203 protein-coding genes, 3 tRNA genes, 1 rRNA gene, 4 pseudogenes and 3 riboswitches (2 of these 214 cut by a window edge) are annotated in these 227925 nt (G+C 64.5%); of the genes and pseudogenes, 94 read left to right on the forward strand and 117 right to left on the reverse strand.

The features are described from left to right. A tRNA-Ile gene (locus WDM24_RS37080) sits at positions 1-76 on the reverse strand (it extends 1 nt beyond the left edge of the window). Positions 77-286: 210 nt separating this feature from the next. Then, positions 287-1777 (reverse strand): 16S ribosomal RNA (locus tag WDM24_RS37085). A gap of 853 nt (positions 1778-2630) precedes the next feature. Here WDM24_RS37085 and WDM24_RS37090 point away from each other — a divergent pair. From WDM24_RS37090 to WDM24_RS37100, 3 genes are all read left to right on the forward strand, one after another. Next, positions 2631-4691, forward strand: a complete 2061-nt coding sequence (locus WDM24_RS37090) for a M23 family metallopeptidase (RefSeq protein WP_338829240.1) — start codon at positions 2631-2633, stop codon at positions 4689-4691. A 183-nt stretch (positions 4692-4874) separates the two neighbouring features. After that, positions 4875-5237 (forward strand): SPW repeat protein, encoded by a 363-nt coding sequence (locus tag WDM24_RS37095; RefSeq protein WP_338692338.1) that lies wholly within the window; start codon positions 4875-4877, stop codon positions 5235-5237. Between the two features lie 93 nt (positions 5238-5330). After that, positions 5331-5597: a hypothetical protein gene (locus tag WDM24_RS37100; protein WP_338829241.1), complete on the forward strand. Its 267-nt coding sequence runs from the start codon at positions 5331-5333 to the stop codon at positions 5595-5597. A gap of 56 nt (positions 5598-5653) precedes the next feature. On the opposite strand, the gene clpB is transcribed toward WDM24_RS37100, so the two are convergent. After that, the gene (gene clpB, locus WDM24_RS37105) at positions 5654-8305 is read right to left on the reverse strand and encodes an ATP-dependent chaperone ClpB (RefSeq protein ID WP_338829242.1); all 2652 of its coding nucleotides are present in this window, start codon (positions 8303-8305) and stop codon (positions 5654-5656) included. A 191-nt stretch (positions 8306-8496) separates the two neighbouring features. Further along, on the reverse strand, positions 8497-9060 hold the full coding sequence (locus WDM24_RS37110; RefSeq protein WP_338829243.1) for an XRE family transcriptional regulator: 564 nt from the start codon (positions 9058-9060) through the stop codon (positions 8497-8499). A 57-nt stretch (positions 9061-9117) separates the two neighbouring features. Here WDM24_RS37110 and WDM24_RS37115 point away from each other — a divergent pair, with 57 nt between their 5' ends. From WDM24_RS37115 to WDM24_RS37125, 3 genes are all read left to right on the forward strand, one after another. Then, positions 9118-9633, forward strand: a complete 516-nt coding sequence (locus WDM24_RS37115) for an N-acetyltransferase family protein (protein WP_338832515.1) — start codon at positions 9118-9120, stop codon at positions 9631-9633. 91 nt (positions 9634-9724) lie between these two features. Further along, positions 9725-10671 (forward strand): IS630 family transposase gene (locus WDM24_RS37120; RefSeq protein ID WP_414645651.1). Its coding sequence is split into 2 segments (ribosomal slippage): positions 9725-10073 and positions 10073-10671, totalling 948 coding nucleotides; the frame shifts between segments, so codons are not numbered across the junction. A 72-nt stretch (positions 10672-10743) separates the two neighbouring features. Further along, positions 10744-11535 (forward strand): MOSC domain-containing protein, encoded by a 792-nt coding sequence (locus WDM24_RS37125; RefSeq protein ID WP_338829244.1) that lies wholly within the window; start codon positions 10744-10746, stop codon positions 11533-11535. A 42-nt stretch (positions 11536-11577) separates the two neighbouring features. Here WDM24_RS37125 and WDM24_RS37130 read toward each other — a convergent pair whose 3' ends face one another. After that, positions 11578-12240, reverse strand: a complete 663-nt coding sequence (locus WDM24_RS37130) for a TIGR02594 family protein (protein ID WP_166299353.1) — start codon at positions 12238-12240, stop codon at positions 11578-11580. A 231-nt stretch (positions 12241-12471) separates the two neighbouring features. Between WDM24_RS37130 and WDM24_RS37135 the strand changes: the two genes are divergently transcribed. After that, positions 12472-13344: an alpha/beta hydrolase gene (locus WDM24_RS37135; protein WP_338829245.1), complete on the forward strand. Its 873-nt coding sequence runs from the start codon at positions 12472-12474 to the stop codon at positions 13342-13344. Positions 13345-13476: 132 nt separating this feature from the next. On the opposite strand, the gene metW is transcribed toward WDM24_RS37135, so the two are convergent. After that, complete coding sequence (gene metW / locus WDM24_RS37140) at positions 13477-14139, reverse strand: methionine biosynthesis protein MetW (RefSeq protein WP_338829246.1); 663 nt, start codon at positions 14137-14139, stop codon at positions 13477-13479. Continuing rightward, entirely contained in the window at positions 14136-15341 is a 1206-nt protein-coding gene (metX, locus tag WDM24_RS37145; protein WP_338829247.1) for a homoserine O-acetyltransferase MetX, read from the reverse strand. The genes metW and metX overlap by 4 nt, the downstream gene beginning before the upstream one ends. A gap of 85 nt (positions 15342-15426) precedes the next feature. Continuing rightward, positions 15427-15506, reverse strand: a riboswitch (SAM riboswitch). Positions 15507-15680: 174 nt separating this feature from the next. Between metX and WDM24_RS37150 the strand changes: the two genes are divergently transcribed. The 4 genes from WDM24_RS37150 to WDM24_RS37165 all read left to right on the forward strand — a co-directional run bounded on the left by WDM24_RS37150 (position 15681) and on the right by WDM24_RS37165 (position 20986). Next, positions 15681-16544, forward strand: a complete 864-nt coding sequence (locus WDM24_RS37150) for a chorismate mutase (protein ID WP_338829248.1) — start codon at positions 15681-15683, stop codon at positions 16542-16544. 39 nt (positions 16545-16583) lie between these two features. Next, the gene (gene hisC, locus WDM24_RS37155; protein WP_338829249.1) at positions 16584-17681 is read left to right on the forward strand and encodes a histidinol-phosphate transaminase; all 1098 of its coding nucleotides are present in this window, start codon (positions 16584-16586) and stop codon (positions 17679-17681) included. Positions 17682-17685: 4 nt separating this feature from the next. Then, entirely contained in the window at positions 17686-18618 is a 933-nt protein-coding gene (locus WDM24_RS37160; RefSeq protein ID WP_338829250.1) for a prephenate/arogenate dehydrogenase family protein, read from the forward strand. Positions 18619-19690: 1072 nt separating this feature from the next. Further along, on the forward strand, positions 19691-20986 hold the full coding sequence (locus WDM24_RS37165; RefSeq protein WP_338692349.1) for a serine hydrolase domain-containing protein: 1296 nt from the start codon (positions 19691-19693) through the stop codon (positions 20984-20986). Positions 20987-21120: 134 nt separating this feature from the next. On the opposite strand, the gene WDM24_RS37170 is transcribed toward WDM24_RS37165, so the two are convergent. After that, the gene (locus WDM24_RS37170; protein WP_338832516.1) at positions 21121-22053 is read right to left on the reverse strand and encodes a tripartite tricarboxylate transporter substrate binding protein; all 933 of its coding nucleotides are present in this window, start codon (positions 22051-22053) and stop codon (positions 21121-21123) included. 282 nt (positions 22054-22335) lie between these two features. On the opposite strand from WDM24_RS37170, the gene WDM24_RS37175 reads away from it, so the two are divergent. Together WDM24_RS37175 and WDM24_RS37180 are read left to right on the forward strand one after the other, a co-directional pair. Further along, positions 22336-25137 (forward strand): ATP-binding protein, encoded by a 2802-nt coding sequence (locus WDM24_RS37175; RefSeq protein WP_338829251.1) that lies wholly within the window; start codon positions 22336-22338, stop codon positions 25135-25137. A 146-nt stretch (positions 25138-25283) separates the two neighbouring features. Further along, on the forward strand, positions 25284-26279 hold the full coding sequence (locus tag WDM24_RS37180) for an alpha/beta hydrolase (RefSeq protein WP_338829252.1): 996 nt from the start codon (positions 25284-25286) through the stop codon (positions 26277-26279). Positions 26280-26523: 244 nt separating this feature from the next. Here WDM24_RS37180 and WDM24_RS37185 read toward each other — a convergent pair whose 3' ends face one another. The 3 genes from WDM24_RS37185 to WDM24_RS37195 all read right to left on the reverse strand — a co-directional run bounded on the left by WDM24_RS37185 (position 26524) and on the right by WDM24_RS37195 (position 30371). Next, complete coding sequence (locus WDM24_RS37185) at positions 26524-27021, reverse strand: hypothetical protein (RefSeq protein ID WP_338692352.1); 498 nt, start codon at positions 27019-27021, stop codon at positions 26524-26526. Positions 27022-27216: 195 nt separating this feature from the next. Further along, positions 27217-28797, reverse strand: coding sequence for a hypothetical protein (locus WDM24_RS37190; protein ID WP_338829253.1), 1581 nt, complete (start codon positions 28795-28797; stop codon positions 27217-27219). 386 nt (positions 28798-29183) lie between these two features. Next, positions 29184-30371, reverse strand: a complete 1188-nt coding sequence (locus WDM24_RS37195) for a DUF2125 domain-containing protein (protein ID WP_338829254.1) — start codon at positions 30369-30371, stop codon at positions 29184-29186. Between the two features lie 143 nt (positions 30372-30514). Between WDM24_RS37195 and WDM24_RS37200 the strand changes: the two genes are divergently transcribed. The 5 genes from WDM24_RS37200 (at position 30515) to WDM24_RS37220 (ending at position 38300) form a co-directional block, all read left to right on the forward strand. After that, positions 30515-31126 (forward strand): gamma-glutamylcyclotransferase, encoded by a 612-nt coding sequence (locus WDM24_RS37200; RefSeq protein WP_338829255.1) that lies wholly within the window; start codon positions 30515-30517, stop codon positions 31124-31126. A gap of 331 nt (positions 31127-31457) precedes the next feature. Next, entirely contained in the window at positions 31458-32420 is a 963-nt protein-coding gene (locus tag WDM24_RS37205) for an IS110 family transposase (protein WP_338829190.1), read from the forward strand. Positions 32421-32853: 433 nt separating this feature from the next. Then, a complete protein-coding gene (locus tag WDM24_RS37210; protein WP_338829256.1) occupies positions 32854-36159 on the forward strand; it encodes an efflux RND transporter permease subunit in 3306 nt (1101 codons plus the stop codon). Between the two features lie 72 nt (positions 36160-36231). After that, positions 36232-36699, forward strand: coding sequence for a peroxiredoxin family protein (locus WDM24_RS37215; RefSeq protein WP_166299365.1), 468 nt, complete (start codon positions 36232-36234; stop codon positions 36697-36699). A gap of 119 nt (positions 36700-36818) precedes the next feature. Then, the gene (locus WDM24_RS37220; protein ID WP_338829257.1) at positions 36819-38300 is read left to right on the forward strand and encodes an aldehyde dehydrogenase; all 1482 of its coding nucleotides are present in this window, start codon (positions 36819-36821) and stop codon (positions 38298-38300) included. Between the two features lie 75 nt (positions 38301-38375). Here WDM24_RS37220 and WDM24_RS37225 read toward each other — a convergent pair whose 3' ends face one another. From WDM24_RS37225 to WDM24_RS37240, 4 genes are all read right to left on the reverse strand, one after another. Beyond that, complete coding sequence (locus WDM24_RS37225) at positions 38376-39131, reverse strand: SDR family NAD(P)-dependent oxidoreductase (protein WP_338692359.1); 756 nt, start codon at positions 39129-39131, stop codon at positions 38376-38378. A gap of 142 nt (positions 39132-39273) precedes the next feature. Beyond that, on the reverse strand, positions 39274-40071 hold the full coding sequence (locus tag WDM24_RS37230; protein ID WP_338692360.1) for an enoyl-CoA hydratase/isomerase family protein: 798 nt from the start codon (positions 40069-40071) through the stop codon (positions 39274-39276). 24 nt (positions 40072-40095) lie between these two features. After that, a complete protein-coding gene (locus WDM24_RS37235; protein ID WP_338829258.1) occupies positions 40096-40908 on the reverse strand; it encodes an amidohydrolase family protein in 813 nt (270 codons plus the stop codon). Positions 40909-40980: 72 nt separating this feature from the next. Beyond that, positions 40981-41835: an AraC family transcriptional regulator gene (locus WDM24_RS37240; protein WP_338829259.1), complete on the reverse strand. Its 855-nt coding sequence runs from the start codon at positions 41833-41835 to the stop codon at positions 40981-40983. A gap of 168 nt (positions 41836-42003) precedes the next feature. Between WDM24_RS37240 and WDM24_RS37245 the strand changes: the two are divergent. Then, a pseudogene (locus WDM24_RS37245) lies at positions 42004-42123 on the forward strand (aldehyde dehydrogenase family protein); the annotation flags it as partial. 75 nt (positions 42124-42198) lie between these two features. Continuing rightward, a riboswitch (ZMP/ZTP riboswitch) is annotated at positions 42199-42283 on the forward strand. A gap of 34 nt (positions 42284-42317) precedes the next feature. Then, positions 42318-43598 carry a serine hydroxymethyltransferase gene (gene glyA, locus WDM24_RS37250; protein WP_338692364.1) on the forward strand — a complete coding sequence of 427 codons (1281 nt, stop codon included), beginning with the start codon at positions 42318-42320 and terminating at the stop codon, positions 43596-43598. Positions 43599-43720: 122 nt separating this feature from the next. Here glyA and WDM24_RS37255 read toward each other — a convergent pair whose 3' ends face one another. From WDM24_RS37255 to ftsE, 6 genes are all read right to left on the reverse strand, one after another. After that, complete coding sequence (locus WDM24_RS37255) at positions 43721-45553, reverse strand: PQQ-binding-like beta-propeller repeat protein (protein ID WP_338829262.1); 1833 nt, start codon at positions 45551-45553, stop codon at positions 43721-43723. 214 nt (positions 45554-45767) lie between these two features. After that, positions 45768-47381, reverse strand: a complete 1614-nt coding sequence (locus tag WDM24_RS37260) for a hypothetical protein (RefSeq protein ID WP_338829263.1) — start codon at positions 47379-47381, stop codon at positions 45768-45770. Positions 47382-47618: 237 nt separating this feature from the next. After that, positions 47619-48380 (reverse strand): lysophospholipid acyltransferase family protein, encoded by a 762-nt coding sequence (locus WDM24_RS37265; RefSeq protein ID WP_338829264.1) that lies wholly within the window; start codon positions 48378-48380, stop codon positions 47619-47621. 94 nt (positions 48381-48474) lie between these two features. After that, a complete protein-coding gene (locus WDM24_RS37270) occupies positions 48475-49185 on the reverse strand; it encodes a YdcF family protein (protein ID WP_338829265.1) in 711 nt (236 codons plus the stop codon). A 162-nt stretch (positions 49186-49347) separates the two neighbouring features. Beyond that, positions 49348-50319 carry a cell division protein FtsX gene (locus WDM24_RS37275; RefSeq protein ID WP_166299375.1) on the reverse strand — a complete coding sequence of 324 codons (972 nt, stop codon included), beginning with the start codon at positions 50317-50319 and terminating at the stop codon, positions 49348-49350. Next, positions 50312-50971: a cell division ATP-binding protein FtsE gene (ftsE, locus tag WDM24_RS37280; protein ID WP_029079730.1), complete on the reverse strand. Its 660-nt coding sequence runs from the start codon at positions 50969-50971 to the stop codon at positions 50312-50314. Before ftsE ends, WDM24_RS37275 begins: the two co-directional genes overlap by 8 nt. A 160-nt stretch (positions 50972-51131) precedes the next feature. Here ftsE and WDM24_RS37285 point away from each other — a divergent pair, with 160 nt between their 5' ends. Next, a complete protein-coding gene (locus WDM24_RS37285) occupies positions 51132-51995 on the forward strand; it encodes an MJ0042-type zinc finger domain-containing protein (protein WP_338829266.1) in 864 nt (287 codons plus the stop codon). A 37-nt stretch (positions 51996-52032) separates the two neighbouring features. After that, entirely contained in the window at positions 52033-52410 is a 378-nt protein-coding gene (locus WDM24_RS37290) for a response regulator (RefSeq protein ID WP_166299376.1), read from the forward strand. Positions 52411-52687: 277 nt separating this feature from the next. Here WDM24_RS37290 and WDM24_RS37295 read toward each other — a convergent pair whose 3' ends face one another. Continuing rightward, positions 52688-55300 carry a TIGR02302 family protein gene (locus tag WDM24_RS37295; RefSeq protein WP_338829267.1) on the reverse strand — a complete coding sequence of 871 codons (2613 nt, stop codon included), beginning with the start codon at positions 55298-55300 and terminating at the stop codon, positions 52688-52690. Between the two features lie 172 nt (positions 55301-55472). On the opposite strand from WDM24_RS37295, the gene WDM24_RS37300 reads away from it, so the two are divergent. Continuing rightward, positions 55473-55853: a carboxymuconolactone decarboxylase family protein gene (locus WDM24_RS37300; RefSeq protein WP_050629459.1), complete on the forward strand. Its 381-nt coding sequence runs from the start codon at positions 55473-55475 to the stop codon at positions 55851-55853. 298 nt (positions 55854-56151) lie between these two features. Here WDM24_RS37300 and WDM24_RS37305 read toward each other — a convergent pair whose 3' ends face one another. Next, positions 56152-57186 carry an IS110 family transposase gene (locus tag WDM24_RS37305; RefSeq protein WP_338829268.1) on the reverse strand — a complete coding sequence of 345 codons (1035 nt, stop codon included), beginning with the start codon at positions 57184-57186 and terminating at the stop codon, positions 56152-56154. A gap of 227 nt (positions 57187-57413) precedes the next feature. Here WDM24_RS37305 and WDM24_RS37310 point away from each other — a divergent pair, with 227 nt between their 5' ends. Next, positions 57414-58325 (forward strand): NAD(P)-dependent oxidoreductase, encoded by a 912-nt coding sequence (locus WDM24_RS37310; RefSeq protein WP_338829269.1) that lies wholly within the window; start codon positions 57414-57416, stop codon positions 58323-58325. 197 nt (positions 58326-58522) lie between these two features. On the opposite strand, the gene lysA is transcribed toward WDM24_RS37310, so the two are convergent. The 3 genes from lysA to argH form a co-directional block, all read right to left on the reverse strand. Further along, entirely contained in the window at positions 58523-59788 is a 1266-nt protein-coding gene (lysA, locus tag WDM24_RS37315) for a diaminopimelate decarboxylase (protein WP_166299113.1), read from the reverse strand. Between the two features lie 72 nt (positions 59789-59860). After that, a complete protein-coding gene (gene lptM, locus WDM24_RS37320; RefSeq protein ID WP_166299114.1) occupies positions 59861-60136 on the reverse strand; it encodes an LPS translocon maturation chaperone LptM in 276 nt (91 codons plus the stop codon). A gap of 92 nt (positions 60137-60228) precedes the next feature. Beyond that, a complete protein-coding gene (argH, locus tag WDM24_RS37325) occupies positions 60229-61626 on the reverse strand; it encodes an argininosuccinate lyase (protein ID WP_166299115.1) in 1398 nt (465 codons plus the stop codon). Positions 61627-61753: 127 nt separating this feature from the next. On the opposite strand from argH, the gene tlpA reads away from it, so the two are divergent. Beyond that, positions 61754-62434 carry a thiol:disulfide interchange protein TlpA gene (gene tlpA, locus WDM24_RS37330; protein ID WP_338692372.1) on the forward strand — a complete coding sequence of 227 codons (681 nt, stop codon included), beginning with the start codon at positions 61754-61756 and terminating at the stop codon, positions 62432-62434. Here the strand turns inward: tlpA and WDM24_RS37335 are convergent, their stop codons facing one another. Both WDM24_RS37335 and WDM24_RS37340 read right to left on the reverse strand, forming a co-directional pair. Beyond that, on the reverse strand, positions 62435-62623 hold the full coding sequence (locus WDM24_RS37335; RefSeq protein WP_029079739.1) for a putative motility protein: 189 nt from the start codon (positions 62621-62623) through the stop codon (positions 62435-62437). A 100-nt stretch (positions 62624-62723) separates the two neighbouring features. Then, a complete protein-coding gene (locus WDM24_RS37340) occupies positions 62724-63575 on the reverse strand; it encodes a LysR substrate-binding domain-containing protein (protein WP_338829270.1) in 852 nt (283 codons plus the stop codon). A 110-nt stretch (positions 63576-63685) separates the two neighbouring features. Between WDM24_RS37340 and WDM24_RS37345 the strand changes: the two genes are divergently transcribed. Beyond that, positions 63686-64069, forward strand: coding sequence for a tautomerase family protein (locus tag WDM24_RS37345; RefSeq protein WP_338829271.1), 384 nt, complete (start codon positions 63686-63688; stop codon positions 64067-64069). Further along, positions 64066-65400 (forward strand): pyridoxal phosphate-dependent aminotransferase, encoded by a 1335-nt coding sequence (locus WDM24_RS37350; protein ID WP_338829272.1) that lies wholly within the window; start codon positions 64066-64068, stop codon positions 65398-65400. Before WDM24_RS37345 ends, WDM24_RS37350 begins: the two co-directional genes overlap by 4 nt. 16 nt (positions 65401-65416) lie before the next feature. On the opposite strand, the gene WDM24_RS37355 is transcribed toward WDM24_RS37350, so the two are convergent. The 5 genes and pseudogenes from WDM24_RS37355 to WDM24_RS37375 form a co-directional block, all read right to left on the reverse strand. Then, the gene (locus WDM24_RS37355) at positions 65417-66298 is read right to left on the reverse strand and encodes a 3-hydroxybutyryl-CoA dehydrogenase (RefSeq protein ID WP_029079743.1); all 882 of its coding nucleotides are present in this window, start codon (positions 66296-66298) and stop codon (positions 65417-65419) included. Between the two features lie 248 nt (positions 66299-66546). Next, positions 66547-67497 (reverse strand): electron transfer flavoprotein subunit alpha/FixB family protein, encoded by a 951-nt coding sequence (locus tag WDM24_RS37360; protein WP_166299119.1) that lies wholly within the window; start codon positions 67495-67497, stop codon positions 66547-66549. Further along, positions 67497-68246, reverse strand: coding sequence for an electron transfer flavoprotein subunit beta/FixA family protein (locus WDM24_RS37365; RefSeq protein ID WP_166299120.1), 750 nt, complete (start codon positions 68244-68246; stop codon positions 67497-67499). Before WDM24_RS37365 ends, WDM24_RS37360 begins: the two co-directional genes overlap by 1 nt. 117 nt (positions 68247-68363) lie before the next feature. Then, positions 68364-68936, reverse strand: coding sequence for a cob(I)yrinic acid a,c-diamide adenosyltransferase (locus WDM24_RS37370; RefSeq protein ID WP_166299121.1), 573 nt, complete (start codon positions 68934-68936; stop codon positions 68364-68366). 27 nt (positions 68937-68963) lie between these two features. Further along, positions 68964-69157: pseudogene (locus WDM24_RS37375) on the reverse strand (twin transmembrane helix small protein). A 166-nt stretch (positions 69158-69323) separates the two neighbouring features. Between WDM24_RS37375 and WDM24_RS37380 the strand changes: the two are divergent. After that, the gene (locus WDM24_RS37380) at positions 69324-70184 is read left to right on the forward strand and encodes a YihY/virulence factor BrkB family protein (RefSeq protein ID WP_414645786.1); all 861 of its coding nucleotides are present in this window, start codon (positions 69324-69326) and stop codon (positions 70182-70184) included. On the opposite strand, the gene WDM24_RS37385 is transcribed toward WDM24_RS37380, so the two are convergent. Together WDM24_RS37385 and gluQRS are read right to left on the reverse strand one after the other, a co-directional pair. After that, a complete protein-coding gene (locus WDM24_RS37385) occupies positions 70111-71442 on the reverse strand; it encodes an ATP-binding protein (protein WP_338829274.1) in 1332 nt (443 codons plus the stop codon). The two genes, WDM24_RS37380 and WDM24_RS37385, sit on opposite strands and share 74 nt — an antisense overlap. A gap of 133 nt (positions 71443-71575) precedes the next feature. Next, the gene (gene gluQRS / locus WDM24_RS37390; RefSeq protein ID WP_338829275.1) at positions 71576-72445 is read right to left on the reverse strand and encodes a tRNA glutamyl-Q(34) synthetase GluQRS; all 870 of its coding nucleotides are present in this window, start codon (positions 72443-72445) and stop codon (positions 71576-71578) included. 175 nt (positions 72446-72620) lie between these two features. Between gluQRS and WDM24_RS37395 the strand changes: the two genes are divergently transcribed. Together WDM24_RS37395 and WDM24_RS37400 are read left to right on the forward strand one after the other, a co-directional pair. Next, positions 72621-73274, forward strand: coding sequence for a DNA-3-methyladenine glycosylase family protein (locus WDM24_RS37395; protein WP_166299124.1), 654 nt, complete (start codon positions 72621-72623; stop codon positions 73272-73274). Positions 73275-73439: 165 nt separating this feature from the next. Beyond that, a complete protein-coding gene (locus WDM24_RS37400; RefSeq protein WP_338832517.1) occupies positions 73440-75002 on the forward strand; it encodes a glycosyl hydrolase family 17 protein in 1563 nt (520 codons plus the stop codon). Between the two features lie 44 nt (positions 75003-75046). Here the strand turns inward: WDM24_RS37400 and WDM24_RS37405 are convergent, their stop codons facing one another. Further along, positions 75047-75934, reverse strand: coding sequence for a LysR family transcriptional regulator (locus WDM24_RS37405; RefSeq protein WP_338829276.1), 888 nt, complete (start codon positions 75932-75934; stop codon positions 75047-75049). Between the two features lie 205 nt (positions 75935-76139). Here WDM24_RS37405 and WDM24_RS37410 point away from each other — a divergent pair, with 205 nt between their 5' ends. The 5 genes from WDM24_RS37410 to WDM24_RS37430 all read left to right on the forward strand — a co-directional run bounded on the left by WDM24_RS37410 (position 76140) and on the right by WDM24_RS37430 (position 82848). After that, complete coding sequence (locus WDM24_RS37410; RefSeq protein ID WP_338829277.1) at positions 76140-77111, forward strand: nitronate monooxygenase family protein; 972 nt, start codon at positions 76140-76142, stop codon at positions 77109-77111. 29 nt (positions 77112-77140) lie between these two features. Continuing rightward, entirely contained in the window at positions 77141-78658 is a 1518-nt protein-coding gene (locus tag WDM24_RS37415) for an acyl-CoA synthetase (protein WP_338829278.1), read from the forward strand. 107 nt (positions 78659-78765) lie between these two features. Then, on the forward strand, positions 78766-79851 hold the full coding sequence (locus WDM24_RS37420; RefSeq protein WP_338829279.1) for a DUF2855 family protein: 1086 nt from the start codon (positions 78766-78768) through the stop codon (positions 79849-79851). A 100-nt stretch (positions 79852-79951) separates the two neighbouring features. Then, positions 79952-81739 carry an NAD(P)/FAD-dependent oxidoreductase gene (locus tag WDM24_RS37425; protein ID WP_338829280.1) on the forward strand — a complete coding sequence of 596 codons (1788 nt, stop codon included), beginning with the start codon at positions 79952-79954 and terminating at the stop codon, positions 81737-81739. Between the two features lie 131 nt (positions 81740-81870). Beyond that, positions 81871-82848 carry a peptidyl-alpha-hydroxyglycine alpha-amidating lyase family protein gene (locus tag WDM24_RS37430; RefSeq protein ID WP_338829281.1) on the forward strand — a complete coding sequence of 326 codons (978 nt, stop codon included), beginning with the start codon at positions 81871-81873 and terminating at the stop codon, positions 82846-82848. A 185-nt stretch (positions 82849-83033) separates the two neighbouring features. On the opposite strand, the gene WDM24_RS37435 is transcribed toward WDM24_RS37430, so the two are convergent. Next, positions 83034-84794: a chloride channel protein gene (locus WDM24_RS37435; protein WP_166299129.1), complete on the reverse strand. Its 1761-nt coding sequence runs from the start codon at positions 84792-84794 to the stop codon at positions 83034-83036. Positions 84795-84985: 191 nt separating this feature from the next. Here WDM24_RS37435 and WDM24_RS37440 point away from each other — a divergent pair, with 191 nt between their 5' ends. From WDM24_RS37440 to WDM24_RS37460, 5 genes are all read left to right on the forward strand, one after another. Next, on the forward strand, positions 84986-85543 hold the full coding sequence (locus tag WDM24_RS37440) for an HNH endonuclease (protein WP_166299130.1): 558 nt from the start codon (positions 84986-84988) through the stop codon (positions 85541-85543). 216 nt (positions 85544-85759) lie between these two features. Continuing rightward, positions 85760-86233, forward strand: coding sequence for a MarR family winged helix-turn-helix transcriptional regulator (locus tag WDM24_RS37445; protein WP_166299131.1), 474 nt, complete (start codon positions 85760-85762; stop codon positions 86231-86233). 2 nt (positions 86234-86235) lie between these two features. Continuing rightward, on the forward strand, positions 86236-88287 hold the full coding sequence (locus WDM24_RS37450; RefSeq protein ID WP_338829282.1) for an FUSC family protein: 2052 nt from the start codon (positions 86236-86238) through the stop codon (positions 88285-88287). Continuing rightward, positions 88284-88490, forward strand: coding sequence for a DUF1656 domain-containing protein (locus WDM24_RS37455; protein WP_338829283.1), 207 nt, complete (start codon positions 88284-88286; stop codon positions 88488-88490). The genes WDM24_RS37450 and WDM24_RS37455 overlap by 4 nt, the downstream gene beginning before the upstream one ends. Next, positions 88487-89353, forward strand: a complete 867-nt coding sequence (locus tag WDM24_RS37460) for an HlyD family secretion protein (RefSeq protein ID WP_338829284.1) — start codon at positions 88487-88489, stop codon at positions 89351-89353. Before WDM24_RS37455 ends, WDM24_RS37460 begins: the two co-directional genes overlap by 4 nt. A gap of 79 nt (positions 89354-89432) precedes the next feature. On the opposite strand, the gene WDM24_RS37465 is transcribed toward WDM24_RS37460, so the two are convergent. Further along, the gene (locus WDM24_RS37465) at positions 89433-90293 is read right to left on the reverse strand and encodes a tetratricopeptide repeat protein (RefSeq protein ID WP_338829285.1); all 861 of its coding nucleotides are present in this window, start codon (positions 90291-90293) and stop codon (positions 89433-89435) included. Between the two features lie 37 nt (positions 90294-90330). Next, entirely contained in the window at positions 90331-90978 is a 648-nt protein-coding gene (locus WDM24_RS37470; protein WP_338829286.1) for a FecR family protein, read from the reverse strand. A 439-nt stretch (positions 90979-91417) separates the two neighbouring features. Between WDM24_RS37470 and WDM24_RS37475 the strand changes: the two genes are divergently transcribed. Beyond that, positions 91418-95923 (forward strand): DUF5801 repeats-in-toxin domain-containing protein, encoded by a 4506-nt coding sequence (locus tag WDM24_RS37475; RefSeq protein WP_338829287.1) that lies wholly within the window; start codon positions 91418-91420, stop codon positions 95921-95923. Positions 95924-95982: 59 nt separating this feature from the next. Here the strand turns inward: WDM24_RS37475 and WDM24_RS37480 are convergent, their stop codons facing one another. Then, positions 95983-97746, reverse strand: a complete 1764-nt coding sequence (locus WDM24_RS37480) for an alkaline phosphatase family protein (protein WP_338829288.1) — start codon at positions 97744-97746, stop codon at positions 95983-95985. Between the two features lie 306 nt (positions 97747-98052). Between WDM24_RS37480 and WDM24_RS37485 the strand changes: the two genes are divergently transcribed. Further along, entirely contained in the window at positions 98053-99483 is a 1431-nt protein-coding gene (locus WDM24_RS37485) for a cytochrome c peroxidase (RefSeq protein ID WP_338829289.1), read from the forward strand. A gap of 18 nt (positions 99484-99501) precedes the next feature. Here WDM24_RS37485 and WDM24_RS37490 read toward each other — a convergent pair whose 3' ends face one another. The 4 genes from WDM24_RS37490 to WDM24_RS37505 form a co-directional block, all read right to left on the reverse strand. After that, positions 99502-100104, reverse strand: a complete 603-nt coding sequence (locus WDM24_RS37490) for a hypothetical protein (RefSeq protein WP_338829290.1) — start codon at positions 100102-100104, stop codon at positions 99502-99504. Between the two features lie 203 nt (positions 100105-100307). After that, on the reverse strand, positions 100308-102359 hold the full coding sequence (locus tag WDM24_RS37495; RefSeq protein ID WP_414645787.1) for an alkaline phosphatase family protein: 2052 nt from the start codon (positions 102357-102359) through the stop codon (positions 100308-100310). A gap of 241 nt (positions 102360-102600) precedes the next feature. After that, positions 102601-103977, reverse strand: a complete 1377-nt coding sequence (locus WDM24_RS37500; protein ID WP_338829291.1) for a cytochrome c peroxidase — start codon at positions 103975-103977, stop codon at positions 102601-102603. Further along, the gene (locus tag WDM24_RS37505) at positions 103974-104759 is read right to left on the reverse strand and encodes an EfeM/EfeO family lipoprotein (protein ID WP_338829292.1); all 786 of its coding nucleotides are present in this window, start codon (positions 104757-104759) and stop codon (positions 103974-103976) included. The genes WDM24_RS37500 and WDM24_RS37505 overlap by 4 nt, the downstream gene beginning before the upstream one ends. Positions 104760-104803: 44 nt before the next feature. On the opposite strand from WDM24_RS37505, the gene WDM24_RS37510 reads away from it, so the two are divergent. Beyond that, entirely contained in the window at positions 104804-105493 is a 690-nt protein-coding gene (locus WDM24_RS37510) for an A24 family peptidase (protein ID WP_338829293.1), read from the forward strand. A gap of 19 nt (positions 105494-105512) precedes the next feature. On the opposite strand, the gene WDM24_RS37515 is transcribed toward WDM24_RS37510, so the two are convergent. The 10 genes from WDM24_RS37515 to WDM24_RS37560 are packed head-to-tail and all read right to left on the reverse strand — an operon-like array spanning position 105513 to position 113719. Continuing rightward, a complete protein-coding gene (locus tag WDM24_RS37515; RefSeq protein WP_338829294.1) occupies positions 105513-106157 on the reverse strand; it encodes a hypothetical protein in 645 nt (214 codons plus the stop codon). Continuing rightward, positions 106157-106720 (reverse strand): type II secretion system protein GspM, encoded by a 564-nt coding sequence (gene gspM, locus WDM24_RS37520; RefSeq protein WP_338692398.1) that lies wholly within the window; start codon positions 106718-106720, stop codon positions 106157-106159. Before gspM ends, WDM24_RS37515 begins: the two co-directional genes overlap by 1 nt. Next, a complete protein-coding gene (locus WDM24_RS37525; RefSeq protein ID WP_338692399.1) occupies positions 106717-107790 on the reverse strand; it encodes a PilN domain-containing protein in 1074 nt (357 codons plus the stop codon). The genes gspM and WDM24_RS37525 overlap by 4 nt, the downstream gene beginning before the upstream one ends. After that, on the reverse strand, positions 107790-108704 hold the full coding sequence (locus WDM24_RS37530) for a type II secretion system minor pseudopilin GspK (protein ID WP_338692400.1): 915 nt from the start codon (positions 108702-108704) through the stop codon (positions 107790-107792). Before WDM24_RS37530 ends, WDM24_RS37525 begins: the two co-directional genes overlap by 1 nt. Beyond that, entirely contained in the window at positions 108704-109432 is a 729-nt protein-coding gene (locus WDM24_RS37535; RefSeq protein WP_338692401.1) for a type II secretion system protein, read from the reverse strand. The genes WDM24_RS37530 and WDM24_RS37535 overlap by 1 nt, the downstream gene beginning before the upstream one ends. Beyond that, a complete protein-coding gene (locus WDM24_RS37540) occupies positions 109429-109848 on the reverse strand; it encodes a prepilin-type N-terminal cleavage/methylation domain-containing protein (protein ID WP_338692402.1) in 420 nt (139 codons plus the stop codon). Before WDM24_RS37540 ends, WDM24_RS37535 begins: the two co-directional genes overlap by 4 nt. Then, a complete protein-coding gene (locus WDM24_RS37545; protein ID WP_029079778.1) occupies positions 109814-110278 on the reverse strand; it encodes a type II secretion system protein in 465 nt (154 codons plus the stop codon). The genes WDM24_RS37540 and WDM24_RS37545 overlap by 35 nt, the downstream gene beginning before the upstream one ends. 18 nt (positions 110279-110296) lie before the next feature. After that, complete coding sequence (gspG, locus tag WDM24_RS37550) at positions 110297-110773, reverse strand: type II secretion system major pseudopilin GspG (RefSeq protein ID WP_166307498.1); 477 nt, start codon at positions 110771-110773, stop codon at positions 110297-110299. Positions 110774-110826: 53 nt separating this feature from the next. After that, positions 110827-112038, reverse strand: a complete 1212-nt coding sequence (locus WDM24_RS37555; RefSeq protein ID WP_338692403.1) for a type II secretion system F family protein — start codon at positions 112036-112038, stop codon at positions 110827-110829. A 4-nt stretch (positions 112039-112042) separates the two neighbouring features. Further along, the gene (locus WDM24_RS37560) at positions 112043-113719 is read right to left on the reverse strand and encodes a GspE/PulE family protein (protein ID WP_338692404.1); all 1677 of its coding nucleotides are present in this window, start codon (positions 113717-113719) and stop codon (positions 112043-112045) included. A gap of 325 nt (positions 113720-114044) precedes the next feature. Between WDM24_RS37560 and gspD the strand changes: the two genes are divergently transcribed. Both gspD and WDM24_RS37570 read left to right on the forward strand, forming a co-directional pair. Continuing rightward, positions 114045-116423: a type II secretion system secretin GspD gene (gspD, locus tag WDM24_RS37565; protein WP_338692405.1), complete on the forward strand. Its 2379-nt coding sequence runs from the start codon at positions 114045-114047 to the stop codon at positions 116421-116423. A 76-nt stretch (positions 116424-116499) separates the two neighbouring features. Continuing rightward, positions 116500-116973, forward strand: a complete 474-nt coding sequence (locus WDM24_RS37570) for a tetratricopeptide repeat protein (protein ID WP_338832518.1) — start codon at positions 116500-116502, stop codon at positions 116971-116973. Here the strand turns inward: WDM24_RS37570 and WDM24_RS37575 are convergent. From WDM24_RS37575 to WDM24_RS37600, 6 genes are all read right to left on the reverse strand, one after another. Then, complete coding sequence (locus tag WDM24_RS37575) at positions 116966-118471, reverse strand: PepSY domain-containing protein (protein WP_338829297.1); 1506 nt, start codon at positions 118469-118471, stop codon at positions 116966-116968. The genes WDM24_RS37570 and WDM24_RS37575 overlap by 8 nt on opposite strands. Before the next feature lie 2 nt (positions 118472-118473). Next, on the reverse strand, positions 118474-120753 hold the full coding sequence (locus tag WDM24_RS37580; protein ID WP_338829298.1) for a TonB-dependent receptor: 2280 nt from the start codon (positions 120751-120753) through the stop codon (positions 118474-118476). A 106-nt stretch (positions 120754-120859) separates the two neighbouring features. Next, positions 120860-121055, reverse strand: a riboswitch (cobalamin riboswitch). Between the two features lie 244 nt (positions 121056-121299). Beyond that, entirely contained in the window at positions 121300-122229 is a 930-nt protein-coding gene (locus WDM24_RS37585; protein WP_338692408.1) for a GTP-binding protein, read from the reverse strand. Between the two features lies 1 nt (position 122230). Next, positions 122231-123721, reverse strand: a complete 1491-nt coding sequence (locus WDM24_RS37590) for an amidohydrolase family protein (protein ID WP_338829299.1) — start codon at positions 123719-123721, stop codon at positions 122231-122233. Between the two features lie 211 nt (positions 123722-123932). Further along, positions 123933-124328: a hypothetical protein gene (locus WDM24_RS37595; protein ID WP_338829300.1), complete on the reverse strand. Its 396-nt coding sequence runs from the start codon at positions 124326-124328 to the stop codon at positions 123933-123935. Positions 124329-124465: 137 nt separating this feature from the next. Next, a complete protein-coding gene (locus WDM24_RS37600) occupies positions 124466-126322 on the reverse strand; it encodes an ABC transporter transmembrane domain-containing protein (protein WP_338829301.1) in 1857 nt (618 codons plus the stop codon). Positions 126323-126519: 197 nt separating this feature from the next. On the opposite strand from WDM24_RS37600, the gene rpmE reads away from it, so the two are divergent. Next, complete coding sequence (gene rpmE, locus WDM24_RS37605; protein WP_338829302.1) at positions 126520-126747, forward strand: 50S ribosomal protein L31; 228 nt, start codon at positions 126520-126522, stop codon at positions 126745-126747. A gap of 914 nt (positions 126748-127661) precedes the next feature. Here rpmE and WDM24_RS37610 read toward each other — a convergent pair. Then, the gene (locus WDM24_RS37610) at positions 127662-128240 is read right to left on the reverse strand and encodes a TetR/AcrR family transcriptional regulator (RefSeq protein ID WP_338829303.1); all 579 of its coding nucleotides are present in this window, start codon (positions 128238-128240) and stop codon (positions 127662-127664) included. A gap of 129 nt (positions 128241-128369) precedes the next feature. On the opposite strand from WDM24_RS37610, the gene WDM24_RS37615 reads away from it, so the two are divergent. Together WDM24_RS37615 and WDM24_RS37620 are read left to right on the forward strand one after the other, a co-directional pair. After that, complete coding sequence (locus WDM24_RS37615) at positions 128370-128750, forward strand: DUF4267 domain-containing protein (RefSeq protein ID WP_338829304.1); 381 nt, start codon at positions 128370-128372, stop codon at positions 128748-128750. A gap of 1 nt (position 128751) precedes the next feature. After that, entirely contained in the window at positions 128752-129072 is a 321-nt protein-coding gene (locus WDM24_RS37620; RefSeq protein ID WP_166299086.1) for a DoxX family protein, read from the forward strand. Between the two features lie 8 nt (positions 129073-129080). Here the strand turns inward: WDM24_RS37620 and WDM24_RS37625 are convergent, their stop codons facing one another. Then, on the reverse strand, positions 129081-129698 hold the full coding sequence (locus WDM24_RS37625; protein WP_338829305.1) for a LysE family translocator: 618 nt from the start codon (positions 129696-129698) through the stop codon (positions 129081-129083). 14 nt (positions 129699-129712) lie between these two features. Then, complete coding sequence (locus tag WDM24_RS37630; RefSeq protein ID WP_338692413.1) at positions 129713-130339, reverse strand: FMN-binding negative transcriptional regulator; 627 nt, start codon at positions 130337-130339, stop codon at positions 129713-129715. Between the two features lie 97 nt (positions 130340-130436). Here WDM24_RS37630 and WDM24_RS37635 point away from each other — a divergent pair, with 97 nt between their 5' ends. After that, positions 130437-131945, forward strand: coding sequence for a PLP-dependent aminotransferase family protein (locus WDM24_RS37635; protein ID WP_338829307.1), 1509 nt, complete (start codon positions 130437-130439; stop codon positions 131943-131945). Positions 131946-131964: 19 nt separating this feature from the next. Next, positions 131965-132624, forward strand: coding sequence for a glycerol-3-phosphate 1-O-acyltransferase PlsY (plsY, locus tag WDM24_RS37640; RefSeq protein WP_338829308.1), 660 nt, complete (start codon positions 131965-131967; stop codon positions 132622-132624). A gap of 38 nt (positions 132625-132662) precedes the next feature. Here plsY and WDM24_RS37645 read toward each other — a convergent pair whose 3' ends face one another. Continuing rightward, positions 132663-133175: a DUF1465 family protein gene (locus tag WDM24_RS37645; protein WP_338829309.1), complete on the reverse strand. Its 513-nt coding sequence runs from the start codon at positions 133173-133175 to the stop codon at positions 132663-132665. A 500-nt stretch (positions 133176-133675) separates the two neighbouring features. Between WDM24_RS37645 and WDM24_RS37650 the strand changes: the two genes are divergently transcribed. Further along, on the forward strand, positions 133676-134710 hold the full coding sequence (locus tag WDM24_RS37650) for an IS110 family transposase (RefSeq protein ID WP_338826979.1): 1035 nt from the start codon (positions 133676-133678) through the stop codon (positions 134708-134710). 426 nt (positions 134711-135136) lie between these two features. Here WDM24_RS37650 and WDM24_RS37655 read toward each other — a convergent pair whose 3' ends face one another. Further along, positions 135137-135328 (reverse strand): DUF1192 domain-containing protein, encoded by a 192-nt coding sequence (locus WDM24_RS37655; RefSeq protein ID WP_338829310.1) that lies wholly within the window; start codon positions 135326-135328, stop codon positions 135137-135139. Positions 135329-135599: 271 nt separating this feature from the next. Here WDM24_RS37655 and metG point away from each other — a divergent pair, with 271 nt between their 5' ends. The 3 genes from metG (at position 135600) to WDM24_RS37670 (ending at position 141344) form a co-directional block, all read left to right on the forward strand. Next, entirely contained in the window at positions 135600-137279 is a 1680-nt protein-coding gene (gene metG / locus WDM24_RS37660; RefSeq protein ID WP_338829311.1) for a methionine--tRNA ligase, read from the forward strand. Positions 137280-137348: 69 nt separating this feature from the next. After that, a complete protein-coding gene (locus WDM24_RS37665) occupies positions 137349-138347 on the forward strand; it encodes an NAD(P)H-quinone oxidoreductase (RefSeq protein WP_338829312.1) in 999 nt (332 codons plus the stop codon). 120 nt (positions 138348-138467) lie between these two features. Beyond that, on the forward strand, positions 138468-141344 hold the full coding sequence (locus WDM24_RS37670) for an EAL domain-containing protein (protein WP_029079800.1): 2877 nt from the start codon (positions 138468-138470) through the stop codon (positions 141342-141344). A 113-nt stretch (positions 141345-141457) separates the two neighbouring features. Here the strand turns inward: WDM24_RS37670 and WDM24_RS37675 are convergent, their stop codons facing one another. Beyond that, positions 141458-141736: a DUF7662 domain-containing protein gene (locus tag WDM24_RS37675; RefSeq protein WP_165129260.1), complete on the reverse strand. Its 279-nt coding sequence runs from the start codon at positions 141734-141736 to the stop codon at positions 141458-141460. A gap of 122 nt (positions 141737-141858) precedes the next feature. Between WDM24_RS37675 and WDM24_RS37680 the strand changes: the two genes are divergently transcribed. Next, positions 141859-143352, forward strand: a complete 1494-nt coding sequence (locus WDM24_RS37680) for a sensor domain-containing diguanylate cyclase (protein WP_338829313.1) — start codon at positions 141859-141861, stop codon at positions 143350-143352. 851 nt (positions 143353-144203) lie between these two features. Here the strand turns inward: WDM24_RS37680 and WDM24_RS37685 are convergent. The 3 genes from WDM24_RS37685 to WDM24_RS37695 all read right to left on the reverse strand — a co-directional run bounded on the left by WDM24_RS37685 (position 144204) and on the right by WDM24_RS37695 (position 146142). Continuing rightward, positions 144204-144563, reverse strand: a complete 360-nt coding sequence (locus WDM24_RS37685; RefSeq protein WP_338829314.1) for a hypothetical protein — start codon at positions 144561-144563, stop codon at positions 144204-144206. 178 nt (positions 144564-144741) lie between these two features. Further along, positions 144742-145425 (reverse strand): haloacid dehalogenase type II, encoded by a 684-nt coding sequence (locus tag WDM24_RS37690; RefSeq protein ID WP_338829315.1) that lies wholly within the window; start codon positions 145423-145425, stop codon positions 144742-144744. A gap of 81 nt (positions 145426-145506) precedes the next feature. Beyond that, on the reverse strand, positions 145507-146142 hold the full coding sequence (locus tag WDM24_RS37695; RefSeq protein ID WP_338829317.1) for a CGNR zinc finger domain-containing protein: 636 nt from the start codon (positions 146140-146142) through the stop codon (positions 145507-145509). A gap of 143 nt (positions 146143-146285) precedes the next feature. Here WDM24_RS37695 and WDM24_RS37700 point away from each other — a divergent pair, with 143 nt between their 5' ends. The 4 genes and pseudogenes from WDM24_RS37700 to WDM24_RS37715 all read left to right on the forward strand — a co-directional run. After that, complete coding sequence (locus WDM24_RS37700) at positions 146286-146981, forward strand: alpha/beta hydrolase (protein ID WP_338829318.1); 696 nt, start codon at positions 146286-146288, stop codon at positions 146979-146981. Positions 146982-147012: 31 nt separating this feature from the next. Beyond that, positions 147013-147612 (forward strand): TMEM175 family protein, encoded by a 600-nt coding sequence (locus tag WDM24_RS37705; RefSeq protein ID WP_338829319.1) that lies wholly within the window; start codon positions 147013-147015, stop codon positions 147610-147612. Between the two features lie 34 nt (positions 147613-147646). Beyond that, positions 147647-148501, forward strand: a complete 855-nt coding sequence (locus WDM24_RS37710; RefSeq protein WP_338829320.1) for an alpha/beta hydrolase — start codon at positions 147647-147649, stop codon at positions 148499-148501. A gap of 33 nt (positions 148502-148534) precedes the next feature. Further along, positions 148535-149170 (forward strand): annotated as a pseudogene (locus WDM24_RS37715) (SDR family NAD(P)-dependent oxidoreductase); the annotation flags it as partial. Positions 149171-149413: 243 nt separating this feature from the next. On the opposite strand, the gene WDM24_RS37720 reads toward WDM24_RS37715, so the two are convergent. Further along, positions 149414-150364 (reverse strand): OmpA family protein, encoded by a 951-nt coding sequence (locus WDM24_RS37720; RefSeq protein WP_338829321.1) that lies wholly within the window; start codon positions 150362-150364, stop codon positions 149414-149416. Positions 150365-150437: 73 nt separating this feature from the next. Here WDM24_RS37720 and WDM24_RS37725 point away from each other — a divergent pair, with 73 nt between their 5' ends. Beyond that, the gene (locus tag WDM24_RS37725) at positions 150438-151367 is read left to right on the forward strand and encodes a helix-turn-helix domain-containing protein (protein WP_338829322.1); all 930 of its coding nucleotides are present in this window, start codon (positions 150438-150440) and stop codon (positions 151365-151367) included. Between the two features lie 66 nt (positions 151368-151433). On the opposite strand, the gene WDM24_RS37730 is transcribed toward WDM24_RS37725, so the two are convergent. Continuing rightward, positions 151434-152738, reverse strand: a complete 1305-nt coding sequence (locus WDM24_RS37730) for a sorbosone dehydrogenase family protein (RefSeq protein WP_338829323.1) — start codon at positions 152736-152738, stop codon at positions 151434-151436. Between the two features lie 449 nt (positions 152739-153187). On the opposite strand from WDM24_RS37730, the gene WDM24_RS37735 reads away from it, so the two are divergent. Then, the gene (locus tag WDM24_RS37735) at positions 153188-153472 is read left to right on the forward strand and encodes a hypothetical protein (protein ID WP_338829324.1); all 285 of its coding nucleotides are present in this window, start codon (positions 153188-153190) and stop codon (positions 153470-153472) included. A gap of 147 nt (positions 153473-153619) precedes the next feature. Here WDM24_RS37735 and WDM24_RS37740 read toward each other — a convergent pair whose 3' ends face one another. The 4 genes from WDM24_RS37740 to glf form a co-directional block, all read right to left on the reverse strand. Beyond that, the gene (locus WDM24_RS37740; protein ID WP_029079813.1) at positions 153620-154297 is read right to left on the reverse strand and encodes a Crp/Fnr family transcriptional regulator; all 678 of its coding nucleotides are present in this window, start codon (positions 154295-154297) and stop codon (positions 153620-153622) included. Positions 154298-154504: 207 nt separating this feature from the next. Next, a complete protein-coding gene (locus WDM24_RS37745) occupies positions 154505-154888 on the reverse strand; it encodes a hypothetical protein (RefSeq protein WP_166213815.1) in 384 nt (127 codons plus the stop codon). 564 nt (positions 154889-155452) lie between these two features. Then, entirely contained in the window at positions 155453-156721 is a 1269-nt protein-coding gene (locus tag WDM24_RS37750) for a serine hydrolase domain-containing protein (protein ID WP_338829325.1), read from the reverse strand. A 67-nt stretch (positions 156722-156788) separates the two neighbouring features. Next, entirely contained in the window at positions 156789-157997 is a 1209-nt protein-coding gene (glf, locus tag WDM24_RS37755) for a UDP-galactopyranose mutase (protein ID WP_338829326.1), read from the reverse strand. A gap of 199 nt (positions 157998-158196) precedes the next feature. On the opposite strand from glf, the gene WDM24_RS37760 reads away from it, so the two are divergent. Both WDM24_RS37760 and WDM24_RS37765 read left to right on the forward strand, forming a co-directional pair. Further along, complete coding sequence (locus WDM24_RS37760; protein WP_338829327.1) at positions 158197-159429, forward strand: hypothetical protein; 1233 nt, start codon at positions 158197-158199, stop codon at positions 159427-159429. Between the two features lie 74 nt (positions 159430-159503). Beyond that, a complete protein-coding gene (locus tag WDM24_RS37765; RefSeq protein ID WP_338829328.1) occupies positions 159504-160667 on the forward strand; it encodes a caspase family protein in 1164 nt (387 codons plus the stop codon). Between the two features lie 48 nt (positions 160668-160715). On the opposite strand, the gene WDM24_RS37770 is transcribed toward WDM24_RS37765, so the two are convergent. Both WDM24_RS37770 and WDM24_RS37775 read right to left on the reverse strand, forming a co-directional pair. Further along, positions 160716-161279, reverse strand: a complete 564-nt coding sequence (locus tag WDM24_RS37770) for a DUF488 domain-containing protein (protein ID WP_338829329.1) — start codon at positions 161277-161279, stop codon at positions 160716-160718. Continuing rightward, the gene (locus tag WDM24_RS37775) at positions 161272-161481 is read right to left on the reverse strand and encodes a DUF2945 domain-containing protein (RefSeq protein WP_166299108.1); all 210 of its coding nucleotides are present in this window, start codon (positions 161479-161481) and stop codon (positions 161272-161274) included. Before WDM24_RS37775 ends, WDM24_RS37770 begins: the two co-directional genes overlap by 8 nt. 365 nt (positions 161482-161846) lie before the next feature. On the opposite strand from WDM24_RS37775, the gene WDM24_RS37780 reads away from it, so the two are divergent. Further along, positions 161847-162377, forward strand: coding sequence for a hypothetical protein (locus tag WDM24_RS37780; protein ID WP_338829330.1), 531 nt, complete (start codon positions 161847-161849; stop codon positions 162375-162377). Positions 162378-162457: 80 nt separating this feature from the next. Here the strand turns inward: WDM24_RS37780 and WDM24_RS37785 are convergent, their stop codons facing one another. The 10 genes from WDM24_RS37785 to WDM24_RS37830 form a co-directional block, all read right to left on the reverse strand. Then, entirely contained in the window at positions 162458-162685 is a 228-nt protein-coding gene (locus tag WDM24_RS37785; protein WP_338829331.1) for a DUF7681 family protein, read from the reverse strand. Between the two features lie 263 nt (positions 162686-162948). Next, positions 162949-163024 (reverse strand) — tRNA-Phe (locus tag WDM24_RS37790). Between the two features lie 139 nt (positions 163025-163163). Beyond that, complete coding sequence (gene yacG, locus WDM24_RS37795; RefSeq protein ID WP_166301474.1) at positions 163164-163346, reverse strand: DNA gyrase inhibitor YacG; 183 nt, start codon at positions 163344-163346, stop codon at positions 163164-163166. Positions 163347-163648: 302 nt separating this feature from the next. After that, complete coding sequence (locus WDM24_RS37800; protein WP_166301471.1) at positions 163649-164278, reverse strand: Maf-like protein; 630 nt, start codon at positions 164276-164278, stop codon at positions 163649-163651. 384 nt (positions 164279-164662) lie between these two features. Beyond that, positions 164663-165124, reverse strand: a complete 462-nt coding sequence (locus WDM24_RS37805; protein WP_338829332.1) for a low molecular weight phosphatase family protein — start codon at positions 165122-165124, stop codon at positions 164663-164665. 51 nt (positions 165125-165175) lie between these two features. Beyond that, positions 165176-165685 carry a UPF0262 family protein gene (locus tag WDM24_RS37810; protein WP_166301465.1) on the reverse strand — a complete coding sequence of 170 codons (510 nt, stop codon included), beginning with the start codon at positions 165683-165685 and terminating at the stop codon, positions 165176-165178. Beyond that, positions 165682-166977 (reverse strand): histidinol dehydrogenase, encoded by a 1296-nt coding sequence (gene hisD, locus WDM24_RS37815; protein ID WP_338692485.1) that lies wholly within the window; start codon positions 166975-166977, stop codon positions 165682-165684. The genes WDM24_RS37810 and hisD overlap by 4 nt, the downstream gene beginning before the upstream one ends. Before the next feature lie 232 nt (positions 166978-167209). Next, a complete protein-coding gene (locus WDM24_RS37820) occupies positions 167210-167638 on the reverse strand; it encodes a DUF2948 family protein (protein WP_338692486.1) in 429 nt (142 codons plus the stop codon). Positions 167639-167735: 97 nt separating this feature from the next. After that, positions 167736-168395: an epimerase gene (locus WDM24_RS37825; RefSeq protein ID WP_338829333.1), complete on the reverse strand. Its 660-nt coding sequence runs from the start codon at positions 168393-168395 to the stop codon at positions 167736-167738. 40 nt (positions 168396-168435) lie between these two features. Next, entirely contained in the window at positions 168436-169374 is a 939-nt protein-coding gene (locus WDM24_RS37830; protein ID WP_338829334.1) for an SDR family oxidoreductase, read from the reverse strand. Positions 169375-169487: 113 nt separating this feature from the next. Between WDM24_RS37830 and WDM24_RS37835 the strand changes: the two genes are divergently transcribed. Then, positions 169488-170138, forward strand: coding sequence for a TetR family transcriptional regulator (locus WDM24_RS37835; protein WP_414645652.1), 651 nt, complete (start codon positions 169488-169490; stop codon positions 170136-170138). Positions 170139-170314: 176 nt separating this feature from the next. On the opposite strand, the gene WDM24_RS37840 is transcribed toward WDM24_RS37835, so the two are convergent. From WDM24_RS37840 to WDM24_RS37860, 5 genes are all read right to left on the reverse strand, one after another. Beyond that, positions 170315-171139, reverse strand: a complete 825-nt coding sequence (locus WDM24_RS37840) for an alpha/beta fold hydrolase (RefSeq protein ID WP_029079848.1) — start codon at positions 171137-171139, stop codon at positions 170315-170317. Between the two features lie 142 nt (positions 171140-171281). Next, positions 171282-171782: a hypothetical protein gene (locus WDM24_RS37845; protein WP_338829335.1), complete on the reverse strand. Its 501-nt coding sequence runs from the start codon at positions 171780-171782 to the stop codon at positions 171282-171284. A gap of 175 nt (positions 171783-171957) precedes the next feature. After that, the gene (locus WDM24_RS37850) at positions 171958-172266 is read right to left on the reverse strand and encodes a UBP-type zinc finger domain-containing protein (protein WP_166301447.1); all 309 of its coding nucleotides are present in this window, start codon (positions 172264-172266) and stop codon (positions 171958-171960) included. A gap of 169 nt (positions 172267-172435) precedes the next feature. Then, complete coding sequence (locus tag WDM24_RS37855) at positions 172436-174133, reverse strand: FAD-dependent oxidoreductase (protein ID WP_338829336.1); 1698 nt, start codon at positions 174131-174133, stop codon at positions 172436-172438. 56 nt (positions 174134-174189) lie between these two features. Then, complete coding sequence (locus tag WDM24_RS37860) at positions 174190-174399, reverse strand: hypothetical protein (RefSeq protein ID WP_338829337.1); 210 nt, start codon at positions 174397-174399, stop codon at positions 174190-174192. Between the two features lie 319 nt (positions 174400-174718). Between WDM24_RS37860 and WDM24_RS37865 the strand changes: the two genes are divergently transcribed. From WDM24_RS37865 to WDM24_RS37880, 4 genes are all read left to right on the forward strand, one after another. Then, positions 174719-174793: transfer RNA gene (locus WDM24_RS37865), tRNA-Thr, on the forward strand. A 708-nt stretch (positions 174794-175501) separates the two neighbouring features. After that, positions 175502-176593: a peptidoglycan-binding protein gene (locus WDM24_RS37870; RefSeq protein ID WP_338829338.1), complete on the forward strand. Its 1092-nt coding sequence runs from the start codon at positions 175502-175504 to the stop codon at positions 176591-176593. Between the two features lie 258 nt (positions 176594-176851). Further along, a complete protein-coding gene (locus tag WDM24_RS37875; protein ID WP_166301435.1) occupies positions 176852-177193 on the forward strand; it encodes a winged helix-turn-helix transcriptional regulator in 342 nt (113 codons plus the stop codon). Between the two features lie 479 nt (positions 177194-177672). Next, positions 177673-179100 carry a hypothetical protein gene (locus tag WDM24_RS37880; protein WP_338829339.1) on the forward strand — a complete coding sequence of 476 codons (1428 nt, stop codon included), beginning with the start codon at positions 177673-177675 and terminating at the stop codon, positions 179098-179100. Between the two features lie 42 nt (positions 179101-179142). Here WDM24_RS37880 and WDM24_RS37885 read toward each other — a convergent pair whose 3' ends face one another. Further along, entirely contained in the window at positions 179143-179268 is a 126-nt protein-coding gene (locus tag WDM24_RS37885; RefSeq protein ID WP_338692492.1) for a hypothetical protein, read from the reverse strand. 101 nt (positions 179269-179369) lie between these two features. Here WDM24_RS37885 and WDM24_RS37890 point away from each other — a divergent pair, with 101 nt between their 5' ends. The 6 genes from WDM24_RS37890 (at position 179370) to WDM24_RS37915 (ending at position 189468) form a co-directional block, all read left to right on the forward strand. Continuing rightward, complete coding sequence (locus tag WDM24_RS37890) at positions 179370-179690, forward strand: hypothetical protein (RefSeq protein ID WP_029079854.1); 321 nt, start codon at positions 179370-179372, stop codon at positions 179688-179690. A gap of 245 nt (positions 179691-179935) precedes the next feature. Continuing rightward, complete coding sequence (locus WDM24_RS37895) at positions 179936-180670, forward strand: outer membrane protein (RefSeq protein WP_166213681.1); 735 nt, start codon at positions 179936-179938, stop codon at positions 180668-180670. A 237-nt stretch (positions 180671-180907) separates the two neighbouring features. After that, a complete protein-coding gene (locus tag WDM24_RS37900) occupies positions 180908-183052 on the forward strand; it encodes a methyl-accepting chemotaxis protein (protein WP_338829340.1) in 2145 nt (714 codons plus the stop codon). A gap of 307 nt (positions 183053-183359) precedes the next feature. Next, entirely contained in the window at positions 183360-184424 is a 1065-nt protein-coding gene (locus tag WDM24_RS37905) for an MBL fold metallo-hydrolase (protein ID WP_338829341.1), read from the forward strand. 191 nt (positions 184425-184615) lie between these two features. Beyond that, positions 184616-185845, forward strand: a complete 1230-nt coding sequence (hemA, locus tag WDM24_RS37910; RefSeq protein ID WP_338829342.1) for a 5-aminolevulinate synthase — start codon at positions 184616-184618, stop codon at positions 185843-185845. A gap of 113 nt (positions 185846-185958) precedes the next feature. Continuing rightward, positions 185959-189468: a PAS domain-containing hybrid sensor histidine kinase/response regulator gene (locus WDM24_RS37915; RefSeq protein ID WP_338829343.1), complete on the forward strand. Its 3510-nt coding sequence runs from the start codon at positions 185959-185961 to the stop codon at positions 189466-189468. A gap of 63 nt (positions 189469-189531) precedes the next feature. On the opposite strand, the gene WDM24_RS37920 is transcribed toward WDM24_RS37915, so the two are convergent. Together WDM24_RS37920 and WDM24_RS37925 are read right to left on the reverse strand one after the other, a co-directional pair. Continuing rightward, complete coding sequence (locus WDM24_RS37920; protein WP_166301414.1) at positions 189532-190068, reverse strand: REP-associated tyrosine transposase; 537 nt, start codon at positions 190066-190068, stop codon at positions 189532-189534. 63 nt (positions 190069-190131) lie between these two features. Beyond that, positions 190132-190806 (reverse strand): response regulator transcription factor, encoded by a 675-nt coding sequence (locus WDM24_RS37925; protein WP_338829344.1) that lies wholly within the window; start codon positions 190804-190806, stop codon positions 190132-190134. Between the two features lie 356 nt (positions 190807-191162). On the opposite strand from WDM24_RS37925, the gene WDM24_RS37930 reads away from it, so the two are divergent. Continuing rightward, the gene (locus tag WDM24_RS37930; RefSeq protein WP_175619786.1) at positions 191163-192788 is read left to right on the forward strand and encodes an MFS transporter; all 1626 of its coding nucleotides are present in this window, start codon (positions 191163-191165) and stop codon (positions 192786-192788) included. 111 nt (positions 192789-192899) lie between these two features. Here WDM24_RS37930 and WDM24_RS37935 read toward each other — a convergent pair whose 3' ends face one another. The 3 genes from WDM24_RS37935 to WDM24_RS37945 form a co-directional block, all read right to left on the reverse strand. Next, positions 192900-193373, reverse strand: a complete 474-nt coding sequence (locus tag WDM24_RS37935) for a secondary thiamine-phosphate synthase enzyme YjbQ (protein ID WP_166301408.1) — start codon at positions 193371-193373, stop codon at positions 192900-192902. A gap of 184 nt (positions 193374-193557) precedes the next feature. After that, complete coding sequence (locus WDM24_RS37940; RefSeq protein WP_166301405.1) at positions 193558-194070, reverse strand: hypothetical protein; 513 nt, start codon at positions 194068-194070, stop codon at positions 193558-193560. 31 nt (positions 194071-194101) lie between these two features. Beyond that, positions 194102-194725 (reverse strand): 2-hydroxychromene-2-carboxylate isomerase, encoded by a 624-nt coding sequence (locus tag WDM24_RS37945; protein ID WP_166301402.1) that lies wholly within the window; start codon positions 194723-194725, stop codon positions 194102-194104. 275 nt (positions 194726-195000) lie between these two features. Between WDM24_RS37945 and WDM24_RS37950 the strand changes: the two genes are divergently transcribed. The 5 genes from WDM24_RS37950 (at position 195001) to WDM24_RS37970 (ending at position 197595) form a co-directional block, all read left to right on the forward strand. Further along, positions 195001-195372, forward strand: coding sequence for an AtpZ/AtpI family protein (locus WDM24_RS37950; protein ID WP_166301399.1), 372 nt, complete (start codon positions 195001-195003; stop codon positions 195370-195372). 71 nt (positions 195373-195443) lie between these two features. After that, positions 195444-196193 (forward strand): F0F1 ATP synthase subunit A, encoded by a 750-nt coding sequence (locus WDM24_RS37955; protein ID WP_166301396.1) that lies wholly within the window; start codon positions 195444-195446, stop codon positions 196191-196193. Positions 196194-196248: 55 nt separating this feature from the next. After that, positions 196249-196479, forward strand: coding sequence for a F0F1 ATP synthase subunit C (locus WDM24_RS37960; protein ID WP_016847054.1), 231 nt, complete (start codon positions 196249-196251; stop codon positions 196477-196479). A 59-nt stretch (positions 196480-196538) separates the two neighbouring features. Further along, the gene (locus WDM24_RS37965; RefSeq protein WP_338829345.1) at positions 196539-197105 is read left to right on the forward strand and encodes a F0F1 ATP synthase subunit B; all 567 of its coding nucleotides are present in this window, start codon (positions 196539-196541) and stop codon (positions 197103-197105) included. A gap of 4 nt (positions 197106-197109) precedes the next feature. Then, positions 197110-197595: an ATP F0F1 synthase subunit B gene (locus tag WDM24_RS37970; protein ID WP_166301390.1), complete on the forward strand. Its 486-nt coding sequence runs from the start codon at positions 197110-197112 to the stop codon at positions 197593-197595. Between the two features lie 111 nt (positions 197596-197706). Here WDM24_RS37970 and WDM24_RS37975 read toward each other — a convergent pair whose 3' ends face one another. The 4 genes from WDM24_RS37975 to thrC form a co-directional block, all read right to left on the reverse strand. Beyond that, positions 197707-198354, reverse strand: a complete 648-nt coding sequence (locus tag WDM24_RS37975) for a hypothetical protein (RefSeq protein ID WP_338829346.1) — start codon at positions 198352-198354, stop codon at positions 197707-197709. Between the two features lie 137 nt (positions 198355-198491). After that, positions 198492-199079: a GNAT family N-acetyltransferase gene (locus tag WDM24_RS37980; RefSeq protein WP_029079870.1), complete on the reverse strand. Its 588-nt coding sequence runs from the start codon at positions 199077-199079 to the stop codon at positions 198492-198494. A gap of 189 nt (positions 199080-199268) precedes the next feature. Further along, entirely contained in the window at positions 199269-200558 is a 1290-nt protein-coding gene (locus WDM24_RS37985; RefSeq protein ID WP_338829347.1) for a pitrilysin family protein, read from the reverse strand. Then, a complete protein-coding gene (gene thrC, locus WDM24_RS37990) occupies positions 200559-201974 on the reverse strand; it encodes a threonine synthase (protein ID WP_338692502.1) in 1416 nt (471 codons plus the stop codon). An 840-nt stretch (positions 201975-202814) separates the two neighbouring features. On the opposite strand from thrC, the pseudogene WDM24_RS37995 reads away from it, so the two are divergent. Next, positions 202815-203581: pseudogene (locus tag WDM24_RS37995) on the forward strand (IS5 family transposase). 346 nt (positions 203582-203927) lie between these two features. On the opposite strand, the gene WDM24_RS38000 reads toward WDM24_RS37995, so the two are convergent. Then, positions 203928-204554 carry a glutathione S-transferase family protein gene (locus WDM24_RS38000; protein ID WP_338829348.1) on the reverse strand — a complete coding sequence of 209 codons (627 nt, stop codon included), beginning with the start codon at positions 204552-204554 and terminating at the stop codon, positions 203928-203930. 392 nt (positions 204555-204946) lie between these two features. Beyond that, a complete protein-coding gene (locus WDM24_RS38005) occupies positions 204947-205540 on the reverse strand; it encodes a GNAT family N-acetyltransferase (protein ID WP_338832519.1) in 594 nt (197 codons plus the stop codon). A 151-nt stretch (positions 205541-205691) separates the two neighbouring features. On the opposite strand from WDM24_RS38005, the gene WDM24_RS38010 reads away from it, so the two are divergent. Continuing rightward, on the forward strand, positions 205692-205973 hold the full coding sequence (locus WDM24_RS38010; RefSeq protein WP_338829349.1) for a hypothetical protein: 282 nt from the start codon (positions 205692-205694) through the stop codon (positions 205971-205973). Between the two features lie 175 nt (positions 205974-206148). Here the strand turns inward: WDM24_RS38010 and WDM24_RS38015 are convergent, their stop codons facing one another. The 5 genes from WDM24_RS38015 to WDM24_RS38035 all read right to left on the reverse strand — a co-directional run bounded on the left by WDM24_RS38015 (position 206149) and on the right by WDM24_RS38035 (position 213644). Continuing rightward, the gene (locus WDM24_RS38015; RefSeq protein WP_338829350.1) at positions 206149-208593 is read right to left on the reverse strand and encodes a penicillin acylase family protein; all 2445 of its coding nucleotides are present in this window, start codon (positions 208591-208593) and stop codon (positions 206149-206151) included. Positions 208594-208838: 245 nt separating this feature from the next. Beyond that, positions 208839-210341: a glycerol kinase GlpK gene (gene glpK / locus WDM24_RS38020; protein ID WP_338692506.1), complete on the reverse strand. Its 1503-nt coding sequence runs from the start codon at positions 210339-210341 to the stop codon at positions 208839-208841. Between the two features lie 266 nt (positions 210342-210607). Further along, complete coding sequence (locus tag WDM24_RS38025; RefSeq protein ID WP_338829351.1) at positions 210608-211600, reverse strand: SGNH/GDSL hydrolase family protein; 993 nt, start codon at positions 211598-211600, stop codon at positions 210608-210610. Between the two features lie 14 nt (positions 211601-211614). Beyond that, the gene (locus tag WDM24_RS38030; protein WP_338832520.1) at positions 211615-212379 is read right to left on the reverse strand and encodes an SGNH/GDSL hydrolase family protein; all 765 of its coding nucleotides are present in this window, start codon (positions 212377-212379) and stop codon (positions 211615-211617) included. Then, positions 212379-213644, reverse strand: a complete 1266-nt coding sequence (locus WDM24_RS38035) for an OpgC domain-containing protein (RefSeq protein ID WP_338829352.1) — start codon at positions 213642-213644, stop codon at positions 212379-212381. Before WDM24_RS38035 ends, WDM24_RS38030 begins: the two co-directional genes overlap by 1 nt. A gap of 287 nt (positions 213645-213931) precedes the next feature. Between WDM24_RS38035 and apaG the strand changes: the two genes are divergently transcribed. The 4 genes from apaG to WDM24_RS38055 all read left to right on the forward strand — a co-directional run bounded on the left by apaG (position 213932) and on the right by WDM24_RS38055 (position 216813). Continuing rightward, positions 213932-214330 (forward strand): Co2+/Mg2+ efflux protein ApaG, encoded by a 399-nt coding sequence (gene apaG / locus WDM24_RS38040; RefSeq protein ID WP_029079882.1) that lies wholly within the window; start codon positions 213932-213934, stop codon positions 214328-214330. Positions 214331-214678: 348 nt separating this feature from the next. Further along, entirely contained in the window at positions 214679-214957 is a 279-nt protein-coding gene (locus WDM24_RS38045) for a hypothetical protein (RefSeq protein ID WP_338829353.1), read from the forward strand. Between the two features lie 133 nt (positions 214958-215090). Continuing rightward, entirely contained in the window at positions 215091-216305 is a 1215-nt protein-coding gene (locus WDM24_RS38050; RefSeq protein WP_338829354.1) for a radical SAM protein, read from the forward strand. A gap of 184 nt (positions 216306-216489) precedes the next feature. Further along, positions 216490-216813, forward strand: coding sequence for a hypothetical protein (locus tag WDM24_RS38055; protein WP_166299388.1), 324 nt, complete (start codon positions 216490-216492; stop codon positions 216811-216813). A gap of 315 nt (positions 216814-217128) precedes the next feature. On the opposite strand, the gene WDM24_RS38060 is transcribed toward WDM24_RS38055, so the two are convergent. Together WDM24_RS38060 and WDM24_RS38065 are read right to left on the reverse strand one after the other, a co-directional pair. Further along, entirely contained in the window at positions 217129-217389 is a 261-nt protein-coding gene (locus tag WDM24_RS38060) for a DUF1488 domain-containing protein (protein WP_084518382.1), read from the reverse strand. A gap of 335 nt (positions 217390-217724) precedes the next feature. After that, complete coding sequence (locus tag WDM24_RS38065; protein WP_338692510.1) at positions 217725-217931, reverse strand: hypothetical protein; 207 nt, start codon at positions 217929-217931, stop codon at positions 217725-217727. Positions 217932-218243: 312 nt separating this feature from the next. On the opposite strand from WDM24_RS38065, the gene WDM24_RS38070 reads away from it, so the two are divergent. The 6 genes from WDM24_RS38070 (at position 218244) to WDM24_RS38095 (ending at position 221429) form a co-directional block, all read left to right on the forward strand. Beyond that, positions 218244-218627, forward strand: a complete 384-nt coding sequence (locus WDM24_RS38070) for a response regulator (RefSeq protein ID WP_338829355.1) — start codon at positions 218244-218246, stop codon at positions 218625-218627. A 94-nt stretch (positions 218628-218721) separates the two neighbouring features. Next, positions 218722-219501, forward strand: a complete 780-nt coding sequence (locus WDM24_RS38075; RefSeq protein ID WP_166307580.1) for a sensor histidine kinase — start codon at positions 218722-218724, stop codon at positions 219499-219501. 487 nt (positions 219502-219988) lie between these two features. Further along, entirely contained in the window at positions 219989-220114 is a 126-nt protein-coding gene (locus tag WDM24_RS38080) for a hypothetical protein (RefSeq protein ID WP_338829356.1), read from the forward strand. A 137-nt stretch (positions 220115-220251) separates the two neighbouring features. Beyond that, complete coding sequence (locus WDM24_RS38085; RefSeq protein WP_338829357.1) at positions 220252-220779, forward strand: hypothetical protein; 528 nt, start codon at positions 220252-220254, stop codon at positions 220777-220779. A 27-nt stretch (positions 220780-220806) separates the two neighbouring features. Further along, on the forward strand, positions 220807-221178 hold the full coding sequence (locus WDM24_RS38090; protein ID WP_338829358.1) for a signal transduction histidine kinase: 372 nt from the start codon (positions 220807-220809) through the stop codon (positions 221176-221178). Between the two features lie 23 nt (positions 221179-221201). After that, entirely contained in the window at positions 221202-221429 is a 228-nt protein-coding gene (locus WDM24_RS38095; protein WP_224741321.1) for a hypothetical protein, read from the forward strand. Positions 221430-221466: 37 nt separating this feature from the next. Here WDM24_RS38095 and WDM24_RS38100 read toward each other — a convergent pair whose 3' ends face one another. From WDM24_RS38100 to WDM24_RS38110, 3 genes are all read right to left on the reverse strand, one after another. After that, positions 221467-222471 (reverse strand): Hsp33 family molecular chaperone, encoded by a 1005-nt coding sequence (locus WDM24_RS38100; protein WP_166213655.1) that lies wholly within the window; start codon positions 222469-222471, stop codon positions 221467-221469. Between the two features lie 193 nt (positions 222472-222664). Further along, entirely contained in the window at positions 222665-223591 is a 927-nt protein-coding gene (gene argF, locus WDM24_RS38105) for an ornithine carbamoyltransferase (RefSeq protein WP_338701679.1), read from the reverse strand. Continuing rightward, entirely contained in the window at positions 223591-224799 is a 1209-nt protein-coding gene (locus WDM24_RS38110; protein WP_338692515.1) for an aspartate aminotransferase family protein, read from the reverse strand. The genes argF and WDM24_RS38110 overlap by 1 nt, the downstream gene beginning before the upstream one ends. A gap of 496 nt (positions 224800-225295) precedes the next feature. Between WDM24_RS38110 and WDM24_RS38115 the strand changes: the two genes are divergently transcribed. Next, positions 225296-225808 carry a GcrA family cell cycle regulator gene (locus WDM24_RS38115; RefSeq protein ID WP_029079894.1) on the forward strand — a complete coding sequence of 171 codons (513 nt, stop codon included), beginning with the start codon at positions 225296-225298 and terminating at the stop codon, positions 225806-225808. A gap of 238 nt (positions 225809-226046) precedes the next feature. Here the strand turns inward: WDM24_RS38115 and phoB are convergent, their stop codons facing one another. The 3 genes from phoB to pstB form a co-directional block, all read right to left on the reverse strand. After that, positions 226047-226757 carry a phosphate regulon transcriptional regulator PhoB gene (phoB, locus tag WDM24_RS38120; RefSeq protein WP_029079895.1) on the reverse strand — a complete coding sequence of 237 codons (711 nt, stop codon included), beginning with the start codon at positions 226755-226757 and terminating at the stop codon, positions 226047-226049. A 129-nt stretch (positions 226758-226886) separates the two neighbouring features. After that, complete coding sequence (gene phoU, locus WDM24_RS38125) at positions 226887-227603, reverse strand: phosphate signaling complex protein PhoU (protein WP_024578984.1); 717 nt, start codon at positions 227601-227603, stop codon at positions 226887-226889. A gap of 11 nt (positions 227604-227614) precedes the next feature. Further along, positions 227615-227925 carry the final stretch of a phosphate ABC transporter ATP-binding protein PstB gene (gene pstB, locus WDM24_RS38130; RefSeq protein ID WP_050403108.1) on the reverse strand. The gene runs 508 nt beyond the window's last position, so the window shows 311 of its 819 coding nt (coding positions 509-819); the start codon falls outside the window, past its right edge; the stop codon is at positions 227615-227617.

Below are 227925 nucleotides of genomic sequence, written 5' to 3' on the forward strand. Positions count from 1 at the left end.
GGTGGGCCTGGGAAGACTTGAACTTCCGACCTCACGCTTATCAAGCGCGCGCTCTAACCAACTGAGCTACAAGCCCCTAACACGAGAGGCATGCCGGCGCGCAACCGACTTGCGCCGGTGCATCGCTCAAGCGCTCAGCCCCTGGCGCGTGTTCGTCCGCGAAGAAAGAGAAACGAAGACGGCGAAATCCCGCCAATGGAGCTCAACAATCCTGAAACTGTTGGCCCCTGAATGTTTCTAAAACGATCCGATAGAACGCGTGAGCGATCTGAATGATCATCCTTAGAAAGGAGGTGATCCAGCCGCAGGTTCCCCTACGGCTACCTTGTTACGACTTCACCCCAGTCGCTGACCCTACCGTGGCCGGCTGCCTCCCTTGCGGGTTAGCGCACCGTCTTCAGGTAAAACCAACTCCCATGGTGTGACGGGCGGTGTGTACAAGGCCCGGGAACGTATTCACCGTGGCGTGCTGATCCACGATTACTAGCGATTCCAACTTCATGGGCTCGAGTTGCAGAGCCCAATCCGAACTGAGACGGCTTTTTGAGATTTGCGAAGGGTCGCCCCTTAGCATCCCATTGTCACCGCCATTGTAGCACGTGTGTAGCCCAGCCCGTAAGGGCCATGAGGACTTGACGTCATCCCCACCTTCCTCGCGGCTTATCACCGGCAGTCTCCTTAGAGTGCTCAACTAAATGGTAGCAACTAAGGACGGGGGTTGCGCTCGTTGCGGGACTTAACCCAACATCTCACGACACGAGCTGACGACAGCCATGCAGCACCTGTCTCCGGTCCAGCCGAACTGAAGAACTCCATCTCTGGAGTCCGCGACCGGGATGTCAAGGGCTGGTAAGGTTCTGCGCGTTGCGTCGAATTAAACCACATGCTCCACCGCTTGTGCGGGCCCCCGTCAATTCCTTTGAGTTTTAATCTTGCGACCGTACTCCCCAGGCGGAATGCTTAAAGCGTTAGCTGCGCCACTAGTGAGTAAACCCACTAACGGCTGGCATTCATCGTTTACGGCGTGGACTACCAGGGTATCTAATCCTGTTTGCTCCCCACGCTTTCGTGCCTCAGCGTCAGTATCGGGCCAGTGAGCCGCCTTCGCCACTGGTGTTCTTGCGAATATCTACGAATTTCACCTCTACACTCGCAGTTCCACTCACCTCTCCCGAACTCAAGATCTTCAGTATCAAAGGCAGTTCTGGAGTTGAGCTCCAGGATTTCACCCCTGACTTAAAGACCCGCCTACGCACCCTTTACGCCCAGTGATTCCGAGCAACGCTAGCCCCCTTCGTATTACCGCGGCTGCTGGCACGAAGTTAGCCGGGGCTTATTCTTGCGGTACCGTCATTATCTTCCCGCACAAAAGAGCTTTACAACCCTAGGGCCTTCATCACTCACGCGGCATGGCTGGATCAGGCTTGCGCCCATTGTCCAATATTCCCCACTGCTGCCTCCCGTAGGAGTTTGGGCCGTGTCTCAGTCCCAATGTGGCTGATCATCCTCTCAGACCAGCTACTGATCGTCGCCTTGGTGAGCCATTACCTCACCAACTAGCTAATCAGACGCGGGCCGATCTTTCGGCGATAAATCTTTCCCCGTAAGGGCTTATCCGGTATTAGCACAAGTTTCCCTGTGTTGTTCCGAACCAAAAGGTACGTTCCCACGCGTTACTCACCCGTCTGCCGCTGACATATTGCTATGCCCGCTCGACTTGCATGTGTTAAGCCTGCCGCCAGCGTTCGCTCTGAGCCAGGATCAAACTCTCAAGTTGGACTTGAAACCTTGAACCGGCTGATCACAACGTTTGACGAGGTCCCACCATTCTTCGCCGACCGAAGTCGACGAGCTGTCCGCGATTCACATCGCTGACAACGATGGTGTAACCTTTAAAACGTGTACCGCCGAAGTCTTTCGTCCACCCTCAGAACGTCAAAAGCCGAAGCTTTCAAGTATTCCGAGGGACGCAAGGACTCCGCCGTCCACGTTTCTCTTTCTTCATCTTTACTTGTCAAACAGCCCGGGATCCGACGACCCCACACCCTAGAGGGTGGTTCTACCCTTCAGCAATCGATGGTAAACCCCAACCGATTTATGTCGGCTGTTGTGTCACTCATCGAAGTGAGGAGCATAAAGGGCGCGAATGCTTGCCTTGGCCGGTGGGCCAATGCAGCGCCGCGCTCAGTGGGTGTCTTATAGGCCCGCCCCTTCGGACCTGTCAACACTCATCGTCAAGAAATCGTCGCATGACGACAAACTTTTTTCAGGGGCGGAAAAGTCCCTGATATTTGGGGACCTTGCGCCGCACTTGAGCCACAATCCTGCGACGTTCTGGCTATAAGGTATGCATTGAACCGCTCGAAACCTGTGGGGGCTCGGGTGGTTTTTTCGGGGGACCAGGCGATTTTCTCCAAGAACCCGTCGCCTCTTTCCCTACACGGCCGAGCAACATCGAGAGATCTGCACACCATTGACGTTCGAGATCGCGGCTAGCTAATGGCCATCGGCTTCTCGGCTTCGATGCGTGTGGCTCGCCACACTGCCGGAATTCCTCGTCGAGGAATCGAGGTGGGAACAGGGACGAGCAGAGGTCGATCGCAGTTGCTGGAATTTGGGGGGATACAGGGTTGAGCCAACGGGCGTCACGCGGAAGCGGCATTGGGCGCGAGACCGGGATGATCGATCTCGGTCACGAGCCGCCGCTTTCAGTCGACGGCACCGAGGCTGCGGTGATCGATCGCCGCCGTGTCTCCGTTCAATGGTTCAGCGGCACCATTCTGACTGGTCTATGTGGCGCGGCCCTGATCGGCGGCGCCGTTTTTGCGTCGCTCGACGGCGAAATGACTTTTGCCAAGGTGCCGGAGCGCGTCGAAGGCGCGCTGCGCGGCGCGTTCACCGGCAATGATCGCGTCGTCAGCGTGCACAAGGGCGACCGCCTGCCGCCACCCAGCGAATCTTCCGCCTCCCGCAGCCTGGTGCGCGTATCGACCGTAACCCGCGTCGGCAATCGCGACGTGATGCGGGTGCGGCCCTTCATCCGCATTTCCGGCAATCTCTCGATGACCACGAGCGATCTGTCGGCAAAAATACCTGCGTTCAACGCGCAACGTCTTCTGACCGATGTCGGCTCCGACACGCCGGCGGCGACCGAGGATCCGAATGCGGCGGCCGAGCCCGACGCCGAGGTCTCTTTCGTCACCAAGGATCTGGCATCCGTGCTGCCGAAAGCGAAGCTCGCCGCCGTCGTCGCGCTCAATGACATCCTGATGCGGGTCCGCGACGCCGCCAATTGGCGCGGCTCCGGCAACTCAGTGCGCTACGCCTCACTCGCCAATGCCGCGGCCGACGCGACCGGCACCGGGCCCGATATGAGGCTGGCCTACGCCGCCGAGGGCAACGCCCCCGATCCCTATGCGGGCTTCGAGACCCGTGTAGTGCCGGAGAACGTCACCCTGCTGCCGAAGACCAAGGAGCAGGTTACCGGCGGCAATCCGATCGGTGAACGGGTTCACCTCGTCAAGAAGGGCGACAGCATCACCTCGATCCTGCGCGATCAGGGCGCAACGGCGGACGAGGCGAAGGCGATTGCCGCTACGCTCGGCCCGCGCGGCCGCGACGGCGGCCTGAAGGAAGGCCAGAAGGTGCGAATCCTGATGGCGCCGGCAACTCCCGGACCGAATGTCAGACTGCAGCCCTATCGCGTCATCGTCGCCAACGAATCCGCCGTTGAGGCAGTCGCCGCGCTGTCCGATATCGGCAAATACGTCGCCGTCGACGTGCAGAGCATGAACACCACGACCGATACCGCCGACAATTCCAGCGACGATGACGAGGATGATGGCAGCGGCGTGCGGCTCTATCAGAGCATTTACGAGACCGCGCTGCGCAACAAGGTGCCGCCGACCGTGATCGACGACATGGTCAAGATCTACTCCTACGACGTCGATTTCCAGCGCAAGGTGCAGCCTGGCGATTCCTTCGACGTGTACTATGCCGGCGAGGACGAGGGCGTCACCAGCACCGAAAAGACCGAAGTGCTCTACGCCGCGCTGACCGTGGGCGGCGAAACCAAGAAGTACTACCGCTTCCAGAGCTCCGACGACGGCGTCGTCGACTACTATGACGAGACCGGCAAGAGCGCGAAGAAGTTCCTGGTGCGCAAGCCGGTCAACACCGCGATCATGCGTTCGGGCTTCGGCGGCCGCCGCCATCCGATCCTCGGTTACGTGAGAATGCACACCGGCGTCGACTGGGCCACCGCCTACGGCACGCCGATCTTCGCTTCCGGCAACGGCGTGCTCGAAAAGGTCGGGTACGAGGGCGGTTACGGCAAATATATCCGCATGAAGCACTCCAACGGCTACGAGACGGGCTATGGCCATATGTCGGCCTTCGCCAAGGGCATGGAGGCCGGCAAGAAGGTGCGGCAGGGCCAAGTGATCGGCTTCGTCGGTTCGACCGGCGCATCGACCGGCCCCCACGTCCATTACGAAATCCTGGTCAACGGCCGATTTGTCGATCCGCTGCGCGTGAAACTGCCGCGCGGCCGCTCGCTCGAAGGCCCGATGCTGGCGAATTTCGAGAAGGAACGCGACCGGATCGAAGCCCAGATGTCGAGCCGCGGCAGCGCCCGCATCGTCTCGGACGCCACCAGCTCGACGTCGCAGACGCGCTCCACCAACCGCTGATGATGCAAGAGGCCGGCCCGTCCGGCCGCGCAGATCCTACGAAACGCTGTAGGCGCAGATCAGATACGATGCCGTTTCCAGGCCGTCACGCCGCCAGTTTCGTTAAATTTCGCGCCGCAAGATGGGAACCCGAACGGCGATCATCCAGTTGATTCGTCAGTGAAACCTCCAATGGAGGGTGTCATGGAGAACTGGACGAACGCAAAACTGTGTGACGTCGCAAACCTGATCCTCGGCGCGATTCTCTTCCTGTCGCCGTGGCTGTTCAAGTTCGACGCCGGAACGGTTTCCACCAACGCCCACATCGTCGGCCTCGCGATGGCGATCCTTGCGATCGCCGCGCTCGCGGCATTCGCGGTCTGGGAGGAGTGGCTGAACCTCATCGTCGGGTTTTGGGCGCTGGTCTCGCCCTGGGTCCTGGGTTTCCAGGGAATGACCACCGCGACGACCGTGCACGTGGTGATCGGCATCGCCGTCGCAGTCCTTGCGGCGATCGAGCTCTGGGTAATGTCCCAGCATCCGCCTCGGCTCACAACGCACAGCTGAGCCTTGAACTGATGCGTCCCTGCCCGCCGGCGCGGATCGCCGGCGGACAGGGGTTCGGTTGTGCTCAACGAAGATAGCACAAGGATTTGCGCCATGACCCCGCTCACGCGCGACGACGTGCTGAAGGCCGTCGGCCACGCCGACGACGTCACGATTGCCAGGATCATTGCATCGGGAGCAACCGTCACCGAGCTTGCCGAGGCGCAGGCCTGGCTTGCCAACGACGAGCCGCTGATCAATGCCGGCAGGCCATTGGCCACGGGCCGCGCCCGCGAGCTGGTCGACATCCTGTCCGAGCTCGAGCCCGGCGAGGACGACGAGCCCGGCAGCCCGTCGCCGCCGATCGTCCCGCAAGAGTGATTCGCAAACCAAATCCTCCCCGCGATCTGCGGGGAGGATTTTTTATTGTTGAGCCGTCAGTTCAGCTTGCGCTTCGAGACCGGGGCCTCGAACTGCACGATCTCGGCGGTTTTGGGCACCTGACCGTTGAAGGTCAGCACGTTACCCTTCTCCGAAATCTTGACGTGATCGCCGTCCCTGACCTCGCCGGCGAGGATCATTTCGGCCAGCGGGTCCTGCACGCTGCGCTGGATCACCCGCTTCAGCGGACGGGCACCGTAAGCCGGATCCCAGCCCTTCTCGGCGAGCCAATCCCGCGCCTTCGCGTCGAGCGCGAGCTCGATCTTGCGATCCTCGAGCAGCTTGCGCAGCCGCGCGAACTGGATCTCGACGATGCGGCCCATCTCGCTCTTCTGCAGGCGGTGGAACAGGATGATCTCGTCGATGCGGTTCAGGAATTCCGGCCTGAAATGCGCCCGCACGACGCCCATCACCTGATCGCGAACTGCCGCCGTGTCCTCGCCTTCCGGCTGATTCACCAAAAACTCCGAACCGAGGTTCGAGGTCATGATGATCAGCGTGTTGCGGAAGTCGACGGTGCGGCCCTGACCATCGGTCAGCCGGCCGTCATCGAGCACCTGCAACAGCACGTTGAAGACGTCGGGATGCGCCTTCTCGATCTCGTCGAACAGCACGACCTGGTAGGGCCGGCGCCGCACGGCTTCGGTCAGGGCACCGCCCTCGTCGTAGCCGACATAGCCGGGAGGCGCGCCGATCAGCCGCGAGACCGAGTGCTTCTCCATGAACTCGGACATGTCGAGGCGGACCATCGCGGTCTCGTCGTTGAACAGGTCAGCGGCGAGCGCCTTGGTCAGCTCGGTCTTGCCGACGCCGGTGGGGCCCAAGAACATGAACGAGCCGGTCGGCCGGTTCGGGTCCTGCAGGCCTGCGCGGGCACGGCGCACCGCGGTTGCCACCGCACGCACCGCTTCGGCCTGGCCGACGACGCGCTTGGCGAGCGAGTCCTCCATTTTCAGGAGCTTGTCCTTTTCGCCCTCGAGCATCTTGTCAACCGGCACGCCGGTCCAGCGCGAGACGACCTGCGCGATGTGGTTAGCGGTAACCGCCTCCTCCATCATCTCGCCGCCGCTCTGCTTGCTGCTTTCGGCTGCCTCGATGTCGGCGAGCTTCTTCTCCAGCGCGGGGATCCGGCCATAGGCCAGCTCGCCCGCCTTCTGGAATTCGCCACGACGCTGTGCATTGGCAAGCTCGACGCGGAGTGCGTCGAGTTCGCTTTTCAGCTTCTGGGCATTGGAGAGCTTGTTCTTCTCCGCGCTCCAGCGTGCCGTCAGCGCCACCGACCTCTCCTCGAGCCCGGCGAGTTCCTTCTCCAGCGTCTGCAGGCGGCTTTTCGAGCCGGCATCGTTCTCCTTCTTCAACGCCTCCTGCTCGATCTTGAGCCGGATGATGTCGCGATCCAGCGAATCGAGCTCTTCGGGCTTGGAATCGACCTGCATCTTCAGCCGCGCCGCCGCCTCGTCCATCAGATCGATGGCCTTGTCGGGGAGGAAACGGTCGGTGATGTAGCGGTTCGACAGCGTGGTCGCGGCCACCAACGCGGTGTCGGTGATGCGCACGCCATGATGCTGCTCGTATTTGTCCTTCAGGCCGCGCAGGATCGAGATGGTGTCCTCGACCGTCGGCTCGCTGACATAGATCGGCTGGAACCGGCGGGCCAGCGCGGCATCCTTCTCGACATGCTTGCGGTACTCGTCGAGCGTGGTCGCACCGATACAGTGCAGCTCGCCGCGCGCGAGCGCAGGCTTCAGCAGGTTGGACGCGTCCATCGCGCCGTCGGCCTTGCCGGCGCCGATCAGCGTGTGCATCTCGTCGATGAACAGGATGATGCCGCCCTCGGCGGTCGAGACCTCCTGCAGGACGGATTTCAGCCGCTCCTCGAACTCGCCGCGATATTTCGCGCCGGCGATCAGGGCGCCCATGTCGAGCGACAGCAACTTCTTGTCCTTGAGGCTCTCCGGCACGTCGCCGTTGAGGATGCGCAGCGCCAGGCCCTCGACGATCGCCGTCTTGCCGACGCCGGGCTCACCGATCAGGACGGGATTGTTCTTGGTTCGCCGCGACAGCACCTGGATGGTACGACGGATCTCCTCGTCACGGCCGATCACCGGGTCGAGCTTGCCGTCGCGCGCCGCCTGGGTCAGGTCGCGGGCATATTTCTTCAGCGCGTCATAGGCGTTTTCGGCGGTCGCGCTGTCGGCGGTGCGGCCCTTGCGCAGCGCTTCGATCGCCGCGTTCAGGTTCTGCGCCGTGACGCCGCCCTTGCTCAGGATGGAGGCGGCCTCGCTGCCTTTCTCGAGCGTGAGCCCGAGCAGCAGCCGCTCGACGGTGACAAAGCTATCGCCGGCCTTTTCGGCGGCCTTTTCCGCAGCGTCGAAGGCACGCGCCAGCTCCGGGGACAGGTAGACCTGCCCGGCACCGTTGCCCGAGACCTTCGGCAGCTTGTTCAGCGCCTCTTCGGTCGTCTTCAGGATCGCTCTGGAATTGCCGCCTGCACGGTCGATCAGACCTCCGGCCAGCCCCTCATTGTCGTCCAGCAGCACCTTCAACAGATGCAACGGCGAGAACTGCTGGTGACCGTCGCGCATTGCGAGCGATTGGGCAGACTGGATGAATCCGCGCGAGCGCTCGGTGTACTTCTCAATGTTCATTCGTTTTCCCTCGGCCTGCCATCGTCACCCATTCAGGCATGACAACAGCATCTTCATTGGGGTTCCGCGGGCCGCGTTGATGTTCCTCAACCAGCCTCTGGTCGTCGCCATCATTTTTCAGGCTTGCCGCAGATGTGGGCACTTGGTTCCAAAACGGAAGAGCCACAGCTTGCGATTTCACCCGATCGAGCTCAGCGCCGCACGATGGCGACAAGGTAGCGGCAGGGCTGAGCAGTTTCGTTACGGAAGACGATGTCCGATGGCGGGCCGAGCTCGACACGGTCACCCGTAGCGAGCTCGTGGCGGACCGCCCCTTCCACCAGGGTGAGGCGGCCGCTGATCACCCAGACCACCTGGCGGACCAGGTGATAGGCGCTGGCGGGGAAGCCGGCTTCCTGCCGGGCCGGCAGCTCGATCTCCACCAGTTCCAGCGGATTGGCCGGATGCAGGAACACCTGCCGCCGCAGATAGGCCGCCTTCGGATCGCGCCACACCGGCTGATCCTTGGCCCGCTGCAGGCGGGAACCGTCTGACGCAACCTCAAACAGCGCGGCCATGGTCAGGCCATAGGCCGTGGCGATCCGCGACAGCGTCGCCGCCGTCGGGCTTGCCTCCGCCCGCTCGATCTTGCTCAGCATGGCCTTGGACACGCCTGCCCGGCCAGCGAGTTCCGCCAGCGACCAGCCGCGGCCCTCCCGCTCGGCGCGAACCCGCCGCCCGAGAGCATCATCGGCCTTGTCCTCTATAATTGACATGTTGTCTTATATAGTGGACAACCGGGGTTGTTCAAGAGGCCCGTCGAGGAACTGCTGATGATCATCCGCCCCGCCACCGAGCAGGACATTCCTGCGATCACCGCGATCTTCAACGAGGCGGTCGCCAACTCGAACGCGATCTGGACCGAGAAGCGGGATACCGACGCCGAGCGGCTGGCCTGGATGAGGGCGCGGCAGGCGTTGGGTTATCCGGTGCTGGTGGCCGTCGAGGGGACGACGGTGCTCGGCTACGGCACGTTCGGCGATTTCCGGGCCTTTCCCGGCTATCGCTACAGCGTCGAACACAGCATCTATATCCACGCCGATCATCGCGGCCGCGGCCTTGGCCGCGTCATCATCGACGAGCTCGTCGCCGCTGCGATGGCGCTCGGCAAGCACGTCATGATCGCCGGCATCGACGGCGGCAATCAGGCCTCGCTGCGGCTGCATGCGCAGGCCGGCTTCGTCGAGGTTGCCCGGATGCCGGAGGTCGGGCGCAAGTTCGGCCGCTGGCTCGATCTGGTGTTCATGCAGCGCGTGCTGGATGAGGCCGGCGCGGCGCGGCCTGACTAGAGCATTTTCCGACCGGAAAGAATCGGGTGGGGATTCCCAAAACGGCGCGAGTCAGATTCAAGCTGCATGCTGGCGAGGGAGGCCAGCATGTATGGCCAGGGCGCTTTCGGTTGATCTTCGCCAAAGGGTGGTAGCCGCGATTGACGGTGGCATGTCCTGTCGACAGGCTGCTGAGCGCTTTGGTGTCAGCGCGGCCAGTGCGATCCGCTGGCGCGGTCGCCTCAAGAAAGTTGGCGACATCGTTCCTAAACGCCAGGGCGGTGACCGCAAATCGCAGCGCATCGAAGCGCATTCGCAATTGATTCTGGAGGCGGTGACAGCGAGGCCGGATATCACGCTTGCCGAGTTGCGAGAACTGTTGAAACGTCGTGGAATATCGACTGGCATCGCGTCGCTCTGGCGTTTTTTCCAGCGCAGAAAGATCACACTTAAAAAAAGACAGCGCACGCCGCCGAGCAACGGCGCGGCGATATAAATGCCGCACGTGAGGAGTGGTTCGAAGGGCAAATCGACCTTGACCCTGAGCGTCTCGTCTTCATCGACGAAACCAGCGCCAACACCAAAATGGCGCGGCGTTACGGGCGCTCGCCACGCGGCGAGCGATGTCGTGCAGCTATCCCACACGGACATTGGAAGACGACGACGTTCACCGCTGGATTGCGCTCCGACGGTCTGATCGCGCCGCTTGTTCTGGACGGTCCAATGGATGGCGACGCTTTCCTGGCCTACGTCGAGCAATTGCTCGCCCCATCGCTGCGGCCGGGCGATACCGTTATCATGGACAACTTGCCCGCTCACAAGGTCCATGGCGTTCGAGAGGCCATCCAGGCGGTCGGAGCTAGCCTGCTCTATCTTCCGCCCTACAGTCCAGACTTCAACCCGATTGAAATGGCCTTCTCCAAACTGAAAGCGCTGTTGCGGGCCGCCGCAGCGCGCACCATGCCCGATCTCTGGCAAGCAATCGCCAACGCTCTCAAACGCTTCTCACCCGAGGAATGTCAAAATTATCTCGTCGCGGCTGGTTACGACGCAACGTGATCGGAAAACGCTCTAGCTGCCTTACTAATGGCGGCGGTTCTCCTCGCGCGCCAAACAGGCTAGAGCGGGCGGATGGACAATACGCAAGCTTCCTCCGCCCGGATCACAGGCATCTATCGCTACCCGGTCAAGGGACTCACGCCCGAGCCCCTGCCCCGTACCGAGCTCAAGATCGGCCAGACGCTGCGCTCGGATCGCCGCTACGCGATCGAGAACGGCCCGAGCGGTTTCGATCCGTCGGCGCCGAAATGGTTGGCGAAGCCGCATTTCCTGATGCTGCAGCGGGACGAGTGGCTGGCGCCGCTGCGCACCCATTTCGACGATGACAGCCATGTGCTGACGCTGCGCCGCGACGGCGCGATGCTGGCCCAGGGCGATCTCGAGACGGAAGCAGGGCGCGCGGCGATCGAGCGCTATTTCGCCGACCGTCATGCCAGCCAGATCAAGGGACCGCCCAAGGTCCTGGTCAGCCCGGGGCACAGCTTTTCCGACGTCCCGCGCAAGGTGGTCTCGATCATCAACCTGGCGAGCCTGCGGGCGATCGAGGAGATGGTACAGGCGCCGGTCCATCCGTTGCGCTTCCGCGCCAACCTCTATGTCGAGGGCTGGCCGGCCTGGCACGAAGCCAGCCTGCTCGACCAGACCATTGCGATCGGCAGCGCACGGGCCAGGGTGGTGAAGCGCATCACCCGTTGCGCCGCGGTCAATGTCGATCCCGAGACCGGCGTGCGCGACCTCTCGGTCCCGAACACGCTGATGCAGCGCTTCGGCAACAATGAATGTGGCATCTACGCCGAGATCATCAGTGACGGCGATGCGGCCGTCGGCGACACGATTGCCGCCGAACAGCCGATGGCTTCGTAGGCCGGGCAAGGCGCGCATGCGCCGTGCCCAGCTTTCGGCGGATCAGTTGGTCGGCATCACGTAGGCGTAGATCCGGCCGCGTGAGACCGGTGCCTCGCGGACGCGATGGCCGCTGTTGCCCGAGATCATGATCGGATTGCCCTTGGCATCGACGCCGGTGATGATGCCGACGTGACCGCCGCCGCGGCGGCTCATCACGGCGATGGCACCGACCTGCGGCCCGGAAACGCGCTCACCGTATTTGGCGAACGAGCTCGCCATGTCGGAGCCGGTGCCGCGATAGCCGGTGTGCTGCAGCACCATGTTCATGAAGCGCGCGCACCACAGGCTACGGCGGTCGGTCGGATTGCCGCCGAGATAGCGGCGCGCCTCCGCGACGATGCCGGACGAGCCGAAGCCGCTTGCAGCACTCACGCCGCCGGTGTTGGGCACGGCTTCAATGCCGGGCATCACGGCCGCGTTGGCCTCGGTAAGGGCTGTGGCCTGCGTCAGCGCGCGGCGCTCGGAGCGCGACAGCCGCGCGGCGTGGCGATAGTGATGACGGGCATAGTGCCGCGCGTGATGGCCGGCATGGGCCGAATGCGCGTGACGCGAATGATGCGGACGGGCGGACGCCGGAGCGGCGGAGATCACGGCGAGCGTGAGCGAACACAGAGCCAGTGCCAAAACCCGAAGCGACCGGCGATACGCAAGCAACTGAACCATACTTCTCGAGATCCTCTGTAACACCCCCGATTCCCCATCGCGTTCCCTTGGGAACGCGGCGGTGGTTTTGAAATTCGGGATGTGGCGAGAGGAAGATTTCATGCGGCGCTGCGGAAACGATTTCTGGGTCATTCCGCGCAAACTCCATGACCAAAAATAATCGGAGCTGCCGCATTGCGGCCGCGAAAATTAATTGCAAATCTGAGGCTGGCCAACGAGAGGAGAATTTCAATGCCCCACGCCGTCGCGAAAGATAATGTCCGCCTGCATTTCGAAGAGGCCGGCCACGGAACCCCGATCATCTTCCTGCACGAGTTCGCCGCGGACCACACCAACTGGGAACCGCAGATGCGCTACTTCTCGCGCGGCCATCGCTGCATCGCCTATTCCGCGCGCGGCTACACGCCATCGGACGTGCCGCCGTCTGCCGACGTCTATACCTACAAGCATTTCTACACCGACGCGCTTGCGGTGCTCGACCACCTCGACATCGCGAAGGCCCACTTCATCGGCCTGTCGATGGGCTCCTATTCGTCGCTGCAGGTCGCCCTCAATGCGCCCGAGCGCGCGCTTTCGATGACGCTCGCCGCGGTCGGCTCCGGCTCCAGCCTCGAGAATCTCGAAGCCTTCCGCGCGCAGTGCCGCGCCAATGCCGAGCAATATGAGACCATCGGCTCGGTCGAGGTCGCCAAGGTGACGCGCGAGGCGCCGAGCCGGATTCCGTTCCTGGTCAAGGATCCGCGCGGCCATGCCGACTTCTACGCCGCGCTCGCCCGCCATGACGCCAAGGGCTCGGCCAACACGATGCGCAGCTTTCAAGGCGGCAGGCCTTCGATCTACACCATGACCGAGGCCGTCAAGCGCGCGGCCACGCCGGCGCTGATCCTGTGCGGCGACGAGGACGACAATTGCATCGCGCCCAGCATGTTCCTGAAGCAGCATCTGCCGGCCGCCGGCCTGTCGTTCTTCCCGAAGTCGGGTCACGTGCTCAACCTCGAGGAACCGGCGCTGTTCAACGAGATGGTGGAGCGCTTCATCGCGCTGGTCGAGGCCGGCCGCTGGCCGGTGCGCGATCCGAGGTCGCTGGTGGCGACGCCGGTGTAACCTACTGTCATTCCGGGGCTCGCGAAGCGAGAACCCGGAATCCATTGGGCCGCAAACTTCGTGGATGAATGGATTCCGGGTTCGATGCTGCGCATCGCCCCGGAATGACGACCGTGATTGGCTACGCAGCTGCTACTTTGCCCCGCCTCGGCTGAGCAGGAACACGCCCTGCTCGCCGAACATGTTCCACACCCACCACGGCAGATTGAGCGGCACCGGGCGGCCGTAGAGATCGAGCGCGACCGCGCGCTCCATCTTGACGTTGATCTCGTCGCAGAGCTGCACGAAATCCTTGATGGTGCAGAAATGGATGTTGGATGTGTCGTACCAGCTGGCCGGCAAATTCTCGGTGCGCGGCATGTGGCCGCCGATCAGAAGCTGCAGCCGCATCTTCCAGAAGCCGAAATTCGGGAACGAGACGATCGCGCGCTGGCCGATGCGCAACAGATTTTCCAGCACCACCTTCGGCTGCCGCGTCGCCTGCAGCGTCTGCGACAGGATCACGTAGTCGAAGGCGTCATCGGGATAGTTGACGAGGTCGGTGTCGGCGTCGCCCTGCACCACCGCGAGCCCCTTGGCGACGCAGCCGTTGACGCCCTCGCGCGACAGCTCGATGCCGCGGCCGTCGATGCCGCGGCTCTCCAAAAGCTGCAGCAATTCGCCGTCGCCGCAGCCGACGTCGAGCACGCGCGAGCCCGGCCGCACCATGTCGGCGACCAGCAGATGATCGGTGCGATAGCTGCCGGTTCGCTCGGGCGCGACGCCCGGCAAAGGCAGGGTTTGCTGCATGCTCATGATTGGCCGCCGCCGTTCAATCCGCGCGCCTTGCCTGCGGCCTGCAGGAAGGCGCGGGAGATCTCCAGGAATTCGGGCACGTCGAGCAGGAAGGCGTCGTGGCCTCTGTCGGTCTCGATCTCGGCGAACGACACCCGCGCACTCGACGCATTCAGCGCGTGCACCAGCGCACGCGATTCCGAGGTCGGAAACAGCCAGTCGCTGGTGAACGACACTACGCAGAACCGGGTCTTGATGCCGGCGAACGCCTTCGCCAGCACGCCGTCATGGTCGCCGGCGATGTCGAAATAGTCCATCGCGCGGGTCAGATAGAGATAGGAGTTGGCGTCGAAGCGCTCGACAAAGGACGAGCCCTGGTAGCGCAGATAGCTCTCGACCTGGAAATCCGCATCGAACGAGAAGGTCGGCAGCTCGCGGTCCTGCATCCGCCGCCCGAACTTGCGGTGCAGCGCCGCGTCAGAGAGATAGGTGATGTGCGCAGCCATCCGCGCAACCGCCAATCCGCGATGCGGATGCGTGTCCTCGTCGACATAGCGGCCGCCGCGCCAGTCCGGATCGGCCATCACGGCCTGGCGGCCGAGCTCGTGGAACGCGATGTTCTGCGCCGAGTGGCGCGTCGAGCAGGCGATCGCGAGCGTCGCGAACACGCGGTCGGGATAGGCCGCGGTCCATTGCAGCACCTGCATGCCGCCCATCGAGCCGCCGACCACGCAGAACAGCGTCGTGATGCCGAGCCGATCGATCAGCATCGCCTGCGCGCGCACCATGTCGGGGATCGTGATGATCGGGAAATCGAGCCCCCACACCTTGCCGGTCGCAGGATTCAGCGACGCCGGCCCGGTCGAGCCCATGCAGCCGCCGATCACGTTGGAGCAGATGATGAAGTATTTTTCGGGATCGATCGGCTTGCCCGCGCCGACCATAGTGTCCCACCAGCCGGGCTTGCCGGTGACCGGATGGGTGTTGTTGACGTGCTGGTCGCCGGTCAGCGCGTGGCAAACCAGGATCGCGTTGGAGCGGTCGGCATTGAGCTCGCCATAGGTCTGGTAGGCGATCTGGAACGGCGCGAGATCGACGCCGCAATCGAGCTTCAGCGGCTGGTCCATCCCGAACTTCGCCAGCAATGACGACGGATGATCCGCCTCATGGGCGCGATCATCACTCTGGGTTTGTGGGCTCGGTATCGGACGCACATTGCTCATCTAGGCGACCCTGCCTCCGCGCGGGAGGGCTCGACGGACCTCAAGCCAATAAAAAACCCGGCCTGAACAAAGGTTCGGCCGGGAGCTGATAAGGTCCCCGGCCTGTTTAGCGAGTTGTTTAACGTGGCTGCAAGCCGGCCGGCTCAAATGACCACGGGACGCAGGGAACGTAGTCCCCGGCTCCCCCGCCGTCAAGGCAGCCAGATCCCCGGCCGATTGGTTAACCGAATGCGCAAGGCACGCCTGCGACGTTTCTCTTTGCTTTCGGTGGCTGTCTTTTCTAATCAGGGACCCTGTCTGACGCGGCATCGGGCCGGGCGGACAACAAGGTTTTAGAGCATGTCCAAGCCACCCCCGTCGCCGCCCTCGCTGCAGGAGCTGCGCAAGGAGATCGATGCGATCGACGAGCAGGTTCACCGCCTGTTGATGGCGCGCGGCGACATCATCGACCGCCTGATCCAGGTCAAGAAGACCCAGGAGGTCGGCTCGGCGTTCCGCCCGGCGCGCGAGGCCAGCATGATGCGCGAGCTGGTACAGCGCCATCGCGGCATCCTGCCGCTCGACACCATCGAGAGCATCTGGCGCGTCATCATCTCGACCTTCACCTATGTGCAGGCGCCGTTCGCGGTGCATGCCGATGTTTCCGTCGGCGAGTCCGCCATGCGCGACTCGGCGCGGTTTCACTTCGGCTTCGTGGTGCCCTACGTCTCGCATTTCAGCGCGCAAGCCGCGGTCGAAGCGGTGGCGAAATCGAAGGGCGACCTCGCGCTGGTCTCGGCGATCGCGAGCCGCACGCCGTGGTGGAATGCGCTCGAAGTCGACGGCGCACCGAAGATCATCGCGCGGCTGCCATTCCTCGAACGCGCCGACCATCCCGCCGCGCTGCCGGTGTTCGTGATCTCGCGGGTCGCCGACGACGCCATGGTGACCGAGGTCGAGATGTGGAGCGTGCGCGTCTCCGGCTGGAACGCCGATGTCGCCCGCGCCCTGGCCCCGCTCGCCGAGATCGTCGCGGTCCCCGACACCGCCTTCGACGGCGCGGCCTTGCTGGTCTCGGTCACCGGGCACGACCTTAAGAACAAGGGCTTCGAGAAGATCAAGTTCGCGCTGATCGAGGCCGGCGCCTCGGTCCGCTCTTCGGCCCTCGTCGGCAGCCACGCAACGCGCTATACGGTGCCGACTAACGGGTCGGCCAGGACTTGAAGTAAGAGCTAGCCGCCCGTTGTAGATCCGGAGTTGATAATGTCCCGCCCCGTGCCGAACCCCGGCATTCTCGATATTGCGCCCTATACGCCCGGCAAGAGCCCGGTGCCGGAACCGGGCCGCAAGGTGTTCAAGCTGTCCGCCAACGAGACGCCTTTCGGGCCGTCGCCGAAGGCGATCGCGGCCTACAAGGCCGCGGCTGACCATCTCGAGGATTATCCGGAGGGCACCTCGCGCGTGCTGCGCGAGGCGATCGGCCGTGCCTATGGCCTCGATCCCGACCGCATCATCTGCGGCGCCGGCTCCGACGAGATCCTCAATCTGCTGGCGCACACCTATCTCGCACCCGGCGACGAGGCGATCTCGACCACGCATGGCTTCCTGGTCTACCCGATCGCCACCATGGCGAACGGCGCCAGGAACGTGATCGCGGCCGAGACCAACTTCACGGCCGATGTCGACGCCATTCTCAAGGTGGTGACGCCGCGCACAAAACTGGTCTGGCTCGCCAACCCGAACAATCCGACCGGCACCTATCTGCCGTTCGACGAGGTCAAGCGCCTGCGCGCGGCGCTGCCCTCGCACGTGCTGCTGGTGATCGACGCCGCCTATGCCGATTACGTCTCGCGCAACGATTACGAGCTCGGCATCGAGCTGGTCGCGACGACGGACAATACGGTGGTGACGCACACCTTCTCGAAGATCCACGGCCTTGCCGCGCTGCGGATCGGCTGGATGTTCGGCCCGGCGCATATCGTCGATGCCTGCAACCGCATCCGCGGTCCGTTCAACGTCACGACGCCGGCGATGCTGGCGGCGGTGGCGGCGATCGAGGACTCTGCGCATGTGCAGATGTCGCGGACCCATACCGAGCGGTGGCGCAACTGGCTGACCGAGGAGATCGGCAAGCTCGGGCTGAAGGTGACACCGAGCGTCGCCAATTTCGTGCTGATCCATTTCCCGACCGACAAGGGCAAGACCGCGGCGGAAGCCGACGCCTATCTCACGCGGCGCGGCCTCGTGCTGCGCGCGCTCAACAATTACAAGCTGCCGCATGCGCTGCGCATGACCATTGGCACCGAAGAAGCCAACCGCCTCGTGGTCGAGGGACTGCGCGACTTCCTGGCCGGAAAGTGACATCGTGACCACCGCTCCGCTCTTCAACCGCATCGCACTGATCGGCTTCGGCCTGATCGGCGGCTCGATCGCGCGCGGCGCCCGCGCGCAGGGGCTGGTCGGCGAGATCGTGACCACCGCGCGCTCGGAGAAGACGCGCGCGCGCGTCGCCGAGCTCGGCATCGTCGATCGCGTCGTCGAGACCAATGTCGAGGCGGTCAAGGATGCCGACCTCGTCATCCTCTGCATCCCGGTCGGCGCCTGCGGCCCGGTGGCGGCCGAGATCGCTGGCCATCTGAAGCCCGGCGCCATCATCTCCGACGTCGGCTCGGTGAAGGGCGCCGTCGTCAAGGACATGGCGCCGCATCTGCCTGGCGGCGTGCACTTCGTGCCGGCGCATCCGGTGGCCGGCACCGAGCATTCGGGGCCGGATTCCGGCTTCGCCGAGCTCTTCATCAACCGCTGGTGCATCCTGACGCCGCCCGAAGGCACCGATCCCGCTGCGACCGACCGGCTGCGCGCGTTCTGGGCCGCGCTCGGCGCCAAGGTCGAGATCATGACGCCGGACCATCATGACCTCGTGCTCGCGATCACCAGCCATCTGCCGCATCTGATCGCCTACACCATCGTCGGCACCGCCGACGAGCTGGCGCAGGTGACGGAATCCGAGGTCATCAAGTTCTCCGCCGGCGGTTTCCGCGACTTCACCCGCATCGCGGCGTCGGACCCGACGATGTGGCGCGACGTGTTCCTCGCCAACAAGGAGGCGGTGCTCGAGATGCTCGGCACCTTCACCGAGGACCTGTCGAAGCTGACCCGCGCGATCCGCCGCGGCGACGGCGAAGCCTTGTTCGACCACTTCACCCGCACCCGCGCCATCCGCCGCGGCATCGTCGAGACCGGCCAGGATTCCGCGGCGCCGGATTTCGGCCGGCCGCATGCGAATTTGAAGAAGTAGGATCACGCGTACCGCTTTCTCCACTTCGTCGTCCTGGCGAAAGCCAGGGGACCCATAACCACCGCATTCGGTGATGAAGGGGATTGTGGCCCCAGCGTCGCGCAACAATTCAGATTTGGGGTAATGGGTCCTGGCTTTTGCCAGGACGACCATGAGGATGGTTCTCGATTCAATCTGTCAAACAGCCTGTTCGGTGTCATCACCCGCGCATGCGGGTGATCCAGTATTCCAGAGACGCCGGTGCTGGAGCCGAAAGGCCGCGGCGTACTGGATCGCCCGGTCCCGTCTACGCCAAGGCTTCGACGAGGCCACGAATCTCTGGCACGCCGAAGCTTTAGCGAAGGCGGCGAGCCGGGCGATGACAGTGTGGGTGGGGACACAGCTTCGCGTTCTCGCGACATGATTTGTCCGAGCTTTGCGTCTCGTCTCGCCCTCGCCTCAAACAGAGGGCGCAGGGAAAGCCGGGTGCCGATCGCACCCATGGGTCCCGCGTAGTAAAAAACGCGGGAGGTAGGACCACAGGTGTAACCGGAAACATCCCGGCTTTCCCTGCGCGATGGGTTACGGCTTATTTCGCGCTCTCCCCGGCGAGACTGGGCTTGTTTGTCACCGCCTTCACAAGACGCGATAGCGTTTTGTGAAAAGACACCTACCACTAGGGCGTCAGGACCACACGACTTCACCGTCCGCTTCACACGCATTCGTCGACTGCGCGCTCGGCGTCCACCGCATCTCACCGCAACACCCGTGACGATGCGCAGCGCCCCTCGATCGGGTGAGACGGGCGAACCATACACTGAGTTGTTTTTCTGATAAAGCGAAATATTTTCAGCGCGTGGGCTTGACAGGTTTTGCTGAGTTGCCCGTCGGGTTGTTTTGTCGCAGCCAGATCGCGCCGTCATGGCACGATCCGGGACCTGTCCTCATAAACATCGGCGCCCGAGGGCGAGGCGGAAAGTCGTCTCGCTCTCCCGCAATCGTCGGCTTTTGCCCGAAGCGGACTTGGCGCCAGTCACCGCCGAAGCTCGTGTTGACCCCTGCCGAAAGGGGCCCCTTATGGTAAAACTATTTCATGTCTCAATTTGTCGTCTGCTCGCGAAACGCCAAGTCGACGGTCCTCAATATCAGCCGTCGAGCCTTGCTCGCGTTCATAGGAAGCCTCGTTGCCCTCCCGATTTCACGTGCTCAGGACAATGCGGCCTCAGGCAGCAGCAACGATTTTGAGCATCGTATCCAGCGCATCGTGAATGCCCTAAGGCCTGCTATCGCCGACGCCAGCGGTCGTCCGATGAGGCTTGCTGATCGGATGAACGAACTGCACGTTCCTGGCGTCAGCATCGCCGTGATTCATGGCGGCGGAATCCAGGCCCGCGGGTTCGGGGCCGCCACCATCGGTGGTCCGCCTGTAACGCCTGAAACGTTGTTCCAAGCGGCCTCAATCAGCAAACCGGTTACCGCTGTGGCGGCGCTCGCATTGGTTCAGGCCGGGAAACTCGATCTCGATGGCGACGTCAATTTAGCCCTTAAGACCTGGAGAATTCCTGTTAACTCGTTCACCGATCAATCAAGGGTTACACTTCGAAGCCTGCTGAATCATTCGGCTGGTATAACCGTTCCCTATTTTCCGGGATATCCTGCAGGTGCACCCGTTCCGTCACTCGGCGAGGTTCTCAACGGCGCGCCGCTGTGGTGTCGTGCCCTAGCCCGGTTCGAGCTGTCAGCGCATGATTGGTTTGCACTATGCGCGCCTGCAAACACCGCGCCTGTCATTGTCGATCACGAGCCCGGCGCCAGGTTCGCGTATTCTAGCGGCGGCTATACTATAGTGCAGCAATTGCTCATCGACGTAACTGACAAGGCGTTTCCAGAACTGCTTGAAGAACTTGTCCTCAAGCCGTTCGGAATGACCCACAGCAGTTTCCTCCAGCCGCTGCCCAAAAATGTCGCTCAAAATGCCGCAACACCCTATCGAGCGAGCGGAGCGCCGGTACCGGGAGGTCCCCATACCTATCCGGAATTGGCTGCCGCGGGATTGTGGACGACCCCTACCGACGTCGCGCACTTTGCGCTGGGTGTGCTGGACGCATGGACCGGCCGCGACACATCCGTGTTGTCTCAGGCCACGACCCTTCAAATGCTCACACCGGGTCTTGGCGATTATGGACTGGGTCTGATTGTTCGCGGAGTCTCGCCGCATCGACGATTTCAGCATAGGGGCGTCAATGATGGATTCGTCAGTTCGATGATCGTGTTCGAAAATGGTGATGGCGCCGTTATCATGACGAACGGGGCTCGCGGTGGAGAACTGGCCAGCGAGCTCATGCAAAGTATCGCAGCGGAATATGATTGGCCGGATGGCCAGCCCTAGGATGATTCCGCCAATCAACATAAGCCGGCAAGCGTTGGGTTGATTGGTCGGAAGCGATCCGGGCGTTGACCGTGTCTCTTTGAATGTCCGTTGTTGGAGAGGAAGCGGACGCGACCAATTTACGAGTACACGTCCTACGCCGGCGGCAGGCCGAGCGACTGGGCGGCCTCCATCCAGCCCGGCAATTCGCGCTGATACAGCGCGTTGCTGTCCTTGAAGCCGATCGCGGGCTCCAGCACGAAGGTGTTGAGAACTTCCTTCACCTTGGCATCATCGTTGGCGGCGACGCAGAGCTCGGACAGCCGGTCGACGATCGGCTGCGGCGTCGCCTTCGGCACCGCCCAGCCCGAGAAGCCGCTCAAGGTGAAGAATTTCGATGTCGCGCCTTGTTCCGGCAGCGTCTTGATCTCAGGGATCGCGGCGACCTTCTTGGAGTGCACCGCGAACACAGTGCCGCGGCCGCTCTGCAGCGCGGATTGCGCAGCGGTGTAGCTGCCCATCGCGACATCGAGCGTGCCTTCCGCGAGCCCGGTCCACATCGGCGCTTCGCCACGATAATGGATCGGCTCGATGGTGAGGCCGTATTGCTTGTTGAGCTCGTTGATCGTCATGTGCGGCGCCGAGCCCGCGCTGTAGGTGCCGAAATTCACCTTGCCGCTGCTGCGTGCATGGGCCACGAAGTCCGCCAGCGTCCTGACGCCGAGCTTCGGGTTCGCGACCAGCGGCAGCCCGGCGCCCGGGATCACGCTGACCAGCGTCAGGTCCTTGTCCATGTCATAGCCGGGGTTCTTCATCATCGCCCGGTTCATCACATAGGTGGCCGAGATCGAGCAGAGGATGGTGTGGCCGTCGGGCGCGGCGCGCGCGACTTCCGCTGCGCCGATCGAGCCCGAGGCGCCCGCCTTGTTCTCGATGACGACGGTCTGCCCGACCTGCCGCGAGATGTATTCGCCGAAAGCACGCGCCAAGAGGTCGGTCTGCCCGCCTGCGGGGTAGCTGCAGATCATGCGGATCTGCCGCGACGGCCACGCCGCCTGCGCCGAGGCCCGGCGCGACAGCAAAGGCATCGCGGCAGCCGCCGCGCCGGCAGCGACGACGTGACGGCGACTGAATTTCACCAAAGCGATTCCCTCCCTGAATTTTCAACGAGGTTATCGCATCGTCCGGCGACAGCGACGGGACAGATTGGCGCAGCGGGCGCGTCGGGCCGGACGCGACAGCCGACAGGCAGACGACCAGTCGGCGATTGTGTACGATAAGGCTCCTGCACCGCTCTCCACCCGTGATAGGATGGGTCCGATACAGACTAGATCGATGCAGCCCGGTGCGACGTCTGGAACGGTTGCGGGATGGCCAAGCGGACGAAGAAGACACAACCGCAGACGGGATCGCTCGCCCCCACCACCCGATCTCCAACCCCACGCTTACAAGGCCGCGAGCAGGACGTTGCTCTTATCGATCGGTTGATCGACCGCATCGATCAAGGCGGATCGACGCTCATTGTCAGCGGCGAGCCCGGAATCGGGAAATCGACCCTGCTCGAAATCGCCAGGCAGCGAGCCGATGAGCGCGGCTTTTCGGTCCTCAGCATGGCTGGCGTCCTGGCCGAAGTTCATTTGCCGTTCGCAGCGCTCGAGCAGGCATTGCGGCCTCTGATGAAGCAGGCCGCGCGCCTGATTCCCCGGCAACGGTCGGCGCTGCTGGCCGCCTTCGGCATGCATGACGACGCGGGTCCGCCCGATCTCTTTCTGGTGGGGCTGGCGGCGCTGTCCCTTCTCACCGAACGCGCAACGCGCGGGCCCATCCTACTTGTTGCCGACGATGCCCAGTGGCTGGATCAGGCAACCTACGAGGTGTTGGCGTTCATCTCGCGCAGGCTGAGTTCGGACCCTATCGTTCTGCTGCTGGCCATGCGCGATGGTTTCAATCGTCCGTTTGGAGATGCCTCCACACTGCGGCTGCATCTTGCCGGACTTGATCGCGTCGATGCCGAGCGCCTGCTGGACGCCAACGCACCGGGCCTGTCGGCCGATCTGCGCGGCCGCTTCCTCGAACAGGCTGCCGGCAACCCGCTGGCCCTTGTCGAACTGCCGCGCGGCGAGCGGGCAACGGAAGCGCGCGATGCACCGTGGCTTCCACTCACGGAGCGTCTGGAACGCGCCTTCTCGAGCCGCGTGTCGGACCTTCCAGATTGGACCCGAACCCTGCTGTTCGTGGCGGCGGAAAATGACGGAACTTCGCTGTACGAAGCTCTGCATGCCGGCGAGGCGGTATTGGGCGTGCGGGTCGGGGTCGACGCCCTGGCGCCGGCTGTCGCCGCCGGACTGATCGAGGTCGACGCCACCGACGTACGTTTCCGCCATCCGCTGGTTCGCTCCGCGATGCATCAGGCGGCTGAGCTGGCGACGCGTCAAAAAATTCACGCAGCGCTGGCGAGGACCATTCAGGATCAGTTGGATCGCCAGCTATGGCATCGCGCGGCGGCGACGATCGGACCGGACGACGAACTGGCGGACGAACACGACCGTATGGCGACCCGGGCATTGCGGCGGGGCGCCGTTGCCATGGCGATCGCGGTTCTTGAAAATGCGGCCCGACTGAGCAGTACGGCGAAAGCCAGGAGCGACCGTCTGCTGCGGGCTGCCGAACTTGCAGCCGATCTGGGACAACCAGATCTCATGGAACGTCTGCTCCGCCAGGCCGACGTCGATGAAAGCGACCCGCTCACATCGGCCAGGATCGGCTGGTGTCGCGAGATCGGCCAACCTCCGGCGATCGATGATCCCGCAAAGATCCCGGCCCTGCTTGGATTCGCCGCCCGGGCCCACGCCGCAGGCGCCACGGGTCTGGCAGCCAATCTTCTTTGGCGTGCCGCGCAACGCTGCTGGTGGAGCAGTGCAAGCGACGAACTCCGCACCAGGGTTTTTGTTGCGGCAGACCGGCTGAAGCTGCCGGCGAGGGATCCTCTTCTGCTCGCGATCTCCGCCTATGTCGAACCGCTTCGCCACGGCGGTGACGTGCATGTCAAACTCCACGAGCTTTCCAGAGCAAGGGATGGCGATCCAGTCGTTGCGGGAATCCTGGGAAGCGCTGCGAATGTCATCGGCGCCTTCGATCTCGGCACAGGCCTGCTCGCCGGGTCCAGTGCCGCGCTACGCGCACAGGGCCGGCTCGGCGATCTTGCGCGGGTGCTGTTCGCGCAGGGTTGGGCCGAAATGGAAGTCGGCGACTGGACGAGTGCGACGAGGGAGGCCGAAGAATCGGTCCGGCTTGCCGAAGAGACAGATGGCACCTTGTGGATCGCGGCGGCCACGATCCTGAAGGCGCACCTCGCCGGAATGCAGGGCAATCTGGAGCAATCCGAAGCGCATGCGGCGCAGGCGGAGCGCCTGATCGTATCGATAGGCGCCAGCTTCCTGCTCGCAATGCTGCAGCTCGCGCGTGGCATTTCCGCGATCGGCGCAGGCCGGCACTGGGAGGCCTATCAACAGCTGCGACGTCTGTTCGCACCTGCCGATCCAGCCTTCAATTCCGGTCTCCAGTTCTTCGGACTTGCAGATTTCGTCGAATCCGCTGTGCTCTCTGGCAACCCCGAAACGGCCCGTGCAGTGGTCGACGAAATGGAGCGTGGATCGGCCCCGACCCCGGTCCCCTGGGTCGAGACCATGCTCCACTACAGCAACGCGCTGCTTGCGGCACCTGAGGATGCCGAACAGTCCTTCTTGCACGGTCTCGGGCCGGCTGCGAAGAGATGGCCATTCCTGCGAGGACGGCTTCTTCTCGCCTATGGCGGCTGGCTGCGCCGGCAGCGGCGCCCCGCCGACGCGAGGGCCCCGCTGCGCGAAGCTCGCGACATCTTCGACGCACTCGGTGCTTCGCCCTGGAGCGACCGCGCGCGGGAGGAACTACGTGCTTCAGGGGAAGCCAGCCGCCGGCGGACCGAGCAGGTATGGGAGACGCTGACTCCACAGGAGCTTCACATCGCGCAACTCGCCAGTGAGGGCCTCTCCAACAAGGAAATCGGGGCCAAGCTGTATTTGTCCCACAGAACGGTCGGCTACCATCTGCACCGGATATTCTCGAAGACCGGCATCACCTCGCGATCCGGCCTGCGCCACATTCTTGCCAAGACCAGCCCTTCCGCGAGCTAACCCGACCGGTCATCGGACTGGTCATTCGACAGAAGCGACCGCTCCTCCTCCCGGGATACCCAGGTGTTGCGTGCAACCCCTCTCCTGAGAGAACGACCGTGAAACGCTTCTCGTCACTTGCCATCCTTAGCCTCGGAGCAATGCTCATGACCCAAGCCGCCGACGCGGCCCCGGACGCCGCCACTGACCCTCGGATCGATCCTCAGATCCGTTCCTTCCTCGCCAAGCTCAACAAGGACCCCAGTCCGTTCTGGGAACTGCCCCAGCCAAAGCCGCAGCAGATTGTCTCCGACCTGCAGCGCCAGACGGCCGTCGATATGTCCGGCGTCATGACGTCTGAACAAACGATCAACCAGGATGGCCGGACCGTAAAGCTGTACATCATGAAGCCGGTCCAAACGAGCGCCCGGCCCGGCGTCGTGCTGTTCATTCATGGCGGTGTCTGGATTGTCGGCAATTTCGAGAACCATCAGCGCCTGCTGCGCGATCTCGTCGTCGGCACGGGGCAGATCGGGGTATTCGTCGAGTACACGCCGCTGCCGGAGGCCAAGTTTCCGACTCAGCTCGAGGAGAGCTACGCAGCCCTGCAATGGATCGCGCAGCATGCGGCGGAGTTCGGTGCTGACGGCAGCCGGATCGCGGTCGCCGGCAATTCGGTCGGGGGCAACATGGCCACCGCGCTTGCCCTGATGAGCAAGGACCGCAGCGGGCCCAAGATCAGCTTGCAGGTGCTCCTGATTCCGGCGACCGACGCCAGCGTCGATACCGGTTCCTATCGCGAGTACGGGACCGGCCGTTTCCTCGCACGCTCGTTCATGAAGTATGGCTGGGATCTCTACGCTCCCGACATCAAGACCCGCGACAATCCCTATGTGTCGCCGTTACGCGCCAGCATCGACCGGCTCAAGGGCCTGCCGCCGGCGCTCGTCATCACGGCGGAAAACGACCCGCTGCGCGACGAGGGAGAGGCTTACGCAAGGAAGCTCAAGGATGCCGGCGTAGCCGTCGCCGCGGTTCGCTACAACGGCACGATCCATGACTTCGTGTTGCTGAACGCGATCCGCAAGGTGCCTTCCACCGAAGCCGCGATCGGCCAGATCAACGAGGCCCTGCGCCAGCATCTCGATCCAGCCACCCACTAAAGCATAAAACGCCTCAAAACAACAATCTGCAGCCCCGTTCCTATTCGATCGGAACGTGGCTGCAACGCTGCGATCGGCGCGGCGGCGTCTCGGGCTGCCGCGCCGATCGTACGATATCCCGCGCGAGGGACTAATGAGTCCGCCCAGAACAGCGGCGGAATTTGACCGACGTTCAGTGGCCATCGCCCTCAATGCGGCCCTTGACGTTGAGGCGCGGCGCGGTGGGTTATGCCTGCAGCTAAGCCTACGAAGCCGCACGATTCGATCGCACCGACATCGCCGCAACCTTCTGCGCCAGCCGCTGCCGGCCGACGAGGCCGGCGGTGGCCAGCATGACGACGCCGCCAAACCACCACGAGCCGATCACGAACTCCCAGGCCCGCGGCGGAATCTCGTCGAAGACGATGCCATAGACCGACACCAGCGCGGCCAGCGCGGCGAGGAAGATGCCGCCCGCGCTCAGCAGCTCGACGACGTCGATGCGCCCCGTCGCGCGCACCGTCAGCTTGGGAACATCGATGCCGAGATAGAAGCCGACCGCGCCGACCACGATCGTCGTGGCGATGAAGGCAAGTGTGCTGAAGACAGCGACGTTGCCCTTCGCCAGCTGCGCGGCGACGAAGGTGCCGGCCATGGCGCCGGCCATCGCCAGCCCGGTTCGCTGCATCACATGCGCGGCGCGGCTGACCATCATCAACTCGCGCGCGAGCACGGCTCGCTCCTTTCTGGTCACGATCCTCATCTGCAGTCTCCTTTCCAGAGCTTCGGTCCGCAGAGGCGGTGAACCGATCTGTCCCGGCATTGCGAGCGAAGTGAAGCAACCCATCGCGCGGCAAGTACAGCGATGGATTGCTTCGTCGCTATCGCTCCTCGCAATGACGAGGTAGATAGGTTCACGCCCTGACAGAATCGAAGCACGCCATTTGCTATTCGATCGCTAGAACGGGTAGTAGCGGACCTGGGTCATGACGATGTGGTCGTCGGTCTTCGGCGCGCCGCCGACACCTTCGAAGGCGAAGCGCTGGTTGTAGGAATACTGCACGCCGGCCTTGATCGCCCCGTAATCGCCTTTGAAGATGGTGTCGTAGAAGCCGACGGTGTACTGCCTGACCTGCGAGGTGTTGGCGTTACAAGTCGCCGCCGGCGAGTTCTCGATGTTGCAGCCGAGATTGTTGTAGAGCGGATTGCCGTAGCCGAACGGCACCGTGCCGACATTGGAGAACGTCGCCTTGGTCTTCTCGAGGCCGGCATAGGCATAGAGATCGAGCGACGGCGTCGTGTGCCAGACCGTGCCGATCAGGAATGCCGTGATCGGCAGTGGCTGGATCGAGCCGTCCTGACGCAAGGTCGCGTCCGGGAACGGCGTCGCGGTAAAGCGGCCGAGCGCGCCGTGCGACGCCGAGCCCTGCAGCTCCAGCAGCTTCGGCACGATCTCCGCCGAGAAATGTCCGCCGAAGCTCACCGTGTTGACGTCGTGATTGGCGAAGTTGAAGTGGTCGTAGAAGTCGCGATACATCGCCCAGCCCTCGACATGCAGCTTGTAGGGCCCGAGCCGCGGATCCCACGCGCCCTTCACGGTGAAATCAGGCACGTGGTTGAGGCTGACATTGTTGGCGTTGTTGAAGAAGCTGCCGCCCGGACCGGTGAGGTTGACCAGCACGTTCGGATTGAGCACGCCCTGCGGTCCGACCGCGGGCGTGCCGACCAGCGGCGTGTTGCCGCCGAAGAACGAGCTCTGCGCATTCTCCGCCGAGACCGCGAGCTTGAACTCGGGCCCGAAATCCTGCCAGACGCGAATGCCGGGCTGCCGCGCCGCGAGGAAGCCGGGCACCGATTCGAAATCGATCACGCCGGGAGCATCGACCCCGCGCGGATCGATGCCGGCCTTGCTCGGTGCATTGAGCGACCAGCTCTGGCCTGCGAGAAAATGCAGGCCGAGATCGGTGCGATCGATCTCGATGCTGGCCTGGCGCAGCCGCGGGTTGAAGGAGTTGGTCGCGACCGAATTCGCGGTCTGCGCCGCGCCTTCGAGATCCAGTTCGCCGTAACCGGCGACATGGGTGTTGGCGAACACCTCGGCTTCCGCGAGCAGCGAGAAGCGGCTCTGCCGCGCGGAGAAGCGCGATTCGTCGGTGTTGAAGTTCTTGCTCTGCGGGAACGGAATGAAGTTGTAGACCGAGCCGGTGTCGGAGGCGAGATTGCGGCTGCGGTAGATGCCGGTGAGATCGACCCAGCCGCCGAACGTGAAGGTGACGCCCTTGTAGCAGAGCTTGCCCGAGGCGCAGGGATCGAACGGCACCGGCGCCTTCGCCGCCATCTGCGTGTTCTGTCTTGGATTCTCCCTTGCGTTCTCTCTGGCGGCCAGCGCCTCCTCCTTGCGCGCCTGCACCTCCATTTTCTGTTCGAGCTGCCTGAGGCGCGTCTTCAACGCCTTCAGTTCGGACGCATCGTCTTCCGCAAACGCAGAACCAGTCGACAGCAGCATGCTGCCGAGCAGAATTCCCCCGAGAATTCGCATCGCTTCCTCCTACTGGGTTTGTTTCCTCAGGCAGCAGAGAGCGGTATTCGGGGAGTGATATTCGCCGGGAGCCGGATTATTCCGGTCACGTTATTCTCATCGCGAACGCGGGAATGTTTAGTGGCAGCGAATGGTATCGCGCGCGAGATATAAGGAGTGCGCCCGCTGTGTAGGACGGATTAGCGTAGCGTAATCCGCCATCCTGGTGGGTTTGCGCGGCGGGTTACGGCTTCGCCTAACCCGCCCTACGAGGTTACTTCGACCTACTAACTAGCTCCGTCATTGCGAGCGAAGTGAAGCAATCCATCGCGCCGCATATGCGGAGAGATGGATTGCTTCGTCGCTGTCGCTCCTCGCAATGACGGAGCTTCACAACGTCCATACGCTCAGAACAGCGGCGGAATCTGTCCGACTTTCAACGGCCCCAGAAACACCGCGCCGTCGGCGAAGCGCAGCGGGAAGCTGCGCGCCTTCTTGCCTTCGAGCGAGGCCTCGGTGCCGAGCGAATTGATGCCGGCGGAAATGCCGGCATTGGCGTTTTGCTTGATCACCTTGCCGAAGCCGGGAATCGCGCGATCCAGCGCGCCGAACAGATTGCTGAGGTCCTGGCTCTTCACACCCGGCGCGACGCGATCCAGCGTTGCCTGCGGCACGCCCTCCTCCAGCATCTTGTCGATGCCGAGCGCGGGGATGACGCGCTCGAGGCCGGCGACCGTCATCTGCAGCTCGCCCTCGATCAACCCTTGCGCGTTCAAGCGCAGCGTGCCGGCGGCGACCGAGACGACATCGCCCTGCTCGATCCGCGACTGCTGGATCTCGACGCTGCCGCCGGCCGCCTGGATCTCGCGAAAGCGATCCGGCCAGGGCTTTGGCGAGAAATCCTTCAACCCGTTGAGCCGCGCATGGATGTCGGCATTGAACGGCTGGGCGAGCAGCGGGTGCACCTCCTGCAAGGTGCCGCCTGATATCTGCAGCACGGCCTCGATCGCGGGATTGTCCGGCGCCGAGCCGTCGATCTGCCTGCCGTGCAGCTCGATGTGATTGACGTGGGCCACCGGGATCGGCGCGACACCGCCGATCCGGTCGATCGCGAGATCGTCAAACACCAGCGAGGCGCGCTGCGGCACCGCCGGCAAGCCGACCACGCTGCTGCGGCCCAGCTTCCAGTTGACCTGCAGCGTCGGCTGCGCGTTGCGCTCGGCGATCGTCGCCGGGCCCTTGAACTCGGCGATCACGAGCTTGGGGTCGTAGACCTGCGCCACCACAAGGATCTCGGCCAGCCGCGCCACGAACGCCATCTGCGGCGAGGCGGTCTGCGACACCAGCATCACGCTCGGATCGGTGCAGCGGACCTCGAAGCGGAACGGGTAGCCCGCCACCGAGCGGTTGCCGCAGTCATAGACCCGGCCGGCCTTCGCCTCCTGCGCACGCCAGGCATCGGCCTGCACGCCGACCTGCGAGGCGGCAAAGAACCAGAAGCCGCTCCACGCGACCGCGGCGATCAGGACCGCGACGGGGACGGCATAGAGGCCGAAGCGCGAGCGGCGGCGGGGGGCAGAGGTCAAATCGGACATGCGGCGTCCTTTGGCGGGCGAATTTGTCAGAATCTAAGCGGCGGCAAGCCCTGAACAAGCCCTTAGCAAGCCTTGATCAACCCTTGGAAACATCACGGAATTTGCTTCGCTTGGGCAGCGTGTTCTGCTAGCCCATCGGTGCAATGGCTGCAAATCCCCTCAACTCCGAAACCGCCGACGGCGACCTCTGGGTGTTCGGCTACGGCTCGCTGATGTGGAAGCCGGGCTTCGAGTACCTCGAGCAGGTGCCGGCGCGGCTGATCGGCGAACATCGCGCACTCTGCGTCTATTCCTTCGACCACCGCGGCACGCCGGAGAAGCCCGGCCTGGTGCTCGGACTCGACCGCGGCGGCGCCTGCCGCGGCATCGCGTTCCGCGTTGCCACCCGCCGGCGCCACGACACCATCGCCTATTTGCGGGCGCGCGAGCAGACCACCAATGTCTATCGCGAGGTGATGCGCTCGGTGTGGCTGGAGAACACGGCGCGCGATCGCGTCAGTGCGCTGGCCTATGTGGTCGATCGCGGCCATGTGCAATATGCCGGGCGGCTGTCGCTGGCCGAACAGCTGCGCCTGGTGCAGCAGGGCCACGGCCGCTCCGGCAACAACCGCGACTACGTGCTCTCGACGGTCGCCGCGATCGAGCAGCAGGGCTTTCGCGATCAGCCACTGCATCAGCTGGCGATGATGCTGCATGATGCGGGCGCGACGCTGCATCGCGACGCGCGTGCGACGGGCGGGGTTGATCCGCGCTGAGGCGCGGTGGGCCGGCAGCATTGATGAATCAGGCCGATCTCGTAGGATGGGTGGAGCGCAGCGATACCCATCAATTGCATCCGCGCAGTGAGGTGATGGGTATCGCTTCGCTCCACCCATCCTTGTATTAGCGCACTGGGTTAGACTGGCCTCGTTCCGTGAGGAATGGCCCAGCTCGGGTAGCCGCCCGGGCTGGGCCGCTGATCGATCGGATCGTTACCCATCGAAGCCTTGAGGGCTGTCGTTCGTAGCAAGATCGCGATCGGCACTCATCGGGACCCGCATGGTTGAACGAACTTTAGGTTCGCATCACAAGGGAGGGTCGAGGAAGATGGCCAAGCGTACCACAATCTGTGCCGGGATCGATACCGGCAAGCGCAAGCTCGACGTGGCGCTCGACGGCAACTCGGAGCAGCTGCAGGTGGAGAACACGGCAGAAGGTCACAAGGCGCTGCTGGAGTGGCTTGGGCGGCGCAAGGTCAAGCGGGTTGGGATCGAGGCGAGCGGTGGCTATGAGCAAGCCGTCGTCGCCGAGTTACGGCGCATGCGGTTTGTCGTCGTGGTGTTCCAGCCGGCGCAAGTGCGTGCCTATGCCAAATACCGCGGGCAACGTGCCAAGAACGATCGGATCGACGCGGCTCTGATCGCCGCCTGCGCCGCTGCGGTCAACAAGATCCACCCGGCCCCTGACGCAAGATTATCGCCCTTGGCCGGGCAGCTGACACTGATCGATCAGATCGGAGAGGATATCACGCGGTTCAAGAACCGGCTCGAGAGCTGTCGCGATGCGCGTATCCAAAAGCTCTGGAAGGAAGATATCGTCCGCCTGGCCAAGCGCGAACGCGTCGAGTTCAAGGCTTTGGTGGCAGCGATCCGCGAACATCACGATCTCGCTGCCCGGCTCGATCTGATCTACAGCGTCGGCGGGGCCGGGCTGCCGACTGCGGTCGCCATTCTGGTGCGCATGCCGGAGATCGGCCAAATCAGCCGCGAGCAGGCCGCAGCTCTTGCGGGCCTTGCGCCTTATGATGACGACAGCGGAGAGCATATTGGCGCTCGTCACATCATCGGTGGACGCAAGCGCCTGCGAGAGGCGCTCTATGCTGCAGCGCTGGCGGCGTCGTTCCGCTGGAATCCGCAGCTCATCGCCCTTTACAAGCGACTGATCGCCGCCGGTAAGGGTCACAAGCGCGCGCTAATCGCCTGCGCCAGGAAGCTGCTCGTCTTCATCAACGCCGTAGTGGCCCGAGGCACCCCTTGGCAAGCTGACATGTCAGCTGTTCCAGCAGCCTGAAGCGTTTCTTTGTTCGACCGGGGCGCCGTTTCTTCGTCCCGACCTGCCGTCACCAGGACGTCGCGCACAGCGGCCGTCAAGGATGGCCGTCGCTCAAATGCCACCACATCCTCACCCTCAACAGGCCACGCCTTGATGGCCGCGAGCACGGCGTCAGCATCAACGGCGATCGGACAATTCAATCGCACACAACCGAAAGAGCTAATGGTTGCTACGCAAATCATCCGCGCAGCCGCTGCTGCGATACCCTCTCCATGAGCGGCATCGATCGGGCTTTGTAAACGGCTTGTTGCCAGATTGCACTTTTCCGGCGCGCGGCGCGGTCCATCCGGCAAATCACGGCAGGGGTGTGGCAGCGCCCTGTGACATTTAGGCTTTTGCATCGCGGCGCGGACGGATAGAAGCTGAGCCGCAAACATCGCTCGCTGATGCAATGAACCTTTCCGCACCCTTTGTCCGCCGGCCGGTCGGCACCACGCTGCTGTCGCTTGGGCTGGTGGTGGCGGGCATCATCGCGTTCTTCAAGCTGCCGGTGTCGCCGCTGCCGGACGTCGACATCCCGACCATCATGGTGCAGGCGACCTTGCCCGGCGCGAGCCCGGCCGACGTCGCCGCCACCGTGGCGAGCCCGCTTGAGCGGCATCTCGGCCAGATCGCCAGCGTCACCGAGATGACGTCGACGTCTTCGCTCGGCTCGGCACGCATCACGCTGCAATTCGACATCGAGCGCGACATCAACGGCGCGGCGCGCGACGTGCAGGCGGCGATCAACGCGGCGCGCGCCGATCTGCCGACCAACCTGCGCGCCAACCCGACCTACCGCAAGTTCAACCCGGCCTCGGCGCCGATCCTGATCTACACATTGACCTCTGATACGCTGACCCCGGCCGAGCTGTACGACGCCGCCTCGACCGTGCTCGCGCAAAAGCTGTCGCAGGTCGAGGGGGTCGGCGAGGTCTCGGTCGGCGGCGGTTCGCTGCCCGCGGTGCGGGTCGAGCTGATCCCGCCGGCGCTCTACAAATACGGCATCGGGCTCGAAGACGTCCGCGCCGCGCTGAGCAGCGCCAATGCGCACAGCCCGAAGGGCGGCATCGACGTCGGCGACCAGCGCTACCAGATCTACGCCAACGACCAGGCCAGGAAGGCGGCGGACTACAGGCCGCTGGTCGTCGCCTACCGCAACGGCGCGGCGGTGCGTCTGACCGACGTCGGCGACGTGATCGATTCCGTGGAGAATGTCCGCACGCTCGGCCTTTCCAACGGCAAGCCGGCGGTCGTGATGATCGTGTACCGGCAGCCGGGCGCCAACATCATCAAGATGGTCGACAGTGTGAAGGGGCTGATGCCGCAGCTCAAGGCCTCGGTCTCGAACGCGATCGACATCACGCTGGCGATGGACCGCTCCAAGACGATCCGGGCCTCGCTGCACGACGTCGAGATCACGCTCCTGATCGCCGTCGCGCTGGTGATCCTGGTCGTGTTCGCGTTCCTGCGCAACGCGCGCGCGACGCTGGTGCCTGTGGTGGCGGTCGGGGTGTCGCTGATTGCGACCTTCGCCGTGATGTACATGCTCGGCTACACCCTCGACATCTTCTCGCTGATGGCGCTGACGGTGGCGACCGGCTTCGTGGTCGACGACGCCATCGTGGTGCTGGAGAACATCACCCGCCACATGGATGCCGGACTGTCGCGACTGGAGGCGACGCTGGTCGGCACCCGCGAGGTCGGCTTCACCGTGCTGTCGATGAGCGTGTCGCTGATCGCGGTGTTCGTGCCGATCCTGTTGATGGGCGGCCTGGTCGGCCGGCTGTTCCGCGAATTCGCGATGACGATCACGATCGCGATCGTGATCTCGCTGGTGGTCTCGCTGACGACGACACCGATGATGTGCGCCGTGCTGCTGCGCAGGGAGGAAGGCCAGCCGCACGGCTGGATCTACCGGATCAACGAGCGCGTCCTCGAGCTGATGCTGAGCGGCTACCGCGCGACGCTCGGCCTCGCGCTGCGCCATCCGTTCTTCGTAATGCTGATCCTGGGCTGCACGCTCTATTTGAACGTGCACCTCTACACGGTCGTGCCCAAGGGGTTCGTGCCGCAGCAGGACACCGGGCTCCTGATCGGCTCGATCCAGGCCGACCAGAGCACCTCGTTCCAGCTGATGCAGCAGAAGCTGACGCAGTTCATCGACATCGTCAAAGCCGATCCGGCGGTCGATACCGCGGTCGGCTTCACCGGCGGTGGTGGCGTGGGCCCCGGCGGCGGCACCAACACCGGCACGGTGTTCGCTTCGCTGAAGCCGATGGACCAGCGCAAGCTGCGCGCCGACAAGGTGATCGAGCGGCTGCGCGAGCCGCTCGCGACGGTGGCAGGCGCCACCTTGTTCCTGCAATCGATCGGCGATCTCGGCGCCGGCGGCCGTTCGGGCAACGCGGCGTATCAATACACGCTGAAGGGCTCGACCTTCGAGGAGCTGAACGAGTGGACGCCGAAGCTTGTCGCCGCGCTGCAGAAGGAGCCGACGCTGGCCGACGTCAACACCGACCAGCAGAACAAGGCGCTGCAGGCCAATCTGATCATCGATCGCGACGCCGCCTCGCGGCTCGGGATCACGGTCGCCCAGCTCGACAACACGCTGTATGACGCGTTCGGGCAGCGCCAGGTCTCGACCATCTTCGTCGCGCGCAACCAGTATCACGTGATCATGGAGGTCGCGCCGCGCTTCTCGCAGGACCCGCAGACCCTGAAGGAGGTCTATATCTCGACCTCGGGCGGGTCGGCGAGCGGCACGCAGTCAACCAACGCGGTGGCCGGAACGGTCGCCTCGTCGTCGCAGAAGAACTCGGTCAGCTCTGTCGCCGCCAATGTGGTGCGCAACCAGGCGACCAACTCGATCGGCGCCACCGGCAAGGGCGTCGCCTCGACCGGAACCGCGGTCTCGACCAGCGCCGAGACGATGATTCCGCTGTCCAGCGTCGCCCGCTTCGAGCACGGCGTGACGCCGCTCGCCGTCAACCACCAGGATCTCCTGGTCGCCAGCACCATCTCGTTCAACCTGGCGCCGGGCACCTCGCTGAGCACCGCGACCACCACGATCGAGAGCACGATGAGCGCGATGCATGCGCTCGGCATGCCGGCGGGCATCAATGGCGGGTTTGCCGGCTCCGCCAAGATCTTCCAGCAGGCGCTGGCGAACGAGCTGTTTCTCATTCTTGCCGCGCTGGCGACAATCTACATCTCGCTCGGCATGCTCTACGAGAGCTACATCCACCCGCTGACCATCCTCTCCACTTTGCCCTCGGCCGGCGTCGGCGCGGTGGCGGCGCTGATGCTGTCGCACACCGATTTCGACATCATCGGCATGATCGGGGTGATCCTCCTGGTCGGCATCGTGAAGAAGAACGCGATCATGATGATCGACTTCGCGCTCGACGCCGAGCGCCAGCGCGGGCTGTCGTCGCGCGACGCGATCTACGAGGCCTGCCTGATGCGGTTCCGCCCGATCATGATGACGACGCTCGCCGCCTTGTTCGGCGCGGTGCCGCTGATGATCGGCCTCGGCGAAGGCAGCGAGCTGCGCCAGCCGCTCGGCATCGCGATTTTCGGCGGCCTGATCCTGAGCCAGATCCTGACGCTCTACACCACGCCGGTGGTCTATCTCTATCTCGACCGCGCCAGGCTCTGGAACCAGCGGCGGCGTGCCGCGCGCCGCGCACGCCGGGCTGCGGCGAGCCCGTCCTGACCTGCCATCGTTGACAGACCCGCGCCGGTCTTGCCAACCTGCCGCAAGGTGGCAGGCGCAAGGAACCGATCTGTGACTCCAGCACCGGAAATCGCCGTGTCGCGCTGGTTCAACACCGGCGAACCCCTGACCCTGGCGGCGCTGCGCGGCCGCCCGGTTCTGCTGCACGCCTTCCAGATGCTGTGCCCCGGCTGCGTCGCCCACGGCACGCCGCAGACCCAGCGCGCGTTCGAGCTGTTCAAGCATTCCGACCTGCAGGTGATCGGGCTGCACACCGTGTTCGAGCATCACGCGGCGATGACGGAGGTCGCGCTGGAAGCCTTCATCCACGAATACCGGCTGACCTTTCCGATCGGCGTCGACAAGGCCGGTGACGGCACGCCGATCCCCGTCACCATGCAGCGCTACGGCATGCAGGGAACGCCGACCAGCATCCTGATCGGCCGCGACGGCAACATCGTGCATCACGGCTTTGGGCAGCAGAGCGACATGGCGCTCGGCGCGATCATCGCAGCCGAGCTCGCCGCGCCGCGCGGCTGACGCCGCCCTGCCCGGCTGCAACCTATGCGCAGCCCTTGCACGCGGCAGCGTTGTGACGGCGTCGCGAAATGCGTGATACCGTTGCGCCAACCAGAACCATCGCCTTGCGGGAGGACCTCATGAAGACCTATCAGCTCTACATCAACGGCCAGTATGTCGACCCCGCCAACGGCGAATGGTTCGACACGATCGATCCCTATCGCGGCGAGGCCTGGGCGAAGATCCCGCGCGGCTCGGCCGCCGACGCCGACAAGGCGGTGAAGGCCGCCAATGAGGCGATGTGGCGCGGCCCGTGGGCGAAGATGACGGCGTCGGCGCGCGGCAAGGTGATGCGCAAGCTCGGCGACCTCGTCGCCGCCAACGCGGAACGTCTCGCCGAGATCGAGGTGCGCGACAACGGCAAGCTGATGGCCGAGATGCTCGGCCAGCTGCGCTACCATCCGGAATGGTGGTGGTACTTCGGCGGCCTCGTCGACAAGCTCGAGGGCGGCCTGGTGCCGATCGACAAGGCTGATACCTTCGCCTACACGACGCATGAGCCGGTCGGCGTCGTCGCGGCGCTCACCGCCTGGAACTCGCCGCTGCTGTTCGTCGCCTGGAAATGCGCCGCCGCGCTCGCGGCCGGCTGCGCCGTGGTGGTCAAGCCGTCGGAATTCACCTCGGCCAGCACGCTGGAATTCGCGGCGCTGACGAAAGAGGCCGGAATTCCCGACGGCATCTTCAACGTGGTGACCGGCTTCGGGCCCGAGGCAGGCTCCGCGCTGATCTCACATCCCGGCGTCGCCAAGATCACCTTCACGGGATCGGATACCACCGGCGCAAGAGTCTACGAGACCGCGGCCAAGAGCCTGAAGCGCGTCTCGCTCGAGCTCGGCGGCAAGTCGCCCAACATCGTGTTCGAGGATGCCGACCTCACCGCAGCCGCGGCCGGCGCGATCTCCGGCATCTTCGCTGCGACCGGCCAGACCTGCATCGCGGGCTCGCGCCTTCTGGTGCAGAACTCGATCAAGGAGAAGTTCGTCGCGCGCGTGCTGGAGCTGGCAAAGTCCGCCAAGATCGGCGATCCCATGAAATCCGACACCAATGTCGGCCCGATCACGACGCCGGCGCAGTACAAGAAGGTGCTCGACTATATCGACATCGCCAAGGCCGAGGGCGCGCGCTGCTTGCTCGGCGGCAAGCCGGCCACAGGCGACGGCATCCAGGGCGGCCAGTTCGTCGAGCCGACCATCTTCACCGATGTCGACAACACCATGCGGATCGCCCGCGAGGAGGTGTTCGGGCCGGTGCTGTCGATCATCTCCTTCGACACCGAGGAAGACGCCGTCCGGATCGCCAACGACACGATCTACGGCCTCGCCGCCGGCATCTGGACCAAGGATCTCGCCCGCGCCATCCGCGTGCCGAAGCAGCTGCGCGCCGGCACAGTCTGGGTGAACACCTACCGCGCCATCAGCTACATGATGCCGTTCGGCGGCATGAAGTTCTCCGGCGTCGGCCGCGAGAGCGGCATCGACGCGGTGCGCGAATATCAGGAGACCAAGAGCGTCTGGATCTCGACCGCGACGGACGTGCCGGCCAATCCATTCGTGATGCGGTGAGCGCGCGTTTTCTCGCTTCGGTTCACCTCTCCCATCGGGGGTGAACCGAGTCGCAGTCCGAACACCTCAGGAAAGCTAATGCATAGCCATCGGATTTCCGCCGTCCACGACAATCGTTTGTCCCGTCACGCTGTCCATTCGGCAATAAGCCACCACGAGCTGGGCAATGTCATCGACGCTTCCGGTTCGTCCAAGCACTGACTGGGCGCGCGCCATCTGCCGCATTGCTTCGGGCACGCGCTCGGCCATGCGCGTTCCTTCGACCAAGCCGGGGGCGACACAGTTGACGGTCACTTCGGGCGACAATGTAACTGCCAGGCAATGCGTAAGATGGATCAATGCCGCCTTGCTGACCGCGTAAGCGATACTGCTGCCACCTGGTGCAACCCCGGCAATTGACGCGATATTGACAATGCGACCTGCCTTGTGCCGCCGAAGTTCAGAGGCAAAACCCCGTGCGAGCAGAAATGGTCCGCGAAGATTCGTTTCAAGAATCCGATCCCAGATCTCCGGCGTTAGCGCGTCGAGCTCCTTGAACGGGATGCCGACGTTCCACGCGGCGTTGTTGATCAGAATATCGATCCGGCCAAAATGGCCGGCCAAGGCTTTGACGCACGCATCGATCGATTGAGGATCCCGCTGATCAAGCTGCACCGCCTGGCTGCGCCGGCCAGCCATCCGCAACGCCTCGACCAATTCACCCGCGCGCGCCGCTTCCGCTACGTAGGAAACGGCAACGTCCGCACCGGCGGCGGCGAGAGCCTTGGCAATCGCCTCTCCAATTCCACCCGACCCGCCGGTGACCAATGCGACTTTTCCGTTGAGGTCCATAGCTTCCCCTCGTTCACACGAACGGCAACACTCAGGGTCAAGGATACACGTTTCAACGGAGCCGGCAAAATTGCGCCTGAATGTCATTGTGCGGCATCACCTTGCCGCCCGTGCTCGGCAATGCAAGCATCGGGTTGGTGGCCTAGGCGGGTAGCGGCCAGGTCACGTCCCTGCCCTTCAGTTCCTTGTAGCGTCGGGTGTGGGCGCGAATGCTTCCGAGATCCGACATGCCGCGCGACAGCAGGTCCCGGTCGAGCCGCGCGGCGGCATCGATCGCCGTCATTGTGGTCGCCTGCAGCGCGCGCTTCGAGAACGCGTAGGCCATGTAGCAATCCGGCGGTACCGACGCCGCCCAAGCGACGGCCGCATCGAGCAACTTGTCCGGCGCGACTGTCTGCTGGACGATGCCCAGTCGCGTCGCCGCGGCGAGATCGTAAACCTGACCAAACAGCGTCAATTCGAAAGCCGATCGCGGACCGATCGCATGCTTGATGATCTCGCAGTAGACAGCCGGCATCGGAATGCCGATGGGGACCTCGTTCAGCGCGAACTGCAGCGGACCTTCGCTGGCGATCCGGTGATCGCAATCGATCGCGGTGATGAATCCACCTGCATAGGCATGGCCGTTGAGCGCAGCCACCGTCGGCCTCGGATACGTGAAGAGACGGAGGTTCGTCGCACGATATTCGTCGAACCAAGCATCGATCTCCTTGATAGATTGGCGCGCGAACATCGGGAAATGATGATCAAAGTCGAGACCTGCCGTGAACACCGCGCCCGATCCGGTCAACACGACGGCGCAATCGGCGAACTCGGTTTCCAGGCGATCAAACGCCGCGTGTAGGTCGGCGAAGAAAGCCGGATTCTGCGCATTGACCTTGTTGGTGTTCATTGTCACTACGGCAACGTGCGGGTGCTTGCGTTCAATGATCCAGGGCATCGGTCATCCTATGGTTGCGAAAGATCAGGCGAGCTTGAACAGACGCCGCGCGTTTTCGGTCAAGAATGCCGAACGGGCGTCGACGCCGAGTTGGAGGTCGGCGAGGCCGGCGATGCACTCACCAGCCGGCCAAAAGGGATGGTTGGACCCAAAGAGAACCCGATGCCTCTTCTTGCCCCGCATGTACGCGACGAGGTCGGGCGGGTAGCGGCTAACCTTGTAGGCCGACGTGTCGATGAAGACGTTCGGGTACTTCATGACCAGCGATAACATCTCGCCGAGCCACGGGACGCCGATATGGCCGCCGAGAATACGAAGCTCGGGAAATTCGAGCGCGACACGATCGAGATAGGGAATGGGACGTCCCGGTTCGGATTCGCGCAGAGGCCCCGCGTGTCCAACCTGCGTGCAGAACGGGATGTCGAGTTCGCAGCACTCCGCGAACAGAGGATAGTACCGGCGATCGTCCGGCGGCAGCCCCCACACCCAAGGCAGAATACGCAGTCCCTTAAATCCGTCTCTCTTCACGCGCAGCCTCAACTCTCGTACCGCGTCCATCGGGCGGAAGAGATCGACCGAAGCGATTCCGACGAAGCGGTCAGGGTGAGCCTGGCAGTGTTGGGCGACCTCGTCGTTACTGATCATCGGCCCGCCCGGACCGTGCCAGCCACAGAGCGTGCCCATAGAAACGCCTGCACGATCCATCTCGGCAAGCGTGTCTCCGATAGGGGGCGCCGTTTCCGACCATTTGCCGGGTCTCCACCGACGCAACGACTCGAACATCGGATCCCCGATCCAGGCGGGATTCGGATGCTGCATCCAGGCGTCGATGATCATTCTGAGCTGCCCGCGTCTGACGATGGATCGAGGCGACGGCCCGCGACCTGCCAGCGTGAAAGGCGAACCTGCTCAACCGGACTCGGTCGTGGTCCCGAGTGGCCACACCGCCATCACTAGACGCGAGGATCGTTCGGCGTCTTGAAGAAATCGGACAGCCTGCGCACGGGGCCTGCCCCACGCCTGCCGGAACGCCCCGGGCGTGACACCGGCGTGTCGCCGAAACTCTCTGGTGAGGTGGGCCTGATCGGAAAATCCGAGATCAGATGCAATCCCCGACAGACCATCGCCTCCGGCCGCGATTTCGTAGACCGAGCGACGGAAGCGCTGCACGGCAAGAAAACGCTTGGGCGGGCAACCGGTCGACGTTCGCACTCGCCTCTGCACCGTCCGGACCGATTTACCGACATGGCCCGCCAGCTCGCTCACCCGACCATGCGGCGCATCCAGCGGGTCGCACCCCGGAATCGAGGGGGGCCTCGCCTTCCGCGCGAGCGCGAGTAACATCAGATCCACGCTGTCGAGAATGTCAAAGCACGATGGACTGTCCCGGACGATTCGCGCCAGCGCATCGCGACACGCGACGATCGTCGGATTGTGGACGCTCGGCGTTCCCGGCCAATTCGGTTTCAACTTGACACCGACGATCCAACCGAAGAACGCCCTTCCTTTTCTTCTGCAATCGAGGCTCGGCTCGTTGAAGACCACTTTGCCGGCCGAATCGCCTTCCCGGAATACGAAGGCAAGCTCCTTGAGCGGGGAAGCGAATGATATCCGACTTTCCGTCAGCCGGCCCCGGTCTTTCAGGATATAGATCGAGTCCACAAAGGCGGCCTGATCGTCGCGCGGTGCGAATTCAGCGTAGAACGAGGGATGGGCGAAGACGCTGTCTTCGCCTTTATCCGTTTTGATTGGAGCAACGGTCATCAGTTCTCGCCGTTTGATCGGCAATTGCTTGGTTCGCTGTTGAATGCACTTACGACTGATCTATCATACACCTCCGTAGCGGCAGTTTAAACGCAAAGCTGCCGGCGTAGAAGGTGGCCCATTGGTTCGCGATGAAGCTCGCATCAGTCCCAGGTCGGCTCTTCTGACAAGCAGCTGCTCGCCGGCACCGTGCGGGTGAACACCTCGCGCGCCATCAGCTACATGATGCCGTTCGGAGGCATGATGTTTTCCGGCATCGGCCGCGAAAGTGGCATCGCCCTTATCCGCGGTCATTGAACTGGTCGTTGCGGAAGGTCCGCAGGTCGGCTAAGTTCTCCTCACGAAGAGTCTACGTGCTCATTCGTCCTTTCGCGCGACTGGCGAGCCAACGTGGAATTGACCACGGTGAAGCGCGAAGGGTTCAACGCCGATCGCCTGGGCAACCCATCTGCTGGAAAAACAGCGTGTTGAGGAGCCCGAGCATGCCGTCGTTTCGCAACGAACTGTCCATCAACGATCAAGAGATCGCCGCCGCCCTTGCGGGCGAAGAGCGCCGTCAACAGGACGGCGTCGAACTGATTCCGTCCGAGAACTACACCTACCCGGAGGTGCTCGAACTGCTCGGCTCGGTCTTCACCAATAAATATTCGGAAGGGTATCCGGGACGCCGATACTACGGCGGCCAGCAGTATACGGACAACATCGAGAACCTCGCGCGGCAGCGGGCCTGCTCGCTGTTTCGTGCCGAGCACGCCAACGTTCAGCCGCTTTCCGGATCACCGATGAATCAGGCCGTCTATCTCGGCCTGTTGAATCCCGGCGACACCATTCTCGCCATGGACCTGTCCCATGGCGGTCATCTCACCCACGGCGCGCCGGTGTCCCACATGGGGCGCTTGTTCAACTTCATTCGCTACAAGACGGCGCCGTCAAACGGCGGCGCGATCGATTTCGACGCATTGCGCGCGACGGCGCGTGAAGCGCGTCCGAAGATGGTGTTGTGCGGCTACAGCTCCTATCCGCGCGACCTGGACTATGCGGCATTCAAGAGCATTGCCGACGAAGTCGGCGCGCTCACGATGGCCGACGTCAGCCATTATGGCGGATTGGTTGCCGCTGACGTCATGCGCAATCCGCTCGATGCCGGCTTCGACGTCATGACGACGACGTCCCACAAGTCGCTGCGCGGCCCCCGTGGCGGGATCATCCTGTGCCGGAAGGAACATGCCGGCCGGATCGATGCTTCGGTCTTTCCCGGTTTGCAGGGCGGGCCTCACATGAACGTCGTGGCCGGGATTGCCGTGACGCTCAAGAAGGCGGCGACCGCGGATTTCCAGGCCTACGCGCGGCAGGTCTTGCGCAACGCGAAGGTGCTTTCCGGCGCGCTGATGGATCGAGGGATGAAGCTGGTCACCGACGGGACGGACAATCACATGATGGTCGTCGATACGGCAGCATCGGTCGGGCTGAACGGGCGAGCGGCCGAGGACGTGCTCGATGCCATCGCCATCACCACCAACAAGCAAGTCATTCCGGACGATCCGCGCCCGCCGCTCAGGCCGAGCGGTGTTCGCCTCGGGACACCGGCGGCGACCACGCGCGGCATGGGAGAAGCCGAAATGCATCGTATCGGCGGGTTCATTGCGGCGGCTCTGCGGGCGAATGGAGACGATGCGGTCGTCGCGCGCCTCAGGTCGGAATGCACCGAGATGTGCCGGGCTTTTCCTGTTCCAGGCGTGGTGTCCGCGTCCGGACCGAACTGACCGGCGGCACACCGGCAACCGCAGCCTGGCGCGGAGACATGCCGAACGGAGTTTGGCGCCGCCGGTGCGCATCCCGCATCAAGTGCGGGACAGGCTTCGCTCGAAAACGCTCTATGCGCTCGTCAGGGATTGCCGACCTCGAAGGCCAGCAGAACATTGCCGGGCAAGCCGCTCCACTGCGCGTAGCCGGAATTGACGTACAGCATGTGATCCACAACGATCGGGCCGGGTCCGTCCATGGCACCGCCACGGGCCGCAACGCCATTGATCGTGGTGTAGTCGCGGGCCGTGTCGATCTCCCAGAGCAGCCGAGCGTCGTCGGTTGCATAGGCGCGCAAGAAGCCGCTCACGCCGCCTGAGAACACGACGCCGGGAATGACGGTGATCGCGGCCGACAGCGCCGGGCTGCACTGGGGGCGGTCGCCGCAGGCGACCGGCGCCACCTGCATCGTGACCTTCCCGGTCGCAAGATCCAGTCCGAACAGGCCGCCGCCTTCGCTTGAATTGAGACGCCTCGTGCCGTCCCTTAGAAACCGCACGTCCGAATTGGCGACGTAGATCCGGTCCTGGTCCGCAGCCGAGCCCCACTCGGTCCCGCCCAACGGGCCGCCCTGGCCGATCCGCGTCTGCCACAGGATCTTGCCGTCATGATCGGGATCCAGTGCATGGACCACGCCGGATTTCTGGCCGATCACCAGCGCGCGTTGTCCGTTGCGCAAGCTCACCAGGATGGGCGATTGGCCGAAGTCATGATCGGGTCCGCGGCTGTCAGGACAGTTGGTCTGGTCGGCGCCGAAACACGCAACGACGAAGCTGTCCCTGGGCGTGGCCTGCTGATGCCAAAGCATCCGGCCGGTCGCCAGATCGAACGCGAGGACGGCATCGCTGGTGTCGGTCGCCGGATCGGCATAGCTGTTCGACGTCGCGACGTAGAGCGCCTGGCGCTGCACGTCGATCGTCGGCGCGGACCAGACCGACGCTCCGGCCGGACCAAACAGCTGGGTGCCGATGGCGTTGGTCTTGGTCGGATGCGGCACCTCAGGGATGGTGTAGCTCTTCCAGATCTGCGCGCCGGTCTCGGCCTTCAGTGCAACGACGCTGCCGCGAAACGTGCAGCATTGGTAGGTCGGCCGCGACCCCGTGGCCTCCTCGATCGATGAAACCCCGACATAGACGACGCCGGAATGGAAGACTGGCGCGCCGGTGATCCGGGCGGCCAGATGATCGTCGGCCCTGCTCTTCCAGATCAGCGCGCCGGTCACAGCATTCACGGCGTAGACGTTGGCAAACAGATCGCCAAAGAAGATGGCGGGCTGGCCGTTGTCCAGCGGGGCAAAACTGATCGCGGTCCGGACCGCCGCCTCGGTCGGAAACACCCAGCGGGTGCATCCGCTTTTGGCGTCGAGGGCGTGCACCTTGCGGTCGCCGCCGCCGACGAACAGCAGGCCGCCGACGACGGTCGGCTGAGCGAAGGCGGTGGACGTGTTCGGGAATCCGAACGCCCATTTCAGACGTAACCGGGGGACTTCATCTGATGTGAGGCCGGCCGTTGCCGCCGGCTGAAACCGGCTGTTGTTGAGATCCGCGCCCCAACCATTCCACCCTGGCCCATCGGTCGGCTGCGGAAAGCCGGCCTCGCTCGGCGCGCATTGGCCCGCATTCTCGGTCGACGCATGCGACGCGGCCTTGCCGGTGACGAGCGAGGCGATCGCCGCGCGTTCGTCACCGGTCAGCCCCTGCGCGAAGGATGCCATCGCGCCCGTGGTGATCGCACCCACAACCTCGTCGAACGATTTTGCCTGCAACGCGGCGCGGCTCGGCACGCGACTATCCGCGTTGCCGCTGTCGTGGCACTGCGCGCAGCGTTGCGCGTAGAGCGCGGCGGCGCGTTGCTGCGCTGTCGCCGGGAGGCAAGACCAGATCAGGATGACGGCCGTCGCAGCAACCAGTTTCATCGTCGTTCACCAGCGTTGCTGTTGATGACAAGAACTGTTGCAGCCTAGCAGAACCCGGATGGTTGCCAATCCCGCCCGATTACCGAGCTAGCCGAGCGACAAGCCGGCGGTTGAGCCGCCGCTTGTGCTCCTTCGTAACTGCCGACCCGGGTGACGCCGGCCGCGTCGCCCGCCTTGCACACGCAGCCAGCAAAGCTCCGGTCACTGGGGACGATCAGTGACCCGCCGCGATCCTGGTTGGACCGCAGACATCGTCCTGCAGGTTTTTGCCGTCGTCATTGCCGCGGCCATGGTCCTTCATCCGGCCATGATCGCCGTCGCAATTGACGGGAGCGAACGACACACCGCGATAGACCATGCCGAAGGCCGGCGGCACGACGACATCGAAGGCCTCATTCGCCGGCAGCGCCGTCGCCGCCACCTTGTCCGTGATGGCGGCCACCAGATTCGGATCGGCGCCGGGCTCGACCGAATTGCTCGCCGTCGACGTCACGGCGAAGATCGTCGCCGTGCCGTTGCGGTTCACGCGGCCGGTGATGTTGCGCAGGCCGCCCGTTGCCGGGTCGGTCGGATATCCCTTCACATGATAGGCCGTGCCGAGGTTCAGCCCCTTCTGCAGCGTATAAGCAAGGCTCCAGCTGCCGTTCGCATAGACCCATTTCTGAAGGCCCGCCGTCGGCGACGTTGCCGCGTCGGCCAGATTGCCGTCGCCCTCCTGGGCGACATAAAGCGTCGTCGCATTGGCAAACCAGATGCCGAACGGATAGAAGCCGTTCGCGCCGGAGTTCACCGAAGGATTGCTCGGGAAACCCGGAAGAATGCTGAACGCCGTCGCGGCGGCCGCATCCCGGGTCGGGAGAACTCCCGGCGCGCCGACCTGATAGACCGTGTTGATGCCGTTGCTACCGCTGCCCTTGGTTACGTAGAGCGTGTTGTCAGAGATCGCAAGGCCGCGGAAATTGTCGTCCTTGCCGGACTTGTCCGCGGCAAAGCCTAGCTGGCCGACGGAGAAGCCGAACTGAAAGCCGTTCTTGCTGCCGGGCGTTCCCTGCTGCACGCCAACCACAGTGTCAGAACCATCGCTGCCCGGCGTCGCGAGTTGAACGCCGGTGTCATTGACGATCAGCACCGGCTGGATGCCGCTGCCGTTACCGGCATTGCCGACCGTGAAATACTGGTCGGCCTGGGTGCCATTGACCTTGTTGGCGCGGATCGCGCCGCGGCCATTGTCGCCGCTGTAAACGTTGACCTTGGTCCGGTGCAGTGATCCGTCAAAACCGAGCTCCGCCACCACGCGTGCATGCACGCTGGTGTCCGGATTGGTGGGATCGACATGGTTGGGTGAATTGGAGTTGGAAACGTCCAGCTCGTTCACCGCAGCGTCGTAGCCCATGAATGTCACAGCCTTGCCGTCGGGCGACAGGTGAAGCGACAATTCTGACTTGGAGCTGAAGCTCGTCACCGCCACGTCCGCCGGCACGGTCAGCGCGCCGATTTCGCGAAGGCGATCGCCTTCCAGATGATACTTCTTGATCACGACCGGCGCAGTCACGCCGAAGTTCGAATCAACAGCCACATTGTTGAAGACCGTCGGATAGGTGCCGTCAGCCACCGCCTTCCCGCCGGTCGGCAGGGTCTGGCCCACGGCGACGGTCGACGGCTTGCCCGCGTAGAGCGCGCCGCTGACGAGCAATTCGTGCGGATTGCCTGCCGTCTGGGAAAAGGCCGGATGGACTGCGAACAGCACCGGTGAGAGAGCCGTCCCCGCGATCAGGCGCCGGACGATTGCCCGGCCGATTGTTTGTGGTGTGGAGATTGTCTTGAACATCCGAGAGCCCCCATTTTTTGAAGATCAAAATGGATTGCTCATAAGCGGCGGATCGCAACACTGCTGTGACAGATCTCCGACTGTCGCGTTCACGTTTCGGAAAATGTTGATGCGATCCACCGATGGTTACAGAGGGCGGTTGGCCGGCAATCTTCCGAAACAATAGGGATGGAGATTGAGCGGCCAAGCCGTGGGACGACGGCTTCGGGCACGGCGATTTGTGGAAAGGCTTCCGCCCTAACCCTTCGCCTCGCTCGGCACGCCGCCGAACAATTGCGCCTGCTCGGCGCGGCCGGCCTCGACGAGGCGGCTGGTGGCGGTCTCGATCTGGTCGCGCAGGCGGCTCATGAACTCGTCGCGCGGCAAACCCGGCGGCAGCGGATCGAGGAATTCGACCACCAGCGTGCCGGGGTAGCGCATGAAGGTGCGGCGCGGCCAGAACAGCCCGGAATTGAGCGCGACCGGCAGGCACGGCACGCTGCTCTCGGCATAGATCTGCGCGACGCCGGCCTTGTAGTTCGGCACAGCCCCAGGCGCGGTACGCGTGCCCTCCGGGAAGATCACGAGCTGACGGCCGAGCTTCACCTCGGCCGCCGCGCGCTTCAGCGTCTTGATCAGTGAGCGCGGGCCGCCGCCACGCTCGACCGAGATCATGCCGACCTTCTTGAGGTACCAGCCGAACACCGGGATCATCATCAGCTCGCGCTTGAGGATGAACAACGGATGGTCGAAGAAGCGCACCAGCGCAAACGTCTCCCAGAACGACTGGTGCTTCGAGGCGATCACCAGCGGTCCCTTCGGAATCTTCTCGACGCCGCGAAACTCGATCTTGATGTTGCAGACCACGCGCATCAGGAACAGGCTGATGCTGGCCCAGGCGGCTTCGAGTGCCATCATCGCGCCGCGCGGCAGCAGCAGCGCCGGCAGCGCGATGATGCAGAGCACCACCAGCACCAGATAGAACAGCACGTTGAAGATCAGCGAGCGCAGGAAGATCATTTCAGTCCTTGTTTGAGCATGATCTCCGCGCAAACGCGTTGCGCGTTTGTCGCGAGGGAAAACCGCTCCGCACTTTTCCGGATCATGCCTAATCCTAATTCGCCTGCGCCGTCGCCGGACGGCGCGGTGCGGCTGCCGGCTCGGCGAGATCGGAGGTCAGGTCGAGGCCGATATCGGCGAGCCGCACCCGGACCTCCGCGGCGACATATTTGGCGTATTCCGATAGCAAGAGACGGAAGGTTCCGCCACTGGTCCACCACGGCTCGTCGCGCCATTTGTCGCCAACGACCGCGAACGGGATCAGCGTGACGTCGGGCATCGCATGTGACAGTTCCACGATCGCGCGCGGCATGTGGTAGTTCGAGGTCACCACGATCAGCGATTTGAAGCCGCGCTCGCGCGCCCAGCGCCGCGTCTCCGCCGCATTGCTGCGGGTGTTGACCGCCGAGCGGTCGAGATCGACGCAGCAGCTCATCAGCCCCCGACTATCGGGCACCGAGCGGGAGATGTCGCCGGCGTCGTTGGTCGGATGCACGCCCGAGATCAACAGCCGCTTGCCGTAGCCCGCGGCGAGCAATTCCATCGCATCCGACACCCGCGACGAGCCGCCGGTCAGCACCACGATGCCGTCGGCATTGTGCGGCGGATCGCTCTCGACGCCGCGCAATTGCGAGAGGAAGCCGACAAAGCCCACCGCCGCGGCAACGAAGCCAAGCGCCAGCGGCACGACGATGACGGCGCGCAGCCAGCCGCGCGGAGGCGCGGCATAGCCATTCGGCGACGTATCGTCGGACTGCAAACTCATGTGATGCGGTTACCCTTCCCCCCGGGCGATTTTAATGCATGAACTGGAAAAGTGGAAACCCGGTTTTGCCGTGACGACGGCTGCGCGAATACGCGCGGGATCACACTCTGGCGGCGAAATGCGATCACGCGACTGACCTCATGGTTGCGCTGTCGTGCGCCGTCAATCGATGTCGTCGAGCGTGGCAAACAATGTGCGCCGCGACGCCCAGGCGGTGATCGCCGCGATCAGCACCGCCTGCATCGCCAGCACCAGATAGCCCGACGGGCGCAGCGAGAACGTGCCGAGCAGCGCCGCGAACTGGTCGCCCACCGGCGTGCCGGAGAACCAGTTGGCGATCGACTCGGAGAAGCCGAACGCCAGCATCGCCGCACCGCCGCCGATCAACCCGCCTTCAAGGCCGAGCCGAAGGAAATGCCGCAGGAAGCGGTTGGCGATGTAGCTGTCGCCGGCGCCGACGAAATGCAGCACCTCGACGATCGGACGGTTGGACGCCATCGCGCCGCGGGTCGCAAACGACACCGAGATGATGGTGGCGATGATCACGAGGATGAGGATGCCGACGCCGGCAAACACCGTGGCGCCGGTCATCGAGCGCATGCGCTCGATCCAGGCGCGGTGATCGTCGACGCTTGCGGTCGGCGCCACCTGCGTCACCCGCGCGCGCAGCGCGGCGAGATCGAGCGTGGTACCGGGCTGCACCCGCGCCACGATGACGCGCGGCACCGGCAGCTCTTCGATCGAGAGCCCGCTGCCGAGCCACGGCTCCAGCAGTTTGGCGGATTCCTCCTTGCTGAACGGCCGGACCTCGAGAATGCCGGACTGCGCCCGCATCGCATCCGCAGCCGCCTGCGCGTCGCGATCGAGGTCGCGGCCCGGTGAGGGGCGCACCTGGATGGTGATCTCGCTCGACACTTCGGACTGCCATTCGGCCGCGGACGCACTGACCAAGAGAACGGTGCCGGTCGTCAGCGAGGCGAGGAAGGTCATGATCGCGACCACCGCGACCAGCGCGCGGCCCGAGATCGAGGCGCGCGGCACGATCGGCGACATGTTGCGCGCCGTGGCCGGGACCTGCGGGCGCTCGCGCCCGAGATCGACCAACGACACTTTCTCGTCGCCGCTCCTATTCATAGATGTGCAGCCGTCCCTGATGCAGCACCAGCCGCCGCGCCTCGTATTGATCCATCAGCGTGATGTCGTGGGTCGCGATGATAACAGCGGTGCCCGATTTGTTGAGCTCGATGAACAGCCGCAACAGGCGGCGCCCGAGCGTCGGATCGACGCTGCCGGTCGGCTCGTCCGCCAGCAGCAATTGCGGCCGCGAGATCACCGCGCGCGCGATCGCCGCGCGCTGCTTCTCGCCGCCCGACAGGATCGGCGGCAGCGCATCCATGCGCTCGCCAAGGCCGACCCATTTCAGGAGGTCGATCACCTCGCGGCGATAGCTCGATTCGTCGCGGCCCATCACCCGGAACGGCAGCGCGACATTCTCGTAGGTCGTCATATGGTCGAGCAGGCGGAAATCCTGCAGTACGATGCCGATCCGTTTGCGCAGGTCGGCGACCTGGTCCTTGCTCAACAGGGAGACGTCCTTGCCGAACAGATTGACCAGCCCGCGGGTCGGCCGCAGCGACAGGAACAACAGCCGCAGCAGCGAGGTCTTGCCGGCGCCGGACGGGCCGGTCAGGAACTGGAACGAATGCGCCGGGATCATGAACGACAGGTCCCGCAAAATCTCCGGGCCGAGCCCGTAGCGCAAACCGACATTTTCGAACCGAACCAATGCGCTAGCTCCGTTCGAGAGGGCCGATGGCCGAATACCCCATACTGCCGGCCGACCGGCCGCGAACCGCACAGAAAGGTTGTGCGTCGGTTATGGTTTCCGATTCGTTAACGGTCGCTCAGTAGCATCCGGGCATACCACACGGTGGAGATTCGGCTCCATGCATATCGTTTGCCCGCATTGTACAACATCCTATGCCATCAATCCGGCCACCCTGGGGGAGGCCGGGCGCAGCGTCCGCTGTTCCCGCTGCCGGGAGGTCTGGCTGGCCCGACCGGAGGACGCCGTCGGAGTGACGGCGCCCGCCTTGGCCCATCAGTCCGCAGGCTCCGATCTCGCCGCCGAATGGGACGCGATGGGCCGGGAGGAGGCTGACGAGACCCCGGTGGTCGAAAGCCCCTCGATTTCGGCCGATTTGCCCAGCGAGAGCGACGCCACCGCGTGGCCGGCAGTCGCCGCGGCGGATGCCGCTGCCCATGCCGACGGCCAGGAGGTGACCGGAACCAAGCGCCGCTTCCGCCTGCCGCGGCTTCCCCGGCTCTTCCGGCTGCCCTCGCTGCCCCGAATTCCCTTCATGCCTGTGATCGGCGCCCTGCCGACCACCTGCGGCGCCATGGCCGCGCTGATCATCGCGCTGTTCGTCTGGCGCAACGACGTCGTGCGCCTGCTGCCGCAAACCGCCCTGTTCTACAAGATGGTCGGGCTCGACATGAATCTGCGCGGGCTCGCCTTCAAGGACCTCAAGATCACCAACGAGACCGTGGACGGCAAGCCGGTGCTGGTGATCGAGGGCATGATCGTCGGCCAGACCAGGAAGCCGGTCGAATTGCCGCGGCTGCGCTTCTCGGTCCGCGACGCGCAGGGCGCGGAAATCTATGCCTGGAATGCGGTGCTGGAGCAGCCGGTGCTCAATCCCGGCGAGCGCGCCTTCTTCAAGTCGCGCCTCGCCTCGCCGCCGCCCGAAGGCCGCAATATCGACGTACGCTTCTTCAACAAGCATGACCTCACCGGCGGCCGCGCCTGAGCCGCCGGCAAACACTCTCGGAAACCGACCCATCACCATGACGCGTGTTCTGATCGCCGACGACGAAGACTCGATGCGCTCGCTGGTGGCGCGCGCCATCGCCATGGACGGCCACGAGACCGTGACCGCGCAGGACGGCGCCGAGGCGCTGGAGATGCTGACGCGCGATGAAGGCGCGTTCGACCTCCTGCTCACCGATATCCAGATGCCGGTGATGGACGGCATCGCGCTGGCGCTGACCGCGGCGCGCGACTTCCCGGAGCTGAAGATCCTGCTGATGACCGGCTTCGCCCATCAGCGCGAGCGTGCCTCCGGCCTCGAGGCGATCGTGCATGATGTGGTTACGAAACCGTTCTCGATCGCCGATATCCGCACTGCGGTAGCGGATGCGCTGGCGGCGCGGAAGGCCAGCTAGCCGTCATTGCCGGGCTTGCCCCGGCAATCCATCTTCAAAATGAGTCTTGCGAAGCTTGATGGATGCGCGGGTCAAGCCCGCGCATGACGAGGTGTGTGCGGAGACGGATATTCGCACGCCATCATTGCGCGCAAAGCAACCCCCGCACACAACCTCGTCATGCCCCGCGAAGGCGGGGCATCCAGTACGCCGCGGCTTCTCGATTCGATCGCTGACGTCTCTGGAATACTGGATCGCCCGGTCGAGCCGGGCGATGACAGTGGAAGGCGCGGAGAGATCAATAATCCTTCAGCAGCCGCTCGATGTAGTCGAGCTCGAGCTGCGGCCGTGACGGATCGGCGAGGCGGCGGCGCAGTTCTTCGAGGATGCGGCGGACGCGCTGGACGTCGATCTCGCCGGGGATCTTCACCGTGTAGTCGTCGCCGAATTCGCGGCCGTGCAACGGACGGCCGAGCGGATCGGTCTGGTTGCCGCCGCTCTGCTGGCGGCCGGCGCGGTTGCCGGGGCCGTCGCCGGGCTGGTCGCCATCGCCCTGCTGCATGGCGTCGGCAAGGCTCTGCGCGCCCTTGCGCAGCGCATCGAGCGCGCGCCCTTGCGAATCCACCGCGCCGTCGGCATTGCCCTCGCCGAGCCGGCCGGAGGCATCGCCCATCGCGGAGTCGGCCTGGTCGAGCCCGTCGCCGTCATCGCCCTGATCGCCTTGGTCGCCCTGCTGGGCCTGGTCGCCCTTCTGACCCTGGCCCTTCTGGCCGCGCTGATCCGGACCCATGCCGCGCTTGGCGAGCTCTTCCTGCAGCTTCTTCAGCCGGTCGCGCAGCGCCTGCTGATCCTGCTGCAGGTCGCCCATCGACTGCTCGCCCTGCTTGCCGCGCATGCGGTCGCGGCGGGAATCCTGGCCCTGCTTGAAGGTCTTGTCGCGCAACTGCTGCTGCTTGCGGATCATGTCGCCGAGCTCGTTGAGCGACTGCTGCATGTCGTCGTCGCCCTGATTGGGCTGCGCCATCTGCAGATTTTCCAGCATCTGCTGCATCTGCTCGAGCAGTTGCCGCGCCGCATCCTTGTCGCCGGAACGCGACAGCCGCTCCATGCGGTCGAGCATGTTCTTGAGATCCTGCTGGCTCAACACCTTGGCATTGGGATCGAGCGGCCGGGCGAGCTGCTGCGGATTGTTGCGGAACTGCTCGGTGAGCTGGCGCAGGAAATTGTCCAGCGCCGCGCGCAGATTGTCGGTGAGCTTCTTGATTTCCTCGTCGGTCGCGCCGCGGTCCAGCGCCTGCTTCAGCGCGTCCTGCGCCGCGCGCAGCGCCTTGTCGACGTCGGAGATGTTGCCGTCCTCGATGGTGACGGCGAGCGCCCACAGGCTGGCCACGCCCCCGCGCAGCTGATCGTCGGTGCGTGCCGCCTCGAGCTGGCGGCTGACGGTATGGAGGCCAAGATAATAGCCGGTCTCCGGCATGAACATTTCCGGCGCGATCATCAGCGCCTCGAGCGCGGCGAACACCTGGCCGTTCTGGTTGGCGTCGAGCGCCAGGATGCGGCGCTGCTCGATCAGCGCGCGCGCCAGCGGCTTGGTGAACAGCCGCTCGGGCAGCCGCATGTTGAACGGCTCGCTCTTGCCCTCATTGCCGGCCTCGTCCTTGGCCGTCAGCGTCAGCGTGACGTCGGCGCCGGCATAGGGGTCTTCGCTGAGATCCTTGACGGTCTGGCCGACGCCGTTGCGGGTGCGCGCGTTGGGCAGCACCAGCGCGAATTGCGGCGGCTCGAACAGCGGACGCGGCTGCGCCGCCTTGCCGTCGGCATCCTTAGCAGCATCCTTGGCGCCATCCTTGGGCGCATCGCTTGGCCGCGCCGCGAACTGCGCGCGTGCTTCTCTGACGCCGTAATCGTCCTCGAGCCGGTAGGACATCTGCAGCGAACCGCGCGCCTGCCGCTCCGGATCCTTGGCGAGCGCGATCGACGGCGGGCGGTCCGGCGTCGCGGTGAATTTCCACTGCGGCTGGCCGGCCGGCGCGCGGACATGCGCGGTGCCGTCGGCGGCGATCTTGAAGTGCCGCTCATTGGTGCCCTTGGGCGCCTGCCCGTCCGGCGCGACCTCGGTGAGGCCGCCACCGACGACAACGTCGATGGTGCCGCCGCTGTAGCGCACCAAAAGCGTGCTGCCGGCCGGAACCGCGAGCGGGGCATTGTCGGCCGCGGCGGCGTCCTTGTTGGCGTTCGACAGGATGATCGGCGGCTTGCCGGTGTAGTTCGGCGGCGTCACCCAGGCATCGACCCGGACATTGGGCGGCGCCATGATGCCGTTCCAGTCGAACGCGGAGGCAACCCGCAGGCCGCGCTCGTCGCCGGCGGCGACATAGGTTGCGATCAGCATCACGATGACCAGCGCGCGCAGCGCCCAGGGGTCATGCAGCGAGACGCGCGGCCGCGGCAGCCCGGCGCGGATGCGCTTGATCGAGGCCAGCGTGCGCTCGCGCTGCGCCTGCCACAGCGCCAGCGCGAACGGATCCTTGTTGGTGAGCGTATCGGAGAGCGTGGTCGCCGGGCGATGCGGGATGCCGGCGCCGCGGTCGAGCCGGCTCAGGCCCTCCTCGCGGCTCGGCCAGCGGAAGCGCAGCAGCGGCAACAGCATCGCGAGGGCGGCGATCGCGAACAGGCCGGCGCCGGCGACGCGTGCGACAAACGGCAGCACCAGCCACAGCCCGGCCCAGGACGCGACCAGGAACAGACCCACGACCGTCAGGAACCGCGCCAGATGCGGCCACGACCGTTCCCACGCAATCGCAAATCTTGCCCGCTGCAGCGCCTCAGTCAGTTTCAGCCGCGCGATCGCATCGCTGTCGCGGACGGCGCGTGAGGCGTTGTCGGACGGGTCGATGTTGGCTCCGCTCAATAAAATCTCCGGGGTAGCCGGCAGGTCAGCCTAGCACAGCGGCAGCTTTGAGGCACCCGTTCCGGGGCGTAACCCACACCGGGAAATACGCATAACACGAAGGCGTGACTGCGGCGGCTCGACCCCGTAACTTCCCGGCCCGAACCAACGCCTTAACGCATGAGGAAACGATATGGACCAAAAAACACACGACAAGGGGCTCGAAATCCGCAAGGCGGTGCTCGGCGAGGCCTATGTCAACAATGCGCTGAAGAACTCCGACAGCTTCAACAAGCCGTTCCAGGAACTGGTCACCGAATATTGCTGGGGCGCGGTCTGGGGCCGCGAGGAGCTGCCGCGCAAGACCCGCAGCATGCTCAACCTCGCCATGATCTCGATCCTGAACCGGCCGCACGAATTGAAGGCGCACATCAAGGGCGCGCTGACCAACGGCGTGTCCCGCGACGAGATCCGCGAGATCTTCATGCAGGTCTCGATCTATGCCGGCATCCCCGCCGGCGTCGACAGCTTCCGCATCGCGCGCGAGGTGTTCGCCGAGCTCGATAAGGCCTGAGGCGAGTATCCATCCCCAACGTCGTCCTGGCGCAAGCCAGGACCCATATGTGGACGGCCCCCGTGGCACAAGAGCTGTTTGGTGAGATCGGATCGCTTGCATCCATATGTCCGGCCTGTTGAGTGCGATCGAATGGATCGCTGGCCAAGATGGTTTGCGCGATGCGAGTTCCAAACAACCACGCGACCTGTTGGCGGCCGATGGGTCCTGCGGACTGTCTCGCATCGTTGCTCGATCGATCGCTCCATCTGCTCTTGCAGCTCCGGTCGGTCGGCGGGTGAGCCCGCCGGCCAATCGATTAGGCGGCGGCTGTCATGGGATTGATCCGTGCCGCCTCGTAACTCTCGCCCGTCGCCATCAGCTTCCAGGCGATACGGGCCACTTTGTTGGCGAGCGCCACGGCCGCAAGCTTCGGCGGCTTGCGCTTGATCAGCGCCAGCAGCCAGCGCGAGTGATGACCGCGTCCCCGCCCGGCCTGCTGGATCACCGCTGTGGCCCCGACCACCAGCAGACGGCGCAGGTCCTCATCGCCGGCCCGCGTGATCTTGCCAAGCCTGGTCTTGCCAGCGGTGGAGTGGTCCTTGGGTGTCAATCCCAGCCAGGCCGCAAAATGACGACCAGAACGGAACGCGCGCGGATCAGGTGTCTTCATCACCAGCGCGGTTGCAACGATCGGACCGACCGAGGGGATCTCAGCCAAGCGCCGGCCCGTGGCATCGGCGCGGTGCCAGGCCATCAGTTTGGCCTCAACCCCCTCCAACTCACCCTCGAGCCTGATGCGCTCCCGGCCCAGCACCACAAACAGTTCGCGCGCCAGAACGGGAAGCGTCTCGTCCTGGGCGATCCGCGCCAGCAGTGGTTCGATCGCGTCCAGCCCCTTGGGCGCGATCAGGCCATACTCCGCCGCATGGCCGCGTATCGTATTGATCAGCTGGGTGCGCCGGACGATCAATCCGTCGCGAACACCCATCAGCATCAGCGCAGCCTGCTGCTCGGCCGTCTTCACCGGCACGAAGCGCATGCTCGGCCGGCTCATCGCTTCACACAGACCTTCTGCATCCCGCCCGTCATTCTTGTTCCGCATCACGTAGGGTTTAACCAATTGCGGTGCCATCAGCTTCACCTCGTGACCGAGCTTGGAAAGCTCACGCGCCCAATGTTGCGAAGCCCCGCATGCCTCCATCCCGATCACGGTCGGCGGCAATTTGGCGAAGAACCCCAGCACCTGTTTGCGCGACAGCTTGCGCAGCGCCACCTGCTCCCTCGCATCAACCCCATGCAACACAAAAATATACTTCGACGTGTCAATCCCAATGCGGATAATCTGGTTCACGGACGGCTCCCATGTATGAGATCTAGACAACCTCATTCTGGCACACTGATGCCGTAGGGGGCCGTCCACACCATCAACCACAGCACGTTGCCGCTACGACGGCTGTGGCCCCAGCTGAACAAAACAATCTGATCCTGGGGTAATGGGTCCTGGCTTTCGCCAGGACGACAGCGAGGGTGGGGTGGCTTTGCTGGCTCTCCTCGCAACAACGAAGAAAAGGAAACACCATGGAAATCGGATTCATCGGCCTCGGGAAGATGGGCTTCCCGATGGCGCGCCGGCTGATCGAGGCCGGCCACAAGCTCACCGTGTTCGACACAAGCAAGGACGCGCTCGACAAGCTGGTCGCGCTCGGCGCCGCGGCCGCGACCTCGCCCAAGGACATCGCCGACCGCGTCGAGACCGTGATGGCGAGCCTGCCCTCGCTGCAGGCCTCGCTCGAGGTCGCGACCGGCGCGGGCGGCGTGATCGAGGGCAAGCGCGTCAAGCGCTTCATCGATCTCTCCACCGTCGGCTCGCAGATGGCGGTGAAGATCCACGACCTGCTGGCGAAAAAGAACATCGTGCAGATCGACAGCCCGGTGTCCGGCGGCGTCTCCGGCGCCGAGAAGGGCACGCTGGCGGTGATGGTGTCGGGCCCGCGCGCCGATTTCGAGCTGGTGAAGAGCGCGCTCGACGTGATCGGCAAGGTGTTCTTCATCGGCACCAAGCCGGGCTCCGGCCAGACCATGAAGCTCGCCAACAACTTCCTGTCGGCGACCGCGATGGTCGCGACCTCCGAAGCGGTGGTGATGGGCGTGAAGTCCGGGCTCGATCCAGCCGTGATGATTGACGTCATCAACGCGGGCTCGGGGCTGAACACCGCAAGCCGCGACAAGTTTCCGCGTTCGGTCTTGCCGCGCAGCTTCGATTTCGGCTTCGCCACCGGGTTGATGGTGAAGGACGTGCGGCTCGCGGTCGAGGAGATGCGCTCGCTCGGGCTTTCGATGGAGGTCGCCGAAGCGGTCGGCCGGCTCTGGGAAGTGATCATCCGCGAAGAAGGGCCGGAGTCGGACTTCACCGCGGCGATCAAGCCGATCGAGAAGGCCGCGGGCGTGATCGTGGGTGGCGGCAAGGGCGGCGCGCACGCCGCGAAGTAACGCTCTCGCCGAATTAAACGCTGTCGTCCCGGGCAAGCGAAGCGCGACCCGGACCCATAACCACAGGCGTTTGTGGTTTAGCTGAGCTGGGGCCCCAGCTCAGTACAACAATCAAGAGCGGTGGTTATGGGTCCCTGCTCCCGTGCGCAATTGCGCACTAGGCAGGGACGACACCGAGAATGAGGTGCCAGCGTGCCTCACAACCACGGCGCGGGCTTGTCCATCGCAATCAGCGCGTCGACGTCGATGCGCGGGCGAACGATCGCATACTGGTCGTCCTTGACCAGCACCTCCGGCACTAGAGGCCGCGTGTTGTAGGTGCCGGCCTGCACCGCGCCATAGGCGCCGGCGGTCATGATCGCGAGGAGATCGCCGGCCTTCGGCTGCGGCAGCGTGCGGTCGAGCGCGAGATAGTCGCCGGTCTCGCAGACCGGACCGACCACGTCGGCGACCATGGTCGGCGTACCCTGCGCGGGCTGGCGCACCGGCAGGATATCGTGATGGGCTTCATACAGCGTCGGCCGGATCAGGTCGTTCATCGCGGCGTCGATGATGACGAAGTTCTTGGCATCGCCCGGCTTCACATGGATCACGCGGGTGACCAAGATGCCGGCATTGCCGACGATCATGCGGCCCGGCTCGAACATCAGCGTGCAGCCAAGATTGTGCGTGACGCGCTTGACCATCGCGGCATAGGCATCCGGCGCCGGCGGCGCGGCGCGGTCCATGTAATAGGGAATGCCGAGGCCGCCGCCGAAATCGACATGGGAGATGTCGTGGCCGTCGGCGCGCAGTGTCTGCACGAAATCGGCGAGCAGGCGGAAGGCCGCCTCCAGCGGACCGAGATCGGTGATCTGGCTGCCGATATGCACATCGGTGCCGGTGACCTGGATGCCCGGCAGCTTCGCGGCGCGGGCATAAACCTCGCGGGCGCGCGCGATCGGAATGCCGAACTTGTTCTCGGACTTGCCGGTCGAGATCTTGGCATGGGTGCCGGCATCGACGTCGGGATTGACCCGCACCGAGATCCGCGCCGTCGTCTTCATCTCGACCGCAAGCCGCGACAGCATCTCGAGCTCCGGCTCGGACTCGATGTTGATGCAGAGGATGTCGGTGGCGAGCGCCGCGCGCAGCTCGGCTTCGGTCTTGCCGACGCCGGAGAACACGATCTTCGATGGCGGAATGCCGGCCGCCAGCGCCCGCTTCAACTCGCCGCCGGACACCACGTCGGCGCCGGCGCCGAGCTTGGCCAGCGTGCGCAGCACCGACTGGTTGGAGTTCGCCTTCATGGCGTAGCAGACCAGCGCCTTCTCGCCTGCGAAGGCTTCGGTGAAGACGCGGTAATGCCGCTCCAGCGTTGCGGTCGAATAGCAATAGAACGGCGTGCCGACGGCTTCCGCCAGCTCAATGAGATTGACCGCCTCGGCATGCAGCACGCCGTTGCGATAGTCGAAATGGTTCATGACACGTTAGATTGTTTGAGCATGATCTTGTCGGAAAACCGGCTTCCACTTTTCCGGATCATGCTCCGGATACTAGTTGCCGAGCAGCGGATCGAGGATGAAGGGCCGTTTATTGCCTTTCGATGCGGCCGGCGCGGCATCCGATCCATAGGTCGGATTGAACACGCTGGGCTGCGCCGCCCGCTCGCTCTCGGTATCGCCCGGCGCCGCTGTCGTCCCCGGCGCGGCATTCGCGGTCGGCGGTAGGTCGAGCGGTCCCTTGCGGCCGCAGCCGCCGAGCGTCAGCGCTGATACGCTCAGCACAATGATGGCCCATCCCGAGGGGGTCAGGCGGTTCTTGCTAGTCACGACGAAATCCCCAATTCGGGCCGCACCATACAAACATTGGCGTGCTCTGGCGAGAGGCGGAGCGCCACGAAATCACGGCCAAATTTTCGCGATCAGCCCGATTTTCGCTCTTTTTCCAGCCGCTTGGCCCAGGCTTTGGCTTGCGCCGTCACATTCTTCGGCGCCGTGCCGCCAAACGAGGTCCGGCTCTGCACCGAGGATTCGACGCTGAGCACCTTCAGGGCGTCGGCCGTGATCTTCGGCTCGACCTCCTGCATGGCCTTCAGCGGCAGCTCGTGCAGCGCCACGCCCTGCTTGGAGGCGAGGCCGACGATACGTCCTGTGACGTGATGGGCGTCGCGGAACGGCATTTTCAGGGTGCGCACCAGCCAGTCGGCAAGGTCGGTCGCGGTGGCGTAGCCCTCGCCGGCGGCGGCCTTCATCTTCGCCGCGTCCGGCACCAGGTCCTCGACCATGCCGGTCATGGCGCGGATTGCGAGCGACAGCGCCGCGAACGCCTCCATCGCGCCCTGCTTGTCCTCCTGCATGTCCTTTTGATAGGCGAGCGGCAGGCCCTTCATCACGATCAGCAGCGCAGTGAGCGCGCCGATCACGCGGCCGGTCTTGGCGCGCACGAGTTCGGCCGCGTCCGGATTGCGCTTCTGCGGCATGATCGACGATCCCGTCGTGAACTTGTCGCTGAGCCTGACGAGGCCGACCAAAGGCGAGGTCCAGATCACGATCTCCTCGGCAAAGCGCGACATGTGCACCGCGCAGATTGCGGCTGCCGACAGCGTCTCCAGCACGAAATCGCGGTCGGACACCGCATCGAGCGAATTGGCCATCGGGCGGTCGAAGCCTAGCGCCTTGGCGGTTGCGGCGCGGTCGATCGGAAACGAGGTGCCGGCCAATGCGGCGGCGCCAAGCGGCGATTCGTTCAGCCGCTTGCGCGCGTCGGTAAAGCGGCCGCGGTCGCGGGAAGCCATCTCGACATAGGCCAGCAGATGATGGCCGAAGGTCACCGGCTGCGCGGTCTGCAGATGGGTGAAGCCCGGCATCACGGTTCCGGCATGCTCAAGTGCGCGGGCGACCAGCGCCTCCTGGAACGCGGCCAGCGCCGCATCGGTCTCATCGATGGTGTCGCGGACATAGAGCCGGAAATCGGTCGCGACCTGGTCGTTGCGCGAGCGTGCGGTGTGCAGCCGGCCCGCCGCGGGACCGATCAATTCGGACAGCCGCGACTCGACATTCATATGGATGTCCTCGAGCGCGCGCTTGAAGTCGAAATCGCCCTTGCCGATTTCTGACAAAATCGTGTCTAGACCTTTGCCGATATTTTTCGCATCAGCAGCGGTGATGATGCCCTGCGCGGCGAGCATTGCGGCGTGGGCCTTGGACGCGGCGATGTCCTGGGCATAAAGGTGACGGTCGACGTCGATGGAGACGTTGATTTCCTCCATGATCGCGTCGGGACGCTCCGAGAACCGGCCGCCCCACATCTTGTTGCTCATGACTTCTCGCTCACGAATTTGTATTGCAGGCCGTGCGGTTTCATCGCCGGAGCGGCGAAACAGCATGGCGGTTCCGGTCGTATTCCCGGCATTGCTTAGCCACATCTGACCCAGGATGACAAACGATATGCCCGAGACGACCCCGTCCGAACCGACCGCCAAGCCTGCCGCCCGGTGGCGCATCCCGCTGGTGATCGGCGCCGTGCTGGCCGGGGCCGCGATCGGCTATGTCGGGGTCTCCGGCCTCAAGCATCCCGCGGGCGGCGATGTGGCCTGCAACAGCGCGGTGGCCCTAGCCAAGAAGATTGCCCCGCTCGCCCATGGCGAGGTCGCGGCGCTGACCATGGCGACCACCCCGTTGAGGCTGCCCGACCTCGCCTTCGAGGACGCCAACGGACAGCCGAAGAAGCTCTCGGACTGGCGCGGCAAGACTGTACTCGTCAATCTGTGGGCGACCTGGTGCGTGCCCTGCCGCAAGGAAATGCCGGCGCTCGACAGCCTGCAGACCAAGCTCGGCGGCAAGGATTTCGAAGTGGTCGCGATCAACATCGACACCCGCGATCCGGACAAGCCGAAGAACTTCCTGAGAGAGGCCAATCTGACCAATCTCGGCTATTTCTCAGACCAGAAAGCCAAGGTCTTTCAGGATCTTAAGAACATAGGTAAGGCGCTGGGCATGCCGACCTCGGTCCTGGTCGACGGCAACGGCTGCGAAATCGCCAATATCGCCGGTCCTGCCGAATGGGCGAGCGACGATGCGATCAAGCTGGTGAAGGCGGCGCTGGCGCCGGCCGCGGCCGGATTCTGATCAGGCGACGGCGTTGAGGTTGCCGCCGACGCCGGGGGACAAATTCGCGGTCGAAGGACTGCCGAGCAGGGTCTGAACCGCGAACTTTTCCGCGTCGAGGTTCTGCTTGGTCACACGGGTCGCGATCTCACCCTGCAAATTGCCCTGCTGCATCGACAGGATGCTGGTGACCATGCTCATCATGTCCATACGCGGTACTCCCAAGTCCGGCTTTGGCGTAGCCGGGGAAAGTTAACGCTTGGTATCGGCGGCCACGTCAGGCGGACACATCGTTTGGACGACGAGCCGCTCAGGCCGCGTTCGCCGCGAAGGCCGCACCCAAGGTGCGCAACGCCTGCCGTGTCCGTGCATCTGACAACTTTGAGTGCAGCATGACGTCGCGCGACGGCAATGGCGGCAGGCCTAGCCGCGGCCCGAGGTCGACGGTATCGGCCGGCGCCACCCGGCGCGCCAGCGCTGCGACCGCAAGGCCCGCGGAGATCGCGGCCCCGATCGTCGAAAGTCCGCCACCGACAAAGGCCTCGGTCCAGGCGATGCCGGCAGCGTCGAGAGCCTCGACCGCCATCGCGCGCACGCTGCACGGCTCGGCTTGCGTCGCCAGGCGTAGCGGCTCGCCCGGCCGATGGTGAAAATCGGGAGCGGCCATCCAGCCGAACGGCTCCTCGAACAGCACGTCGCCATCGCGGCGCTTGGCGTCGTGGCGCAGCACGATCGCAGCATCGAGCTTGCCGTCGTCGAATGCGCTGAGCACCGACCGTGACGTATCGACGTGCAGCTGGATCACCAGGCCCGGATCGGTGGTGTTCATCCGCTTCAACAGCGAGGCCAGTTCCGATCCCACGATGTGGTGGCTGATGCCGACGACCAATCGCCGATGTTCGACCGCAAACGACCCGATCGCCGATTGATGCGCGGCCACCAGATTGCGCGCCGCGCCGAGGAAGGCGGCCCCTTCCGCGGACAGCCGGACCAGCCGCGGCGTTCGCTCCAGCAGCCGCCGGCCGAGCCCGTCTTCCAGACGCCTGATCTTCAGGCTGATCGCGGACTGCGTGGTCTCCATGGCCTGCGCCGCGCGCGTGAAGCTGCTGAGGTCCGCGACCAGCACAAAGGCCTGCACCGCCTCGACGTCGAGTGCCTTCATGGCCGTTCATTTAAATTAACAATCATTGAAATGCGATATCATACCGTTTTTCAATGATCAAGAAGCCCCTAGGATCGGCCGCACGTAACGCCGCCAGGAGAGCCACCATCATGCCGCTGACCAGTGTTTCCTTGCGACGGGGCAAGCCCGCCGCCTACCGCAAGGCCATTCTCGAAAGCCTTTATCGCGCCATGCGCGAGACCTTCGATGTGCCGGAAGGCGATCGCTTCATGACGGTCTCCGAGCACGATGACGACGATTTCGCCTATGGCGCGAACTATCTCGGCATCAGGCGCAGCGACGATCTGGTCATCATTCAGATCACGGTCAGCAACACCCGCCCGGTGGCGCAGAAGCAGAAGCTCTATCGACGCATGGCCGAACTGCTGACGGAAAGTCCCGGCCTGCGCGCCGAGGACATCTTCATCAACCTTGTCGAGGTGCTTCCCGAAAATTGGTCGTTCGGCAACGGTGAGGCGCAGTACGTCCGATGACCGCGACACCGATCCTCTCGCCGCGCATGAGCGGCATCAAGGCATCGCCCGCATCGGTGCTGCGGCGCCGCGCCCGCGAACTGCGCGCAGCCGGGCGTGAGATCATCGAGCTGTCGTCGGGCAATCTGGACTTTCCGACACCGGATCATGTGATCGCGGCGGCGCATGAAGCGGCCCAGCGCGGCGAGACCCGTTACACCGATGTCGACGGCACGCCGGAGCTTAAGCGCGCGGTGCAGGCCGCGCTGCTGCGCGACCACCAGCTCGACTACGAACTGAACGAGATCGTCATCACCAATGGCTCGACCCAGGCGCTGTTCAACGCGCTGCTGGCGACGCTGGCGCCTGAAGACGAGGTGATCGTCCCCGCGCCGTACTGGGCGCCGTATCTCGATCAGGTCCGGCTGGCGGGCGGCACGCCGGTGATCGTGCCCTGCGCGCAGAACAACGGCTTCAAGCTGCGTGCCGAGGATTTGCAGGCGGCGATATCGCCGCGAACCCGCTGGGTCGTCGTCAACAATCCGGTCAATCCCTCCGGCGCGCTGTATTCTCCGGAGGATCTGGCCGAGATCGCCGCGATCCTGTTGCGGCATCCGGACGTCTGGGTGCTTACCGACGGGCTCTATGAGCACATCGTGTTCAACGGCGCTCCCGCGCCGACGCTTGCGGAAATCGAGCCGCGCCTGAAGCCGCGGACGCTGACCGTGAGCGGCCTCGCCAAGAGCTACGCCATGATGGGATGGCGCATCGGCTACGCCGCCGGCCCTGCAGCGTTGATCCGCGAGATGATCACGATCCAGTCGCAGACCACCTCCGGTGCGTCGTCGATCAGCCAGGCCGCCGCAATTGCCGCCCTCGACGGCGCGCAGGATGTGCTGGCCGAGCGCGCCGCCATCCTTCGCGCAAGGCGTGACCGCTTTGCTGAACTCGTGAACGGATGCAGCGGGCTCTCCTGCACGCCGCCGGAAGCCACGTTTTATCTGCTGGTCAGTTGCTCCGGCGTGATCGGCAAGCATGCTCCCGACGGCAAGCTGATTGCGACTGACCGCGATTTCTCCAGCTACCTGCTCGAACAAGCCGATCTGGTGGTGTTTCCCGGCGAGGATTTTGGGCTGTCGCCCTCTATCCGCGTCAGTTTCGCCAACCCGTCATCGACCATCGAGGAGGCCGGACGGCGGTTGAAGCGCGCCTGCGAGGCACTGCAAATGACAACGCAGGGGAAAAGTCAGGGCCTCGCGCTAACAGCGCATCTGCTCGGACTTGGAACGGGTGTGACTGTCATCGTCGGTCTCGTGCCCGCGACGCTTGCGCTGTTGCGGGCACTGATCTGAGACAAGCGCGCGTGAATTACCGCGTCGGGACCGGCTTGTCGCCGCGATAGTCGTAGAAGCCGCGCTGGCTCTTGCGTCCGAGCCAGCCGGCCTCGACGTACTTCACCAGCAGCGGGCACGGCCGGTACTTGGAATCGGCGAGCCCCTCGTGCAGCACCTGCATGATCGACAGGCAGGTATCGAGGCCGATGAAATCGGCGAGCTCGAGCGGGCCCATCGGATGGTGCGCGCCGAGCTTCATCGCGGCGTCGATCGCCTCGACGTTACCGACGCCCTCATACAGCGTGTAGATCGCCTCGTTGATCATCGGCAGCAGGATGCGGTTGACGATGAAGGCCGGGAAATCCTCCGACACCGCAACCTGCTTGCCGAGCTTGGCGACAAAGGCCTTGGAGGTGTCGAAGGTCACGTCGTCGGTGGCGATGCCGCGGATCAGCTCGACCAGCTCCATCGCCGGCACCGGATTCATGAAATGAATGCCGATGAATTTCTCCGGGCGGTCGGTCGAGGCGGCGAGCCTTGTGATCGAGATCGACGACGAGTTGGTCGCGACGATCGCTTCCGGCTTCAGCACCGCGCAGAGGTCGTGGAAGATCTTGCGCTTGGTCTCTTCCTTCTCGATCGCGGTCTCGATCACGAGGTCGCAATCGGCGAGCGCATCGATCGTCTCGGAGGAGGTGATGCGGTCGAGCGCCTGCTTTCGCTCGCTCTCGCTGATGTGTTTCTTGGCGACCTGGCGGGTCAGATTGCCGTTGATGGTCGCCAGCGCCGACTTCAGCCGGTCGCCGGACACGTCATTGAGCACCACGTCGAAGCCGGCCAGCGCCGCCACATGGGCGATGCCGTTGCCCATCTGGCCCGAACCGATCACGCCGACCTTTTTGATTGCCACCGTCATCTTGTCATCCACCGGAACGGCGCGCATGTCGCGCCTGCCCAATTCCAACGATACCCGAAGCGAAGCCTTCCGGGTTGCCCAATCCGCCGGAAAACGTTTCCCGGGACCATGATGTGATTAAAGATAATCACACCCCGATCCCATTTTCCCCTATCGAGCTCGATCCTTTCGGAAAACCGTTTCCGGATCGTTGCCCCAAGAATAATAACACCGGTCGGAGATTACTCACCCGGCCGGTGTCTTGTCGCTTACTTTCCGAGCTTGCCGAGTGCTTCGGTCAGCTCTGGAACCGCCTGGTAGAGGTCGGCGACCAGGCCGTAATCGGCGACCTGGAAGATCGGTGCGTCCTCATCCTTGTTGATGGCGACGATCACCTTGGAGTCCTTCATGCCGGCCAGATGCTGGATCGCGCCGGAGATACCGACCGCGACATAGAGTTCCGGGGCCACCACCTTGCCGGTCTGGCCGACCTGCCAGTCGTTCGGCGCATAGCCGGCATCGACCGCGGCGCGCGAGGCGCCGACGCCGGCGCCGAGCTTGTCGGCGAGCGGCTCGATGTACTTGGCGAAGTTTTCGCGGCTCTGCATGGCACGGCCACCCGAGACGATGATCTTGGCCGAGGTAAGTTCCGGACGGTCGCTCTTGGCGACTTCCTCGCCGACGAACGACGACAGGCCAGGATCGGCCGCCGATGCCGCGTTCTCGATTGCGGCGCTGCCGCCTTCACCGGCTGCGGCGAAGGTCGAGGTGCGGACCGTGATCACCTTCTTGGCGTCCTTCGACTTCACGGTCTGGATCGCGTTGCCGGCATAGATCGGACGCTCGAAAGTGTCGGGCGCGACGACCTTGATGATCTCGGAGACCTGCATGACGTCCAGCAGCGCCGCGACGCGCGGCATCACGTTCTTGAAGCGCGAGGTCGCGGGCGCGACGAAGGCGTCATAGTTCGGCGCCAGCGCGACGATCAGCGCAGCCAAGGGCTCGGCGAGGTCGTGCTCATAGGCCGGGCCTTCGGCCACCAGCACCTTCGCGACACCGGCGAGCTTGCTTGCTGCTTCCGCCGCCGCCTTGGTGCCCTGGCCGCCACCGGCAACCAGCACATGGACGTCGCCGCCGAGCTGGCTCGCCGCAGTCAGCGCCTTGTTGGTCGAGTCCTTCAGGGTCTCGTGGTCGTGTTCAGCAATCAACAGCGTCGTCATCAGAGAACCCCGGCTTCGGTCTTGAGCTTGTTCACGAGTTCGGCGACGTCCTTGACCTTGACGCCCGCCTTGCGGCCCGCCGGTTCCGCGGTCTTCAGCACTTCCAGACGCGGCGTGAGATCGACGCCGTAATCCGACGCGCTCTTGTCGTCGATCGGCTTCTTCTTCGCCTTCATGATGTTGGGCAGCGACGCGTAGCGCGGCTCGTTGAGGCGGAGGTCAGTGGTGACGATCGCCGGGCCCTTGAGCTTGATGGTCTGCAGGCCGCCGTCGACTTCGCGCGTGACCTTGAAGTCGCTTCCTTCGACCTCGAGCTTGGAGGCGAAGGTCGCCTGCGACCAGCCGAGCAGCGCGGCCAGCATCTGGCCGGTCTGATTGCTATCGTCGTCGATCGCCTGCTTGCCGAGAATGACGAGGCCGGGCTGCTCCGCCTCGACCACCGCCCTCAGGATCTTGGCAACCGCGAGCGGTTCGACATTGCCTTCGGCCTTGACCAGGATGCCGCGGTCAGCGCCCATCGCAAGCCCGGTGCGAATGGTCTCGGAAGCCTGCGCCGGTCCGATCGACACCACCACCACTTCGGTCGCCTTGCCGGCTTCCTTCAGCCGCAACGCTTCCTCGACGGCGATCTCGTCGAACGGGTTCATCGACATCTTGACGTTGGCGAGCTCCACGCCCGATCCGTCACTCTTGACGCGGACCTTGACGTTGTAGTCGACGACCCGCTTTACCGGCACAAGAACCTTCATCGATCCTCTTTCGCTTTGATTTTATGGGTTTCGGTTGGCTGGCGCGGAACCTAAAGGTCCCGTACCCCCCGGTCAACGCGGCAAAGCCAAAAAACCGTCCCCCGGTTTTGAACCAGTTTAGCGGTTTTGGCCCGGCACCCACAACACGTCCCCGGCCCCTTTGTTGTTCTGGAAGCGGCTGGCAACGAACAGGAAATCGGACAGGCGGTTCATATACTGGATACCAGCGGCATTGACCGTCTCGTCCGGCCGGGCTGCGAGTTCCACCATCATGCGTTCCGCGCGGCGACATATCGTCCGGGCCAGATGCAGATATGCAGAAGCGGGTGTCCCGCCGGGCAGCACGAACGAAGTCAGCGGTGCGAGCTGGTCGTTCAGGCTGTCGATATCGCGCTCGAGCCGCTCGACCTGGCTCGCCAGCATCCGCAGACGCTCAGTCTTGCCCTCGCGCTCGGGCACCGCAAGGTCGGCGCCGAGATCGAACAGATCGTTCTGGATCCGGCCGAGCATCGCATCGACATCGGGACTATCGGCCAGATGCAGCCGCACCACGCCGATCGCCGCATTGGTCTCGTCGACCGTGCCATAGGCGGCAACGCGCAGATCGTATTTCGGCCGCCGCTCGCCGGAGCCGAGCGCGGTGGTGCCGTCATCGCCGGTGCGCGTGTAGATCCGATTGAGAACGACCATGGTCGTGATCCCCTAAGGTTTGCGCATCTACCGCCCCATCGCCCAGACCACGACATCGCAATCACGATGGCGACGAACTGGAACAGCACGCGCAGCCGCATCAGCTTCTGCGACGTGTTCGGCGAGCCGCCCTTCATCATGTTGGCGAGGCCGAGCAGGAGCACCAGCGCCACGGCGCCGACGGCGATGGGAAGAACGATCATGCTGAGGACAGATGTCATCTGCGGTACATAACACCGCATGGATCGGACTTCCACACAGCTGGGCCATGCAACCAACTGGCTTTTCAATGCGTAATATCAGATGCTGGGCCCGTTCTCGGACCGAGCCGTTGTCGACAATGCCGGGTGGAATGTGAAGCAGCTTCGTTACGTCGCCCATGTCGTGATGGATGCCTTTTACACGTTCCTTGCCGATGACGGCTGGGCGATCGCGAGCCATATCGCGCTGTCGACCCTGATGGCGCTGTTTCCATTCCTGATCGTGCTGACGTCGCTGGCCGGCTTCTTCGGCTCCAAGCAGCTTGCCGACCAGGCGGTCGGACTATTGCTCCAGGTCTGGCCCGATCAGGTCGCCGGGGCGCTGTCCGGCCAGATCCACGATGTGCTGACCAACACCCGCGGCGACATCCTGACCATCGGCGCGGTGCTCGCGATCTACTTCGCCTCCAACGGCGTCGAGGCGCTGCGGGTGGCACTGAACCGCGCCTATGCGGTGATCGAGCCGCGGCGCTGGTACTGGCTGCGGCTGGAATCGATCGGCTACACGCTGGTCGCGGCGTTCACCTCGCTCGCGATGGCGTTCCTGATCGTGCTCGGGCCGCTGATCATCGAGGCGGCGCGGCGCTATATCCCGTTCTTCGTCGAATCGAACGAGAGCCTGCTCAACACCGTGCGTTACGGCATCACGGTGCTGGCCCTGGTCGTGGCGCTCTTCATCCTGCATGCCTGGCTGCCGGCGGGCCGCCGCGGCTTCACGCAGATCCTGCCCGGCATCATCTTCACCATGGTGGCGTCACTGCTCTCGGGGATCGGCTTCGGCATGTACCTGGCGCGCTTCGCCAACAACTATGTCACGATGTATGCGGGGCTCGCCTCGGTCATCATCGCGCTTGTGTTCCTGTATTTCATCGCCGCGATCTTCGTGTTCGGCGGCGAACTGAACGCGGCGATCATCAAGTCGCGGTTGCCGCACGGCGTGTCGCTTCAAGCAGCGCAGTCGCTAGCGCCCGCGGAGAAACAGGCTTGACCAGGAAGGCGTCGGCGCCGGCAGCGCGCGCCGCGGCCTCGTCCTCGGCACGGCCGGAAATCCCGACGATCACGATACGACCGTGCGGCGGCGGCAGCGCGCGGATGCGCTTGATTGCCTCGACGCCGTTGATGCCCGGCAGCACCATGTCCATCAACACGGCGTCGAAGGCGCCCTGCCCAAGCCGATCAGGCGCGGCCTCGCCTTGGCCTACGAATTCGGCGTGGTGACCGAGCTCGGTCAGGATGGTGTTGAGCACGACGCGGCCGAACGGATTATCCTCTACGCTGAGCAGCCGCAGCCCTTGCGACAGCAGCGCCGCCCCGCTTTGGCCCGGCGCCGCGCTGACCGGCCCTTCGGCGCGCGCCAGCACCACGTTGAGCGTGAAGATGGTGCCGCCGCCCGGGCGCTGGGCCGCGACGATGTCGCCGCCCATGGCGCGCGCGAGCTGCCTGACCGAGGACAGGCCGAGCCCGGCGCCGCCGAACCGCGAGGCGATCGAGACATTGGCCTGCGAGAACGGCCGGAACAGGCGCTTGACCTCTGCCAGCGTCAGGCCGATGCCGCTGTCGGAGACCGCGAAAGCGACGCCGAACCTGCCGCCGCCGATCCTGCCTTTGGCGGCGCGCACCGGCGCGACATGCAGCTCGATGCTGCCCTGCTCGGTGAACTTGACGGCGTTGTCGATCAGGTTTTCCAGCGCCGCGCGCAGGCGGACGGGATCGCCGACTGCGAAGGCGGGCAGCTCGCCGGAGACCTCGACCGAGGCCTGCAACCCCTTGGCCGCCGCGCGGCCGGCCAGCGAATCCCCGGCAAGGCGCGCCAGCGCACGCAGATCGAAAAAGTCCTGCCGGATCTCGAGCCCCGGCCCCTCGTTGCGGGCGGCATCGACGAACAGGGTCGCAAGGCTCGCCAGATGCTCCGCGCCAGCCCTGATGGTATCGACCCAGCGCCGCTCGCGCTCGCTAAGATCCGACGTCGCAAGCAGATTGCTGATCGCAAGGATTCCGGTCAGCGGCGTGCGCACCTCATGGGCAAAGGCGGCGAGCGCAGTCTCGACCATGCCGGGAGCGGCATTCGCTGACGCCTTCGGCGCGGCCCGTTTGCGGCGCGGCCTGGCTGCGGTCTTGGCTGCAGTCTTGATGGTACGAGTCTTGGTGGTACGAGATTTGGCGGTGCGCGTTTTTGCGGCGCGCGTCTTCGGCGGCACCCTGCTGGATGGCCGCTTGCTGCGCCGTACGCGCGATTTTGACGCCATGTTCTCCGTGATCCCCGCCCCTACAGCAACATGGCATGCCGGGCGTGCCGGAGTCACGGCGGCGTTTGCGGCTTTCCTGGGCAAAGCGGCACGTTGGTAACCCGCTTGCTCGCGATCGGAATTCGGCCGGGATTTACGGCAGGCCGACCAGGCGGCGGATGTCGGCCGGGCTCGCCCCCGCCGCCCGCAGCTCGCGCAGCCCGGTCGCCTGGGTCGATTTCGACAGTTTCTGGCCGGCGGCGTCCGGGATCAGCCGGTGGTGCCGGTAGGCCGGCGCGGGCAGGCCCAACAGTTCCTGCAACAGCCGGTGCACGCTGGTCGACCAGAACAGGTCAACGCCCCTGACCACATCGGTGACGCCCTGCAGCGCGTCATCGATCACGACGGAGAGATGGTAGCTGGTTGGGGTTTCCTTGCGCGCAAGGATCACATCGCCCCAGGCCTCAGGCCGCGCTGCCGCGTCTCCGCGCTCGCCGGCCGGCCCCTCGCCCGCTTCCCGCCAGCGCAGGCTTCCGGCGCGCGCGCACGCGGCCGCCATGTCGAGCCGCAGCGCGAATGGCGCGCCCTGCCCGAACAGCTGGTCGCGGTCCTCGGCCGACAGCGATTTGGCCGCCCCCGGATAGAGCGGCGCGCCATCCGGATCGCGCGGCCAGGCGCCACCGGACTCCCTCTCCGCGACCAGCCGCGCGATGTCGGCGCGGCTCTCGAAGCTCGGATAGACCAGCCCCTGCGCCGACAGGCGGTCGACGGCAGCGCGATAGGCGGAAAAATGCTCGGACTGCCGCCGCTCCGGGGTTTCCCAGGCGATGCCGAGCCAGCCGAGATCCTCGTAGATCGCCTGCTCGAACTCCGGACGGCAGCGCGTCGCGTCGATGTCCTCGATCCGCACCAGCAAGCGCCCGCCCGAATCACGCGCCAGGTCGTGATTGAGCAGCGCCGAATAGGCGTGGCCGAGATGGAGATAGCCGTTCGGACTCGGGGCAAAGCGAAAAACGGGTGGCATGGCGTTTGGCCGTAGGTCATTGCCGGGCTCGACCCGGCAATCCTTGTTTAGGCATGATCTCTCCGGAAAACCGGTTTCCACTTTTCCGGATCATGCGGCTGGACAAGACTCTGTTACGATAGGAGATGGATGCGCGGGTCAAGCCCGCGCACGACAAGTCGATGCAGATCCCGCAATGCTGATCCATCTCGAAACCCAGGCCGACCTCGACGACGCTATCCACAAACTGGTCGCCCAGGACCGCCGCCTGCGGCCGATCCTCGAACTGACCGGCATGCCGGCGATCCGGCAGCGCGAGCCGGGCTTTGCCGGGCTTGCCGCGATCATCTGCGGCCAGCAGCTTTCGACCGCGAGCGCGGCGGCGATCTGGGGGCGGGTCAGCAAGGCGTTCGACCCGTTCCACCATGATGCGATCCGCAAGGCGCGGGCCGACCGCCTCGGCCGGCTCGGGTTGTCCGCGGCCAAGATCAAGACATTGAAGCACGTCGCCCGCGAGCTCGCCGAGGAGCGGCTGAACCTCGACGTGCTCGCCAACGAGGAGGCCGATGCCGCGCACAACACCCTGACCGCATTGCCCGGGATCGGCCCCTGGACCGCCGACGTCTATCTCCTGTTCTGCCTCGGCCATGGCGATGCCTGGCCCGCGGGCGACCTTGCCGTGCAGGAAGCGGTCAAGGTCGGGCTCGGCTTGAAGGAGCGGCCGACGCCGAAGCAGATGGCGCCGCTTGCGGAGCCGTGGCGTCCGCTGCGCGGCGCCGCCGCCCATCTGTGGTGGGCGTATTATCGCGTGCTTAGGAATCGCGAAGGCGTGATCGCCGGCGTGAAATAGCTTGCGAGAAAAACACATCTGCGGTGTGATCGCGTGATATATCGTCTGCAATTAACATTTCTGCAATTTGCCGGCTTCTCGCATTGAGCACGCTCAGCACATCCTTTCTGCAAGGGGGCAAAACTGGTTTCTCGCCGCATTCCGCTGACGCTGCTCCTGCTATCCCTGGCCGCCATCGCCGCGGTGTGGTGGTGGCTGGGCACACCGGTCAACTTGGTGCGGGCACCGATCGATCCGAACGACAAGGTGCAGTGCATCTCATACGCGCCGTTCCGTAACCACCAAACGTCGCTTTCGCAGACGACGCAGGTGTCGAAGGAACAGATCGCGGAAGATCTCGCCCAACTTGCCAAAGTATCCAACTGCATCCGAACCTATGCGACCGACCTTGGCCTCGATCAGATTCCCGAACTGGCGGCCAAGGCGGGGCTGAAACTCATCCAGGGCATTTTCCTCGACCGCGACCGCAAGAAGAATGCAACGCAGGTCGAAACGGCGATCCGCCTCGCCCGGGAATATCCGGAAACCATCATCGCGCTGGTGGTCGGCAACGAGGTTTTGCTGCGCAAGGAAATGTCGGCTTCCGACCTCGCCGCCCTGATCCGCTCGATCAAGGCGCAGGTCAGCGTCCCCGTCACCTATGCCGACGTCTGGGAATTCTGGCTGAGCAATCGCGAACTTTCCGACGTGGTCGATTTCGTCACGATTCATATCCTGCCCTATTGGGAGAACATTCCAATTCCGGCGGAGCGTGCCGCCGCCCACGCTGACGAGATTCGCCGGCAAATCGCGGCGGTCTTTCCAGGCAAGGAGATCCTGATCGGAGAATTTGGCTGGCCGAGCGAGGGGCGCATGCGCGAGTCCGCGCTGCCGTCGCGCACCAATCAGGCGCGGGTGGTCGCGGAGGTACTGGACCTCGCGCGGCGCGAGCATTTCCGCGTCAACCTGTTCGAGGCCTATGATGAAGGATGGAAGCGTGAGATCGAAGGCACGATCGGCGGAACCTGGGGTCTGTTCGATTCCGAGCAACGCACGCTGAAATATCCGGCGGGCCTGCCCATCAGCAATTTCCCGCGCTGGAAGCTGCAAATGCTGGGAGGAATGGCGCTGGCGATCCTGGTGTTCGCCGCGGCATGGCTGTCCTCACGCCGCAAGCCCGAACAATCCGGGCTCGCGTCATGGCTTGCGATCGGCGTATCGGCGACCACAGCCGGAATCCTGTTCGGGGTGGCCGCCCAGAAGATGGTCTATGAAAGTTACGGAACGGGTGGCTGGCTGCTGTGGGGCTCACTGCTGGCGGCGGCCACGGCTTCGCCGGTGCTTGGCGCCAACGCCCTGATGTCGGGTCGCGCATCGCCGAGCTTCCTGGAATTGTTGGGTCCGAAGGGACACCACACTGAATCGGTGCTGGTGACCCTGCACGGATTGGCCTTGATGGTCACCGTCGTGATCGGCACCGCGGCCGCGATCGGCCTCGTGTTCGACCCGCGCTTCATCGATTTTCCCTTTGCCTCGCTCACCATGGCGGTTGTGCCCTTTGCGGCGATCACGCTGCTCAATCCTCCCGCGAAAGGAATCCGTCCGCTCGCGGAATCGATCTTTGCCGGCATTTTTGCCGTGGCGGCGATCTATGTCGGGCTCAACGAAGGTCCGGAGAACTGGCAGTCGCTGTGGACGTGCGCCGCCTTCTTGCTGCTTGCGGCAACGCTGTGGCGGGCGCGTGCCTGAGAACGGCAAAGCGGTCCGAAACGCGGCCACCTGTCACCTACGTTCTATCCGCGCAACCTCACCCGGTCCTCGCGCGCGGCAGCGGTGACGAAGTCGATCACCGCGCGCACCGCGGGGAGTTCGACCAGATCAGGGTGCGCAAGCAGCCAGATGTCGGCCACGCTGAACAGCTTTTGCGGCGCGACGCGCACCAGATCAGGATAATCGGCTGCGACAAAGCACGACAGCGCGGAAATTCCGAGCCCGGCCCGCACCGCGGCGAGCATGTCGCCCTGCGACGAGCACCGCATCACCACCGATCCCTGCCGCGTAATGGCATCGCTCCAGCGCGCCAGGCGCTCATTGGAAGCGCGATCGGCGAAGCCAATGATGCTGTGTCCTTTCCACTCGTCGCGCCGTTCGGGCAGATGCCGCCCCGCGGCGTAGTCGCGCGAGGCAAAGAAGCCGGTACCGAGACGGCCGATCTTGCGGCCGATCAGATTCTCGTCGCCGCTGTCCACCGGCCGCAGCACGACGTCGGCCTCCCGGCGGCGCACGCTGGCCGGAAACGGATGGGTGATGATCTCGAGCTGGATGTGGTCGTGGGCACGGAGAAACGGACCGAGCCGCGGCATCAGCCAGTGCGAGGCCAGCGTCGCACCGATCGACAGCTTGACCACGCCGCGCGCCTGCGCGCCGGTCGCCGACACCGCTGCTTCGGCGCGCAGGGCCGCCGCCGCCATGGCCTCGACATGCTCGCGGAATTTGCGCCCCTGCGATGTCAGCGAAAGACCGTCATTGGATCGCGCGAAGAGGGGAACGCCGAGCTGATCCTCCAGCTCGGTGACCTTACGACCGACCGTCGGATGGCTGGAGCGCAGCCTGCGCGCTGCGGCCGCGAAGCTGCGGGTTTCCGCAACCGCGACGAAGGTCTTGCAAAGGTCCCAGTCCATCGGCTCCCCCAATGCAATGCTGCGGTCGCCCTGTTCATTATTGAAGAGCTATCTGTTCAGTATTGAACGGCCCGGCGATGCCGTCCAGCTCTATAATGCACAGCAGCAAGCGCAGGCCAGCGGCTCCGCCCGGCCCGACGCGCTCAAATCAACATCAATGAACGCGCCCCGGCCCTGGCCGGCCTCGCGACAAAGGAGGACCCGAATGCCGTTGCCTGCTTCGCTCGCCAACAAGCTTGAATTGCCGGTCGTCGGCTCGCCGCTGTTCATCGTCTCGGGGCCGGAACTGGTGATCGCGCAGTGCAAGGCCGGCATCGTCGGCTCATTCCCGGCGCTGAACGCCCGCCCGGTCGAGAAGCTCGACGAGTGGCTGACGCAGATCGAGAACGAACTCGGCGAGTACCAGGCGCTGCATCCGGAGAAGAAGGTCGCGCCCTACGCGGTCAACCAGATCTGCCACGCCTCCAATGACCGCCTGATGCGCGACATGGAAACCTGCGTGAAGCACAGGGTGCCTGTCATCATCACCTCGTTGCGCCCGCCGTCCGAGATTGTCGAGGCCGCGCATTCCTACGGCGGCGTGGTGTTCCACGACGTCATCAACGTCAAGCACGCCCGCAAGGCCGACGAGCAGGGCGTCGACGGATTGATCCTGGTCTGCGCCGGCGCCGGCGGCCATGCCGGCACGCTGTCGCCGTTCGCGCTGGTGCGCGAGGTCAAGCAATGGTTCAAGGGCACGATCCTGCTGTCGGGCGCGATCTCCGACGGCTGGAGCATCGCATCCGCGCTCGCGCTCGGCGCCGACCTCGCCTATGTCGGCACCCGCTTCATCGCGACCGAGGAAGCCAATGCCGACCTCAGGTACAAGCAGGCGCTGACCGAATATGCCGCCCACGACATCGTCTATTCGAATTTGTTCACCGGCGTGCACGGCAATTATCTCGGGCCGTCGATCGCAGCCGCAGGTCTCGATCCGGCCAATTTGCCGGTCGCCGACAAATCCACGATGAACTTCGGTTCCGGCGGCAACACGAAGGCCAAGGCCTGGCGCGACATCTGGGGCTCCGGCCAGGGTATCGGCCAGATCGTCGACGCCCCGCCGGTCGCCGAACTGGTGGCGCGGCTGAAGGCGGAGTACACCGAGGCGCGCAGCGACTTCCTGCGGGCCAGCGCCTGACGTCCTGACGACCGCCTGGAGAGAACGGCATGATCATCAGCGGCGACCGCCAGATCAGCTATGGCGAGATTCACGTCCGCATCGCGCGGGCGGCCTCCGGCTTCCGGGCGCTCGGCGTGCGGGACGGCAAACCGGTCGGCATGATGCTGCGCAACGACTTCGCGCTGTTCGAGGTGGTCGTAGCCTCAGCTACACTCGGCAGTCCGGTGGTGCCGATCAACTGGCATCTGAAGGCCGACGAGGTCGCCTACATCCTGTCCGACAGCGGCGCCGACACACTGGTCTGCCACGCCGATCTGCTGCCGCAGATCCGCGACGGGTTGCCGCCGGGGATCAAGCCCCTGGTCGTGACGACGCCGCCAGAGATCGCCGCCGCCTATGGCGTGGCGCCCGCGTCCACCCGCGTGCCCGACGGCATGACCGATTGGGATATTTGGCGTGACACGCATCAGCCGCTCGCCGACGCGCCGATCGGCGCGGCGCCGATGTTCTACACCTCCGGCACCACCGGGCTGCCGAAGGGCGTCAAGCGCAAGCCGATGCGGCCGGAGCAGCAGGTGGCGGCCGCGCGCGTCGGCGCCATCACCTACGGCGTCAGGGCGAATGAGGATCAGGTGATCCTGATGAACGGCCCGATGTACCATTCGGCGCCGCACTCCTACGGAATGCTCGCGTTCCGCAACGGCTGCGCCATCGTGCTCGAGCCGCGCTTCGATCCGGAGGATCTGTTGCAGCTGATCGAGCGTCACCGCGTCACCCACATGCATATGGTGCCGACCATGTTCGTGCGGCTGCTGCGCCTGCCGGAGGAGACGCGGCGCCGCTACGACCTGTCGTCGCTGCGCTTCATCGTCCACGGCGCGGCGCCGTGCCCGGTCGACGTCAAGCGCGCGATGATCGAATGGTGGGGACCGGTGATCAACGAATATCTCGGCTCGACCGAGACCGGCATCCCGGTCTGGCATTCGGCGGCGGAAGCGCTCGCCAAGCCCGGCACGGTCGGCCGCGCCATCGAGGGCGGCATCGTCAAGATATTCCGCCCCGACGGAACGCAATGCGACGTCGGCGAGCCCGGTGAGATCTTCATGCGCCAGACGACGGCGTCGGATTTCGATTATCACGGCAATGCCAAGGCACGCGCCGAAGCCGACCGCGACGGCCTCGTCAGCGTCGGCGACGTCGGCTATCTCGACGCGGACGGCTATCTGTTCCTGTGCGACCGCAAGCGCGACATGGTGATCTCGGGCGGCGTCAACATCTATCCCGCCGAGATCGAGAACACCCTGATCGGTATGGAAGGCGTCCGCGACTGCGCGGTGTTCGGGGTTCCCGACGACGAATATGGCGAGCGGCTGTTCGCCTGCGTCGAGCCGGAAGCGGGCGCCGAGTTGTCGACTGCAGCGATCCAGGATTTCCTGCGCGGCAAGCTTGCCAATTTCAAGGTGCCGAGAGACATCCGCTTCATGGATGCGCTGCCGCGTGAGGCCACCGGCAAGATCTTCAAGCGCAAGCTGCGCGACCTCTACCATGAAGGACAGCTTCGCTGAGCGACGTGACGGTGAAGCCGAACGGCGTTTGAAACTTTGTTGCTGTTGCAAAGGGCCGGCGATCCACGCAACGATGCCGGCGCTCATCCAAGGCCGGGATCATCGCCATGAACTCCACCGACTTTATCGTCATCCGCAACGACCTGCAGCAGTGCAAGGTGATCGAGACAGAGCTGCCCGACGCCGCGGCGCTGCCGGCCGACGCGCTGCTGGTCAAGGTGACCCGTTTCGCGTTCACCGCCAACAACATCACCTACGCGGTGATCGGCGAGCAGCTGAAATACTGGCAGCTGTTCCCGGCGCCTGACGGCTACGGCATCATCCCGGTGTGGGGCTTTGGCGAGGTGCTTGCCTCGAAGCATCCGAATGTCACGGTCGGCGAAACCCTGTTCGGCTATTTCCCGATGGCAACCCATCTTGTCATCGAGGCCGCCGACGTCAGCAAGCGCGGCCTGCGCGATGGAGCCGCGCACCGGCAGGAGGTCTCGCCGGTCTACAACGCCTATGCCCGGGTCTCCGGCGATCCGACCTATGTCGGCCGCCAGGGTGATTTCCGTGCGTTGATGCTGCCCTTGTTCATGCTGTCGTTCCTGGTCGACGACTCCCTCGCCGAGAACGAATTCTACGGCGCCCGCCGCGTCATGCTGTCGTCGGCCTCGAGCAAGACCGCGTTCGGCCTCGCCCATCTGCTGCACAAAAGGGGCATCCGGGTCATCGGGCTGACCTCCAAAGGCAATGTCGATTTCGTCAGCTCGCTCGGCTGCTATGACGAGGTCGTCACCTATGACCATGTCACCGCGATCCCGTCGGCCGAGCCCACCGCCTATGTCGACATGGCCGGCAACAGCGCGCTGCGCGAGACCCTGCACCGGCACTTCGGCGCACAGATGGTCTATTCCGGCCGGGTCGGGCTGACGCATCGCGCCAACGAGCCGGACGAGCCGACGCTGCCCGGCGCCAAGCCGGTCTGGTTCTTCGCGCCCGACCAGATCCGCAAGCGCGCCAAGGAATGGGGGCCTGGCGGCATCGACCAGCGCTTTGGCGCCGCCTGGACCGGGCTCGTGCCACATCTGCCCAATTGGCTCGATGTGGTCGAGCGGCGCGGCCCGGCCGCGGTGCGCGAGGCCTATCTCGATACCCTGCAGGGCCGCGTCCCGCCCGATCAAGGCCTGATCCTGTCGTTGGCCGAATAGGCGATATCCCGTCACGCCCTTTCTGCATGGCTTCGGATGGGTATAGGCTTTGCGGCAATGGGAACGCCGCACCAAGGCGGCCGATGGCGAGAAACGCTCAATGCTCGACAAGACGGACGATATTTCGGTCGCCGCCGACAATTGGCTTGTGCAGTTCGAGGATGCGCTGGCGAGCCCCGAAGATGTGCTGCTCAAGCCGCTGTTCCATCCCGACAGCTATTGGCGCGACGTGCTGGCGCTGAGCTGGAACATCCAGACGATCAACCGCGCCTTTGCGATCCTCGAAGAGATGCCCGGACACGCGCGTCGCAGTGCGCCGCATAATTTCCGCATCGACGCCGAGCGCGCCGCGCCACGCCGGGTGATGCGCGCCGGCACCCATGCAATCGAGGCGATCTTCAAGTTCGAGACGGCTGTCGGCCGCGGCCACGGCATCGTGCGGCTGGTCCCCGATGCGGCCGATGACGATCGGTTGAAGGCCTGGACGCTGCTGACGGCGCTCGAGGAGTTAAAGGGCTTTGAAGAGCAGCAAGGTCATACGCGGCCGCGCGGACAGGCCTATTCCCGCGACTTCCGCGGACCGAACTGGCTCGACCTGCGCAAGGCAGCCGCCGAATATGCCGGCCGCGACCCCGACGTGCTGGTGGTCGGCGGCGGACAGGCCGGGCTTGCGATCGCCGCGCGGCTGCAACAGCTCAGGATCGACGCGCTGATCGTCGACCGCGAGGCGCGCGTCGGCGACAATTGGCGCAAGCGCTATCACGCACTCACCCTGCACAACCAGGTGCAGGTCAATCATTTGCCCTACATGCCGTTCCCGCAGAACTGGCCGACCTACATCCCGAAGGACAAGCTCGCCAACTGGTTCGAATCCTATGTCGACGCCATGGAGCTGAACTTCTGGACCGGCACGGAGTTTGTCGGCGGCAGCTATGACGACGCGCAGGGACGCTGGACCATCGAGCTGCGCCGCGCCGACGGCACGACACGGAAAATGCAGCCGCGCCATGTCGTGATGGCGACCGGCGTCAGCGGCATTCCCAGCGTGCCTGACATCCCGTCGCTGAAGAACTTTGTCGGCAAGGTCATGCATTCCAGCGGCTACGAGGACGGCGAGCATTGGGCCGGCAAGCGGGCGCTCGTGATCGGCACCGGCAACAGCGGTCACGACATCGCGCAGGACCTGCATTCCTCCGGCGCGGAGGTCACGCTGGTGCAGCGCTCCTCGACGCTGGTCACCAATATCGAGCCGTCGGCGCAGCTTGCCTATGCCGCCTACAATGAAGGCTCGCTCGAGGACAATGATCTGATCGCAACCTCGATGCCGTTGGCGCTCGCCAAGCGCAGCCACGTGCTGATAACCGAGCAGTCGAAGAAGCTCGACAAGCCGCTGCTCGACGGCCTCGCGCGCAAGGGCTTCAAGCTCGATTTCGGCGAGGGCGGCACCGGCTGGCAGTTCAAGTACCTGACCCGCGGCGGCGGCTATTATTTCAACGTCGGCTGCTCCGATCTCGTCGCGGGCGGCGCCGTCGCCCTGAAGCAGTTTTCCGACATCGAGACCTTCGTAAGCGAAGGCGCGCGGCTGAAGAACGGCGAGACGGTTGCGGCCGACCTCATCGTGCTCGCGACCGGCTACCGGCCGCAGGAAGAGCTGGTGAAGAGACTGTTCGGCGAAGCCATGGCTGTGCGCGTCGGCCCGATCTGGGGCTTTGGCGACGGCCAGGAGCTGCGCAACATGTACACCCGCACGCCACAGCCGGGCCTGTGGTTCATCGCCGGCAGCCTCGCGCAATGCCGTATCAACTCGCGCACCCTCGCGCTGCAGATCAAGGCGATCGAGGAAGGGCTGTTGCCGCGCGACGTTGGGCCGGTGGCGAGGCTGACATAACCAACATCGTCATTCCGGGGCGATGCGCAGCATCGAGCCCGGAATCCATCAAGCCACAATCTTCGCTGATATATGGATTCCGGGCCTGCGCTTCGCGCATCCCGGAATGACGAGAAGAGAGAGGAACAAAAATGCCAACCATCCTCGGCACCGGCAAACACCGCTATCGCGTCGTTGAGAATTTCGCAAAACTGCCCGACGGCTGGAGCCTGACCGATGTCGCCTCCGTCGCGGTCGACAGCAAGGACCGCGTCTATGTCTTCAACCGCGGCGAACACCCGATGGTGGTGCTCGACCGCGAGGGGAATTTCATCAGGAGCTGGGGCGAAGGCGTGTTCTCGCGCGCCCACGGCCTGCATATCGACGCCGACGACAATCTCTATTGCACCGACGACGGCGACCACACCGTGCGCAAGTGCTCGACCGACGGCAAGGTGCTGCTGACGATCGGCATCCCGAACAAGCCGGCGCCGTTCATGAGCGGCGAGCCGTTCCATCGCTGCACCCACACCGCGCTGTCGCCGAAGGGCGAGATCTATGTCTCCGACGGGTACGGCAATGCCTGCGTCCACAAATACACGCCTGATGGAAAACTCATCAAGACCTGGGGCGAGCCCGGCACCGACCCCGGCCAGTTCAACATCGTGCACAACATCGCGACCGACGCCGACGGCTGGGTCTACGTCGCCGATCGCGAGAACCACCGCGTCCAGGTGTTCGACGGCAACGGCAAGTACGAGACGCAGTGGAACAATCTGCACCGGCCTTGCGCGCTGTGTTGCTGCGGCGGCGGCAAGCAGCCGAACTTCGTGATCGGCGAGCTCGGCCCCGGCATGGCGGTCAATCGCAAGGTGCCTAATCTCGGCCCGCGGCTGTCGATCGTCGACCACAAGGGCAACCGCATCGCCCGGCTCGGCGGCGAGCACGGCCCGGGCGTGGAGACCGGAAAATTCCTGGCGCCGCACGGCATCGCACTGGATTCACGCGGCGACATCTATGTCGGCGAAGTCGGCGTCACCGACTGGAAGACCAGCTTTCCGGACACCGAGATGCCGGCCGCCGTGCGCGTGACGCGGTGTTTGCAGAAGCTGGAGAGGGTGAAGGAGTAGCGTCGGGCTCGGCTCTCTCATTCCGTCACCCTGAGGAGCGCGCATTGCGCGCGTCTCGAAGGGTCGACGGCCCGGCTTGTGGCCGTACATCCTTCGAGACGCGCGTGCCGCGCTCCTCAGGATGACGGGTCTGATAGCTTGCGACGTGATCAACAGCTTTCTACTCCAGCCATCGGCCGCCAAAATCAGATCTCGCCGATCACCTCGCGGCGGCGCAGTTCGGATTCTTCCGCATAGCGCCGCATTGCGTGCGCTTCGGTGAGCAGGCCGATCGGCCGCCGGTCGCCGTCGCCCTCGACCACGGCGAGCGATTCCGCTTCGGCCGCGTCGAACACCGCGATCGCCTCCTGGACGTTCATGCCGGGATGCAGCATCACGTCGGCGTAGCGCAGAATGCCGGCAAGCCCCTTGTCGGCCTCGAGATCGGGCGCATGCGCTTCGGCGACCAGCGCAAGGCCTGCATAACGTCCCTCGCCGTCGATCGCGACGACCTGGGTCTTCGACCCCGGCGGAAATTCCTCGCGGAACGCCTCGATCGGCATCGCGGCGTCCACCGTTATCATGTCCCGCCGCATCATCTTGCCGACCGTCAGATCCCGGATCCAGCCGATATCGGCGGCGCTGCGGATGGTCTCGCCGCGCAGATGCAGCCGCCAGGTCGCGAACGAATAGCCGAACAGCTCGCGCGTGATCGTGGTCGAGATGATGACCGCGACCAGCACCGCAGTGGTGAGCCAGAGGTCGCCGGTGGATTCCAGCGCGATGAACGACATCGTCAGCGGACCGCCGATCACCGAGGCCGACAGCGCGCTCATGCCGATCACCGCATAGGCGCTGGGATCGAGGTTCAGCCCCGGCCAAACAATGTCGACGCCGGCCGCGAACAGCCGGCCGCCGAGCGCGCCCATGAACAGCGTGGCGAAGAACAATCCGCCGCGGAAGCCCGAGCCGAGCGAAACGATCGAGGCCACCGCCTTCAGCGCGAACACGCCGGCGATGAAGGCGAGCGGCATCGCCACGATGCCGGCGAAGCGCAGCGCGCCGTGGCCCGACGACATCACCTGCGGCGTCAGCAGCGCCATCGCACCGACGGCAAGCCCGCCGAGCGCCGGCCGCAGCGGCGGCCAGAGCCGGGTCTTGGCGAGCAGCGCCTCGCACAGCGTCACGCCGCGCATGATCGCAATCCCGGTCAGGGCCGCGACCATGCCGAGCAGCGCGGCGATCGCGAGATCCCGCCCGAGCACGTCGCCGACAGTTCCGACGCCGACGCCGAGCGGCAGCGGCTCGAAGGCGTGGGCGACGAAATAGCCGGTCACCGCCGCCACGCCGACCGGGGTCAGGCTCGCCGGCGTATAGCCGCCGATCACAAGTTCGAAAGCGTAGAACGCGCCCGCGAGCGGCGCGCTGAAGGCGCCGGCGATCGCCGCCGCAGCGCCGCAGCCGACCATGATTCGCTGGTCGTTGCGGCGGAGGTGGAAGCCGCGGCCGAGCGAGGCGGCCAGGCCGCTGGACAATTGGGTGTAGCCGGCCTCGAGCCCGACCGAGCCGCCGATGCCGCTCGACCAGATCGTCTGCAGCGCCACGATCACGCTGCCGCGGAACGACATCCGCCCGCCATAGAGCGCGTTGGCCTCGATCGGATCGATTTCGCGGGCCGGCCGAACCCGGAGCAGCAGAAGAAAGGCAATACCGAGCAGCAGGCCGCCGATTGAGGGAACCAGCAGCGCGCGCAGCGGATCGATGCTGGGCTGGCTCGACAACCGGTCGCCCAGCGGCAGATTGAACAGCACCGAATGCAGCACCGTGACCAGGCTGCTCATCACCGCCACCACGAGGCCGCCAATGGCGCCGATCAATACCGCCAGCACCACGAGGCTCGTCTCGTGCGCGCGTACGAATGCGCGCAACCGGCGCGGCGCCTCGAGATAGCTTGACGTCGTGGTCATCGGCAGGGTCCGTCACTGGCCGACACGGCCTTGCGGCTCCCTTTACGGGCCTCGCGGGCGGGAGGCAATCGGGGCAGGAACATGGCAGGGCGCGGCGGATAAGCCGCTCATTGCTCTTCACAATCCCGTCACGCTGCCTGTAGTATGTGAGTGCATGCTGCTTCGCAGCTAATGGGAGTCAGGAGCGTTATTTGAACGCACATGTCTCGCAAGGCGGTTGGCCGGTGCTGGTCTTGAATGCGGACTTCCGGCCGCTGAGTTATTACCCGCTGTCGCTCTGGTCCTGGCAGGACGCGATCAAGGCGGTGTTCCTCGATCGTGTCAACATCGTCGAATATTACGACCGCGCGGTACGAAGTCCTTCCTTCGAAATCCAGCTGCCCAGCGTCGTATCCCTGAAATCCTTCGTCAAGCCGACCACCCACCCCGCCTTCACCCGGTTCAACGTTTTCCTTCGCGACCGATTCAGCTGCCAATATTGCCTGTCGGCCGACGACCTCACCTTCGATCACATCATTCCGCGCAGCAAGGGTGGCCAGACCACCTGGGAGAACGTCGTCGCCGCCTGCTCGCCCTGCAATCTGCGCAAGGGCAATCTGACACCGCAGCAGGCCAGGATGTTTCCGAAGCAGGCGCCCTACGCCCCTACCGTGCATCAGCTGCACCGCAACGGCCGGCTGTTCCCGCCGAACTATCTGCACGAGAGCTGGCTCGATTATCTCTACTGGGATACTGAGCTCGATCCGTAGCGGATACGACGCGCGGACGTTCCGACGAAATTCACACGAAAAGAATCTAATCGTGGGCGCCATGGCTGCTGCCGCGAATCCATGAATTTTCTTCGAGCATGTCTGACACCATAAGCCTCTGTCCTCGCCGCAGAGTGCGTTCGCTTTTGCGTGATCGACGGAGATATTCCGGGGAATATGATTGCAGCCTAATCATTAGTATCCTATCTAATCGGCATGGCTCCGTCGCAAGCTCGTGTCCACGCCGAAATCGGGCTCCTGATCACCCGACTTGGGCGGATCTGGCGCCGCGAGTCGGATCAGGCGCTGTCCGATCATGGCCTGTCGGACGCGACTGCGATTCCGCTGCTGGTGCTGTCGCGGCAGGGAGAAAACGTCCGGCAGGGCGTGCTCGCCGACGAATTGGGTATCGAGGGGCCTTCGCTGGTGCGGCTGATCGATCTGCTCGCGAGCGAGGGCTTGGTGGAGCGCCGCGAGGATCCCACCGACCGCCGCGCCAAGACGCTGCATCTCACCGCAAGCGGCCAAGCCAAGGCCGCGGACATCAACCGTATCATGCGCCGCGTGCGGGCCAGCCTGCTGAAGGATATCGACAGCGAGAAACTTGCGATAACCTTCGAGACGCTCCAGCGCATCGAACAGCGTGCGAGCCGCCTGCAGGACGCGAAAACTGCCGCAGAGGCGAAATAGTCATGCGCGCGGAAGAGCCGTTCCTGGTCCGCCACGCGGACCTGATCTTCGCTTTGAAGACGTTCGCCGCGTCGATGCTGGCGCTTGTCATCGCACTGGCGATCGATCTGCCGCGGCCCTATTGGGCGATGGCGACGGTCTATATCACGTCACAGCCGCTCGCCGGCGCGACCAGCTCGAAGGCGTTCTTCCGCGTGATCGGCACCCTTGTCGGCGCGAGCATGACGGTCGCCATGGTGCCGAACCTGGTCAATGCGCCGGAGCTGCTGTGCCTCGCGATCGCGCTCTGGGTCGGCCTCTGCCTTTATCTGTCGCTGCTCGACGGCACACCGCGCAGCTATATCTTCATGCTGGGCGGATATACCGTCGCACTGATCGGCTTTCCGTCGGTGGCCGACCCGGGCAGCATCTTCGACGTGGCGCTGGCGCGGGTCGAGGAGATCTCGCTCGGCATCGTCTGTGCGAGCCTGGTGTCCACCGTGGTGTTTCCCCGCAGCGTTGCGCCTGCGGTCGGCGGCCGCGTCAGGAATTGGCTGTCGGATGCGCGCGGTCTGTCCCGCGACGTGCTGCTTGATCGCGGGGCCAGCGAGACGCGCCGGGCCCAGCGCCTCCGGCTTGCAACCGACATCGTCGAGATCGATACGCTCTCGACCCATCTCGCCTATGACCGGCTGGCCGACGCCGGTGCCGTGCGCGGCCTCGGTGAGGTCCGGCTGCGCATGCTGATGCTGCTGCCGATCATCACGTCGATCGAAGACCGGCTTGCCGCACTCGGCGAGGCGGCGCTGCAAAGGCAGCCGGAGCTCCGGCGCCTGATCGGCGATCTCGCCGAATGGATCGTGGACGACGATCGCCAGCCGCAATCCGGTGAAGAGATCCGCGCCGCAATCGCCGAGCGGCAATCGGCGCTCGACGGCCTCGCGCCGCGGGAGCGCATCATCACGATCAGCCTGCTGCTCCGGCTGCGCGAGCTCATCGACATCTCAGCCGACTGCCGCGCGCTGGGCGATGCGATTACCGCAGGCCGGGATATCTCCACCGTTGCGCTATCGTTCCACCCGGAATCGGGCGCCGCGCCGGTCCGCCATCGCGACCACGGCATGGCGCTGTGGTCGGCCGCCGGGGCGGCGGTGGCGATCCTGATCTGCTGCGGCCTGTGGATCGCGACCGGCTGGCCCGATGGCGCTTCGGCGCCGATGATGGCGGCGGTCGCCTGCTCCTTCTTCGCCGCGCAGGATGAGCCGGCGCGCAGCATCCGGGCCTTCGGCCTGTTTTCGCTGGTCGCGATCGTCGTGGTCGCGATCTATCAGTTCGCGCTGGTGCCGGGTATCACCCATGTCGAGGTCCTGATCGCCGCGCTGGCGCCGACCTTCCTCCTGTATGGTTTCCTGATCGCGCGGCCGAAAACCGCGCCAATCGGCATGGCTCTCGCTGTCAACACCGCAACGCTGCTCGCACTGCAATCGACCTACAGCGCGGATTTTGCCAGTTTTGCCAACTCGTCCGTCGCCTTCTTCCTCGGTATCGTGATTGCCGAGATCGTGACCCGGATCGCGCGCGGCGTCGGCGCCGAATGGATCGCCAGGCGGCTGACGACGTCGAGCTGGCAGACGCTCGCGATCGCGGCCGAGCGGCGCGGCCACGGCGACCGCGCGCAGTTTGCCGGCCTGATGCTGCATCGGCTCGGACTCCTGGCCCAGCGCATCGCCTTCATCTCCGAGAGCGACCGCCGCGATGCCGACAGCCTGGTCCAGCTGCGCATCGGGCTCAACATCATCGATCTCAGGCGGGCCCGTTACGGCCTCGCCGCATCGACCGTGCGCGCCATCGACGACATGCTGGACGACCTCGCGGCGGCGTTTCGCGGCCATGCGGACGAGGCAATGCCGACCGAACTGCTGTCGTGCATCGATGCGGCGCTGACCGCGGTCGTCAAGGATCCCAATGAGCGCGCCCGGGACGATGCATTGCTCGGCCTCGTCGGCATCCGCCGCGGCCTGTTTCCGGATGCACCCGCGTATCGATCGCAGCCCGAGGAGAGTTTTGCTGCATGAGATATGAGCTCGATATCTACGGTGTCCTGGTCCCGGCGCTGCTGCTGTGGCTGATCGTGGCCTATGCGCTGAGCGTCATCGTGAGCCGGATCATGCAGCGCTTCGGGCTTTACCGGCTGGTCTGGCACCGCGCGCTGTTCAATTTCGCCCTGTACGTCTGCCTGTTCGGCGTCGTCGTCTATCTCTCGGAGTTTCTGCCATGAAGGGGAATTTTGCCTGGCTTGGCCGGGTCGCGCTGACCGCGATCGCGCTCGTCGCCGCGCTCGCCGTCGCTCGCGCCCTGTGGGTCTACTACATGGAGTCGCCGTGGACGCGTGACGGCAAGGTCCGCGCCGACGTGGTTCAGGTCGCTCCCGACGTCTCCGGCTTCGTCACCGACGTGCTGGTCAAGGACAATCAACCGGTGCATCGCGGCGATATCCTGTTCCGGATCGATCGCGCGCGCTTTGCCCTGGCGTTGCAGCAGGCCGATGCTGCGGTCGCCGGCCATCGCGCGACGCTGGATCAGGCCGACGCCGACCTCAAACGCTACAGCGCGCTGACCACCGATGCGGTGTCGCAGCAGAAGCAGGAGCAGGTGCTGGCCACGCAGCTCCAGGCCAAGGCCGCCTATGATCAGGCGGTCGCCGATCGCGCCGTGGCGCAGCTCAATCTGGATCGCAGCGAGGTGCACGCATCGGTGAACGGCACCATCACCAATATGGACCTGCGGCCCGGCGCCTATGTCAGCGCGGGCAAGGGCGTGATGGCGCTGGTCGACACCGATACGCTGCATGTCGAAGGCTATTTCGAGGAGACCAAGCTCGCGCGCATTCGCGTCGGCGACAAGGCGCAGGTCCGGTTGATGGGCGAGCCGGTCCGGCTCACCGGACATGTCGAGAGCATTGCGGCCGGCATCGCGGACCGCGACCGCACGGAAGGCGCGAACCTGCTCGCGAACGTCAATCCGACCTTCAGCTGGGTTCGGCTCGCGCAACGCGTTCCCGTGCGCATCGCGCTCGATCACCTGCCGGATCGCATCGCGCTGGTCGCCGGCCGTTCGGCGACGGTCGAGATCATGGACTAGCCGGCCGGGCGGGCCGCACCGGCGTGGCGGCGTGAAGCGGGCCACTCGCGCTTGCTGTGCCTCTGTCGGCCAAGTTCGCCTATTGCACGCCGTAGCGTGCAAAATCGTCGCCGATGCTGCCCTGGATCGCCTTTGCCGCCGAGATATCGCCATCGCCGCCGGCCTTGTCGCCCTGTTTCAGCTTCGCCAGCCCGCGTCCATAGAGCGCGCTTGCGAGCTTCGGATCGATCCGAATTGCGGCGCTGTAATCGTCGATCGCCGCGCCGAGTTGGCCCGTCTTCAGATAGATCAGGCCGCGCGAGTCGTAAGTCGCGGCATTGGCCGAACCCGATTGCAGCGCCTTGTTGCAATCCTCCAGCGCCGCCTGCAAGGCGCCGAGGACGGCCCGACTCCAGCAGCGTCCGTTCCATAGGCCTTCGAGATTCGGCTCGAGGCGAATGGCCTGATCATAATCCTGCGCTGCGTGGGCATAGTCATTCGTCTTCAGGTGGGCTTCTGCGCGATTGGCGAAGGCCTGGCCGTAGTTCGGGTTGAGCTTGATGGCCTGATCGAAAGCCGCAGTCGCAAGCTCGTATTCGTGTTTCCTGAAATAGGCCACGCCGCGGTTGTTGAACGGCTTGGTGTAGGTCGGATTGAGCTCGATGGACCGATCGAAATCCTGGATGGCGCGGTCGTAATCTCCCTGGGCGGCATAGGCGTTGCCGCGGTTGTTGTAGGCGATCGCCAGACCAGCCGTCGTCATGTCCTGCCCCGCATCGATCAGCGCCGTGCATCCGCCAATGCGCGCGTCGAGCGGTGCGCGGTCGCGGCACAGTTCGACATTCCGCAGATAGTTGTCCTTTGGCTTCGGCTTCTGCGCGATCGCCGGCCAGGCGAAGAGCATCGCAACGAGAAGCGATATCAGGCTGACAATTGCGCCGGCGCTTGCACGAGGTTTCATGTCGGCCCTTGCATGCTCGAAAAGGCCTGCACCTGCCCTAGCATCCTCGACAGATGTTTGGATTAAACTTGTGGAGGGGGTTTTGCTCAGGTTGCTGCGTTGTTCGTGTCCCGGTCTTCCGGACCTTGCTCTTGCCCTCTTCAACGAGCGTGGCGAACTTCACAGTGCCATCCTCAGATATTTCGATGCGTGGCGTGGTGCCTCGAATGCCCATCGTTGCCACGGGGGTGTCGATCTTCATGTCGCCGGTCTTCGCAATGTTGCCGGCAACAAAGGTGAACGTTCCATTGGTCAGTTTGAGCAAGGTCGAGTTTGACTTGCCGTTTGGATCGTACACGAACTCGGTCATGGCCATTTTGGCGTTGCTCGACAGATTGAACGAGGTGCCGTCGGTGAAGTTGATCCCCACCCGTCCGTCGGCTCCGGTCTGCACCACATCGCCCAGATAGACGGGGTCGCCAACCTGCGTCTGAGGCAGTTTGTCAGGCAGCCCCGCCTGAACGACGACGGCACTCACGTGCTCGATCGTGACCGAACCGGTGGCCGCCACGACTCTCCCGATGAATTTCGATTGAGAAGTCTGGACCGCGGGCTGGGCCGGCTCGGTTTGCGCCTGCACCTGGCCGGGCACAAAAGTTGCGAGCGCCAAGCCTGCAAGCAATTGAACAATCAAATGAATGCGCACGATCCCCTCCTTTGAGAAGATTTTGTCGTGTCGTGGCTCGATGGTGATCGGAACCGCCGGGCCGAGACCGCAGGACCTTGAGTGCCAGATGAGCTACCGAAAACAGGCATAAGTGCCTGACGCAGTTCGACTAAAAATTAATAAGTGGACAATTTACTCAGTAACTATACTATTAATTTTGCGGGGCTGCACGCGCGATAAAGGACAGCTGTTCTGCCATTTTCGCAATGGCTCCCCGCTACTTAGGATTCGATTTTCACTACCGAATTTAGTTTCAATCAGGACGTTTCGGCGGGCAAGCCTATGGCTGCTGGCGCGAAAATTTTTCACCTCGCGGCGAGCCAAACCAAAAAACTACGGCACCACGTTCCGTCTGAACTGCCCAGCAGGCGAAAAGCCAATGTCAGTTGCGTCCGGCGTCGAGTTCGGGGGCGTGTGCATGGCCGATTTGGGCCAGCCGCCCCGATTGATCGGCAACATTCAGACGGCGATCGGCTGCGGCACTATCAGGCGTGCAAGCGGCATCGCGGTTCGAGGCGCGATTGGCGATCCCGTTCGCGAGGGTGACGTCATCGAGGTCGAAGCCGGCGGGCGGATCGAGATACGGTTGATCGATGGCAGGGTGCTCGACCTGCCAGGTGGCACCTGCCTCGAGCTAAGTGCATGCGCGCAGGACCCCAGCGACATCGCGCGACCGGGCCTGCTCGCGAAGACCAGGGGCATCTTCCGTTCCATTGGCAGTTGGCTAACAAGGTCGGGCACCCCGGCCGCGGACCCGCCGGTTGGCAACATTCGAGCGGGCGGCTTCGGCACACTGACGCTCACCGCGCTGACCTTCTCGCTCCTGAAAGAAGCCCGGGCCGCGGAGCCGAACGTCACGTTCCTGGACGACGACAGCATCAACTACAAGGACCTCCACCACGGCGTCTTCGAGCTCGTGACCAAGGAGGCGATCCCCCGGCATATCATCGTCGAGGATCCCGGAGAGACGATCATCCTGAGCAGAAAGGGGTCCTCCGTCGGCGTCAACCATGCCACCAATTCCCCTTCGCACATGCAGGAATTGCGGGAGGCCCAGCAGGAGACGCTAGCCTATTTCGAGAAGGGACCGGGATCGAAAGGGTCCAGCACGCCGACCTTCGACGGGTCGCCGTTGCTGCAACCGATCAATTTTCAGCCTGGCGCGCAACCGCTGACGCAAGATCCGCTCGCGCCCGTGCCGGTGGTCATCTTCGCCAACGTCGAGACCTTCAAGCCGCCGCCGGTGCCGCCGCACCTGAACCTCGGAGCAGGATTGACGGAAATCGATACCGCGAAATTTGATGACTTCGGTACGGCGAGCGGAACTTTTTCCGCGAGCAGCAAGAACGGCGCAGTGACATTCGGCATCGGCGGAGGAAGTGCCGGCAACGTGGTGCAGGGCCAACTGACCTACGACGTGTCGAGCACCGGCGCGTTTGGCACGCTCTACCTCAACAGCGCGACAGGAAACTACACCTTCGTTCCGAACAATGCCGCGATCAACGCGCTGAAGGTCAACTCGACCCAAAGTTTCGTTATCACCGTGTCGGACGGCACGCTCTCGACCAGCGAGAGCTTCGACATCCCCATTGTTGGTGTCGACGACGCCTCCATCATTTCCGGCGCCAAGGCCGGCGCGGTTGTGGGTGCAGTCGGCGTCAGTGGGGCCTCGCCCGGTCTGCTCATCTCGACCGGCACGCTCACCGACACCGATGTCGACGATCCCGCCAATACTTTCACCGCCATCAACGCGCCGACGACAAGCGCGGGCGGCCACGGCTCATTCACGCTCACAACGGCCGGCGTGTGGACCTATACGCTCAACAACGCCGACAGCTCCGTGCAAGCCCTCCATGTCGGCCAAACCCTGACCGACAGCTTCACGGTGACCACGATAGGCGGAACCCCGCAGGTGGTGACGATCACCATCCACGGCCCGCTGATCGAGGCCAGACCGGCGCCGTCGCTGACGCTGAGCGAGACCCATCTGACAGCGACAGCGCTGGACGACAACATCGCCGGCTCGGCACCGGACGCCGCGTTGACGACGACCTCAGGCGAGTTCTCGGCGGCGTTCGTCACCGCACCGGGTCTGACCGTCAGCTACGCGCTGACGATCACCAGCGGCAATGGCGCGGCGTCGGGGCTGATCGACTCGCACACCGGCCTCTCCGACGTGCTGGTCCTGAACGGCAACACCATCGAAGGCCATGTCGGCACAGCAAGCGGGGCGCTGGCATTCACCATCGCGGTTGATCCGGCCACGGGCCGCGTGACCTTCGTCGAGCACCGCGCGGTGGAACAATCGTCCGGCACCAGCCCTGACAGCGGCGAAGGGATCGCGCTGGGGACCGGCATCGTAAACCTGATCGCGACGGTCACGGACAGCGACGGCCGGTATCAGGACATAAGCATCGATCTCGGCAAGCAGCTGACGATCACGGATGACGGCCCGCACATTGCGGCGGCGGGCACAGCCCCATCGCTGACGCTGAGCGAGACGCATCTGACGGCAACGGCGCTGGACGACCACATCGCGGGCTCGGCACCGGACGCGGCGCTGACGACGACTTCAGCCGATTTCTCGGCGGCCTTCACTTCGGTGCAAGGCGCCGATGGCGCGACAATCCACTACGCGCTGACGATCACGGGCGGCAACGGCGCAGCGTCGGGGCTGATCGACTCGCATACCGGCCTCGCTGACCTGCTGGTTCTGAATGGCAACACGATCGAAGGCCGCGTCGGCGCGACCAACGGCACACTGGCATTCACCATCACCCTCGATCCGGCTACGGGACGCGTGACTTTCACCGACTACCGGCCGGTGGAGCAGCCGATCGGCGGAAGCCCGGACGGCGGCGAAGCCGTGTCGCTGGCCGCGGGCATCGTGAACCTGGTTGCCACGATCACGGACAGAGACGGCGACTTCCAGAGCGCCAACCTCGACCTCGGCAGCAGGCTATCCATCAGCGACGATGGCCCCTGCATCCGGGCCAACGGCACCGCTCCGTCGCTGACGCTGAGCGAGACGCATCTGACGGCAACGGCGCTGGACGACCACATCGCCGGCTCGGCGCCGGACGCGGCGCTGACGACGACTACAGCCGATTTCTCCACGGCGTTCACTTCGCTCCAGGGCGCCGATGGCGCGACAACCCACTATGCGCTGACGATCAACGGAGGCAACTGCACCCCATCCGGTCTGACCGACGTGCATACCGGCCTCGCCGACGTGCTGGTTCTGCACGGCAACACCATCGAAGGTCACGTCGGCACCGCAGGCGGGGAGCTGGCATTCACCATCGCGCTTGATCCGGCCACGGGAGCAGTCACTTTCACCGAGTATCGCGCGGTGACGCATCCGTCCTGCACCAGCGCTGACGAAGCCGTGTCACTGACCGCTGGCGTCGTAAGCCTGGTTGCCACCATCACGGACAAGGATGGCGACTTGCAGAGCGCGTGCATCGACCTCGGCAAGCAGCTGACGATCACGGACGATCACCCGACCATTTGCGGTTTCCCGGAGACCTTCGTCGCCGCTCAGGACCATCAGACGGCAAGCGGCACTTACCATGTCGATTTCGGCGCGGATGGCGACGCCGCGCTGCGCGTTGCCGTCCACGACGGTGCAGTCGGCAGCACGGGATACGATCTGGAGACGTCATGCCTGGGCGACGGCATCACCTCGGTGCACGTCACCGGACATGGCGATGACTACAGCTTCTACTATACGACCCATGAGGTGGGCGGCGGCGTCGAGCTCGACGCATACCTTACGGATTGCGGCGGCACGCTGGCCGATCCGTACTTCAAGTTGCTGATCGATCCGGATGGAACCTTTTGCTTTGATCTCGAGCACGCCGGGCTGTCGAAGGACGTCACCGTTAGTGGCTCCGATTTCGGCGCCCCGGCCTGGGGCACGCCGTCATTGACTGCTCCGGACCGACAATTGGTGATTACCGGGTCCGACTGCGCCGGCCATGCGCTCGATGTCAAGGCGTCGGACTGCGGTATCGCAGTCGGCGACAGCGGACTGCAAATGGACCCCACCGAGCAGTTGAACCTCGCGTTCACCGGGCAGCAGTCGCAGGTCAGTTTCAATCTCACGCAATGGCAGGGCTACGGCACGGCCGGTGTGATCCTCAAGGTTCTTGACGGCAGCTCCGACGTTCACGACTTCTGTATCGATGTTCCCAAGCCGCTGTGCGGCAGCGCCAGCTTCGTGGTGCAGGAGACATCGGATGCTTCGCTGATCGACACCTATACTTTTGATGCCACGACGACGACGTATACGCTGTACGTTGACAGGCCGTTCAATCAAGTCCAGGTCGACTACGATCGGGCGGAGGCCGGGCACCCCACCTTCGCGGTCAACAACATCAGCTACACTGAAAAGACGAGCATCAACGCGGATCTCCTGTTCGATGTAACTGCGGTCGACGGAGACGGCGATTCGGCGACGACCAATCTTCAGGTCGATATTCAGTGCCACACGGCGGGGATGGATGCCTTCACATTCGCGGCCAGCCCGGACAGTGCTGCGCCACCGGTCGGCGGCAGCACCAGCGCTCCAGCGCCCGACGTTAGCCCGATGTCAACGAGCGGCCACGTAGACGCGGCCTTGTCTCAGGCCATGTTGCCCTTTGTAGACGGCGGAACATCCGCAACGACCGCGCAGTCCTTTCATTTCGCGGCGGAGCTTCCGAGCCTTGAACAGCAGGCAGCTTCGCCTCCTCCAGACTTCGATCAAACGGCCACGTGGTTCGGTCAGCACCAGGATTCCGCTGGATTTCGCCTGGCACAAGGGGCAGCAGATGCAGCGCCGGCAATCGGGCCAGCTATCCCGGAGCACCAGCCAGATTACTTCTCAAACCACATGCCGGACGCCGTCGTGACCCATACGCCTCACGATCTGATCGTCTAACTACTCCCCACACTCCGGCCCGCGTCGGACGTTGACGCGGGCCAGGATCGCTTCTCTTGTCAGTGGTCGCCGGCCTTCAGCGCCGCCGAAAGGCTGCGCACTGGGCGCGTCACCAGCGGATCGAGATCAAAACGCTTCTCGAGCATCCTGAGGATCGACGTGGTGTCGAAATCCTCATGCGCGACGCCCGACTTGTTGAAGCGCTTGGCGATCAGCAGCGCCGGAATGCGGGTGCCCGGACCCCACTGGTCCGCAGCCCTGGCTTCGGCACCATGACGGTTGTGCGGCGGCGGCGGCACGTGATCCCACTGCCCGCCGAACTCATCATAGGTGATGACGATCAGCGTATCCTTGCCATCCGGCCCTTCGGTGATCGCCTTGACGAGATCGACGAGATGCTGGCTGCCTTCGGACTCGCTGGTGTAGCCCGGATGCTCGTTCTCCTCGCCGATCGGCTTGATGAAGCTGACCTGCTTCAGCCGGCCGCTCTTGGCCGCCTGGATGAACTCCGCCTCGTCCTTCAGATGATCCCTGCGGGCCTGCGTTCCCGGTGCGTAGTTGGCGAAGTAGTTGAGCGCCTGATGGTGGAACTGGAAGTCCACGTCGGCGCAATTCGGGAACACCGCCGTCGCGAGATGGTTCGGATCGGTGCAGGTCGTGCCGTTGCCGTTGGTCCAGCCGGAAGCGCCGACGTCGCCATTGGCGTTCGACCAGCCGCCCGAATACCAGGCCCAGTCAACGTGCTTTGCCGACAGCCGATCGCCGATGTTCGGCGTGTGCAGCGGCGGAAGGCGCTTGATGTCGGGGGTGCCCGGCGAATAGGGCTGGTAGGTTGGCTGCGTGGTGTTGACCGCGTAGTCGCCGCAGGCGAGGCCCGCCGGTAGCCCGGCCTGGCTGCACTTGGCCGTCAGCTGAGCATCCTTCACGGTGGAGAGCGGCGTATAAAGCGGCGTGCTGGTGGGCATGCCGTTGGCATCGACGATCGAGTGGAAGTCGTTGGCGCTGCCGTCGCTCAAGGCACCGACGAACTGCGGCGCCGCGGCCGCAACAAAGAACTGGTGGTTGAGGAACGAACCACCGAAGGCGCCCTGGAAGAAGCTGTCGGCGATGACGTAGTTCGGGGCGCCGTGGCCGTGCAGATAGCTGTAGATCGGCAGTTTCTTGGTGTCGTAGTAGCCCATCGTCAGGCCCGACGCGTCGCTGCCGGTCACGTAGCGGTTCTGCCGGCCGCCGTTGAGCTGGTACTGCTCGTTGTAGAAGCGATGCACGATGTCCTCGGTGCAGCCGCCGGGCGCGCCGGTGCCGTTGAGGAAGCCGTGCGCCGCGAAAGCGCCGACCGGTTTCGGGCAGGTGGTGGCCGAGGTCGGAATGAAGTCGTTGATCTCGAACGGCTTGTTCTTGAAGGCGCTCAGGATCGCGACCGTGCCTGTGTTGTCGGTGCAGCTCGTCGGCTGCGGCGACGGCGAGGTCAGGTTGACGTCGTTCTGCAGCAGACAGGCATAGACGGTCTGATTGTCCTGCCGGACCTGCAAGGTGTGCGCCGCATCGGCGTCAGCGGTGCCATTGATCCGGTCGCGGCCGACATCGCCCCAGTGTCCGTAGAGGTTATCGAAGCTGTGGTTCTCCTGGTAGATGACCACGATGTGCTTGTACTGATGCACCCCCTCATGACCGCGATCGCGCAGATCACGCAGCTCGTCCCTGACCTCGTGCTTGAATTCATCGATGATCTTTTCGACCAGATTCTCTGCGTTTGCCACCGGTACGGTGGCAACGGTGCCAGCAACAATTGCGAGCGCCGGAATGGCTCCCCAAAGCCGCATCATGCTCTCCTGATTTAGAAAGAAATAGAAATGGAGCTACACGCTAAGCAAAACACATTTCGCTGGGATGACCGTTTTTCGACGCGCGCGCGAAGGCATGACGTGTCGTTCGCGCCCCGACAGAGTATCGCCCGGTAAGAAGCGTAACCATCGGTTTCGGCTTCGTTGCCGTCATCAAACCGCAATCAACCTTCGTCTATCCAATCAGACGGTCATTGGTCCCGCCGACAGAAAACTGTCACCTCCGTGACATCTTCCGATCGGGCGGCGGCACGAAGCGATTTGTGACAGGGGCGAATTCTCGCGATGGCTTGGGAAATTGTTGCGCGCGATTCCGGAGCAGGTCGGACCGCAGCCGCCGGTCGCGGCGTGAAGCACGCGCCGATCGCGCTGCTGGCGCTCGTCGCGGCCTTCCTTCCGTTGCGCGCGACGGCGTTCCCGCTCGGCGGCGACCAGACGGTGCTGCCGGCCGGCACCGAATTATCCGAGGAGGCGCTGGCGCGGCCGCGCGAGCTTTTTCATTCCGAAGCGATGGGCGGGCGAAAGTCCTACCTGATCAATCTCGGCGATCTCGCGTTCAATTCGCCTTCCATACTGGGCGGCAAGGCCCGGCAGGCCGAGATGAGCTGCGGCACCTGCCACGTCAATGGCGCATCGAACCCGAAATTATTCGTCCCCGGAGCCTCTTCGCGTCCCGGCACCTTCGACACGACCAGCCTTCTCTTCAATGCCAAGACGTTCAACAGCATCCTCGATCCGGTCAGGATACCGAGCCTGCGCGGCGCCCGTTTCCTCGCGCCCTACGGACATGACGGGCGCATCGGCTCGCTCCGCGACTTCGTCTATAATGTCATCGTCAATGAATTTTCGGGTCCAAAGCCGCGCGACGAGGTTCTCGACGGCCTCGTCGCCTATATCAACGACATCGATTTCCTGCCGAATCCGAAGCTCGGGCCCGGCGGCAGGCTTGCCGCGCAAGCCAGTGTTGCGGAGCGTCGCGGCGAGCAGCTGTTCTTCAAGCCGTTCCCGAAGCAGGCCGAACTAAGCTGCGCCGGCTGTCATGTTCCGGGGGCAACCTTCAACGATCAGCTGCGTCACGACGTCGGATCAGGCGGACTGGTCAAGACCCCTACCCTGCTGAACGCCAACTTCAACGCGCCGTATTTCCACGACGGCCGCTACGACAGTTACGAGCAGGTGGTGGATCATTTCGACCGCGTGTTCGACCTCGACCTGTCGACCCAGGACATGCAGGACCTCGTCGCCTATCTGACCGCGGTCGGTGACGGCGACCGTCCGTTCGAAAAGGACGGAGTCGTGCTCCGGATGAAGGAAGTGCTTGAACTGTCGAGCGTCCTCGAGGTCGCGATCCCGGCCGCCGATACCGCGGTGGTGTCGCTGGCCGTGACCGGCGTCGGCGCCGAGCTGCGCGAATTGACCGAGCGGATTCCCGACATCAGGAACAGCTCGATCGGCGGCAAGGACGAGCGGCTGGCAGCGCGTGCGATCCTGAAGGACCTCGTCCTCACCCTGCGCCGCATCGATCTCGACGTCGGCGCCGGCCGTATCGACGATGCGATGGCGGAATATCGCCAATTCGCCCAGCTGGTGAATTTCGAAGCTCCCGTCGCCCTGAAAAAGGTCGAGCCCTGGTCGCTGTTCAACAGCAACGTACACCAGTCGCACTACACGGCGCTCGGCCGGATCCTTCCGGTGACGAGCCGGCAATCGCAGTAGGCACGGGCCGACACCGGCTCACTCCGAAGCCGGCGGCGCAACCCATACGTCGCTCTGCTGAATCCTGCGGATCAGCGCCTGCGGATCGAATTTGCGCAGGTTCGCCGGGATTTCGAAGGCTTGCGCCGGCTGGGGCTCGTCGCGGATGCGGTCGACGGCGACCACGGTCCCATCCGCGGTCTTGATCTGCACCGGGAATTTCCGCGCGCGGTCGATCCACCCGACGAAGCCGGGACCGAGCGACGCCGTAACCCGATAGACATCGGTGGCGCGCCCCGCGATCGTCTCCTCTCCGACGCGTTGGCAATGCCATGTCGCGGCATCGATCGGCGCGGCCAATTGTGCGATCGCCTGCCATTGCCGGCAGGGTTGGTCCGGATCGACCGGAACGAACATTTGGGTCAGCGGGCTTGATCGTCTTGCGTCCATGAAGACGCGGGCGCCCGGACGGACGAACCAGGCCGCGGGTCTCGCCGTATCGATCAGGAAGAAGCCATCGGGCAACGCGGTTGTCTCGATCCGTGCTTTTCCGTCCGAGACTCGCAAGGTTCCCATAGCGGTTGCCGTGTCGTCCTTCCGCGCAACGAGGTCGGCGGAAAACTGCTGCGCCTGGGCGGGCATCCAAGCATTCGCCAGGATAGCAACAGCAAGTAGGCAGGCCGCGGCGGTCCTGCTTATTGAACACGTCACTTCGTTGCGCTTCATCGCATATTCCAGTCAATCAGAGGGTGAGCAGGCAAAACATGACAGCGCCGACCGAACCATGGGTTCGATCGGCGCCGGCCTCGGATGACATCAAGACCTCGTCGTGGACGAGAGCTCGATCACTCGGTGTAGGACAACGTGACCGGCTTGCTGAAGTCGAACGCGTCGAACAGGTCAGACAGTGCCGGGCTGTTGGTCGGGACGTACTCGTTGTTCTTCGTGTAGGTCGGGTTCGGCAGGTTGTCGCGGCTTCGGTTCGTGAGCGGCTGGAGGGCCCAGTTGCGTTCGATGAACTTCAGCAGCGAAACGTGGTCGGCGTAGTTGTGGTTGACCTTGCCGCCCGTCGAATAGGGCGAAAGGATTAGGGTCGGAATGCGCGGTCCGTCGCCGAAGAAGTCGATGGACTGCTGGTAGCCGGAGTCCCAGTAGCCGCCGGCCTCGTCCCAGGTGATGAAGACAGCGGTTTCAGCCTTCAGCTCGGGATTGTTGTCCAGCGCGTTGAGTACGTTCAGGACATAGGCCTCGAACAGGTCGACTTTCGAGCTCTGCGGATGACCGTCGAGCAGGCCATCCGGCTTGCCGAACGACACCGAGGGCAGCGTGTTCTTCTCGATCGACGTGATCAGATCGGCAGTGTCCTTCATGTGAGCCTGACGCACGGCCGGGTTGGCCATGATCGAGGTCGCATACTGGAACGGATTGCAGATCTGGCAGTAGGCAACGCCGAGCGCGTGCGCCGGATCGGCAACCGCGGCGGCGCTGAGGTTCGGGTTCGACGGATTGGCGGCAACCGCGGCGTTGGAGAGCGCCACGGCGTCGTTAAACGCACCACCATAGAACGCCCAGGAGATGTTCTTCTCCATGAGCGCGTCGCCGATCGTGCGGACCGACGACGGCGGGACGTTGTTGCCGCCCGCCAGCGCGCCGTTCGGCAGATAGCCCGGATTGACGTTGTTGAGCATGTAGTAGTGGTTGGGCTTGCAGTTCGGCTCGGCCGCGTACGGCAGATTGTTGAGATAGGTGACGATCGGCTTCACGCCGGGCTGGAAGACATCAGAGCAGTTGCTCCAATTGCCATCGACGGTGTAGCGGTTGACCGAACCCGCGGCCGGGTTGGGGTTGGCGATCAGGTTGGCCGGCGGCGTCACCGGGTTGCCCTTGCCGTCGCTCCAGAAGGCCGCATCGCCGGTGCCGAGCATGAAGTGATTCGCACCGGTGCCGCCGTGGAACGACTGGTGGAAGTTGTCGCTCAGCGTGAAGCGGTCGGCGAGCATCTTCAGGACCGGGGCCTGACCCTGCTGGGCGTTGTAGAAGCCCATCGAGTTGGCCATGCTCTTGTTCGACGCCGAATAGGTCGCCATCACGAACGGGAACAGGTCGTTCAGGCAGCCCGAATTGTTCTTCTTGGTGGCGCTGGCGGCGCTGCAGTCTTCCTGCTGCCAGTCCTGATAGAAGCGATGCGTCGAGTCGCCGGTGTAGTCGTCGTCGGAGAGCTGCTCGCCCTGCAGCTGGAACGGTCCGTTCAGACCGCCGGCGCCGGGAACGCGGGTATCGAGCACACCGGTCGGCAGGCCGCTGAAGCCGGTGGTGAGGATGTCGAGATCGGCCGGGTCCATGTCCTTCTCGACACTGGCTTCGGCGATCGTCTTGAACGGAGCGCCGGTGTCGCTCTGCGCGGTCGGCGTGCCGTTGGTGTTCGGCTGCGGCATCAGGTTGGTCGCGTTGTAGGGCGACTTCGAGATGGTCGGCGCGCCAATATAGAAGGAGGTCTGGCCCGCGACCGAGTACTGCTGCGCCTGCGCAAAGTTCGGACCCGGCGTTCCGTCCTCGTTGACGATGCCCTTCGACAACAGGTTGGAGATCGTCTGCCCCTTGCCCTTCGGCTTGTAGATGCCAAAGGTGTGATCGAGGCCGCGGTTCTCGCCGATCAGGATGATGACGTGCTTGATCGGCGAAGCGGTCTTCACCTTGTCGCCGTGATCCTTGTCGCCATGATCGTGGTCATTCTTGGCGCGATCGGCATCGTGGTGCGCCTTGTTGTTGTGATGCGGGCGCTTGTCCCAATCACTGTGGCCGCCCGGATAGTGAGCGGCATATGCGGCTGTCGCAACGAGCACCGTGGACGCGATGCAGAGCGCGGTGCTGGTTCGCCAGTGCTTTTTGTAGTTCAAACTCATTGTCGACCTCAGGTGTTTGCGGTTAGCAACGCACCCTGCTTAGTGCGGCAATATGACGCATGGTTTTCGCTTACATGAATGCGCGCAAGAAATTTCGAAACGTTCAAATATTTTCGCGGAGACATCATCAGCAGCGCGCGCATCTCCGTGATTCACATATTCAACCATTGATAGAAAATTAATTGAGCAATCAACGCAACGATTTTGACGGCGAATGCACTTCAATTCAGCTATATCAATGCGAAACGTGCTTGGAGCGCATCACCTGGCGAAGCGCAGCATAATGCTGATCATGCACGTCCTGATTGAACAGCGACCACGGCTCGGCGCTGGCCAGCAACGCAGGAACTGCGGCGGCCATCAGATTGCGATAGTTCCTGAACTCGGTTGCAGCATCAGCGCTGCGCCCCGCAGCAACAGCCATTTCGATTCGCCGCAGCGTGAGCACGAGCTCCTTGAGACCGTTGCGCGCAAGCACGCGCTGCTGCTCGCCGCCTGATACGCTGGTGTTCTTGCGATCCGGGTATTGCTCGGTCAATTCGCGCAGCTCACGGCCGATCGTATCGACCGCAAGTGCGACGATGTCCTTGTCGCCGGCAGGAATCGCGGTCGCAAGCACCGTCGAGAAATCGTTGATCTCCTTCAGCGTGGCGCCGGCACCGTCGCGCTCATAGGGCTGCACGCCATCGCCCACCGCCGTGAGATAGGCGACCAGGTCGCCCTTGTCCTGCGCCGAGAGATCGAGCTGGAAGGTGCGGTCGAAATAATCGACGACCTGGCTGAAATTGTCGAAGCGGCCGTCGTGAAAATACGGCGCGTTGAAGTCGGCGTTACGCAGGGTCGGCGTCTTGAACAGACCGCCTGAACCGATGTCGTGCTGCTGATGATCGACAAAGCCCGACGATGGAACATGGCAGCCGGCGCAGCTCAGCGCGGGATCGTGCGGGAACGGCCGCGAGAACAACGCTTCGCCGCGGCGTTCCGGCTCGGTGATCTTGCCGGCCAGCCGTCCCGCGGGACCGAGGCTCGGGTTGGGCAGGAAGTCGATGTCGTGAATGTAGGCCACGATCGCATCGAGCGTTGCCGGCGACGGCTCCGGTCCGGCGAACTCGCTGGTGATGACGTTGTGGACGAAATCGCGCAGCGAGGCGAACCGGCCATCGGCGCCATAGGGCGCCAGGTAGCGGGCGCCACGCAGGCTCGGAATCCGCACGGGATCGAACGCCAGATTGTTGGCCTTGGGATTGAACAGCGGGCCGGTGGTGTCGAACGTGCCGGGCCGGCTCGACATCTTCGGCATGAAGAATTCGGCGTTGTTGGCACCATTCACGTGACAGGTGCCGCAGCTCACGCCGGCCTGCCGCGCCACCTCGCCAAGCAATCCGGGCGAATTGAAAGCGAGATCGCCGAGATTGACCAGATAGGATTTGCTGCCGGTGCGCTCGGACTGAAACACCTCACGCGGCTTGTCGAGCGCATCCTCATTCAGCTCGGTCGCAACCGGCAATACGGTCTTGTCGCCATCGACGGGAAACGCCACGGCGCGCCCGAGCAGTGCAAGGGCGATGACGCCGGAGAGCAGTGCAGCCAGACGCAGCTGAAGCGATTTCATCGCGCCTGGGCCTCCAAAGTCGGCCGCTGCAGGCCGAGCTTCGCCGACGCGCTCTGCAAGGCGATGACCAGTTCCTCACTGGTCTGGCGCAGATCGGCAATGTTGACGTGCGGCAGGTCGGGCGTCGCGACGATCGCCTCGAGTTGCTCGATCCGGTTGTTCACCGTCTCGTCGAGCTTGCCGTCGACCGTGTTGAGCGCGGCAGAGAAGATCGTGTGATAGGCGAAGTCGATGCCGGCGATGTTGTTGCGCATGTCGTCGAGCGAGGTGCCGCTGATACGCGACTCGCCGCCATCAGCCTTGCTCTCTCCGACTTCGTAAGCGAGCCGCACCGTGCCGTCCAAGAGGCCCTGCGGCGTCAGCTTGATGTCCTTGAGCTTGCCGTGAAGGTCGTTGAGGTGCTCGACAAGGCCCGCCGCGTCAGTGGCAACGTCGGTGCTGCCTGCCCCGAACAGCTTCGCCTCGATGGCGTGGAACCCGCTGTCCGCGTTCGGCCAGGCGTCGATCTGCGCATCGAGCTCGGGAACGAAGCCTGCGGTGAACACTTCCGAGCGCTCCCAGCCGGCGCGCGCCGACAGCCAGGCCTTCTTCGCACCGGGCAAATCCGCTGCCGCCGCGCGCTCGCGCAATGCACGCGCGCCTGTCAGCGCACTGGCGACGCCCTCGATCAAATACGGCCGATAGCGCTCGGCACCTTCCTCCAGAGCGCCGGCATTCGCGGCGCGCGCGCCTGCTGACGCTGCCAGCAAAGCCAGGCACGCCGCCACTCGCATCTTGTGCATAGTCAACCCACTCATCTGCCACGAAGGGCTCGCGGCACGCAGTGGTGCGAACTATTGTCGGTATCCTATGCGGATTTGTGACAGCGCAGACATTTTGTCGCATCTTTTCTGCTTCGCTGCCGTCGATGACGATCACAATTTCGCAAACCCGTCGCGCGGTGACGGATCAATTGAAAATGGACTGTTCAACGCGCGCGAGTTGTTGCAACACATTGAGCACGCGTCACACTTATCCCGTCACCATGCATATCGATCGCGAAGTTCTTCATTTTATCGGGTCTTACGGCGCGCTTTGCGTGCTCTGCTGCGCGGTCGCGCTAATCGATCTTCGCCACGGCATCATTCCAAACTGGCTGAACCTTGCGATCGCCGCGCTCGGTCTTGCGAACGTCGTCGTCACTGAAGGCACGACAGCCGCCTTCACTGCAATGGCGAGCGCGGTCCTCGTCGGCGCCGTGTTCTGGCTGTTGCAGCGGCTTTACTTCGTCTTGCGGCATGTCGACGGATTGGGTCTTGGCGACGTCAAATTTCTTGCCGCCGCCACGACCTGGGTCGGCGCAACAGAAGTTCCGACCTTGCTGCTGATCGCAGCACTCGCGGCACTTGCAGTTGCCGGAGGCCTGCAACTCGCAGGACACGAGATGAAGCGCCAGACGTCGATCCCGTTCGGTCCTTTTCTTGCGCTCGGGCTTCTCCTGACGTCGGCACTTCAGAGCTGGCTCGCGCTGATCTAATTTCCGCTGGACGCTGCAATCACATCTGGCGCCGCGCGGCCAAGGGCTTCCGCTCCGTGCTGACCGGAACGAGCCGGACGTCGCCGCTCTCTTCACCGCCGGGCTGGGGCAATGTGAGCACGGCCTCCTGCTCGTCCTTCTGCATCCTGACTTCACGTCCGTTGATGGCTCGCAGCTTCCATCCCTGGAAATCGTCACCGACCTTCAGTCGCAGCGCGGTCTTGTTCGATTGATCGAGAAATATCCCGAAACTTTCATCATCTCCCGCGATCGTGCCGACCAGCGACAGCGGCGGCGGTTCGATCGCGACCTTGCGCGGCGGCGTCGGCGCTGGCTTGCTGACCTCCGGTTCCGCAACGACGGCGGGCGGCGGCCGCCGCGACGGCGAGAACACCGGCCGGTCGCGCGTGTTGGACAGCGTCTTGAGCGGGATGCCCCACAGCGGATTTGCGCTGAGTGGCCGCGGCGTCGGCGCCGGCGAAGGGGCCACGCGGACCGACGTTACAGGTTCGGACGGCGGCGGCGAGCTCAGCACCGGCCCGCCCAGGCGGGTATCATCGAGCAGCCCGGCGTCGAGCGCATCGCCGGACCGGTCGGGCACGGCGGCCGCTGCAGCATGAACCGACGCGGCCAGGAGCACGATGATCGCTGCAAAGCGTCGCATCACTTGGCTCCCCGCCATTGTCCGGACACGCCGAGCAGCACGCGCATCTTGCCGGGATCGGCGCCCTTGGCGGCCTCGTCGGCGACGGGCTGCACGACCAATTGGTCGATGAACAGGAACGGCATGCCGGCTTCGAGATCGTAGAGCACCTGCTGCAATTGCGCCTGCTCGATCTCGCAGCTCGCGACCATGCTGAGGAAGCCGGCCTTGGCCGGTGCGTTGGGAACGTCGAGCTGCGTCGACAGCACGTTGCCGCCGGCCTTGATCACGGCGCCCGACACGCGTTGCAGCAGGGTGGCGCCGGCAACCGTGACGGTCGCGCCCTCGAGATAGGCGGAACCGGTCGGCATCGCGGGCTGACCGGGCGCGGTATTCGCCCTGGATCGCCCTTCGAGTTGCTCCAGCATTCCGGCCGAGGCAGCAACATCGCTGCGCAGGCCAGCGATGTCAGACAGCGACGAAATGACGACAAAGAGCAAAAGCACGAAAAGGCCGAGATAGCTCGCGGTCGCAACCAGTGGCGAGGTGCTGACGGCGGCCAGCGATCGGGATGCTGCGCTCATGTGCCGGACCCAAAATTCGCGGTGATGTTGGCCTCGACGTGGAACCGCTCAGCCGTCTCATTCGCTGCGCGCGTCGTCGGCGCGAAGAACGTCGCGCGGGTGAATTGCGGCGACTGCTCCAGCAGCCTGATCAGGGATGGCGCATCCTGGGTCATTCCCACCACCTGCACCTTGTTGCCCTCGATCCGCAGCTCGGTCACATAGGTGGTATCGGGCAGCACGCGCGAGATCGCTTCCAGGACCATGACGCTCGACGGCGTCGTCTGCTTGCGCTTGGCCAAGAGGCCGAGACCGGACGAATCGCCATTGGCATCGAGGCGCAGCGCGGCACGGCGCTGCGAGATTCGGTGCTGAAGATCGTCCTGCTCCGATTGCAGCCAGCCGCCGAGATAGACGTTCAGCAGCAGCGAGACCGCGGCTGCGGCGGCCGTCGAGACCAGGCCGATGCGCAACAGGCGCGGAACCACAGGTCCGGCAAGACCCCGCAACGGCCGATCGAGCAGCGTCACCTGCTGCAGCGCGCCGTCGCCGCCAACCGCCGGCGCCGTGACCGCGATGGAGGCACCGCCCAGCGTCCTGGCCAACCGGATCAACGGATCGACCTTGGCCGCCGCGGTCGCACTGAACGCGACCTCAATACGGTCATTGCCGACCGGTTGCGGCGCGCCCCAGCCGAACACCGCGTCAGCGGCGCTCCATGGTGTCAGCCGGTCGACCTGCGCGCGGATCATGCCGTCGAGGAAATCGCCAGCCTGACTCGGGAAATCGAGCACGCGGCTGACGATTTGATCCGATCGCAAGCGCACCTCGATCCGGCTGCCGTCGAACGCCGTCTTCCAATCCGCTGGCAGCGGAGGCTGCGGCGCATCGTGATCGAGCCGAAACGAAACCGGCACCGAAGGCGAACCATCCTTCGACACCGCGAGACGGGCGGTGAATGTGCCGTCGGCATTTTCGTCGAGCGCGACGCCACGCCGGCGCACGAACCTATCAGCGACGCCGTCAACGGTGACCGCGACCGCGCCGATCCAACGCTCAAACCATTGTCGTGCTTCGGCAAATATTGCCATCAACCTCTCCCGCGAAGCAGAACCGGATTTCGCGGTTCGACATCGTTCTGCCAGGACAACACACGATAGGGCTCGACCTTGTCGCCGAGCGCGATCACCGCCTCGGACGTGGTGCGATGGCCGTTGCGGAAACGGATCGAGATCGCGATCCGGTAGCATGGGCTTTGCGCTGTCGATGCCGCACTTTGCGCGTTCGGCGCTTGCGTTCCGGCCGCGATGCCGTTTGGCGAGGCCGAACGCGCCCCGAATCCGTCCTGATCGTTGCCCGATGCCTTGTCCAGCGCCCTGACGATTTCCGGCGCCGCGATCTTCGGATCGACATCCGGGCTGCCGTTGAACACCGTGACAAACGGCAGCGCGCGGTCGACCAGGGCTTCGGGGATACCGGCGACCAGCGCCAGCTCATTGACGTGGACGAACAGGCCCTGTCGCGGCGGGTAGCCAAGCGCATTGTAGCGGGCGGCCTCGACATTCTCGCTGCCCGGCGCGGGCCGGGTTCGCCAGCCGACGATCCGGTCGGCGTATTCGCCGGCTGCGTCCTTGCCGGCGCCGAGCACGACGAACAGGCCAATCAGCATCTCCTTCGATGCGTAGTTCAGGTCGAGGCGCCCCGCCTCCGACGTGAAGGTCACGCCGACGCTGGCATCGTCCAGCCCAAAATGAAAAGCCCCGCTCTGCGGCCGCGTCTTCTCATCCGTCAACGTCAATTGATAAGCGGCGAGCTCTACTCCGGCCGACATCAGCGCCTCGGTCTGCAACGACAGGTCGCTGGCGGCCAGCGCCCGCGCCGACGCGGCGAGATAGGCCGAGAAGATGATCGCCAGCGACGACAGCGCCAGCAGGATCCAGAGCACCGCAACGATGACGAAGCCGCGATCGGCCGGCGTTCGGCCGCACTTGCCGGTCGCGCCCATCACGTCTTCCCCTGATCGGTAGACGTCTTGCCCTGATCGGTGTTGCCGTCGGAATTGCGCTTGTCGCCGCAATTGCCGTCCGGCTTGGTGCAGTCGCTCGGAATCTGGACATGGACCGGCGCGATGGTCGACACCGACAACACCCGTTCGCTGGCCGCATCACGCACCGTCAGGCGGATCATCACCGGCAGTCTGTCGGCATCCTGCCACACGCTTTTCCATGCCCGGTCCGCCCCGGCATAGGCGAAGGACAGCCGATAGGGCGCGCGCAGCAGCACGACCGGGCTGCCGAGATGCACCTGTTCCGACAGCGACACTCCGTCGGCCAGCGGCGTAAACCGCGCCTGCGAACGCACCGTGACGAACTCGCCGCGATCCCTGATCTCGCCAAGCCGCACGATGTCGAGCCCCGGCCCCGCATTCGGTCCTACCGATGTCCGCACGAACGTCACCGACAATTCCGATCCATCGAACAGCGGCTTGTGGGCGTCGCGATTCGCGGCAACAAACTCCGCCGCGGCGAGGTCGGCGCCGATCCGTTCCAGCGCGATCCCGATCAGCTCGCTGCGCTGGATCCGGTCGAGCCCCTTGTTCCAGCTCGGCAACCATTGCGCCGTGATGCTGGCGAGCGCCGACAGCAACAGCCCCATCAATGCCAGCGCGACGATGGTCTCGATCAGCGTGAAGCCGCGCTCATGCGCGCGCCGGTCTGTGTTCGCCGAGGTCATTGCGAGGACCTCGGCATCAGGCGCACGGTGCGGACGTCGGACAACGCGCCGCCCGGAGATTTGACACGAATTCTCACCAGCTCCGGGGCCCAGGGCACGTTGCCCTCGGGAACCGTCCAGTCACCACCGAGCGGACTGACGTCGACGGTCCAGCGGTAGCCCTCCGCCTGCCCGGTCGATGAGCCCGGCTGCAATTCGGCGCGGGTCGGGATGCCGACCGTCATCAAGGTGCGCGCTGCCTGCATCAGCGCGACGTGCTGCTCCATGGCGCGAACACCGCGCGTCTTGACGCCCATGACGGCGCCGATCGCGACGATCGAGACGGCCACCAGCGCCAGCGCCACCAGCACCTCGATGATCGTGAACCCCGCATCAGCGCGGTTAGTTGGCGGCGACGTCGCGAGCAACGATTTCAACCCTTCCGGTGAGCCAGTTGACGCGCACTTCATATCCTGCATCGAGCCGCGTCAGCGCGATGGAGCCGCCACAGGAACCGCCATTGGCGAAGAAACGAATGGTCGATAACGCGGCCTGCCGCTGGCAGCGTTGCGGCAGCACGGCATCGAACCGCACATCGTCTGGAATTCGCACCGCCATGCGCGATGCGCCCGAGTGGATCACCCGGCTCGCCGCATCGACCAGCGTCGCCACGCTGGTGCTGCGCTCGATGGCGGCATTGCGATCGGCCTTCAAGAGCGTCGCGGTCTGCAGCGCATAGGCCTGCAACCGCGAACGCGAGGTCTGGTGCGGAATGAACGGAAGCAGCACGGCCGCGAGCAGCGCGATGATGGCGAGCACGCACACCATCTCGAGCAAAGTGAAACCGCGCTGCGTCGCGTCATTCATGCTCGCCATGCATCCTTGTTATTCATTGTTGGCGGCTGTCGCCTTCTCGAGCGAAATGTCGGCGGAGGTGCCGCTGCCGCCCTCCTGACCGTCAGATCCATAGGAGACGATGTCATAGGGCCCGTGTTCACCCGGCGAGCGATAGATGTAGGCGTGATTCCAGGGATCGCTCGGAACGTTGCCGCCCTTCAGATACGGGCCATTCCAGGCAGCAACACCCGGCGTGCGCCGGACCAGAGCGGCGAGGCCCTCCGCCGTGGACGGGAAGCGGCCCGCGTCGAGATAGAACAGGTCGAGCGCGCTGGAGAAGCTCTGCAGCTGAATGCGCGCGGTCTTGACCTTGGATTCGCTGAGATAGTTGAGAACGCGCGGCCCGATCAGCCCCATGATGAGGCCGATGATCGCGATCACCACCAGCATCTCGACCAGGGTGAAGCCCTCCTCCCCTGAACGCCGCGGCCCTTGTGACCGCGCCCGAGCGCGTCCCGCTCGCATGGAAAATGCCCCGATGATGGTGTTGCGCGATATCATGACCGATGACCTCTGCTCTAACCGACTAGCTGCGTGACCGAGAGCAGCGCCGTCATCACCGATACGATCAGTCCGCCGACGACGGTGCTGATCGTGATGATGGCCAGCGGACCGACAATGCCGACGACACGGTCCAGGCTGCGCTGCAATTTTGCTTCGTAGAATTCCGCGACCCGCCCGGCCAGCACCGGCAGCTGCCCGGTCTCTTCACCGAGCCGCAGCATGCGCACCGCCATCGGCGGCAGGCTGTCCGCGACGGAGAGCGCTTCCGACAGTTTTCCGCCATGGCGGACGCGGTCGGCGGCGGCGGTCCAGTTCGCCTCGCTCCCGGTCACCGCCATGATGTCTACGAGGATGCGCAGCGCAGCCGTGAGGTTGACGCCGCTGCCGAGCAGGACGCCGAGATTGCGGCAGAACAGGCTGGCGCGATAGAACTGGAAGGCGCTGCTGATGCCAGGCACCCGCGAGATCGCGTTGACGAGCGCCGCACGGACGCGCGCCTGCCGCAGCAGCCACCATGCGAGCGCGATCGTGGCCGCACTGATCAGGCTTGCCGCCGTGGCATTGGCGCGGAGGAAATCCGATACCGCGATGAAGCTGGCGAGCGCCGTATCCGACTTGCCGCCGAAATCGCCCAGCACGGTCGAGAATTGCGGCAGCACGAACAGCAGGAAGAACAGCATCACGCCGGATGCCGCGACCAGCACGAAGGCCGGATACTGCATGGCGTCAGTCAGCTTGCGCCGCATCTGCTCGGAGCGCGCGCGCTCGGTCCCCAGCATCTCCAGCACGGAATCCAGCGTGCCGGAGATTTCCCCGACCCGGACCAGGGCGATGTACATCGGCTGGAACAAGGTCGGATGATCCGCCACCGCATCGGCAAAACTCTCGCCGGTGAGCAGGGCCGCGCGAATTTTTGCCACCACCGGACGCATCCGGCCGACATCGGCATCGCCGGACAGCAGCTCCAGGGCATCGTCGAGACGCGCGCCGGCCTTGAGCAGAAGCGCAAGATCGCGCGTGAACGTGGTGACCTCGGCGGCACTCGGCCCGCCGAACAGGCTGCGGCCGCCGCCAGCGCCGGACGCGCGCTTGTCCTCGGTGGTTTCGATCGGCAGGAGCTTGAGATATTCGATCCGCCGCGCCACCTCAGCCGCAGTCGGGGCGGCGATCGTGCCGTTCACGATCTCGCCAGTCTGGGTCAAAGCGCGATAGCGATAATTCGGCACGACGTCACCGCACCGTCGCAACGCGGAGGATCTCGGCGGGCGAGGTCAATCCGGCGCGGCATTTGGCGACCCCGTCGTCGAGCATCGTGGTCATGCCCGCCCGGATCGCCATCGTATCGATCTTCAGTCCGTCGGTTCGCTCCCCGATCAGGTCGCGCAATTCATTCGATAGTTCGAGCAGTTCGAATGCGCCGAGGCGGCCGCGATAGCCGGTTCCGCCGCAGCGTTCGCAGCCGCATGGCTCGTGAACAATCTCGCCAGCCCGCAATCCGATCGCCGCAAGCCGGGGATCCTCGGAGAAATCAGCCGTTGCCAGCGGCCGCGCCGTCTTGCAGCGCTCGCACAATTGCCGGACCAGCCGCTGCGCGATCACGCCGCGCAGCACCGAACGGAGCAGATAGCCTTCGACCCCGAGGTCGAGCAGGCGCGGCACCGCGGCCGCCGCCGTCTCGGTGTGCAGCGTCGTCAGCACCAGATGCCCGGTCAGCGCCGCATGCACCGCGACATGCGCGGTCTCGGTATCCCGGATTTCACCGACCATGATGACGTCGGGGTCCTGTCGAACGAAGGAGCGCAAGGCGGTGGCGAAGGTCAGACCGATCGCAGGCTTGACCTGGGACTGGTTGACGCCGGGGATCTCGTATTCGACCGGGTCCTCGATCGTGAGAATCTTGCGGCTGGGCTCGTTGAGGATCGACAGGATCGTCGCCAGCGTCGTGGTCTTGCCGCTGCCGGTCGGTCCCGTGATCACGATCATGCCATGCGGCAGCTTCAAGAGCCGCCGCAGCTTGGCCTCATCAGCCTGCGAGAAGCCGAGCTTTTCCACGACCAGCAGGCCGCGATCCTTGGGCAGGATACGGATGACGGCGGATTCGCCATGCTGCATCGGCATGATCGCGACGCGGATATCGATGTCGGTCCGCCCGGCCCGCAGCCGCGCCGCGCCGTCCTGCGGCAGGCGACGCTCGGCAATATTGAGATTGGCGATGATCTTGATGCGGGAGACCACGGCCTGGGGCAGCACGCCGGACAACGCCGCGACCGGCCGCAGCAGGCCATCGATCCGCAACCGGACCATCAGGCCGGCGGCAAACGGCTCGATATGGATGTCGCTGGCGCGAAGCTCGACCGCCTTCTCGATCAGATCGTTAACCGCGCGCACCACCGGCGCGCCGCTGGCGAGATCGCGCAGGCTCTCGATGTCGTCTTCGCGGGGCAGCGCCGCCGTCAGTTCGGTGGCCTCGTCCTCCTCGGCACTGGCGCGGTTGTTCAGCACGATGGCGACGTCTTCCGACGATGCCACTTTCACTGTTATCCCGGCGCCGAGCACAATCTGCGCCGCCCGCTGCGTCGCCTGATCGGTGGGATCGACCACCGCAAGAACAGCGGTTCCATCGGCTTCCCGGCACGGATAGACCATGGTCTCGCGCAGGAAACGCGGCGAGAACGACCCGACCAGCGGCTCGGCCGAGGTCATTTCCTGGAGCGTCAGGCGGCCCAGCGCGAAGAAGCGCGCGGCTTCGTCGGCGAATTCGACAGGCGAAAGACTGGTGACCTCCCACAGCTTCAGTTGCCGGTGGTCGGCGCCCTGCCCGGTCCGCTCGGCCGGCCCATCGGTCGGCGCAAGGTGATTGTTCTGACGGAGATAATCCACAAACCGAACGGACAGGTCGTTGGCCATTCTCTTATCCCGCCACGCTATCCTGGATCAACTCGCGCCGAGCCGCTGGCGCCGTTCGGCTCCCGTTAACTGCGCGGTTATCGACCCGAAGTGTGACAGCTGTGCGAAGTCACATCGTCCGCCGCGCTCAAGAAACTTTGAGGTGGCATCGCGGACACAAGCAACGCGCCGGCTGCACAAATTTTGGCACGACACGATGCAGGTCGCGAACGACAATCATGTAACCAATTTATTTCTGTCATGAACGCTCGCTAAGAGTCCTCCGGGGCAGGACCGATCGTCGCAAGCCATCGAAATATCAGCCAGCAAGTAGCGAAGGGCCTTCATGCAACGCGTAGGCACAGTGGGCCGCTGCCCGACGATCCGTGGCGGCCTGACAGCCATTTTCGTCTTGACGTCGCTGGGGTTGCTGGCGTCCTGCAATTCCGCGACGGTCGGCGAGAGCGTGGATGCGTCGCAGCTCGACGTCACCGACAAGGTGCGCTCGCTGGATCTGCTGCCGCGCCAGCCGCAACCGGTGAGCGCACTCGCGGCGACACCCGGCAACCAGGGCGGGAACGTCCGCGCGTCGATGTATGAAGGCAGCGACGTGACGGCCGTCGCCGACGCGCGGCCGCAGCCGACGGCGAATGGCAATGGTTTCGACCTGAATTTCGAGAGCACGCCGGTGGCGACCGTCGCCAAGGTCGTGCTGGGCGATATCCTGCATGTCGGCTACACCATCGACCCACGGGTGCAGGGCACGGTGAGCCTGGTGTCGGTCCGCCCGGTGCCGAAATCCGACATGGTGTTCGTGCTTGAAAACGCGCTGCGCCTGAGCGGCGTCGTGCTGCTCAAGGATACCGCGGGCTATCGCCTGACGCCGCTTGGCGACGCCGTCGGCGGCGGCCGCATCGATGCCGCGGCAGCCAATCCCGAGCCCGGTTTCGGCATCTCGGTGGTTCCCCTGCAATATGTGTCGGCCCAGACCCTGCTGAAGCTGACCGACAGTTTTGCCACCAGGGCGGGCGCAATCCGCGCCGACACCACGCGGAATCTTCTGCTGATCCAGGGCACCGGGGCCGAGCGCCGCACCGCTGTCGACACCGTGCTCAGCTTCGACGTCGACTGGATGCGCGGCCAATCGGTCGGGATCTTCCCGATCTCGAGCGGCTCGCCCGCGCCCGTGATTGCCGAGCTGGAGAAGATCGTCGATTCCGGCGAGAACGGCCTCAGCCAGAACGTGATCAAATTCATGCCGATCGCACGCCTCAATGCGGTGCTGGTCGTGACCAAGAAGCCGGACATGCTGCACACGGCCGCGACCTGGATCAAGCGGCTCGACCGCAACGACACCGCGCGAACCACGGTCCATGTCTACCGCGTCAAGTATGGCGATGCGCGCCAGATCGCGCGGGTTCTGACCGACATGTTCCTCGGCGGCTCCTCAGGCAATCTGCTCGACAGTGCCGACAGCCAGCTCGCGCCGGGCTCCGGCACCTCGTCGACGTCAAGCGTCGCCGATCGTCTATCACTCAACAACAACAACGGCTCGAATTCGAGCATGGGCGGCTTCGCATCCCGCGGCACGTCGGGGACTGGTGCGACGGGTCAGGGCCTGGGTCAGGGATTTGGCGCCGGTGGGCAAGCCAACAATCCCAATGCGGGCCAGGGTAACAATGCCGCGCTGGATGCCGGACGCGGCGCCAGCGGCGGCAACGGCCAGCCCGTGCTGCAGGACGTCCGCATCACGCCCGATGTCGTGAACAACAATCTCCTGATCTATGCCGACCAGGCCAACTACCGCATCATCGAGTCGACGCTGCTGCAGATCGACGAGCCGCAGCTCCAGGTCGCCATCGACGCGACGATCGCGGAGGTCACGCTCAACAACACCCTGTCCTACGGCGTGCAGACCTATCTCACCAGCCAAAACCTCGGCCTGAAGCCGAACACCGGCTCGATCCTTGGCACCCAGGCCACCAGCGCGCCCGCGACCACCACCGACGCAACCACCGGCGCGGTCTCGGTGGCGGGCTCGCTCACCAATGCTTTCATCAACCAGAGCTTTCCGGGCTTCAACTTCCTGATCGGCTCCGCGACGCAGCCGAGCCTGATCCTGGATGCGCTGCATGCCGTCACCAGCGTCAAGGTGCTGTCCAATCCCTCGCTGGTCGTGATCAACAACCAGGTCGCGACGCTGCAGGTCGGCGACGTCGTCCCGGTCTCGACCGGCAGCGCGACGGTGCTGACCACGAGCAACACGGTGGTCAATACCATCGACTATCGCAACACCGGCATCATCCTGAAGGTCTCGCCACGCGTTAGCGTGAACGGCACAGTGCGGCTCGATGTCGAGCAGGAGATCAGCAACGTTCCCCAAAGCAGCTCGGTAAACCTGACGCCCACGGTGTCGGAGCGGCGGGTCAAGAGCCAGATCGCGGTCGCCAATGGCCAGACCGTGCTGCTGGCGGGCCTGATCAGCGAGCAGCAGAGCGGCAACCGAAATGCGCTTCCCGTGCTCGACCAGATTCCCGGCCTTGGCGACGCCTTCGGGCATCAGAGCAACGGCACCCAGCGCACCGAGCTGATCATCTTCATCCGCCCGCAGATCATCCGCAACGGTACCGACGCCCAGGTCGTCGCCGAGGAGCTTCGATCGAAACTGCGCGGCAGCATCGCCACGACATCGACCAATGCGCCGATCACCACCAGCTTCCACTGAGCCGGGCAACAGGATGCTCCGCATGCGCGCGCTGCGAACCGGCCTCTGCGCTACGCTTGCGGTCGCGCTTTGGGCGATGACCGCATCCGTCGCGAGCGCCGACAGCGTGGCGCGCGGAACGGCCGCCTTCCATCGCGGCGACTATGTCAGGGCGTCTCGGGAGCTCGCGCCGGCCGCCGAGCGCGGCAATGCCCGCGCCCTCGGCCTGCTCGGTTTCATGTATGAGCACGGTTTTGGCGTGCCGCAGGCCTATGACGCCGCCGCCGATCTCTACTATCGCGGCGCCGTGCAGGGCGACCCGTTCGCGCAAGCCATGCTCGGCCTGACGTACGACAAGGGCCACGGCGTTCCGAACGATTACGTGCTGGCCTACAAATGGCTCAATCTGGCGGCCGCCCGCGCCAGCGGGCGGCAGCGCGAAGCCTATCTCCGGTTCCGCGATGCGGTCGCATCAAAACTCTCGCGCAACGAGATCATCGCCGGCCAGCGCTTTGCATTGGGATGGATCCCTGGCCCGCCGGCGCCGGACGTGCACCTGACGGTCAAGTAGTTTTCCGCGCGGGCGCCAAGCTGGGAGACAGGTGTCTCCTTCGCAGCGGCCGGCGGCGCAGCCGGCGCCAGCCGATCACGATGCCGCTGATCGAGACGATCGTGCCGACCGCTGACAGCAGCCACACCACGACATCGCGCGCCGGCCAGAAGCGCAGTAGCACTGGGAAATCCAGGCTGTGCAGCGCGTTGAACAGCCAGCGATAGGAGCGGCGGCTGTCGTCGCTGCGGTCGAGAATTTCACCAGTGATCGGAGAGATGTGCAGCCAGGTTTGCGCGGGATCATCAAAGCCGATCCGCAGCACGGGAAGCTCGCGCGCGTTGTGCAGTGTGTACCAATAGGCGTCGGGTTCATCGAGCTGTTGGGCCGATATCATGGCAGCTCCGGGCACCGCGCGCCGGGCGGCTGCCATGATCTCGTCACGCGAGAGAGACGCGGGCGCGCCGGTGGCGGGATCGGCGAGGCTGCGACGGCCATCGCTGTCATCGAGCATCATCAGTCTCCTTCCGCCGATCCAGACGAAGCGTGCCTCCACGGCTGATATCGATGGCGTCGACTGGAAGCCGGCGACAATCTCGAGCGCGTCATGGCCGCCATAGCCGACCGCGATCTCCCTGCTGACGCCGCGGCCGGAGAACACGCCGCCGGGATTGAGCGACAGCCAGCCGCTGAACATCCAGGTGAAAACGCAGATGCCGCCGATCAGCCCGGCGATATGATGCCAGGCCATCCAGCCGCGGTACGGCGAGATGGCGCCGCTTGCGTAGCGACGCATCAATCGAAGCCGTAGAATGCCGATCCAGAAGCCGGTGACCGCGACCACGAGGCACACGCCCGAGATCCACAGCACCACGTCTCGCCACAACGGGCTGTCCTTGCGCAGCACGGTCGGATAGATCCAGTGCGGGATCGAGCCGAGCCAGTTCCAGACCCGCTCCCGCCGCGTGGTGTCGAGCGCGATCTCGCCGCTGCGCGCGGAGACGTAGAGCTCGGTCCCGGCAGCGTCGCCGAGGCCGATCAGATAGAGCGGCCGCAACGAGTCGAAACGCGCAGTGACCGACCATTGATCGCGCGTCACCGTGTCGAGCAACTGCGGACGCACCGCTTTCGGGTGATGACCAGCGATGGCCAGCGCCTGGTCCGGTGCGATCCGTTCGATGACGCTGCCGTCGATCGCCGAAATGGTGACGGCGGCTCCCTTCCAGCCGGCGACGCGATAGACCGGAACATCGGCCATCATCGACAGCCGCAGATCGCGCGGATAATGCTCCATGCCCGCGATCGCCATCGCGCGGTCAGGCGCGATCTGCACCTTGCCCCACGAAATGACTGGGAGCGCGGCCAGGCGCTCGCTGTCGGTGAGGCGCGGAAAGGCCACGTACATCATGACGAGGCCTGAGATGAACCACATCGCGAACAAGAGGCAGGTCGCGATGCCGATCCAGCGATGGACGACATAGAGCCATCGCCGTCCTCGCCGGATCAGAGCGTTGCGCATCGTCAGAACTTCACGTTGACGGAGAGTTCCGCGGTGCGCGGCATGCCCAGCAGCCACTGCCCGGCATAGGGCGACGTCACCGCGTAGACCTTGTCGAACAGATTGTAGACGCGGAACGCGACCGTGGTGCGCTCATCCGGCTTCCACCTGACACCGCCATTGACCACATTGTAGCCCGGCCGCAACTGGGTGTTGGCAAGGTCGGAGTACATCTGGCCGACGATCTGGACGCCGCCATAGACCGACCAGTTGGATGCGAAGTCCCAGGTCAACCAGACGTTCGAAACCTGCTGCGGTACGTTGATCGGAACGTTGCCGGCATAGCTGACAAGCTTTCCGCTCACCAGCTGGCTGTTGTTGTCGTACTTCGCCTGCAGCAGCGCGACATTGGCGTCGATACGCCAGCCATAGTCCAACGCCAGTCCGACCGATGCCTCGACGCCGCGCGATGATTGCTGGCCGACCTGCAATGCGAGGCCTGCGGGGTTGTTCGGATCGGCAACGAGCAAATTGTTCTTGACGATCTGATAGCCCGCCAGCGTCCACTCGCCGCGTCCGCCCAGGAACGACTGCTTGACCCCGATCTCGGTCTGCTTGCCGGTGGCGAGCTGGAAGGTCTTTTGCGTGGCCGACAGCGAGATGAGATTGCCAACCGGATCGACGCCGACCGCATACTGACCATAGAACGCGAGGTTCTTGATCGGTTCATAGACCACCCCGGTGCGCCAGCTGGTGCCCGAGAGCGCGACGTCGAAACTGTTCGACGACGTCCGATAGTCGGTGCGGTCGACCTCGGGGCGATCGTACCTGACGCCGGTGACGAGCGACAATTGATCGGTCAGCGACAGACGATCCTCCGCAAACAGCGCGTATTGATTGACGATCGCATTGAAGCCGGGCGATGTCGCAGTGGTCGTCGCGAAGAACGATCCGGGATCGAAGACGTAGGGGTTGACCGACGACGCGCCGCCAAACGGCGAGTTATTGGTGTGGGTGAAGTCGATGTGGTTAACGTCGAATCCCGCAACGAAGCGGTTCTCGAGGCCGAAGATGTGGCCGCTAAAGGTCGCGTCCATCCGGTTGCCGGCCTGCTTCTGGTCGTGGAAGATCTCGATATAGTTGCCGCGATCGATCAAGCTGGTCTTCGGATTCCAGGTGTAGCTCTCGATGTCGCGCCAGTGCCGCTCGCTGGTCAGATAATAGAGCGTGTTGTTGATCTTGATGCCGTCGGCGACGTCCCACTCGGTCTTGAACTGGGTCCAGCTGTCCTGATAGCGGATCGTGCTGTCCAGCGCGTTGTAGTTCTTGAAGCGCAGCGCATCCTGGATCACGCCGTTGATCAGCGGCGTGCCGAAATAGCGCGACGGGCTGCGGTCGCCATAATCTTCCGAGAGAGTGAAGGCGAGATTTTCCGACGCCTGCACCCGCACCGCGGCGAAGACCACCGCGTTCGAGGTCTTGTCGCGATCGACCCAGCCGTCCGACATGTTGCCGGTGGCATTGATGCGGTAGGATACATTGGGATTAATCGGACCGGTGCTGTCGACCGAGAGCCGCCGCGTCATGTTGCTGTCGAGCGAGACCTCGGCTTCGTTGTAGGGCGTGCCCAGCGGCTTTTTCGGAATCACGTTGATGACGCCGCCGATTGCGCCTTCGCCGTACAGCACCGAGGCGGGGCCGCGCAGCACCTCGATACGTTGCGCCGACCAGGTATCGTACGGGAACGTCAGGGTTCCCGAGCCGATGTAGAAGCGCGTGCCGTCATACAGCGTCATCACCGAATCGCTGCCGGCGAAGCCGCGGGTACTGAACGATAGGCCGCCATTGCCGGGAGCCGGCGTTGCGATGAACCCGGCCGCGTCCTGGGTGACGGCATCTGTGACATTATGCTGGCCGCGTTCGGCGATGGTCTGCGACGTGATGATCTCGACGCTTGCCGGCGTCTGCAGCGGCGTTAGATTCAGACGGCTGCCGGTGCTACCCGGCGTGGTGGCGTTGAGCGTGGGCGATGCCGACCCCGAAGCGCCCGACGCTGCGGCGCGCGGCGTGTTGCCGATTGCCGCGGCCGGTGCGGGTCTGGAGCGTGGCCGCGACGACGACGCCGAGTTGCTGCTTCGCGCCGCGGGCTTGGGCGTTTCGGATGCCGAGGGCGAGACCTCGATCGGATCGAGCCTGGTTGGTGGCGGTGTTTGTGCTCCACCTTCAGCCGGCAGCAGCAGCGATGACAGGGAGCAAACGAGGCCGAGGCGCCAGCGGCGCGCAACGGGAGAAGACGGAGACATGAAAGGACTCGCGGTAACGTGGCACGTCACCGCGAACGCGGACTGGCGCATTGCCCAAAAGGCAGTGCTCCGATCCCACCAGGACGCCCCCGCCCGATGTGCTCGCGTGTGACCACGACTGACGGCAGGTCTCCTGGCTCACGGGTCGTCGCCTGTCGACGCCTTCCCGGACCGAATGGCCCAGTGGCAAATTGACGAAAGGCTCGCCGTTTACAGTTGCGGGGACAGCTGCGGCATTGGGGTTACCCTCGCACCGCATTCCCTTTTGATCCCCGAAGGGAACCGTCGGCGGAAACGATAGGTGGTGCGGGATGGGCTGTCAATTCGGCGCGATTGTCGCGCACGTGCTTTGCGGGACGGTGCTGCGGCGATGACACACGGCCTGTATCGCTGACGCGGAGACCTCCTTAACCCGTCATCCTGAGGAGCCGCGAAGCGGCGTCTCGAAGGATCGACGGCCCGGCTGGTGGCCGTGCACCCTTCGAGACGCGCTACGCGCTCCTCCAGCGACAAAGGCAAAGCCTTTGCGCGGGGGTGACGGAAAACTCAGGTAGCTTCGACGCAGCCTGCCATGATCTCATCGATCTCCGCGCGCGACAGCACGCCGATCTCGGCGATGAACACGATTCGCGTGCGCGGCACGCCAGCCGACGGCACGCCGCCCGCAGCCAAAGTTGCGCGTCCGCCGGCGAGTTGAAACACAGTCAGCCGCCCCGGCTGCTCCACCGTCTCGAACAATCCCTTCGATCGCGCGAGCTTCGGCGCCAGCCTGCCGATCGCCTGCTGCAAGCGCGGCAACCGCACCGGCCGCTCCGACGTCCAGCTCAGCGTTTCGAACCGGTCGGACACCGGCCGTCGCGGCATGGTCTCACGCGGCGCCGGCAAATGATCGAGATCGGCCGGAAACAGTAGTTCGGTGGGCACCTCGCCATGCAGCGCATCGACGACAACCGCCGCCGGCCGCACCGCGCGTACGGCGTCGCGGATCGCGGCGCGCGCGGTAGCATCAGCCAGATCGACCTTGCTCAGCGCCACCACATCGGCCGCCCGCAGCTGCGACCGCAGCAGCGCATCGTCCAGCATCGTCACGGGCTGCGTCGCGTCGACCACGCACAGCACGGTCTCCAGCGGCGCCTCCTTCCAGACCACGGGATCCATCAGGTTGCGCACGATGTCGGAGGGATCGGCGATCCCGCTGGTCTCGATCACGATGAACTCGGGACGCGGATCACGCCGCAGCAAGGTTGCGAGCGTGCGCAGCAGATCGCCCTCCAGCGTGCAACAGATGCAGCCATTGCTCAGGCTGACCACGCCATCGCTGGCGCCCGCGATCAGCTCCGCGTCGATGTTGATCGCGCCGAAGTCGTTCACGACCGCCGCGATGCGCCGCCCTTGCGCATGCGCCAGCAGATGGTTCACGACCGTGGTCTTGCCCGCCCCGAGAAAACCCGCGACCAGCAGGATCGGGACCGGCATATCAGCCTCCGGCGACCGGCCGGCGCACCGGCCGGCCCGGCCGCGCCGCGACATCGAGCACGCCGTCGTTGATCAGCGGCTGACCGCTGACCACGAGGTGCCGCACGCCCTCCGCCGGGCGGTTCATCGCGGAGAAGGTCGCGCGATCGCTCAAGGTCTCGAAGTCGAACACCACGACATCGGCGTCGGCGCCGACCTGCAACCTGCCTTTGGCGCGCATCGCCGGCGTGCTTGCGGACAGGATTTCCGCCGGGATCAGCGCGCATTTGCGGATGCCCTCGAGCAGCGACACTTTCTTGCGCTCGCGCACCCATTCGCGGATGAAACGGGTGAAGCAGCCGGCCGAACGCGGATGCGAGGTGGCATCATCGGGCAGCGGCCAGCCGTCGCCGGTGTAGGGGCGGCCGTCCGACAGCGTCCACGGCATCGCATCGGACGCGATCGCGCCGCCCGGATACAGCACCGCCATGTCGAGCAGGTCGCGATGATGCTGATTGTTCTCGATATCGAGCACATGCCACAGCACCAGCGTGGAGGGTTCTTCGGCCTGCGCCGCCAGCAGCTCCTCGCGGCTGCCGAAGCGGTGACCGTCGGTCACGCGCTGCACCGAATCGTAGCCGAGGCCGTTGCGCTCCTCGAATTTGGGATCGCTGAAGAAGGTCGCCGCCAGCACGGTCGAACCGGTGCCGTAGGGATAGGCCTCCACCGTTATCGGCAGGCCCTGCGCCTGCGCTTTTGCGATCAGCGCAACACAGCGTTCAATATCGGTCTTGCTCGACGAGTTGAAGTGGCAGATGTGCATATGCGCGCCGGTGGCGCCGGCATAGCCGATCAGGCGGATATAGGCCTCGGCCGCGCTCTCGGGGTCGATGCGCGACATGTAGGCGACGTGGGTGAAGGTCGGCACCGCATGTTCAGCCGCGAGCTGGCACACCGCGGTCAATTCCTGCACGCCGGCGCCGGGCGCATAGGCGTTGAGAATGCCGATGCCGATGCCGCCTTCGTTCAGTCCGTTGGCAAGGCGCTCCAGGATGCCGCCGACCTCGCCCTCGGTCGCCACGTTCTCGATCCAGCGGCGATCGCGCATCGCTGCGCCGAACGATTCCAGCGAGCTCTCCGAATTCGAGCCGGTCATCGCGCCGATCCGCGCGAAGGCCCAGTTGGCCGCGGCGCCATAGTTCAGCACCCGGCCCTTCTCGGCCTGGCGCTTGTACCAGGACGCAACCGGCAGCACGCCGGCCTCGAGGTCGAGCGACGTCGTCACGCCGTCGAAGGCCTGCATGCGATCGGCCGGAATGGTCTGGCCGTGGGCGTGCAGATCGATGAAGCCGGGCGCCACCACGAGGCCGGTCGCGTCGATCTGCCGCTCGGCGCCGCCGAGGCCGGTGCCGACAGCGGCGATCCGGCCGTCGACAACAGCGACGTCGCCGATCGCGTCCATCCCGCTGGCCGGATCCACCACCCGGCCGCCGCTGATCATCAAACCACCCATCTCGCCACTCCCCCCGCATTGTCCAAAACCGCGGTCCCGGCCGGCCGCCTTCATTAAGGCTTACGACCGGACCCAAGCGGGGCCAAGAGACAAAAATGCATCGCATCTATCGCGACGCCCCGATCGGGATTCTTGCGATATGGTGTAACGCAATCGTCCTTCGCGCGACGCGAGAAGGCCGTATCAACGATGCGAGTGGCGGCGAGGTCCGTTACGTTCCAGTCGCCCGTCGCGGGGCGAGGCCTCTCCAGAGATCGTCGCTGGGCCTGGTCCGACTCGAGACGAGCTTCGGCGGCGTCCGATCCTTCGCGATCGCCGCCTCGAAGGCCCGCCGCAATCGCGGATTGTCGATCTGCATCTGAAAGCGCCGGACAACGGCGTTCGCATGGGCATCGTGACCGGTGATGGCATGACACAGCTCCGCTGTCGTCCTGCGGAAGAAGTGGAACGAGCCGTCGGCCGCACCATCCAATCGATCGAGCTCGCCGGCCATGGCGAGCGCGTGCATCCGGTCGGCGTCGTCGAGCGTCACCGTGAAGCGCAGCACGGCGAGTTGCCAGGCGCCGAGCAGCTTGCCCTGCGATTCGCTTGCTCCCTCGCTGCGCATCGATCGAACACCCCGCGCGCCCGATCCGGGGCGCGGCGTGACTATCCTTGCGCGGCAATAGGTTTTCGAGGGGAGCGCGCGAGCGATCTCATAGGCGCCGCATAAGCGGCCCGGCAACGCCTAGCAAGATCGCGGGCTCAAATCCCCTCGAACTGCAGCCGCGCCAGCCGCGCATAGAGGCCGTTGGCGGCGACCAGTTCGGCGTGGGTGCCCTGCTCGACGATCCTACCCTGGTCCATCACGAGGATGCGGTCGCAGGACAGCACGGTCGCCAGACGATGCGCGATCACCAGCGTGGTGCGGTGGCGCATCAGTTCCTCGAGCGCGGTCTGCACCAGCGTCTCGCTCTCGGCGTCGAGCGCCGAGGTCGCCTCGTCGAGCAGCAGCAGCGGCGCATCGCGCAGGATGGCGCGCGCGATCGCGATGCGCTGGCGCTGACCGCCGGACAGCGTCACGCCGCGCTCGCCGAGCTGGGCGTCGAAGCCGCCGGGCAGGCGGCGCAGGAATTCGGTAGCATGGGCGAGATCGGCGGCACGCTCGACCTCGGCGTCGGTGGCATCCGGCCTGCCGAACCGGATGTTCTCGCGGGCCGAGGCGGCGAACACCACGGAATCCTGCGGCACCAGCGCGATCCGCGCGCGAACCTCGGCGGGATCGGCCTGCCGGATCGGCACGCCGTCGAGCGAGATGGTGCCCGATTTCGGGTCGTAGAAGCGCAGCAGCAGGTGGAATAGCGTGCTCTTGCCGGCGCCGGAGGGGCCGACGATCGCGACCTTCTCACCGGAGCCGACCTTCAGCGACACGCCGTCGACCGCAAGCGCGTTGGGCCGGGTCGGATAGGCGAAGCTGACATTGTCGAAGCCGACATCGCCGCGTGCGGGCTGCGGCAGCGCGCGCGGCGCGGCGGGAGCTGCGATCTCCGGCTTGACGCGCAGAATCTCGAACAGCCGCTCGGCGGCGCCCGATGCGGCCGAGACTTCGCCCCAGACCTCGCTGAGCTGGCCGAGGCCGCTGGCAGCGAACGCCGTGTAGAGAATGAACTGGCCAAGCCGGCCGGGACTGATGGTTCCGACCAGCACGTCGTGCGAGCCGACCCACAGGATCACGACGACGCTGGCGAACACGATGAAGATCACGATCAGCGTCAGCATCGCGCGCGCCTTGGTCGAGCTGCGCGCGGCGTCATAGGCCTGCTCGACCTCGCGGCTGAAGCGCGTCCTGGCCAGCCGCTCGCCGGTATAGGCCTGCACGGTGCGGATCGCGTTGACCAGCTCGCTCGCATAGGCGCTGGCATCGGCCAGCGTGTCCTGGGCGTTGCGCGACAGCCGCCGCACCCAGCGGCCGAACGCGACCAGCTGAATCACGATCAGCGGGATCGCAGCCAGCACGAAGCCGGACAGCCGCGGGCTCGTGATCACCATCATCGCGGCAGCACCGAAGAACAGCATCAGATTGCGCAGCGCAATCGACACCGAGGCGCCGACTGCGGACTTGATCTGCGTGGTGTCGGCGGTGAGCCGCGACACCAGTTCGCCGCTCCGTGCGGAATCGAAGAATGACGGCGACAACGAAATCAGATGCGCGAACACGTCGCGCCGGAGATCGGCGACGATCCGCTCGCCGATCGTCATCACAAGGTAGTAGCGCGAGGCGCTGGCGCAGGCGAGCACGGCGACGACCGCGATCATCACGCTGAAATAGCTGTTGATCATCGCGATGCCTTCGGGCGTGAAGCCCATGTCGATCATCCGCCGCACCGCGACCGGCACGACCAGCGTGGTGATCGCCGCGATGGTCAGCGAGATCAGCGCGAGGATCGCGCGTCCCCTGTAGCGCGCCACGTAGGGCGCGAGCGCAAGCAGCGGCCGCAGGCGGGCACGGCTCTTCGCCGGCTCCGTGATCTGGCTCTCGATGAAGGCTTCCTCGTCGAGCAACGCATCGCGCGGAGGCTGCGGCCTGCCGGGAGGGGTCTCAAGCTGTTCGGCTACGCTCATTATGTTTCTAGACCGGTTCTATCGCCTCCACATAGGCCCGCCGACCCCCGGCTGGCAAATCCGGTAAAGTCCCAATCCGGTGATGGGCTTAAGCCCCTTTCTTGGCTTGTTTTGGGGGGCTCCATGCGTTATAGAGCCGCCCAAATCCCGTACCCCAGACATCTTGAGACGGGCGCCGGCGCGCCGAAGGAACTGCCATGAAAGCCGATATTCATCCGAATTATCATACGATTAAGGTCGTCATGACCGACGGCACCGAGTACCTGACCCGCTCGACCTGGGGCAAGGAAGGCGACACGCTGAACCTCGACATCGACCCCAAGTCGCACCCGGCCTGGACCGGCGGCACCCAGCAGCTGATGGACCGTGGCGGCCGTGTGTCGCGCTTCCAGAAGAAGTTTTCGGGCTTCCTCAAGAAGGAGTAAAGTCCGCTTCGGGATCGCTATCGACGCCCAATGCAAAACGCCTCCGATTCGGGGGCGTTTTTGTTTGGGGGGTCGGGTCGGATCGAACGTCAAACAGCATGTTCAGTGTCATCACCCGCGCATGCGGGTGATCCAGTATTCCAGAGGCGCCAGTGCTTGAGCCGAGAGGCCGCGGCGTACTGGATCGCCCGGTCAAGCCGGGCGATGACAGTGTGGGTGGGGATACAGCTCCGCATTCTCGCGACATGATTTGCCCGAGCTTTGCTTCTCGTTCCGCCCTCTCCTTGAACAGAGGGCGCAGGGAAAGCCGGGTGCCGATCGCACCCATGGGCCCCGAGCAAAGGTAGAAAGCTCGGGGGTAGGACCACAGGTGTAACCGGAAACAACCCGGCTTTCCCTGCGCGATGGGTTACGGCTTACTTCGTGCTCTCCCCGGCGAGACTTGGCTTGTTTGTCACCGCTTTCGCAAAAACGCTTACGCGTTTTGCGAGAGGACACCGGCCACTAGGGCGTCAGGACCACACGACTTCACCGTCCGCGTCACGCGCATTCGTCGACTGCGCAATCAGCGTCCACCGCATCTCACCGCAACACCCGTGACGATGCGCAGCGCCCCTCGATCGGGTGAGACGGGCGAACCATAAACCGAGTTGCACTTCTGATAAAGCGAAATATTTTTGCGACGGGGACTTGACGCGTTTTGCTGAGTTGCCCGTCGGGTGTTTTGTCGCGCCCGCCGCATCAAGCTTGCCGTTGCGAGCAGTTCGCATGACGCATGCGAGACCGACACCAGCGCGCTCAAAATGTTCCGGCGAGTGCAGTGCATGCGAGAGGCGCGCCGGTCGAAATATTCGATAGGAGAAAGCTGAAACTCAGCTCCGGGCGTTGGAGGTCGATGCGCCAAACCTGCCAGGCTAGCTGTTTCCGGAAGCTACGATCGCCCGAACGACAAGTGCGATGCGTTCGCCGCGCGCGCTGGGCCTAATCCGCCCTGAACGTTCGAGTGCAGCGAGCCCATGAAGGGCTGCCCAAAACGTCTCGGTGACGACAGCTACATCGACGCAGAACGGTGCCACAACTGCCGCAAGGGCTTCGAAACCGGCCCTAAGTTCCGGTCTGGTTCCAGCTTCGGCGAACCGCAAACCCGTCGGAAGGATGAACATCGCCTCGTAGAGTGCAGGATGACGTAGCGCAAAGGCGAGATAGGCGATCGCGACATCCTTGAGCGCATTTCGTCCTCTGGTCGATCCGCTTGCCGCTTCCCGAAGAGCGACTGTGAGCTCCTTAAAACCCTCGACTGCAACTGCCGCAACAATCGCATCCCTGTTCTCGAAATGCGAATAGAGGACTGGCTGGCTATATTCGATCTCTTCGGCCAGGCGGCGGACTGTAACGGCATCCCATCCTTCGCGCTCTGCGATCACGCGCGCTGCCGCGACAATGCGATGCTCGCGCTCAGCCCGCCCCCGCCCTTTCCGCTCGGCAATACCCAATCCTCAATCTCCCAGATCCGGAAGGCCCCACATATTCGTGATCATACCGGCGCTTGATAATCTAGCAATGCTAGATTATCAAGCTAGCAACGCTAGGTTACCTTCTTTTGCTAGAATTAGGACAATGTGATGCATTGGCTTGCGCTCGGAATGGCATCGCTCGTAGCTGTCGCGATTATCGTGATCGGCACCCTATATGTCGTGAACCCAACGACCGCGACGCGCAGTTTCGGCCTGCCGCTTCCTGAAAACGGCACCAACATCGTTTGGTGGCTTCGCCTCAAGGGGGTGCGCGACATTGCATCGGGATTGGCCGTACTGGCGTTCATGGCGTGGGGCGCCCCGCGCGGGGTCGGCATCATCCTGCTTGTTGAAGCAATCATCCCCGTGGGCGACATGCTGCTCATTCTCGCGGCGAAAGGCTCCACCAAAAGCGCCTTCGGCATGCACGGCCTCACGGCGGTGTTTATGGTCCTGGCGGCCATCCCCATGATGATTGGTGCGGCCTGAGATGGTGCATGCTCTTCCAATCTGGCTCCTCGTCGCCGGATTCTTTGGCGCAGGCCTCTTCAACGCGATTGGCACGCCCGGAACGCAAAGTGATTTCGCGCGGTGGGGCTACCCGCGCTGGTGGAGCCTTTTTACTGGTGGACTGGAGATCATGAGCGCCGTTCTGATTGCGCTTCCCGCCAGTCGCAGTATTGGCCTGGCGCTTGGGGCGGTAATCATCGCTGCTGCAGTTATGACCGTTCTACGCCACCGCGATCTTTCGCACCTTGCGCCACTTGGTGTCTTTGTCGCCTTGATTGCTCTTGCCGCGACCTTGTCTTGAGGGCTGACCTAGCGGTCCTGGAACGCGAGCCGTGCGCCGAGCCCGACCAGGATGCTGCCGCCGATCCGCTGCATGATCCGCTGCGACCTCTGCGAGCGCTGCAGCTTCGACATCACGGTGCTGGCGAAAAACACGCAGACGATATCGACCGCCGAGAACGTCAGATTGACGATGGTGCCGAGCAGAAACAGCTGGGCCCAGACCGGCAGGCTTGCGGACGCATCGACGAACTGCGGCAGGAATGCCAGGAAGAAGATCGCGGTCTTCGGATTCAAAACCTCGACGATGATGCTTTGCGCGAAGGCGCGCTCGGCGGAGAGCGGCGCAAGCTCGGGACGCTTGGTATTGTCGCGATCGCGGAACAGCGACAGGCCGAGCCAGACCAGATAGGCCGCTCCGGCCAGCTTCATCGCCACGAACAGCGGCGGCACCGCGTGAAACAGCAGTGCTAGGCCGGCCGCCGCGGCGACGACATGGACATAGCCGCCGAGATGCAGGCCGAGCGAGGCCAGCAGCCCGGCGCGCCGGCCGCCCGCCAAGGTGCGGGCCGCGGCGTACAGCATGGCCGGCCCCGGGATCAGGGCGAAGGTCGCAGTCGTGATCGCAAACGCGAGGTACAATTCCATCGCGAGCTTTCGTTTCAGTTCGCCGGGATCATCGCCGCGACCTCGCGGTCAGCAGGATTGTCGCTGGCATCAAGACCCGCGATGACACCGGCGCGATCCTCGAGCTTGCGGTTCTGACTCATCTTCTTCTTGGCGTCGATCCGCGTGATCGGCATCCGGAAGCCGACGATACCGCGCAGCTGCGCCTTGATGAAATCATCAGGCGCATCGCTGACCTGCCAGGCCTCCTTGCGCGTGCTCTCGTGCAACCGGGTCAGCCGCGTGACGACATCGAGCAGGCGGTCCGCATCCTCGAAGAATTCGGCCGCGCCGTAGGCGTGCACGGCGAGGTAATTCCAGGTCGGCACCACCCTGCCGTGCTCGGCCTTGGTCACATACCAGGACGGCGTCACATAGGCGTCGGGCCCGGTGAAGATCGCCATCGCCTCGCCGACCGCAGGCAGCTTCCACTGCGGATTGGGCCGCGCGACATGGCCGTACAGCGTGCCGTAGTCGCCCTCGTCTGCATCGAGGATCAGCGGCAGCGGCGTTCCGATCAGCCCGTCGGCGGTTACGGTGACCAGCGTCGCGAGCTTTGAGGCCCGCATCGCGGCGTGGATCGGGCCGAGCTCATCCATCTTGAAATGCGGCGGCAGGTACATGGCAGACCTCTGGGAGACCTCATCAATTGTTGCTCGCACAATAGCGCCGAAGTGGCCTATGATAAGAGCCACTTTCGATCATACTGAGTGGTCCACTATGCCCCGCCTGCGTACCACGATCAGCATCCCTCCGCTCCGGGCGGTCGACCGCACCGCCGGACAGGTTGGTCGGCAGATCGCGCAGGCTCTGCGCGCCGCCATCGCCAACGGCGAATTGAAGGCCGGTGAATTTCTGCCCTCGACCCGCGCGCTGTCGGCTTCGCTCGGCGTTGCCCGCGGCACGGTCATGGAAGCCTTCGAGCAATTGCAGGCCGAGGGCTATCTGGTGTCGCATGTCGGAGCCGGCACAAGCGTCGCGCCGACGCTTGCCGAACAGGCGCGGCCCGTCCGCCCGCCGATCAACCGCAGCTCGAACAAGACCGCGCCGATCCAGTTGCCGCCGCGCGCGATCCGGCTTGCCAAGGTTGCGGCTGCCTTCACTCCGATGCCGGAGGCGCCGTTTGCGATCGCAGTCCCGGGCGGCGCCGTCGCCCCCGACCAGAATTGGCGGCGCCTCGGCAACCGCGTCCGCGCATCGCGCGCGGCAGCGCCGGCAAGCTACGGCGATCCGCGCGGGCTGATGGAGTTGCGGCAGGCGATCGCCGACTACGTGCGCAAATCCCGCGCGGTGCATTGCGCGCCCGAGCAGGTCGTGATCACGGCCGGCACGCAACAGGGCCTCTATCTCGCCGGCCGCGTGCTGCTGACGTCGGGTGATCGCGTGTGGGCCGAGGATCCCGCCTATCCCGGCATGACGGCCGTGCTCGACGATCTCGATCTCGTCACCACGCGCGTGGGTGTCGATGCGCAAGGCATCGACGTCGATGCCGCGATCGCCGCGTGTCCGAATGCGCGCGCGGCCTTCGTGACGCCGTCGCATCAATATCCGATCGGCATGCCGATGAGCATGGCCCGCCGCAACGCGCTGGTGGCATGGGCCGCGCGCCGCGAGGCCTGGATCGTCGAGGACGATTATGACAGCGAACTGCGCTATGCGGGTCATCCTTTCCCGTCGATGCAAGGCCTCGCCCCGTCGCGGGTGATCTATCTGGGCACGCTGAGCAAGGTGCTGTTTCCCTCGCTGCGGCTCGGCTACGTGGTGGCGCCCCTGCCGCTGATCGATGCCTTCGCCGGCGCGCGGGCGCTGCTCGACCGGCATTCGCCGACCGCCGACCAGCACGTGCTGGCGGCTTACATGCGCGAGGGGCTGTTCGAAGCGCATATCCGGCGCATCCGCGGCGTCTATGCCGCACGGCGTGCGACACTGATCGCGGCGCTCGAACGTCACATGCCTGATGACGTCACGCTGCAGCCGAGCGACCAGGGCATGCACCTGCTGCTGTGGTTGCCGAAGGGCACCGATGATGTGCAATTGGCGAAGGCTGCCCTCGCCGATGGCATCGTCGTGCGGCCGATCTCGCCGATGTACGCGCTGGCCGCACGGCCCGGCCTGATGCTCGGCTTCGGCGGATTTGCGCCGGAAGAACTGGAGGTGGCCGCGATCCGTCTGCGCGGAATCATGGATCGCGGAAGACGTAGACAACCAGATCAGGTTCGCTTGAAATGAAAGCGTCGAGGTGACTGCCATGATGTTCTGGAGTGCGAGCGTGGCTGGACTGGCGGTCGCCTATCTGTTCGGGGCGACGCCATCAGGCTATCTGGCGGGGAAGCTGCTCAAGGGCATCGACATTCGGGAGCATGGCTCGAAATCCACGGGGGCAACGAACGTGTTGCGCACCCTGGGGCCATGGCCTGCGCTGGTGGTTCTGCTGGTCGATGTGCTGAAGGGTGCGGCAGCGATCGTGTTTGCCCGCTGGTTCTATCCCTGGCTCGCGACCGTCACGCCGCCGGCTGCGCTTGACCTTGAGAGCTGGACACCTTGGGCTGTTTGCCTGGCCGGACTTGCCGTATTGCTCGGACACGGCCGTTCGATCTGGTTGAATTTTACGGGCGGCAAATCCGCGGCGACCGGGCTCGGCGTATTGCTGGCGCTGTCCTGGCCAGTTGGTTTCGTAGCCGCGACGGTGTTCCTCGCCGTGCTGGCTGTCTCTCGGATCGTTTCACTCAGCTCGATGCTGGCAGCGTTGACTGCGGTCGCCCTCGTCTGCACGCTGGAGCAGCCGTTGCCCTATCGGTTGCTGGTGATCGCAGGCGCCATCTACGTGATTGCGCGCCACCGGGCCAACATTCAGCGGCTGCTCGCCGGGACCGAGCCACGGTTGGGGCAAGGTGCGCGCCCGAGCTGATTCATGAGGACGCGGCCCGAACCGCGCCGCGCGTCGATTTACTGCTCGAAGGCGGCCTTGAGGCGGTTGAGCTGCGGCACCAGCGGGTTGCCGATCGTCGAACGATCCGGCGCCGGCGCGTGGATCGTGGTGTCGAGCCGGCGCACCCGCGTCTGCAGATCCATCGAGCGGGCGATCAGCTGCTGCAATTGCTCCGGCAGTTTCGTCACCATATCGGCCGGGCCGGGATCGGCGGCCGACAGCTTCACCTTGGTCTTCTCGCGATTGGCCTGGGTCAGCGTCATCTCGCCTTCCTTGACCGCGCGATGCAACAGCAGCCACGACGCGAGCTGCATCAGCCGCGTGGTCAGGCGCATGCTTTCGGTGGCATAGGTCAGGCTGACGGAGCGTTCCAGCGCCTTGGCCTCAGTGCGTCCGTCGCCGTCGAGATAGGCGGCGGTCTGCTCGACCAGGTCCATGCCTTCCCGGAACAGCACGCCAAATGCCGCAGAATTGGTCAGCCGCTCACTGAACAGCACAAGCCCGGCTTCGCTCTGGGAACGATCGGCCATGGTTAACGCCCTCACACCACGTAACGCCCGCTGGCATCTGACGCGCCAGCTTATGATGAACAAATCATTGCGCGGGCGCGCCGAAGAGTCCAGCCGCAACCCGATTTATGGTTTCCGGCGGATAGGACGCACAAAAAAGAGCCGCCGTTTCCGGCGGCTTTTGAAGTTGATAACAGGGAGGCGTCAAACAGAGTGGACAGGAGCCACTCGGTGTCCAAACGAGGACAATGCAGTCATAATCGAGAAAGCTTAACCGACCGTAAATGAGCGGATTTCTTCAGGCTTTGTTTGCCATGTCGGCCATTGACCTAGTTTGGGACAGGTGACCGCACCATGCCAGCGCGTAGATGGGGTAACGGGCCGGCCGCCCGCTCGCTACGGCGCGATTTGGAAGCGCGCTCGCGAGCGGCCTGTTGGTTGGAAGGCGGTCGTCCCTCAAACTGATGGTGTCAATAAACGGAGTCGGGCAAGCCCGCTCCAAGCATCATTAAGGGACGACCATGTACCACTATGCAGGAATCGACGTGTCTTTGGAATGCTCGAGCGTCTGCCTTGTCGATGGGACAGGTAAGATTTTGCGCGAGGCGAGGGTTGCGAGTGAGCCGGAGGCCTTGATCACCTGGTTGCGGTCGCTGGGGTTGGTGCTGGAACGGATCGGGCTGGAGGCTGGTCCGCTGTCGCAATGGCTCTACGCAGCGATGCGGGATGCGGGCCTGGCAGTCGAACTGTTGGAGACGCGGCACGTCCGCGATGCCTTCAAGGCGATGCCGGTGAAGTCGGACCGCAACGATGCCCGCGGGATCGCGCAACTGATGCGGCTGGGCTGGTTCCGGCCGGTGCACTGCAAGTCGATCGAAGCGCAGGAGACGCGGGCGGTTCTGACGGCACGCAAGCTGCTGCAGTCCAAGCTGCGCGACATCGAGAACAGCCTGCGCGGCGTGCTCCGCGGCTTCGGTCTGAAGGTCGGCACGACCACCGAGCGCACGTTCGCCGAACGCATCCGGGAGCTCGTAGCGGGCCATCCCGGACTTGAGATCGTGGCACAGGCGCTGCTCGAAGCCCACGCCGTGCTGCGGCGCGAGTTCAATGGCCTGGATAAGCACACCCAAAAGCTCGCCAGGTCGCACCCTCAAGCCCGCCTCCTGATGACGACACCGTCCGTCGGCCCGATCGTGGCGCTTACCTACGCCGCGGCGGTCGACGACCCGAAGCGCTTCCGGTCCTCGAAGGCGACGGGAGCGCATTTTGGCCTCACCCCGAAGAAGTACCAATCGGGCGAAACCGACTATACCGGCCGCATCAGCAAGATCGGCGATGCCTCCGTGCGCGAGGCGCTCTATCAGGCGGCTCACGTCATGCTGACCAAGCCGGTCAGGAACTGCTCGGCGCTGAAAGGCTGGGCGATGCGGATCGCCCGGCGCGCAGGCCTGCGCAAGGCCAAGGTGGCGCTCGCACGCAAGCTCGCCGTCGTTCTGCATCGCATGCTCGCCGACGCCAAACCGTTCAACCCGATGGCCAAGGCCTCGGCAACCTAAGCAAGGAGCAGCAATCGGTTCTGGGCGGGCCACGACACCAGGCTCTCCCTGAGCGAGGTCCCTGCGCCGGGACGATGGATCCGGTCAGGCCGCCATCCGGGAAGTGGCTCACAACCACGCTTCCGTAGATTGGCCGGCCGGCTCCTCAATGCACCCCATCAGGCGACGGCCTTCGCGCCGATCCCGTACAGAAGCAAGTGCCCGGCGAGTGGATCACGCAAAAAGGGATTGACTTACAAAGGCCCGTTACAGAAGCCCGGATGGAGCCAACGGCCGCGCGAACGCGTATTCCGTCATCCTAAGGCGCGAGCGCTTGCGAGCCTCGAAGGATCGACGGCCACCGGTCGGGCCGTGCATGCTTCGAGACGCGCGTTCCGCGCTCCTCAGCATTACGGATTGAGGGCGGCTTCGAATGAAATCTCAGCGCTACGACTTGAAGAACGCGTCAGCGGCATCCTTTGACGCGCGCTTCTTCGACATCGCCTCTTTCAAGCGATCGACTTCCGCAGTGAGCAGCGCGATCCGCTCGGTCAAATCCTCGACCGACAGCAGGTAGAGATCCTGGCCGATCTCGTGGCTGATCTTCTTCCTGGGACGGTCGTCATCCTCAATCGGCATGTTGCCCTCCCGGCAATGATGATCTGGCGCCTCGCGTCCAGAGATGATAGATTTTGGGTGAGGAGAATTTTGCAGTGACTTTCGTGTGCGCGCAACATCTGGCGCGAATGCCCCGGCCCGACCGCAAGGAGTCTGACCGGACGGGATAGCGCGGGCCTGCGCGCCAGGCATGAGCCGACCCCAAGCCCTTCCGATCATGCGGGAGGGCTTTTTGATTTTCCGATTTGACCTTTCGGGGGTCGGCATCAGCAAACGCGAAAGACCTTCACCCATGACCAAAATTCTCATCACCAGCGCGCTGCCTTACGTGAACGGCGTCAAGCATCTCGGCAATCTGATCGGCTCGCTGCTGCCCGCCGACGTCCATGCCCGCTTCCGGCGGCAGACCGGCTGCGACGTGCTCTTCATCTGCGCCACCGACGAGCACGGCACGCCCGCCGAGCTCGACGCCATCGAGGCCGGACAGGATGTCCGGGAGTTCTGCGATGCGCAGCACGCCGTCCAGGCCGACATCTACCGGCGCTTTGGTCTGTCCTTCGATCATTTCGGCCGCACCAGCGCGCCGCAAAACCATGCGCTGACCCAGCACTTCTATCGCCGGCTCGACGCAGCCGGGTTGATCGAGGCGCGCACGTCGCGACAGGTGTGGTCGCCGGCCGACCGGCGCTTCCTGCCCGATCGCTACGTGCTCGGCACCTGCCCGCATTGCGGCGATCCTTCGGCACGCGGCGATCAATGCGACCATTGCGGCACGCTGCTTGACCCGCCAGAACTCATTGATCCGCGCTCGGCGCTATCAGGCGACCGCGCGCTTGAGATCCGCGACAGCAATCATCTGTTCCTGCGCCAATCGCAGCTGGTCGAGACAATCGGCGCATGGATCGACAGCCGCACCGGATGGCCGCCCTTCGTGGTCTCGACCGCCAAGAGCTGGCTCAACGCGGATCTGCGCGATCGCTGCATCACGCGCGATCTCGCCTGGGGCATTGCGGTCCCGCGCGAGGGTTTTGACGGCAAGGTGTTCTATGTCTGGTTCGATGCGCCGATCGGCTACATCGCGGCGACGCAGGAATGGGCCGCTGCCGCGCCTGATCGCGACTGGCGGCAATGGTGGTGGCAGGCCGACGACGTCAGCTATATCCAGTTTCTCGGCAAGGACAACATCCCGTTCCACACCGTGAGCTTTCCGGCGACATTGATCGGCTCCGCCGAGCCATGGAAGACCGCCGATGTCATCAAGGGATTCCACTGGCTCAATTACGAGGGCGGCAAGTTCTCGACCAGCAGAAAGCGCGGCATCTTCACCGATGCGGCGCTGGACGAATTGCCCGCCGATCTCTGGCGCTGGTGGCTGATCGCCAACGCGCCCGAAAGCGCCGACACCGATTTTGGCGTCGCGAGATTCGTTGCCGACGTGAACAAGGACCTCGCCGACATCTTCGGCAATCTCGCCAACCGCATCATCAGCTTTGCCCATCGCAGCTTCGACGGCCGCATCCCGGAAGGTGGCGCGCCCGGTGAGGCCGAGCGAGAGCTTGCGCACGATCTGGAGCAGCGCATCGCAGCGCTCCACCGCCATCACACCGCACTGGAGTTTCGTGCCGCAGCGGCAACGACGCGCGCGATCTGGGACACCGCGAACGCATACCTGCAACACTCAGCACCATGGACCGCCATCAAGTCCGATTCCGTTCGCGCGGCGGTCATCACCCGCACCGGACTCAATCTTGTCGCGCTCTGCGCCACGCTGGCGTGGAGCATCGTGCCAGGCCTGTCGGAGCGCGTGCTCCGCGCGTTCGGCCACGACGATGCCGTGCCGCCCTGGCCCAATGGCCCACTCATCCCGCTGCTGGATCAAGGCGCCGGCACGCCGATCGCAAGGCTCGGCCCGCTGGTCGAGAAAATCACCCCCGAAAGAGCCAGTCATCTGGCGGCGCGGTTCGGGGCTTAAGGGCGTTTCGCTTCGTAGCAAAAGGCGGTATGCCACAAGCCAATCCTCCTCACTGACCAGGAACGAACCATGCCAAACCTGCCCGCGCAAATGACCGTCGTTGCCATCAGCAAGCCCGGTGGCCCCGAAGTGCTGGTGCCGGAAACCCGCGCGCTGCCGGTGCCGAAGGCCGGCGAGATCCTGGTCAAGGTCGCGGCCGCAGGCGTCAATCGCCCCGACGTCGCGCAGCGCTCCGGCTCCTATCCGCCGCCGCCCGGCGCCAGCGACCTGCCCGGCCTTGAGATCGCAGGCGAAGTGGTGGCGCTCGGTGAAGGCGCGACGCACAAGATCGGCGACAAGGTGATGTCGCTGGTCGCCGGCGGCGGCTATGCGCAATATTGCATCGCGCAGGATGCGCAGGCGATGACCGTGCCGCCGCAGCTCACGATGCAGGAAGCCGGCGCCATTCCGGAAACGCTGATGACGGTCTGGCACAATGTGTTCGAGCGCGGCGCGCTCAAGGCCGGCGAGACGCTGCTGATCCATGGCGGCTCGTCGGGCATCGGCACGATGGCGATCCAGCTCGCCAAGGCGTTCGGCGCCAAGGTGATCGTCACCGTCGGCTCGCAGGACAAGGCCGACGCCTGCCTCAAGCTCGGCGCCGATCACGCGGTCAATTACAAGACGGACGACTTCGTCGAAGCCGTGAAGACAGCCACCGGCGGCGCCGGCGCCAACGTCATCCTCGACATGGTGGGCGGCGACTATATCGACCGCAACTACGACGCCGCCGCGGTTGAGGGCCGCATCGTCCAGATCGCGTTCCTGTCGGGAACACCGAAGGCGTCAGCCAATTTTGCCAAGCTGATGGTCAAGCGGCTGCACCACACCGGCTCGACCCTGCGCCCCCGTAGTAATGCGGACAAGGCGGCGATGGTGGCGGCAATCGAGGCAAAGGTGCTGCCCTTGCTGCGCGAAGGCCGCGTCAAACCGCTGATGGACAGCACATTCCCGCTGGAAAAGGCCGCCGACGCGCACCGGCGCATGGAGACCAGCGAACATATTGGCAAAATTGTGTTGGTCGTTTAACTCTCGCGACGGAAGCGGGGGCGGAAACCCTTTGATTCCCTTCGCTTTCGTGTCATTTATCGCGCCACCGCCGGGCCGGTCGCCGGGCCCGGTCAGTTTGTCGATCGCGGAGTACTGACATTGCGTCTGATCAGGTGCCTTGCGCTGCTCGCGCTGGGCCTCATGATGTTTGCTGCTGCGCCTGACGCGTACGCGATCGACGCGGTCAGCGTGCGCAGCGACGCGCCGGCGATCGACCTAACCGCGGTTCTCGACCATCAACGCAGTGAAACCGACCGCATCCAGGTCTCCACTGCACCTGGAACCGACGGCATCGTGCGCCGCATCGAAGTTCGCGCCCGCGAAGGCGGCCAGAACTGGGTGGTGTTCGCGCTCGCCAACAACACCGACGACCAGCTCGACCGCCTGATCGTCGCGCCGCACTACCGCATCGTGTCGTCCGGATTATTGTGGCCCGACCTTGGCCTGTCGCGCATCGCCACTATCACGCCGTCGGTCGGCGACCGTCCCGAGCGGCAGGAGAGCCCGACCGCCGATGTGTTCCGCATCACGCTCGATCCCGGCGCCGTCGTCACCTATGTCGCGGAACTCCGCACCGACAAGCTGCCGCAGCTCTATCTGTGGGAACCCGACGCCTACAAGGACAAGGTCAACTCGTTCACCCTGTACCAGGGCATCGTGATCGGCATCTCGGGCCTGCTCGCGCTCGTGCTCACGATCTTGTTTGTGGTCAAGGGCAGCATCATGTTCCCGGCCGCCGCGGCGCTGGCCTGGGCGGTGCTGGTTTATATCGGCGTCGATTTCGGCTTCTGGGGCAAGGTGCTCGACATGTCGAACAACGCCGAGCGCGTCTGGCGCGCGGCGGGCGAGGCGATCCTCGCGGCGACATTGCTCGTGTTCCTGTTCGCCTATTTGAATCTCAGTCGCTGGCATGTGCGCTACTCGCACATCACGATCGGCTGGCTGCTTTTCCTCGGCTCGCTGGTGGCGCTGGCGCTGTTCGATCCCGCGGTCGCCTCCGGCATCGCGCGGATGTCGCTGGTGATGATCGCCTTCGCCGGCTTCGCGCTGATCGTCTATCTCTCGACCCACGGCTTCGACCGCGCGGTGCTCTTGATCCCGACCTGGTTCCTGCTGGTGGTTTGGGTGGTCGCAGCCGGCATGACGGTCGCGGGCTCCGTCACCAACGACATCGTCGGCCCGGCGCTGCTCGGCGGCCTGGTGCTGATCGTGATGCTGATCGGATTTACGGTGATGCAGCACGCCTTCGCCGGCGGCGGCGCCACCACCGGCGTGGTCTCCGACGTCGAGCGCCGCGCGTTGGCGCTGACCGGCTCCGGCGATCTGATCTGGGACTGGGACGTCTCCGCCGACAAGGTGTTCACCAGCCCGGAGACCGAAGCCTTGCTGGGCCTGAAGCGCGGCACGCTGGAAGGCCCGGCCGCGAAATGGCTCGAAGTACTGCACCCGCTCGACCAGGACCGCTTCCGCGCCGCGCTCGACAGCGTGCTCGACCAGCGCCGCGGCCGCCTGGTGCAGGATTTCCGGCTGCGCACGCCCGACGGTCACTTCATGTGGTTCGCGCTGAAGGCGCGGCCGGTGGTCGGCTCCGACGGCGAGGTCTCGCGCGTGGTCGGCACGCTGACCGACGTCACCGAGTTCAAGAACTCCGAAGAGCGGATGCTGCACGACTCCGTGCATGACAATCTGACCGGCCTGCCGAACCGCCGGCTGTTCATGGACCGGCTCGGCGCGGTGGCGAACCTCGCCAAGACCATGCCGAACCTGCGGCCGACCTTGATGGTGATCGACCTCGACCGCTTCAAGCAGGTCAACGATTCCGTCGGGATTGCGGTCGGCGATTCCATCCTGCTGACGCTGGCGCGGCGGCTGACCCGCATCCTCAAGCCGCAGGACACGCTGGCGCGGATGGCCGGCGACCAGTTCGGCCTGATCCTGCTGTCGGAGCAGGACCCGGCGCGGATCACCAATTTCGCCGAGACCATCCGCAAGACCATCCGCGCGCCGATCGCGTTCAACGACCGCGAGATCTTCCTGACCGCCTCGATCGGACTTGCGCTGTCCGATCCGGCCGCGCCGCTCTCGGACGAGATCATCAAGGACGCTGAGCTTGCGATGTATCACTCCAAGCGGATCGGCGGCGACCGCATCGACGTCTACAAGCCGGCGATGCGGGCGCGGAAGACCGACCGCCTGACGCTCGAGAGCGACCTGCGCCGCGCCATCGAGCGCCAGGAGCTCACGATCCTGTACCAGCCGATCGTGCGGCTCGAGGATCGCGCGATCGCCGGCTTCGAGGCGCTGGTGCGCTGGGACCATCCCAAGCTCGGCCGGATGTCGCCGTCGGAATTCATCAATGTCGCCGAGGAGACCGGCCTGATCGTCGACCTTGGCATGTTCGTGATGGACCAGACCGCACGCCAGCTCGCGGTGTGGCAGCGCGCGATGCGGGCGCGCGAGCCGATCTTCGCGTCGGTCAACGTGTCGTCGCGGCAATTGCTGCGCCACGACCTGATCCACGACATCCGCACCGTGCTGTCGCGCTCCTCGGTGGCGCGCGGCACGCTGAAGCTGGAGCTGACGGAATCGCTTGTGATGGAGAACCCGGAGCACGCCGCCCAGATGCTGGCGCGGATCCGCGAGCTCGGCACCGGGCTGTCGCTCGACGATTTCGGCACCGGCCACTCCTCGCTGTCCTATTTGCAGCGCTTCCCGTTCGACACCATCAAGATCGACCAGTCCTTCGTCCGCACCACGAGCCGCGGCACCCGCCCGGTGATCCTGAAATCGATCATCGCGCTGGCGCACGATCTCGGCATGGAGGTGGTCGCGGAAGGCGCCGAGACGGATTCCGATGCCGTCGAGCTCTACCAGCTCGGCTGCGAATACGCCCAGGGCTTTGCCTTCGGCGAGCCGATGGACGCCGACGCCGCCACGCGGCTGCTCACCGAGGAACGGCTGGAAGCCGCGAGCTAGATCTTGCCGTCCCGGCCTCGTGCGCAACTGCGCACGGGAGCCGGGACCCATACGCCGCGGCCCGTCCATGACGCGCTGGGGCCAGTTGCCTTCGTGACAACAACGCCCTGTGGTTATGGGTCCCGGCGTTCGCCGGGACGACGATTGGACATTTTCTTGAACCTGACGCTCTTGCCGTCGGCCTGGCGCGTGGCGATGTAGCCGGCGTCGAGACAGGCTTCGCGCTGCGGCATCTTCTCCTGCGGGCTGCGCAGAGTTTCCCACCACGACGCCCGGTGCGCGGCGCGCGGCAGCGCCGCATCGATGATCGCCTCGATCTCCTCGAAGGTCAGCACGAATTCGGGCAAATGCTGCTTCTTCAGATAATCCCGCAGCGCGTCGTAGTCGTTCACAACGTCCTCGATGACAAAAAAACAGGTTTCGGCAACCACCCGTTAACCCATTCGGCGGCCGCTGTCGCCATTTAAGGCGACAACAAGATTTCCCGTTGCATGACCAAGCTTTGGAGCGGGAAATGCCATTTCGACGGGGAAACGACGCAAGGCGGCGGTGGCGGCTATCGGCCAAGCTGCTGATCGCCGCGTCGGTTGCGACCGTCCTCGGCTTCTCCGCTGTCTGCGCCGGCGTGATGTTCGACATGCGCCGCGGCGAGGAGCAACTGGCCCGCCAGACCCTGGAGAACTTTGCGTCAGGCATCGAGGCCGACATCAGCCGCAACATCGAGCTCTATGACTTGTCGCTGCGCGCGGTCGCCAGCAATCTTGAGATGCCGGAGATCCGCAATGTCAGCAAGGAACTGCGCCAGCTGATCCTGTTCGATCACGCCGCGACCGCAAAGCATTTCGGCGCGATCCAGGTGTTCGACAGCAAGGGCGACCTGAACATCGACGCGGCGAGCCTCGACCCGCGGCCGGAGAACCGCAGCGACAAGGAATATTTCACGGTCCAGCGCGACCACCCCGACACCGGGCTGTATATCAGCCGGCCGATGCTGCATCGCGGCGCCTACGCCATCGTGCTGAGCCGGCGCATCGTCGGCGAGGACGGCCGCTTTCTCGGCGTCGTGGTCGGCTCGATCCGCTTCAGCTATTTCCACGATATGTTCGGCCGGCTCAACCTCGCGCCCGGCGATACCATCACCGTGCTGCGCAACGACCGCACCATCATCATGCGGACGCCGTTCGATCTCGACGTGATCGGCAAGAACCTTGCGGAGCAACTGGACTGGAAGGCCGAGAATCTGAGGGGGGGCGGCGCCTACTCCGGCAAGGGTCCGGTCGACGACACGCCGCGGCTCTATGTCAGGCGCAGCAGCTCGGGCCCGCTCTACGTCGTGGTCGGCAAGCCGCTCGAAGCCGTCTTCAACCTCTGGCGGACCGAGGCGATCCGGATCGGCGCGATCATGGCGTTTCTGGTCCTGTTCGCGCTGAGCGCGACGCTGGTCCTCGCCCGCGAGATCGTCCGCCGCGCCGATGCCGAGGACAAGCTCGAGGAGCTGGCGACGACCGACGCCCTCACCGGCCTGAAGAACCGGCGCAAGTTCGACACCGAGATCGAGCGCGAGTGGCGCCGGGCGAGCCGGCACGGCCAGCCGGTCGCGTTGTTGATGATCGATGCCGATCATTTCAAGGCCTATAACGACACCTATGGACACCAGGCCGGCGACCAGGTGCTGGTCGGGATTGCGATCTGCATCTCAGATGCGGTGCGCCGCGCCGGCGATTGCCCGGCGCGCTTCGGCGGCGAGGAATTTGCCGTGCTGCTGCCCAGCACCACCCCGTTCGAGGCCTTCAATCTGGCCGAGACCATCCGCGCCAAGGTGCAGCAATGGTGCGAGGGCGAGGCCATCACGACGGTGAGCATCGGCGTCGCCAGCATGCGCCCGAATGCAGGCCAGCAATGGTCCGACCTGATCGAAGCCGCCGACAAAGCGCTCTACGCCGCCAAAGCCAACGGCCGCAACCAGTCGGTGCTGGCGACCGCGCCGAAGATTGCGCTGGTGGCGTAGGGCACAACTCTCGCCGTGTCGTCGTCCCTGCGAAGACTATCAGAGCCGTCATCCTGAGGTGCGAGCGGAGCGAGCCTCGAAGGATGCACGGCCCGGCTGGTGGCCGTCGATCCTTCGAGGCTCGCCCAGCGGCGCAAGCGCGCTAGAAGGCTCGCACCTCAGGATGACGGTGATGGACATGCGCATGATCTCTCACCGCATCGTCGTCCCTGCGAAAGCAGGGACCCATAACCACAGGATTGAGTCGTCGAAACGAGCTGTGGCCCCAGCATAGCGCGAGTAACTGCCATTCGTGGTTATGGGTCCCGGGTCGCGCTGCGCTTGCCCGGGACGACATCGAGTTTGTTGCACGGCTGTGAGTCATACATCCGCATTCTCGCGACATCATTTGTCCGAGCACAGCGTCGTAGTCGACGCGGATCAAAAGGGTCTGGCCGGACGAGCCCGACGAGAGCGATGGCAGGTTACGGCTTCGCCTAACCCGCCTTGCAAGACTGATTGCCTTCGGCGCCGGCTACTTGCCCCACGCGGCCTTCCTGATCCGCCCCTTGCCGCCGCACTTCTTGCACGGCTCCGGATAGATCTTCCGTCCCGGCTCGCTCGGTTGCTTCACGTCCGGAAAGCCCGTCCCGTTACACGCGTCACACTTCTCTTCATCGGAAACAAGGTGCTTCACCATCCAACGCCCCGGATTTAGAAAATCCGGAAGCCCGCGGCCGCGGACCTCCGCCACCGTTCGGATACGAACGGCGGCGAGACATGGTTTCAGCGTGCATGGCTGCCCTGCGCGGCAACGCAGGTGGGAACGACAACGGGACGATCGCCGTTGTCAGCCGCTTTTCCACGCTCCGTTACTTCCCCTTGAGCGCCTTCTCGTGGCTCTCGAGCGCTGCGGCCATCAGCTTGGGCAATTGCGCGGCGTAGACCTCGATGAAGGTGGCATCGCCGCAGGCCTCTGGATCGCGCCCGGCCTGCTCGGCGATGCGGGCGGCCTTGGCCTCGCATTTGGCGAACATGTGCCAGAACCAATCCGGGCTCTTGCCGAGCGCCGGCCTGTGCTTCTTGATGACGGCGGCGCCGACCGCGCTCATCGCGTTGACGACGCCGGCGCCCAGCGTGCTGATGGCCCGCGCGTTAAGGATATCCTCGCGCGATTGCGCGGTGGTGTTGGTCGCGGTCGCTCGTCCGGTTGTTCGTGCCTTGGCCGGCATGCTCTGAGCTCCTTCTCGATCCCTTTGGCGCGGCAAGCATCGGCCGCGGAAGTTGAGGAAGGCTCAAGGGGCATGGTTGAAAAGCGCTATGGATTTCATTCCGGTTTTATGCGCTTCCGAGTGATCGGCCTGGAGGGGTTTTTGACCGTCCCTCCAGCGCTCGATCCGTCAGGGGCCGTTACCCTTTCGCGCCGTAACGGCGGATCAGCTGGTCGGCGACATCGTTGAGATCGTCACCCACGACCTGCGGCTGCGGGCCGACGCCGAGCACATCATTGCCGGGGCGCCTGATCAGCGCAGCCTCCCAACCGGCGGCCACCGCGCCGAGCGTGTCCCAGGTGTGGCATGCGATCAGGCAGAACTCCGAAGGCTTTGCCCCAAGCTCCCTCTCGACATAACCATAGGCCTGCCGCGACGGCTTGTGATGCTTGACGCCATCGGCCGAAAAGCGCCGCTCGAACAAATCGACGATGCCGCCATGCGTCAGCTGACGGGTCTGCACCTCCAAAAGATTGTCGGTCAGCGTGAACAGGCGGAAGCCTGCGGCGCGCAGCTTGCGCAGCGCCGCCGGCACTTCGGCATGCGGCGGCATGGTGGAGAATTTCTCCGTCAGTTCCTTCTTGTCGGACTCGTCGATCCTGATGCCGCGCGTATCCGCCAGCATCTTCATGACCGCGGCGCCGATGTCGGTGAAGGGCACGTAGCAGCCCGCCACGGTGAGCGAGGCCGAATACATGATGAAGTTCGCGAACCACAGCCGCATCGCGCTCTTGTCGTTGAAGATGCGCGCGAACACCGGCTCCATGGTCTCGAGGTCGAGCAGGGTTTCGTTAACGTCGAACACGATCAGGGGAAGTGCCATTTGGTTGGTCTCCTGTTTTTTGTTTTGAGCATGATCTCTTCGGAAAACCGCTGCACACTTTTCCGGATCATGCTCTGGTTCTCAGCCCCTGTCCTTGATCCGGCTGCGATGCGCGGCCTGCTTGGCGCGATTGCCGCAGATCGCCATGCTGCACCAGCGGCGCGCACGCGCCCGCGTGTGATCGGCGAACATCAGCGTGCAGGCCGGGCCCTCGCAGGCCTTGATGTCGGTAAAGCTTTCCTCGCAGACGACCCTGGCCATCGCCTCGCCGATCGGCAGCAGCAGTGACGCGGCCGAGCGCCAGCGCCGCGTCCGCTCCAGCGCGAAACCGTCGTGCTCGTCATCGCCGTGCTTATGGCGATGCGGCACGATGCGGCTGAACGCCTGATCGCCTTCGAGCAGCCGGTTCAGCGGCTCCAATTCCTTCAGCGCCCGCGGCGCCAGCGGCCGGCCCATATGCTTGCGCAGGAAGCCGCGGAACCATTCGCGCAAGTCTCGCGCCTGACCGGCAACGTCGTCGAGCTCGCCCGTGGTCGCGCGTGCGCCGAGCTCATCGAGCACATCTGACGGCACCAGTTTCGCCTGCGCCAGCCAGCGCAACAGGCCGTCGCCGTCGGCGATCCAGTCCAGCGGCGTATCGACCGGGGTCGCGATCGAATTGATGAAATCGAGCCCCAGGCTATCGGCGATGAACGTCGCGGGCGGATGGGATTGCACGGTGACGCCCTCCTGTCGGCTTTTCGACCTCGCCGCAAATAACCTGATTAGAGCCAGTTGACAAGTTACGAACATTGGATCATAAGCGTCGTAACCTGTCAAATTGCATTTGAGAGGTTACAAAATCAACGAGGGAGCTGAAGATGTCGAACAAGGATGTCAGCGTGGTGCTCGCCCATGGCGCGTGGGCCGACGGTTCAAGCTGGGCACGGGTGATCACGGCGCTCGATGCCGAAGGCATCACCGCGGTGGCGGCGCCGCTGCCGCTGACTTCGCTTGCAGACGATGTCGCCGCGCTGAACCGCACAATGGACCGCGTCGAAGGACCGATCGTGCTGGCCGGCCACGCCTATGCCGGCGCCGTCATTGCCGAGACCCGTTCGCCGCGCGTCAAGGCGCTGGTCTATGTCGCGGCGCTGGCGCCGGACGAGGGCGAGACCGTCGCCGATGTGTTTTATCGCGCACCGCCACATCCGTTCGCGCCAAAACTAGCACCCGACGCCAACGGCCAGATCTGGCTGCCGGAGTCCGCCTTCGCATCGGCCTTCGCGCAGGGCGCGCGCGCCGAGGAGCTCGCGGTGCTGGCTGCAGTGCAGCGGCCGATCTCGCCGGCCTGCATCACCGTTCCCGTCGGCCATCCGCGATGGAAGGACATCCGGAGCTGGTTCCTGGTCGCCGAGGACGACCGGATGATCGCGCCGGAGACACAGCGCAGCATGGCGGCGCGGATGAAGGCTGTGGTGCGTTCACATCCCGTCGATCACACGCCGATCGTCACCGCGCCAAAACTGGTCGCCGACATCATCCAGGAAGCCATCCGCAGCGTTACAGAGCACTGACCTCTTTTCACGATTGGACAGGAGCACTGCCATGCAGGAGAAGCCTCTATCAGCCGATCGGCTCGGCGCGTTTTCCGATGCCGTCATCGCCGTCATCATCACGATCATGGTGCTGGAACTGAAGGCGCCGGAGGGCTCGCGGTTCGCCGACCTGCTGCCGCTGTGGCCGACCGCAATCAGCTACGCGGCGAGCTACATGTTCATCGCCGTGATCTGGGTCAATCATCACCATCTGCTGCATCTGGTGCGGCAGCCGACGCCGCGGCTGATCTGGCTGAACTTCGTCCATCTGTTCGCGGTCTCGCTGCTGCCCTTCGCTACCGCATGGGTCGCGCAGTCGAAAATGGCCGCGGCGCCGGTGGTGGTCTATGCGGTGATCTTCCTCGTGATCGACCTCGCCTATCTCGCCTTCGAGCGCGCGGTGCTGACGCAGGCGGACCAGACCATGATTTCCCAGCAGGTGCGGACATGGACGCAGCGCCGCACGCTGCTGGCGCTGCTGGTGTTCGCGGCCGGCGCCGCCATCGCGCCTTTCATTCCGCTGCTCGGCTTCGCCACCGTGTGCTGCGCGCTGCTGCTTTACCTCAGGCCAGAGGCGATCAGCGGGCTTGTGACGCAGATCAAATCCTGACCCCACCCCACATCACGACCACAAGGAGTGACAGATGTCCGAGATCAAATATCGCACGGCCGATGTCTACGGCTTCAAGGTGTTCTATCGCGAGGCCGGGTCGCCCGGCGCGCCGAAGCTGCTGCTGCTGCACGGCTTCCCGAGCGCGGGCCACATGTTCCGCGATCTGATCCCGCAGCTTGCGGATAAATTCCACATCGTGGCGCCGGATCTGCCCGGCTTCGGCCAGTCGGACATGCCGGCGCGCGACAAGTTCGCCTACACCTTCGACAACATCGCCGCCGTGATCGACCGCTTCACCGAGGTGATCGGCTTCGACCGCTACGCGGTCTATGTGTTCGACTATGGCGCGCCGACCGGTTTCCGCCTTGCGCTCAAGCATCCGGACCGGATCACCGCCATCATCTCGCAGAACGGCAACGCCTATGAGGAGGGCCTGAGCGACGGCTGGACGCCGATCAAGGCCTATTGGCAGGATCCCTCGCCGGCGAACCGCGATGCGTTGCGCGCGTTCCTGACGCCGGACACCACGCGCTGGCAGTACACCCACGGCACATCGGACCCGGAGGCGGTGTCGCCTGACGGACAGAACCTCGACAATTACTACATGGCGCGGCCCGGCGCTCATGACGTGCAGCTCGATTTGTTCGGCGACTACAAGAGCAATGTCGCGCTCTACCCGGCCTTCCAGAATTACTTCCGCACCCATCAGCCGCCGTTCCTCGCGGTGTGGGGCAAGAACGATCCATTCTTCCTGCCGCCGGGCGCCGAAGCCTTCAAGCGCGACAATCCGCGCGCGGTGGTGCGCTTCTTCGACACCGGCCATTTCGCGCTGGAAACGCATGCCGCCGAGATCGCGCTGAGCATCCGCGAATTCCTGAGCCGCTGACATCACGGGCGCCGATCACCAGGGAATATGCACATGACCGAATCCGTCGCTATCGTGACCGGCGCAAGCTCCGGCATCGGACGCGCCACCGCGCTGCGGCTCGCCCGGGATTTTTCCGCCATCGCGCTCGTCGCGCGCAGCGGCGAGAAGCTGCAAGAGGCCGGCAAGGAGATCGAAGCCGGCGGCGCCACGCCGCTGGCGCTCGACCTCGATCTCGCCGCGCCTGATGCCGCCGACGAAGTCGTCAAGGCCACGCTGGATCGCTTCGGCCGCATCGACGCGCTGGTCAATGTCGCAGGCTCCGTGCCCGGGATCGATTTGCTGGAGATGACCGATCAGCAATGGGATTCGGGCCTCGCGCTCAAATTCCACGGCGCCAGGCGGCTAACGATCCGCGCCTGGGATGCGCTGAAGGCGTCGCAAGGCGCCGTGGTCTTCACGTCAGGCAATGCCGCCATGCTGCCGCGCGCCGGTGCGGCCGCAATTGGCACGATCAATGCGGCGATCGAGGCATTGGCAAAAGCGTTCGCCGAACGCGGCATCGATGACGGCGTGCAGGTGAATTGCGTATCGCCCGGCGCCATCATGACCGGACGCCGCCTTGCGATGCTGGAGAAGGCCGCGGCGGCCAGGCAGGTCGACGTCGAGACGGCGAAGGCAGGCTTCCTCAGGCAGGCCGGCATCAAGCGGTTCGGCACGGCAGAGGAGATCGCCGACCTCATCGCGTTCGGTGTCACCACCGGCGCGTTGGATGACCGGCACGGTGCTGCGCATGGATGGCGGCGAGATCAGGACCGTGTGAGACCGCACTGGCGCCACTTACGCCTCGTCACACACCCAATCACGTTGCCGACATCGTGGCCAACCGTCGAGGCCGAGCGCGACGCCCGACCGGGCCGCAGTCGTTCACAATTACAGCTTTACCAATTCGACACGGCGGTTGCGGGCGCGGCCGTCCTCGCTGGTGTTGTCGGCGACGGGCTTGTCCTGGCCGAAACCTGCTGCAGTCAAACGCGCCGGCGCGGCTCCGGATAGCACCAGCGCCGCGACGACCGACTTGGCCCGCGCAACCGACAGGGCCTGGTTCGATCTGGCGTCACCGGTGTTGTCGGTGTGGCCCTCGACGCGCAACTTCAGATCGGGATGGCTTTTCAAGAGCGCTGCGATCTGCGCAACGATGGCTTGCGACTCTGGCCGGATCGTCGACTTGGCGGTGTCGAAATTGATCTGCAGCGCGACGTGGCCGGCGGCGTCGAGCGCGCTGGCCATGGCGTCGGCGGTGGTCACCTGCTGGGACAATTCCCCCTTGTCGACGTAGATGATCTGGTAGTTGGCGCCGCCGTTGGTGTCGAGTTCGGCCCATTGCTCCTTTCCGCCCTGGACGCGCCGCGCGGTCAGGCCGGCATCGTGGCGGTTCTCGACAATTTCCCAGCCGCTCTGCTGCATGATGGCCTGGTAGTTGCGAATCACTGCCAGCGCCGAAGGCGCCTTGTGTCCGTCGGACAACGCATAGGCAATCCGGGCCTTACGCCCCTCCACGGCGGTTTCATGGTCCGAGCCCTCTGCGAACACGAACCGGTCGAAATCCGTGCGCTCGCAATCATTGATATAAAAGCCCGGCATGCGAGAGAAATTGGTGTCGCTGCAACCGGCCGTATCCGGTTCGGCACGCGCGATCGTGCAGAGGACGACGAACAGAGAAGCGGCAACAAAGGTTCGGCGGGCGGCGCAAGGAGCGGCAGATCGGAAAAGAGAACGGGACATGCGTTGGTTCGCTGGCTCAGGATGAAGACAGCGCAGGCTAGAATCGGCACGGAAAAGCACCAAGGCATGCAGCGTACCGCTTGCGGGCGTTGCGTGCACAATTTCATTTGTCACACCGACGGGTTGATGCCACGTTCGCTGCGATCTGCTGTGATCAAGCGGGGCGAGCGTGATGACAAAATCGGTGCAATGCGTGAGCGTGGCCGGGCCCCGAGGTCTGGCGATCTGGCGCGAGCAGATCTACGAACAATTCCGTCAGGTCGAGTTGGCGCGGCCGGTTTCGGGCCAGGGGTTTCGCGCTCGCCTGCGCATCGATGCGGCTTCAACGGTGCAGACTTGCCGCGTGGCAGGCAGCAGCCAGGCGGTGCGGCGGCCGGCGCGCGCCTGTGGGCACGAATTCGGGATCATGAAGGTCGTCCGGGGCAACACTCGCCTCGAGCAAGGTGGCGTTGTCAGCGAACTCGGCCCCTCCGACATCGTGCTGTTCGATAACAGCCGGCCGTACACCCTGGACATGTCATCAAGCTTCGAACATGCGCTTTTGCTGGTGGATCGAAAGGCTTGGGCGCCTGAGATCGCCGAACTCGAGACCCAGCCGCTGGGCAGGCTGCCGGACACCGCAGCCGCGCGTATTCTTGCAGGGATGCTCGAGACCATGGTACGGCTCGCGCCGGCGATGGATGCCGACGAGTTCGAACGCGTCGCACTGCCGCTGACGCAACTCGCCGCCGCAAGCCTCGACCGGCGCTCGACGGAATCTCCGACCCGCAGCCAGATCAGCGCCGCGCTGTTCAAGCGGATTTGCGGCGATATCCGCGCGCGACTGGCGGATCCCGATCTGGCCCCAGGTGAGCTAGCCCGCCGCCATGGCGTTTCGTTGCGCTATCTTCACAAGCTGTTCGCGCAGCATGGGCTGAGCGTCATGCAGTTCGTCCGCAACCAGCGCCTTGCGCAATGTGCGTCCGAATTGCGCGCTTGCGCCGGCCGGCCGCATGTCGGCCTGATCGCCGCGCGCTGGGGTTTTGACGACGACGCCACCTTTCGCCGCGCGTTCCGGGCACGCTATGGCATCAATCCCACTGCGTTCGCGAACCGGACCTGAGCAGGACAAGCAGGGCCGCAGCCGAAATTAGCCGCGGACCCGTGCGAAAGGAGGCCGGCGACGGTCCTATCGTTCCGCCGTGACGCGCCAGATCACGTTGCCGACGTCGTCGGCGACCAGCAGCGAACGGTCCGGACCGAGTGCGACGCCGACCGGGCGGCCGTACGACACCTTCTCGTCGGGCGCGAGGAAGCCCGACAGGATATCGCGCGCGGGCCCCGAGGGACGGCCGTTGCTGAACGGCACGAACACCACCTTGTAGCCAGACAGCGTCGAGCGATTCCACGAGCCGTGCTGGCCGATCACCATGCCATCGGGGAAACCGGGCAGCGTGCCCGCGGGCATCCAGCACAGGCCAAGCGAAGCGGTGTGGCCGCCGAGCGCGTAGTCCGGCTGGATCGCCTTGGCGACCATCGCCGGATCCTGCGGCACGCGATCGTCCACCGTCTGACCCCAGTAGCAATAGGGCCAGCCGTAAAAGCCGCCGTCGCGCACCGAGGTCAGATAGTCCGGCGGCGTCTCGTCGCCGATGCCGTCGCGCTCGTTGACGACGGTCCACAGCACATTCGTCGTCGGCTCCCACGCGATCCCGACCGGATTGCGCAGGCCGCCGGCGAAGATCCGGCTGGTGCCGGCGACGAGATCGAGCTCGTAGATCGCGGCACGGCCTTGCTCGACCTCCATGCCGTTCTCGGCGATGTTGCTGAGCGAGCCGACGCCGGCATAGAGCTTCTTGCCGTCGGCGCTCGGCAGCAGGCTGCGCGTCCAATGCCCGTCGGGCTTGAAGGTGAGGAGCTTGCGTCCCTCTGCCGTGATGCGGTCCGCGCCCGCGGCGTAGGGAAAGGCGACCACGCCGTCGGTGTTGCCGACATAGAAGGTGTCGCCGATCAGGGCCATGCCGAACGGCTGGCGCAGTCCTTCCATGAAGGCGCCACGGCTTTCGGCAACACCGTCGCCGTCACGGTCACGCAGCAGCGTGATGCGGTTGGCGCTGACGCCGAGCGCGGCGGCGCGGCGCATCGTCGCTTGCATCGCATAGTGGAACACGCTGCGCGGGGTGCCGGCGATCTGCGTCGCCTCGGCGATCAGCACGTCGCCATTGGGCAGCACATTGATCCAGCGCGGATGATCGAGCCCGGCTGCAAAGGCGTTAACCTTGAGCCCGGTCGCAGCGGTCGGAAGCTGGCCCTTGTCCCAGCCGCGTGCCGTCGGCATCTTCAGCGTCGGGATCGCGCCCTGCGACTTCGCCGCCGGAATCTGCGGCGCGCTGCCCCAGGCGGGCGCCGGCTCGGCGCCCTGCATCCGCCGCCACGCCACGGCCCCCGCACCGATCGCCGCGACGACGCGGGCAAAAACTCCTGACGTGCTCATGAACTTCCTCTGTACTTGTGCCGTGTTATTTCGCCTTGCTGCGACCGGCAAGAGCATTGGCATAATGCCGGCCCTGATGACAGTAGTTATACGATCTTCGCAGCCGCCCTCGAATCGAGGAAACTGTCCACACGCTCCCTTGTCAGAGCGTTTTCCTCCCTGAGACCTTGCCCGCCGCAGTGGCGGGCTTCCTTTTGCGGAACGCCCCGCTTTTTCGAAGCACGGCTGCGCGGCCCGGCCGTGGACCGTTATAGCCAGGAGGGCATAGCGGACCAGCGCGGGATGCATACTGCTGCGCAGAGACGTGCGTACCGGTCCTTCAGGGTCCAAGCCCCCTCACCAAAATCTGATCCCACCCTCGTGCAGCTTCACCTTCATGGGGTGCATGGCAGATCAGGAACGCTGCTCCATGCCGGTCGTTGGTCGGGACACCAGCAAGGAGTGTATGAATGCAACGGAAGACCAAGATACTGACCCTGGCCGTGGCGTCCCTGATTGCAACGACAGCAGGTGCGTTCGCGCAGGGCTATTATCCGTATGGGAGCCCCGATGCGAGATACTACGGCGGTCCGCGCTACGAGACCGTTCAACCGCATGTGATGTACCAACCGGCGCAACCGGGCCGGTACGGCGCGATGAACGGCAACCATCCGGCGCCGAGTTCGACCCAGGGCGACGTTGGTCCTGAAGGGAACAACAACGGCACGCTGACCGGCGTCTACCGGCAGTGGTAGTCTACGCAAGATTGAAGGCCCATCGCTCGGCCTGAGCGATGGGCCTTTTTGCTGTTCCTCACTCGGCCGCCTGGACATGCACGGGCGCCTGCGCCTCCAGCGCGGAAGAACTGCGTGCTGCAGGCGCCGTTCAAGGCCGCGCGGCGGTCAGTCTTTCCGGTCTATCTCGGGCTTGTCGCGCAGAACAGCGTTCAGAAGCGAGCTGTGAACTTCGATCTTTCCGTTGTAGCTGATGAAGCCGAGCTTGCGGAACTTATTCATGAAGAAGCTAACCCTTGAACGGGTCGCACCGATCATTTCGGCCAGCGTTTCCTGGCTGATCTCGACGTCAATGGGCTGCGCGCTGGTTTCCTTGCCGAAATTTGCCAGCAGGAGCAGCAGGCGCGCCAAGCGCTTCTCGCTGGAATTGAAAAGTTGGTCGATCAGGTCTTCTTCCATTCGGCTATTGCGCGCGAGCAGATAGGTCATGAACAACTGAGAGAACATCGGCTTGGCTTCGAGCGTTGAAATCATCGCCGTCTTCGATATTCGCGTGATGACGCAGTCCTCCATTGCCGTGGTCGTGGCAATCCGCAATGGATGACCGTTGAGGCAGCCCTCACCAAAGAATTGTCCCGGCTCCAGGATCCCGACCACGGCTTCCTTACCTTGGTCAGAAACGACTGTGAGTTTGACCTTTCCTTCTTGAATGTAGAATACCGCGTCCGCGACATCTCCCTGCGCGAATACGTTCTGGCCTTTGCCAAAGCTAGAAATCGATTTTCCGGCCCCAACCTTGGCCAGGAAGGTTTTGGGATCAAACAAGTCCTTCGCGGGCTTAACCAAAACGGCACTCTCGTTCGCTGGGCGTTAGCATGCTGTCATGCTACCAAGATTCTGCAGGATGTTCATCCGTTGAACGGCGCGCGCAGCGGGAAATTGGCGTCAAAACGACGCGCTTGACCACCGTTGCAAGAGCCACTGCGCGAGATGCGGGCATGTCGAGAAGTTGCGCGTCTTTGCGCGGATTTCACCGTGTCGCGGGTTGCCTGATTAGCCGCGGCGCTCCGCGGCCTTGCCGCTGCCGAGCGATTCGGCACAGGCCTTCGCAACCGCCGAGTTTGGCTCAGTGCTTCCCGGCATCGTGGCCCAACCGCCTTTTTCGACAAACCTGCTCTGGTCGAATGAATAAGTCGCCTTCTTCATTTCGGCCAGGTTCGTCGAGGCATCGGCGGCTTGTCGGAACCTGTCAACGCAGATGGGTGTGAGAGCTGCGACGACGGCCGTCGCAGCACGGTTGCTCGCGAGGGTCTCGGCCGACCCGCCCGTCACCCAGCCCCCCCAGCTGAACCCCACGATCGCCAGAGCAATTGCTCCGCCTGCAGCGCCCCATAACGCGGGCCGCATGGCAGCTTTTGTTTCCTTGGAGATTTCCATGATCTTCATCCTGACCTAGAGGTTTGGGACAGTTCGTGAGACCAAGACACGTCGATTGATCGGTGTCTGTACCAAATTGCTCATTCGGGCGCGGATGGACCTTCGGGGATGGCCTGGTGTACCGCTTGTTTGTGCCCGCGATGCTCCTGAGCTGCGCGGTCGCTGTCGCGATTCCTCCACCGCGCAGTTGGGTACGAGCGGTGTGCCCAAATAGTCGGTTCCGTGTTCCTTTTTGGACAGACAGGGAGGGCCCTCGCCGATCTATTCCGCACATTGCACGACTTGAAATATATTACCGATCAGCCCGGCCCTCGCGGCCGGGCTTTTCGCTTGAGATCGTCCGTTCCGATCAAACGGCGGAATGACACCGGCGTCCCGGCAAAGCGAGAGAGCCTCCTTACGGCGGTTTCGAGCGCAGAGGTGCCCGGTTCGCGTGAAGAAAACACGTCAAACCAAAAAACCGCCTGGGATTCAATCAGAACCGCCAATCGAGGCCCATCGCTCAGTCCGAGCGATGGGCCTCGATGCCTTGCTGAAAGAGATCTCACACTGGGGTGACGGTTCTTACTTCACCATCGCGCCGTAGACGATGTCCTGCACATTCTCGCGATAATATTTGCGCAGCTCGCCGGGCGCTGCGGTTCCCACCACAACGACGAGGTGCTCCTTCGGATCGCAGAAGAACTGCGTGCCGTTGGCACCGTTCCAGGTGAACTCGCCGGGATTGCCCGGCACCGACGACAGGCCCTCGCTGGTCCGCACCGCGACCGACAGCCCGAAGCCGAAACCGCCGCGATGCGGCTCGACGGCGGCGACGTTGTTCTTGATCTCGGGCCCGAGATGGTTCGAGGTCATGTGATGCACCGTCTTGGGGCTGAGGATGCGCTGGCCGTCGAGCTCGCCGCCGTTGAGCAGCATCTGTCCGAAGCGGAGATAGTCGCCGACGGTGGCGAACGAGCAGGCGCCGCCGCAGTCGAACTTGATCGGCGCGTCGAGCACCCTGATCGATTGCGGCTTGCCGGTAAGCGGATCGTTGGCAAACGGCCGCGCCAGCCGCGCGCGCTGGGCGTCGGTCAGATGGAACGTCGCATCCTTCATGGCGAGCGGCGTCCACACATTGGCCTTGAGATAGTCGCCGAGCCGCTCGCCCGAGATTTTCTCGACCACGGCGCCGAGCACGTCGATCGAGAAGCCGTATTCAAACTCGGTACCGGGCTGATGCACCAGAGGCAGCTTGGTGATGCGGTCGATGAAGGCCACCGTGTCGCCCTCGACCGCCGGCGCGGTGCCTTCGGGATAGAGCCGCGCCAGCGCGCTCGAACTGTCGGGCCGGCCGCCATACATCAGGCCGGAGGTGTGGCGATAGAGATCATGGATCAGAATCGGCCGGGCCTGCGGCTCCATCTTGAGCGAGCCGTCTTCCTGGGGCACGCCGACCTTCATGTCGGCAAACGCCGGATAGTACTCGGCGACCTTCGACTGCAGCGGCAGCCGGCCCTGCTCCATCAGCGTCAGGCCGGCGACCGCCGCCATCGGCTTGGTCATCGATGCCAGCGCGAACACCGCATCGATCGGCATCGGCGTGCCCTTCACAGGATCGAGCTGACCATACGCCTTGTAATGAACGAGCTTGCCGTCGCGCGCGATCGCCACCACAGCGCCGGGCACCCGCTTGGCCGCGATCTCGCGCGCGAAGAAATCGTCGAGCCGCGCCAGCCCCGCTTTCGAGAACCCGGCCTGGTCGGGCCTTATCTCGGGCAACGGCGCGGCGTGGGCGATGTTGAAAGCAAGACCCGTGGCGGCGACAGCCGCGGCAATAACGGTTTTTCTCATTGTTTCCTCACCGGGGGATTGCGGGCGATTGTTATTGACTTCGCTGCCCGCACCCGGAGGGCTTAGATTACGCCGGCAAGGGCGACAAGGCGTGGCGACGCGCGGCCGCGTCGCCGAGTTGCATGCCTCCGCCGCCGAGGCGCGGCTCGACCTCGTGCTCGAACGTCTTCAGCGCCGCGCCGATCGCCTGGTGCATGTCGAGATATTTGTAGGAGCCGAGCCGGCCGCCGAAGATGACATTCGGATGCGATGCCGTCATGCCGTGGTAGGCGGCGAGCATCGCGCGGTCGGCCGCGGTGTTGATCGGGTAATAGGGCTCGTCGTCGCGGCCGGCAAAGCGGGAATATTCGCGGTAGATCGTCGTCCGCGCTTGCGGATGCGCGCGCTCCGGATGCAGATGCCTGAACTCGTGGATGCGGGTGAACGGCACCTCGGCGTCGGCATAGTTGATGACGGCGGCGCCCTGGAAATCGGCGACGTCGTGCACCTCGCGCGCGAAGTCGACGGTGCGCCAACCGAGATGGCCGCAGGCATAGCCGAAGAAGCGGTCGATCGGTCCGGTATAGACCACGAGCTGCCGCGCCTTGATGCGGTCGGCGACGTCGAAATAATCGACACCGAGCCGGACCGCGACCTTGGGATGATCGAGCATCCGGCGGAAGATCGCGGTGTAGCCGTCCACCGGCATGCCCTCGTAACGGTCGGCGAAGTAGCGGTCATCGAAGGTGAAGCGGACCGGCAGCCGGCCGATGATGTCGGCCGACAGCTCGCGCGGATCGGTCTGCCACTGCTTCTGCGTATAGCCGCGGATCAGGAGGTCGTAGAGCGTGCGCCCGACCGAGGCGATCGCCTTGTCCTCGAGATTGCCGATGCCGGAGGCGCCGTGCGCTGCGGCCTCCGCCGCGATCGCGGCGCGCGCCTCGTCGGGCGTCATGATCCGGCCGAACGCGGCACACACGGTGGCAAGGTTGATCGGCATCGAATAGACCCGGCCGTTCGCCACCGTGAAGACGCGGTGGCGATAGTCGGTGAACTCGGTGAAGCGCTGCAGATAGCGCCAGACGGTCTCCGAATTGGTGTGAAAGATATGGGTGCCGTAGCGGTGCACCTCGATGCCGCTGTCCGGATCGACCTCCGAATAGGCGTTGCCGCCGATATGCGGCCGGCGGTCGAGCACGCAGACGGAGCGGCCGAGCCTGTTCGCGACCTGCTCGGCGATCACGGCGCCGAAGAAGCCCGCGCCCACCACGACGACGTCGAAGCCATCAAGCTGCATGTGATCCCCGCCCCTGTCCGTCGGATCGCAACGGCGCCCCGACGGAGCTTCAACGCTGCGGCATGGCCATTCCGGCGAAATAAATCGCGGCGCCAGGATAATTCCGAGCCCGGAACGGCCGGCTCGGCCGTTCAACGAGGAGCATGCGAGGCGATCGATTAAGTCCGCGCGCAGCAACAACATCATACGCGGGGGCCTCATGTCCGTGATCTGCGTTCTCTATTCCAGCAACACGACCTATGATTCGCTGCGCGGCATCCTCGCGATGGCCGCCGCGGAGCTCGACCGGCTCGGGCACGAGGTCATGATGCTCGACCTGCTGGCGCCGGATTTCTCGGCCCGGCTCAACGCCCTGCTGCCGCGGCGGACGGAGACGATGGCGCTCGGCTTCTCCGGCATCGGGCTCGACATCCACACCAAGGACGGCAAGCTGTTCTGGGACGTCGCCCAGATCCCCGTCTTCACCTGGTTCTGCGACCACCCCTGCTATTTTGCCAAGCGGCACGGGCTCGAGAGCCGCTATACCGCGCACGGCTACGTGTTTCCGGACCACGCCGCCTTCAACCGCGATCATCTGGGCGCCAATGGCGCTGTCTTCGCGACCCATATGGGCATCCCCGATCCCGGCTTCTTCGGCGGCCTGCCGCCCGAGCAGCGCAACGGCCGGCTGATCTTCGCCAAGTCGGGCTGGAATCCGCTGGCGCTCGAACGCGGCTGGCGCAAGACGATGCCGCCAAAACTGTTCGGCCTGCTGTTCGATGCGATCGCCGAGGCGCGCGGCAAGACCTGTGGCGGGTTTCCCAAAATCATCGTCGACGTGGCCGAGCAGCACCTCGTCTATCTGAAGCCGGGCGGCGACCTGTTCAACGTGATCCTGACCCGGCTCGACAATTACACGAGAGGGGTGCGCACCCGCGAGGTGGGCGCCGTGCTCGCCGACTATCCGGTCGACTTCATCGGCGGCGGCTGGAGTGATCTCGACGTCGCCGGACGTCCGGCCCGCGTGCTCGGCGCGATGACCTTCGATGCGATGCGCGAAGGCCTCGGCAGCTATCTCGCCGCGGTCTCGCTCAATCCGAATATCGACCTGTCGGTGCATGACCGGGTGTTCTTCGCGCTCGGTGCCGGCACCGTGCCGGTGTTCGATGCCAACCGCTTCTCGGCCACCGAGATGCCGCATCTCGCCCGCTTCACCTTCGGCCAGGACACGGCAAGCGTCGCCGCCGCCGTCGAGGCGGTGCTGGCAGATCCCGCCGCGGCGCAGGCCGCGACCGCCACCACGATGCGCGAGCTCTATCCGCGCTTCTCGATGCAGCGGTCGGTGCAGGAGATCCACGAGATCACGCGGTCGATCGCGGGCGCCGCCGGCGCCAATCTGCTGCCGGCCGAGCCGGTACCGGCCGGCGTCTGGACGCCGAAGCAGGCGGCCTGATCGCGCAGCCATTTCCGTGGCTGGCCCGCGCGCCCTGCGATACCATGGACCCGTCGCCTCCAATCGGGTCCAGCATGAACCGCCGCGCGTTTGTTTCGGGACTGGCCGTCACCGCTGTGCTGGCGGGCCTAGCATCAGCGCCGGCTCTGGCCGACGGCAAGCGAGTGGCGCTGGTGATCGGCAACGGCGCCTACACAGGCGTGCCGGCGCTGTCCAATCCGCCTGGCGACGCCGGCGATGTCGCGGCGGCGTTGAAGCGCCTCGGCTTCACTGTGACCCTGATCACGAATGGCCGCTTCGACGAGATGCGGCGCGGCCTGATCGCGTTCGGTCGCGCGGCGGCCGGCGCCGACATGGCGGCGGTATACTTCGCCGGCCACGGCATGGAGATCAACGGCGACAACTGGCTGATCCCTGTCGATGCCGAGCTGAAGCGCGATACCGACGCCGCCAATGAAGCGATCAGCCTGCAGAGCGTGATGCTGCAGGTCGCAAACACCACAAGCCTCGGCCTCGTCATCCTCGACGCCTGCCGCAACAATCCGTTCGCGGCGAAGATGAGCCGCTCGCTCGCGACCCGCGCCGCAGCAGGCAGCGGGCTCGGCCGCATCGAGCCGGTCGGCAACGTGCTGGTCGCCTATGCCGCGCGCGACGGCACCACCGCGCTCGACGGCGACGGACGCAACAGCCCGTTCGCCGCGGCGCTGTTGCGCAACATCGAGGCGCCCGGTGTCGAGGTCACCTTCATGTTCCGCAACGTCCGCGACGATGTGATGGAGGCGACGCGCAACGAGCAGCAGCCGTTCGTCTACGGCTCGCTGTCGCGCAAGGCGATCTATCTCGCGGGCGCGCCGCCGGCCGAGAGCACGGCCGCGAAACAGGCGAACGCGGCGCCGGCCGCCGCGGCTCCGGCATTGTCGGCGCCAACAGCGACGTCAGCCGGGGCCATCGATCCGGCGCTGGTCGGCACCTGGGAGATCATGGTGGCAAGCGGCCGCGGCCAGTCGCGCTGGATCTGGCAGATCATGGCCGACGGTGCTTACAAATTCCACGCCGAGCCCGCCCGCTCCGCGCGCCCGCATGAAGGCACCGTCAGTTTCGCCAACGGCCGCTGGACGCTGCACGCGCTGCGGGGGCTGAAGAATTACAGCGACGGCGGCTCCTACGAGGTGCGCGATACGACGGCGGTGATTACCGGCAAGCTCGGCACGGGGTACTGGAAGCGGAGTGGGGGGTGAGGCGGCGCGCGGCAATGGTGCGGCGGCCGCAGGCCTTCGCACCCCCTCTCATAAATCCAGTTGACCAGTAGCGGGATAGACCACGGTGCGGTCGCTCTGCACCACGGCGCCTTCGGTGAGGCGGGCGGGCTCCAGCCGGCCCTCCCCCATGATGTGGACGACGGCTTCTCCTGACGCAATGAGATAGTCGGCGACGATGCGGCGGTGGCAGCGCCACCACACGGCTTCAGAGCACATGATCGCGCAGCGTTGCCGGTGGCCCTCGTCGCGCAGATGCTGCAGGCTCGCGTGAAACTGCGGCGACAGCGCATAGTCGGCGTAGTTGTGAAAGCTCTCGTTGCTCCAGAACCCGTTGACCGAAGGCGGCACGGTCTGCGCCTTACCGCGGAGCCCGCCGAGATCGGCCAGATGCTCATACGAGATGCCGACCACCGTCAGCGGTTTTGGCAACGTATCCTTGTTGAACTGCGGATTGGTCCTCGACCTCGGCACCGTTCTGATGTCGACGACACGATCGATCTTGGCCGCGGTGAGGAGGACGATGAAATCCTCGAGGGCGCGGTTGGAATGGCCGATCGTGAAGAACGGAAACGCCACGCCTTTGCTAGGCATGATGGAGCGCGCTGCCCTTGTGGGCCGCGACGTGATCGGTCTTGTCGCTCTTGATCTCGTATTGCGGATCGGCCTCCGAGGCGCGGTGCATGTGCCCCTTGTAATCAAAATCGCTGGTGTGAACCGCGATGATGGTGCCCGAGACCCGTCCGGCCTCGGAATTCCAGCTGACGTAATCGCCGACTTTGAATTTCCTGGCCACGTCGCAACGTCCTTCAGGCGTGGGATTGCCTCTACGATAGGGCGCCAAATTGCGACGCCGGAATCAAGATGTCCGCCACTGCAAACGGGTGGCAGCCAGCCAAGTTCCCGTCTCGCGTTCCGGATCGTCCGAATGCGCTGTTGGACTGGTCAGAACTGCTGCGAGGAGAATGGTGCCCAGGGGCCGACCATATCTGATCTTCTAAGATATTGCCAACGCTAGACAATTCACGCGAACGAAAATTACCTAACCAGATTCCTACCCATACGCGCGCGGGTTGCAGTGGTGCGCTATAGTGTACCTCTGGAAATTCGCATCGACGACTATGGCCAACCAAGAAGCACCAGCAGCGGGCGTGAGGAGCGATGATTTCGGAGCAATGGCTTAAGGGCTACACACAGGCTGAGCTTGATAGCGCCCAACGTCGATTTGATCTGGAATTTCCTCCCGACTTGATTGCCTTGTTGAGGGAGAAACGTCCGGCAAACGGGCACGATTGGACGAACGATGCTGAGATAAGGCGAGCGCTGGCTTGGCCCTTTGAAGGACTTCTGTTCGACGTTGAACAGAATCACCTGTGGTGGCCTGAATGGGGAACGAGGCCAACCAACGCAGATGCCCGTAAGGAAGTTTTGCAATCAATCGTCGCGCGCGCGCCGAAGTTGATACCATTGATCGCGCACCGGTATTTACCGGAAGAACCTCGCGAGCAAGGTAATCCCGTATTCTCCGTGTATCAGGCCGACGTGATTTACTACGGAGCCAATTTGACGGACTATTTTGAGCGAGAGTTTCTTGGGTTCAACCATCGCCCCTGGAGCCAACCAACCAAGCACATTCCGTTTTGGTCCGACCTTGTGGAGCGAAACGGCGACCCAAATTTTGGTGGACTATAACTCTCTTGTCAGTTTGTCCCACCCAACAAAGAACTCCCTCAACTGTTTGAGGGAGTCTATGCATACAGGTTACGAGGCGGCTACGCGGTCGCTGCTTTGACGGCCCACATTGCCGCTTCCTCGTAAGCCGTCTGCGCCAAAGCCACCAAGCGAGGGTCCTTGGGTTTGAGGTGATCGCATAGGTTGATCAATTCGGCCGTGCGCTGTTTGATAACATCCACATTACCATTGGCGCTGGGATTAAACGTGGTGCGAACGCGAAGTTCGCCGACTGTGTTGGGCGTTACCGCCCCGCTGTTGTCTGACATAGCTCGATGGATAAACTTCTATTGCTTTCATTCTCTCATGCGTCCGCCAACGCGCAAGCGCGGCTGCAACGGTTCGTGTGAATTGTCAAAGGTGGGAATCGAACCACGGACAAACCGGATGGGTAGGACGCCAACTCGATTTTCGTCGCTACCCAGATTCCTACCCAGGTGAGAGTTGGTCGCGGCTGTTCACCGCGTTCCCTAGCGCTTCATGTGGCGTGTGATCGGGAATCGAACCACCGACACTTGGTGGGTAGAAGTCATGGTGCCCAGGGGCGGGATCGAACCACCGACACTGCGATTTTCAGTCGCATGCTCTACCAACTGAGCTACCTGGGCATACTCGCGGGGCCGAAAGGCCGCAGCGAGCGGGCGGTTTATAGAGAGGTCGGGGCGCCGTGTCCACCCGGCTTCGCGAAACGCTTCGCCGGGCGCGGCCCGCGTGGCGTTGTTTCCCCAACTTGTTGGGAAATCTTGGCTATTCCCCGTCCTCTACGTCGTCCTCGCGGCCGGGGACGACGTAGCGGCCGGTCAGCCAGCGGTTGAGGTCGACGTCGCGGCAGCGCGGGGAACAGAACGGGAGAAAAGCCTGCTGGGCGGGCTTGCTGCAGATCGGGCAGGCGCGCGCGGTGGCAGGGGGTGTTCGGGCTTGGTCGGTCATGGCTGGGCGGAGTTTACACCAGTTGGCGATTGAGAAGGCGACTGCGTGTTCCACGTTCGCCGCTGGCCCACTTCCCTTCTCCCCTGGTGGGAGAAGGTGGCCATAGGCGGCCTTCGGCCGCCGTTGTAAAAGGACGCCGATGCAAACGCATCGGCTATGCGCAGTCCGCGCCGGATGAGGGGTCTCTGTCCGCGGAGGCAGACCCCTCACCCGGAATTCAAGCTGTCGCTTGAATTCCGACCTCTCCCACAAGGGGAGAGGTGCAGTGCCGACGTGGCGCCGGAAGAGAGACTCGTCAGATCTCACACCGCGACGGCGTTGAGCCAGCCATGGCGGATCGGAAAGCCCTCGCCGCCGAGCAGGGTCACGGTCTCGTAGAGCGGCAGGCCGACCACATTGGTGTAGGAGCCGACCAGCTTGACCACGAAGGATCCGGCGATGCCCTGCACGGCATAGCCGCCGGCCTTGCCGCGCCATTCGCCGGAGCCGATATAGGCCTGGATATCGTCGTCGCTGAGCCGCTTGAAGCGCACGCGCGTCTCGACCAGGCGCTGGCGGAACGCCTCGCGCGGCGTCACCACACAGATCGCGGTGTAGACGCGGTGGTTGCGGCCCGACAATAGCCGCAGGCACTGCGCGGCCTCGTCGACCAGATTGGCTTTCGGCAAAATGCGGCGGCCGACCGCGACCACGGTGTCGGCGGCAATGATGAAGGAGCCGCGCAGATCGTCGTCGAGCTGCACCGATTTCAGCGCGGCGTCCGCTTTCGCACGCGCCAGCCGATTGGCGCAGGCGCGCGGCAACTCGCCCCGCCGCGGGGTCTCGTCGACATCGGCCGGACGCAACGCATCGGGCTCGATGCCGGCCTGGTTGAGCAGGGCCAGCCGCCGCGGCGAACCGGAAGCAAGAACGAATTTGGGACGGCCTAGCATGCGGGCTTTTGGGCTGAATCGGGGGGACGGACGCGGGCGGAACCTATCGGATGGGGCATGGATGCACAACCTTGGAACCGGCTGCGAATCGCGCTTCCCCGTGGGCGACAAGGCCCCATAAGCACAGCTGTTTGTCAGTCTGGCGACAAGGGGCGTTCTGCGAATCGGAACCACGCAGGACTCTTCACCTCTCCCCTTGTGGGAGAGGTCGGAATTCAAGCGACAGCTTGAATTCCGGGTGAGGGGTTCAGGTCTGTCGGCGAGCGGAAGTCCCACGAGAGACCGAAACCCCTCACCCGGATTGCATCTGTCGATGCAATCCGGCCTCTCCCACAAGGGGAGAGGCGAACCGGGTATGCGGGGCGGCTCGCGACTATCGGGCAATCATTCGTTCGCCGCGCCCTTGGCAAAACGGCGGCGGATGCGCAGCAACAGGCCGTCGCAGACCTCGCGATAGGCAGCGAGCTTCTGCTCGCGTGTCCCCTCGGTGCCGGTCGGGTCCACCGTCGGCCAGTATTCGACATCGGCCGCGACCGTGCGGGTGAGGTCGAGCGCCCTGTGGTGGGCCTCCGGCGCCAGCGTGATGATCAGGTCGAAGTTCAGGCCTTCCCAGTCCTCGAGCTCCTCGAAGGTTTGCGGCTTGTGGGTGGAGATGTCCTGGCCGAGCTCGGCCATCACGGCGATCGCGAACGGGTCGAGCTCGCCCTTCCGCACGCCGGCCGAGCGGACATAGAGGCCTTGCGGGAACATCTGCTGCAGCAGGCTTTCGGCCATCGGTGAGCGCACGCTGTTGAGGCCGCATGCGAACAGCACGGCCTGCGGGTTGCGCGCGCGCGGCGCTTCCATGCGATCAGGCTTTTTTCGACCGGGGCGCGCCCCCGTCAAGCGTCATTCCGATCATTGCCCGCCCTCACCCTTCCAGTGCAGCACAGTGATCAGCGTGAACAGCCGCCGCGCGGTCTCGAAGTCGACGCGCACCTTGCCCTTGAGCCGCTCCTGCAGCGTGCGCGAGCCCTCGTCATGGATGCCGCGGCGGCCCATGTCGATCGCCTCGATCTTGTCCGGCGTAGCTGTCCGGATTGCCTGATAATAGCTGTCGCAGATCATGAAGTAGTCCTTCACGACGCGGCGGAACGGCGTCAGCGACAAGAGATGCGCGACCACCGGCGCGCCGTCCTCCTTGCGGATATCGAACATCAGCCGGTTGCCGGTGATCGCGATGTGCAGGGTGTAGGGCCCCGGCCCGGCGCCGCCTTCCGGCGCAAACAGATTCTGCTCGACCAGGTCGTAGATCGCGATCGCCCGCTCATGCTCGATGTCGGGCCCGGAACGGCCGATCGATTCCTCGTCGAGCGTCACCGCGACGATGCGATTGTTGGAATCCTCGTCGTCTGGTGGCTTGTTCATGAGAGGTTGAGGCGCAATCCGACGGAACGTGAATGGGCATCGAGACCCTCGGCCTGGCCGAGCGTCATCGCGGCGGGCCCGAGCGCACGAAGCTGATCCGGCCCGCACCTCAGGATCGAGGTTCGCTTCATGAAGTCAAGCACCCCGAGGCCCGAGGAGAACCGCGCCGAGCGCGCGGTCGGCAGCACATGGTTGGAGCCGCCGACATAATCGCCGATCGCCTCGGGCGTATTGGCCCCGAGGAAGATCGCCCCGGCATTGCGGACCTGCTTCGACAGGCCCTCGGCGTCCGCGGTCATGATCTCCAGATGCTCGGCCGCGATCGCGTTGGCGAGCTCGACCGCGTCGTCGAGCTTTGCGACCATGATGATCGCACCGAAATCGTCCCACGAGGCCCGCGCGATCGCCGCACGCGGCAGCGTCGCCAACTGTGCCTCGACCGCGCGCTCGACATCGGTGGCGAGCCGCGCACTGTCGGTGATCAGGATCGACTGCGCGCTGACGTCATGCTCGGCCTGCGCCAGCAGATCGGCCGCGATCCAGTCGGCATTGCCGGTGTCGTCGGCGATCACGAGCACCTCGGACGGGCCGGCGATCATGTCGATACCGACCTTGCCGAACACCAGCCGCTTGGCGGCGGCGACATAGGCGTTGCCGGGGCCGACGATCTTGGCGACCGGCGCGATCGTCGCGGTGCCATAGGCCAGCGCCGCCACCGCCTGGGCGCCGCCGACGCGGTAGATCTCCGAGACGCCGCCGAGACCTGCTGCCGCCAGCACCAGCGGGTTGAGCTTGCCGTCCGGCGCCGGCACCACCATCACCACCCGCGGCACGCCGGCGACCTTGGCCGGCACCGCGTTCATCAGCACCGAGGACGGATAGGCCGCGGTGCCGCCGGGCACGTAGAGCCCGACCGCATCGACCGCGCTCCAGCGCCAGCCGAGCTCGACGCCGGCGGCATCGGTGAAGCGCTCGTCCTTCGGCAGCTGGCGGCGGTGAAAGGTCTCGATCCGGTCGCGCGCGAATTTTAGCGCCTCGACGGTTTTGGGGTCGCACGCGGCCACCGCGGCGTCGATTTCGGCGGCGGTGATGCGCAGGCCGGCGGCGTCGATGTCGAGCCGGTCGAATTTCTTGGTCGCCTCGAGCAGCGCCGCGTCGCCGCGAGCCGCCACGTCGTCGACGATGGCGCGGGTGGCGCGCTCGACGTCGGCCGATACCTCGCGCTTGGCCGCCAGGAAATCGCGGAAACGCTGGTCGAAATCGGCGCTCTGTCGGTCCAGGCGAACGGGCATGGCGGCTTTCTGAAGAGGATTCTGGGTCCCTGCTCAATGGCGCGGCGGATAATGGCCGTCAACCCTTGCCAGACACGCAATCCCACCGTCGTCCCGCCCACCGTCGTCCCGGCGAAGGCCGGGACCCATTACCCCTGAAGCCCGCAGCTGGAGCAGGGTGGGCCCCCCAGCGTCCCATAACAAATGGCATTTGTGATTATGGGTCCCGGCCTTCGCTGGGACGACGGCATATTTACCCCGCCGCCACCCCGAGATCATCCGTGCCGAGATCGGTCAATTCGCACTCCAGGCACTCGACATCGAGCCGCAGCGCGGCGCCCTGGCCGAACATCAGGAGCGCGCTGCCGCCCGGCGGGTCGGAGGCATGGAATTCGATCCCGAGCAGTTCCAGGCTGGCCCCCGGGGCCTCAAGGTCGATATTGCGCGACTTGCATGCCAGCACCCGGTCGAACCTGAGCGCGGCGATCAGCCGGCGCGAGCAGGCGCCGCCGGACAGGGTCTGCTCCCAGTCGAGCCGGTTCAACCCGACCACCAGGCGTTTCTCGTCCTGGCGCCAGACGATGTCGGCGGGCTGAACGCGGGCGTCCTGCACATGGGCGGAGATCACCGCAAGGTCTTCGGCATCGAGGGCGATCAGTTTCAGGGGAGCAGGTGGGGACATGCGGCAGTTATAACGCCTTGAGACCCCCGAGGTACCACGTGGCCCAAGGAAATCCGGAGCAAATCCGGCTCCAAGGGAACCGGGTCCCCGGCACGGCTCAGAGGCTGTTGATGTCCTCGCTCTCCAGCACCGGCCGGGGGTAGCCGTCGCGGACGACCTCGAGCATGGCGCGGCCGAGCTGTTCCGAGGTGGTCATGTAGGCGGGGGCGAGCCGGACCAGAAGCGACAGCAGCGGTGAGGTCGCGAGATAGATCGCCTGCACCCAGGGCGTCTTGGAACGCACGCCATGCAGCGGCTGGATGCCGGCGGGCCGGAACATGTAGGCGGCCTTGAACGGCAGTTTCAGCAGGTCGTTCTCGGTCTTGCCCTTGACCCGCGCCCACATCAGCGAGCCCTGCTCGGTGGAATCGGTGCCGCGTCCGGTGACATAGGTGAACACCATGCCGGGATTGAGCCGCGCCAGCGTCGTCGCGGCGGCCAGCGTGACGTCGTAGGTGAGATGGCGGTAGCGCGCCTCGTCCATGCCGATCGAGGAGACGCCAAGACAGAAGAAGCAGGCATCGTAGCCGGTCAGCTGCGGCTCGATCGCGCTGTAATCGACGAAATTGTCGCAGGTCAGTTCGACGAGCTTGGCATTGCGCTGCCCGGTCAGGCTGCGCCCGACCGCGAGCACCCGCTCGACGCCGCCATCAAGCAGGCATTCGCGCAGCACGCCCTGCCCGACCATGCCGGTCGCGCCGAACAGGATGATTTTCATCTCGATTGCCCCTCGATGCCGCCTTGCCGCCCGATCGCGCTCAGGCGGCGGTGGCGACCTGATCGAACGATACACCGGTCAGCATCGCCGAGACATCCCAGAGCTGCTCCGCCACCACGGTGTCCCTGGCCTGCGGCATGATCCGCGCCGGCACCGGCGGGCCCTTCAATTCATAGAACCAGTCGGGCCCGTAATAGCCGCCGGGCTCGGCTGCCGGCGAGGTCGCCGCGAACAGCGTCGGCAGCGCGCCCGCGGCCGCCGAATGGCTCATGAAGGGCTGCAGATATCGGCCGAGCCGCCACGACAAGCTGTCGGTGCCTGGTCCGTTCGGGATCAGCTCGGTGCGCGCGTAGCCTGGATGCGCGGCATTGCTCATGATCCCCCAGCCATTGCGCGCGCTGCGGCGCTGCAGCTCGAGCGCAAACATCAGCATCGCAAGCTTCGACTGGCAGTAGGCACGCCATGGCACATAGGCGCGCTGCGACTGCAAATCGGCGAAACTGATCGCGCCGGTGCGGTGGGCGAGGCTCGACAGATTGACGACGCGGGTGTTTTGGCCGCGGCGCAGCTGCGGCAACAGATGCGCGGTCAGCGCGTAGTGGCCGAGATAGTTGGTGCCGAACTGCATCTCGAAGCCGTCTGACGTGACCTGCCGTTTCGGCAGCGCCATCACGGCGGCATTGTTGATCAACAGGTCGAGCGCATCGTGGCTGGCGGCAAAGCGCGCGGCGAAATCCGCGACCGATGCGAGGCTCGCGAGGTCGAGCGTTTCATAGGTGACCGCGGCATCGGGGAGCTGCGCGCGGATCCGCGCCAGCGCGTCCTGCCCCTTGGCGCCGTTGCGGCCGGTCAGCACGACATTGGCGCCGGCACGCGCCAGCGCGAGCGCGGTCTCATAGCCGAGCCCGCCGGTTGCGCCTGTTATCACCGCGGTCCTGCCGCGCTGCCGCGGAATGTCTGCAGTGCTCCAGCCAGTCATGCTTATATCTCCTTGCGACACGAATCGGTTCTGACGGTTGTTGTCGGTCTTGCGGGTTCCAGCCGCATCCGGTGAAATGTGCACTAAGTGCATTTTTGCAAGAGGTGAAAAATTTGAAGCGCCCTGCGCCCGCGCGCAAATCTGCCAAGCCCCGGCACTCCAACGAGAATTCGGCGCCGCCCGCCGCGACGTCCGGCCTGCGCGCGCGCAAGCGGCGGGAAACACGGGAGCGGTTGACCCGGGCGGCGATGGCACTGTTTCTCGAGCGCGGCTTCGAGGCGACCACGCTCGACGACATCGTCGCCGCAGCTGATATCTCGCGCCGCACCTTCTTTCACTATTTCGCGTCGAAGGAAGACGTCGTGTTCGCCTGGCAGGAGGACGGCAGCACGGCGCTGATCGCAGCGGTCGCAGCGCGCCCGGCCACCGAATCCATGCTGCAGGCCGCGGAGAACGCGATCGCCGAGATGGTGCGGCAGCTCGATCCGCGCGAGGCGGTCGCACTGGCAAAGCTCAAGCGCGACAATCCGGCGCTGCAGGCCCGCGATCAGGTGAAGTACGAGAAGCTCGAGCGCGATCTCGCCGACGCCTTGCTCAAGCGCGCCGGCAACAAGGCCGACCGGATGAGGGCCCGGCTGGTCGCAATGATCACCACCGGCGCGATGCGCGTCGGCGGCGATCTCTGGGCCGCCGACGGCGCCCGCGAGAAGCCGGATCTGCTCGCCAAGCGCATCTTCGCCGCGATCCGCGCGATTTTTGAGTGAGCGTGCGGAGCGACAGGATCTCTGCGCTATTCGTTAGGCGAATTCTGGTGAGGTGAGCACGCTGGTCAGGCTCCCCCTTGCGGGCCCCGCAAGGGGGGAGGGAACCTTGCCGCTGGTGGCTCCCTTACGCGATCGAAGTGAAGCTGCGTTGCCTGGCGCAAGAGAACAGCGTCACATCAGCCCCTGATGAACGCCAGCAGATCCTTGTTGATGGTCTCGGCTTCTGTGGTCGGCATGCCGTGCGGAAAACCCTTGTAGGTCTTCAGCGTGCCGTTCTTCAAAAGCTTGGCCGAGAGCGGGCCGGAATCGGCGTAGGGCACGATCTGGTCGTCGTCGCCATGCATCACCAGCACCGGGACGTTGATCTTCTTCAGGTCCTCGGTGAAGTCGGTCTGCGAGAAGGCGACGATGCCGTCGTAATGCGCCTTGGCGCCGCCCATCATGCCCTGCCGCCACCAGTTCTGGATCACGGCCTCCGACGGCTTCGCACCGGGCCGGTTGTAGCCGTAGAACGGCCCGGCCGGCAGATCGCGGTAGAACTGCGAGCGGTTGGCCGCGAGTTGCGCCTGCAGGCCGTCGAACACCGACTTCGGCAGGCCGCCGGGATTGGCCGCCGTCTGCAGCATCAGGGGCGGCACCGCGCTCAGGATCGCCGCCTTCGCCACCCGGCTCTCGCCGTGGCGCGCGATGTAGTGCACGACCTCGCCGCCGCCGGTGGAATGGCCGACGTGGACCGCGTTCTTCAAATCGAGATGCGCGGTGACGGAAGCGAGGTCGTCGGCATAGTGGTCCATGTCATGGCCGTCGCCGACCTGGGCGGAGCGGCCGTGGCCGCGGCGGTCATGGGCGACGACGCGAAAGCCGTGCCCCACGAAGAACAGCATCTGGGCGTCCCAATCGTCCGACGACAGCGGCCAGCCATGGCTGAACACGATCGGCTGGCCCGAACCCCAATCCTTGTAGAAGATGTCGACGCCGTCTTTGGTGGTGATGGTGGGCATTTGATTGCTCCTCTTGTTGCTGATCCTTTGGTCCGGACACGCAGGCGTAGACGGACCTCGGGCGATGGCGCGTCGCGGACGCGCCATCGCACCTCATCTTCTATGCTGTGCGTCGCTTTGAGACGACGTCACCCGCCCTGGATCAGGCGAACGTGACCGGCCTGAACCGGCGCCAGGCACCGATGATCATCACGGCGAAGAACACCAGCACGACGCCCTGCACCACCGCAAACACCGGGCCGGCGGGCGGATTCGGCGGCACCGCCGGCGCCAGCGCCTGCAGCGCGGGCACCTTGAGGAAACTCTGGATAACAAGCACGAAGACGTTGAGATAGAGCGAGACCATCGCGGTCACGACATAGATCGGCCGCCAGGCGCCTTTGAGCTGCATCGCATACAGCGCGATGCAGGCGATCGCGAGCAGCAGCAGCGACAGGCCGCCGATGATGTGCGACGGCAGCAGCTTCTCGGTCACCAGCGGCGGAATCACGAACCCGGTGGCGCTGGTCAGGATCGTGAACAGCAGGAAGATCGCGGTCAGCCCCGGCATCGCCCGCGAGCCGAGCAGGCCGAACATCACGATCACACCGGCGACGATTGCAATCAGGCTGATAATGACGTGCACAAGCACCAACGTCGTCATGTGACGCACTCCCCAATGAGACCCGCACCACGTTACGATGCATCCTCGAAAATTGCTACACGGTTCGATGGCAGGATGACCGGCATCTCATGACATTTCGCCGACGCCGGCTGTTGCCGAAAATGTTCGCAGCGCTGTCGCAGAACGCGGCACGTGCGCCTGGTGAGACATTGAATCAATCATAGCGCGGGATCGGCCCATTATGCGGCGTCTTGCGCTTCGACAGATCGAACAGCACCTCGTCGACATAGCACCAGCCCCAGCCTTCCGGCGGATCGTAGCCCTCGATCACGGGATGGCCGGTGGCGTGGAAATGCGCCGTCGCATGCCGGTTCGGCGAGTCGTCGCAGCAGCCGACATGGCCGCAGCTCCGGCAGATCCGCAAATGCAGCCAGCGGCTGCCGCTCTTCAGGCACTCCTCGCAGCCGAGCGCGCTCGGCGTGACGTCCTGGATGCCGGCGATGTGGGTGCAGCCTTTTGACATTTTGGCCTCTCTTTATGCATCCCTGTTCAATCCGTCATCCTGAGGTGCGAGCGGAGCGAGCCTCGAAGGATGAATCGGCCACAGACCGAGCCGTGCATCCTTCGAGGCTCGCCGAAGAGGCTCGCACCTCAGGATGACGGGGATAGAGCTACCCCAATGGATCCTTCTCTCACAGCGACGGACTGCCCGCGTCGGCGAGATAGCCGTGCAGGGCGGCGACGACCTGGGCGCCCTCGCCGATCGCGCCGCCGACGCGCTTGACCGATCCGGAGCGGACGTCGCCGACCGCGAACACGCCGGGCACCGTGGTCTCGAGCAGCGGCACGGCGCGCGCGCCCTCGCCGCTCTGCACGCCGGTCATCACGAAGCCGCCGCGGTCGACCAGCACCCCGCAACCCTCGAGCCAGCCGGTGGCCGGATCGGCGCCGACGAACAAAAACAGATTGCGGATATCCATGGTGAACTCGTCGGGCGCGAGCCGGCTGCGCCAGCGCACGCGCTCCAGCGTCTCCGCGCCTTCGAGCCCGATCACCTCGGTGTTGAACATCAATTCGATGTTCGGCGTCGCCTCGATGCGCTCGATCAGGTAGCGCGACATGCTGGCCCCGAGCCCGCCGCCGCGGATCATCATGTTGACCCTGCGGGCATGCGCCGACAGGAACACCGCCGCCTGGCCTGCGGAGTTGCCGCCGCCGACCAGCACGACGTCCTGGTTGGCGCAGAGCCGCGCCTCGATCGGCGAGGCCCAGTACCAGACGCCGCGGCCCTCATAGCTCTCGAGATTATCGATCCCAGGCCGGCGATAGCGCGCGCCGCTCGCCACCACCACCGACCTGGCGCGCAACGTGTGCCCGCATCCGGTGGCGAGCGCGAACGCGCCCGACGCCTTCGTGCAGTCGAGCGATTTGATGGAGACCGGGATCAGCATCTCGGCGCCGAATTTCTGCGCCTGGTTGAAGGCGCGCCCGGCGAGCGCCTGGCCGGAGATGCCGGTCGGGAAGCCCAGATAATTTTCGATCCGCATGCTGGCGCCGGCCTGGCCGCCGAAGGCGCGGGAATCGAACACCGCGACCGACAACCCTTCCGAGGCCGCATAGACCGCGGTGGCAAGCCCGGCCGGGCCGCTGCCGACCACGGCGACATCGTAGAGCTTGTCATGCGCGCTGTTGCCGATCATGCCGAGCGCCATCGCAAGCGCGGTCTCGGACGGATTGCGCAGCACCGTGCCGTTCGGACAGACCACCAGCGGCAGCTCGGCGCGCGTCGGCGAATAGCGCGCGACGAGGTCGGCAGCGTCCTTGTCGGTCTCGGGGTCGAGGAAGTGGTGCGGCTGGCCGTTGCGCGCCAGGAAATTCTGCAGCTGCGCCATGTTGCCGACAGACGCAGGGCCGATCAGCACCGGCCCGCCGGCGCCGCCCTGGATCAAGCTGACCCGGCGCAGGATCAGTGCGCGCATGATGCGCTCGCCGAGGTCGGCCTCGGCAACCAGCAGCGCGCGCAGCCGCTCCGGCGGCAGCAGCAAGGTCTCGACAACACCGTCGGCATGGCCGTCGACCAGCGCGGGGCGGCCGGAAAGCTGGCCGATCTCGGCGAGGAATTGGCCGGGCCCCTGGTCGATCACAGGCGTGACATGGCCGAGGCCGTCGCGCTGGGTGATCGCGATTGAGCCCGACAGCACGACGAACATGCCGGGCCCCGGCTTGCCGGTTTCGAACAGCGCCTCGCCATCCCCAAACGACCGCGGCTCGCCGAAGCGGCGCATCCGCTCGATCTCATGCGCCGTCAGAGTCGGAAAGGTCTGCTCATGGCGCGGAAAGGCGTAAGCGGTTGCGTTCAGCCGATCGATCGTCGTCTCATCTACAGTCATGTCGGCGACCCGCTTCTTCTTCTTGCAACACACGTTCTTGCAACACACGAGCCGGGTTAACGGCGCGGCTCGTTTCCACCGGCGTCATCTAGCGAGCCACGATCTAAAGAGCCATGGCCCGGTTCGGAAGCCACATCCTCGCGACCGCGCGCCTGCGACTTCCGCCGCTTCAGGTTTTCGCGCAGCGCCAGCTTGAGACGATCCTGTCGTGAATCCTTCACGCGGGCCCCGGCCTGCCCGCCGCCCTTGTCCCGATCGCCCGTCATTGCAAAACTTTCGAACTGCCGACGCCTCTAGCAAGAGGCCAGCATAGACAATGGCCGACGCCGGCGCACCCTACCCGGTCGGCCAGTTGTGCTCGATGGCATGATTCGGCGCGCGACAGAATCAGGAGCTTTTCGACCGATCGGGAACCCAATCCGGCCGAAATCGGCCGGATTGGTCGGAATCGCCGGCGAGGAACGCCAATTTCTGCCGATTTCACGGGCAGCAGGGACGCTGTTTCGCTTGCGCGAAAGGGAGGCCTGTGGCAAGAACCGCCCGCTTGGACGGGCCCTTGGGGCCGATTCAATTTTTCCCGGGCATGCTGCCGTAGCTCAGTGGTAGAGCACTCCATTGGTAATGGAGAGGTCGACAGTTCAATCCTGTCTGGCAGCACCACCTATCCAATTGAGAGGCCTAGATCCTCTTGCAATTGCAGCACTAATCCCGCTCGTTTGCCACCAACCGTCGCCACAACAGGTTTGGGTCACCCGACGAAAGCTACTTCGCGGGCATAGAGTCGATCATCGCGGGGCGCCTCGACGACCACGAGCCGCCATTCTTATCTCGCGACAACCGTTTTGCCTGGTTGATCTGCTAGACACACCCACGATCAAGCCGGCCCGAAGGGCCGCCGCGGAACGAAACTTTCTCCGCATCGGCGGGGGCGGATTTTCGCGATAGACCATCGGTCTTCGGCTTCGGAAATGCGCTTCATTCGCCGTCGTCCTCAATCGGCTGAGTCAGACGTCGGACGACATACATCGTCTCGACTGATCGATTTGAAGATGAACGCGGAGGGCGAGTTCTTCTTTTTCGACTGACTTCCCGTTCGCAGATGTGTTTGTCGACTTCCTCCTTATTACAGAGGGAGAATAGGCGCTGGGTCGCGGCGACGGCGGCCTTGTCGCCTGCTTCCGGCGCGGCTTCGACTACACCGCGTCGGCCGCCCTGAGCACGCGGCAGACTGCGCTACGCACCTGCCAGCACGACAAGCTCAAGTCGAGCAAAGTTGCCACATGGACTTGCAGGCGAATTTGTGTAGACCGGTAGTGCCGGTGCAGTTCGGCTTGAGAACTGGGCCGGCATCGCCTTGGGGCACAGCCAATGGGACGCTTGCGTTGCTACTGTTTTGATCAGAGCTGCCGCGCGACCGCTCCCCGCGTCGAACCGGATAATCAGGTCGCCTTGCCCGTCGTGGTCGGCCGTTCCGTGGGGCAGGGCGGTGCCAACGTCCGCAACGATGTTCTCACCATCCAGCAGGCACTGAATGCGGTCGGCACCAGTCAGGGCGGCCCGACGCCACGCCTCGCAACGGATGGCTTGATGGGCCCGTTGACGCGCGCGGCGATCGGCAGGTTCCAGAAGCAGAACATCAGTTTCGTCGATTTCCGCATCGACCCGAACGGGCCGACGATTCAGGCGCTCAATCGCATTTTACGCGCCTCGTTGCCAATCCTGGCGAGCGGATCATCGAGATCGCTCGCGCCCCGCAGCGGTGTCGGCCAGGTTGCGCCGCCGGCGCCGACCTTCACCGTCACGGATGAGATGATGGAGCAGATGTTCGAAGACACCTTGCCCATCTCGCGGGCCTGCGTGAAGAGCGCGCTGCGCACGCTGACCGCGGCGAAAGTAATGGGCACAATCGAATCTCCGGCCCAGACGCTCGTGCGCAAACACTTCGCGGTTCTGCTCAGCGATCCGCCGCCGCCGGATTTTGTGCTGATCGAGCGCACCTTTCGCGCCATCGATCGCGAGCTCTCGGTCGCCGCCCTGAGTCCCGCTACGACTTTCATTAAGTTCCCGTTTACGCTCTCCTTTAACGAGATGGCGGAATCCCGCACGCTAGCGCTCGCGATTTCGAACGGCGTCACCATGCGCGGCGAGACCGTTCAGCTCGACCGGACGAATGGCACATCCGCCACGCTGCGGGCGGATGCGGTGGTGATCGCGCCGGTCTATTTCTTCGCGTCGAGCGACCTGCAGATCGGCACGCTCATCCACGAACTCGCGCATTTCGTGGGGCGGCCGGATGGCCATCCCGATTGCATCGACGATCCGCCGGACAGGTCATCGAGCGATGCCTCCCTCGCACGGTTGCCGCCGGATAGGCGGCCGCGCATCGCGGAGTTCTACGCGCTGTTCGCCTTCGAGGCACATTTCGGACGCAGCATGTTCCGCGTGCTACTCAAGTTCTGAGGCGGGCTGGCCCGCTTTGCGATCCCAATAATATTCAAACTGCGACACCACCGACCCATCCACCCAAAAACCTCACGCTCTTCGACACGCCCTTGCCTCCTCATGTCCATTGCCGGCTGAGACTTGTCAGCGGCCTGATCCATCTGGAGAGCAGTTCCCGGGTGCGCTATACTGTAAAAATTGGCCGGTACTATCCAAAAGCGTAGTGTCAAAAATTATGCAAAGCAGAGGCGATACGATCTGGTTCCCGGCTGCTCGATGGAAGCAGCGGTCAACTTGATCAATGGCAAGTGGAAGTCGGTGATCCTCTATCACCTGCTCGACGGGACTCAGAGGTTCAACGAACTGCATCGGCATTTGGCCGGTTGCACGCCGCGCCTCCTGACCAAGCAACTGCGCGAACTGGAGGAGGATGGGCTGATCCAGCGGATCGCGTATCCGGTCATTCCTCCGAAGTTGGAGTACAGCCTGACCGACGAGGGACGCTCGCTTGGTCCATTGCTGCTGCAGCTCCGGGATTGGGGCCAGGGATGGCTGAATCGGCGCGGCCGCAAGACGCTCGCCGATCGGGCCCACGACCAATCCGGCGCGGCTCACTAGCGGGGCGCTGGCAAACTACTCGCGACCTCTCTACATCTGCACGTCTGCCGCTTTCGACGGCTCAATCCAGTCTACCGGGTTTTCCACGAATCAAGGATCGCGCCGCGCGCCGCCAGGCATTTCGTGAGCAGATGCACGACGGCACGGTGCGTCAGATCATTGGCGGAGACCGCGAAGTGAGCGCTGGCATCCACGCAATGCAGACCATCATCCCGCACGGGCAAATGGGCTTGATATCGCCCCTCGGTTGCGCTTGCATGGGTTGCAGGCCAAGGACGCGCTGAATGCCTGCTAAGCGAGCACCCGAGCCCAGCGGAACTTCAAACCTCAGGAACTTGGCTCGCACCAGCGTGGCGCCCGGGAGGCACCAGCGAGAGCGAATGTCAAGTTCGCAAATTTGGTGAGCGGAGACCGCGCGGAAGTTGAGAGAATCAGATTATTCACGTCAAACCGCTTGATCGCCACGACGAGAAACCCGAGTGCAATCCCCCCGCTACAACATTTTGCTGCTGTGCGCAGCAGCAGCCCTGAAAACCAATACGGTATCGGACCATATCCGAGCGTTTCGCCAATACAGCCAGCATAAATATACGATCGTGGATTCGCTGGCGTTCGATGCGATCGGACCAGATCTGGATGCCTTTGACTGCCTGGTGTTTCACTATTCCGTCGTGATCTCGATGGAGAACTATGTTCCCGCCTCGCTCCGTGACAAGATCAGGCGCTTCAACGGGGTCAAGGTCGCGTTCATTCAAGACGAATATCGATTTATCGATCGTCAGAATGCTGCATTGGCCGATCTGCAGGTCGGAGCGATTTTCACCGTTACGAACTCGGACGTCACCAGAAAAATCTATCGGGACCCGTTCTTCGACAAGGTACGTTTCGAGCATACTTTGACGGGATTTGTACCCGAGCATCTGTTGACGATGGACGTGCCGAATTATTCGGAACGTCCGCTCGACGTTTCGTATCGCGCACGCAAGGCTCCGCCTTGGTACGGATACTTCGCCGAGGAAAAATGGCGAATAGCCGACAGATTTGCCGCTGATGCAGCGCAGTACAATCTGGTCTGCGACATCGACACGAGCGAAACGTCCCGAATCTACGGCGGCTCCTGGGTTGACTTCATCGCGAGCTCGAAGGCCGTTTTGGGGACGGAGAGCGGGGTCAGTTTCATCGATTTCACCGGGGACGCCCAAATCCAGGTGGAACGCTTCTGCGCCGAAAATCCCGATGTGTCCCACGAGGTGGTGAGACAGAAATTTCTGGGAGACGACGACGGCAAGATCGTTATCCGGGTGGTTTCTCCCCGCATTTTCGAAGCTGCCGCGCTTCGTACTCTGATGATCCTCTATGAAGGTGACTATTCAGGTGCGGTAAAGCCGTGGGATCATTACGTCCCGCTCAGCCGCGACCACAGCAACATGGCGGAGGTGGTCTCGGTCATACGAAATCCTTCGAAGGCGCAATCCATCATCGATCGTGCGTTTCACGAAGTCGCGCTGTCTCCGGCGTGGACTTTCAAGCGAATGGTCGAGCGATTTGACAAAGTCGTCGTCGACGAAGCGCAACGGGTTGAGCTTGCGCGCAATGCGATTCCCGGGGCGCTCGACCCCCTGGAACTCGCCATCAGCACGCGCGGACTGGAACTGACCTCACGCGGCCGATATTTGGAAGAACATGTTCTCCCCGTCTACAACAAGCTGATAGAAGACCATCAAGGGCTGGCCAACGCCTACGAAAGGCTGGCCACAGACCACCAAAGGCTGGCGACGGATTGCCAACGGCTAGCCATGGATCAACAGAGCCTGGCCAACATGTCCATCAAGCGCTTCGCCTATACGTGGCTTCGGCGAACCCTCGGTTCCGTCAAGAGAAAATTGACCTCGCCCCTCGGCAACTGAGGACTGTCTACGGCAGAAAGTGCCCTCGTCGGGTTCGCAGGATCAATGCGCGAGCAGCACGCCCACGCCGCCGATCGTCAGCACGACGTAGAACGCGAACACACTGCCGACCCATTTCCAATCGATGTGTCCGTGTTCGGGGCTGAGGCTTTCGATGATGCCGTGCATGATGGTTTCCTTTAGAAGTCGCATGCGCGGCGTATAGCCCGCACCCCGAGCACGTCATGTGACTCACTTCACACTTTGCGATCGCGGAGCGGACTTAAAGCGTGACCGGCCCAGAACTGAAGAAATTGCGCAAACATCTCGGCGAGGCGCTTGGCCGCGAGCTGACGGCGGCCGACATGGCGAAGCTGTGCGGGTTGCCGGCCGCCGGCGGCGCCGAGAAGCTCCGCAAATGGGAGGTCACCGGCCCGACTCCGAAGGTCGCCGCGCTGCTGCGCGTGCTGGCGATGGCGAGCGAGCACTATCCGATCCTGGAGAAGTTCGACGTGTTCGATCGCCACGACGTCCCCGTCAAGGACCGCGCCGCGCGCCGTCAGGCGTTCCGCGAGCAGATGCGCGACGACGTGCGCAAGCGACTTGGTTAGCAAGCGACTTGGTTAGCAAGCGGCTTGATTAGCAGCGGGCGGGCGTCGCACGCGCCGCGTTAAGCCTTCCTTCATTCCGGCTTAAGCGTTCGTTAGGCACAACAAAACGTTTCGCCGCAAAGGCTGCGACTTAACGCTCCGAGCGGTCTTCCGGTGACAGCATTTTATTCAACTGCGGTCTATCTCGCCGGCCATGGACGGCGCCATGTCGCTGCGCCTCCACGACTTGTCCGGAGACTGACCACATGAAGAAGATCCTGCTTGCAACCGCAGCCGCCGTCGCCGCCTTGAGCGCGACCGCCCAGGCCGCCGACCTCAACCGGGGCTATTACCAGAAGGCGCCCGCGCCCGTTTACGCCGCTCCGCTCTACAACTGGACCGGCTTCTATCTCGGCGGCCATCTCGGCGGCGTGTTCTCACAGAACAACACGTTCAACGGCCTCGCGCTGTCCGACTCCAGCGCCCGCTTCATGGGCGGCGTGCAGGGCGGCTACGACTGGCAGCTGTCGCCGATGTGGGTGATCGGCCTTGAAGGCCAGTATTCCTGGGTCGGCAACCACCAGCTCAACGCGATCTTCCCCGGCGGCTATGTCTACAACAACAACCAGCGCGGCATCGCATCGATCACCGGCCGCGTCGGCTACACTTGGGGCCCGGGCCTGATCTATGTGAAGGGCGGTTACGCCTATTCCGACAACAACGAGACGGTGACGCTCGGCGGCGCGCCGGTCGGCTTCGCGCTCACCGACAATCACAGCAACGGCTGGACGATCGGCGGCGGCGCTGAATACATGTTCGCGCCGAACTGGTCGGCCAAGGTCGAGTACCAGTACTATGACTTCGGCGACAGCCGCTTCACCGCGCCGGCCGCGCTGGTGCCGTTCGGCAGCTTCCACAATGACGAGCACACGGTGAAGGCCGGCCTCAACTACCGCTTCAATCTCGGCAACCTCGGCGGCCCCGGCTACGCGCGTTACTGAGACCACGCGCCACAACCAATAATGGAAAGGCCGGCTCGCGCCGGCCTTTTTGCGTCCGGTCGCGTGCATCGATTCCGCAGAGCGAACCAAGCCAGTGCTCCCGCACGACCGCCCTGAAAAATCCCGCGGATCGTCGCAATTTTCCCGATTTTGTTAACCCGCCGCACTGATACTCCCGCGCCGGGGAAACATCCAAGAGTAGTGGCCAGGGGTAGTGGGCCAGGGGGCACGGGGGCAATGGCGTTTCGGTTCAAGCTCGGCAAACTCAATCTCAAGCGCATCGGCCTGCCGCAGATGGGCGTCAGGGGCAGCCTGTTCGCGGCATTCGCCGTGATCGCAGGCATGGCGCTCGTGATCAGCGCAGGCGCCGGCATCGTGCTGCATCAGCTCGGCGGCACCATGACCGATCTCAGCGGCCGCGACATTCCGCGGCTTGCCGCAAGCCTGCAACTATCAGCGCAGAGCGCCTCGCTCGCAGCGCAAGGTCCCGGCCTGCTCGCCGTGCAGAGCGAGGATGCACTCAACGATCGCACCAAGAAGGTGAAGGAGGTCGCGCAGGCGACCCGCGCCAAGCTCGGCGAGATCATCGAGCTCGGCGCCGACAAGTCCGTCGTCAGCGCGCTGCAGGAGAACGTCAAGAACACCGACGAGGCCACCAATAGCCTGATCTCGGCGGCGCGCGAGCGGCTCGAAGTCGGCGCGCTGCGCGACAAGCAGTACAATGCGCTGCGCAAGGCGCAGACGGCCTTCGTCTCCGCCGCGAGCCCCGCGATGCTCGACGCGCAAACGCGACTCAACGCCATCCTCGGCGCCGCCGACGTGTCCGCCGATGACGCCACCGAGGCGGCCCGCACCGTCGGCCAGATCAGCAACGTGCTCGCCGCCGGCAATCTGATGGCCGCCGACATGACCGCCGCGCTGTCGGCCAATTCCAGCGAGACGCTCGATGCGATCGAGGCCGAGTTCAAGAACGGGCGCGAACGCATCAAGTCCAACCTCGAGGACCTGCCGAACAATCCGGCGATCGTCGCGGTGCGCGACACCGCCGAGAGGCTGCTCGTACTCGGCGAAGGCAAGACCGGCGTGTTCAAGATCCGCCAGAAGGAGCTCGACGCGATCGATTACGGCCAGACCATTTTGGAAGAAACGCGCAAGCTCAATGTCGGGCTCGGCATCAGCGTGCAGCAGCTGGTCGAGGCCGTGCAGAAGGAAACCGATACCTCGACCTTCCAGGCGCGGCAGCAGATCTCGCTCGCGACCATGGTGATGATCGCGCTCGGCGCGCTGACGCTGGTCGGCTCGTTCCTGTTCGTCTGGCTCTATGTGGGGCGCAACATCCTGCGCCGGATCCGCGGCCTGCAGCGTTCGATGCAGCTGTTGTCCGACGGCGACCTCGACACCGAGATCCCGCAGAGCCGGCAGCGCGACGAGATCGCTGTCATGGCCGACGCGCTGCAGGTGTTCCGCGAGAGCATGATCGAGGGCCGCGAGCTCACGGCAAACCAGAACAAGGACCGCACCGCCAAGGCGGAGCGCACGACGCGCATGGAAGCGCAGATCGTCACCTTCGAGTCCAATGTCCGCAGCGCGCTCGGCAGCCTGCAGACCGCGGCGAACTCGATGCAGTCGACCGCGCAGAGCATGTCGGCGACCGCCGACCAGTCGAGCGCATTGGTCAATGCGGTGGCCTCGGCCGCCGAGGAGACCTCGGTCAACGTGCAGACGGTGTCGGCCGGCACCGAGGAGCTGTCGTCGTCGATCTCGGAGATCGGCCGTCAGGTCGTCACCTCGGCGGAGATCGCCCGCAAGGCGGTCGAGGAAGCCAGCGCCACCGACAGCACGATGCAGGGCCTTGCCGACAACGCCGCGCGGATCAGCGTCGTGGTCGACCTGATCCAGACCATCGCCTCGCAGACCAACCTGCTGGCGCTCAACGCCACCATCGAGGCGGCGCGCGCCGGCGAGGCCGGCCGCGGCTTCGCCGTGGTCGCCTCCGAGGTCAAGAACCTGGCCAGCCAGACCGCGAAGGCGACCGAGGAAATCCGCCAGCAGATCGTCAGCATGCAGGAGGTGACGACCACGGCGGTTTCCGCGATCCGCAACATCTCGAGCACGATCGGCGAGATCAACGACGTCACCACCGCGATCGCCGCCGCCGTCGAGGAACAGGGCGCGGCGACCCGCGAGATCGCCCGCAACATCCAGCACGCCGCCGGCGGCACCAGCGAGGTGTCGAGCAACATCGTCGGCGTCTCCACCGCGTCAGCCGAAGCCGGCGCCGCCGCCGGCGAGGTGCTGAGCGCCTCCGACGCGCTGCGCCGCGAGGCCGACGTGCTGCGCTCGGAGATCGACGGCTTCCTGTCGAACATCCGCGCGGCGTAGGAATAGGCCCCGGATTACGCTTCGCTCCATCCGGGCTACGCATGCTTTGACCTCCCCTTGAAAAGGGGAGGTCGCTTTGCTCGTTAGAGCAAAGCGGGTGGGGATCTGCTCTCTCGGCTTGCAGCGTCGCCCGCGGCTGACCCCCATCCCAACCTTCCCCCTTTCAGGGGGAAGGAGAAGAGAGAGATCCGGATGAAGCGCAGCGCAATCCGGGCTACGGAATTCGGCGGCCTCTCCACCCCATTCTCCGGACGACTATCTGATTTTTCGGCTGGCGCGGCGGGCAATGTGCCGCTAAGCCGATAGCATGCATACGAAGACCGACAGCCTGCCCTCCTCGGCGGAGGCATTGCGATACCCCTGGGAGAACCATCCCGGCCACGATCAGGTCGTGGAGGTCGCCCCCGGCGTGCTGTGGGCGCGGCTGAAGCTGCCGTTCCGCCTCAACCATGTGAACGTCTATCTGCTCGCCGACGGCGACGGCTGGACCATGGTGGATGCCGGCTTCGGCAACGAGGAGTCGATCGCGGCCTGGACCACGCTGTTCGAGGGACCGCTGAAGCACGTCAAGGTCACGCGGCTGATCGTGACCCACTCGCACCCCGATCATGTCGGTCTCGCCGGCTGGATCACCGAGCGCTTCGGCTGCCCGCTGTTCATGTCGCAGGTGGAATATCTGCAGTCGGTCTATCACCAGAACCGCGGCACCGAGGAGCGGCGCAACGCGCAGCGGCTGTTCTTCCGCCGCCACGGCATGGACGAGGACCTGACTGAAAAACTGCTCGGCCGCGGCCAGGACTATCTGAAGCGCGTCTCGGTGCTGCCGCCGTCCTATCACCGCCTCACCCATGGCGACGAGGTCGTGATCGGCACGCGGCGCTTCAAGGTGATCACCGGCGGCGGCCATGCGCTCGACCAGGTGATGCTGTATTGCGCGGCCGACAAATTATTCCTGTCCGCCGACCAGGTGCTGAGCAAGATCTCGCCCAATGTCAGTGTCTGGGCGGTCGAGCCCGAGCAGAATTCGCTCGGCGAATATCTGGCATCGCTGGCGAGCCTGACCACCACCCTGCCCTACGACGTGATGGTGCTGCCCGGCCATGGCGTGCCGTTCTACGGGCTGAAGACCCGGATCAAGCAGCTCGCCGATCACCATGAGGAGCGCTGCCGGCTGATCGCCGAGGCCTGCCGCGAGGTGCCGCAGACCTCCAAGGAGCTGGTGCCGGTGGTGTTCCACAAGCACGTGCTGGACGAGCACCAGATGGGCTTCGCTGCCGGCGAACTGGTCGCCCATGTCAACTACATGCTGGTCGAGGGCCGGCTGACGGCCGAGATGGCCGCCGACGGCATGCTGCGCTTCAGGACGAGCTGAGCGCCCGGCTCCGGGGCCGCCATGCCGCCTCCCGGCGATTTGACCGAAATCAAGGCGGATAGACCCCCGCTAGGGCAATTTGCCCAACTGCGGCGCATGCCCAGATGTGAGCCAATGCATGGACATTAGAGCTGGAAAAGCTCTAAGAAGAGGCAGCTTTTCCGGTCAGGTTCCACTTTCTGGGTTCGCCGATGAATTACAGCCAGTTTTTCCAAACCGCCCTCAACCGCCTGCATGACGAGCGGCGCTACCGGGTGTTCGCCGACCTCGAGCGGATCGCGGGACGCTTCCCGCACGCGACCTGGCATTCGCCGAAAGGCAGCCGCAACGTCGTGATCTGGTGCTCCAACGACTATCTCGGCATGGGCCAGCACCCCAAGGTGGTCGGCGCCATGGTCGAGACCGCGACCCGGGTCGGCACCGGCGCCGGCGGTACCCGCAACATCGCGGGCACCCACCATCCGCTGGTGCAGCTCGAGGCCGAGCTCGCCGACCTCCACGGCAAGGAAGCTTCGCTGCTGTTCACCTCGGGCTATGTCTCGAACCAGACCGGCATCTCGACGCTCGCCAAGCTGATCCCGAACTGCCTGATCCTGTCGGACGCGCTGAACCACAATTCGATGATCGAAGGCGTCCGGCAGGCCGGCTGCGAACGCCAGATCTTCCGCCACAACGACGTCGCCCATCTCGAAGAGCTGCTGATCGCCGCCCGCCCCGACCGGCCGAAGCTGATCGTCTGCGAGAGCCTTTATTCGATGGACGGCGACGTCGCGCCGCTCGCGAAGATCTGCGATCTCGCCGAGAAATACGGCGCCATGACCTATGTCGATGAGGTGCATGCGGTCGGCATGTACGGCCCGCGCGGCGGCGGCATTGCCGAGCGTGACGGCGTGATGCACCGGATCGACGTGCTCGAGGGCACCCTTGCCAAGGCGTTCGGTTGCCTCGGCGGCTATATCGCCGGCCGCGCCGAGATCATCGACGCGGTGCGCTCCTATGCGCCGGGCTTCATCTTCACGACCGCGCTGCCGCCGGCGATCTGCTCGGCCGCGACCGCCGCGATCCGCCATCTGAAGACCTCGAACTGGGAGCGCGAGCGGCACCAGGACCGCGCCGCCCGCACCAAGGCGATCCTGACCGCCGCCGGCCTGCCGGTGATGTCGAGCGACACCCATATCGTGCCGCTGTTCGTCGGCGATCCCGAGAAGTGCAAGCGCGCCTCCGACCTGCTGCTCGAGGACCACGGCATCTACATCCAGCCGATCAACTATCCGACGGTCGCCAAGGGCACCGAGCGGCTGCGCATCACGCCCTCGCCCTACCATGACGACGGCCTGATCGACGCGCTGGCCGAGGCCCTGCTCCAGGTCTGGGACCGGCTCGGCCTGCCGCTGCGCCAGAAGTCGCTGGCCGCCGAGTAACCCTATCCTTCTCCGACCCCGAATTTGGGCCGGTCGTGCGATGCGCGGCCGGCCCTTTGCGTTATACTCGGGGCAACCGGCCCGTTCTTGGCCGGGACAGGAGATGAGCAGCGATGCTGCACGACTGGGGCGTCATCGCCACGGCGTTCGCCTACATCGGATTGTTGTTCTTCATTGCCAGCCGCGGCGACCGGACGTCGCCGGGCGCGCGCGGCCGTGCCAGCCAGTGGATCTATCCGCTGTCGCTGGCGATCTACTGCACCTCCTGGACCTTCTTCGGCTCGGTCGGCTTCGCCACCCGCACCAGCATCGACTTCCTGGCGATCTATATCGGCCCGATCGTGATGATCGGACTGTGCACGCCGCTGCTGCGCCGCGTGATCGCGCTCGCCAAGTCGCAGAACATCACGTCGATCGCCGACTTCATCGCCGCGCGCTACGGCAAGAGCCAGGCGGTCGCGGCCACCGTGGCGTTGATCGCGATCATCGGCTCCGTGCCCTACATCGCGCTGCAACTCAAGGCGATGGCGTCATCGCTGGAGACCATCCTGAGCGAGGACCAGGCGTTCTCGAAGATCCCGATCATCGGCGACATCGCGCTGATGGTGACCTTGGCGATGGCGGTGTTCGCGGTGCTGTTCGGCACCCGCCACACCGACGCCACCGAGCACCAGCACGGCCTGATCCTGGCGATCGCCGCCGAATCCATCGTCAAGCTGGTCGCCTTCATCGCCGCCGGCGCCTTCGTCACCTTCTGGATGTTCTCCCCGGTCGAGCTCTATGAGCGCGCCCTGAAGACGCCGGAGGCGGTGCGCGCGATCGAATATGTGCCGTCGATCGGCAATTTCCTGATCATGACGCTGCTGTCGTTCTGCGCGGTCATGCTGTTGCCGCGCCAGTTCCACGTCAGCGTGGTGGAGAATTCCACCAGCGCCGAGGTCAGTCGGGCGCGCTGGCTGTTCCCGCTCTACCTCGTCGCGATCAATTTGTTCGTGATTCCGATCGCGATCGCGGGCCTCGTCATCTTCCCGTTCGGCGCGGTCGATGCCGACATGTTCGTGCTGGCGCTGCCGATCGAGGGCAATTCGCAGCTGCTCAGCCTCGCCGTCTTCGTCGGCGGGCTGTCGGCCGCGACCGCGATGGTGATCGTCGAATGCGTCGCGCTCTCGATCATGGTCTCCAACGACATCGTGCTGCCGCTGGTGCTGCCGCGCAGCGACGATATCAGCGCCGGCCAGAAGGATTTCGGCGATTTCCTGCTGAAGGCGCGCCGGTTCTCTATCTTCGCCATCATGGTGCTGGCCTATTTCTACTATCGCGCGCTCGGCAACACCCAGCTGGTCGCGATCGGCCTGCTGTCGTTTGCCGCGATCACCCAGCTGGCGCCGGCCTTCTTCGGCGGCCTGTTCTGGCGGCGCGCCACCGCGCGCGGCGCCATGGCGGGCATGCTGGTCGGCTTCGCGACATGGCTCTACACGCTGTTCATCCCGAGCTTCCTGGAGACCTCGACCACAGGCCTGATGCTGCTGCAGCATGGGCCGTTCGGGATCGAGGCGCTGCGGCCGCAGGCCCTGTTCGGCGCCGACCTGCCGCCGCTGCTGCACGGCGTGCTGTGGAGCCTGGCGCTCAACATCCTGACCTATGTCCTGTTCTCGCTGGCGCGCGCGCCGTCCGCGATCGAGCTGTTGCAGGCCGATGTGTTCGTGCCCAACGCGCTGGCGCCGATCGCGCCGAGCTTCCGGCGCTGGCGCACCACGGTGACGGTGCAGGACATCCAGAGCACGGTGACGCAATATCTCGGTCCCGACCGCACCCTCGAGGCCTTCGCCTCGTTCGCGGCCGACCGCAATATCGTGCTGCAGACCTCGGCGCCGGCCGATTTCGAGCTGCTGCAGCATGCCGAGCGGTTGATCGCCTCCTCGATCGGGGCCGCGTCCTCGCGCCTCGTGATGTCGCTCTTGCTGCAGCGGCGAACGGTGTCGGCCAAGGCCGCGCTGAAGCTGCTCGACGATTCCCACGCCGCGCTGCACTTCAACCGCGAGATCCTGCAGACCGCGCTCAATCATGTGCGCCAGGGCATCGCGGTGTTCGACGCCGATTTGCAGCTGATCTGTTCCAACCGCCAGTTCTCCGAATTGCTCGGGCTGCCGCCGCATCTGGTGCAGCTCGGCATCCCGCTGCCCGAGATCCTCGAATTCATGGGGGCGATCAGTCCGCCGCCGGCCGGCGACAGCGACAGCCTGTTGCAGCTGCGGCTGCGCGCCTACACCACCGAGGGCGAGCCCTATCTGGAACGCTTCACCGACCGCCACCTGGTGATCGAGGTGCGCGCCAACCGGATGCCGGGCGGCGGACTTGTCATCACCTTCTCCGACGTCACGCCGAGCTTCGAGGCCGCCGAGGCGCTGGAGCGCGCCAATGCGACGCTGGAAAAGCGCGTGCGCGACCGCACCGAGGAACTGACGCGGCTGAACTCGGAGCTCGCGCTCGCCAAGGGCGTCGCGGAAGACGCCAACGCCTCCAAGACGCGCTTCCTGGCGGCTGCCAGCCACGACATCCTGCAGCCGCTCAATGCGGCGCGGCTCTACGTCACGAGCCTGGTCGAGCGCCAGAACGGCGGCGAGGATTCACGCCTGGTCGAGAACATCGACGACTCGCTGGAAGCGATCGAGGATATCCTGGGCGCGCTGCTCGACATCTCCAGGCTCGACGCCGGCGCCATGACGCCGGCGATCACGAGCTTCCGGATGGCGGACCTGATGCGTTCGCTGGAGATCGAGTTCATGCCGATCGCCCGCGACAAGGGCCTCGATCTGCGCTTCGTGGCCTGCTCGCTGCCGGTCGAATCCGACCGCTCGCTGCTGCGCCGGCTGCTGCAGAACTTCATCTCCAACGCGATCAAATATACCCCGCGTGGCCGCGTGCTGATCGGCTGCCGCCGCCGCGGCGACAAGCTGCAGATCAGCATCTTCGACACCGGCGTCGGCATTCCGGTGCAGAAGCGCGGCGAGATCTTCAAGGAATTCCACCGCCTCGAGCAGGGCGCCCGGATCGCCCGCGGCCTCGGCCTCGGCCTGTCGATCGTCGAGCGGCTGGCGCGCGTGCTCAATCATCGCATCGCGATCTCGGCCAATGTGAGCGGCGGCTCGGCATTCTCGGTCACGGTGCCGGTCGCGACCGCGGTCAATCATACCGCAGCCGTCACCAGCGCCACGCCGCTGTCGAAGACGCCGATGAGCGGCTCCTTGATCGTCTGCATCGAGAACGATCCCGCGATTCTCGACGGCATGAAGACGCTGCTGACGGCGTGGGACGCCGAGGTGATCGCGGTGCTCGATGCCGACGGCGCGATCAGTGCGATCGAAACCGCCGGCGGCCGCGTCACCGGCGTGCTGGTCGACTACCATCTCGACCGCGGCAACGGCGTCGCCGCGATCCGCGATATCCGCCGCCGCTTCGGCGACGGCATCCCGGCGATCCTGATCACCGCCGACCGCAGCCCGGCAGTGCGCGCCGCCGCGCGCGAGGAGAACATCGCGGTGCTGAACAAGCCGGTCAAACCGGCCTCGCTGCGCGCCCTGCTCGGACAGTGGCGGACGCAACAGATGGTGGCGGCGGAGTAACGAGGGCAACGAGAAACCGTAGGATGGGTGGAGCGCAGCGATACCCATCACCTTTCCGCTTGCTCAACTCCTCTCGCCAAACTCCCCATCCAGACCAGAAACGTCCCCGGCCCAATCCTCAACATAGACACCCTGCTGCACAAGGCGGTGGAACGACGAATGCGGCCAATCGCTCACACGTGTCACAAGCCCATGTTTGACGGGGTTGATGTGAACGTAATCGATGTGCCGAGTAAAATCGGTCTCATCACGGATCGTGTGCTCCCAGTATCGTCGCTGCCAGATACCTCGTTCTCCCTTGCCAGCGCGGCTAGCCGAGACCGGCTCACCGCCAGCCAGCTGTCGAGAGAATGACGTTTTGATGAGCCGCCATCGTGTCGAAAAATCTGCATCTCCGTCCGGCAGGGTCCAGACAGTGTGCAGATGGTCGGGTAGGACCACGATGGCATCGATAGTGAACGGATGGCGTCGCTGGGTCTCACGCAATGCCGTCCGCAATCTATCGACATTTTCGGTCAGCAGCCGACGTCGCCGATCCGCCAGATTAACGGTGAAGAAGAAACAGCCTCCGGCAATGAAATTGCGGCGGTAACCGGTCATACTTCCACGCCCGGCCGCCAAAATGATGGGTATCGCTGCGCCCCACCCATCCTACGCGTTCCATCACGTCGATGGCGTGCCCTGGCGCCACTGGCCGCCGGCGATCTTGGCGGCGGCGATCACGGCTTGCGTCCGGCTTTCAACGCCGAGCTTCTGCAGGATGGCCGAGACATGGGCCTTGATGGTCGCCTCGGACACGCCGAGCTCGTAGGCGATCTGCTTGTTGAGCAGCCCCTCGGACAGCATCATGAGCACCCGCACCTGCTGCGGGGTCAGCGTCACCAGGCGGTCGCGCAGCCGGGTCATGTCGGGATCGCCGCCAGCCGACAGATCGGTGTCCGGCGGAACCCAGACGTCGCCTTCCATCACCTTCATGATGGCATCGCGCAGCGTCTCGACGCCGAAGCGCTTCGGGATGAAACCGGAGGCGCCGAAGTCGAGCGAGTGGCGGATGGTTCCGGCATCGTCGCTGGCGGAGACGATGACGACCGGGATCGCCGGATATTGCGCCCGCAGATAGATCAGGCCGGAGAAGCCGCTGATCCCCGGCATGCTCAGGTCGAGCAGAATCAGGTCGACCTCGGAGTCCCGTTCCAGGAGCCCGGTCAAATCCTCAAACGATCCGGCCTCGCTGATCGTGGCCGAACTCACGACGCTCGACACCGCCTGACGCAACGCATCGCGGAACAGCGGATGGTCGTCGGCGATGACAAGATGAGTATTGGCAGCAGCAGTCATCTCAGTCCCACTAAGCGGATTTCGGCAAACCCGCACCGTTCGGTTGTCGCCCGCGCGGCAGTATCACGCAAGGGCTCGATAATACCAGATGCCAACGCAGTTAACCCGCCCAGCTTGTGCGCCGCAATAGACGCACGCGGGGGCGTTCCATCTCGACCTTCCTCCACAAGATAAGTTCAATCCTGAAAAGGCCAAAAGTCTTATTGGGGCGGGTTTCACTGCGATGTTACCCTTTAACTCAAGCTTGGGGCTTATTCGGGCCCAACCCGGCAGACGGGAGCGAGCATGGCAGCAACAATTCGGGGGGAGCTTTCCAGATGTCCACAATGACTGCAACTTCGGCGCGGCCCGCCGGGATGACCAAGGATGAGCGTTTCGTCATCCTCGCGTCGTCGCTCGGTACCGTGTTCGAGTGGTACGACTTCTATCTCTACGGATCGCTGGCCGGCATCATCGGCGCGCAGTTCTTCTCCGACTATCCGCCGGCGACCCGCGATATCTTCGCGCTGCTGGCCTTCGCCGCCGGCTTCCTGGTCCGCCCGTTCGGCGCGATCGTATTCGGCCGGGTCGGCGACATCGTCGGCCGCAAATACACCTTCCTCGTCACCATCCTGATCATGGGTCTGTCGACCTTCATCGTCGGCCTGTTGCCCAACGCCAAGACCATCGGCATCGCGGCGCCGATCATCCTGATCTCGCTCCGCCTGTTGCAGGGCCTTGCGCTCGGCGGTGAGTATGGCGGTGCGGCGACCTATGTCGCCGAGCATGCGCCGCAGGGCAAGCGTGGCTACTACACCTCGTTCATCCAGACCACGGCCACGCTCGGACTGTTCCTGTCGCTGCTGGTGATTCTGTTCACCCGATCCATCATCGGCGAAAAGGACTTCGCGGAATGGGGCTGGCGCATTCCGTTCCTGGTGTCGGTGCTGCTGCTCGGCATCTCGGTCTGGATCCGGCTGCGGTTGAATGAATCGCCGGTGTTCCAGCGCATGAAGGACGAGGGCAAGGCCTCCAAGGCGCCGTTGACCGAAGCCTTCGCGACCTGGAGCAACGCCAAGATCGTGATCCTCGCGCTGTTCGGCCTGACGATGGGCCAGGCGGTGATCTGGTACACGGGCCAGTTCTACGCGCTGTTCTTCCTGCAATCGATCCTGAAGGTCGACGGCTACACCGCCAACCTCCTGATCGCCTGGTCGCTGTTGCTCGGCACCGGCTTCTTCCTGGTGTTCGGCGCGCTGTCGGACAAGATCGGCCGGAAGCCGATCATCCTGGCGGGCTGCCTGATCGGCGCACTCACTCTGTTCCCGATCTTCAAGATGATCACGACCAACGCCAACCCGGCGCTGGAAAAGGCCTATGAGACGGTCAAGGTGCAGGTGGTGGCGGATCCCGCGGGCTGCGGCGATCTGTTCAACCCGGTCGGCACCCGCGTCTTCACGGCGCCTTGCGATACCGCCCGCGCCTTCCTGGCCCAGTCGTCGGTGAAGTACTCCACCGTGCCAGGCCCGGCCGGCTCGCCGGTGAAGATCATGGTCAACGACAAGGAGGTGCCGTACACGGACGCCAAGACGTCGAACCCGCTGATCACCGCGGCGGTGCAGGCGGCGGGCTATCCGAAGCCGGGTGACGCCGGCATCGTGAAGATGTCGAACCCGTTCGACGTCTTCCGTCCGCAGGTAGCCGCAGTCATCGGCCTGCTGTTCATCCTGGTGCTCTACGTGACCATGGTCTACGGACCGATCGCGGCGATGCTGGTGGAACTGTTCCCGACCAAGATCCGCTACACCTCGATGTCGCTGCCCTATCACATCGGCAACGGCTGGTTCGGCGGCCTGCTGCCGGCGACCGCGTTTGCGATCACCGCCTCGACCGGCGATATCTATTCCGGACTGTGGTACCCGGTGATCTTCGCGGCAATCACCGTCGTGGTCGGCGCATTGTTCATTCCGGAGACCAAGGACGTCGACATCAGCAAGACCTGATCGGTCGACATCTCGATCAAACAGCATCGGCCGCGGAGCGATCCGCGGCCGATGTCATTTGAGAAGCCAGATCGAATTGAAAGCCAGGTCGAACTGAAGCGGTCGAACGCGTCAGCGCGTGGCACCGATGAATTGCAGCACGATCTCGCGCCGGTGCGGACGGGCGCGATGCTCGATCAGATAGATGCCCTGCCAGGTACCGAGCGCCATTTCATCATCAAGCACCGGAATCTGCAGCGAGGTCGCCGTCAGCATGGTCTTGATATGCGCCGGCATGTCGTCGGGACCTTCGGTGTCGTGGCGCCAGCCGCCGTCTTCGGGTGCGGCGCGATCGAGCGCCGTCATCAGATCGACCAGCACCGTCGGGTCGGCATTCTCCTGGATCGTCAGCGAGGCCGAGGTGTGACGGATGAACAGCGTCACCGCGCCCTCGCCAGCACGCACCTCGCGCAGGAATTTTGCGACCTCGCGCGTGATGTCGGTGAAGCCTGCGCCAGAGGTTTCCACCGTCAACCGCGACGAGACGATGCAGGTTGCAGCGACCGATGATGGCGCCGAGCGCGACATAGTTCTCGGTGAGTTCATCTGTACTTTCTCGACATGTCGTCCCGGCGAAGGCCGGGACCCATACTCCGCGGCCCTTCGATTTCTAAGGCTCGGAGTTGATACCTTTCGTAATCAATGTGCATCGGTGGCGATGGGTCCCGGCCCCCGTGCGCAATTGCGCACTAGGCCAAGACGACGCTGTAGAGACAGCGCCAGCACAAAATCAAATCTTGCCGCCATTGACGTCGCGCTGCACGCGGTTGGCCATCTCAATCAGCCGCCGCCAGGCTCGCTCCACGAACGACATCACGCGATCCATGTCGCGGTCGCTCGGCAGCGGAATCTCGATCTTGCGCTCGCCCTCGGCGATCTTCGGCTCGGCCTTCTTCAACGAATCCGATTTCGGCAGCGCCTCGTCGGTCTTGGCCGGCGGCGCGCGCGCCGCAAGCTCGCCCTTCAGTTTGTCATTGTCGGCCTGCAGGCGCCCGATCTCGGCGTCCAGCGCCGCGCGCTCGTCGGGCACCATGTAACAGGCCCAGCCGGCGCTGGAATTGGTGCAGGTCGACACCGCGCCGGTGCGGGTGTCGAGCCGCAGGAAGCCGTCGCCTGCCGGAGACAATGCGTAGCGACCGTTCTCGGTGTCGGGCGCGGTTTGCGCTGTCGCCGCGCCGCTCGTGATCAAAACGGCCGCAACAATTGCGATGGACGATTTTGAGAGCGACGACGCGATGGGCATGGCTTGCTCCGCCTCAACCTGATTCCTGCCCCTAGACCACAGAGCTATAGGGCTTGCGGCCTGACTTCAACGCGTCCTCGAGCAATTCGATCCGGTCCTGGCCCCAGAAGACTTCGCCATCGAGCACATAGCCGGGCGAGCCGAACACGCCGGTGTTGAGTGCATCCTGCCGATTCTGCTCATAGGCCGCGCTGATCGCATCAGAGGGTGAGCGCTCGACAAGCTGCCGGCCGGGCAAGCCGGCATCGTCGGCGAGCTTCACCAGCGTGGCGGGATCGGCAAGGTTGAGCTCAAGCTCCCAGACCGCGGGGTAGGCCCGCTGCAAAAACGGCTCGGGGTCGAGACCCGCCTCAAGCGCCGCGATCACGACGCCATCGGCCAGGCGGCCGTTGAACGGCCAGTTGGCCGGCTGCAGATGGAAATTCAGCCCGCGCTTGTCGCGCCAGCGCTGCAACTCGATCATCCGGTAGCGCTGCCGCACCGGATGGCGCTGCGCGAGCGGCAGCCCGCCGGTCTCCGAGAACAAATCGACCAGCAGCACGGGCCGATAATTTACCTTGAGATCGTAAGTGCTTACGAGCCGAACGAAGGGCTTGTGGCCGATATAGGCCCAAGGTGATTGCAGCGAGAAGTAGTAGTCGATTGGGCGCGGCATGCGGAACCTTGACTGCACGAGAGCGGGAGACTTTCGGTGATCCCAGCAGAGCGGGATAAGCCGCGCAATATCGCTCAATGCCACGCAAGCTGTTGCACTGCGATCACTGTGTCACTCTGACCTTGAATATCTCCAAATAAATCCAACAGAATCAAAGCAATAACTGGTTACGACGCAATCTTGACTTGATTAGACGCGGTAAGTATGGTCCGCGCGGCTTTTGACGGGGACGGGCGCAATTTCCATCATCCGCGGCATCGGTTAGTGTTTGCAGCATGGCTGAAAGCACCAACGACGGCGCAGATGGAAGTCGCGATCATTCGTCTCCCGACGAAGCTGCGCTTTCCGCAAGGCTCGGAAGTCTCGATCATCGGTTGTCAGAAATTCGCGACAGCCGCAGGAGCAAGACTGATCAATCCGGTACTGAAAGCGGGGACAGTGCGGCCAGAGCTTCGGCGATGGCGCTCGGTTTTCGTCTTTCCTCGGAGCTGATCGCGGGCGTTGTCGTCGGGGCGGCGCTTGGCTGGGGGGTCGACCGTTTGCTGTCGACGTCGCCATTCGGATTCATCGTGTTAACGCTGCTCGGCTTTGTCGCCGGCGTGGTCAACGTGGTGAGGTCCGCGGGCGTGGCCTCGGGCAAGCGCTGAGCGCTGACGGAAGTCACGACATCTGAAATTCGATTACCGGCACGATGGCCGGTGGACCAAGAGCCGCGCGGATGAAAATCGACCCGATCCACCAGTTCAATATCGAGCCCCTCTTCACGCTCGGCCACATCGGCAATCACACGATCGCCTTCACCAATTCGACGCTCTTCATGCTCATCGCGGTGCTCTTGATCGCGCTGCTGATGCTGGCGAGCGGCCGGGAACTGGTTCCGGGACGGTTGCAGTCGGTCGCCGAAATCTCCTACGAGTTCGTCGCCACCACGATTCGCAGCACGGCCGGCGCGGAAGGCATGAAGTTCTTCCCGCTGATCTTCTCGCTGTTCATGTTCCTCTGCGTCTCGAACCTGGTGGGCGTGATCCCCTACACCTTCACGATCGCGAGCCATCTGATCGTGACCGCGGCGCTTGCGCTGCTGGTTTTCTTCACCGTCCTGATCTACGGCGTCTACAAGAACGGCCTGAAATTCTTCAGTATCTTCGTCCCCCACGGCGTTCCGATCTACATCCTGCCACTGGTCATGTTCATCGAGATCCTGTCGTTCTTCCTGCGGCCGGTCTCGCACAGCGTTCGTCTGTTCGCCAACATGCTGGCAGGCCACATCGCGCTGAAGGTGTTCGCGGGCTTCGTCGCGATGCTCGGCTTCTCGCTCGGCGCGCTCGGCTGGTTCGGCGGCGTGCTGCCGCTCGCGCTCACAGTGGCGCTGTACGCCCTCGAACTGCTGGTCGCGTTCCTGCAGGCCTATGTGTTCGCGATCCTGACCTGCATCTACCTCAACGACGCCATTCATCCGGGACACTAAGCGGTCCGGGGAATCTTCACCCACCAATCTGTCTATCTTTCTCAAGGAGCTACAAATGGAACCGGCAGCAGCAAAACTTATCGGCGCGGGCATCGCGTGCATCGGCATGGGCGGTGCGGGCGTCGGCGTGGGCATCATCTTCGGCAACTACCTCGCCGCTGCGGTGCGCAACCCCTCGGCCGCGCAGGGCCAGTTCGGCAACCTGATCTTCGGCTTCGCCGTGACCGAAGCGCTCGGCATCTTCTCGCTGCTGATCGCGCTGCTTCTGCTGTTCGTTCCGCTCTGAGCGGCACCCCGTCGCGCCGCCCCTTCGGGCGGCGCGCATGACAGCAACAGGAGAACACCATGGCTGAGAGTCATGGCGAGGCAAAAGGCCAGAAAGCCGGCGCCCACACCGAGACCGATGGCGGACATCACGGCGGAGCCTTTCCGCCGTTCGATTCGTCCAATTTCGCCTCGCAGCTGGTGTCGCTGGCGATTGCATTTGTCGCGCTCTACCTGATCGTGTCGCGTATCGCACTGCCGCGCGTCGGCGGGACGATCGATGCACGTCAGAGCAAGATCGAGGGCGATCTGGCCGAGGCGCAGAAGCTGAAGGACGAGTCCGACGCGGCGCTGAAGGCCTATGAAGCCGAGCTGGCGAACGCCCGTGCCAACGCGCAGGCGATCGGCAACGAGACCCGCGAGAAGCTGAACGCGGCCTCGGAAGTCGAGCGCAAGGCGTTGGAACAGAAGCTGGCGGCCAGGCTCGCCGACGCCGAGAAGCAGATCGCAACGACCCGGACCAACGCCATGAGCAACGTCCGCGGCATCGCGGCGGATGCGGCCGGCGCCATCGTCCAGCAACTCGCCGGCGTCACGCCGGACGCGAATGCGGTCAACAGCGCCGTCGACGCGTCGCTGAAGGGATAGGCCGATGTTTTACGAACCGGAAACCTGGGTTGCGATCGCCTTCGTCATTCTGATGGTCGTGTTCGGCTACCTCGGCGTCCATCGCACCCTGCTGACCGCGCTCGATCACCGTGCCGAGCGCATCAAGGCCGAGCTCGAGGACGCCCGCCGTCTGAAGGACGAGGCCAACAAGCTGCTCGGCGAGTACAAGGCGCGCCGCGCCAGCGCGGAGCGCGAGGCCGAGGAGATCATCTCCAACGCCAAGCAAGAGGCCGAGCGGATCGCGGCCGAGGCCAAGACCAAGATGGAAGATTTTGTCGCGCGGCGGACCAAGACCGCCGAGAGCAAGATCGCCCAGGCCGAGGCCCAGGCCGTGGCCGATGTCCGCGCCGCTGCGGCCAACGCCGCCGTGACCGCCGCCTCGACCATCCTGTCGCAGTCGGTCAAGGGCTCGGTCGCCGACGACCTGGTCGGCAAGGGCATCGCCGAAGTCCGCTCCAAGCTGAACTGACGCGATCACAATTCCTTCCAACAAAGGCCGGCGCGAGCTGATCGCGCCGGCCTTTTTGCTTGTCCAAATCTGTCCGTTCAGAGCACTAGGCGCCTCGTCACCGCGGCCGCGCTACTTCTTCTTTGGCGCGCGGGGCTTGGGCTCCGGCTTCAGGGCCTGCGGGTCGAAGCCGATATAGAAGATGTAATCGTCGTTCTCCGCGGCCGTCGGCGCCGGATAGACCACATCCTCGGCGACCAGGCTGAACGGCACACTGCCGCTCTCGTCCATCTGCACGGTGGTGGTGTAGGCCTTGGTCATGACCGTCCGCTCGCCGATGCCGCCCTTCACCACGGCGACGCGCAGCGGCACCTGGACGGTCGGCGGCGCGCCCGAGGGCCCGGCGATCACCCGCCCCTGGATGCCGATCTTGGCAGTGATCTGCCCGCTGTTCAGGCCGCATTGCCGCGCCGTGCGCGTGATCGAAGCCAGGAACTTGACGTCGTTGCCGACCGCCTCCTTGCCGTTCGCGGCCACGGAATAGGTCGAGGCCCCGGCGCGGATCTGCACCGGCGGACAGGTCAACTCGGCGTCGGCGTCGTTGAGCTGTTTTGGCGCGGCTGGCGCGGCCGGCTTGTCCGAATCGGACGAGCCGCCGCCGAACAGGCTCTTGAAGCGGTCGCTCAGCGACTGCGCCGAGCCGACCGACGGCAGCAGGGTGGCACCGAGACCGATCGTTACCGCCGCCACGAGCGCGAACCTGATCACCCTGTCACCCATGCGATATCCTTAAGCCTCCAAGTGGTCTCCGAGTGGAGTTCCCCGTTTCGCGCGCGTTATAGCAAGCCAATGGCGGCGAACCCAAGGCATCTTGAAAGGCATCGGGTGGTGCCCGCATCAGCCAAAAGGCGCAAGAATCAGCCGCGGAAATCCTCGTGCAGCAGGCCGAACAGCAGGTGGTCCTGCCAGATCCCGTTGATGCAGAGATAGCGCCGCGCCAGGCCCTCGCGGGTGAAGCCGCATTTCTCCAGCACCCGGATCGACGACGCATTGGAGGGAATGCAGGCCGCCTCGATGCGGTGCAAATTGAGCTCGCCGAACAGCGAAGGCAGCAGCACCCGCAGCGCCGTCGTCATGTAGCCGCGGTGGGCGTGCGGCAGGCCGACCCAGTAGCCGATCGTGCCGGCCTGCACGATGCCGCGGCGGACATTGGCGAGCGTGATACCGCCGATCATCACCCCGTCCGATTCGCGGAAGATGATGAACGGGTAGGAACGGTCGGCGGCGATATCCTCGGTGTAGCGGCGCAAGCGGCGGCGGAAGCCCGCGCGGGTCAGGTCGTCGGACGGCCAGATCGGTTCCCACGGCGTGAGATAGGCGCGGCTGAATTCGCGCAATTGCGCCCATTGCGGGAAATCCGACATTTGCGGCGCGCGCAGCAACAGCCCGTGACCGCGCGGCATCAGTGCAGCGGGTCCACTAGACGGCAAACGAAACAGGGCCATGGCCCAACACTCCCCGCCAAGCTATTCCCCCTCGCCCCGCCCTTGCGGGGAGAGGGTTGGGGTGAGGGGCTCCGTCCACGAGCGAGCCGATCGCTGGGACCTGTACCCCCTCACCCGGATTGCACCGGACGATGCTTCGCATCGCCGAGAGCAATCCGACCTCTCCCCGCAAGCGGGGAGAGGTAAATCCTAGTGCAGCAGCGACTTTGCCTTCGACTTAGTCAATCCTTCCGCAAAAGACACCGCCGTGTCCAGACCCCTGCCGCTGCCGAGCGCAACAACGGCGGGCCGGCTGCGCGACAGCAGGGCACGGGCGGCGTTGCGGCTCGATTCGACTGAGACCGCATCGATCCGCGCCACCAGTTCTTCCACCGTCTGCGGCCTTCCATAGGCTAGCACATGGCGTGCCAATTGCTCGGCCCGCGATGAGCAGCTTTCCAGCGCCATCAACAGCCCGGCCTTCATCTGCGCCTTGGCGCGGGCGACCTCGGCCTCGGTCAGGGTTTCCACCGCGTCATTGATGACGTCGACGATGACTTCCATCATTTCCGGCGCGTCGGCCGGATCGGTCCCGGTGTAAAGCCCGAAGAAGCCGGTGTCGGTGTAGGGCGCGTGGAAGGTGTAGATCGAGTAGCACAGCCCGCGCTTCTCGCGCACCTCCTGGAACAGCCGCGACGACATCCCGCCGCCGAGCGTATTAGTGAAGACCTGCAGCGAGAACAGCGACAGGTCGGTCTGCGGCACGCCCTCGAGCGCCAATGTCAGATGCGCCTGCTCGAGATCGCGGTGCACCACGCGCGAGCCACCCTTGCCGAACATCGCGGCCTGCGGCTTCGGCGCCGGCGTGGCGTCGAAGCTTGCAAACTTCTGCGCGACGTCCTCGACGATGCGCTTGTGATCGACGGCGCCGGCGGCAGCGACCACCATGTCCGGGGCGCGGTAATGCGTCGAGAGGTAGTCGCGCAGCATGTCGCGGTTGAAGGCCTTCAGCGTCTTGGCGGTGCCGAGCAGCGAGCGGCCCATCGGCTGGTCCGGGTAGCAGAGCTCGTTGAGATGCTCGAACACGACGTCGTCGGGCGTATCCTGCGCCGCGCCGATCTCCTGCACGATGACGCTCTTCTCGCGCTCCAGCTCATCCGGCACGAAAGACGGATTGGCGAGGATGTCGGAGAGCACGTCGAGCGCCAGCGGCACGTCGGCCTTCATCACCCGCGCATAATAGGCCGTGGTCTCGGTCGAGGTGCCGGCATTGAGGTCGCCGCCGACCGCCTCGATCTCCTCGACGATCTCGCGCGAGGAACGCCGCGCGGTGCCCTTGAACGCCATGTGCTCGAGCAGATGCGAGATGCCGTGCTCGTTCGGCTTCTCGTCGCGCCCGCCGACGCCGGCCCAGACGCCAAGCGCCGAGGTCTCCAGATGCGGCATGCTGTCGGTGACGACGGTCAGGCCGCTCGGCAGCTTGGTGATTTCAACGCTCATTCAGGCAACTCCTTGCTTGGCAGCACGGCTGACCGACAGCACGAAGCGCTCGACCTCGGCAGAATCATTCTTCATGACAGTCATCTGTTCGGACTTGGTCATCAACCCTCCGAGCCAGGCCGGCAGCTGCGGACGCACCCCGCAGGCGGCCTCGACCGCGTCGGGGAATTTCGCCGCATGCGCCGTCGACAGCACGATGTTCGGGATCCCTGAGTCCGAGGTGTCGCGGTCGGCGACCGCGAGCGCGACCGCGGTGTGGGGATCGACCAGATCGCCCGCCTCGCGCCAGGCGGCGCGGATCGCCGCCGCCGTCTCGGTCTCGTCGGCGCGGCCGGCGTCGAAATCGCGACGCACCGCGGCCAGCGTCGCATCCGGCAGCACGAAGCGGCCGGACTGCTTCAGCGAGCCCATCAGGCGGCGGACCTGCTCGGCGTCGCGGCCGCTGGCCTCGAACAACAGCCGCTCGAAATTCGACGACACCTGGATGTCCATCGACGGCGAGGTCGTGGCGTGCACCTCGCGCACCTCGTAGATGCCGGTCTTCAGGGTCCGGGCGAGGATGTCGTTGACATTGGCAGCGATGCGCAGCCAGCGGATCGGCAGTCCCATCCGCTTGGCGACGTAGCCGGCGAAGATGTCGCCGAAATTGCCGGTCGGCACCGTGAAGTCGACGGTGCGCCGCGGCGAACCGAGCGCCACCGCCGCGGTGAAGTAATAGACCACTTGCGCGACGATGCGCGCCCAGTTGATCGAGTTGACGCCGGACAGCGCCACCTGGTCGCGGAAGCGATGGTTGTTGAACATCGCCTTCACCAGCGCCTGGCAATCGTCGAACGTGCCCTCGATCGCCAGCGCATGGACGTTGCCGGCGCCGGTCGTCGTCATCATCCGGCGCTGCACCTCGGAGATGCGCCCGTTCGGGAACAGCACCACGAGGTCGACATTGTCGAGCCCCGCGAATGCCTCGACCGCGGCGCCGCCGGTATCGCCCGAGGTCGCGACCACGATGGTGGTGCGCTGCGCGCGCTTGGCCAGCACGTGGTCCATCAGCCGCGAGATCAGCTGCATCGCGACGTCCTTGAACGCCAGGGTCGGCCCGTGGAACAGCTCGAGCATGAACTGGTTCGGCCCGACCTGGTCGAGCGGCACCACGGCGGGATGGCGGAACGTGGCATAGGCCTCGTTGGCCATGCGGCCGAGCTCGGCGTCGGAAATCTCGCCGGCGACAAACGGACGGATGATCTCGACCGCGACCTCCCAATAGGGACGGCCGAACAGGGCGGCGATGGTCTCGGGCGAAAGCTGCGGCCAGGTCTCGGGCACGTAGAGCCCGCCGTCGCGGGCAAGCCCGGTCAGCATCACATCGCAGAAGCCAAGCACCGGGGCCTCGCCCCTGGTCGAAATATACCGCGTCAAACCGCCCTCCAAAGGCTTCGATCCGAGTCTTAAGCCTTTGATATCATGGAATTATCTAGTTCGCCGCATGCGAACCGGATGAGGTCACCATAGAAGATCGGGCCCCCAATGGGTAGCCCGAAGCGCGCGTCCCGGGGTCGCGCGGGGTGGTGAATTGCCTCGTGATGGAATGGATTGCGCGGATCTCTCTCCGTCCGTCGTCCCGGCGAAAGCCGGGACCCTTAACCACAGCACGTGATGGCGAACGAGGATCGCGGCTCCAGCGTGCGCAAAAATTGAGATTTGGGGTAATGGGTCCTGGCTCTCGCCAGGACGACGATGAGAATGGTGCTCGATTCAACCTGTCAAACAGCTCGTTCGGTGTCATCGCCCGGCTTGACCGGGCGATCCAGTATTCCAGAGACGCCAGTGCTTGAGCGGATAGGCCGCGGCGTACTGGATCGCCCGGTCGAGCCGGGCGATGACAGTGGGGTGGGGACACAACTTCGCATTCTCGCGACATGATTGTCCGAGCTTTGCTCTTCGTTCCGCCCTCTCTTGAACAGAGGGCGCAGGGAAAGCCGGGTGCCGATCGCACCCATGGGCCCCGAGCAAAAGTAGAAAGCTCGGGGGTAGGACCACAGGTGTAACCGGAGCAATCCGGCTTTCCCTGCGCGATGGTTTTACGGCTTACTTCGTGCTCTCCCCGGCGAGACTGGGCTTGTTTGTCACCGCCTTAGCAAAAACGCCTGCGCGCTATTGCGAGGGGACACCGGCCGCTAGGTGGTGTGGACTCTAAGGATTCCCTTTTAGGAGCAAATCAGATTCAAGGCTGCTTTTGGGGAGGCCGCCTTGGGTGTGATGGACCGTTTGGTATTGAGCGACGCGGCGTGGGAGCGGATAGCGCCGCTGATCATAGGGCGCCCCGATCAGAAGGGCTCCACCGGGCGCGACAACCGGATGTTCGTGGAAGGTGTGCTGTGGATCGTGCGTACGGGGTCTCCCTGGCGCGATCTTCCGGAGGTGTTTGGGGACTGGAACAGCGTGTTCCGGCGCTTCAGTCGATGGAGCATCAAGGGTGTTTGGTGGCGGATCTTCGAGGCGATGTCCGATGATCCGGACTTCGAATATCTGATCGTCGATTCCACCATCGTTCGGGCGCATCAGCACGCCGCCGGCGCCAAAAAGGGGGGTCTGAAGATCAAGCGGAAGATCAAGCGATCGGCCGCTCGCGCGGCGGCCTGAGCACCAAGATACATATGGCCGTTCGAGGCTTGGGATGTCCGGTGCGGTTCAAGCTCACCGCAGGTCAGAAGGGCGATGCACCGCAAGCCGCCGCATTGATCGAAGGCTTATCCGCCGAGGTCGTCATGGCCGATACGGCCTATGACGCCGATCACTTGCGCCAAGCCATCGCCGCCAAAGGCGCGCTCGCCGTGATCCCCAACAACCCGTCACGCGCGCTCAAATATCCACTCGACAAGCATTTCTATGCCCAGCGTTATCTCGTCGAATGCTGCTTCTCAAAGCTCAAGCAGTTCCGCCGCGTCGCAACCCGCTTCGAAAAAACGGCCCGGAACTACCGGGCCGTCGTCACTCTCGCAGCCATCGTTCTATGGATGCGCTAGTGTCCACACCACCTAGGGCGTCAGGACCACACGACTTCACCGTCCGCTTCATGTGCACTCGTCAGTCGCACAATCGGCGTCCACCGCATCCCACACCGCGTTCGTGACGACCGCGAAGCGCCCCTCGATCGGGTGAGACGGCAGATTTATAACACTGAGTTACATTTCTGATAAAGCGAAATATTTTTACGTGAGGGGCTTGCGCCGTCGGGCAACTCAGTGGCAGGGGACGTGAGGTGAGCACGCCGGCTGGGTTCCCTCCCCCCTTGCGGGGGAGGGAACCCTTCCGCTGGTGCCTTCCTCACGCGCGACGCGTGAACTGCGGATTGACGATGGTGAAGATCCCCTAACCGCTCGGCGGCGCCAGCGGCTGCACGATCTCCTGGAACGGCGGCAGCGCCTCGCAGCGCGCGGCGTGGGCCTGCAGCGCGGGATAGCGCGCGTCGAACAGATGCGGATGCGCCTCGCCGGTGAAGCGCAGCGCGCAGGCGACCGCGATGTCGGCATGGCCGATACGATCGCCGAGCCAATACGGCGATTGCACCGCCGCGCGCTCCTGCTCCAGCACCGCGAGCACACCCGTGATCTGCGCCTCGCAACGCTCGACCCAGAGTTTGAGCTGCTCCTTGCGCAGGACGCGCTCGTAGATCAGGCTCACCGCCTTGTCGGCGAGCCCGGTCGCCAGCGCCGTGATGCGCAGATGCTTGCGCCGCTCAGGCCCGGAGCGCGCAATCATCGCCTTGTCCGGCCCGACCAGTTCGTCGAGATAATCCAGGATCGCGCCGCTCTCGATCAACGCTTCGCCATCGTCGAGCACCAGCGTCGGCACCCGCCGCACCGGATTGTAGGCCGCAACCTTCTCCGCATCGCCGAAGGTCGACCACGGCTTGTGCTCAAAGGGCAGCCCATAGAGCCGCAGCGCGATCGCGGTGCGGCGGACAAAGGAGGAGTCGTACTGGCCAATCAAAAACATCTGTCATCTCGTCGGTCATGCCGCGGCAGGCCGCTGCCCTCGAAAGCAGGGCTTTCGAGATGTGCGGCCACGCCGGCGTCAGAGGTTGCGCTTTGCACCATCCTAGATGGGCTGCGCGGGGTTGCAACCGGCCGGGTCATTCCAATGAGGCATTGCCTACCGTCGATTCTGCTGGTGCTCGCCGTCAACTGTTGCGGCAGAGCGGACCGTGTTTTGAAGTCGAGCAGCAGCCACACTCGATGTCGTCCCTGCGAAAGCAGGGACCCATTACCACCGGCTCCCGTTGTGGCAAAGGCTGGAGCCCCAGCACAGTAACCAACTCAGTTCGGTGGTTATGGGTCCCGGGTCGCGCTCCCGCTTGCCCGGGACGACGGCAGAGTTTGGAGCAACAGCTATGCAATCACCGGCACATGCCTCGCCGCATCGCGCGGCAATGTGCCGTCAACGCGCGGATCGTCGGCCACTTCGATCTGCCGCTTGAACGGACGAAACCCCGAGCGCTGGTAGAACGCGATCGCGGAGGGATGGTCGAAGGTGCAGGTGTGCACCCAGACGCGGCCGACGTCGCGCGACCAGGCGATCTCGAGGGCGCGGTTCATCAGGAAGCGCGCGGCGCCGGTGCCGATGAATTTTGCGGTGACGCCGAAATAAAGCAGCTCGCATTGGCCGGGCTCGCTGAAATCGAGTTCGAGCAGGCCTTCATCATGGCCCTCAACGACCAGCCCGTAGAGCTCGATGCCGGGCGCGTGGATGACGGCGCCGAGATCGGCGTCATCGAGCCCCGTGCGGGTGAACCACAGCCACTCCTCACCGACGCGGCGGTAGAGATCGCGATACCAGTCGAGCGCGGGCGGATCGACCTTGCGCAGGCGCCATGCGCCGGGCGGATCGTCGCGGCGCGGCGGGCGCTCCGTCATTTCCAGATGTGTGACGACGGCGGCGATCTTGCCGTGGGGGATGTCGGAGTACCCGTCGGGTAGCAGCATCACGCGACCTTTGTTTCCAATTATCGGCGGGAAATATCCGCGTGTCTCGCGGCAGATGCAATGCAACGCTGCGTAACAATGTTACCGATTTGTCAGTCGGCGTTTTGGCGAATCAGGCGCTCGATGTGGAGAGGCCACCGGAGCAGACATCGTGTCGCGCCATCACACGCTGCCGCCGATCATCTATACGCCGCCACCACCGAAGCCGAAGCCTGCGCGACGGCGGCGTGGCATCGGTTACGCACATGGGACGGGTGCGGCTGGTGAGGCCGAGGACGTCGAGGATGGTGCGCCGGTGCGCGGCACTCAGGTTGTGCCGCAGCACGCGCGCCCGGTCGAGACCGTCGAGCGGCGCGCGCCGTCACCGAACGGCAAGCTCAGCGACGACACGCTGCGCGTGATGCTGGAGCTGCAGGAGAGGCAGGTGAAGTAGAGCGCGCGTCGCCTACCAAATTTTCGGTGTCGTCCCGGCGAAGGCCGGGACCCATAACCACAGGATTGAGTTGCGAAGGCACGCTGTGGCCCCAGCGCTCAAAAACAATTGGCATTGGTGGTTATGGGTCCCGGCCTTCGCCGGGACGACGATGGAGATTGGACCACCGCCTTGCTCACCTCGGCGTCAGCGTGATCGCTTCCGCAGTCGCGGCTTCCACCGCGCCGCGGCTGTAGAGCAGCGGCACATATTGGCCGGTCGCCCACAGCGGCGCGAGGTCGCGGTAGTGGGCGCTGAAGGGATCGCCGGATTGGCCCGGCGTGTTGATGGTGCGGCTCGCATCCCAGTTGCCGACATCGAGCACCATGCGGAACGAGGCGCCCGCGGTGAGGTGATAGTCGGAGCGGCGATAGGTGGCGGCGCGCGGCACGTTGGCAGCGCCGCCATAGGCGAGCGGACCGACCGACATCTGCGCCGCGGTGGCCTTGTCGGCGAGCGGCATCAGCGCGTGATCGAATTTTGCGACATGCAGCCGGCCCCAGCGCCAGGTCGACGCATCGGGTCCGAGCTTTGCGGTGACGTCGGCGACGGCCGCGCCGAGGCTGTCGCGCAGCACGCGGTCGCGTTCGGCGGCGGGATCGCTGCCGAGCGCGGCGTCGGGTTTTTCGAGATAGCCGACGATGGCGGAAATGCTGGACGCCTCCGGCGCGATCAGCTCGGCCACTTTCGGCGCCGTGGTCTTGAGCAGGACGGGGCCGAGATGGTTTGCGATCCAGACCTCGTAGACCGCAGCGGCGGCGCTGTCCGCCGCGTCGCGCGCGTCCCACGCCTTCAAGAGATCGAGACCTTTCTTCACGTTGGCATCGTCGGATGACAGCGGCTTCAACAGCGCGACCAGCCGCCGCGCGAGCATGCCTGTGTCGTCGTTCTGCAGCGCCATCGCGTCCGCCAGCGTCACCTTGCTGTTGGCTTGCAGCACCTCGGTGATGCGCTGCCAGCGCGCGCTGTCGGACCATTCGAAGCCGACCCGGCGCTCATTGACCGGATAATCCGCCGGCAGGTTCATCTGGTTGGCGGTGGCGATGAAGCCCTGCTTCGGCTGATACAGCTTCGGCAGCTCGTCGAGCGACAGAAAGCCCTGCCACTCGTAGCGGCCGTCGCCGGGCACCGGCATCAATCCATCGAAGTTCGTGCGGCGCGGCGTCTTGCCGGCCGCGACCCAGCCGATATTGCCGCTGGTGTCGGCATAAACCTGGTTCTCCGACGGCGCGCCCCAGCGCCGCATCGCGCCGAGGAAGCCTGTCCAATTCTTCGCGGTCATGTAGTCGGAGGAGCCGAAATAGGCCGAGGTGCCCGGCTCGAACCAGATCGAGCGCACCGCGAAGGCGCGCTTCTTCGCATCGTCGACGAAGATCACCGGGCCGTGGCGGGTGAACTTCAGCTCGAGGTCGCGGTCGGCCTCACCCTTCACCGCTTCCTTCTCGTGCACGATGCGCATGTCCTCCCAGCCCGTGCCATAGCGGTACTGGTTCGGATTGTCGGGATTGAGCTCGTAGACGTAGAGGTCTTCCTGGTCGACGTTGAAGATGGTCAGGCCGAACGCGATGGTGTCGTTGTGGCCGATCGAGATGCCCGGCAGCGCCGGCTCGCCGGCGCCGATCACGGAGATGCCGGGCGCGTTGAGGGCGACGATGTAGCGCAGCGACGGCACCGAATGCTCGCGATGCGGATCGTTGGCAAGGATCGGACGTCCCGTCGCGGTGCGTGAGGCCGCGATCACCCAGTTGTTGGAGCCGATGGTGTCGCGCTGCTGGTCGGCCGCGGCGAGGAACGTGTCGGGATCATGCGCCAGCGCCGCCTTCTGGTCCTTCGGCGCGGCGAAAGCGACCGGGCGCGTGGCGAGGTCATAGGCCGCGAGCACGCCTTTCGGCACGCTGCAGGGATCGAGCCCGTCCGGGATTTTCGTGGTCCATGCCGGCTCCAGCTTGACGCGGAAGCGATCGGCATCGAGGCCAGCGGCACATGCGACCTGCGCGCGCTTCACCTCGGACGCGACGTTGCGGGTCAGGCGGTGACTGCGGACGCGCACGACATCCTCCGCCGACCACAGGTCCGGCATCGTGCCTGCGATCCTGAACTCGATCGGCAGCGGCCGCTTGCCCGCCTTGACGTCGGCGACATAGGCGTTGACGCCGGCGACGAAGGCCTCGGCATAGGATTTCGCCTTCGGACCATAGGCGGCCCATTCCGCATTCATGTCGCCGCGATAGAGGAACAGGCGCAGCGCCTTGTCCTGCTCGGCATAGGCGAGGCCGAAATCCTTCGCCAGGAGGCCGAGCCCGCGCTTGCGCCAGAGATCGATCTGCCAGAGCCGGTCACGCGCGGCGTTGAAGCCCTGCAGGAAGAACAGGTCGTGCTCGTTGCCGGCATAGATGTGCGGAATGCCCCAGACGTCGACCAGGATCTGGCCCGGCGCCGTCAGCCCGGCAACGTCGGTCTTGACCTCGCGCGCCGCCACCAGCGGGCTAGGCTTCTCGCGCGCCGCGGCAGGCGCGGCCAACATCGCGGCGCAGAGCGCGGCGCTGAGCAGTCTGGTGACCCGGTTGAAATCCGTGTTCATGTTGTTCTCTCCGATGGTTGTTATTGATTGACGCGTTGCCGACGTGTGAGACCATCACCGCGAAGAAAGTGCGCCCCCTCTCCCGCTTGCGGGGGAGGGCTGGGGTGGGGGTGTCGCCGCGATGGGACCAGTCATTATGCGGAGAGAGCCCCCACCCGGATTGCATCTGCGATGCAATCCGACCTCCCCCGCAAGCGGGAGAGGTGCAGCGAGCCTGCCGCACGAGCGAGCAAACCTCACCCGCCCTATTCCCCCTCGTCGCTCGCCAGCACGCCCTTCACGGCGCGCGCCCAGCCGGCGAGCTTGCGGTCGCGCGTTGCCTCGCTCATCGCCGGCCTGAAGCGGTGCTCGAGCCGCCAATTGTCGGCGAACTTTGCGGGCTCCGGATAGACGCCGGCCTCGAGCCCGGCGAGATAGGCCGCACCGAGCGCCGTGGTCTCCTGGATCATCGGGCGGTCGACCGGGGCATTGAGCAGGTCGGCGAGCCGCTGCATGGTCCAGTCCGACGCGGTCATGCCGCCGTCGACGCGCAGCACGGTGTTGGCGGCGTTGGCCTCCGGCCAGTCGGTGCGCATCGCGGCCCACAGATCGAAGGTCTGGTAGCAGACGCTTTCGAGCGTCGCGTGCGCGAGCTCGGCCGGGCCGGTGTTGCGGGTCAAGCCGAACAGCGCGCCGCGCACGCGCGGATTCCAGTAGGGCGCGCCCATGCCGACGAAAGCCGGCACCAGATAGACGCTCTGCATCGAGTCGGATTTGTCGGCAAGCGGCCCGGTCTCGGCGGCGTGCTTGATGATACCGAGCCCGTCGCGCAGCCACTGCACGGCGCTGCCGGCGACGAAGATCGAACCTTCGAGCGCGTAGGTGCGCTGGCCGTTGAGCTGGTAGGCGATGGTGGTGAGCAGCTTGTGCTTCGAAGCCACCGGCGTGGTGCCGGTGTTGAGCAGCGCGAAGCAGCCGGTACCGTAGGTCGACTTCATCATGCCGGGCTCGAAGCAGGCCTGGCCGATGATCGCGGCCTGCTGGTCGCCGGCGATGCCCGAGATCGCGATCGGACCGCCGAACAGATCAGCCGTGCTCTCGCCGAAACGGGCGGAGGAATCCTTGACCTCGGGCAGCATCGAGCGCGGCACGCGCAGCAGCTTGATGAGGTCGTCGTCCCACGCGCCGGTGTGGATGTTGAACAGCAGCGTGCGCGAGGCGTTGGTGGCGTCGGTGGCGTGCACCCGGCCGCCGGTGAGCCGCCACAACAGATAGCAGTCGACGGTGCCGAACAACAGCTCGCCGCGCTCGGCGCGTTCGCGCGCGCCCGGCACGTGATCGAGGATCCAGGCGACTTTCGTCCCGGAGAAATAGGGGTCGATGATCAACCCGGTCTTGGCCGAGATCGCCGGCTCATGGCCCTCGGCCTTCAGTTTGGCGCAGATGTCGGCGGTGCGGCGGTCCTGCCAGACGATGGCGCGGTGCACCGCCTGTCCGGTGGCGCGGTCCCACACCACGGTGGTCTCGCGCTGGTTGGTGATGCCGATCGCGGCGATGTCCTTGGCCTTCAGGCCGGCCTGCTCCAGCGCCTCGCGGCACACCATCACGGTCGAGGTCCAGATGTCCTCCGGCTCGTGCTCGACCCAGCCGGAGGCCGGGAAATGCTGCGGAAATTCCTGCTGCGCCACCGCGGCGATGGAGATGTCGCCGCGAAACACCATGGCGCGCGACGAAGTGGTGCCCTGATCGATGGCCAGCACGAAAGACATGAGCGTTTCCCTTGAGGCGTCTTCCCGAAGGAGATTGGTTCAGGCGCCAAGGGAGCGGATTACCGCGGCGAGGTCAAGATTGACCGACGTAGTGACACCCGGGTCGAGGCGAACGAACTGGTGGTGTCACCCCGTCATCCTGAGAAGCGCGTAGCGCGTCTCGAAGGATGCACGGCCACCAGCCGGGCCGTCGACCCTTCGAGACGCGCTACGCGCTCCTCAGGGTGACGGTGATAGAGCGAGTACAGGGAACGACGGCCGCCCGATCACATCGGCCGGTAGGTCCGCACGTCGCCGGGGACGTTGACGCCGATCTTGATCGCGCCGACCGAGCGGATGATGTCGTCGCCGAGCAACTGGGCGAAGCAGGCGTAGCCCCAGTCGTTCATGTGCAGGCCGTCGGCGGTGACGAAATCGTTGATCGGGATCGCCTGCCGCTCGTGCCAGTCGCGCATCACCTCGAAGCGCGGGAAGATGCCGACATGGCGCAGCGCGGCGATGCGGCCGAGCAGCTTCACCATGCCGCGCGCGCTTTCGGGACGCTCGGTGACGCGCGGCGAATATTGCGGATCGACCAGCACAACGTCGGCGCCGGAGGCCTGCAGCCGCGCCACGCCGTCCTCGACCTGTTTTGCGGTTTCGGAGGGATCGAGGTTGCGCAGCACCGCGTTGGTGCCGACCTGCCAGATCACCATGTCGGGATGCACGTCGATCACTTCGGTCTGCAGCCGCGCCATCATCTCGGGCGCGTCCTCGCCACCCTTGCCGCGGTTGAGCACGGTGATGTCGGCGGCGGGATATTGCCGGCGCAGCTGCCCGGCGAGCCGGTTCGGATAGGTGAATTGGGGCGACGACGAACCATAACCTTCCGTCGAGGACGAGCCGAATGCGATGATGACGACCGGCTTGCCGGCGGCGAGCTTGGCCGCGACATGCGGCAGCGAGCCGGTCGAGCTCGGCACGCCCTTGGGCTGCTGGCACGGCACGCGGTGGAAAATGTCGCTGGCGGATTTGGCGACCTGCCTTACCTTGTCGAACGCCTTCGCGGCGACGCCGGGCTGCTGATTGGCCGCATCGGCTTCGATGGCGGCGGGCTTGTCCGCATCGGGCCGTGCGGCCTCAGACTTGGCACCGGGCGAGAGCGCGGCATGCTGGTCAGCCTGGCCGGTCTGCGCGCGCGATGGCGTGACCGGCACGAGCAGCGCCAGCACCGCAACGGCGCACCCTGCGGTAGAGCGAAAAGGGAAGGCAAAACGCATCAACTCTGCTTCCTCTAATTCTGCTGCACCGGACCCAGATGGGCCGCATCGATCACGAATTTCGCAAGGGCCCGGCCGAGACAGGCGTGAACCTTCTTGGCCAGGTCGACACCATGCGAGGTGCTGAACAGGTCAAAATATCCGGCGTCGCTCCATTGCTTCATGATCGCGAACCGGTCGAACAGCGGAACGTCGTGCTGCTGCGCCACCACCTTCATATTGTCGAGATATGGCGGTGCAGAGATCATCGTCTCCGTACGCGGGCTGTATTGCAGATTGACCAGCACCACGTCAGTCCCGGCGCCCCGCAACGCAACAACGCCGTCGTTGATGGCGGTACGGAAATCGTCGGGATCGACTGCTCGCATAGCATCGACCGTGCCGGTCTGCCAGATAACCAAAGTAGGCTTTTTTGCTTCAACAAGCTTAACAAGGGTTCCCGCGGTCTCCTCGGCGGTGCTCTTTCCCTGTAATTCTACGGATAGATCGATCGCAGACGACGGCAATGCCTCCTTGAGCGCCGCCTGCAGCGTGGCCGGATAGGCGCTCGCCTCATTGCCGGGAATGGTCGAGGAACGGCTGCCCACCACGAGCACGTTGAGCGGCTGGTTGGCCTTCACGGCATCCATGACCTTCGGCAGCGAGCTCTCGGTCGAAAGCAGATAGGCGGGCACGTCGCAGGGCGGTGCCGGCGGCTCGGCGGTGTCGCCTGCGCGTGCGGGCGCCGCCGCCAAACAGGCGGCCAATAGCGTCAGGCCCAGCAGCGTCCGCGCGGACATCATGCTCCCCCTCCCGCCATATCGGCGTTGCCGCCGGCGCTTTTTTTCGAGGCGCCTTTGTCGGCGGAGTGTTTGTACCACGAAATAATCCACGCCATGCCGCACATGATGAGGATGCCGCTGACGCTGATCAAGGCGTGCAGTGCGGCACCGCCAGATACTTCGGCAAGCACGAAGTGACCGGCAAAGGCGAGGAAGACCCCGAGACAGAATATCTCAAGCGAATGCTGGCCACACAGGATCAAAGGTCGCAGCCAGGGCGATTTCAACCCCGGCCAATCCCGGGGCAGGAAGCGCACGGTGAGGGCTGCGAGCGCCAGGAAATGCGCGAACCGCAACACGTCCAGATCGGTCTTGTTGATCGGATACATCCATTGCTCGATCACCTTGGGCATGATGTGGCCGAGCTGCGGCACGTACCAGGTCAGCGTCACGAAGAACGCGGCGACCAGATAGACGATGCAGATCCACATCGTGATGTTCGACGACAGGATGCGCGACATCCGCCGCGCGCCGCCGAGCGCACACCAGGCGCCGAACACGAACAGCAATTGCCAGGCGAACGGATTGAACGCCCAGAAGCCGTTCGGATAGGCCGACAAATAGAGGTCGAACTGCCAGGTCACCGCGTAGAGCACGACCGACAGGCCGAGCGTGACATCGGGCTTCCATTTCATCAGCCACAGGATCAGCGGCAGGAACAGCATCAGCACGATGTAGAGCGGGAGCACATCCATGTTGACGGGACGGAAGCGCAGCAGCAGCGCCTGGACGATGGTGACGTCGGGCTGCTTGAGGAAGTCCATGATCCCCATCTCTTCGGTGTAGAGCGGGTTCTCGAACGAGGTCGCCACATAGGAGATCTCGGCGAGGAAGATCGTGAACAGGAAGACATGCGCGACATAGATCTGCCAGACCCGGCGCAGGATGCGCGCGGTCGCGATCACGAAGCCGCCCTCCAGCATGGCGCGGCCATAGACGAAGGCCGCGGTGTAGCCGGAGATGAAGATGAAGATCTCGGTGGCGTCGGAGAAGCCGTAATTGCGGATCGTCAGCCAGGTCAGGAGATTGGTCGGCAGATGATCAATGAAGATCAGCCACAGCGCGAGCCCGCGGAACAGGTCGAGCCTGAGCTCGCGCTCGCCGGTCACCGGCAGCGTGATTGCAGGCGCCGCGGCCTTCGCCTTCACCTCGGCATCGGCTTTTGCCTCGGCCTTGGTCTCAGCCACCGGCGAACCGGCTATGGGATCGGCAATCGAGCTCATCAAACACCGTATCGGCTGCGGACGCCCCGCAGGCCGTGCTGAAAAGATAATACCGGTCCACGACTTCCGGAGAAAGCCTTGCCGACAAAGCACAGAGTGCGGCGGCATGCCGCCGCGCTATAGAGCGGAACTATGTTGAAACCGGGATGAACGGCCGGCCCCGGGACCGGCTTTTCACGGCCTGCCCGGCGATTGGTTCCGGCTGACCAATTGGCTATGATAGGCGCCTGTTTGCGCATGATCCGGTCGAAAGCGGATTTTGCGCCGAGATCATCGGATTGAGCCGTATGTACCGCGCCGTTACCCGCCAGATCGAAGTCACCGTCGAGCCGAACTTCATGCCGGAGCGCTCATCGGTCGACCGGCGCGAGTATTTCTGGTCGTACAAGATCGTGATCGTCAATGCGGGGCCGGAAACGGTGCAGCTGCGCACCCGGCACTGGATCATCACCGACGCCACCGGCCGCCGCCAGGAGGTGCGTGGCGAGGGTGTGGTCGGCGAGCAGCCGGTGCTCGCGCCCGGCGAGCGCTTCGAATACACCTCGGGCGTGCCGCTGCCGACCGCCTCCGGCTTCATGACCGGCAGTTACCAGATGGTCACCGAAGCCGGCGAGCGCTTCGACATCGACGTGCCGACGTTCTCGCTGGACAGCCCGAGCCCGGACGGGAAAAGGGTGTTGAACTGAGACACTTCTCCCCGGCGACAACGTCGCTGCGAGGGTGCGCGTCCACAAGACTTCAGGGAGCCAGTCCGCACGCTCTCCGTCACTCTGGAGAGCAATCGCGACGAAGCTGTGACGGTCAAACATGGGTTCGCACTCTCGCGGCGCGATCCAACACGTTGGTTTGCTTGCATCAACGCGCGCGTGGCATAGTGCGCAAGCGTATCCGGAAATTGGCGCCCTAAGGGATTGGCCCGGGCCGACCACGTTGCCTCTGCGACAAAAACGGTATATTTTGCTGTTGCTCAGGCGGTTCAATGCGCCGGGCTTCGGTCGATCCCTGCACCGCGCTGCGAATACAGGAGCGTGACCATGCCGATTACGACGCTGAAGGTTTTGGCGAGCCTCATGCAACTCCATGGGCCGGACGCAATCATTCAAAGCGACCATCAGGGTATCGACGCATTGCTGAGCGATCTGCGCGGACAGGGTGTGCAGCAAGGAGTCGTCGCCGACGAAGCCATGGTGACCCAAGCCGCTTTCAGGCGTGGGGGTTTTGCCAAGGGGGCGAACGCAGGCGCGTTTCGCAGAGCAGCGTACGCTCCGGGCGTAGGCGCGTTTCGCCGAGGCGGATTTGTTCGAGGGTACTAGAGCATTTTCGGTTCTGATTGAATCAGAACCGAAGCTCCAGCTTTTTGTTTTGACGCGTTTTCTTCACGCGAACCGGTATCCACTTCGCTCGAAAACGCTCTAGCTAGCTCCTTCAACCAGTCTCGGTATCGGCATGTCAGCGGACGGTGCAGATTTTGCCGCTTTCCAGGATCAGCCGATCACGCAGTTGCTGGTCAAGGTTGCAACGAGATGTAACATCGATTGCTCCTATTGTTACTGGTTCCGCGACGCGTCCGTTTACAGCAAGCCCAAGCTCATGAGCCCGGACGTGCAGCAGCAATTGCTGCAGCGCATAGAACAGCACGTTCTCAGATACGCCCTCGTCGATTTTCCCATCATTCTGCACGGGGGTGAGCCGCTGCTGTGGGGCGTGGAGAACTTCCACCGCTTTGCCGAGGCCTGCGAGGATATTTCATCACGGACCGGCTGCGAGATACCCATCGCGGTCACGACCAACGGCGTGTTGATCGATGACGATTGGCTGGCCTGCTTCGAGGCCCACAACATTTCGGTCGCGATCAGTCTGGATGGCCCGGCGCACATTCACGACACGCACCGCAAGACGTTCCAGGGTACGGGCACCCACGCCGCCGTCGAACGAGCCGCTCGCATGCTGGTGTCGCGCGAGATTGGCGTGATTGCCCTGGCAGTCTGCAATCCCGCTTATGCGCCGCAGAAGTATGCCGATTTTTTCGCTGCGTGCGGGATCTCCAACTACGACATCATGATCCCCGACGCGACGGTGGACGAGCAGCCGCCATCCATTGCCGCGTTCTACAAGGGCTTGTTCGACGTGTGGCTGGAGGCGAATCGCGCCGCACCGACTACCAGTATCCGCATCATTTCCGACATGATCACCGCCCTGCTCGACAACAATTCACCGACCGAGGGCGTCGGCCACAAACCCGTCGAGCTTTGCACCATCATGACCGATGGCACCGTGGAGGCGCACGACGTGCTGCGGATTGCGGGCGACGGCTTCACGAACACCAGCTTCAACATCTTCGATCATGCGATCGACGCGGTCAGGAACGAGCCTCGCTGGAAAGCCGCGCGCGATGCTTCAATCAATCTTTGCGCGAAGTGTCGGCAATGCAAGTTCATGAACGCCTGCGGGGGAGGCTATCTTCCGCACCGTTTCTCCAAGGCGAACGGCTACGATAATCCTTCGGTCTATTGCGACGATCTCTATGCGATGTTTGAGAACATGCAGTCCGTGCTGGAAAACCATCTTTATGTCAGCAAGCCAGACGGCAGTCGCGTCAATGTGGGCGACACTTTGGCAGGCGCCATGCCCGCGAATGCGAGGCACTCTATTTCTGAATAATAGAAATAGTTCCGAGTTTTTCTGATTTGCTCGACGGCCAGTCAACTCGCCATCATTCGATGTGCAATCGCGCATGGGGGCGGCGCAGCCGCCACGCGATCAACGGAATCGACCGGTCGGCGCCAGGAACCAATGCCTCGCGAGACTATTGGCTTCCTGACACAAGCACTTTTGGAGGATTAATATGAAGAATCTCGCGATTTATTTGGCGGCCGGCGCAAGTGCCCTTGTGATGACCGCCACTACCACGGCTTACGCCGGACCGCTTTCACCCGGTGCGTCCGTCGCGCCGGAGAGCAATATCCAAAACGTTCGCATGGTTTGTAATGAAGACGGCCGTTGCTGGCGTGAACGTGGCGAACGCCGCGTCATCATCCGCGAGCGCGGTGATTCATACGGATATGCGCCCCGCGAGCGCTACATCGAGCGCCATGACTATGAAGAGCGTGGTGGCATCGGGTTCCGCGCGCCGGGCGTGAGCGTCGGAATCGGGACCGACCGCTACTAAGGAAAACCGAAAGCGTCAGAAGGGCCGCGGAGAAATCCGCGGCTTTTCCTTTTGGCGGCGTTGCAAACGGCGAGGACCTGGTCTGTCGGCCAACTGCCCCCGCCTTCACATGTGAGGGGCACTGGCGCCTCGCATGCGCTCCAGGAGCCAGAAAGCCCCGATCGCAACGAACGAGAGAACGAAGATTCCTCCGCACGCCAGGAAAGTCTGTACGAAACTCGTATCCATGACATCCTCCAGTTGATCGCTTGCAAGCTCGACCAACGCGCTCAATCTGCCAGATTGTCTCGCGTGATCGGATCGACGGCGCCGGTTTCAGAAGTTCGCAGCGACCAGATCGTAAGAACCCCTGCTTCCGCGAACATAGACCCTGGCAGCGGCGGCACATATCAGATCGCGGTTGGCATCGAACGCGTTCAGAAGGCCTGGCTCGTCGAGGTAGGCATCCGATTGAATGCGCTTCAAGGCGCCTTCGGTGACGAAGAACGATGCCTCAATAGCACTGTCATATCCCCAAAACCGCACGGCGCGCCGCGTCTGGTCGTATGAACGACTATGATTTGGAAACTCAATCATGGATGAGGCCTATCGGGTTGTTGCCATAGCGTGTCGTGACCCGTGACGCGCACATTGAAGTGACGTCCGTCGAGACCGGGGACAAGATTTGGCGGCTAAGGCTTCGCGCTTCCGCAAAGGGGATGCTGAAACAATACAGTTGCGCTACTACTCAGGTGGCTACTCCGCTAACGAATGACAAGCCCATTCGCACTAGGCCGCCACAAATAGATCGCGATTCGCCTTGTTGTCGGGCGGAAGGATCACTACGTCTTTGGTATCACCGCGCGCCCCGGGCTGTTACCGGTGACTGAGAGTGTTGCGCTCCCGCCTTGACCAAAACAGGCGGTCACATGTCAGATATCTCCAAATTCGATCTTCGCGGGTTGCTCGTACCACCGGTGCTGTTGCCGATCTTCTTTGTGCTGCTGATCGCCGCCGCGGTCGCCATTCAATGGTGACCCACCGCCGCGCGCTTTCGCCGCAGGCCGGATCGCCTCCGATGAAACAAACCGAATCAAACGCTGGCTCACGATCTCGATGATCCGAGCGGTGGTCGCCATGGACGAGGCGCGCGAAGCGCCGATGCAGGAGCTTCTCTGCGGCATCGCGGCGCACCGGCCGATTGAGGCGGCGTGTTGCGGTGTGCTCGCCCCCGACTGAGCACCAACACGCTAGTGACCCGCAGGAGCAGGTGCGCCGTTTGCCGCCGGCCCGAGATAGCGAAGTCCATTCGCGGCGAGATTATTGCATCATTTATCAGCTGGCCGAGGATCATATAGGCACCGAGATGCTTGTCCCAGGTCGACTGCCTCGTCCAGTTCAGGGCAGTTTCGATCTCTCAAATCGCTGCGAGCGGCGTTCCAGGCGTTCTAATGGTACTCGATCATTCAGGCATTCCAGCTGTTGTGCTCATTGTCGAGGACGAGATGCTGCTTCGCATGCGCGCGGTAGAAATGGTGGAAGACGCCGGCTATACGCCAATTGAGGCCATGGATGCCGATGAGGCTGTCGCCATCCTGGAATCCAGGTCCGATATCGCGCTGGTATGCACCGACATCCAGATGCCCGGCAGCATGGACGGCCTTGAACTTGCACATGCCGTGCACGGGCGTTGGCCGTCGATCAAGATCATCGTGGTATCGGGGCAATCGAACCTGCCGAGCCTTCATCTTCCCGCCTGCAGCAGGTCCTTCGCCAAGCCACTCGATGCCGGGGAAGTGATAGCTGAGATGCATGGCATGATCGGCCACGCCTGATGCGCTCGCGTTTTTCGTGCCGGATACGTCCAGATTCGCCTGATTGCGCAGAAAACATTCGCCGAAGAGCCAGCTTCTAATGATACGGTCGATGATGTCTCCAGCCGACCTCCGCACAGACCCGCGTGCTGCAAGCAGTGTAGCACCGCAGCAAGACGTTCTGGCGGAAGAGAATGTCAGCCTTCGGCTTCTCCTCGCGCAGGCCGAGATCGATGCCCAGAGTTTGCTGACCGCGGCCGGCATTGACGCCAAGGAGCGCGAAGCAGCCGACAAGCTGCAGAAGGTGATCCTCGAGGAGTTGCACCACCGCATCAAGAACACGCTCGCAACCGTCGGTGCCATTGTCTCCCAGAGCCTGCGCAACCTGGAAGGGGTTGAACACGCGCAGCACGCCATCGAGGGCCGGCTGCTGGCGCTCGGGCGGGCGCACGATCTCCTGCTGCAGGCAAGATGGAGCAGCGCGGATCTCGGCACGGTCGTCCGCGGCGCCACCGAAGCATTCAACAATCCGGATGAGCCGAAGTTCTCGATTTCAGGACCCAATATTCGCATGACGTCGGGCGCCGTCATCGCCATCGCAATGACGCTCAACGAGCTCTGCACGAACACCACGAAGTTCGGCGCCCTGTCCGCCCCACAAGGGCGGATCGACATCAGTTGGAGGCTGGATCAACCAACACAGCGCTTGCATCTGACATGGACCGAGAAAAACGGACCGGCAGTCCACCTTCCGGAAAGGCGCAGTTTCGGGACACGGCTGATCGAGACGCTCGGCAGGCAGCTGCGCGGCGACGTGCGGCTAAGCTATGAGCCGACCGGCTTCGTGTATGCATTCGACGCACCATTGGCTTCTCTGACATCGTCAACCGCATAGGGGACGTCCCGAACCCACCCGCTAAAGTCGGGATATGACGCTCGATGACGAATTAAGTCGACTACCGGGCATAAGGGGTATTTACTGCGGTCATCACCGCTCCGCCTCTGGCCGATATCGGTGACTGAGAGTGCTGCAAGCTCCCGCCAGTAATCAGGAGAGCTTTGTGCCGATTGCCCAACACAGCGAGCCTGAACCGCCGCCTCATGACCTGCTGGCGATGGAGGCCGTGAGGACAAGGGATGCTGCGAAGCCATTCCTGCCCGGCCTTCAGCGCGACGCGATGCTTCGCAAGGCGCGCCTGATCGAGACCGCCTCCCACATCAATGATTGGCTAACATCTCCCGGCCTGCGAACGCCGTGCTAGAGCGTTTTCGAGCGAAGGACACCGGTTCGCGTGAAGAAAACGCGTCACACTGACAAACTGGAGCTTCGCTTCTGATTCAATCAGAACCGAAGCTCTGCGACGTTGAGGACAAGCCGCCCCATGACGAGGCGGACTGAGGCCGCCACTGATCGGATGCCGAAGGGCATGGCCTCCGGTCGTCTCTCACCAGGCAACGGCGTCGACATCGGCTCCAACCTGTTCTTCAGGAACAGGCGACCGCGGTGAACGTTGTTGTTGTGCAGATATTCACGCGCGCCATCCGACTTGCTTATGCCCGGTGATTTGTGGCGTTGGTGCTCGTTATTCGACCCATTGCTTCCCATATAAAAGATCATCCTCGTCGGCCATCGAGATGGGTCGGAATGCGCGGAGAACCTCCAACGAAAGGGCCCGCCATGTTCAAATCTCAGCAGTATCGTGCCAAGGCAGCCGCATATGGCGAACTGATCAAACGTTCGAGCGGTCAGGGCGAAAGCCGCGAGCTTCAGGAGCAGCAAGACCGCCTCGCTTCGCTCGCGGATAACGAGCAGCAACTGGCGGACGATTTTGACCACGCGGTGAACGTTGCGGAGCAGGACCGCTCCCGCGGCGCGGCCCTCGCCGCCGAAGAGGAGTACGTTCTGCGGTGTCTCGGCGCGGCCGTCATCATGCAATGGAACGTCCTGCCGAAGACGCTGCAGCGGGAAATCTTCGACACCGCCGGATCGGTCGGAAAGCTGTTGGAGACGGCGGAGCTCCGCGGGCAGATCGCGCGCTTCCTGCACAAGCACAAGGATGATGCCGGTCGCGACAAGACTCTGGAGGCGCGTCAGGACGCGAGATCGCGCGCTGCGGCTTTGTCGCGGTGGGACAATGAAGGAGGTGCAGTCCCCGACGGACTGCCGATGTAAGCAAACTGCAACAATAGGAGATTCGTTATGTCACTTACCCAATTTGACGTCGATGACGGACCGCACAGCATGGACGGGCTGCGACTTCTCGCCCGGGATGGAAATGAACGGATCGAGGCGTTCATCGGCCGCAAGGTGATGGACGTCTGGGCCGAGTCTGTCGAGCACCGCGGCGGACACCAAAGCCTGTTCCGCGATCAATACAATGCGCTTGGCAGACTGAACCTGGCGGCCATCGAGCGGATCGTCAGTGCGAAATACCAACGCGGTGCTGCGTTCAACCGCCAGCATCCCTATGTCGAGGTGCTGTTCTCGGACATCACCGACAGCGGGGAGACGCTGAATCTGAGCGAACTCGTGCGCGAAGTCTTGCCGCCGGCGTTTCACCGGCTGAGTTGAAGGTCGATCCAGGAGGAATTCCCATGATGAAGAAATCCCTGCTCTCCACTGACGAACCAGAGAAGAAACCACTGCGCGCCGACCGGCCTCCTACCGAAGGTTTCGTGATCATTGTCGACAAACATTTCAAGTCGGAGTTCGACAACGTCGAGGCTGCTGAAACGGCTGGCCGCAAACTGAAGGCGGCCTATCCGATGCTTCAGATCGAAATCTATGACGCCGTCAGCAAGACCCGCACCTTGCTGAGCTGACAGGCCTCGTTACCGGGCTTTGTGGTCGGTCTCCCGCCTACTCGGCGCCGGCTTCCTGCGGCGTGAACTCGTAGACCGACGAGCAGAACTCGCAGGTGACGACGACCTTGCCGTCCTTGACCATCTCGGCGCGATCGTTCGGCGCAAAGCTCTTCAGCATCGACGACACCGCATCGCGCGAGCAGGAGCATTGCGCACGCAGCGTCTGCGGGTTGAAGACGCGAACGCCGCGTTCGTGGAACAGGCGGTAGAGCAGCCGTTCGCCGGACAGATCGGGATCGATCAGTTCGACGTCCTCGACGGTGGAGATCAGCGACTGTCCCTCGACCCAGGCGTCATCGTCCGGCACGTGATGCGTGGCCGTGCCCTCCGGCGCATCGCCGGGGTGCAGATCGGCCTGCTTGGCGCGCTCGGGCGCCTTGGGCAGGAATTGCAGCAGGATGCCGCCGGCGCGCCAGTGCAGCTTGCCGCCCTCGCCGCCGCGCATCTCCTCGCCGACCGCAAGCCGCACCCGCGTCGGTATCTGCTCGGAGCGCAGGAAATATTCGTGGGCCGCCTCTTCGAGGCCGCCGCCGTCGAGCGCGACCAGTCCCTGATAGCGGCTGGTGGTGTTCGCGCCCTGGTCGATGGTCATCGCCAGATGGCCCTTGCCGAGCAGCTCGCCCGAGCTCTGGCCGGTCTTGAGGCGCGCCTCATCGTAACGCGCATAGGCACGTAGCCGGTCGGGCGCCTGGAAGTCGACGATCAGCAGCGAGACCGGACCGTCGGTCCGGGTCTGCAGGATGAAGCGGCCCTCGAACTTGACCGATGAGCCAAGCAGCGTGGTCAGCACGATGGCCTCGCCGAGCAGCTTGCCGACCGCGGGCGGATAATCGTGCTTGTGCAGAATCTCGTCGAGCGCGGGGCCGAGCCGGGTCAGCCGGCCGCGCAGATCCAGCGCGCCGACCTCGAAGGCCAGCACGGCATCGTCGACAGGAACCGCTGACGGCGCGCGAACCGGCGCCTCGGGCGTGATTTTGATGTCGGGGGATTGTGAAACCATGGCGCTCTATCTGGGGTCTCGAACCATGAAATAAAGGGGCTTGCTAGGCACTCGTGTCCCGGACGCGGTGCAGCGTGCAACGCTGCTCCGCAGGGCCGGGACCCACACTGGGTCTCGGCATGGATCCCGGATCAGCAGCGCACCACGCCGCAAGAGCGGCGCGCTGCGCAGCATCCGGGAAACGCAGATATGCTCACGCGACCGCGTCGAAACACCAGGCCAGAATGCCCTTCTGCGCATGCAGGCGGTTTTCCGCCTCGTCGAACACCACGGATTGCGGCCCGTCGATCACCTCGTCGGTGACCTCCTCGCCGCGATGCGCGGGCAGGCAGTGCATGAACAGCGCGTCCGGCTTGGCGAGCGACATCAGCTTGGCATTGACCTGATAGGGCTTCAGCACGTTGTGGCGGTGCTCGCCCTCCTTGTCGCCCATCGACACCCAGGTGTCGGTGACGACGCAGTCGGCGCCGCGCACGGCGGCTTCCGGATCGGTGCCGAGCATGATCGGCGCGCCGGTCGCCTTGATCCAGTCGCGCATCGGCTTCTTCGGCGAGAGCTCCGGGGGGGTCGCGACATTGAGCTGGAACTTGAAGCGCTCGGCGGCATGTGCCCAGGAGGCCAGCACGTTGTTGTCGTCGCCGGTCCAGGCCACGGTCTTGCCCTCGATCGAGCCGCGGTTTTCCTCATAGGTCATGAGGTCGGCCATCACCTGGCAGGGATGCGAACGGCGGGTCAGGCCGTTGATGACGGGAACGGTGGCGTGGGCCGCGAGCTCGAGCAGCGCGTCATGGTTGAGGATGCGGATCATGATCGCATCGACATAGCGCGACAGCACGCGCGCGGTGTCGGCGATGGTCTCGCCGCGGCCGAGCTGCATCTCGGTGCCGGTCAGCATGATGGATTCACCGCCGAGCTGGCGCATGCCGACGTCGAACGACACCCTTGTGCGGGTCGACGGACGCTCGAAGATCATCGCCAGCGTCTTGCCCTCGAGCGGCTTCCTGCCCTTCTCATGGGCCTTCAGCTTCGCCTTCATGGCGGCGCCGGCGGACAGCATGTTGCGCAGTTCGCCGAGCGGCAGCTCGTTGATATCGAGGAAGTGACGGACCGGCTTGCTCATCATCCCGCCGCCTTCTTCGGCTGGGCCGCCGCTAGCGCAGAGCAGGCGCGCTCGAGCGAGCCGATCGACTGGTCGATCTCGGCCTCGGTGACGATCAGGGGCGCCAGGAAGCGCACCACATTGTCGCCGGCACCGACGGTGAGCAGCTTCTCGTTGCGCAGCGCAGCGACGAGGTCGCCCGAGGGCACCACGGCCTTGACGCCGATCAAAAGGCCCTCGCCGCGCACTTCCGCCAGCACGGACGGATAGCGGTCGACGACGGAAGCGAGCTTCTGCTTGAGCAGCAGCGACATCTTCTGCACGTGATCGAAGAAGCCGGGTTTCAGCATCACGTCGAGCACGGCATTGGCCGCGGCGACCGCCAGCGGATTGCCGCCGAAAGTCGAGCCGTGCGAACCCGGCGCCATGCCCTCAGCGGCCTTGGCGCTCGCCAGCACCGCGCCGATCGGGAAGCCGCCGCCGAGCGCCTTCGCCAGCGACATCACGTCAGGGGTCACGCCGGTGCGCTTGTAGGCGAAAAGATCGCCGGTGCGGCCCATACCGGTCTGCACCTCGTCGAATGCGAGCAGCAGGCCATGCTCGTCGCACAGCGCGCGCAGCGCCTTGAAGAACGCCTGCGGCGCCGAGCGCACGCCGCCCTCGCCCTGCACCGGCTCGATCAGGATGCCGGCGGTATGCGGGCCGATCGCCTTCTTCACCGCCTCGATGTCGCCGTGCGGCACCTGGTCGAAGCCGTCCATCGGCGGGCCAAAACCCTCGAGATATTTTGGCGAGCCGGTCGCGGCCAGCGTACCCAGCGTGCGGCCATGGAAGGCACCTTCGAAGGTGATGATGCGGTAGCGCTCGGGATGGCCCTTGGAGAAGTGATAGTGGCGGACCAGCTTGATCACGCCTTCCATCGCCTCTGCGCCGGAATTGCAGAAGAACACGAAGTCGGCAAAGCTCTGCTCGCACAGCCGGGCGGCCAGCGCCTCGCCGTCCGGGCTCTTGAACAGGTTCGACATGTGCCAGAGCTTGGTCGCCTGTTCCTGCAGCGCCTTGACCAGATGCGGATGCGCATGCCCGAGCGCGTTCACCGCAACGCCCGAGGTGAAATCGAGATAGCGGTCGCCGTTGGTTGCGATCAGCCAGGCGCCCTCACCGCGCTCGAAGCCGAGATCGACCCGGGCGAAGACGGGGAGCAGATGCGACGAGGCGCTGTTGGTCATGGCGTTCACTGCCGGTTTGAAGCCGACAATTGCCGGGCGGCTTGACGCCAGTGCAGCAACGGCCAGCTTCGGAAAACAAAACGGCCGCCTTTGCGGGCGGCACGTACAGGCATTCTATGCTGCGGCCAGTAGGTGTCAATCGCCAGAAGCCGGCCTTTGCCGGCCTTCCTGCGATGCGGAACGAGCGCAATCCGGAGCATTCCGGTGCGGTGGAAAAGCCTCATTGCAGTGCTTAACTTTGTGGGAACATGTGGACGCACGGCCGCGGACTCTTGCGCCAGAGTCACGCCATATTGTAGCGTTTGGCCTGTCGGGTACGACATCTCGTGCGGCAGTACTGGACCCTCTAAGTAGCCTTCGTGTCTCACGTAAACGTTCGGGCGCAAGACCGCGCCCGGCGAGGGCTAAGGGATTCTGGCCGCTGGGATTTTGACCCGGATTTGGCTCGCAGCGCCGCTCCAATGACTGGCCGGCGCGATGCGAAAGGAAGAATGCGATGACTGTATTGACCTGGTCCGACGATCGCGTCGAGCAGCTGAAGAAGCTCTGGGAGTCTGGCCTCTCGGCCAGCCAGATCGCCGCGGAACTTGGCAATGTGACGCGAAACGCCGTGATCGGCAAAGTGCATCGGCTCGGCCTCTCCGGCCGCGCCAAGGCCCCCTCCACGGCGGCACCGCGGCAGCGCAAGGCCCGCCCCGCCCAGCACATGATGCGGGTGGCGCGTCCGGTCTCGCGCGGTAACACCGCGCTGGCGCACGCCTTCGAGGTCGAGATGGAGCCCGATCCGATCTCCTACGACAACGTTGTGCCGATGAGCCAGCGGCTGTCGCTGCTCGAGCTGAATGAAGCCACCTGCCACTGGCCGGTCGGCGATCCCTCGAGCCCGGAATTCTTCTTCTGCGGCGGCAAGGCGCTCGGCGGCCTGCCCTATTGCGCGCACCATTCGCGCGTCGCCTACCAGCCCGCCGGCGATCGCCGCCGGCCGTCGGCGAAACCGCAGATCAAGTGAGCACTCGGGACACTGGCGTAGGACTGAAAAAGAAATCCCCGTGAAAGCGGGGATTTTTTTGTGGCTCGTCGCCCGGATGCATCACCGGCGTCGTCCCGGCGCAGGCCGGGACCCATAACCACGAATGGGTGTTGTTAGAAAGCTGTCTGGCCACTTGCCCATTGCGCCGGCCGCGGCGTATGGGTCCCGGCTTTCGCCGGGACGACGCCGTGTTGCGGCTTGTGAATGCCGCGCGGCCTTACGGCTGCGGCTCGGCCTTCGCGAAGCGGTCGTCGAGCGCGTAGCCGGCGCCGCGCACGGTGCGGATCGGATCCTGCTCGCGGCCCGGATTGAGCAACTTGCGCAGGCGGCCGATATGCACGTCGACGGTGCGCTCGTCGATATAGATGTCGCGGCCCCAGACGCTGTCGAGCAGCTGCTCGCGGCTGAACACCCGGCCGGGATGCTCGAGGAAGAATTCGAGCAGACGATATTCGGTCGGCCCGAGATCGATCGGGCGGCCGGAGCGCGCCACGCGGCGCTTCTCGCGGTCGAGTTCGATATCGCCATAGGTCAGCACGGTGGCAAGCCGCTCCGGGCTCGCACGGCGCAGCAGGCCCTTCACCCGCGCGAGCAGCTCGGGCACCGAGAACGGCTTGACGATGTAATCGTCGGCGCCGGTGGCAAGCCCGCGCACGCGCTCACTCTCCTCGCCGCGCGCGGTCAGCATGATGATCGGAAGCTGCTTGGTCTCGGGCCGCGCCCGCAGACGGCGGCACAGCTCGATGCCGGACAGGCCCGGCAGCATCCAATCGAGTACCACGAGGTCGGGGATGCGCTCCTTCAACCTGGTGTCGGCGTCGTCGCCGCGTCCCACCGTTTCGACGTCGTAGCCTTCCGCATCGAGGTTGTAGCGCAACAGCGTCGTCAGCGCTTCCTCGTCTTCGACTACCAGAATGCGTGCGCTCATCGGTCTAAGTTCTTTCTCTGTGGTGATCCGTTGCCCAAACGCAAACCGAAACACTCAACCCCTGAGCATATTCCCCGTGGAAACGGTTTGTCGCGACGACAATCCGGTTCCGCCGATGCGGATCATGCCCTAGTTGCCCGGCACCGTGGTGGCGAAATTGGTCATATCGCCCTTCGGACGCTTGTCGGTGATCTGCTGGCCCTCGATCATGTAGAACACGGTCTCGGCGATGTTGGTGGCGTGGTCGCCGATCCGCTCGATGTTCTTGGCGCAGAACATCAGATGGATGCAGAACGAGATGTTGCGCGGATCCTCCATCATGTAGGTGAGCAGCTCGCGGAACAGCGAGGTGCAGATCGCATCGACCTCCTCGTCGCCCTTCCAGACGTTCATCGCCGCCGGCAGATCGTGCGCCGCATAGGCGTCGAGCACCGACTTGACCTGAGACAGTACGAGGTCGGTCATGTGCTCGAGGCCGCGGATCAACTTCAGCGGCTGGAAATCGCTCTCCAGCGCGGCGACGCGCTTGCCCATGTTCTTGGCGAGGTCGCCGATCCGCTCGAGGTCGGTCGCGACGCGCATCGCGCTGACGATCTCGCGCAGGTCGATCGCCATCGGCTGGCGGCGGGCGATCGTCAGCACCGCGCGCTCTTCGATGACGCGCTGCAGATTGTCGATCTCGATGTCGGCGGCGACCACGCGCTTGCCCAGCGCGACGTCGCGGCGGATCAGCGCGTCGACCGACTCGGTGATCATGCGCTCGACGAGGCCGCCCATCTCGGCGACCAGGCGGGTCAACTCCTGCAGGTCGCTGTCGAATGCCTTGGCGGTATGTTCAGAAGCCATCGCTTGTCTCCTCAGCCGAACCGGCCGGTGATGTAGTCCTGCGTGCGTCGATCGCTCGGCGAGGTGAAAATCTTGTTGGTGTCGTCGAACTCGATCAGCTCGCCGAGATACATGAAGGCGGTCTTGTCGGAGACGCGCGCCGCCTGCTGCATGTTGTGGGTGACGATCGCGATCGTGTAGTCCTCGGAGAGCTCCTGGATCAGCTCCTCGACCTTGGCGGTCGAGATCGGGTCGAGCGCCGAGCACGGCTCGTCGAACAGGATCACCTCGGGACGCACCGCCACGGTGCGCGCGATGCACAGCCGCTGCTGCTGGCCGCCGG

Source organism: Bradyrhizobium sp. 27S5 (genome assembly GCF_037217225.1).
In the GTDB taxonomy this organism is placed as follows: domain Bacteria; phylum Pseudomonadota; class Alphaproteobacteria; order Rhizobiales; family Xanthobacteraceae; genus Bradyrhizobium; species Bradyrhizobium septentrionale.

Excerpts from the sequence above, each read along its gene's own strand:
- WDM24_RS37095 (WP_338692338.1), top strand. The coding sequence starts at position 4,875 with ATGGAGAACTGGACGAACGCAAAACTGTGTGACGTCGCAAACCTGATC.
- WDM24_RS37100 (WP_338829241.1), top strand. The coding sequence starts at position 5,331 with ATGACCCCGCTCACGCGCGACGACGTGCTGAAGGCCGTCGGCCACGCC.
- clpB (WP_338829242.1), bottom strand. The coding sequence starts at position 8,305 with ATGAACATTGAGAAGTACACCGAGCGCTCGCGCGGATTCATCCAGTCT.
- WDM24_RS37110 (WP_338829243.1), bottom strand. The coding sequence starts at position 9,060 with ATGTCAATTATAGAGGACAAGGCCGATGATGCTCTCGGGCGGCGGGTT.
- WDM24_RS37115 (WP_338832515.1), top strand. The coding sequence starts at position 9,118 with ATGATCATCCGCCCCGCCACCGAGCAGGACATTCCTGCGATCACCGCG.
- WDM24_RS37125 (WP_338829244.1), top strand. The coding sequence starts at position 10,744 with ATGGACAATACGCAAGCTTCCTCCGCCCGGATCACAGGCATCTATCGC.
- WDM24_RS37130 (WP_166299353.1), bottom strand. The coding sequence starts at position 12,240 with ATGGTTCAGTTGCTTGCGTATCGCCGGTCGCTTCGGGTTTTGGCACTG.
- WDM24_RS37135 (WP_338829245.1), top strand. The coding sequence starts at position 12,472 with ATGCCCCACGCCGTCGCGAAAGATAATGTCCGCCTGCATTTCGAAGAG.
- metW (WP_338829246.1), bottom strand. The coding sequence starts at position 14,139 with ATGAGCATGCAGCAAACCCTGCCTTTGCCGGGCGTCGCGCCCGAGCGA.
- metX (WP_338829247.1), bottom strand. The coding sequence starts at position 15,341 with ATGAGCAATGTGCGTCCGATACCGAGCCCACAAACCCAGAGTGATGAT.
- WDM24_RS37150 (WP_338829248.1), top strand. The coding sequence starts at position 15,681 with ATGTCCAAGCCACCCCCGTCGCCGCCCTCGCTGCAGGAGCTGCGCAAG.
- hisC (WP_338829249.1), top strand. The coding sequence starts at position 16,584 with ATGTCCCGCCCCGTGCCGAACCCCGGCATTCTCGATATTGCGCCCTAT.
- WDM24_RS37165 (WP_338692349.1), top strand. The coding sequence starts at position 19,691 with ATGTCTCAATTTGTCGTCTGCTCGCGAAACGCCAAGTCGACGGTCCTC.
- WDM24_RS37170 (WP_338832516.1), bottom strand. The coding sequence starts at position 22,053 with ATGCCTTTGCTGTCGCGCCGGGCCTCGGCGCAGGCGGCGTGGCCGTCG.
- WDM24_RS37175 (WP_338829251.1), top strand. The coding sequence starts at position 22,336 with ATGGCCAAGCGGACGAAGAAGACACAACCGCAGACGGGATCGCTCGCC.
- WDM24_RS37180 (WP_338829252.1), top strand. The coding sequence starts at position 25,284 with ATGACCCAAGCCGCCGACGCGGCCCCGGACGCCGCCACTGACCCTCGG.
- WDM24_RS37185 (WP_338692352.1), bottom strand. The coding sequence starts at position 27,021 with ATGAGGATCGTGACCAGAAAGGAGCGAGCCGTGCTCGCGCGCGAGTTG.
- WDM24_RS37190 (WP_338829253.1), bottom strand. The coding sequence starts at position 28,797 with ATGCGAATTCTCGGGGGAATTCTGCTCGGCAGCATGCTGCTGTCGACT.
- WDM24_RS37195 (WP_338829254.1), bottom strand. The coding sequence starts at position 30,371 with ATGTCCGATTTGACCTCTGCCCCCCGCCGCCGCTCGCGCTTCGGCCTC.
- WDM24_RS37200 (WP_338829255.1), top strand. The coding sequence starts at position 30,515 with ATGGCTGCAAATCCCCTCAACTCCGAAACCGCCGACGGCGACCTCTGG.
- WDM24_RS37205 (WP_338829190.1), top strand. The coding sequence starts at position 31,458 with ATGGCCAAGCGTACCACAATCTGTGCCGGGATCGATACCGGCAAGCGC.
- WDM24_RS37210 (WP_338829256.1), top strand. The coding sequence starts at position 32,854 with ATGAACCTTTCCGCACCCTTTGTCCGCCGGCCGGTCGGCACCACGCTG.
- WDM24_RS37220 (WP_338829257.1), top strand. The coding sequence starts at position 36,819 with ATGAAGACCTATCAGCTCTACATCAACGGCCAGTATGTCGACCCCGCC.
- WDM24_RS37225 (WP_338692359.1), bottom strand. The coding sequence starts at position 39,131 with ATGGACCTCAACGGAAAAGTCGCATTGGTCACCGGCGGGTCGGGTGGA.
- WDM24_RS37230 (WP_338692360.1), bottom strand. The coding sequence starts at position 40,071 with ATGCCCTGGATCATTGAACGCAAGCACCCGCACGTTGCCGTAGTGACA.
- WDM24_RS37235 (WP_338829258.1), bottom strand. The coding sequence starts at position 40,908 with ATGATCATCGACGCCTGGATGCAGCATCCGAATCCCGCCTGGATCGGG.
- WDM24_RS37240 (WP_338829259.1), bottom strand. The coding sequence starts at position 41,835 with ATGACCGTTGCTCCAATCAAAACGGATAAAGGCGAAGACAGCGTCTTC.
- glyA (WP_338692364.1), top strand. The coding sequence starts at position 42,318 with ATGCCGTCGTTTCGCAACGAACTGTCCATCAACGATCAAGAGATCGCC.
- WDM24_RS37255 (WP_338829262.1), bottom strand. The coding sequence starts at position 45,553 with ATGAAACTGGTTGCTGCGACGGCCGTCATCCTGATCTGGTCTTGCCTC.
- WDM24_RS37260 (WP_338829263.1), bottom strand. The coding sequence starts at position 47,381 with ATGTTCAAGACAATCTCCACACCACAAACAATCGGCCGGGCAATCGTC.
- WDM24_RS37265 (WP_338829264.1), bottom strand. The coding sequence starts at position 48,380 with ATGATCTTCCTGCGCTCGCTGATCTTCAACGTGCTGTTCTATCTGGTG.
- WDM24_RS37270 (WP_338829265.1), bottom strand. The coding sequence starts at position 49,185 with ATGAGTTTGCAGTCCGACGATACGTCGCCGAATGGCTATGCCGCGCCT.
- WDM24_RS37275 (WP_166299375.1), bottom strand. The coding sequence starts at position 50,319 with ATGAATAGGAGCGGCGACGAGAAAGTGTCGTTGGTCGATCTCGGGCGC.
- WDM24_RS37285 (WP_338829266.1), top strand. The coding sequence starts at position 51,132 with ATGCATATCGTTTGCCCGCATTGTACAACATCCTATGCCATCAATCCG.
- WDM24_RS37290 (WP_166299376.1), top strand. The coding sequence starts at position 52,033 with ATGACGCGTGTTCTGATCGCCGACGACGAAGACTCGATGCGCTCGCTG.
- WDM24_RS37300 (WP_050629459.1), top strand. The coding sequence starts at position 55,473 with ATGGACCAAAAAACACACGACAAGGGGCTCGAAATCCGCAAGGCGGTG.
- WDM24_RS37310 (WP_338829269.1), top strand. The coding sequence starts at position 57,414 with ATGGAAATCGGATTCATCGGCCTCGGGAAGATGGGCTTCCCGATGGCG.
- lysA (WP_166299113.1), bottom strand. The coding sequence starts at position 59,788 with ATGAACCATTTCGACTATCGCAACGGCGTGCTGCATGCCGAGGCGGTC.
- argH (WP_166299115.1), bottom strand. The coding sequence starts at position 61,626 with ATGAGCAACAAGATGTGGGGCGGCCGGTTCTCGGAGCGTCCCGACGCG.
- tlpA (WP_338692372.1), top strand. The coding sequence starts at position 61,754 with ATGCCCGAGACGACCCCGTCCGAACCGACCGCCAAGCCTGCCGCCCGG.
- WDM24_RS37335 (WP_029079739.1), bottom strand. The coding sequence starts at position 62,623 with ATGGACATGATGAGCATGGTCACCAGCATCCTGTCGATGCAGCAGGGC.
- WDM24_RS37340 (WP_338829270.1), bottom strand. The coding sequence starts at position 63,575 with ATGAAGGCACTCGACGTCGAGGCGGTGCAGGCCTTTGTGCTGGTCGCG.
- WDM24_RS37345 (WP_338829271.1), top strand. The coding sequence starts at position 63,686 with ATGCCGCTGACCAGTGTTTCCTTGCGACGGGGCAAGCCCGCCGCCTAC.
- WDM24_RS37350 (WP_338829272.1), top strand. The coding sequence starts at position 64,066 with ATGACCGCGACACCGATCCTCTCGCCGCGCATGAGCGGCATCAAGGCA.
- WDM24_RS37355 (WP_029079743.1), bottom strand. The coding sequence starts at position 66,298 with ATGACGGTGGCAATCAAAAAGGTCGGCGTGATCGGTTCGGGCCAGATG.
- WDM24_RS37360 (WP_166299119.1), bottom strand. The coding sequence starts at position 67,497 with ATGACGACGCTGTTGATTGCTGAACACGACCACGAGACCCTGAAGGAC.
- WDM24_RS37365 (WP_166299120.1), bottom strand. The coding sequence starts at position 68,246 with ATGAAGGTTCTTGTGCCGGTAAAGCGGGTCGTCGACTACAACGTCAAG.
- WDM24_RS37370 (WP_166299121.1), bottom strand. The coding sequence starts at position 68,936 with ATGGTCGTTCTCAATCGGATCTACACGCGCACCGGCGATGACGGCACC.
- WDM24_RS37380 (WP_414645786.1), top strand. The coding sequence starts at position 69,324 with ATGGATGCCTTTTACACGTTCCTTGCCGATGACGGCTGGGCGATCGCG.
- WDM24_RS37385 (WP_338829274.1), bottom strand. The coding sequence starts at position 71,442 with ATGGCGTCAAAATCGCGCGTACGGCGCAGCAAGCGGCCATCCAGCAGG.
- gluQRS (WP_338829275.1), bottom strand. The coding sequence starts at position 72,445 with ATGCCACCCGTTTTTCGCTTTGCCCCGAGTCCGAACGGCTATCTCCAT.
- WDM24_RS37395 (WP_166299124.1), top strand. The coding sequence starts at position 72,621 with ATGCTGATCCATCTCGAAACCCAGGCCGACCTCGACGACGCTATCCAC.
- WDM24_RS37405 (WP_338829276.1), bottom strand. The coding sequence starts at position 75,934 with ATGGACTGGGACCTTTGCAAGACCTTCGTCGCGGTTGCGGAAACCCGC.
- WDM24_RS37410 (WP_338829277.1), top strand. The coding sequence starts at position 76,140 with ATGCCGTTGCCTGCTTCGCTCGCCAACAAGCTTGAATTGCCGGTCGTC.
- WDM24_RS37415 (WP_338829278.1), top strand. The coding sequence starts at position 77,141 with ATGATCATCAGCGGCGACCGCCAGATCAGCTATGGCGAGATTCACGTC.
- WDM24_RS37420 (WP_338829279.1), top strand. The coding sequence starts at position 78,766 with ATGAACTCCACCGACTTTATCGTCATCCGCAACGACCTGCAGCAGTGC.
- WDM24_RS37425 (WP_338829280.1), top strand. The coding sequence starts at position 79,952 with ATGCTCGACAAGACGGACGATATTTCGGTCGCCGCCGACAATTGGCTT.
- WDM24_RS37430 (WP_338829281.1), top strand. The coding sequence starts at position 81,871 with ATGCCAACCATCCTCGGCACCGGCAAACACCGCTATCGCGTCGTTGAG.
- WDM24_RS37435 (WP_166299129.1), bottom strand. The coding sequence starts at position 84,794 with ATGACCACGACGTCAAGCTATCTCGAGGCGCCGCGCCGGTTGCGCGCA.
- WDM24_RS37445 (WP_166299131.1), top strand. The coding sequence starts at position 85,760 with ATGGCTCCGTCGCAAGCTCGTGTCCACGCCGAAATCGGGCTCCTGATC.
- WDM24_RS37450 (WP_338829282.1), top strand. The coding sequence starts at position 86,236 with ATGCGCGCGGAAGAGCCGTTCCTGGTCCGCCACGCGGACCTGATCTTC.
- WDM24_RS37455 (WP_338829283.1), top strand. The coding sequence starts at position 88,284 with ATGAGATATGAGCTCGATATCTACGGTGTCCTGGTCCCGGCGCTGCTG.
- WDM24_RS37460 (WP_338829284.1), top strand. The coding sequence starts at position 88,487 with ATGAAGGGGAATTTTGCCTGGCTTGGCCGGGTCGCGCTGACCGCGATC.
- WDM24_RS37465 (WP_338829285.1), bottom strand. The coding sequence starts at position 90,293 with ATGAAACCTCGTGCAAGCGCCGGCGCAATTGTCAGCCTGATATCGCTT.
- WDM24_RS37475 (WP_338829287.1), top strand. The coding sequence starts at position 91,418 with ATGGCCGATTTGGGCCAGCCGCCCCGATTGATCGGCAACATTCAGACG.
- WDM24_RS37480 (WP_338829288.1), bottom strand. The coding sequence starts at position 97,746 with ATGCGGCTTTGGGGAGCCATTCCGGCGCTCGCAATTGTTGCTGGCACC.
- WDM24_RS37485 (WP_338829289.1), top strand. The coding sequence starts at position 98,053 with ATGGCTTGGGAAATTGTTGCGCGCGATTCCGGAGCAGGTCGGACCGCA.
- WDM24_RS37490 (WP_338829290.1), bottom strand. The coding sequence starts at position 100,104 with ATGCCCGCCCAGGCGCAGCAGTTTTCCGCCGACCTCGTTGCGCGGAAG.
- WDM24_RS37500 (WP_338829291.1), bottom strand. The coding sequence starts at position 103,977 with ATGAAATCGCTTCAGCTGCGTCTGGCTGCACTGCTCTCCGGCGTCATC.
- WDM24_RS37505 (WP_338829292.1), bottom strand. The coding sequence starts at position 104,759 with ATGCACAAGATGCGAGTGGCGGCGTGCCTGGCTTTGCTGGCAGCGTCA.
- WDM24_RS37515 (WP_338829294.1), bottom strand. The coding sequence starts at position 106,157 with ATGCGACGCTTTGCAGCGATCATCGTGCTCCTGGCCGCGTCGGTTCAT.
- gspM (WP_338692398.1), bottom strand. The coding sequence starts at position 106,720 with ATGAGCGCAGCATCCCGATCGCTGGCCGCCGTCAGCACCTCGCCACTG.
- WDM24_RS37525 (WP_338692399.1), bottom strand. The coding sequence starts at position 107,790 with ATGGCAATATTTGCCGAAGCACGACAATGGTTTGAGCGTTGGATCGGC.
- WDM24_RS37530 (WP_338692400.1), bottom strand. The coding sequence starts at position 108,704 with ATGGGCGCGACCGGCAAGTGCGGCCGAACGCCGGCCGATCGCGGCTTC.
- WDM24_RS37535 (WP_338692401.1), bottom strand. The coding sequence starts at position 109,432 with ATGACCTCGGCGAACACAGACCGGCGCGCGCATGAGCGCGGCTTCACG.
- WDM24_RS37545 (WP_029079778.1), bottom strand. The coding sequence starts at position 110,278 with ATGAATGACGCGACGCAGCGCGGTTTCACTTTGCTCGAGATGGTGTGC.
- gspG (WP_166307498.1), bottom strand. The coding sequence starts at position 110,773 with ATGCGAGCGGGACGCGCTCGGGCGCGGTCACAAGGGCCGCGGCGTTCA.
- WDM24_RS37560 (WP_338692404.1), bottom strand. The coding sequence starts at position 113,719 with ATGGCCAACGACCTGTCCGTTCGGTTTGTGGATTATCTCCGTCAGAAC.
- gspD (WP_338692405.1), top strand. The coding sequence starts at position 114,045 with ATGCAACGCGTAGGCACAGTGGGCCGCTGCCCGACGATCCGTGGCGGC.
- WDM24_RS37570 (WP_338832518.1), top strand. The coding sequence starts at position 116,500 with ATGACCGCATCCGTCGCGAGCGCCGACAGCGTGGCGCGCGGAACGGCC.
- WDM24_RS37575 (WP_338829297.1), bottom strand. The coding sequence starts at position 118,471 with ATGCGCAACGCTCTGATCCGGCGAGGACGGCGATGGCTCTATGTCGTC.
- WDM24_RS37580 (WP_338829298.1), bottom strand. The coding sequence starts at position 120,753 with ATGTCTCCGTCTTCTCCCGTTGCGCGCCGCTGGCGCCTCGGCCTCGTT.
- WDM24_RS37585 (WP_338692408.1), bottom strand. The coding sequence starts at position 122,229 with ATGCCGGTCCCGATCCTGCTGGTCGCGGGTTTTCTCGGGGCGGGCAAG.
- WDM24_RS37590 (WP_338829299.1), bottom strand. The coding sequence starts at position 123,721 with ATGGGTGGTTTGATGATCAGCGGCGGCCGGGTGGTGGATCCGGCCAGC.
- WDM24_RS37595 (WP_338829300.1), bottom strand. The coding sequence starts at position 124,328 with ATGCGCAGCGAGGGAGCAAGCGAATCGCAGGGCAAGCTGCTCGGCGCC.
- WDM24_RS37600 (WP_338829301.1), bottom strand. The coding sequence starts at position 126,322 with ATGAGCGTAGCCGAACAGCTTGAGACCCCTCCCGGCAGGCCGCAGCCT.
- rpmE (WP_338829302.1), top strand. The coding sequence starts at position 126,520 with ATGAAAGCCGATATTCATCCGAATTATCATACGATTAAGGTCGTCATG.
- WDM24_RS37615 (WP_338829304.1), top strand. The coding sequence starts at position 128,370 with ATGCATTGGCTTGCGCTCGGAATGGCATCGCTCGTAGCTGTCGCGATT.
- WDM24_RS37620 (WP_166299086.1), top strand. The coding sequence starts at position 128,752 with ATGGTGCATGCTCTTCCAATCTGGCTCCTCGTCGCCGGATTCTTTGGC.
- WDM24_RS37625 (WP_338829305.1), bottom strand. The coding sequence starts at position 129,698 with ATGGAATTGTACCTCGCGTTTGCGATCACGACTGCGACCTTCGCCCTG.
- WDM24_RS37630 (WP_338692413.1), bottom strand. The coding sequence starts at position 130,339 with ATGTACCTGCCGCCGCATTTCAAGATGGATGAGCTCGGCCCGATCCAC.
- WDM24_RS37635 (WP_338829307.1), top strand. The coding sequence starts at position 130,437 with ATGCCCCGCCTGCGTACCACGATCAGCATCCCTCCGCTCCGGGCGGTC.
- plsY (WP_338829308.1), top strand. The coding sequence starts at position 131,965 with ATGATGTTCTGGAGTGCGAGCGTGGCTGGACTGGCGGTCGCCTATCTG.
- WDM24_RS37645 (WP_338829309.1), bottom strand. The coding sequence starts at position 133,175 with ATGGCCGATCGTTCCCAGAGCGAAGCCGGGCTTGTGCTGTTCAGTGAG.
- WDM24_RS37650 (WP_338826979.1), top strand. The coding sequence starts at position 133,676 with ATGTACCACTATGCAGGAATCGACGTGTCTTTGGAATGCTCGAGCGTC.
- WDM24_RS37655 (WP_338829310.1), bottom strand. The coding sequence starts at position 135,328 with ATGCCGATTGAGGATGACGACCGTCCCAGGAAGAAGATCAGCCACGAG.
- metG (WP_338829311.1), top strand. The coding sequence starts at position 135,600 with ATGACCAAAATTCTCATCACCAGCGCGCTGCCTTACGTGAACGGCGTC.
- WDM24_RS37665 (WP_338829312.1), top strand. The coding sequence starts at position 137,349 with ATGCCAAACCTGCCCGCGCAAATGACCGTCGTTGCCATCAGCAAGCCC.
- WDM24_RS37680 (WP_338829313.1), top strand. The coding sequence starts at position 141,859 with ATGCCATTTCGACGGGGAAACGACGCAAGGCGGCGGTGGCGGCTATCG.
- WDM24_RS37685 (WP_338829314.1), bottom strand. The coding sequence starts at position 144,563 with ATGCCGGCCAAGGCACGAACAACCGGACGAGCGACCGCGACCAACACC.
- WDM24_RS37690 (WP_338829315.1), bottom strand. The coding sequence starts at position 145,425 with ATGGCACTTCCCCTGATCGTGTTCGACGTTAACGAAACCCTGCTCGAC.
- WDM24_RS37700 (WP_338829318.1), top strand. The coding sequence starts at position 146,286 with ATGTCGAACAAGGATGTCAGCGTGGTGCTCGCCCATGGCGCGTGGGCC.
- WDM24_RS37705 (WP_338829319.1), top strand. The coding sequence starts at position 147,013 with ATGCAGGAGAAGCCTCTATCAGCCGATCGGCTCGGCGCGTTTTCCGAT.
- WDM24_RS37710 (WP_338829320.1), top strand. The coding sequence starts at position 147,647 with ATGTCCGAGATCAAATATCGCACGGCCGATGTCTACGGCTTCAAGGTG.
- WDM24_RS37725 (WP_338829322.1), top strand. The coding sequence starts at position 150,438 with ATGACAAAATCGGTGCAATGCGTGAGCGTGGCCGGGCCCCGAGGTCTG.
- WDM24_RS37730 (WP_338829323.1), bottom strand. The coding sequence starts at position 152,738 with ATGAGCACGTCAGGAGTTTTTGCCCGCGTCGTCGCGGCGATCGGTGCG.
- WDM24_RS37735 (WP_338829324.1), top strand. The coding sequence starts at position 153,188 with ATGCAACGGAAGACCAAGATACTGACCCTGGCCGTGGCGTCCCTGATT.
- WDM24_RS37745 (WP_166213815.1), bottom strand. The coding sequence starts at position 154,888 with ATGGAAATCTCCAAGGAAACAAAAGCTGCCATGCGGCCCGCGTTATGG.
- WDM24_RS37750 (WP_338829325.1), bottom strand. The coding sequence starts at position 156,721 with ATGAGAAAAACCGTTATTGCCGCGGCTGTCGCCGCCACGGGTCTTGCT.
- glf (WP_338829326.1), bottom strand. The coding sequence starts at position 157,997 with ATGCAGCTTGATGGCTTCGACGTCGTCGTGGTGGGCGCGGGCTTCTTC.
- WDM24_RS37760 (WP_338829327.1), top strand. The coding sequence starts at position 158,197 with ATGTCCGTGATCTGCGTTCTCTATTCCAGCAACACGACCTATGATTCG.
- WDM24_RS37765 (WP_338829328.1), top strand. The coding sequence starts at position 159,504 with ATGAACCGCCGCGCGTTTGTTTCGGGACTGGCCGTCACCGCTGTGCTG.
- WDM24_RS37770 (WP_338829329.1), bottom strand. The coding sequence starts at position 161,279 with ATGCCTAGCAAAGGCGTGGCGTTTCCGTTCTTCACGATCGGCCATTCC.
- WDM24_RS37780 (WP_338829330.1), top strand. The coding sequence starts at position 161,847 with ATGATTTCGGAGCAATGGCTTAAGGGCTACACACAGGCTGAGCTTGAT.
- WDM24_RS37785 (WP_338829331.1), bottom strand. The coding sequence starts at position 162,685 with ATGTCAGACAACAGCGGGGCGGTAACGCCCAACACAGTCGGCGAACTT.
- yacG (WP_166301474.1), bottom strand. The coding sequence starts at position 163,346 with ATGACCGACCAAGCCCGAACACCCCCTGCCACCGCGCGCGCCTGCCCG.
- WDM24_RS37800 (WP_166301471.1), bottom strand. The coding sequence starts at position 164,278 with ATGCTAGGCCGTCCCAAATTCGTTCTTGCTTCCGGTTCGCCGCGGCGG.
- WDM24_RS37805 (WP_338829332.1), bottom strand. The coding sequence starts at position 165,124 with ATGGAAGCGCCGCGCGCGCGCAACCCGCAGGCCGTGCTGTTCGCATGC.
- WDM24_RS37810 (WP_166301465.1), bottom strand. The coding sequence starts at position 165,685 with ATGAACAAGCCACCAGACGACGAGGATTCCAACAATCGCATCGTCGCG.
- hisD (WP_338692485.1), bottom strand. The coding sequence starts at position 166,977 with ATGCCCGTTCGCCTGGACCGACAGAGCGCCGATTTCGACCAGCGTTTC.
- WDM24_RS37820 (WP_338692486.1), bottom strand. The coding sequence starts at position 167,638 with ATGTCCCCACCTGCTCCCCTGAAACTGATCGCCCTCGATGCCGAAGAC.
- WDM24_RS37825 (WP_338829333.1), bottom strand. The coding sequence starts at position 168,395 with ATGAAAATCATCCTGTTCGGCGCGACCGGCATGGTCGGGCAGGGCGTG.
- WDM24_RS37830 (WP_338829334.1), bottom strand. The coding sequence starts at position 169,374 with ATGACTGGCTGGAGCACTGCAGACATTCCGCGGCAGCGCGGCAGGACC.
- WDM24_RS37840 (WP_029079848.1), bottom strand. The coding sequence starts at position 171,139 with ATGCCCACCATCACCACCAAAGACGGCGTCGACATCTTCTACAAGGAT.
- WDM24_RS37845 (WP_338829335.1), bottom strand. The coding sequence starts at position 171,782 with ATGACGACGTTGGTGCTTGTGCACGTCATTATCAGCCTGATTGCAATC.
- WDM24_RS37850 (WP_166301447.1), bottom strand. The coding sequence starts at position 172,266 with ATGTCAAAAGGCTGCACCCACATCGCCGGCATCCAGGACGTCACGCCG.
- WDM24_RS37855 (WP_338829336.1), bottom strand. The coding sequence starts at position 174,133 with ATGACTGTAGATGAGACGACGATCGATCGGCTGAACGCAACCGCTTAC.
- WDM24_RS37860 (WP_338829337.1), bottom strand. The coding sequence starts at position 174,399 with ATGACGGGCGATCGGGACAAGGGCGGCGGGCAGGCCGGGGCCCGCGTG.
- WDM24_RS37870 (WP_338829338.1), top strand. The coding sequence starts at position 175,502 with ATGGGACGCTTGCGTTGCTACTGTTTTGATCAGAGCTGCCGCGCGACC.
- WDM24_RS37875 (WP_166301435.1), top strand. The coding sequence starts at position 176,852 with ATGGAAGCAGCGGTCAACTTGATCAATGGCAAGTGGAAGTCGGTGATC.
- WDM24_RS37885 (WP_338692492.1), bottom strand. The coding sequence starts at position 179,268 with ATGCACGGCATCATCGAAAGCCTCAGCCCCGAACACGGACACATCGAT.
- WDM24_RS37895 (WP_166213681.1), top strand. The coding sequence starts at position 179,936 with ATGAAGAAGATCCTGCTTGCAACCGCAGCCGCCGTCGCCGCCTTGAGC.
- WDM24_RS37900 (WP_338829340.1), top strand. The coding sequence starts at position 180,908 with ATGGCGTTTCGGTTCAAGCTCGGCAAACTCAATCTCAAGCGCATCGGC.
- WDM24_RS37905 (WP_338829341.1), top strand. The coding sequence starts at position 183,360 with ATGCATACGAAGACCGACAGCCTGCCCTCCTCGGCGGAGGCATTGCGA.
- hemA (WP_338829342.1), top strand. The coding sequence starts at position 184,616 with ATGAATTACAGCCAGTTTTTCCAAACCGCCCTCAACCGCCTGCATGAC.
- WDM24_RS37915 (WP_338829343.1), top strand. The coding sequence starts at position 185,959 with ATGCTGCACGACTGGGGCGTCATCGCCACGGCGTTCGCCTACATCGGA.
- WDM24_RS37920 (WP_166301414.1), bottom strand. The coding sequence starts at position 190,068 with ATGACCGGTTACCGCCGCAATTTCATTGCCGGAGGCTGTTTCTTCTTC.
- WDM24_RS37925 (WP_338829344.1), bottom strand. The coding sequence starts at position 190,806 with ATGACTGCTGCTGCCAATACTCATCTTGTCATCGCCGACGACCATCCG.
- WDM24_RS37930 (WP_175619786.1), top strand. The coding sequence starts at position 191,163 with ATGACCAAGGATGAGCGTTTCGTCATCCTCGCGTCGTCGCTCGGTACC.
- WDM24_RS37935 (WP_166301408.1), bottom strand. The coding sequence starts at position 193,373 with ATGAACTCACCGAGAACTATGTCGCGCTCGGCGCCATCATCGGTCGCT.
- WDM24_RS37940 (WP_166301405.1), bottom strand. The coding sequence starts at position 194,070 with ATGCCCATCGCGTCGTCGCTCTCAAAATCGTCCATCGCAATTGTTGCG.
- WDM24_RS37945 (WP_166301402.1), bottom strand. The coding sequence starts at position 194,725 with ATGCCGCGCCCAATCGACTACTACTTCTCGCTGCAATCACCTTGGGCC.
- WDM24_RS37950 (WP_166301399.1), top strand. The coding sequence starts at position 195,001 with ATGGCTGAAAGCACCAACGACGGCGCAGATGGAAGTCGCGATCATTCG.
- WDM24_RS37955 (WP_166301396.1), top strand. The coding sequence starts at position 195,444 with ATGAAAATCGACCCGATCCACCAGTTCAATATCGAGCCCCTCTTCACG.
- WDM24_RS37960 (WP_016847054.1), top strand. The coding sequence starts at position 196,249 with ATGGAACCGGCAGCAGCAAAACTTATCGGCGCGGGCATCGCGTGCATC.
- WDM24_RS37965 (WP_338829345.1), top strand. The coding sequence starts at position 196,539 with ATGGCTGAGAGTCATGGCGAGGCAAAAGGCCAGAAAGCCGGCGCCCAC.
- WDM24_RS37970 (WP_166301390.1), top strand. The coding sequence starts at position 197,110 with ATGTTTTACGAACCGGAAACCTGGGTTGCGATCGCCTTCGTCATTCTG.
- WDM24_RS37975 (WP_338829346.1), bottom strand. The coding sequence starts at position 198,354 with ATGGGTGACAGGGTGATCAGGTTCGCGCTCGTGGCGGCGGTAACGATC.
- WDM24_RS37980 (WP_029079870.1), bottom strand. The coding sequence starts at position 199,079 with ATGGCCCTGTTTCGTTTGCCGTCTAGTGGACCCGCTGCACTGATGCCG.
- WDM24_RS37985 (WP_338829347.1), bottom strand. The coding sequence starts at position 200,558 with ATGAGCGTTGAAATCACCAAGCTGCCGAGCGGCCTGACCGTCGTCACC.
- WDM24_RS38000 (WP_338829348.1), bottom strand. The coding sequence starts at position 204,554 with ATGTTTTTGATTGGCCAGTACGACTCCTCCTTTGTCCGCCGCACCGCG.
- WDM24_RS38005 (WP_338832519.1), bottom strand. The coding sequence starts at position 205,540 with ATGCTGCTACCCGACGGGTACTCCGACATCCCCCACGGCAAGATCGCC.
- WDM24_RS38015 (WP_338829350.1), bottom strand. The coding sequence starts at position 208,593 with ATGAACACGGATTTCAACCGGGTCACCAGACTGCTCAGCGCCGCGCTC.
- glpK (WP_338692506.1), bottom strand. The coding sequence starts at position 210,341 with ATGTCTTTCGTGCTGGCCATCGATCAGGGCACCACTTCGTCGCGCGCC.
- WDM24_RS38025 (WP_338829351.1), bottom strand. The coding sequence starts at position 211,600 with ATGCGTTTTGCCTTCCCTTTTCGCTCTACCGCAGGGTGCGCCGTTGCG.
- WDM24_RS38030 (WP_338832520.1), bottom strand. The coding sequence starts at position 212,379 with ATGTCCGCGCGGACGCTGCTGGGCCTGACGCTATTGGCCGCCTGTTTG.
- WDM24_RS38035 (WP_338829352.1), bottom strand. The coding sequence starts at position 213,644 with ATGAGCTCGATTGCCGATCCCATAGCCGGTTCGCCGGTGGCTGAGACC.
- apaG (WP_029079882.1), top strand. The coding sequence starts at position 213,932 with ATGTACCGCGCCGTTACCCGCCAGATCGAAGTCACCGTCGAGCCGAAC.
- WDM24_RS38045 (WP_338829353.1), top strand. The coding sequence starts at position 214,679 with ATGCCGATTACGACGCTGAAGGTTTTGGCGAGCCTCATGCAACTCCAT.
- WDM24_RS38050 (WP_338829354.1), top strand. The coding sequence starts at position 215,091 with ATGTCAGCGGACGGTGCAGATTTTGCCGCTTTCCAGGATCAGCCGATC.
- WDM24_RS38055 (WP_166299388.1), top strand. The coding sequence starts at position 216,490 with ATGAAGAATCTCGCGATTTATTTGGCGGCCGGCGCAAGTGCCCTTGTG.
- WDM24_RS38060 (WP_084518382.1), bottom strand. The coding sequence starts at position 217,389 with ATGATTGAGTTTCCAAATCATAGTCGTTCATACGACCAGACGCGGCGC.
- WDM24_RS38065 (WP_338692510.1), bottom strand. The coding sequence starts at position 217,931 with ATGGCGACCACCGCTCGGATCATCGAGATCGTGAGCCAGCGTTTGATT.
- WDM24_RS38070 (WP_338829355.1), top strand. The coding sequence starts at position 218,244 with ATGGTACTCGATCATTCAGGCATTCCAGCTGTTGTGCTCATTGTCGAG.
- WDM24_RS38075 (WP_166307580.1), top strand. The coding sequence starts at position 218,722 with ATGTCTCCAGCCGACCTCCGCACAGACCCGCGTGCTGCAAGCAGTGTA.
- WDM24_RS38080 (WP_338829356.1), top strand. The coding sequence starts at position 219,989 with ATGACGAGGCGGACTGAGGCCGCCACTGATCGGATGCCGAAGGGCATG.
- WDM24_RS38085 (WP_338829357.1), top strand. The coding sequence starts at position 220,252 with ATGCGCGGAGAACCTCCAACGAAAGGGCCCGCCATGTTCAAATCTCAG.
- WDM24_RS38090 (WP_338829358.1), top strand. The coding sequence starts at position 220,807 with ATGTCACTTACCCAATTTGACGTCGATGACGGACCGCACAGCATGGAC.
- WDM24_RS38095 (WP_224741321.1), top strand. The coding sequence starts at position 221,202 with ATGATGAAGAAATCCCTGCTCTCCACTGACGAACCAGAGAAGAAACCA.
- WDM24_RS38100 (WP_166213655.1), bottom strand. The coding sequence starts at position 222,471 with ATGGTTTCACAATCCCCCGACATCAAAATCACGCCCGAGGCGCCGGTT.
- argF (WP_338701679.1), bottom strand. The coding sequence starts at position 223,591 with ATGAGCAAGCCGGTCCGTCACTTCCTCGATATCAACGAGCTGCCGCTC.
- WDM24_RS38110 (WP_338692515.1), bottom strand. The coding sequence starts at position 224,799 with ATGACCAACAGCGCCTCGTCGCATCTGCTCCCCGTCTTCGCCCGGGTC.
- WDM24_RS38115 (WP_029079894.1), top strand. The coding sequence starts at position 225,296 with ATGACTGTATTGACCTGGTCCGACGATCGCGTCGAGCAGCTGAAGAAG.
- phoB (WP_029079895.1), bottom strand. The coding sequence starts at position 226,757 with ATGAGCGCACGCATTCTGGTAGTCGAAGACGAGGAAGCGCTGACGACG.
- phoU (WP_024578984.1), bottom strand. The coding sequence starts at position 227,603 with ATGGCTTCTGAACATACCGCCAAGGCATTCGACAGCGACCTGCAGGAG.